The organism is Edwardsiella anguillarum ET080813 (assembly GCF_000264765.2).
Classification (GTDB): domain Bacteria; phylum Pseudomonadota; class Gammaproteobacteria; order Enterobacterales; family Enterobacteriaceae; genus Edwardsiella; species Edwardsiella anguillarum.
On sequence record NZ_CP006664.1, the window covers coordinates 2,354,142 to 2,584,827 of the forward strand.

The 230,686-nt window shown below is 61.3% G+C and carries 193 protein-coding genes, 3 tRNA genes, 1 pseudogene and 1 riboswitch (2 of these 198 only partly in view); of the genes and pseudogenes, 125 read left to right on the forward strand and 72 right to left on the reverse strand.

The features are described 5' to 3' along the window. Both thrB and thrC read left to right on the forward strand, forming a co-directional pair. On the forward strand, positions 1-116 hold the final stretch of the coding sequence (gene thrB, locus ETEE_RS10620; RefSeq protein ID WP_015460917.1) for a homoserine kinase. Its footprint begins 814 nt before the window's first position; 116 of the gene's 930 nt are visible here — the last part of the coding sequence; its start codon lies beyond the left edge, outside the window; the stop codon is at positions 114-116. Between the two features lie 3 nt (positions 117-119). Beyond that, a complete protein-coding gene (gene thrC, locus ETEE_RS10625) occupies positions 120-1,406 on the forward strand; it encodes a threonine synthase (protein WP_034163063.1) in 1,287 nt (428 codons plus the stop codon). 60 nt (positions 1,407-1,466) lie between these two features. Here thrC and yaaA read toward each other — a convergent pair whose 3' ends face one another. Together yaaA and ETEE_RS10635 are read right to left on the reverse strand one after the other, a co-directional pair. Further along, entirely contained in the window at positions 1,467-2,264 is a 798-nt protein-coding gene (gene yaaA / locus ETEE_RS10630) for a peroxide stress protein YaaA (RefSeq protein WP_034163064.1), read from the reverse strand. Between the two features lie 111 nt (positions 2,265-2,375). Continuing rightward, complete coding sequence (locus ETEE_RS10635; protein ID WP_012847440.1) at positions 2,376-3,809, reverse strand: alanine/glycine:cation symporter family protein; 1,434 nt, start codon at positions 3,807-3,809, stop codon at positions 2,376-2,378. 430 nt (positions 3,810-4,239) lie between these two features. Between ETEE_RS10635 and tal the strand changes: the two genes are divergently transcribed. From tal to ETEE_RS10660, 5 genes are all read left to right on the forward strand, one after another. Further along, positions 4,240-5,193 (forward strand): transaldolase, encoded by a 954-nt coding sequence (tal, locus tag ETEE_RS10640; protein ID WP_034163065.1) that lies wholly within the window; start codon positions 4,240-4,242, stop codon positions 5,191-5,193. Between the two features lie 134 nt (positions 5,194-5,327). After that, a complete protein-coding gene (gene gabD / locus ETEE_RS10645; protein WP_034163066.1) occupies positions 5,328-6,776 on the forward strand; it encodes an NADP-dependent succinate-semialdehyde dehydrogenase in 1,449 nt (482 codons plus the stop codon). A 170-nt stretch (positions 6,777-6,946) separates the two neighbouring features. After that, positions 6,947-7,603 carry an HAD family hydrolase gene (locus ETEE_RS10650; RefSeq protein WP_034163067.1) on the forward strand — a complete coding sequence of 219 codons (657 nt, stop codon included), beginning with the start codon at positions 6,947-6,949 and terminating at the stop codon, positions 7,601-7,603. Continuing rightward, entirely contained in the window at positions 7,600-8,187 is a 588-nt protein-coding gene (gene mog / locus ETEE_RS10655; RefSeq protein ID WP_034163068.1) for a molybdopterin adenylyltransferase, read from the forward strand. The genes ETEE_RS10650 and mog overlap by 4 nt, the downstream gene beginning before the upstream one ends. 121 nt (positions 8,188-8,308) lie before the next feature. Further along, positions 8,309-9,619, forward strand: coding sequence for an MFS transporter (locus tag ETEE_RS10660; RefSeq protein WP_034163069.1), 1,311 nt, complete (start codon positions 8,309-8,311; stop codon positions 9,617-9,619). 80 nt (positions 9,620-9,699) lie between these two features. Here the strand turns inward: ETEE_RS10660 and satP are convergent, their stop codons facing one another. Beyond that, positions 9,700-10,269 (reverse strand): acetate uptake transporter, encoded by a 570-nt coding sequence (gene satP / locus ETEE_RS10665; protein WP_034163070.1) that lies wholly within the window; start codon positions 10,267-10,269, stop codon positions 9,700-9,702. 316 nt (positions 10,270-10,585) lie between these two features. Here satP and dnaK point away from each other — a divergent pair, with 316 nt between their 5' ends. The 4 genes from dnaK (at position 10,586) to nhaR (ending at position 16,288) form a co-directional block, all read left to right on the forward strand. Beyond that, complete coding sequence (dnaK, locus tag ETEE_RS10670) at positions 10,586-12,493, forward strand: molecular chaperone DnaK (protein WP_034163072.1); 1,908 nt, start codon at positions 10,586-10,588, stop codon at positions 12,491-12,493. A 110-nt stretch (positions 12,494-12,603) separates the two neighbouring features. Continuing rightward, entirely contained in the window at positions 12,604-13,740 is a 1,137-nt protein-coding gene (gene dnaJ, locus ETEE_RS10675) for a molecular chaperone DnaJ (protein ID WP_012847448.1), read from the forward strand. A gap of 254 nt (positions 13,741-13,994) precedes the next feature. Continuing rightward, positions 13,995-15,173 carry a Na+/H+ antiporter NhaA gene (gene nhaA / locus ETEE_RS10680; RefSeq protein WP_034163073.1) on the forward strand — a complete coding sequence of 393 codons (1,179 nt, stop codon included), beginning with the start codon at positions 13,995-13,997 and terminating at the stop codon, positions 15,171-15,173. Positions 15,174-15,385: 212 nt separating this feature from the next. Continuing rightward, positions 15,386-16,288, forward strand: coding sequence for a transcriptional activator NhaR (gene nhaR, locus ETEE_RS10685; RefSeq protein WP_012847450.1), 903 nt, complete (start codon positions 15,386-15,388; stop codon positions 16,286-16,288). A 69-nt stretch (positions 16,289-16,357) separates the two neighbouring features. Here nhaR and rpsT read toward each other — a convergent pair whose 3' ends face one another. Then, the gene (gene rpsT / locus ETEE_RS10690) at positions 16,358-16,621 is read right to left on the reverse strand and encodes a 30S ribosomal protein S20 (protein ID WP_015460922.1); all 264 of its coding nucleotides are present in this window, start codon (positions 16,619-16,621) and stop codon (positions 16,358-16,360) included. Between the two features lie 412 nt (positions 16,622-17,033). Here rpsT and ribF point away from each other — a divergent pair, with 412 nt between their 5' ends. From ribF to ispH, 5 genes are read left to right on the forward strand one after another with little or no spacing between them, the layout of a single operon-like run. Then, the gene (ribF, locus tag ETEE_RS10695) at positions 17,034-17,996 is read left to right on the forward strand and encodes a bifunctional riboflavin kinase/FAD synthetase (protein ID WP_034163075.1); all 963 of its coding nucleotides are present in this window, start codon (positions 17,034-17,036) and stop codon (positions 17,994-17,996) included. A 24-nt stretch (positions 17,997-18,020) separates the two neighbouring features. Beyond that, on the forward strand, positions 18,021-20,867 hold the full coding sequence (gene ileS / locus ETEE_RS10700) for an isoleucine--tRNA ligase (protein ID WP_034163076.1): 2,847 nt from the start codon (positions 18,021-18,023) through the stop codon (positions 20,865-20,867). Then, the gene (gene lspA, locus ETEE_RS10705) at positions 20,867-21,364 is read left to right on the forward strand and encodes a signal peptidase II (protein WP_034163270.1); all 498 of its coding nucleotides are present in this window, start codon (positions 20,867-20,869) and stop codon (positions 21,362-21,364) included. The genes ileS and lspA overlap by 1 nt, the downstream gene beginning before the upstream one ends. Further along, positions 21,364-21,831 (forward strand): FKBP-type peptidyl-prolyl cis-trans isomerase, encoded by a 468-nt coding sequence (gene fkpB / locus ETEE_RS10710; RefSeq protein ID WP_034163078.1) that lies wholly within the window; start codon positions 21,364-21,366, stop codon positions 21,829-21,831. The genes lspA and fkpB overlap by 1 nt, the downstream gene beginning before the upstream one ends. Then, positions 21,812-22,765 (forward strand): 4-hydroxy-3-methylbut-2-enyl diphosphate reductase, encoded by a 954-nt coding sequence (gene ispH / locus ETEE_RS10715; RefSeq protein ID WP_034163080.1) that lies wholly within the window; start codon positions 21,812-21,814, stop codon positions 22,763-22,765. Before fkpB ends, ispH begins: the two co-directional genes overlap by 20 nt. A gap of 82 nt (positions 22,766-22,847) precedes the next feature. Here ispH and ETEE_RS10720 read toward each other — a convergent pair whose 3' ends face one another. From ETEE_RS10720 to xdhA, 4 genes are all read right to left on the reverse strand, one after another. Beyond that, positions 22,848-23,402, reverse strand: a complete 555-nt coding sequence (locus tag ETEE_RS10720) for a YbhB/YbcL family Raf kinase inhibitor-like protein (RefSeq protein ID WP_034163082.1) — start codon at positions 23,400-23,402, stop codon at positions 22,848-22,850. A 190-nt stretch (positions 23,403-23,592) separates the two neighbouring features. Next, a complete protein-coding gene (xdhC, locus tag ETEE_RS10725; RefSeq protein ID WP_034163083.1) occupies positions 23,593-24,078 on the reverse strand; it encodes a xanthine dehydrogenase iron sulfur-binding subunit XdhC in 486 nt (161 codons plus the stop codon). Then, on the reverse strand, positions 24,075-24,953 hold the full coding sequence (xdhB, locus tag ETEE_RS10730; protein WP_034163085.1) for a xanthine dehydrogenase FAD-binding subunit XdhB: 879 nt from the start codon (positions 24,951-24,953) through the stop codon (positions 24,075-24,077). Before xdhB ends, xdhC begins: the two co-directional genes overlap by 4 nt. Positions 24,954-24,959: 6 nt before the next feature. Next, positions 24,960-27,251, reverse strand: a complete 2,292-nt coding sequence (gene xdhA, locus ETEE_RS10735) for a xanthine dehydrogenase molybdenum-binding subunit XdhA (RefSeq protein ID WP_034163086.1) — start codon at positions 27,249-27,251, stop codon at positions 24,960-24,962. A 438-nt stretch (positions 27,252-27,689) separates the two neighbouring features. On the opposite strand from xdhA, the gene dapB reads away from it, so the two are divergent. The 6 genes from dapB to folA all read left to right on the forward strand — a co-directional run bounded on the left by dapB (position 27,690) and on the right by folA (position 35,446). Then, the gene (dapB, locus tag ETEE_RS10740; protein WP_034163088.1) at positions 27,690-28,508 is read left to right on the forward strand and encodes a 4-hydroxy-tetrahydrodipicolinate reductase; all 819 of its coding nucleotides are present in this window, start codon (positions 27,690-27,692) and stop codon (positions 28,506-28,508) included. A 465-nt stretch (positions 28,509-28,973) separates the two neighbouring features. After that, positions 28,974-30,131, forward strand: a complete 1,158-nt coding sequence (gene carA / locus ETEE_RS10745) for a glutamine-hydrolyzing carbamoyl-phosphate synthase small subunit (protein ID WP_034163089.1) — start codon at positions 28,974-28,976, stop codon at positions 30,129-30,131. A 19-nt stretch (positions 30,132-30,150) separates the two neighbouring features. Further along, complete coding sequence (carB, locus tag ETEE_RS10750; protein ID WP_034163090.1) at positions 30,151-33,372, forward strand: carbamoyl-phosphate synthase large subunit; 3,222 nt, start codon at positions 30,151-30,153, stop codon at positions 33,370-33,372. A 228-nt stretch (positions 33,373-33,600) separates the two neighbouring features. Then, positions 33,601-34,371, forward strand: coding sequence for a threonine/serine exporter family protein (locus ETEE_RS10755; protein WP_034163092.1), 771 nt, complete (start codon positions 33,601-33,603; stop codon positions 34,369-34,371). After that, positions 34,371-34,835, forward strand: coding sequence for a threonine/serine exporter (locus tag ETEE_RS10760; RefSeq protein WP_034163093.1), 465 nt, complete (start codon positions 34,371-34,373; stop codon positions 34,833-34,835). The genes ETEE_RS10755 and ETEE_RS10760 overlap by 1 nt, the downstream gene beginning before the upstream one ends. Before the next feature lie 128 nt (positions 34,836-34,963). Next, complete coding sequence (gene folA, locus ETEE_RS10765) at positions 34,964-35,446, forward strand: type 3 dihydrofolate reductase (RefSeq protein WP_034163094.1); 483 nt, start codon at positions 34,964-34,966, stop codon at positions 35,444-35,446. 231 nt (positions 35,447-35,677) lie between these two features. Here folA and apaH read toward each other — a convergent pair whose 3' ends face one another. The 6 genes from apaH to lptD all read right to left on the reverse strand — a co-directional run bounded on the left by apaH (position 35,678) and on the right by lptD (position 42,517). After that, complete coding sequence (apaH, locus tag ETEE_RS10770) at positions 35,678-36,517, reverse strand: bis(5'-nucleosyl)-tetraphosphatase (symmetrical) ApaH (protein WP_034163095.1); 840 nt, start codon at positions 36,515-36,517, stop codon at positions 35,678-35,680. A gap of 4 nt (positions 36,518-36,521) precedes the next feature. Continuing rightward, entirely contained in the window at positions 36,522-36,899 is a 378-nt protein-coding gene (apaG, locus tag ETEE_RS10775; protein WP_034163096.1) for a Co2+/Mg2+ efflux protein ApaG, read from the reverse strand. 24 nt (positions 36,900-36,923) lie between these two features. Further along, positions 36,924-37,739: a 16S rRNA (adenine(1518)-N(6)/adenine(1519)-N(6))-dimethyltransferase RsmA gene (rsmA, locus tag ETEE_RS10780; protein WP_015460934.1), complete on the reverse strand. Its 816-nt coding sequence runs from the start codon at positions 37,737-37,739 to the stop codon at positions 36,924-36,926. Next, positions 37,729-38,724 (reverse strand): 4-hydroxythreonine-4-phosphate dehydrogenase PdxA, encoded by a 996-nt coding sequence (gene pdxA, locus ETEE_RS10785; protein ID WP_034163097.1) that lies wholly within the window; start codon positions 38,722-38,724, stop codon positions 37,729-37,731. The genes rsmA and pdxA overlap by 11 nt, the downstream gene beginning before the upstream one ends. A gap of 4 nt (positions 38,725-38,728) precedes the next feature. Continuing rightward, a complete protein-coding gene (surA, locus tag ETEE_RS10790) occupies positions 38,729-40,033 on the reverse strand; it encodes a peptidylprolyl isomerase SurA (RefSeq protein WP_034163098.1) in 1,305 nt (434 codons plus the stop codon). Between the two features lie 120 nt (positions 40,034-40,153). After that, the gene (gene lptD, locus ETEE_RS10795; protein ID WP_370634734.1) at positions 40,154-42,517 is read right to left on the reverse strand and encodes an LPS assembly protein LptD; all 2,364 of its coding nucleotides are present in this window, start codon (positions 42,515-42,517) and stop codon (positions 40,154-40,156) included. 181 nt (positions 42,518-42,698) lie between these two features. Between lptD and djlA the strand changes: the two genes are divergently transcribed. Beyond that, positions 42,699-43,520 (forward strand): co-chaperone DjlA, encoded by an 822-nt coding sequence (gene djlA, locus ETEE_RS10800; protein WP_034163101.1) that lies wholly within the window; start codon positions 42,699-42,701, stop codon positions 43,518-43,520. Between the two features lie 76 nt (positions 43,521-43,596). Here djlA and rluA read toward each other — a convergent pair whose 3' ends face one another. The 7 genes from rluA to sgrR all read right to left on the reverse strand — a co-directional run bounded on the left by rluA (position 43,597) and on the right by sgrR (position 55,089). Beyond that, positions 43,597-44,250, reverse strand: a complete 654-nt coding sequence (gene rluA / locus ETEE_RS10805) for a bifunctional tRNA pseudouridine(32) synthase/23S rRNA pseudouridine(746) synthase RluA (protein WP_034163271.1) — start codon at positions 44,248-44,250, stop codon at positions 43,597-43,599. 53 nt (positions 44,251-44,303) lie between these two features. Then, positions 44,304-47,210, reverse strand: coding sequence for an RNA polymerase-associated protein RapA (gene rapA, locus ETEE_RS10810; RefSeq protein WP_034163102.1), 2,907 nt, complete (start codon positions 47,208-47,210; stop codon positions 44,304-44,306). A gap of 263 nt (positions 47,211-47,473) precedes the next feature. Then, positions 47,474-49,813 carry a DNA polymerase II gene (locus ETEE_RS10815; RefSeq protein WP_034163103.1) on the reverse strand — a complete coding sequence of 780 codons (2,340 nt, stop codon included), beginning with the start codon at positions 49,811-49,813 and terminating at the stop codon, positions 47,474-47,476. 126 nt (positions 49,814-49,939) lie between these two features. Continuing rightward, on the reverse strand, positions 49,940-50,653 hold the full coding sequence (thiQ, locus tag ETEE_RS10820; RefSeq protein WP_034163105.1) for a thiamine ABC transporter ATP-binding protein ThiQ: 714 nt from the start codon (positions 50,651-50,653) through the stop codon (positions 49,940-49,942). Then, on the reverse strand, positions 50,650-52,257 hold the full coding sequence (gene thiP / locus ETEE_RS10825; RefSeq protein ID WP_034163106.1) for a thiamine/thiamine pyrophosphate ABC transporter permease ThiP: 1,608 nt from the start codon (positions 52,255-52,257) through the stop codon (positions 50,650-50,652). Before thiP ends, thiQ begins: the two co-directional genes overlap by 4 nt. After that, on the reverse strand, positions 52,233-53,228 hold the full coding sequence (gene thiB / locus ETEE_RS10830; RefSeq protein ID WP_034163107.1) for a thiamine ABC transporter substrate binding subunit: 996 nt from the start codon (positions 53,226-53,228) through the stop codon (positions 52,233-52,235). Before thiB ends, thiP begins: the two co-directional genes overlap by 25 nt. 40 nt (positions 53,229-53,268) lie before the next feature. After that, a riboswitch (TPP riboswitch) is annotated at positions 53,269-53,368 on the reverse strand. A 41-nt stretch (positions 53,369-53,409) separates the two neighbouring features. Further along, a complete protein-coding gene (gene sgrR / locus ETEE_RS10835) occupies positions 53,410-55,089 on the reverse strand; it encodes an HTH-type transcriptional regulator SgrR (protein WP_034163108.1) in 1,680 nt (559 codons plus the stop codon). Between the two features lie 334 nt (positions 55,090-55,423). On the opposite strand from sgrR, the pseudogene ETEE_RS10840 reads away from it, so the two are divergent. Next, positions 55,424-56,904: pseudogene (locus tag ETEE_RS10840) on the forward strand (DASS family sodium-coupled anion symporter). 43 nt (positions 56,905-56,947) lie between these two features. On the opposite strand, the gene ETEE_RS10845 reads toward ETEE_RS10840, so the two are convergent. Further along, positions 56,948-58,777, reverse strand: coding sequence for an ABC transporter ATP-binding protein (locus tag ETEE_RS10845; RefSeq protein ID WP_034163110.1), 1,830 nt, complete (start codon positions 58,775-58,777; stop codon positions 56,948-56,950). Between the two features lie 111 nt (positions 58,778-58,888). Between ETEE_RS10845 and ETEE_RS10850 the strand changes: the two genes are divergently transcribed. The 4 genes from ETEE_RS10850 (at position 58,889) to ETEE_RS10865 (ending at position 64,859) form a co-directional block, all read left to right on the forward strand. After that, entirely contained in the window at positions 58,889-59,662 is a 774-nt protein-coding gene (locus ETEE_RS10850) for an ABC transporter ATP-binding protein (protein WP_034163111.1), read from the forward strand. Then, the gene (locus ETEE_RS10855) at positions 59,662-60,585 is read left to right on the forward strand and encodes an iron-siderophore ABC transporter substrate-binding protein (RefSeq protein WP_081926411.1); all 924 of its coding nucleotides are present in this window, start codon (positions 59,662-59,664) and stop codon (positions 60,583-60,585) included. The genes ETEE_RS10850 and ETEE_RS10855 overlap by 1 nt, the downstream gene beginning before the upstream one ends. Then, on the forward strand, positions 60,582-62,576 hold the full coding sequence (fhuB, locus tag ETEE_RS10860; RefSeq protein WP_034163113.1) for a Fe(3+)-hydroxamate ABC transporter permease FhuB: 1,995 nt from the start codon (positions 60,582-60,584) through the stop codon (positions 62,574-62,576). Before ETEE_RS10855 ends, fhuB begins: the two co-directional genes overlap by 4 nt. Before the next feature lie 111 nt (positions 62,577-62,687). After that, entirely contained in the window at positions 62,688-64,859 is a 2,172-nt protein-coding gene (locus tag ETEE_RS10865; RefSeq protein ID WP_081926412.1) for a TonB-dependent receptor, read from the forward strand. A gap of 39 nt (positions 64,860-64,898) precedes the next feature. Here ETEE_RS10865 and leuD read toward each other — a convergent pair whose 3' ends face one another. From leuD to leuA, 4 genes are read right to left on the reverse strand one after another with little or no spacing between them, the layout of a single operon-like run. Then, a complete protein-coding gene (leuD, locus tag ETEE_RS10870) occupies positions 64,899-65,501 on the reverse strand; it encodes a 3-isopropylmalate dehydratase small subunit (protein WP_034163115.1) in 603 nt (200 codons plus the stop codon). Then, complete coding sequence (leuC, locus tag ETEE_RS10875) at positions 65,494-66,909, reverse strand: 3-isopropylmalate dehydratase large subunit (protein ID WP_034163117.1); 1,416 nt, start codon at positions 66,907-66,909, stop codon at positions 65,494-65,496. The genes leuD and leuC overlap by 8 nt, the downstream gene beginning before the upstream one ends. A gap of 2 nt (positions 66,910-66,911) precedes the next feature. Further along, positions 66,912-68,003 carry a 3-isopropylmalate dehydrogenase gene (gene leuB / locus ETEE_RS10880; RefSeq protein ID WP_034163118.1) on the reverse strand — a complete coding sequence of 364 codons (1,092 nt, stop codon included), beginning with the start codon at positions 68,001-68,003 and terminating at the stop codon, positions 66,912-66,914. A 15-nt stretch (positions 68,004-68,018) separates the two neighbouring features. Further along, positions 68,019-69,599: a 2-isopropylmalate synthase gene (leuA, locus tag ETEE_RS10885; RefSeq protein WP_034163119.1), complete on the reverse strand. Its 1,581-nt coding sequence runs from the start codon at positions 69,597-69,599 to the stop codon at positions 68,019-68,021. 637 nt (positions 69,600-70,236) lie between these two features. Here leuA and leuO point away from each other — a divergent pair. From leuO to lpxC, 21 genes are all read left to right on the forward strand, one after another. Next, positions 70,237-71,196: a transcriptional regulator LeuO gene (gene leuO, locus ETEE_RS10890; protein WP_034163120.1), complete on the forward strand. Its 960-nt coding sequence runs from the start codon at positions 70,237-70,239 to the stop codon at positions 71,194-71,196. 261 nt (positions 71,197-71,457) lie between these two features. Continuing rightward, positions 71,458-73,260 carry an AMP-dependent synthetase/ligase gene (locus tag ETEE_RS10895; RefSeq protein ID WP_034163122.1) on the forward strand — a complete coding sequence of 601 codons (1,803 nt, stop codon included), beginning with the start codon at positions 71,458-71,460 and terminating at the stop codon, positions 73,258-73,260. Between the two features lie 310 nt (positions 73,261-73,570). Continuing rightward, complete coding sequence (ilvI, locus tag ETEE_RS10900) at positions 73,571-75,289, forward strand: acetolactate synthase 3 large subunit (RefSeq protein WP_034163124.1); 1,719 nt, start codon at positions 73,571-73,573, stop codon at positions 75,287-75,289. A gap of 2 nt (positions 75,290-75,291) precedes the next feature. Beyond that, positions 75,292-75,783, forward strand: a complete 492-nt coding sequence (gene ilvN / locus ETEE_RS10905) for an acetolactate synthase small subunit (RefSeq protein WP_034163125.1) — start codon at positions 75,292-75,294, stop codon at positions 75,781-75,783. Positions 75,784-75,984: 201 nt separating this feature from the next. Then, positions 75,985-76,989 carry a catabolite repressor/activator gene (gene cra / locus ETEE_RS10910; protein WP_034163126.1) on the forward strand — a complete coding sequence of 335 codons (1,005 nt, stop codon included), beginning with the start codon at positions 75,985-75,987 and terminating at the stop codon, positions 76,987-76,989. Positions 76,990-77,962: 973 nt separating this feature from the next. Continuing rightward, positions 77,963-78,421, forward strand: coding sequence for a division/cell wall cluster transcriptional repressor MraZ (mraZ, locus tag ETEE_RS10915; protein ID WP_034163128.1), 459 nt, complete (start codon positions 77,963-77,965; stop codon positions 78,419-78,421). A gap of 2 nt (positions 78,422-78,423) precedes the next feature. Continuing rightward, positions 78,424-79,365, forward strand: coding sequence for a 16S rRNA (cytosine(1402)-N(4))-methyltransferase RsmH (gene rsmH, locus ETEE_RS10920; RefSeq protein WP_034163129.1), 942 nt, complete (start codon positions 78,424-78,426; stop codon positions 79,363-79,365). Further along, positions 79,362-79,682, forward strand: coding sequence for a cell division protein FtsL (gene ftsL / locus ETEE_RS10925; RefSeq protein ID WP_034163130.1), 321 nt, complete (start codon positions 79,362-79,364; stop codon positions 79,680-79,682). Before rsmH ends, ftsL begins: the two co-directional genes overlap by 4 nt. 38 nt (positions 79,683-79,720) lie before the next feature. Further along, positions 79,721-81,484, forward strand: a complete 1,764-nt coding sequence (locus ETEE_RS10930) for a peptidoglycan glycosyltransferase FtsI (protein ID WP_034163132.1) — start codon at positions 79,721-79,723, stop codon at positions 81,482-81,484. Further along, on the forward strand, positions 81,471-82,958 hold the full coding sequence (gene murE, locus ETEE_RS10935) for a UDP-N-acetylmuramoyl-L-alanyl-D-glutamate--2,6-diaminopimelate ligase (RefSeq protein WP_034163134.1): 1,488 nt from the start codon (positions 81,471-81,473) through the stop codon (positions 82,956-82,958). The genes ETEE_RS10930 and murE overlap by 14 nt, the downstream gene beginning before the upstream one ends. Then, the gene (gene murF / locus ETEE_RS10940; RefSeq protein ID WP_034163135.1) at positions 82,955-84,331 is read left to right on the forward strand and encodes a UDP-N-acetylmuramoyl-tripeptide--D-alanyl-D-alanine ligase; all 1,377 of its coding nucleotides are present in this window, start codon (positions 82,955-82,957) and stop codon (positions 84,329-84,331) included. The genes murE and murF overlap by 4 nt, the downstream gene beginning before the upstream one ends. Continuing rightward, the gene (gene mraY, locus ETEE_RS10945; protein WP_034163136.1) at positions 84,325-85,407 is read left to right on the forward strand and encodes a phospho-N-acetylmuramoyl-pentapeptide-transferase; all 1,083 of its coding nucleotides are present in this window, start codon (positions 84,325-84,327) and stop codon (positions 85,405-85,407) included. The genes murF and mraY overlap by 7 nt, the downstream gene beginning before the upstream one ends. Before the next feature lies 1 nt (position 85,408). Beyond that, on the forward strand, positions 85,409-86,725 hold the full coding sequence (gene murD, locus ETEE_RS10950; protein WP_034163137.1) for a UDP-N-acetylmuramoyl-L-alanine--D-glutamate ligase: 1,317 nt from the start codon (positions 85,409-85,411) through the stop codon (positions 86,723-86,725). A gap of 5 nt (positions 86,726-86,730) precedes the next feature. Then, positions 86,731-87,984, forward strand: coding sequence for a cell division protein FtsW (gene ftsW / locus ETEE_RS10955; RefSeq protein WP_174434951.1), 1,254 nt, complete (start codon positions 86,731-86,733; stop codon positions 87,982-87,984). Beyond that, positions 87,981-89,060, forward strand: a complete 1,080-nt coding sequence (gene murG / locus ETEE_RS10960) for an undecaprenyldiphospho-muramoylpentapeptide beta-N-acetylglucosaminyltransferase (protein ID WP_034163138.1) — start codon at positions 87,981-87,983, stop codon at positions 89,058-89,060. The genes ftsW and murG overlap by 4 nt, the downstream gene beginning before the upstream one ends. A gap of 60 nt (positions 89,061-89,120) precedes the next feature. Continuing rightward, complete coding sequence (murC, locus tag ETEE_RS10965) at positions 89,121-90,584, forward strand: UDP-N-acetylmuramate--L-alanine ligase (protein ID WP_034163140.1); 1,464 nt, start codon at positions 89,121-89,123, stop codon at positions 90,582-90,584. Positions 90,585-90,590: 6 nt separating this feature from the next. Continuing rightward, the gene (locus tag ETEE_RS10970; RefSeq protein ID WP_034163141.1) at positions 90,591-91,511 is read left to right on the forward strand and encodes a D-alanine--D-alanine ligase; all 921 of its coding nucleotides are present in this window, start codon (positions 90,591-90,593) and stop codon (positions 91,509-91,511) included. Between the two features lies 1 nt (position 91,512). Beyond that, positions 91,513-92,376 carry a cell division protein FtsQ gene (gene ftsQ / locus ETEE_RS10975; protein ID WP_034163142.1) on the forward strand — a complete coding sequence of 288 codons (864 nt, stop codon included), beginning with the start codon at positions 91,513-91,515 and terminating at the stop codon, positions 92,374-92,376. Then, positions 92,373-93,629, forward strand: coding sequence for a cell division protein FtsA (gene ftsA / locus ETEE_RS10980; RefSeq protein WP_012847512.1), 1,257 nt, complete (start codon positions 92,373-92,375; stop codon positions 93,627-93,629). The genes ftsQ and ftsA overlap by 4 nt, the downstream gene beginning before the upstream one ends. Positions 93,630-93,698: 69 nt before the next feature. Continuing rightward, positions 93,699-94,859 (forward strand): cell division protein FtsZ, encoded by a 1,161-nt coding sequence (gene ftsZ, locus ETEE_RS10985; RefSeq protein ID WP_034163143.1) that lies wholly within the window; start codon positions 93,699-93,701, stop codon positions 94,857-94,859. A 106-nt stretch (positions 94,860-94,965) separates the two neighbouring features. After that, the gene (lpxC, locus tag ETEE_RS10990; protein ID WP_012847514.1) at positions 94,966-95,883 is read left to right on the forward strand and encodes a UDP-3-O-acyl-N-acetylglucosamine deacetylase; all 918 of its coding nucleotides are present in this window, start codon (positions 94,966-94,968) and stop codon (positions 95,881-95,883) included. Between the two features lie 9 nt (positions 95,884-95,892). Here lpxC and ETEE_RS10995 read toward each other — a convergent pair whose 3' ends face one another. Next, complete coding sequence (locus ETEE_RS10995) at positions 95,893-96,429, reverse strand: DUF721 domain-containing protein (protein ID WP_034163144.1); 537 nt, start codon at positions 96,427-96,429, stop codon at positions 95,893-95,895. Positions 96,430-96,474: 45 nt separating this feature from the next. On the opposite strand from ETEE_RS10995, the gene secM reads away from it, so the two are divergent. The 3 genes from secM to mutT all read left to right on the forward strand — a co-directional run bounded on the left by secM (position 96,475) and on the right by mutT (position 100,260). Further along, on the forward strand, positions 96,475-96,975 hold the full coding sequence (secM, locus tag ETEE_RS11000) for a secA translation cis-regulator SecM (RefSeq protein ID WP_034163146.1): 501 nt from the start codon (positions 96,475-96,477) through the stop codon (positions 96,973-96,975). Positions 96,976-97,046: 71 nt separating this feature from the next. Further along, positions 97,047-99,755, forward strand: a complete 2,709-nt coding sequence (secA, locus tag ETEE_RS11005) for a preprotein translocase subunit SecA (protein ID WP_034163147.1) — start codon at positions 97,047-97,049, stop codon at positions 99,753-99,755. A gap of 94 nt (positions 99,756-99,849) precedes the next feature. Next, positions 99,850-100,260, forward strand: coding sequence for an 8-oxo-dGTP diphosphatase MutT (mutT, locus tag ETEE_RS11010; RefSeq protein ID WP_034163148.1), 411 nt, complete (start codon positions 99,850-99,852; stop codon positions 100,258-100,260). A 58-nt stretch (positions 100,261-100,318) separates the two neighbouring features. Here the strand turns inward: mutT and yacG are convergent, their stop codons facing one another. From yacG to coaE, 3 genes are read right to left on the reverse strand one after another with little or no spacing between them, the layout of a single operon-like run. Then, positions 100,319-100,519, reverse strand: coding sequence for a DNA gyrase inhibitor YacG (yacG, locus tag ETEE_RS11015; RefSeq protein ID WP_034163149.1), 201 nt, complete (start codon positions 100,517-100,519; stop codon positions 100,319-100,321). 23 nt (positions 100,520-100,542) lie between these two features. Then, positions 100,543-101,295: a cell division protein ZapD gene (gene zapD, locus ETEE_RS11020; RefSeq protein ID WP_034163150.1), complete on the reverse strand. Its 753-nt coding sequence runs from the start codon at positions 101,293-101,295 to the stop codon at positions 100,543-100,545. Further along, the gene (coaE, locus tag ETEE_RS11025) at positions 101,292-101,918 is read right to left on the reverse strand and encodes a dephospho-CoA kinase (protein WP_034163151.1); all 627 of its coding nucleotides are present in this window, start codon (positions 101,916-101,918) and stop codon (positions 101,292-101,294) included. The genes zapD and coaE overlap by 4 nt, the downstream gene beginning before the upstream one ends. A 309-nt stretch (positions 101,919-102,227) precedes the next feature. Here coaE and ETEE_RS11030 point away from each other — a divergent pair, with 309 nt between their 5' ends. Then, positions 102,228-103,274 (forward strand): GMP reductase, encoded by a 1,047-nt coding sequence (locus ETEE_RS11030; RefSeq protein WP_034163152.1) that lies wholly within the window; start codon positions 102,228-102,230, stop codon positions 103,272-103,274. A 53-nt stretch (positions 103,275-103,327) separates the two neighbouring features. Here the strand turns inward: ETEE_RS11030 and ETEE_RS11035 are convergent, their stop codons facing one another. From ETEE_RS11035 to ppdD, 3 genes are read right to left on the reverse strand one after another with little or no spacing between them, the layout of a single operon-like run. Continuing rightward, complete coding sequence (locus ETEE_RS11035) at positions 103,328-104,470, reverse strand: type II secretion system F family protein (protein ID WP_034163153.1); 1,143 nt, start codon at positions 104,468-104,470, stop codon at positions 103,328-103,330. Positions 104,471-104,520: 50 nt separating this feature from the next. Next, positions 104,521-105,843 (reverse strand): GspE/PulE family protein, encoded by a 1,323-nt coding sequence (locus ETEE_RS11040; RefSeq protein ID WP_034163154.1) that lies wholly within the window; start codon positions 105,841-105,843, stop codon positions 104,521-104,523. Beyond that, the gene (ppdD, locus tag ETEE_RS11045) at positions 105,840-106,292 is read right to left on the reverse strand and encodes a prepilin peptidase-dependent pilin (protein ID WP_034163155.1); all 453 of its coding nucleotides are present in this window, start codon (positions 106,290-106,292) and stop codon (positions 105,840-105,842) included. Before ppdD ends, ETEE_RS11040 begins: the two co-directional genes overlap by 4 nt. Positions 106,293-106,539: 247 nt before the next feature. Here ppdD and ampD point away from each other — a divergent pair, with 247 nt between their 5' ends. Beyond that, positions 106,540-107,118 carry a 1,6-anhydro-N-acetylmuramyl-L-alanine amidase AmpD gene (gene ampD, locus ETEE_RS11050; RefSeq protein ID WP_034163157.1) on the forward strand — a complete coding sequence of 193 codons (579 nt, stop codon included), beginning with the start codon at positions 106,540-106,542 and terminating at the stop codon, positions 107,116-107,118. 17 nt (positions 107,119-107,135) lie between these two features. Beyond that, positions 107,136-107,990 (forward strand): beta-lactamase regulator AmpE, encoded by an 855-nt coding sequence (ampE, locus tag ETEE_RS11055; RefSeq protein WP_034163158.1) that lies wholly within the window; start codon positions 107,136-107,138, stop codon positions 107,988-107,990. A gap of 83 nt (positions 107,991-108,073) precedes the next feature. Here ampE and ETEE_RS11060 read toward each other — a convergent pair whose 3' ends face one another. Continuing rightward, on the reverse strand, positions 108,074-109,447 hold the full coding sequence (locus tag ETEE_RS11060) for an amino acid permease (protein ID WP_034163159.1): 1,374 nt from the start codon (positions 109,445-109,447) through the stop codon (positions 108,074-108,076). A 618-nt stretch (positions 109,448-110,065) separates the two neighbouring features. On the opposite strand from ETEE_RS11060, the gene pdhR reads away from it, so the two are divergent. The 4 genes from pdhR (at position 110,066) to lpdA (ending at position 117,199) form a co-directional block, all read left to right on the forward strand. Continuing rightward, a complete protein-coding gene (gene pdhR, locus ETEE_RS11065; protein WP_034163160.1) occupies positions 110,066-110,830 on the forward strand; it encodes a pyruvate dehydrogenase complex transcriptional repressor PdhR in 765 nt (254 codons plus the stop codon). Positions 110,831-110,979: 149 nt separating this feature from the next. After that, complete coding sequence (gene aceE, locus ETEE_RS11070; protein ID WP_034163161.1) at positions 110,980-113,643, forward strand: pyruvate dehydrogenase (acetyl-transferring), homodimeric type; 2,664 nt, start codon at positions 110,980-110,982, stop codon at positions 113,641-113,643. A gap of 13 nt (positions 113,644-113,656) precedes the next feature. Further along, positions 113,657-115,510: a pyruvate dehydrogenase complex dihydrolipoyllysine-residue acetyltransferase gene (gene aceF, locus ETEE_RS11075; RefSeq protein ID WP_034163162.1), complete on the forward strand. Its 1,854-nt coding sequence runs from the start codon at positions 113,657-113,659 to the stop codon at positions 115,508-115,510. 264 nt (positions 115,511-115,774) lie between these two features. After that, positions 115,775-117,199, forward strand: coding sequence for a dihydrolipoyl dehydrogenase (gene lpdA / locus ETEE_RS11080; RefSeq protein WP_162207672.1), 1,425 nt, complete (start codon positions 115,775-115,777; stop codon positions 117,197-117,199). A 63-nt stretch (positions 117,200-117,262) separates the two neighbouring features. Here the strand turns inward: lpdA and ETEE_RS11085 are convergent, their stop codons facing one another. Further along, a complete protein-coding gene (locus tag ETEE_RS11085) occupies positions 117,263-117,520 on the reverse strand; it encodes a hypothetical protein (protein ID WP_034163163.1) in 258 nt (85 codons plus the stop codon). A 283-nt stretch (positions 117,521-117,803) separates the two neighbouring features. Between ETEE_RS11085 and acnB the strand changes: the two genes are divergently transcribed. The 3 genes from acnB to ETEE_RS11100 all read left to right on the forward strand — a co-directional run bounded on the left by acnB (position 117,804) and on the right by ETEE_RS11100 (position 121,736). Then, positions 117,804-120,401, forward strand: coding sequence for a bifunctional aconitate hydratase 2/2-methylisocitrate dehydratase (gene acnB / locus ETEE_RS11090; RefSeq protein ID WP_034163164.1), 2,598 nt, complete (start codon positions 117,804-117,806; stop codon positions 120,399-120,401). Positions 120,402-120,550: 149 nt separating this feature from the next. Continuing rightward, positions 120,551-121,189, forward strand: a complete 639-nt coding sequence (locus ETEE_RS11095) for a tellurite resistance TerB family protein (protein ID WP_034163165.1) — start codon at positions 120,551-120,553, stop codon at positions 121,187-121,189. 184 nt (positions 121,190-121,373) lie between these two features. Continuing rightward, complete coding sequence (locus tag ETEE_RS11100; RefSeq protein ID WP_034163166.1) at positions 121,374-121,736, forward strand: YacL family protein; 363 nt, start codon at positions 121,374-121,376, stop codon at positions 121,734-121,736. On the opposite strand, the gene yddG is transcribed toward ETEE_RS11100, so the two are convergent. After that, a complete protein-coding gene (yddG, locus tag ETEE_RS11105; protein WP_034163167.1) occupies positions 121,733-122,632 on the reverse strand; it encodes an aromatic amino acid DMT transporter YddG in 900 nt (299 codons plus the stop codon). The two genes, ETEE_RS11100 and yddG, sit on opposite strands and share 4 nt — an antisense overlap. A 132-nt stretch (positions 122,633-122,764) precedes the next feature. Next, positions 122,765-123,112, reverse strand: a complete 348-nt coding sequence (locus tag ETEE_RS11110) for a YacC family pilotin-like protein (RefSeq protein ID WP_034163274.1) — start codon at positions 123,110-123,112, stop codon at positions 122,765-122,767. Between the two features lie 305 nt (positions 123,113-123,417). Here ETEE_RS11110 and hpt point away from each other — a divergent pair, with 305 nt between their 5' ends. Further along, on the forward strand, positions 123,418-123,954 hold the full coding sequence (gene hpt / locus ETEE_RS11115) for a hypoxanthine phosphoribosyltransferase (RefSeq protein ID WP_012847541.1): 537 nt from the start codon (positions 123,418-123,420) through the stop codon (positions 123,952-123,954). Positions 123,955-124,069: 115 nt separating this feature from the next. Here the strand turns inward: hpt and can are convergent, their stop codons facing one another. Further along, the gene (can, locus tag ETEE_RS11120) at positions 124,070-124,732 is read right to left on the reverse strand and encodes a carbonate dehydratase (protein ID WP_012847542.1); all 663 of its coding nucleotides are present in this window, start codon (positions 124,730-124,732) and stop codon (positions 124,070-124,072) included. Positions 124,733-124,819: 87 nt separating this feature from the next. Then, the gene (locus ETEE_RS11125) at positions 124,820-125,503 is read right to left on the reverse strand and encodes a winged helix-turn-helix domain-containing protein (RefSeq protein ID WP_034163168.1); all 684 of its coding nucleotides are present in this window, start codon (positions 125,501-125,503) and stop codon (positions 124,820-124,822) included. A gap of 208 nt (positions 125,504-125,711) precedes the next feature. On the opposite strand from ETEE_RS11125, the gene ETEE_RS11130 reads away from it, so the two are divergent. The 9 genes from ETEE_RS11130 (at position 125,712) to ETEE_RS11170 (ending at position 134,463) form a co-directional block, all read left to right on the forward strand. Beyond that, positions 125,712-126,638, forward strand: coding sequence for an ABC transporter ATP-binding protein (locus ETEE_RS11130; RefSeq protein ID WP_034163169.1), 927 nt, complete (start codon positions 125,712-125,714; stop codon positions 126,636-126,638). After that, positions 126,635-127,405, forward strand: a complete 771-nt coding sequence (locus tag ETEE_RS11135; protein WP_034163170.1) for an ABC transporter permease — start codon at positions 126,635-126,637, stop codon at positions 127,403-127,405. Before ETEE_RS11130 ends, ETEE_RS11135 begins: the two co-directional genes overlap by 4 nt. A 199-nt stretch (positions 127,406-127,604) precedes the next feature. Continuing rightward, positions 127,605-128,045 (forward strand): PTS sugar transporter subunit IIA, encoded by a 441-nt coding sequence (locus ETEE_RS11140; protein ID WP_034163171.1) that lies wholly within the window; start codon positions 127,605-127,607, stop codon positions 128,043-128,045. 406 nt (positions 128,046-128,451) lie between these two features. Beyond that, complete coding sequence (gene agaR / locus ETEE_RS11145; RefSeq protein ID WP_034163172.1) at positions 128,452-129,225, forward strand: transcriptional repressor AgaR; 774 nt, start codon at positions 128,452-128,454, stop codon at positions 129,223-129,225. A gap of 122 nt (positions 129,226-129,347) precedes the next feature. Continuing rightward, positions 129,348-130,526, forward strand: coding sequence for an SIS domain-containing protein (locus tag ETEE_RS11150; RefSeq protein WP_034163174.1), 1,179 nt, complete (start codon positions 129,348-129,350; stop codon positions 130,524-130,526). A gap of 3 nt (positions 130,527-130,529) precedes the next feature. Further along, positions 130,530-131,012 (forward strand): PTS N-acetylgalactosamine transporter subunit IIB, encoded by a 483-nt coding sequence (gene agaV / locus ETEE_RS11155; protein ID WP_034163175.1) that lies wholly within the window; start codon positions 130,530-130,532, stop codon positions 131,010-131,012. A gap of 16 nt (positions 131,013-131,028) precedes the next feature. Beyond that, on the forward strand, positions 131,029-131,817 hold the full coding sequence (agaW, locus tag ETEE_RS11160; RefSeq protein WP_034163176.1) for a PTS N-acetylgalactosamine transporter subunit IIC: 789 nt from the start codon (positions 131,029-131,031) through the stop codon (positions 131,815-131,817). After that, on the forward strand, positions 131,807-132,700 hold the full coding sequence (locus tag ETEE_RS11165) for a PTS system mannose/fructose/sorbose family transporter subunit IID (protein ID WP_034163178.1): 894 nt from the start codon (positions 131,807-131,809) through the stop codon (positions 132,698-132,700). Before agaW ends, ETEE_RS11165 begins: the two co-directional genes overlap by 11 nt. Before the next feature lie 446 nt (positions 132,701-133,146). After that, complete coding sequence (locus ETEE_RS11170; protein WP_034163179.1) at positions 133,147-134,463, forward strand: polysaccharide deacetylase family protein; 1,317 nt, start codon at positions 133,147-133,149, stop codon at positions 134,461-134,463. On the opposite strand, the gene ETEE_RS11175 is transcribed toward ETEE_RS11170, so the two are convergent. From ETEE_RS11175 to thpR, 10 genes are all read right to left on the reverse strand, one after another. Continuing rightward, positions 134,425-135,942 carry a glycosyltransferase family 39 protein gene (locus tag ETEE_RS11175; protein WP_049703663.1) on the reverse strand — a complete coding sequence of 506 codons (1,518 nt, stop codon included), beginning with the start codon at positions 135,940-135,942 and terminating at the stop codon, positions 134,425-134,427. The two genes, ETEE_RS11170 and ETEE_RS11175, sit on opposite strands and share 39 nt — an antisense overlap. Before the next feature lie 155 nt (positions 135,943-136,097). Next, positions 136,098-136,478: an aspartate 1-decarboxylase gene (gene panD, locus ETEE_RS11180; protein ID WP_034163180.1), complete on the reverse strand. Its 381-nt coding sequence runs from the start codon at positions 136,476-136,478 to the stop codon at positions 136,098-136,100. 133 nt (positions 136,479-136,611) lie between these two features. After that, positions 136,612-137,472, reverse strand: a complete 861-nt coding sequence (gene panC, locus ETEE_RS11185; protein WP_034163181.1) for a pantoate--beta-alanine ligase — start codon at positions 137,470-137,472, stop codon at positions 136,612-136,614. Between the two features lie 59 nt (positions 137,473-137,531). Further along, a complete protein-coding gene (gene panB, locus ETEE_RS11190; RefSeq protein WP_034163182.1) occupies positions 137,532-138,326 on the reverse strand; it encodes a 3-methyl-2-oxobutanoate hydroxymethyltransferase in 795 nt (264 codons plus the stop codon). Positions 138,327-138,509: 183 nt separating this feature from the next. After that, a complete protein-coding gene (gene folK, locus ETEE_RS11195; RefSeq protein WP_034163183.1) occupies positions 138,510-139,013 on the reverse strand; it encodes a 2-amino-4-hydroxy-6-hydroxymethyldihydropteridine diphosphokinase in 504 nt (167 codons plus the stop codon). After that, positions 139,010-140,413, reverse strand: coding sequence for a polynucleotide adenylyltransferase PcnB (pcnB, locus tag ETEE_RS11200; RefSeq protein WP_211369049.1), 1,404 nt, complete (start codon positions 140,411-140,413; stop codon positions 139,010-139,012). The genes folK and pcnB overlap by 4 nt, the downstream gene beginning before the upstream one ends. A gap of 118 nt (positions 140,414-140,531) precedes the next feature. Then, complete coding sequence (gene gluQRS / locus ETEE_RS11205; RefSeq protein ID WP_034163184.1) at positions 140,532-141,458, reverse strand: tRNA glutamyl-Q(34) synthetase GluQRS; 927 nt, start codon at positions 141,456-141,458, stop codon at positions 140,532-140,534. 128 nt (positions 141,459-141,586) lie between these two features. Continuing rightward, entirely contained in the window at positions 141,587-142,042 is a 456-nt protein-coding gene (gene dksA / locus ETEE_RS11210) for an RNA polymerase-binding protein DksA (protein ID WP_012847562.1), read from the reverse strand. A 195-nt stretch (positions 142,043-142,237) separates the two neighbouring features. After that, a complete protein-coding gene (sfsA, locus tag ETEE_RS11215) occupies positions 142,238-142,942 on the reverse strand; it encodes a DNA/RNA nuclease SfsA (RefSeq protein ID WP_034163185.1) in 705 nt (234 codons plus the stop codon). Between the two features lie 17 nt (positions 142,943-142,959). After that, positions 142,960-143,490 (reverse strand): RNA 2',3'-cyclic phosphodiesterase, encoded by a 531-nt coding sequence (gene thpR, locus ETEE_RS11220; RefSeq protein WP_034163186.1) that lies wholly within the window; start codon positions 143,488-143,490, stop codon positions 142,960-142,962. Positions 143,491-143,560: 70 nt separating this feature from the next. Here thpR and hrpB point away from each other — a divergent pair, with 70 nt between their 5' ends. Then, the gene (gene hrpB, locus ETEE_RS11225; RefSeq protein WP_225865135.1) at positions 143,561-146,044 is read left to right on the forward strand and encodes an ATP-dependent helicase HrpB; all 2,484 of its coding nucleotides are present in this window, start codon (positions 143,561-143,563) and stop codon (positions 146,042-146,044) included. A gap of 86 nt (positions 146,045-146,130) precedes the next feature. Further along, a complete protein-coding gene (mrcB, locus tag ETEE_RS11230; RefSeq protein ID WP_034163188.1) occupies positions 146,131-148,632 on the forward strand; it encodes a bifunctional glycosyl transferase/transpeptidase in 2,502 nt (833 codons plus the stop codon). Positions 148,633-148,699: 67 nt separating this feature from the next. Here mrcB and ETEE_RS11235 read toward each other — a convergent pair whose 3' ends face one another. The 3 genes from ETEE_RS11235 to ETEE_RS11245 form a co-directional block, all read right to left on the reverse strand. Next, the gene (locus tag ETEE_RS11235; protein ID WP_034163189.1) at positions 148,700-149,827 is read right to left on the reverse strand and encodes a porin; all 1,128 of its coding nucleotides are present in this window, start codon (positions 149,825-149,827) and stop codon (positions 148,700-148,702) included. 603 nt (positions 149,828-150,430) lie between these two features. Continuing rightward, positions 150,431-151,210 (reverse strand): DUF2076 domain-containing protein, encoded by a 780-nt coding sequence (locus ETEE_RS11240; RefSeq protein WP_034163190.1) that lies wholly within the window; start codon positions 151,208-151,210, stop codon positions 150,431-150,433. 256 nt (positions 151,211-151,466) lie between these two features. After that, a complete protein-coding gene (locus tag ETEE_RS11245; protein ID WP_034163191.1) occupies positions 151,467-152,483 on the reverse strand; it encodes an aminopeptidase in 1,017 nt (338 codons plus the stop codon). Positions 152,484-152,926: 443 nt separating this feature from the next. On the opposite strand from ETEE_RS11245, the gene ETEE_RS11250 reads away from it, so the two are divergent. The 11 genes from ETEE_RS11250 (at position 152,927) to recD (ending at position 169,087) form a co-directional block, all read left to right on the forward strand. Next, positions 152,927-153,253: a DUF3561 family protein gene (locus ETEE_RS11250; protein ID WP_034163277.1), complete on the forward strand. Its 327-nt coding sequence runs from the start codon at positions 152,927-152,929 to the stop codon at positions 153,251-153,253. A gap of 347 nt (positions 153,254-153,600) precedes the next feature. Next, positions 153,601-154,470 (forward strand): prolipoprotein diacylglyceryl transferase, encoded by an 870-nt coding sequence (lgt, locus tag ETEE_RS11255; protein WP_034163192.1) that lies wholly within the window; start codon positions 153,601-153,603, stop codon positions 154,468-154,470. Between the two features lie 28 nt (positions 154,471-154,498). Continuing rightward, on the forward strand, positions 154,499-155,293 hold the full coding sequence (gene thyA, locus ETEE_RS11260; RefSeq protein WP_034163193.1) for a thymidylate synthase: 795 nt from the start codon (positions 154,499-154,501) through the stop codon (positions 155,291-155,293). A gap of 166 nt (positions 155,294-155,459) precedes the next feature. Further along, positions 155,460-155,945, forward strand: coding sequence for a prepilin-type N-terminal cleavage/methylation domain-containing protein (locus ETEE_RS11265; RefSeq protein ID WP_034163278.1), 486 nt, complete (start codon positions 155,460-155,462; stop codon positions 155,943-155,945). Continuing rightward, the gene (locus ETEE_RS11270) at positions 155,942-156,493 is read left to right on the forward strand and encodes a peptidase (protein ID WP_034163194.1); all 552 of its coding nucleotides are present in this window, start codon (positions 155,942-155,944) and stop codon (positions 156,491-156,493) included. Before ETEE_RS11265 ends, ETEE_RS11270 begins: the two co-directional genes overlap by 4 nt. Beyond that, positions 156,490-156,933, forward strand: coding sequence for a DUF2509 family protein (locus ETEE_RS11275; protein WP_034163195.1), 444 nt, complete (start codon positions 156,490-156,492; stop codon positions 156,931-156,933). Before ETEE_RS11270 ends, ETEE_RS11275 begins: the two co-directional genes overlap by 4 nt. Then, complete coding sequence (locus tag ETEE_RS11280) at positions 156,884-157,228, forward strand: prepilin-type N-terminal cleavage/methylation domain-containing protein (RefSeq protein WP_225865136.1); 345 nt, start codon at positions 156,884-156,886, stop codon at positions 157,226-157,228. The genes ETEE_RS11275 and ETEE_RS11280 overlap by 50 nt, the downstream gene beginning before the upstream one ends. 70 nt (positions 157,229-157,298) lie before the next feature. Continuing rightward, positions 157,299-160,685, forward strand: a complete 3,387-nt coding sequence (gene recC, locus ETEE_RS11285; RefSeq protein ID WP_034163197.1) for an exodeoxyribonuclease V subunit gamma — start codon at positions 157,299-157,301, stop codon at positions 160,683-160,685. Positions 160,686-160,765: 80 nt separating this feature from the next. After that, on the forward strand, positions 160,766-163,648 hold the full coding sequence (ptrA, locus tag ETEE_RS11290) for a pitrilysin (RefSeq protein WP_034163279.1): 2,883 nt from the start codon (positions 160,766-160,768) through the stop codon (positions 163,646-163,648). Next, complete coding sequence (recB, locus tag ETEE_RS11295) at positions 163,648-167,241, forward strand: exodeoxyribonuclease V subunit beta (protein WP_081926414.1); 3,594 nt, start codon at positions 163,648-163,650, stop codon at positions 167,239-167,241. The genes ptrA and recB overlap by 1 nt, the downstream gene beginning before the upstream one ends. Beyond that, a complete protein-coding gene (gene recD, locus ETEE_RS11300) occupies positions 167,234-169,087 on the forward strand; it encodes an exodeoxyribonuclease V subunit alpha (protein ID WP_034163198.1) in 1,854 nt (617 codons plus the stop codon). The genes recB and recD overlap by 8 nt, the downstream gene beginning before the upstream one ends. Positions 169,088-169,128: 41 nt before the next feature. Here the strand turns inward: recD and argA are convergent, their stop codons facing one another. Continuing rightward, positions 169,129-170,454: an amino-acid N-acetyltransferase gene (argA, locus tag ETEE_RS11305; protein ID WP_034163199.1), complete on the reverse strand. Its 1,326-nt coding sequence runs from the start codon at positions 170,452-170,454 to the stop codon at positions 169,129-169,131. A gap of 238 nt (positions 170,455-170,692) precedes the next feature. Here argA and amiC point away from each other — a divergent pair, with 238 nt between their 5' ends. After that, a complete protein-coding gene (amiC, locus tag ETEE_RS11310; RefSeq protein WP_034163201.1) occupies positions 170,693-171,955 on the forward strand; it encodes an N-acetylmuramoyl-L-alanine amidase AmiC in 1,263 nt (420 codons plus the stop codon). Positions 171,956-172,055: 100 nt separating this feature from the next. Here the strand turns inward: amiC and ETEE_RS11315 are convergent. The 3 genes from ETEE_RS11315 to ETEE_RS11325 form a co-directional block, all read right to left on the reverse strand. Then, positions 172,056-172,132, reverse strand: a tRNA-Met gene (locus ETEE_RS11315). Between the two features lie 38 nt (positions 172,133-172,170). Then, positions 172,171-172,247, reverse strand: a tRNA-Met gene (locus ETEE_RS11320). A gap of 40 nt (positions 172,248-172,287) precedes the next feature. Then, positions 172,288-172,364, reverse strand: a tRNA-Met gene (locus tag ETEE_RS11325). Positions 172,365-172,583: 219 nt separating this feature from the next. On the opposite strand from ETEE_RS11325, the gene mltA reads away from it, so the two are divergent. Together mltA and tcdA are read left to right on the forward strand one after the other, a co-directional pair. After that, positions 172,584-173,735, forward strand: a complete 1,152-nt coding sequence (gene mltA / locus ETEE_RS11330) for a murein transglycosylase A (protein WP_034163202.1) — start codon at positions 172,584-172,586, stop codon at positions 173,733-173,735. Between the two features lie 101 nt (positions 173,736-173,836). After that, positions 173,837-174,652 (forward strand): tRNA cyclic N6-threonylcarbamoyladenosine(37) synthase TcdA, encoded by an 816-nt coding sequence (gene tcdA, locus ETEE_RS11335; RefSeq protein ID WP_034163203.1) that lies wholly within the window; start codon positions 173,837-173,839, stop codon positions 174,650-174,652. Here the strand turns inward: tcdA and csdE are convergent. Together csdE and csdA are read right to left on the reverse strand one after the other, a co-directional pair. Further along, positions 174,631-175,077, reverse strand: a complete 447-nt coding sequence (gene csdE / locus ETEE_RS11340; RefSeq protein WP_034163204.1) for a cysteine desulfurase sulfur acceptor subunit CsdE — start codon at positions 175,075-175,077, stop codon at positions 174,631-174,633. The genes tcdA and csdE overlap by 22 nt on opposite strands. Then, positions 175,074-176,282, reverse strand: coding sequence for a cysteine desulfurase CsdA (csdA, locus tag ETEE_RS11345; protein ID WP_034163281.1), 1,209 nt, complete (start codon positions 176,280-176,282; stop codon positions 175,074-175,076). The genes csdE and csdA overlap by 4 nt, the downstream gene beginning before the upstream one ends. Before the next feature lie 527 nt (positions 176,283-176,809). On the opposite strand from csdA, the gene ETEE_RS11350 reads away from it, so the two are divergent. From ETEE_RS11350 to rlmM, 3 genes are read left to right on the forward strand one after another with little or no spacing between them, the layout of a single operon-like run. Continuing rightward, entirely contained in the window at positions 176,810-177,757 is a 948-nt protein-coding gene (locus tag ETEE_RS11350) for a transcriptional regulator GcvA (RefSeq protein WP_034163205.1), read from the forward strand. 12 nt (positions 177,758-177,769) lie between these two features. Then, a complete protein-coding gene (locus tag ETEE_RS11355) occupies positions 177,770-178,165 on the forward strand; it encodes a DUF423 domain-containing protein (RefSeq protein WP_015460996.1) in 396 nt (131 codons plus the stop codon). Further along, on the forward strand, positions 178,158-179,282 hold the full coding sequence (gene rlmM, locus ETEE_RS11360) for a 23S rRNA (cytidine(2498)-2'-O)-methyltransferase RlmM (RefSeq protein WP_034163206.1): 1,125 nt from the start codon (positions 178,158-178,160) through the stop codon (positions 179,280-179,282). Before ETEE_RS11355 ends, rlmM begins: the two co-directional genes overlap by 8 nt. A gap of 25 nt (positions 179,283-179,307) precedes the next feature. Here the strand turns inward: rlmM and xni are convergent, their stop codons facing one another. The 3 genes from xni to queF all read right to left on the reverse strand — a co-directional run bounded on the left by xni (position 179,308) and on the right by queF (position 182,514). Continuing rightward, entirely contained in the window at positions 179,308-180,069 is a 762-nt protein-coding gene (xni, locus tag ETEE_RS11365; RefSeq protein WP_034163207.1) for a flap endonuclease Xni, read from the reverse strand. A gap of 52 nt (positions 180,070-180,121) precedes the next feature. Beyond that, entirely contained in the window at positions 180,122-181,486 is a 1,365-nt protein-coding gene (gene ppnN, locus ETEE_RS11370) for a nucleotide 5'-monophosphate nucleosidase PpnN (RefSeq protein ID WP_034163208.1), read from the reverse strand. A gap of 182 nt (positions 181,487-181,668) precedes the next feature. Next, entirely contained in the window at positions 181,669-182,514 is an 846-nt protein-coding gene (gene queF, locus ETEE_RS11375; RefSeq protein ID WP_034163209.1) for an NADPH-dependent 7-cyano-7-deazaguanine reductase QueF, read from the reverse strand. 197 nt (positions 182,515-182,711) lie between these two features. Between queF and syd the strand changes: the two genes are divergently transcribed. The 4 genes from syd to ETEE_RS11395 all read left to right on the forward strand — a co-directional run bounded on the left by syd (position 182,712) and on the right by ETEE_RS11395 (position 185,586). Beyond that, on the forward strand, positions 182,712-183,266 hold the full coding sequence (syd, locus tag ETEE_RS11380; protein ID WP_034163210.1) for a SecY-interacting protein: 555 nt from the start codon (positions 182,712-182,714) through the stop codon (positions 183,264-183,266). Between the two features lie 634 nt (positions 183,267-183,900). Beyond that, on the forward strand, positions 183,901-184,230 hold the full coding sequence (locus tag ETEE_RS11385) for a YqcC family protein (RefSeq protein WP_034163211.1): 330 nt from the start codon (positions 183,901-183,903) through the stop codon (positions 184,228-184,230). 90 nt (positions 184,231-184,320) lie between these two features. Beyond that, positions 184,321-185,118, forward strand: coding sequence for a tRNA pseudouridine(65) synthase TruC (gene truC, locus ETEE_RS11390; protein ID WP_034163212.1), 798 nt, complete (start codon positions 184,321-184,323; stop codon positions 185,116-185,118). 15 nt (positions 185,119-185,133) lie between these two features. Further along, complete coding sequence (locus tag ETEE_RS11395) at positions 185,134-185,586, forward strand: flavodoxin (RefSeq protein ID WP_034163213.1); 453 nt, start codon at positions 185,134-185,136, stop codon at positions 185,584-185,586. A gap of 27 nt (positions 185,587-185,613) precedes the next feature. Here the strand turns inward: ETEE_RS11395 and ETEE_RS11400 are convergent, their stop codons facing one another. The 4 genes from ETEE_RS11400 to map all read right to left on the reverse strand — a co-directional run bounded on the left by ETEE_RS11400 (position 185,614) and on the right by map (position 190,805). Further along, complete coding sequence (locus ETEE_RS11400; protein WP_012847598.1) at positions 185,614-186,000, reverse strand: DUF3461 family protein; 387 nt, start codon at positions 185,998-186,000, stop codon at positions 185,614-185,616. A gap of 355 nt (positions 186,001-186,355) precedes the next feature. After that, positions 186,356-187,180, reverse strand: a complete 825-nt coding sequence (dapD, locus tag ETEE_RS11405; RefSeq protein WP_034163214.1) for a 2,3,4,5-tetrahydropyridine-2,6-dicarboxylate N-succinyltransferase — start codon at positions 187,178-187,180, stop codon at positions 186,356-186,358. Positions 187,181-187,254: 74 nt separating this feature from the next. Beyond that, positions 187,255-189,909, reverse strand: a complete 2,655-nt coding sequence (gene glnD, locus ETEE_RS11410; RefSeq protein ID WP_034163215.1) for a bifunctional uridylyltransferase/uridylyl-removing protein GlnD — start codon at positions 189,907-189,909, stop codon at positions 187,255-187,257. Positions 189,910-189,998: 89 nt separating this feature from the next. Beyond that, on the reverse strand, positions 189,999-190,805 hold the full coding sequence (gene map, locus ETEE_RS11415; protein WP_034163216.1) for a type I methionyl aminopeptidase: 807 nt from the start codon (positions 190,803-190,805) through the stop codon (positions 189,999-190,001). Positions 190,806-191,141: 336 nt separating this feature from the next. Here map and rpsB point away from each other — a divergent pair, with 336 nt between their 5' ends. The 24 genes from rpsB (at position 191,142) to ETEE_RS11535 (ending at position 220,700) form a co-directional block, all read left to right on the forward strand. Next, complete coding sequence (gene rpsB / locus ETEE_RS11420) at positions 191,142-191,867, forward strand: 30S ribosomal protein S2 (RefSeq protein WP_034163217.1); 726 nt, start codon at positions 191,142-191,144, stop codon at positions 191,865-191,867. A 162-nt stretch (positions 191,868-192,029) separates the two neighbouring features. Beyond that, positions 192,030-192,887 carry a translation elongation factor Ts gene (tsf, locus tag ETEE_RS11425; RefSeq protein ID WP_012847607.1) on the forward strand — a complete coding sequence of 286 codons (858 nt, stop codon included), beginning with the start codon at positions 192,030-192,032 and terminating at the stop codon, positions 192,885-192,887. Positions 192,888-193,026: 139 nt separating this feature from the next. Next, positions 193,027-193,752 (forward strand): UMP kinase, encoded by a 726-nt coding sequence (gene pyrH / locus ETEE_RS11430; RefSeq protein WP_015870247.1) that lies wholly within the window; start codon positions 193,027-193,029, stop codon positions 193,750-193,752. A 130-nt stretch (positions 193,753-193,882) separates the two neighbouring features. Further along, positions 193,883-194,440 carry a ribosome recycling factor gene (gene frr / locus ETEE_RS11435; RefSeq protein WP_012847609.1) on the forward strand — a complete coding sequence of 186 codons (558 nt, stop codon included), beginning with the start codon at positions 193,883-193,885 and terminating at the stop codon, positions 194,438-194,440. A 233-nt stretch (positions 194,441-194,673) separates the two neighbouring features. Continuing rightward, a complete protein-coding gene (gene ispC / locus ETEE_RS11440; protein WP_034163218.1) occupies positions 194,674-195,873 on the forward strand; it encodes a 1-deoxy-D-xylulose-5-phosphate reductoisomerase in 1,200 nt (399 codons plus the stop codon). Positions 195,874-196,156: 283 nt separating this feature from the next. After that, on the forward strand, positions 196,157-196,918 hold the full coding sequence (gene ispU, locus ETEE_RS11445; RefSeq protein ID WP_034163219.1) for a (2E,6E)-farnesyl-diphosphate-specific ditrans,polycis-undecaprenyl-diphosphate synthase: 762 nt from the start codon (positions 196,157-196,159) through the stop codon (positions 196,916-196,918). A gap of 9 nt (positions 196,919-196,927) precedes the next feature. Beyond that, complete coding sequence (gene cdsA / locus ETEE_RS11450; protein ID WP_034163220.1) at positions 196,928-197,785, forward strand: phosphatidate cytidylyltransferase; 858 nt, start codon at positions 196,928-196,930, stop codon at positions 197,783-197,785. A gap of 18 nt (positions 197,786-197,803) precedes the next feature. After that, positions 197,804-199,159 (forward strand): sigma E protease regulator RseP, encoded by a 1,356-nt coding sequence (gene rseP / locus ETEE_RS11455; protein WP_034163221.1) that lies wholly within the window; start codon positions 197,804-197,806, stop codon positions 199,157-199,159. Between the two features lie 34 nt (positions 199,160-199,193). Further along, positions 199,194-201,581 carry an outer membrane protein assembly factor BamA gene (gene bamA / locus ETEE_RS11460; RefSeq protein WP_034163222.1) on the forward strand — a complete coding sequence of 796 codons (2,388 nt, stop codon included), beginning with the start codon at positions 199,194-199,196 and terminating at the stop codon, positions 201,579-201,581. A gap of 211 nt (positions 201,582-201,792) precedes the next feature. Beyond that, positions 201,793-202,290, forward strand: coding sequence for a molecular chaperone Skp (skp, locus tag ETEE_RS11465; protein ID WP_034163223.1), 498 nt, complete (start codon positions 201,793-201,795; stop codon positions 202,288-202,290). A 3-nt stretch (positions 202,291-202,293) separates the two neighbouring features. Further along, positions 202,294-203,316, forward strand: coding sequence for a UDP-3-O-(3-hydroxymyristoyl)glucosamine N-acyltransferase (lpxD, locus tag ETEE_RS11470; protein WP_034163224.1), 1,023 nt, complete (start codon positions 202,294-202,296; stop codon positions 203,314-203,316). A 106-nt stretch (positions 203,317-203,422) separates the two neighbouring features. After that, positions 203,423-203,878, forward strand: coding sequence for a 3-hydroxyacyl-ACP dehydratase FabZ (fabZ, locus tag ETEE_RS11475; protein ID WP_005282947.1), 456 nt, complete (start codon positions 203,423-203,425; stop codon positions 203,876-203,878). Between the two features lie 3 nt (positions 203,879-203,881). Then, complete coding sequence (gene lpxA / locus ETEE_RS11480; RefSeq protein ID WP_034163225.1) at positions 203,882-204,670, forward strand: acyl-ACP--UDP-N-acetylglucosamine O-acyltransferase; 789 nt, start codon at positions 203,882-203,884, stop codon at positions 204,668-204,670. 3 nt (positions 204,671-204,673) lie between these two features. Then, on the forward strand, positions 204,674-205,858 hold the full coding sequence (gene lpxB, locus ETEE_RS11485; protein WP_034163226.1) for a lipid-A-disaccharide synthase: 1,185 nt from the start codon (positions 204,674-204,676) through the stop codon (positions 205,856-205,858). Next, complete coding sequence (rnhB, locus tag ETEE_RS11490) at positions 205,851-206,444, forward strand: ribonuclease HII (protein WP_034163227.1); 594 nt, start codon at positions 205,851-205,853, stop codon at positions 206,442-206,444. The genes lpxB and rnhB overlap by 8 nt, the downstream gene beginning before the upstream one ends. Positions 206,445-206,500: 56 nt before the next feature. Further along, positions 206,501-209,989, forward strand: coding sequence for a DNA polymerase III subunit alpha (dnaE, locus tag ETEE_RS11495; RefSeq protein WP_034163228.1), 3,489 nt, complete (start codon positions 206,501-206,503; stop codon positions 209,987-209,989). A gap of 12 nt (positions 209,990-210,001) precedes the next feature. After that, positions 210,002-210,961, forward strand: a complete 960-nt coding sequence (gene accA, locus ETEE_RS11500) for an acetyl-CoA carboxylase carboxyl transferase subunit alpha (RefSeq protein ID WP_034163229.1) — start codon at positions 210,002-210,004, stop codon at positions 210,959-210,961. Positions 210,962-211,107: 146 nt separating this feature from the next. After that, complete coding sequence (locus tag ETEE_RS11505) at positions 211,108-211,494, forward strand: VOC family protein (RefSeq protein ID WP_095666557.1); 387 nt, start codon at positions 211,108-211,110, stop codon at positions 211,492-211,494. Between the two features lie 114 nt (positions 211,495-211,608). Then, positions 211,609-213,249 (forward strand): lysine decarboxylation/transport transcriptional activator CadC, encoded by a 1,641-nt coding sequence (gene cadC / locus ETEE_RS11510; RefSeq protein WP_034163231.1) that lies wholly within the window; start codon positions 211,609-211,611, stop codon positions 213,247-213,249. Between the two features lie 418 nt (positions 213,250-213,667). Then, a complete protein-coding gene (gene cadB, locus ETEE_RS11515) occupies positions 213,668-214,999 on the forward strand; it encodes a cadaverine/lysine antiporter (protein ID WP_034163232.1) in 1,332 nt (443 codons plus the stop codon). A 140-nt stretch (positions 215,000-215,139) separates the two neighbouring features. Next, the gene (locus tag ETEE_RS11520) at positions 215,140-217,284 is read left to right on the forward strand and encodes a lysine decarboxylase CadA (RefSeq protein ID WP_034163233.1); all 2,145 of its coding nucleotides are present in this window, start codon (positions 215,140-215,142) and stop codon (positions 217,282-217,284) included. Between the two features lie 78 nt (positions 217,285-217,362). After that, on the forward strand, positions 217,363-218,844 hold the full coding sequence (gene dtpD, locus ETEE_RS11525) for a dipeptide permease DtpD (protein ID WP_034163234.1): 1,482 nt from the start codon (positions 217,363-217,365) through the stop codon (positions 218,842-218,844). 180 nt (positions 218,845-219,024) lie between these two features. Then, entirely contained in the window at positions 219,025-220,344 is a 1,320-nt protein-coding gene (gene tilS, locus ETEE_RS11530; RefSeq protein WP_034163235.1) for a tRNA lysidine(34) synthetase TilS, read from the forward strand. A 32-nt stretch (positions 220,345-220,376) separates the two neighbouring features. Continuing rightward, complete coding sequence (locus ETEE_RS11535) at positions 220,377-220,700, forward strand: c-type cytochrome (RefSeq protein ID WP_034163236.1); 324 nt, start codon at positions 220,377-220,379, stop codon at positions 220,698-220,700. A 51-nt stretch (positions 220,701-220,751) separates the two neighbouring features. Here ETEE_RS11535 and rof read toward each other — a convergent pair whose 3' ends face one another. After that, positions 220,752-221,012: a Rho-binding antiterminator gene (gene rof, locus ETEE_RS11540; protein ID WP_034163237.1), complete on the reverse strand. Its 261-nt coding sequence runs from the start codon at positions 221,010-221,012 to the stop codon at positions 220,752-220,754. Beyond that, positions 220,999-221,199: a YaeP family protein gene (locus tag ETEE_RS11545; RefSeq protein ID WP_034163238.1), complete on the reverse strand. Its 201-nt coding sequence runs from the start codon at positions 221,197-221,199 to the stop codon at positions 220,999-221,001. The genes rof and ETEE_RS11545 overlap by 14 nt, the downstream gene beginning before the upstream one ends. A gap of 219 nt (positions 221,200-221,418) precedes the next feature. On the opposite strand from ETEE_RS11545, the gene ETEE_RS11550 reads away from it, so the two are divergent. The 3 genes from ETEE_RS11550 to nlpE all read left to right on the forward strand — a co-directional run bounded on the left by ETEE_RS11550 (position 221,419) and on the right by nlpE (position 223,159). After that, complete coding sequence (locus ETEE_RS11550; RefSeq protein WP_034163282.1) at positions 221,419-221,967, forward strand: YaeQ family protein; 549 nt, start codon at positions 221,419-221,421, stop codon at positions 221,965-221,967. A gap of 1 nt (position 221,968) precedes the next feature. Further along, positions 221,969-222,385, forward strand: a complete 417-nt coding sequence (gene arfB / locus ETEE_RS11555; protein WP_034163239.1) for an alternative ribosome rescue aminoacyl-tRNA hydrolase ArfB — start codon at positions 221,969-221,971, stop codon at positions 222,383-222,385. 96 nt (positions 222,386-222,481) lie between these two features. Further along, positions 222,482-223,159, forward strand: a complete 678-nt coding sequence (gene nlpE / locus ETEE_RS11560; protein ID WP_034163240.1) for an envelope stress response activation lipoprotein NlpE — start codon at positions 222,482-222,484, stop codon at positions 223,157-223,159. A gap of 21 nt (positions 223,160-223,180) precedes the next feature. Here the strand turns inward: nlpE and ETEE_RS11565 are convergent, their stop codons facing one another. Together ETEE_RS11565 and ETEE_RS11570 are read right to left on the reverse strand one after the other, a co-directional pair. After that, the gene (locus ETEE_RS11565) at positions 223,181-223,441 is read right to left on the reverse strand and encodes a YfhL family 4Fe-4S dicluster ferredoxin (protein ID WP_034163241.1); all 261 of its coding nucleotides are present in this window, start codon (positions 223,439-223,441) and stop codon (positions 223,181-223,183) included. Between the two features lie 124 nt (positions 223,442-223,565). Then, positions 223,566-224,417: a MurR/RpiR family transcriptional regulator gene (locus ETEE_RS11570; protein WP_034163242.1), complete on the reverse strand. Its 852-nt coding sequence runs from the start codon at positions 224,415-224,417 to the stop codon at positions 223,566-223,568. Between the two features lie 154 nt (positions 224,418-224,571). On the opposite strand from ETEE_RS11570, the gene yfhb reads away from it, so the two are divergent. Beyond that, entirely contained in the window at positions 224,572-225,219 is a 648-nt protein-coding gene (gene yfhb / locus ETEE_RS11575; protein ID WP_370634738.1) for a phosphatidylglycerophosphatase C, read from the forward strand. Between the two features lie 31 nt (positions 225,220-225,250). Here yfhb and yiaY read toward each other — a convergent pair whose 3' ends face one another. Both yiaY and pspE read right to left on the reverse strand, forming a co-directional pair. Beyond that, positions 225,251-226,402 carry an L-threonine dehydrogenase gene (yiaY, locus tag ETEE_RS11580; protein WP_034163243.1) on the reverse strand — a complete coding sequence of 384 codons (1,152 nt, stop codon included), beginning with the start codon at positions 226,400-226,402 and terminating at the stop codon, positions 225,251-225,253. 270 nt (positions 226,403-226,672) lie between these two features. Then, entirely contained in the window at positions 226,673-227,011 is a 339-nt protein-coding gene (gene pspE, locus ETEE_RS11585) for a thiosulfate sulfurtransferase PspE (protein ID WP_034163244.1), read from the reverse strand. Positions 227,012-227,207: 196 nt separating this feature from the next. On the opposite strand from pspE, the gene tadA reads away from it, so the two are divergent. After that, positions 227,208-227,720 (forward strand): tRNA adenosine(34) deaminase TadA, encoded by a 513-nt coding sequence (tadA, locus tag ETEE_RS11590; RefSeq protein ID WP_034163284.1) that lies wholly within the window; start codon positions 227,208-227,210, stop codon positions 227,718-227,720. A 16-nt stretch (positions 227,721-227,736) separates the two neighbouring features. Here tadA and mltF read toward each other — a convergent pair whose 3' ends face one another. Then, complete coding sequence (mltF, locus tag ETEE_RS11595) at positions 227,737-229,161, reverse strand: membrane-bound lytic murein transglycosylase MltF (RefSeq protein WP_034163245.1); 1,425 nt, start codon at positions 229,159-229,161, stop codon at positions 227,737-227,739. 280 nt (positions 229,162-229,441) lie between these two features. Between mltF and purL the strand changes: the two genes are divergently transcribed. Continuing rightward, positions 229,442-230,686, forward strand: the 5' portion of a protein-coding gene (gene purL / locus ETEE_RS11600; RefSeq protein WP_095666558.1) for a phosphoribosylformylglycinamidine synthase. It continues 2,646 nt past the right edge of the window; the window shows 1,245 of its 3,891 coding nt (coding positions 1-1,245); its start codon is at positions 229,442-229,444; its stop codon lies beyond the right edge, outside the window.

A 230,686-nucleotide genomic window follows, 5' to 3' on the forward strand; every position in this document is an offset into this window, starting at 1 on the left:
ATCCGGCGGCGGCGCAGGCGGTGGCGCAGTGGCTAACGCAGCACTATCTGCAGAATGAACAGGGCTTTGTTCACATTTGCCGTTTGGACACGGCGGGCGCACGACAACTGGGATAAACCATGAAACTGTATAATTTAAAAGATCACAACGAGCAGGTTAACTTTGCGCAGGCGCTGGTGCAGGGGCTGGGGCGCCAGCAGGGACTGTTCTTTCCCCATGCGCTGCCCGCCCTGGCGCGGGCGCAGATCGATACCCTGCTGGAGCAGGATTTTGTAACCCGCAGCGCGCATATTTTGGCGGCGTATCTGGGGGATGAGTTCCCCTTTGAGACGCTGCGCGATCGGGTTCAGGCCGCCTTTGACTTTCCTGCGCCGGTGGTGCCGGTCAGCGATGATATCGCGGCGCTGGAGCTGTTTCACGGGCCAACGCTGGCCTTCAAGGACTTTGGCGGGCGCTTTATGGCGCAGATGCTGCAGCAGGTCGCGGGGGAGCGGCCGGTGACCATTCTGACTGCCACCTCCGGCGATACCGGCGCCGCGGTCGCCCATGCGTTTTATGGTCTGAAAAACGTCCAGGTGGTGATCCTTTACCCGCGCGGCAAGGTCAGTCCGCTGCAGGAGAAGCTGTTCTGTACCCTGGGCGGCAATATTCGCACGCTGGCGATTGAGGGCGACTTCGATGCCTGCCAGGCGCTGGTCAAACAGGCGTTTGACGATCAGACGCTGTGCAGCGAGCTGGGGCTAAACTCGGCTAACTCTATCAATATCAGCCGGCTGCTGGCGCAGATCTGCTACTACTTTGAGGCGGTAGCCCAGCTGCCGCAGGCGGCGCGCAATCAGCTGGTGATCTCGGTGCCGAGCGGCAACTTCGGCGATCTGACCGCCGGGCTGCTGGCGCAGTCGTTGGGGCTACCGGTGAAGCGTTTTATCGCCGCGACCAATGCCAATGATACCGTGCCGCGTTTCTTATCCAGCGGTGTCTGGCAGCCCCATGAGACCGTCGCGACCCTCTCCAATGCCATGGACGTCAGCCGTCCCAACAACTGGCCGCGGGTGGAGGAGTTGTTCCGGCGTAGGGTGTGGCCGCTGGGCGCACTGGGGTACGGGGCGCTGAGCGATGCGCAGACGGCGGCGGCGATGCGTGAGCTCGCGGCGCTCGGGTATGTCAGCGAACCCCATGCCGCTATCGCCTACCGGGCGCTGCGTGACAATCTACAGCCCGGCGAGTATGGCCTGTTTCTGGGTACCGCCCATCCGGCCAAGTTCCAAGAGTCTGTCGAGGCGATCCTGCAGCGGAGCATCCCGCTACCGCAGGCGTTGGCGGCGCGGGCTGAACTGCCGCTGCTGTCACAGGCGCTGCCCGCCGATTTTTCCCGTCTGCGGGCGGCGCTGCTGGGACGCCCATGATGCTCGCTCCCCCGCCGCTGTGCGGGGGAGAAGGACGGTACGGCGTAGTAAGGCGAGGGGTCAGAGGGCGGGGGATATCGCCGAGTGGCGACGGGTAAACAGCAGCTCGCGCCCTTGGCGTCCCTGCGTTTCACCGGCAAAGGCGTAGCCCTCCAGATCGAATGCCTTGAGCTGCTCCGGATCGCGCAGGCGCGCCTGGATAATAAAGCGGCTCATCAGCCCGCGCGCCTTCTTGGCGTAGAAGCTGATGACCTTCATGCTGCCATTCTTCTCATCCATAAAGATCGGCTTAATTAGCTCGCCCTCCAGCGCCGCCGGTCTGACCGCCTTAAAGTATTCGTCTGAGGCCAGATTAACGACGACCCGATCGCCCTGCTGCTGCAGCTGCTGGTTGAGCTGCCGGGTGATGCTGTCGCCCCAGAAGGCGTACAGATCGTTGCCGTACGGGGTGTGCAGACGGGTTCCCATCTCCAAGCGGTAGGGCATCATCAGATCCAGCGGGCGCAGCACGCCGTACAGGCCTGACAGCATGCACAGGTGCCGTTGGGCAAAGTCAAAGTCCTGCTCGCTGAACGTCTCCGCCTGGAGTCCGGTATAGACGTCTCCCTTGAAGGCCAGGATCGCCTGACGGGCATTTTCCGGCGTGAAGCGGGGCTGCCACTCGGTGAAGCGGGCGGCGTTCAGTCCGGCCAGCTTGTCGCTGATTTTCATCAGCGAGCCCAGCTGCGCCGGCGTCAGCGTGCGCACCGTCTGCATCAGGGTTTCGGCCTGCGCCAGCATCTGCGGCTGGGTATAGCGCTGGGTGGCCAGCGGAGAGGTGTAATCCAACGTTTTAGCCGGAGAGATAATCGTCAGCATAGCGGCGTCCTGCAAAAGAAGATGAGTGACCTCGTCTACTGTAGCAAACTGCGCCGGCGGCGGGGAGAATTGCTGTGATAGGGGGAGGCGACGCTCCCCCTTGGCGATCACTTACTGCCGCGGTGGTTTTTCCCAGATACCGGGCTCAACCTGCTGCTGGATCTCGGGATACTTACTGAGGTCCAGCGTCGGCAGTAGTCCCAGACGGCGCTGGTGGTTATAGTCACGCGCCAGCTTGAAGGCGACGCCCGACAGCAGCAGGATGGCGATCAGGTTGGTTATCGCCATCAGGGCCATGGAGAGATCGGCCATTTTCCAGACGAGGGGTAGCTCCGCCAGCGCGCCGAACATCACCATGCCCAGCGTACACAGGCGCAGGAAAACCAGGCCGTGCGGATGGTTGTGCTCCAGAAAGATCAGATTGCTCTCCGCATAAGCATAGTTCGCGATGATCGAGGTGAAGGCGAAGAAGAAAATGGCGACGGCGATAAAGATGCCGCCCCAGTCGCCGACGGCGGAGGAGAGCGCCCGCTGGGTCAGCTCAATGCCGCTGATGGTGCCCGGCGCGGCGTCCAGGACGCCGGAGGAGAGGATGATGGCGGCGGTCGCGCTGCAGATAACCAGCGTATCCATAAAGACCCCCAGCATCTGCACGTAGCCCTGTGAGGCGGGGTGCGGCGGATACGGGGTGGCGGAGGCGGCGGCGTTGGGCGCTGATCCCATGCCGGCCTCGTTGGAGAACAGCCCGCGCTGGATCCCTTGGGTCATCGCCTGAGAGATGCCGTAGCCGATGGCGCCGGCGGCGGCCTCCTGCAGGCCAAAGGCGCTTTTAATCACCAGCAGCAGCACCTCTGGCATTCGGGCCAGATTGTGTCCCATCACCCAGAATGCCAGCAGCAGATAGGCAATCGCCATGACCGGCACCACCAGTTCGGCGGTTCGGGCAATCGAGCGCAGGCCGCCAAAGATGACGACGCCGCACATCAGCATCAGCGCGATGCCGACGTACAGCGGCGGAATATGGAAAGCAACGGCCGTCGCCTGCGCGATAGAGTTGGCCTGCACCGCGTTGAAGACCAACCCAAAGGCAACCAGCAGAAACAGGGAAAACAGGATCCCCATCCAGCGCATGCCGAGCCCCTTTTCCATATAGTAGGCCGGACCGCCGCGGAAGTTGCCCTGATCGTCACGGGTCTTGTACAGCTGTGCCAGGGTGCTCTCAATAAAGGAGGTGGCCATGCCGATCAGGGCGATGATCCACATCCAGAAGATGGCGCCCGGTCCACCGGCGGTCAGCGCGATAGCGACGCCGGTCAGGTTACCCGTGCCGACGCGTGCGGCCAGGCTGGTACACAGCGCCTGAAAGGAGGAGATACCGCCGCTGTCGGCCTTGTTGCTGTTCTTCAGAACAGAAAACATGTGGCCAAAATGGCGAAACTGAATAAAACCGGTGCGGAACGTGAAATACAGGCCAGCGCCGATCAGCAGATAGATCAGTACCGAGCCCCATAAGATGTTGTTGATAAAACTAATGAGATCCGTCAATGCGTGCTCCTCTTTTATTATGTCATCTCCCTGATGATACGGTACGCACCGCCGCCCGTTGCGCAACGCGGCGCGATACCGTGCCGATAAAGGCGGCAAGAATGTAGCATGATTTTTAATAGGTAGGGCAGAATATTCGCGTTAACGCTTGCTCTGTAGTCATTGTCACTGGGTAAACGGTTGCCCAACAATTTACGGCCAGAATGTGGAAAAACGGTGCATTTCCCTGTGCTGTTTCCTCCATTGCGCAACGCAAACAGCGTGTTATCATCGGAGCAGGCACGTCACAAGCTCATGCACAATTTGTTAGCGCTTTCGCCTTTGCGCAAGGTGATACCCCTGATAGCGGCGAGGTATTAGGCCGTAAGCGACGGGGGAGATAACAATTGGCGTATCAAGCTGGTTAATACACCAAAATGGGAACGCTAAAATGACCGATAAACTGACCTCCCTGCGTCAACTGACCACCGTTGTCGCTGATACTGGCGATATCGCCGCGATGAAGCAGTATCAGCCTCAGGATGCCACGACGAACCCCTCTCTGATCCTCAACGCCGCGCAAATTCCGGAATACCGTAAACTGATCGACGATGCCATTGCCTGGGCGCGTGCCCAGAGCGGCGATCGCGCGCAGCAGATCGTGGACGCCTCAGACAAGCTGGCGGTAAATATCGGTCTGGAGATCCTCAAGCTGATCCCGGGCCGCATCTCCACGGAGGTGGACGCCCGTCTCTCCTATGACACCGAAGCCAGCGTGGCGAAGGCGAAGCGCCTGATTAATCTGTATAACGATGCCGGCATCAGCAACGATCGTATCCTGATCAAGCTGGCCTCAACCTGGCAGGGCATCCGCGCCGCGGAGCGTCTGGAGAAAGAGGGCATCAACTGTAACCTGACCCTGCTGTTCTCCTTTGCTCAGGCCCGGGCCTGCGCCGAAGCCGGTGTGTTCCTGATTTCACCGTTTGTCGGCCGTATTCTTGACTGGCACAAGGCCAACGGTGGTAAGAGCGAGTTCGCGCCGGCGGAAGATCCGGGCGTGATTTCCGTTACCGAAATCTATAACTACTATAAGCAGCATGGCTATGAAACCGTGGTGATGGGCGCCAGCTTCCGCAACGTCGGCGAGATCCTGGAGCTAGCCGGCTGCGACCGCCTGACCATCTCCCCGTCCCTGCTTAAGGAGCTGTCTGAAAGCGCGGGTGGCGTCGAGCGTAAGCTGGCCTATCAAGGTGAGATCAAGGCTCGCCCGGCGCGGATGAGCGAGGCCGAGTTCTACTGGCAGCATAACCAGGATCCGATGGCGGTCGAGAAACTGGCGGACGGTATCCGCAAGTTCGCCGTTGACCAGGGTAAGCTGGAAAGCATGATCGGCGCGCTGCTGTAAGCGCGTTTTGTCGAATATCCCGAACACCCCGGCCGCGCGTGTGCCCGGGGTGTTCTTTTTTTATCTGCCGCGTCGCAGCGGTGGGCTCAAGGCGGATAGCGGTGCGCTGACGCCGATAAGCGAGGTGAAACATGATGCAGCTCCATGATATGGGCTTGTTTCGTCAACAGGCGCTGATTGACGGGGTGTGGTGCGATGCCGATAGCGGCGACGTCATGACGGTGATTAACCCGGCGAACGGGGATACGTTGGGCAGCGTACCGAAGATGGGGGCGGCGGAGACCCGACGGGCGATCGAGGCTGCCGCCCACGCGCTGCCGGGCTGGCGCGCCCGTACGGGGAAGGCACGGGCGCAGATCCTGCGCCGCTGGTTTGATCTGATCCTGGCGCATCAGGACGATCTGGCCCGGCTGATGACCCTGGAGCAGGGTAAGCCGCTGGCGGAGTCGCGCGGCGAGATAGCCTATGCGGCGTCGTTTATTGAGTGGTTTGCCGAAGAGGCCAAGCGGGTCTACGGCGATACCATCCCCGCTCCGCAGGGCGATAAGCGCCTGCTGGTGATCAAGCAGCCCATCGGCGTGACGGCGGCGATTACGCCGTGGAATTTTCCTGCGGCGATGATCACTCGCAAGGCCGGGCCGGCGCTGGCCGCGGGCTGTACCATGGTGCTGAAGCCCGCCAGCCAGACCCCCTACTCTGCGCTGGCGCTGGCGGAGCTAGCGCTGCGTGCCGGGGTACCGCAGGGGGTCTTTAGCGTGGTGACCGGCTCGGCCGGGGCGGTGGGCGATGAGCTGACCGCCAATCCGCAGGTGCGTAAGCTGAGCTTCACCGGATCGACGGAGATCGGGCGTCAGCTGATGGCACAGTGCGCGCACGATATCAAGAAGGTCTCTCTGGAGCTGGGCGGCAATGCGCCATTTATCGTTTTTGATGATGCCGACCTGGATCAGGCGGTGGCGGGGGCGATGGCCAGTAAGTTTCGTAATGCCGGCCAGACCTGCGTGTGCGCCAATCGCCTGTATATACAGGAGGGCATTTATGAGCGCTTTGCCGAGAAGCTGTGCCGTGCGGTACAGGCGTTGAAGATGGGCAATGGGCTGGATGACGGCGTGACCGTCGGTCCGCTGATCGACGGCCGGGCGCGGGCCAAAGTGGAGGAGCATATTGCGGATGCCGTGGCGCGCGGCGCCCGTATCGCCTGCGGCGGTCAGGCCGATGCCCGCGGTGGGAACTTCTTTTGCCCGACCGTTCTGCTGGACGTGCCCGCCGATGCGCAGGTCGCGCGCGAGGAGACGTTTGGCCCGCTGGCACCGCTGTTTCGTTTCCGTGACGAAGATGAGGTCATCGCCCGGGCCAATGCGACGGAGTTCGGCCTGGCCTCCTACTTCTATACCCGCGACGTGGGGCGGGTATTCCGCGTCGCCGAGGCGCTGGAGTATGGCATCGTCGGCATCAACAGTGGGCTTATCTCCAATGAGATGGCGCCGTTTGGCGGGGTGAAATCCTCAGGGCTGGGCCGGGAAGGCGCCAAATACGGCATTGAGGACTATCTGGAAATTAAATATTTGTGCCTCGGTCTGTAGAAGCGCGGCGCGCCGTTAATCGCGGCGCGCCAGCGTACGCTGGCAGTTTTCTGTGCCGTTTCCCCATCCCCTTCCGCTCGATAAATTTTGCCTCTTCGCGGCGATGGCGCTAACGTTTTGCCAGAGCATCCATTACGACATCGTAGATTGCCGACAGAGGAGATTGGGTCATGTGGAGAAAACATTTCGCCGCCATCTTTCTGGATATGGACGGCGCGCTGCTCGACAGCGACGGTCATGCGGAGCAGGTATGGGAGCAGTGGGCGCATCAGCGCCAGATAGACCACGCCCTGCTGCGTCCGCGCATTTATAGTCAGCGGGTACAGGAGACCCTGCGCCAGCTGGCGCCCCGCTACAGCGATGAGGTGGAGTGCCAGCGTCTGGAGCAGGCGCTGCTGGCCGCGGTGCGTCAACGGCGTAGCCGTCTGCGCCAGGACGCCACCGCGTGGCTGGCGACGCTGGGTGAAACGCCCTGGGGCGTAGTGACGCAGGCCGGGCAGCCGCGCGCCGCAGAGCAGATTGCCCACAGCGGCATGTGCCCGCCGCCGTTGGTGATCGGCGCAGAGCAGGTCAGCTGCGGTCGTCCCGATCCCGAACCGTATCTGCTGGCCGCCAGCCACTATGGCCTGGATCCCCGCGACTGCCTGGTCATCGAAAGCGACGAGGTCGGCATCCGTGCGGCTCAGGCCGCGGGAATGACAGTCATCGCCCTGAGCCACCGTCGGCCTCGTCACTCTTTACAGCGCGCGGACGTGGTGATCGGCGGCTGGCGTAGTATCATCCTGCATCCACAGCCGGAAGGCATCGTCGTTGAGGTTATTGCATGAATACACTACGCATCGGTTTAGTCTCGATCTCTGACAGGGCATCCAGCGGTGTCTATCAGGACTTGGGAATCCCGGCGCTGGAGGCCTGGCTGGCCAGCGCGTTGGCCACCCCTTATACCCTGGAGACCCGACTGATCCCGGACGAACAGCCGCTGATCGAGCAGACCCTGTGTGAGCTGGTGGATGAACGCGGCTGTCATCTGGTTCTGACTACCGGAGGTACCGGCCCGGCGCGGCGCGACGTGACGCCGGATGCCACGCTGGCGGTCGCCGATCGTGAGATGCCGGGGTTCGGTGAGCAGATGCGTCAGATCAGCCTGCGCTTTGTGCCGACGGCGATCCTGTCGCGTCAGGTGGGGGTGATCCGCAAGCAGGCGCTGATCATCAATCTGCCGGGTCAGCCGAAGTCGATCCGCGAAACGTTGGAGGGGCTGAAGGATGCCACCGGCGCGCCTGTGGTACACGGGATTTTTGCCAGCGTCCCGTACTGTATTCAGCTGCTGGAGGGACCCTATGTGGAAACCCATTCTGCGGTAATAGCAGCATTTAGGCCAAAAAGTGCCCGGCGCGAAACAATCAACTGAAGTTAGCGCCATTGCAAGATAAGATTCAGAATGACTGGTATGTCTGTGACTAACGTTATATTTCTATTTTTGCAACACAACATGAACAATCAGTGTCACAAAAATAGGGCCGTCAAGACATATGGAATTGTACAATCATCGTCGTCTGAACCATCAGGACTATAAAACGCTGGCGCTGGCCGCTTTGGGTGGGGCGCTGGAGTTTTATGACTTCATCATCTTCGTGTTTTTCGCCGCCGTGGTCGGCGCGCTGTTTTTCCCGCCGGACATGCCGGAGTGGCTGCGTCTGGTGCAAACCTTTGGCATTTTCGCCGCGGGGTATCTGGCGCGTCCGCTCGGCGGAATTATCATGGCGCACTTCGGCGATCGCATTGGCCGCAAGCGTATGTTCTCTCTCAGTATTCTATTAATGGCGCTGCCGACGCTGGCGATGGGGATGCTGCCGACCTACCAAACTATTGGTATCGCCGCGCCGCTGCTACTGCTGTTGATGCGGGTGCTGCAGGGGGCCGCGATCGGCGGTGAGGTCCCGGGCGCCTGGGTTTTTGTGGCGGAGCATGTCCCGCCGCAGCGCATCGGCTTTGCCTGCGGGGTTCTCACCTCGGGGCTGACGTCCGGTATTCTGCTGGGGTCGCTAGTGGCGACCTGGCTGAACAGCTGGCTTACGCCTCAGGAGGTGCTGGCCGGGGGCTGGCGTATCCCCTTCTTCTTGGGCGGGCTGTTTGGGCTGATGGCGATGTACCTGCGGCGTTGGCTGCATGAGACGCCGGTATTTTTGGCGATGCAGGCCCGTCGGGCGCTGGCGGCGGAGCTGCCGCTGAAGCAGGTGGTGCGCGATCACCGCCGGGCGGTGGCGGTATCGATGCTGTTGACCTGGCTGCTGTCGGCCTGCATCGTCGTGGTGATCCTGATGACGCCGAGCCTGCTGCAGACGCAGTATGGCCTGCCTGCGGCGCTGACCCTGCAGGCTAACAGCGTGGCGATTGTGACGATGACCCTGGGCTGCGTATTGGCGGGTGGGCTGGTGGATCGCGTAGGGGCGGGGCGGCTGTTTATCGGTGGCGGCCTGCTGCTGGCGCTGTGCACCTGGCAGTTCTTCAGCAGCCTGTCGCCGCAGATCGAACCGGCTCAGCTGTTCTGGCGCTATGGACTGGCCGGTTTTAGCATCGGCACCATCGGCGCGGTGCCCTTTGTGATGGTCTGTGCGTTCCCTGCTGAAGTGCGTTTCAGCGGGATCTCCTTTTCTTATAATCTGGCGTATGCGGTTTTTGGTGGCCTGACGCCGATCGCGGTGACCCTGCTGCTGACCCTGACGCCGCTGGCGGCGGGTTGGTATGTACTGCTGCTCTCGCTGCTGGGCGTGGCGCTGGGATTCTATTTTCAGCGCTCTCCGCTGCGGGCGGCGCAGGGGGAGGCGCGGCTGTCGCACTAGCCGGCGCGCGTTGCTACGCGCGGTGTAAAACAGGATACAAAAAAGGCTTCCTACAGGAAGCCTTTTGCGTGGTGGCGCGGTTAGGCGTGCTTAGCGCCGATCGGCAATACGTCGCGGCCATACTGCTCGTTAATTACCTCGGCCATCGCCAGATAGATAGCGCTGGCGCCGCAGATAATCCCTTCAATGCCGGCGATGTGCAGCACGCTGGCATTCGCCGTGATGTTGCCATAGGCCAACAGGAAGAACAGTACGGTCAGGCTGGCGAAGACAAACTGCAGGACGCGGTTGCTGCGCAGGGTGCCAAAGAACATAAATAGGGTAAAGATGCCCCACAGCGCCAGGTAGGCCCCCAGTGACAGGGCGTCGGTGGCCTCGGCCAGCCCCATCTTCGGCAGCGTCAGCAGTGCCACCAGGGTCAGCCAAAAGGCGCCGTAGGCGGTAAACGCGGTCAGCCCAAAGGTATTGCCCTTCTTATACTCCAGCAGTCCGGCCAGGATCTGGGCGATACCGCCAAAGAAGATCCCCATCGCCAGAATAACGGAAGTCAGCGGAAAGAGCCCTGCGTTGTGCAGGTTCAGCAAGACGGTAGTCATCCCAAAACCCATCAGACCCAGGGGGCCGGGATTTGCCAACTTGTTGGTGTGCATAAAGCCTCTGTAATTATAGAATGTAGAAACGGGCTTGGGCCCGTAGGTACGTGCGCCGGGCCGCCACAACGGCCGCTGTTCCCGAGCGCGCGGCATAATAAAGAGGCATCGCACAAGAAACAATCTCTGGTAATAAAAAATCCGTTTTTTTTTGCATCTTCCCCCTTGATGCCCGCGTAGGCGACCCCATCTTAGTAACATCGAAGTTGTTACCCTGTTCGGCAAATGTGGTGAGAACGGTGGTTGAAATGCGAAAACTCGCCCCCACCTAAGGTAACAACGAGCTTGAAAACCGAATTTTTAGTGGAGACGTTCGATGGGTAAAATCATTGGTATCGACCTGGGTACAACTAACTCTTGTGTAGCAGTTATGGATGGCGGCAAAGCCCGCGTGCTGGAGAATGCTGAGGGCGATCGCACCACGCCTTCCATCATCGCCTATACACAGGATGGCGAAGTTCTGGTCGGCCAGCCGGCAAAACGCCAGGCGGTCACCAACCCGCAAAACACGCTGTTTGCGATCAAACGTTTGATCGGCCGTCGTTTTGAAGATGCCGAAGCACAGCGCGATAAAGACATCATGCCCTACCAGATCGTGGCAGCCGATAACGGCGACGCCTGGGTAGAAGTGAAAGGCCAGAAGATTGCACCGCCGCAGATCTCGGCTGAAGTCCTGAAGAAAATGAAGAAAACGGCGGAAGATTTCCTGGGTGAGTCGGTGACTGAGGCGGTCATTACCGTTCCGGCTTACTTTAACGACGCGCAGCGCCAGGCGACCAAAGACGCCGGCCGTATCGCCGGTCTGGATGTGAAGCGTATCATCAACGAGCCGACTGCGGCTGCGCTGGCCTACGGCATGGACAAAGGGGTGGGTAACCGCACTATCGCGGTCTACGACCTGGGCGGTGGTACTTTCGATATCTCCATCATCGAAATCGATGATGTCGACGGCGAAAAGACCTTCGAAGTTCTGGCGACCAATGGTGATACCCATCTGGGCGGGGAAGACTTTGATAGCCGTCTGATCAACTACCTGGTTGATGAGTTTAAGAAAGAGCAGGGTATCGACCTGCGCAACGATCCGCTGGCGATGCAGCGCCTGAAAGAGGCCGCAGAAAAGGCGAAGATCGAGCTCTCTTCTGCTCAGCAGACCGACGTGAACCTGCCGTATATCACTGCAGATGCCACCGGTCCGAAGCACATGAACATCAAGGTGACCCGCGCTAAACTGGAGTCCCTGGTTGAAGATCTGGTTGCTCGCTCCATGGAGCCGCTGAAGGTGGCCCTGAAGGATGCCGGTCTGTCCGTCTCTGACATCGACGACGTGATCCTGGTGGGTGGTCAGACCCGTATGCCGATGGTGCAGAAACAGGTTGCTGATTTCTTCGGTAAAGAGCCGCGTAAAGACGTTAACCCGGATGAAGCTGTGGCCATCGGTGCAGCCGTTCAGGGTGGCGTGCTGGCGGGCGATGTGAAAGACGTACTGCTGCTGGACGTTACCCCGCTGTCTCTGGGTATCGAAACCATGGGTGGCGTCATGACGGCGTTGATCTCTAAGAATACCACCATTCCGACCAAGCACAGCCAGGTGTTCTCGACCGCAGAAGACAACCAGTCTGCCGTGACCATTCATGTCCTGCAGGGTGAGCGTAAGCGTGCGGCGGATAACAAGTCTCTGGGTCAGTTCAACCTGGATGGCATTCAGCCGGCGCCGCGCGGTATGCCGCAGATCGAAGTCACCTTCGACATCGACGCCGACGGTATTCTGCACGTCTCCGCTAAGGATAAGAACAGCGGTCGCGAGCAGAACATCACCATCAAGGCTTCTTCTGGTCTGAGCGAAGATGAGATCAAGCAGATGGTGCGTGACGCCGAGGCCAACGCCGAAGCGGATCGCAAGTTCGAAGAGCTGGTCCAGGTGCGTAACCAGGCCGATCAGCTGGTGCACGGCACCCGTAAGCTGGTGGAAGAAGCGGGCGACAAACTGCCGGCGACCGACAAGAGCGCGATCGAAGAGGCTGTGAAGGCGCTGGAAGCGGCCAGCAAGGGTGAGGATAAGGCGGATATCGAAGCCAAAATCCAGGCGCTGGTACAGTCTTCTGCCAAGCTGCAGGAGCTGGCGCAGCAGCAGGCCCAGGCCGGTGAAGCGCAGGCGGACACCAGCGCTAAGAAAGATGACGACGTGGTTGACGCCGAATTCGAAGAAGTGAAAGATAAAAAATAATCGCCCTTAAGCGGGCATGGTAACGGCGGCATAAGCCGCCGTTATTCACCGGCACGGGCGTCGAGGAAACTCAACGCCCGTGCCTCTATGTTAGGGGCAAAGCAACCGAAATGGCGAAGAAAGACTACTATGAGATTTTGGGCGTATCCCGTGAAGCGGATGAGCGCGAAATCAAAAAAGCCTATAAACGCCTGGCCATGAAGTATCACCCTGACCGTAATCAGGGCGACAAAGAGGCCGAGGACAAGTTTAAGGAAATCAAAGAAGCCTATGAAATCCTGACCGATGCGCAGAAGCGTGCGGCCTACGATCAGTACGGTCATGCGGCGTTTGAGCAGGGCGGCATGGGCGGCGGCGGCGCCGGTGGTTTCGGCGGCGGTGCGGATTTCAGTGACATCTTCGGTGACGTGTTCGGCGACATCTTCGGCGGCGGTCGTCGCCAGCGCGCGGCGCGCGGCGCGGATCTGCGTTACAACATGGATCTGACGCTGGAAGAGGCGGTACGCGGCGTCACCAAAGAGATTCGAATTCCGACTCTGGTTGAGTGCGACGTCTGCCATGGCAGCGGTGCCAAGAAGGGCAGTGAGCCGATTACCTGCCCGACCTGCCATGGCGCCGGTCAGGTGCAGATGCGGCAGGGCTTCTTCACCGTACAGCAGCCTTGTCCGCACTGCCACGGGCGCGGTACCATCATTAAGGATCCGTGCAACAAGTGTCACGGCCACGGCCGGATTGAAAAATCCAAAACCCTGTCGGTGAAAATTCCCGCCGGGGTCGATACCGGCGATCGCATTCGCCTGGCGGGCGAGGGCGAGGCCGGTGAGAACGGGGCGCCGGCCGGCGATCTGTATGTACAGGTGCAGGTGAAGGCACACCCGATCTTCGAGCGGGAAGACAATAACCTGTTCTGCGAGGTGCCGATCAACTTTGCGATGGCGGCGCTGGGTGGCGAGATTGAGGTGCCGACCCTGGATGGGCGGGTTAAGCTGAAGATCCCGGCCGAGACGCAGACCGGCAAGATGTTCCGTATGCGCGGCCGGGGCGTGAAGTCGGTGCGCGGTGGGGCGCAGGGCGACCTACTGTGCCGCGTGGTGGTCGAGACGCCGGTGAACCTGAACGACAAGCAGAAACAGCTGCTGCGTGAGCTGGAGGAGAGCTTCGGCGGCCCCGCCAGCGATAAGAACAGTCCCCGCTCCAAGCGTTTCTTCGACGGAGTGAAGAAGTTCTTTGATGATCTGACGCGCTGATACTCCGTTCGTTCTGCGTATTCAATCCAATCCCCGGGCAGCGCGCTGCGCCGGGGATTTTTTATTGCGCGCGCTGAGCTCAATTTTGTGCGCGTGCCGAGCTCAGTTCGTTAATGGTGCCTGTTTTATAAAAAATAGTTCTATTTTTCCGAATTATATACGAAAAATAAATTACTTTTTTCGAGCTATAAGAGGGAGTATGCTGATAATAAGAGTTTCCTATCTTCTTTGTTTCAGTAGCTTGGATGAGTGCAATGATAAAGAGTTTGCAGCGTTTCGTCGGCAGTGATGCCTTTGGCGGCGTGATTTTGATCATCGCCGCCGCGCTGGCCATGATCCTGGCCAATACGGACTGGACTAGCCATATCTATCAGGCCTTCCTCAACACGCCGGTTGAGGTGCGCGTAGGTAGCCTGCACATCAATAAAAATATGCTGCTGTGGGTTAACGATGCCCTGATGGCAATATTCTTCCTGATGATCGGTCTGGAAGTGAAGCGCGAGCTGGTGTGCGGTTCGCTGGCCAGCACCCGTCAGGCGGCTTTCCCGGTGATCGCCGCCCTGGGTGGGATGGTGGTGCCGGCGCTGATCTATTTGCTGTTTAACGGTCAGGATGCCGTTGCCAGCACCGGCTGGGCTATCCCGGCTGCGACCGATATTGCCTTTGCTCTGGGGGTATTGGCGCTGCTGGGGAACCGGGTGCCGCTGGCGCTGAAGGTGTTCCTGCTGGCGCTGGCCATCATCGACGACCTGGGCGCTATCATCATCATCGCGCTGTTTTACACCAGCGATCTGTCGATCCTGTCGCTGGCGGTGGCCGGGGCGGCGATCGTGGCGCTGGCGCTGTTGAATCTGTTTAACGTGCGTCGCGTCGGGCTGTATATTTTGGTCGGTGTGGTGCTGTGGACCGCGGTGCTGAAGTCCGGCGTCCATGCGACGCTGGCCGGCGTGGTGATCGGTTTCTTCGTTCCGTTGAAAGAGCAGGATGGCCAGTCACCGGCGCGTTCGCTGGAGCATGCGCTGCATCCGTGGGTGGCCTATATGATTCTGCCGCTGTTTGCCTTTGCCAACGCCGGGGTCTCTCTGGATGGCGTGACGCTGTCAGGTCTGTTCTCTCTGCTGCCGCTAGGAGTCATCGCCGGCCTGTTTATTGGCAAGCCGCTGGGGATAAGTCTGTTCTGCTGGCTGGCCGTTAAGCTGAAGTTGGCCACGCTGCCGCAGGGGACCACCTTCAAGGAGATTATTGCCATCGGCGTGCTGTGCGGCATCGGCTTTACCATGTCCATCTTCATCGCTTCGCTGGCCTTTGGCGATGCGGATCCGGCGCTGGCCGTCTTCTCGCGCCTGGGGATCCTGCTGGGCTCCTCCCTGGCGGCTATCGTGGGCTATCTGCTGCTACGGCGGGTGCTGCCGGCGCAGAAAGCGGCGGCGTAACGGCCGCGTTATCCGCTACATGTCCACCGCGGGGTCGCTTTTGCGACCCCGCTCTCGTATAGGGGGGGAGGGCGTGCCGTTACAGATCTATTGATGGCATGATATCTATCGATCTAACTGCTATCTTATTACTTAGTTAAGGCTCCCTTGCTGCCGTCGGACGGGGATTCGTCTGAGGGACTGCGGCGGCAACTCACTAGGAGTGCGCATAAGTGCGTCTGTCACATATAAATTTCAATCATCTCTATTACTTCTGGCAAGTGTGTAAAGAGGGGTCGGTGGTCGGGGCCGCTGAGGCGCTGTTTCTGACGCCGCAGACCATTACCGGGCAGATTAAGGCGCTGGAAGAGCGCTTAGGCGGCAAGCTGTTTAAGCGTCAGGGACGCGGCCTGGTGCCTTCTGAGCTGGGGCAGCTGGTGTTCCGCTATGCCGATCGCATGTTTATGCTCAGCCAAGAGATGCTGGATATTGTGAATTATCGCAAAGAGTCCAGCATGCTGTTTGACGTCGGCGTGGCCGATGCGCTCTCTAAACGGCTGGTGAGCCAGGTGCTGGAGACCGCGGTGGCCGATCATGAGCAGATCCACCTGCGCTGCTTTGAGTCGACTCACGAGCTGCTGCTGGAGCAACTGAGCCAGCACAAGCTGGATATGATCCTATCGGATTGCCCGGTGGACTCCAGTCAACAGGAGGGGCTGTTTTCCGTCAAGCTCGGCGAGTGTGGCGTCAGCTTCTTCTGCCGTCAGCCGCTGCCTGAGATGCCATTCCCGACCTGCCTGGAGCAGCGTAAGCTGTTAATTCCGGGGCGGCGCTCTATGCTGGGGCGCAAGCTGCTGAACTGGTTTAACAGCCAGGGGTTACAGGTGCAGATCCTCGGCGAGTTTGATGACGCCGCGCTGATGAAGGCATTTGGCCTGTATCACGATGCCATTTTTGTCGCGCCGTCGATTTATGCGCAGGATATGTACGCTAACGTGCAGGACAATATCCGTGAGGTGGGACGTATCGACAATGTGCAGGAAGAGTATTACGTGATCTTTGCCGAGCGGATGATTCAGCATCCGGCGGTACAGCGGGTATGCAACAAGGATTTTTCAGCGCTGTTCAGCCGCTAGGCATTCCGCCTCAGAAACAAAAAAACCGGCCGAGGCCGGTTTTTTATAAAGCTTACAACGTAAGGCAGATTACTGCATTGCGTTGATCTGAGCGGTCAGATTCGCTTTATGACGAGCAGCTTTATTCTTGTGGATCAGGCCTTTGTTTGCCTGACGGTCAACGATCGGCTGCATGTCGTTGTACGCTGCCTGAGCAGCTGCTTTGTCGCCAGTAGCGATAGCTGCGTATACTTTCTTGATGAAAGTACGCATCATGGAACGGCGGCTAGCATTGTGCTTGCGACGCTTTTCAGACTGAACGGCGCGTTTCTTAGCTGACTTGATATTAGCCAAGGTCCAACTCCCAAAATATTCTATAGAGGACAATTCAAAGGCCGAGGAATATGCCCTTTCAGCCTTCTTTTGTCAATGGATTTGTGCAAATAAGCGCCGCTTGTAGTGGCGACACCCGTGCGTTTCAATGGCGCCGAATTTTACCAGCTTTGTTGTGCGGAATACAGCGTTTCAGGTGATTTTTCCCATCATGGCTGTCGGACGACGACGGACGGGGGGCTAAATCACCGTCGCGGCCGCGCAGGTGGCGGTGATGCCGCGCCGGGCGGGAGAGAAATCCGCATTCATGTATTTAATCGTAGGCTTAACTCCGGTATGGTGAATCAATCCCGTTAAACACCCGACAATCGCCGGTTAACCTTAGTCGCTGTACAAGGTATAATCCGTCGATTTTCACTGTTTTGAGCCTGATATGGAGCTAATTCGCGGCATTCATAACCTACGCGCGCGGCATCGTGGCTGCGTGTTGACCATCGGCAACTTTGACGGCGTGCACCGGGGACATCGGGCGCTGCTGGCGCGTCTGCGTCAGGAGGGCGAGCGTCTTGGGTTGCCGGTGATGGTGATGATCTTCGAGCCCCAGCCGCTGGAGATGTTCGCGCCGCAGAATGCGCCAGCCCGCTTGACGCGCCTACGGGATAAGTGCCGCTATCTGGCCGACGCCGGGGTGGATGCCGTGCTGTGCGTGAGTTTTGACCGCCAGTTCGCCAGCCATTCGGCTCAGGACTTTGTGAAACACCTGCTGGTCGAGCGCCTCGGGGTGAAGTTTTTGATGATTGGCGATGATTTTCGCTTTGGCGCCGGGCGTGAGGGAGATTACCACCTGCTGCAGGCCGCCGGCAAAGCCTATGGGTTTACCGTCACCAACAGCCTCAGCTTCTGCGTCGGCGATCGGCGGGTTAGCAGTACCGCGGTGCGCCACGCGCTGCGCCACGATGACCTGGCGTTAGCGGAAAGCCTGCTGGGCCATCCCTATCGGATTGCCGGGCGGGTGGTTCATGGCGATGCGCTGGGGCGTACCATCGGTTTCCCCACCGCCAATCTACCGCTAAAACGGTTGGTAGCGCCGGTAAAAGGCGTTTACGCCGTTGATGTTTATGGACTGGGTCCCATGCCTTTGCCGGGCGTGGCCAACATCGGTACCCGTCCGACCGTCGCTGGCATACGCCAGCAGCTGGAGGTCCATCTGCTTGATGTGACGATGGATCTCTATGGGCGCCATATTGATGTGGTGCTCCGCGCAAAACTGCGCAATGAACAGCGTTTTGATTCGCTTGATGCACTGAAGCGGCAAATCGCCCAAGATGTGGTGGCTGCCCGCGAATTTTTTGGGCTGACAACACCGGTCCAGAGCCTGATGGCTCAATCCCAATAGCCGAAAACGGAACCGAAATCGAAGATGAGTGACTACAAGAATACCCTGAATTTGCCGGAAACAGGGTTCCCGATGCGCGGCGATCTGGCCAAGCGCGAGCCTGGCATGCTGCAACACTGGTATGAGCAGGATCTGTACGGGATTATCCGTAATGCTAAGCAAGGCAAGAAAAGCTTCATTCTGCATGATGGCCCGCCGTATGCGAACGGCAGCATCCATATCGGTCACTCAGTCAACAAAATTCTGAAAGATATTATTATCAAGTCCAAGGGGCTCTCTGGCTACGATTCGCCCTATATCCCCGGCTGGGACTGCCACGGCCTGCCGATTGAGCTGAAGGTAGAGCAACTGATCGGCAAACCGGGCGAAAAGTACAGCGCGGCTGAATTCCGTGAGCAGTGCCGCGCCTATGCCGCCGAGCAGGTCGCCGGGCAGAAAGCCGACTTTATCCGTCTTGGCGTGCTGGGCGATTGGGAACATCCCTACCTGACTATGGACTATGGTACCGAGGCCAATATCATCCGTGCGCTGGCGCGCATTGTGGATAACGGCCACCTGATGAAAGGGGCCAAGCCGGTGCACTGGTGTCCGGACTGCGGCTCTTCGCTTGCCGAAGCGGAAGTGGAGTACTACGACAAGGTCTCGCCGTCCATCGACGTTCGTTTTGCCGCCGTCGATAAAGCGAAGGTGCTGGCAAAGTTCGGCGTCAGCGAGGCGAAGGGCGATGTGAACGTGGTGATCTGGACCACCACCCCTTGGACGCTGCCGGCCAACCGTGCCGTGGCGCTGCATCCGGAGCTGGAGTACCAGCTGGTGCAGGTGGAGGGCGAATGCCTGATCCTGGCCGCCGAGCTGGTCGAGAGCGTGATGAAGCGCGCCGGCATCGACCACTGGCAGGTGCTGGGTAGCTGCAAAGGGGAAGACCTGGAGCTGTTGCGCTTCCGCCATCCTTTCATGAGCTTTGATGTGCCGATCATCATGGGCGACCACGTTACCTTGGACGCCGGCACCGGTGCAGTGCACACCGCACCGGGCCACGGCCCGGACGACTACGTCGTCGGTCAGAAATACGGCCTAGAGATCGCTAACCCGGTTGGTAGCAACGGCTGTTATCTGCCGGGCACCCATCCGGCGCTGGACGGGCTGTTTGTCTTTAAGGCCAACGACGTCGTTATCGACCTGCTCAAGGACAGCGGTGCGCTGCTGCACGTAGAGAAGCTGACCCACAGCTACCCCTGCTGCTGGCGTCATAAGAGCCCGATTATTTTCCGTGCGACGCCGCAGTGGTTTATCAGCATGGATCGCCAGGGGCTGCGCAGCCAGTCGCTGGCTGAAATCGATCGCATCGAACGGCAGGGGCTGGATGAGCAGAATCTCAGCGGCTGGATCCCGGCCTGGGGCAAGGCGCGCATCGAGTCGATGGTGGCGAACCGTCCTGACTGGTGTATCTCTCGCCAGCGTACCTGGGGCGTGCCGATGGCCATGTTGGTTCATAAAGAAACCCAAGAGCTGCATCCGCGCACCACGGAGCTGATGGAAGCGGTTGCTCAGCGTGTCGAGCAGGCGGGCATTCAGGCCTGGTGGGATCTGGACATTCGCGATCTGCTGGGCGATGAAGCCGATCAGTATGAGAAAGTGCCGGATACGCTGGACGTGTGGTTTGACTCTGGCTCAACCAGCTATTCGGTGGTGGATGCCCGTCCGGAGTTCGGCGGCCACAGCCCGGATATGTACCTGGAAGGCTCCGATCAGCATCGCGGTTGGTTTATGTCCTCGCTGATGATCGCCGTCGCCATGAAGGGTAAGGCGCCGTATCGCCAGGTGCTGACCCACGGTTTCACCGTGGATGGGCAGGGGCGTAAGATGTCCAAGTCCGTCGGTAACGTCGTCAGCCCGCAGCAGGTGATGAACAAGCTGGGCGGCGACATTCTGCGCCTGTGGGTCGCCTCGACTGACTATACCGGTGAAATGGCGGTGTCGGATGAGATCCTCAAGCGTTCCGCCGATGCCTATCGCCGCATCCGCAATACGGCCCGCTTCCTGCTGGCTAACCTGAACGGTTTCGATCCGCGTAAGGATATGGTGAAGCCGGAGGATATGGTGGTACTGGATCGCTGGGCGGTCGGCTGTGCCAAGCAGGCGCAGGATGAGATCATCGCCGCCTACGAAAACTATGATTTCCACGAAGTGGTGCAGCGCCTGATGCAGTTCTGCTCGGTCGAGATGGGCTCTTTCTATCTGGATATCATCAAGGATCGCCAGTACACCGCCAAGGCTGACTCCGTGGCTCGCCGCAGCTGTCAGACCGCGCTGTACCATATTGCAGAGGCGCTGGTGCGCTGGATGGCGCCGATCCTCTCCTTTACGGCCGATGAGATCTGGGGCTATCTGCCGGGTGAGCGCGCACAGTTCGTGTTTACCGAAGAGTGGTACCAGGGGCTGTTTGGTCTGGATACCGCGGAGCCGATGAACGACGCCTTCTGGGCTGAGCTGCTGAAGGTGCGCGGCGAGGTGAACAAGGTCATCGAGCAAGCGCGTAACGACAAGAAAGTGGGGAGCTCGCTGGAGGCCGCCATCACGCTGTATGCGGATGAGGCGCTGGCGACGCAGCTGGATAGCCTGCAGGACGAGCTGCGCTTCGTGCTGATCACCTCGGCGGCGCGCGTACAGCCGTTGGCTCAGGCCTCCGCTGATGCGGTGGCCAGCGAACTGGCCGGGCTGAAGGTGGGCTTGAGCAAGGCCGCCGGCAGCAAGTGTCCGCGCTGCTGGCATTACTCGACCGCCATCGGTCAGGATGCCGCGCATCCTCAGCTGTGCCCACGCTGTGTCACGAACGTGGCCGGTCAGGGCGAAGAGCGTAAGTTTGCATGATGCGCAGACCTATTCTTTCAACCGGACTGCGCTGGCTGTGGATCGTCGTTGCCGTACTGATTGTTGATTTGGGTAGCAAGCAGCTGATCCTCCAGCATTTTATGCTGGGGGAGACTCTGCCGCTGTTCCCGTCGCTCAATCTGCACTATGCGCGGAACTATGGCGCCGCCTTTAGCTTCCTGGCCGACAGCGGCGGCTGGCAGCGCTGGTTCTTTGCCTGCATCGCTATTGCCATTTGCGTAGCCTTGCTGGTCATGATGTACCGCAGCGCGGCCTCGCAGCGTCTGAACAACATTGCCTATGCGCTGATCATCGGTGGGGCACTGGGTAATCTGTTCGATCGTCTGTGGCATGGCTTCGTCGTCGATATGATCGACTTTTACGTCGGAAACTGGCACTTCGCCACCTTTAACCTGGCGGATACCGCTATCTGTATCGGGGCCGCACTGGTGGTGCTCGAGGGCTTTTTGCCGCAGCGGGACAAGGAGAAAAAGTAATGCCTCAGGCTCAGGCGACAAGCGCGGTACTGGTGCATTTTACGCTGACGCTGGAGGATGGCTCCCTGGCGGAGTCGTCGCGCGAGCGCGGTCAGCCGGCGTTGTTCCGGCTCGGCGACGGCAGCCTCTCCCCGGCGCTGGAGGCTCAGCTGCTGGGCTGCAGAGGCGGCGATCGACGGGCGTTCACCTTAGCGCCCGCCGATGCGTTCGGCGAGCGCAGCGATGATCTGGTGCAGTTTTTTCCTCTGGGACAGTTTCGCGACAGCGGAACGCCGCAGGCCGGCGCGGTGATCCTGTTCACCGCCGCCGACGGTGCCCAGATGCCGGGGCTGGTTCGTGAGATCGTCGGTGAGTCGGTAACGGTCGATTTTAACCACCCGTTGGCGGGGATGCCGGTGACCTTTGACCTTGAGGTGCTGGCGATCGATCCGCCGCAGGGAGATGAACATGCGCATTCTGCTGGCTAACCCGCGCGGTTTCTGTGCCGGGGTCGATAGAGCGATCAGCATCGTCGAGCGTGCATTGGCTATCTATGGCGCGCCGATCTATGTCCGTCATGAGGTAGTGCATAATCGTTTCGTGGTGAACGATCTGCGTGAGCGCGGTGCGGTGTTTATCGAGGAGATAAGCGAAGTCCCCGACGGGGCGATCCTGATTTTCTCTGCGCACGGCGTCTCCCAGGCGGTACGCGCAGAGGCGAAGGCGCGCCACCTTACCATGCTGTTCGATGCCACCTGCCCACTGGTGACCAAGGTCCATATGGAGGTGGCTCGGGCCAGTCGCCGCGGTACGGAGGCTATCCTGATCGGTCATGCCGGTCACCCGGAGGTGGAAGGCACCATGGGGCAGTACAGCAATCCTCTGGGGGGCATGTATCTGGTTGAGTCACCGCAGGATGTCTGGCAGCTGCAGGTGAAAGACGAACGTAACCTCTGCTTTATGACCCAGACGACGCTGTCGGTCGATGACACCTCTGAGGTGATAGACGCCCTGCGGGCGCGTTTCCCGGCGATCGTCGGACCGCGTAAAGACGATATCTGTTACGCGACCACCAACCGTCAGGAGGCGGTGCGTAGTCTGGCGGCGCAGGCGGACGTGGTGCTGGTGGTCGGTTCGAAAAACTCCTCCAACTCTAACCGTCTCGCGGAGCTGGCGCGTCGGGCAGGAAGGCCGGCTTACCTTATCGATAGCGCTTCGGATATCCACGATGCCTGGCTGAGCGGCGTGGGCTGCGTGGGGGTGACGGCCGGGGCATCGGCGCCGGACGTGCTGGTGCGAGAGGTCATCGACCGCCTGCAGACGCTGGGCGGTTCGGCGGCGCAGGAGATGCAGGGGCGGGAAGAGAATATTGTGTTTGAGGTGCCGCGCGAGCTGCGTATCGAGGTACAGCAGGCCGATTGAGCCGCGGGGCCAAGGGAACAACAAACGGGGTGCCGGATGGGCGCCCCGTTTTTCGTTGTGCTATGGCATCGTGCGCGGGGACTCAGCGTATGTTGGTCGGCGCCGTCAGGCGGGCTTCGCCGATTTTATGCTGCAAGATGAAGTAGCCGGCGTAGGCGGGAGAGGCGTGGGCCGGAATATCTAACTTCGCGACATTCAGCGCATATACGGTGATTTGGTAGTTATGGGGCTTGGCGCCCGGAGGAGGACAGGCGCCACCAAAGCCGCTATAGCCAAAGTCATTGCGCAGCTGAATTGCACCTTTGGGCAGATCGCGGCTCTCTTTCTCTCCGACGTTTTGCGCCAGGCTATGCACCGAGGCGGGGATGTCGATCATCACCCAGTGCCACCATCCACTGCCCGTCGGGGCATCCGGATCATACATGGTGACGGCAAAGCTCTTGGTGCCTGCTGGCACATCGCTCCAGGTCAGCGCCGGTGATTTATTCTGTCCGGTACAGCCCCAGCCATTAAAAATCTGCACGTTTTGTAGCGACTTACCATTGTCAACCGTTGGGCTGCTGAGCGTCATAGCCTGGGCGCTGAGGCTAAGTCCCCCGGCAACCAGCAGGCATGCGAGTGCTTTCTTGGTAAACATAGAGCGATCTCCTAGGGAGGTGAGTGGGAACGCAGTGAATGCGTTTGATCATAGTCCCCAGCGGAGAAATTGCCAGTTATGTTAGAATATTTTTATTATTTTCAGTGCGTTATGTAATATTGGTGCCATGGGTGTAACCCGATATTACCGCAGCAATACCGAGTTACGCCGGGGGCACGCGCTCGGCAGCCTACTGATCTTCCTCGCGCTGGCAGAGATCGACGGCGCGTACGATGGCCTGATAGCCGGTGCAACGGCACAGGTTGCCGGAGAGGCCGCGGCGGATCTCCTGGTGCGTCAGCGGGCGACTGCGCGGTTTCGCCAGCAGGGCATGGGTCGCGACCACCAGTCCCGGGGTACAGAAACCACACTGCACTGCGCCGGCGTCGACATAGGCCTGCTGGATCGGCGAAAGGCTGTCGGCTCGGCCCAGCCCATCGGCCGTGACGATCTGCTTACCGTCGGCCCACAGCGCCAGGTACAGGCAGCTGTCGGTTGCCACGCCATCGATCAATACGCTGCAGGCGCCGCACTCACCGACACTGCAGCCCTGCTTCACGCTGGTTAGCCCGTGCTCGCGCAGCATTTCCAGCAGCGACATCGCCGGCGACACGCAAAACTGATAGGTTTTCCCATTGATCTGGCAGGTGATTTCAACCCATTCTTTGACATTCATAGTATCTCTCCTCCCGCCCGCTGCACGGCCAGGGTAATGGCTCGCTGCGCCAGGGTACGGATCAGGTGTAAACGGAATTCCTTTTCGGCACGCCAGGACGAGCGCGGCGAAACGTCACCGGCGACGGCGGCGGCGACGGCGGCCAGCGTCTGGCGGCTCAGCGGCTGGCCGTCGGCGCAGGCCTCGGCCTGCGGGCAGCGGATCGGCGTCGGTGCCGCGACGCCGTAGGCCAGGCGCAGCTCGCTGAAGTGCCCAGACTCAATGCGGCACAGGGCTGCGCAGCCGATGGTGGCGATATCCATCGCGCCGCGCATGGCGTACTTGATATAGGCGCTGCCGGCGCGGCGGTGATCGTCGGGGTGAAAACGGAAGGCCAGCAGGATCTCGCCGGGGCTCAGCGCCACCTTCCCCGGCCCGGTATGAAAGCCGTCGATCGGACGGATCGTCACGCCGTCGGGCGTCAGGATCTCCAGCTGAGCCTTGAGCGCGACGCTGGGGGCGGCGGAGTCTGCGCTGGTGGCGCCGTTGCAGATGTTACCGCCGTAGGTGGCGACGTTGCGGATCTGTGGGCCGGCGATAGTGGCGGCGGCTTCGGCCAGCATCGGCAGGTGTGCCTGGATCTGCGGGTGTTCGATGATCTGGGTAAAGGTGGTGCCGGAGCCAATGCGTAGGGTGCCATCCTCTAGCGTCGTAATGCCGCACAGCTCGGGTAGCCCGTGGATATCCACGATATGGGCGTACTGCGCGTTATGGTGGTGCAGCTGGATCAGCACGTCGGTGCCGCCGGCTAACAGACGGCTGTCCGGGTGGGCCAGCATCAGTTCGCTGGCGTGGCGCGCGCTGGTGGCGCGCAGATAGCGTTTAATATCATACATGTCGCATTACTCCCTGATCAGTCCGGCCTGCACAAATTCGCGATACAGCGTTTTGGGGGTGATCGGCAGCGCATTGATCGCGACCCCCGTTGCCATGCGAATGGCGTTGCGGATCGCCGGTCCAGGCGAAATGATCGGCGGCTCCCCCAGCGCCTTGTGGCCATAGGCCGACTGCGGCTCCACCGTTTCGACGAAGGCGCACTCCAGATCCGGCAGATCGACACAGGTGGGGAATTTGTAGTCGAGCAGATTCGGGTTGCGTACCACGCCGCTCTTCTCATCGATGATCATCTCTTCGAACAGCGCCCAGCCGATCCCCATCCCCATACCGCCGTGAACCTGTCCCTCCGCCAGCTGCGGGTTGAGGATCCGCCCGGAGTCATGCAGATTCAGGATGCGGTTAATGGTGACCTGGCACAGCGCGATGTCGATGCTGAGATCGACAAAGGTGCAGCCGAAGGCCGGGGGATTGGTGGTGGTTTTATGGGAGACCTCGGCCAGGATCTGTGCGCCGATCTCCTGGTGGTAGTAGGCCTGCATGGCGACGTCGGCGACGCTCATCAGCACCTGATCCGGCTGCATCGCCATCACTACGTTACCGTCGCACAGGGTCAATCCCCACTCCGGCTGGTGACTTATCAGCGCCGCGTGCGCCAGGATTTTCTGACGCATGATCTCCGCCGAGCGGCGGATCGCCGGGGCGGCGACATAGCTTTGCCGTGAGGCAAAGGCGCCGGGATCGAAGGCGGTGATATCGGTATCCTGAGTTGAGATCACCCGGATCTGTTTAAAGGGGATCCCCAGCGTTTCCGATGCCATCTGGGCGAAGACGGTATCGGATCCCTGGCCAATTTCGGTAGCGCCAATCTGCAGGTTTACCGTCCCGTCCTGATTGAGCAGCAGACGGGCGCCGGCGATCTCCACCCCGACCGGATAGGTATTGGAACCATAGCTGAAACAGGCGACGCCGACGCCGCGCCGCACCGGCGCATCGGCCGACTGGGCCATACATTCGGCGCGGCGCCGATCCCACTCAAACAGACGGCGGCCTTTTTCCAGGCACTCTGTGAGCCCGGCGCTGTAGATGCTCTTTCCGTTAACCGGGTTGCGGTCGCCCTGACGCGCAACGTTGCGCAGACGAACCTCGAGGGGATCGAGATCGAGGCGGGCCGCGGCGTCGTCCATCAGGCACTCCAGGGCGAAGTCGACCTGTGGCGCGCCGTAGCCGCGCATCGCACCGGCGGCGGGCAGGTTGGTATATACCGTATCAGCGCAGTAGCCAAAGGCGCTGCGGGGATAGAGATAGCTGATTTTATTGGCACCGGCGGCGGCAATTGAGTGGCCGTGAGAGGCATAGGCGCCGGTATTGGACAGCACCGTCAGACGGTACCCCTCCAGCTGACCATCCCGGCGCATACCCAGCCGGGCATCGATGCTGAAGGCGTGGCGGGTGCGGGTGGCGACGAAGCACTCCTCCCGGCTCAGGCTGACCTTGACCGGTTTACCGCCGAGGCGCTGGGTTAAAAAGGCGGCCATGGGCTCTTCCAGCACATCCTGCTTATTGCCGAATCCGCCGCCGACGTAGGGCTTGATCACCCGGACGTGCGACCAGGGGAGACCGAGGGCCTGGGCGACGGTGCGCCGGACAATCTGGGGAATTTGGGTGCTGGAGACAATGACGATGTGATCGGGCTGCTCCATATAGGCATAGCAGGTCACGCCCTCCATGTGGCAGTGCTGCACCACCGGCGTCTCGTAGTGACCCTCCAGCTGCAGATCGGCGGCGGCGATGCGGGCTTCTGGCTCTCCGGCGTCGATCTCGCTGTGGCGCAGCAAATTGCCGCCGGGGTGAATGGCCGGTGCTCCGTCGGCCAGGGCCGCCTGTGGCCGGGTGATCACCGGCAACGCATCATAGCTGACCTGTACCCGCGCCGCGGCGCGCTCGGCACTGAGCAGATCGCGGGCGACGACGATGGCGACGCCGTCGCCAAAGTGGCGCACGTGGCCGGTCAGCAGATGGCGATCGGCGATATCCCGTTTGCCCGGCTCCAGCGACCAGGCGTGGCCGGCGGTAGGGAAGGGGGCTGAGGGGACATCGTGAAAGGTGAAGACGGCTTCTACGCCGGGCATGGACTCCGCTTCCCGGGTATCGATGGCGGTGACGTTACCGTGGGCGATACGGCTGCGCACGTAGCAGGCATGGAGCATGCCGGGCATCATCATATCATCGGTATAACGCGCCTGTCCGGTGACCTTGGCTTCGGCATCAACCCGCCGCAGCGGCGATCCTAAAGACATAGTATTCTCCTGTGGGGAAATAAGCCTGGGGGATAGTTCAAGGCAGCAAGATATGCGCCACACTCATTGAGCAGAGGAGATATATCCTCATAAGTGTGAGTCGGATCGAGATATCCCAAGGAAATTATGACGCTATAAGACAGGAAAAAACTGGCTGTATATCACTTTGAGAGCATGACGGGTATTTTTGATAGTTTTTCTCTCAAAGTGATAGGGGGTTCCTTGGGAAAGAACGCTGTGATAATTGCATATTCATGCAGGCTGAGGTGCGATGGCCGGCCATCGCCGATGAATTTTTGCATCATCACCGATTTTTTCTGGCTCAGGGCCGAGACAGCCGTTAACCTGAAAAGCCACCAAATAGAGGGGCCGTGCGGCACGCGGCGAGCTACGCGACGCCGACGGACAGCGAAGAGAGCATCATATGGGAGACGGAAGATGGCAGAACAGATTCGGGTAGCGATCGCCGGTGCCGGCGGTCGGATGGGGCGTCAGCTGATTGCGGCGGCCGCGGCGATACCCGGCGTGACGCTGGGGGCGGCGCTGGAGCGGGAGGGCTCCGGCCTGCTGGGGTGCGACGCCGGCGAACTGGCGGGCTGTGGTATGACCGGTGTGACGGTCGAGTCATCGCTGGAGCGGGTCGCGGGGCAGTTTGATGTTCTGATCGACTTTACCCGTCCCGAAGGAACGATGGCGCATTTGGCCTTTTGTCAGGCGCACGGTAAAGCGATGGTGATCGGGACTACCGGTTTCAGCGAGCAGGAAAAGGCGGTCATTGAGGCGGCTTCACAGCATGTCGCCATCGTGTTGGCCGCCAACTTCAGCGTGGGGGTGAACGTGATGCTGCGCCTGCTGGAAAAGGCGGCGCAGGTGATGGGGAGCTACTGCGATATTGAAATCCTTGAGGCGCATCATCGCCATAAAGTCGATGCGCCCTCGGGAACGGCGCTGGCGATGGGTGAGGCGATCGCTGGTGCGTTGGGCCGTAGCCTGGAAAGCTGTGCGGTCTATACTCGCCAGGGGCACACCGGGGAGCGGGTTCCTGGCAGCATCGGTTTCGCGACGCTGCGCGCCGGCGATATCGTGGGCGAGCATACCGCCATGTTCGCCGATGTCGGCGAGCGTCTGGAGATTACCCATAAGGCGTCTAGCCGTATGACATTTGCCAGCGGTGCCATGCGAGCGGCGCTGTGGCTCGGCGCACAGCAGCCAGGAATGTACGATATGTGTGATGTTTTGGCTCTGGATACCTTATAAAAGGCCTATTCTTCGACAGATATCATGGTTGCTATGTTGTTTAATGTGATGAAAATAATGGTTTTTTCATCACATTTTTTATTTATGGTGAAAATTTACATCTAAATTTATCAGTATGGCGATTTTTGCTATTTACCTTTTATTTCACCCCGCTGCGCCGCCCGCATCTTGATTTTTTCAGTGAAAAAACGCATTATAGCGCCGTTGCCTTTGATATCTGTGTCCGGCAACCGTTTTCTCCTTCCATAAAATTGGTGTTTTTAATCATTTGGCATTAAAAACACATTCAGATTTGTAAAAAACACAAAAAACTCTCCTTTCATCTGGACAATGGGCGGATGCGTCATTAGAATGCGCGCAATTTGTCAGAAATTCGCCGCAGTGGCAGTTTTTGCGATTGATTCACGATGCAATATCTGAATTAATATGCATATATTGTGACTGAGTATTCCTTTGGAGGGTGTTTTGATTAAGTCAGCGCTTTTAGTTCTGGAAGACGGAACCCAGTTTCACGGCAGGTCGATCGGAGCAGACGGATCGGCCGTGGGGGAAGTGGTCTTCAATACCTCGATGACCGGCTACCAAGAAATTCTCACCGACCCCTCCTATTCCCGTCAGATCGTCACGCTTACCTATCCCCATATTGGCAATGTCGGCACCAACGCCGCCGATGAAGAATCCTCCGCCGTGCATGCTCAGGGGCTGATCGTGCGCGATCTGCCGCCGATCGCCAGCAACTTCCGCAGTCAAGAGACGCTGCCGGACTATCTGCGTCGTCACCGCGTGGTCGCCATCGCCGATATTGATACCCGTAAGCTGACCCGCCTGCTGCGTGAGAAGGGGGCGATGAACGGTTGCATCATCACCGCGGAGAGCGGGAGTGAGCCGGATGCGGCGCTGGCGCTGGAGAAGGCGCGCGCGTTCCCCGGCCTGAAAGGGATGGATCTGGCCAAAGAAGTGACGACCCAGGAGCCCTATGAGTGGCGCCAGGGTAGCTGGACGCTGAAGGATGGGCTGCCGGCGCCCTGTGAGGATGCGGCGTTGCCCTACCACGTGGTGGCCTATGACTTCGGGGTGAAGCGCAATATCCTGCGGATGCTGGTGGATCGCGGTTGCCGCCTGACGGTGGTGCCGGCTCAGACGCCCGCGCAGGATGTGCTGGCGCTGAATCCGGACGGTATTTTCCTGTCCAACGGCCCCGGTGATCCGGCCCCCTGTGACTATGCCATCGAGGCTATCGCGACCTTCCTGCACGGCGAGATCCCGCTGTTTGGTATCTGCCTAGGGCACCAGCTGCTGGCGCTGGCCAGCGGCGCACAGACGGTAAAAATGAAGTTTGGCCACCACGGCGGCAACCATCCGGTGAAGGATTTGGATCATGACCGTGTGATGATCACCGCGCAAAACCACGGTTTTGCCGTTGATGAAGCGACCTTGCCGCCGACGCTGCGGGCGACCCATAAGTCGCTGTTCGACGGCTCGCTGCAGGGCATTCACCGCACCGATCGCCCGGCGTTCAGTTTCCAGGGACACCCGGAGGCCAGCCCAGGGCCGCACGATGCCGCCCCGCTGTTCGACCATTTTATGATGCTGATTGAAAACTACCGCCGTACCGCCAAGTAATCAGGGAGCCTGAACAACCATGCCAAAACGTACTGATATTAAAAGCATCCTGATCCTGGGCGCCGGGCCGATCGTCATCGGCCAGGCGTGCGAGTTTGACTACTCCGGCGCGCAGGCCTGTAAGGCGCTGCGCGAGGAGGGCTACCGCGTCATCCTGGTTAACTCCAACCCGGCCACCATCATGACCGATCCGGAGATGGCCGACGCGACCTATATTGAGCCGATTCACTGGGAAGTAGTGCGTAAGATCATCGAGAAGGAGCGTCCTGATGCGGTGCTGCCGACGATGGGCGGCCAGACGGCACTGAACTGTGCCCTGGAGCTGGAGCGCCAGGGGGTTCTGGCCGAGTTTGGCGTGACCATGATCGGCGCGACGGCCGACGCCATCGATAAGGCTGAGGATCGCCGGCGCTTCGACCAGGCGATGAAGAAGATCGGCCTGGATACCGCGCGCTCCGGCATCGCTCACAGCATGGAAGAGTCGCTGGCGGTGGCTGAGCAGGTCGGTTTCCCCTGCATTATCCGTCCATCGTTTACGATGGGGGGTACCGGCGGCGGTATCGCTTACAACCGCGAAGAGTTTGAAGAGATCTGCGCGCGCGGCCTGGATCTTTCGCCGACCAACGAGCTGCTGATCGATGAGTCGCTGATCGGCTGGAAAGAGTATGAGATGGAGGTGGTGCGCGATAAGAACGACAACTGCATTATCGTCTGCGCTATCGAAAACATTGATCCGATGGGGATCCACACCGGCGATTCGATTACCGTCGCACCGGCGCAGACCCTGACTGATAAAGAGTACCAAATCATGCGTAACGCCTCGATGGCGGTACTGCGTGAGATCGGCGTGGAGACCGGCGGCTCCAACGTGCAGTTTGCGGTTAACCCGAAAAACGGCCGCCTTATCGTCATCGAGATGAACCCGCGCGTATCGCGTTCTTCCGCGCTGGCCTCCAAGGCGACCGGCTTCCCTATAGCCAAAGTTGCGGCCAAGCTGGCGGTGGGCTACACCCTGGATGAGCTGATGAACGACATCACCGGGGGACGTACGCCGGCCTCGTTTGAGCCCTCTATCGACTACGTGGTGACCAAGATCCCGCGCTTCAACTTTGAAAAGTTTGCCGGTGCTAACGATCGCCTGACCACGCAGATGAAGTCGGTGGGTGAGGTGATGGCGATTGGCCGTACCCAGCAGGAGTCGCTGCAGAAGGCGCTGCGCGGGCTGGAGGTCGGGGCGAGTGGTTTCGATCCCAAGGTGAATTTGGACGATCCGCAGGCGCTGACTAAGATCCGACGCGAGCTGAAAGATGCCGGCGCCGAACGTATCTGGTATATCGCGGATGCCTTCCGCGCCGGCCTGTCGGTGGATGGGGTGTTTAACCTGACCAACATCGATCGCTGGTTCCTGGTACAGATCGAGGAGCTGGTGCGTCTGGAGGAGCGGGTTGCCGACGTGGGTATCAATGGCCTGACGGCCTCCTTCCTGCGTCAGCTGAAGCGTAAAGGGTTCGCCGATGCGCGTCTGGCCCGTCTGGCCGGCGTGGCGGAGAGCGAGATTCGCAAGCTGCGCCATAAGCAGGGGCTGCATCCGGTGTATAAACGCGTGGACACCTGCGCGGCCGAATTCGCGACCGACACGGCTTACCTTTACTCCACCTATGAAGAGGAGTGCGAGGCTAACCCGACGCACGATCGCCCGAAGATCATGGTGCTGGGCGGTGGCCCGAACCGCATCGGTCAGGGGATCGAGTTTGACTACTGCTGTGTGCACGCGTCGCTGGCGCTGCGTGAGGATGGCTATGAAACCATCATGGTCAACTGTAACCCGGAAACCGTCTCTACGGATTATGATACCTCTGACCGCCTCTACTTTGAGCCGGTTACGCTGGAGGATGTGCTGGAGATCGTCGCCGTCGAGCGTCCGCAGGGGGTGATCGTACAGTACGGCGGCCAGACGCCGCTGAAGCTGGCCCGGGCGCTGGAGGCCGCCGGCGTGCCGGTTATCGGCACCAGCCCGGACGCAATTGACCGCGCCGAGGATCGCGAGCGCTTCCAGCAGGCGGTGAATCGCCTGGGGCTGAAGCAGCCGGCCAACGCCACCGTCACGGCCATTGAGCAGGCGGTGGAGAAGGGGGCTCAGATAGGCTATCCGCTGGTGGTTCGCCCCTCTTATGTCCTCGGCGGTCGGGCGATGGAGATCGTCTACGATGAGAGCGATCTGCGGCGCTACTTCCAGACGGCAGTCAGCGTATCCAACGACGCGCCGGTGCTGCTAGATCACTTCCTGGACGATGCGGTCGAAGTGGACGTCGATGCCATCTGTGACGGCGAGCGCGTGCTGATCGGCGGCATTATGGAACACATTGAGCAGGCGGGGGTGCACTCCGGTGACTCCGCCTGTTCGCTGCCGGCCTACACCCTGAGTGCGGAGATCCAGGACGAACTGCGTCGCCAGGCGGAGAAGCTGGCGATGGAGCTGTGCGTGCGGGGTCTGATGAACGTGCAGTTTGCCGTCAAAGACAACCAGGTGTACCTGATTGAGGTCAACCCACGCGCCGCCCGTACCGTTCCCTTCGTCTCCAAGGCGACCGGCGTCCCCTTGGCCAAGGTGGCCGCTCGCGTGATGGTGGGGCAGACGCTGGCGCAGCAGGGCATGACGGAGGAGGTGATCCCGCCCTATTACTCCGTCAAAGAGGTGGTGTTGCCGTTTGCCAAGTTCCCCGGCGTCGACCCGATTCTGGGGCCGGAGATGCGCTCTACCGGCGAGGTGATGGGGGTGGGGCGGACCTTTGCCGAGGCCTTTGCCAAGGCGATGCTCGGCAGCCAGTCGCAGGTGAAGACCCCGGGACGCGCCCTGCTGTCGGTCCGCGAGGGCGATAAGCACCGGGTGGTGGATTTGGCGGCCAAGCTGCTCAAGCAGGGCTTTGAGCTGGATGCGACCCACGGCACCGCGGTGGTGCTGGGGGAGGCCGGTATTAACCCGCGTCTGGTCAACAAAGTGCATGAGGGGCGTCCGCACATTCAGGATCGCATCAAGAATGGCGAGTACACCTATATTGTGAACACCACCGCCGGGCGTCAGGCGATCGAGGATTCCAAGCTGATCCGGCGCAGCGCGCTGCGCTACAAGGTGCACTATGACACCACGCTGAACGGCGGCTTTGCTACGGCGATGGCGCTGAACGCGGATCCGACCGAGCAGGTGATTTCGGTACAGGAGATGCATGCCCGCCTGAAGTAACGGCGCGGCGTGGCGTAAGGCCCGGCGACGCCGGGCCTTTTTGTTGCCGGCCGGGCGGCCCGGAAACTTGCCGCCGTGGGATGAGGCGGCAGGTTACGCGACGTGCGGCGTTGTGGCACAATAAATCACCGCGGTGCGGGTGGTCTGCGCCGCGGGAGCGTTGTCAGCGGTGCTGAGCCGCTGAGCCGCTGAGCCGCTATGACGGGATCACCCTGACAGGAGTCGATTGTGGAGTCTGATCGCCAGCGGGAGATAACCCGCCTGTGTATTCACTGTGCCCTTTTCCTGCTGCAGCACGGCGCCGAGAGCATGTTGGTCGAACAGCTTTCTACCCGGCTGGGGCTAGCGCTGGGTGTAGACAGCGTAGAGAGCTCTATTTCGGCCAACGCGGTGGTATTGACCACTATTAAGGATGGCCGCTGCCTGACGTCGACGCGCAAGAATGTCGATCGCGGCATCAATATGCACGTAGTGACCGAGGTGCAGCATATTGTGATTATGGCTGAGCACCGCCTGCTGGACATGAGCGATGTGCGCCGCCGGTTGGAGCATATCCGCCCGCTGCGCTATCCGCGCGCGCTGGTGGTGCTGATGGTCGGTCTCTCCTGCGCCTGCTTCTGCAAGCTGAACGGCGGCGGCTGGGACGGTGCTCTGGTGGCCTTTTTGGCCAGCGCGGTGGCCATGTACGCCCGGCAGCTCATGACACATCGCCAGCTTAACCCGCTGATTAACTTTTGTATTACGGCCTTTATTGCCACCTCGGTCTCCGGCGCCCTGCTGCAGCTGAGTGCGTTTGCCGAGACATCGCTCATCGCCATGGCGGCCAGTATTCTGCTGTTGGTTCCGGGGTTCCCGCTGATCAATGCGGTGGCAGATATGTTTAAAGGGCATGTCAACACCGGGCTGGCCCGCTGGGCCATGGCGACGCTGCTGACCCTGGCGACCTGTCTCGGCGTGGTGATGGCGCTGTCGCTGTGGGGGCTACAGGGATGGGCATGATGACGTTACTCTTAGCATTATTACAGGATATGCTGCTGGCAGCCGTCCCCGCGTTGGGGTTTGCCATGGTGTTCAATGTGCCAAACCGGGCCTTGCGCTACTGCGCGCTGCTGGGGGCTATCGGCCACGGCTCTCGTCTGCTGCTGATAACGCTGGGGCTGAATATTGAGTGGGCGTCGTTGATGGCGGCGATCCTGATCGGCATTATCGGTATCCAGTGGTCGCGCTGGCTACTGGCGCACCCCAAGGTGTTTACCGTGGCGGCGGTGATCCCGATGTTTCCCGGCATCTACGCCTATCGGGCGATGATCGCCGTGGTCGAGATCTCCCGCAGCGGCTATTCCGAGCCGCTGTTCGCCAGCATGGTCACCAACTTTCTCAAGGCCTCTTTTATCGTGGGCGCGCTCTCCATCGGCCTGTCATTACCGGGAATATGGCTATATCGTAAGCGTCCCGGCGTCTAATTGACTATTGTTCAGCTTTACTGCGGAATTTTACGTTGCATATAGATTTACCCGTCGCAGGCTATCGACGCCTGCGCGGCCATTCCGTATAGTGTGCGCACTTTTTCTCCCAGACAGGACAGACAAGCATGATTATCAGCCTGATCGCCGCACTGAGCGCGGATCGTGTGATCGGTTTAGACAATGCGATGCCGTGGCATTTGCCGGCCGATCTTGCGTGGTTTAAGCGTAATACTCTGGCAAAACCGGTGATCATGGGGCGTAAGACCTATGAGTCCATCGGGCGTCCGCTGCCGGGGCGGCATAACATCGTGATCAGCCGCCAGGCGGGCAGCGACGATCGCGTAACCTGGGTGACGACGCCGCAGGCGGCGCTGGACGCAGCTGCGGAGGCGCAAGAGGTGATGATCATCGGCGGAGGCAGCATTTACAGCCAGTTTTTGCCGCAGGCGAGCCGGCTGTATCTGACCCATGTGGACGCTGACGTCGCAGGGGACACCTATTTTCCCGACTATGCGTCGGATGAGTGGCAGACGTGCTTCAGCGAGTTTCATGACGCCGATAGCGACAATTCACACGCCTATTGCTTTGAGATCCTGGATCGCCGTTAACCGGCGCTGCGCCCTTTCTCTGCGCGTTCTCCGCGCTTTTTATCATGTCATCATCACGTCGTTAACCCTACGCAGCCCCTCTGCGGCGTGGAGTGGGCCGAGGTGGCCGTCACGCCGGGAAAATATCGCCTGCATCGTCTCCCCAGTAAGCGCTCGCCGCTACGCCGTCGCCCGCGGCTAGCCGCGCGGGCGGCATGAGGCCGTTACGTGGCGGCGAGGAAAGGGGTCGGGCTATTCCGCTTTGGCGTGGCGTGATGCGCGGCGAGAGGGCACGCTGAAGCTGCGGCGATCCTCCCAGCGCAGGGCCGTCAGGGTGCCGCCCCAGCAGCACCCGGTATCCAGGGCATAGACCTGCGGCGGCGTACCGCGCCCTTCCAGAGAGGCCCAGTGGCCGAAGGCGATGCTGTAGCCAGCCTCGCGCACCGGGCTGTCGAGATCGAACCAGGGGCGCAGCGGCGCCGGCGCATCGTCCGGCGCATCCTTGCAGATCATGTCCAGCTCGCCGCCGGGGAAGCAGTAGCGCATCCGGGTCAGGGCATTGGTGGTAAAGCGCAGGCGCGCCAGGCCACTGAGCGACTCGCTCCAGTTATTCGGCATATCGCCGTACATGGCATTGAGAAAGAAGGGGTAGCTGTCGCTGGCCAGCATGGCTTCCACCTCGCGCGCGCAGCGCTGCGCCGTGGCCAGATCCCACTGCGGGCTGATGCCCGCGTGAGCCATCACCAGGCGCAGATCGCTATCGGCCTGCAGCACCGGCTGGCGGCGCAGCCAGTTGATTAGGCTGTCCGCATCCGGCGCCTCCAGCAGCGGCGTCAGTTTATCCTTGGGTTTATTCCGGCTGATGCCGGCATAAACGGCCAGCAGGTGTAGGTCATGGTTACCCAGCACCAGGCGTACGCTGTCGCCAAGGGATTTGACATAGCGCAGTACCGCCAGAGAGTCGGGGCCGCGGGCGACCAGATCGCCGGTCAGCCACAGCGTGTCGCGGGCGGGATCGAAGCCCGCCAGGGAAAGCAGGTCGCGCAGTTCATGGTAGCAGCCATGAACGTCGCCAATAAGCAGTGTCGACATAGAATCAGTTAATCAGGCTGGGAATGGCCAGGCGGAAGACCGGAATGGCGATACGGAAGGTGTGTCCTTGATGGTCAACCATTTCGTAGTGCCCCTCCATGGTACCGCAGGGCGTTTCGATGATGGCGCCGCTGGTGTACTGAAACTCGCCGTTGGGCAGGATCAGCGGCTGTTCGCCGATGACCCCTTCGCCCTGGACTTCAGTCTGGCGGCCGTTGCCGTTGGTTATTAGCCAGTAGCGGCGCAGGAGCTGTACGTTAAAGCGGCCCAGATTACGCAGAGTGACGGTATAGGCAAAGACGAAGCGCGCCTCTTCAGGCAGCGACTGCGATCCGGCATAGACACTCTGTACCTGAACGATGATACGGGGTGCATCGATCATAACGTAAGGCTCCTGTTTGCACGGTTACTGAGCCTGTGGGTGTTCACACAGCCAGTTGGCCAGTCTGCAGTAGTCTGCCACTGACAGCGTTTCTGCTCTGCGTGCCGGATCGATTCCCAGCGCGCTGAGCTGGTCGGCGCTGAACAGATGGCCAAGACTGTTGCGGACGGTCTTGCGCCGTTGGTTAAAGGCTTCTGTCGTGATGCGGCTCAACACGCGTACGTCGCTGACCGGGTAGGGCAGCTCACGGTGTGGGATCAGGCGAACCACGGCAGAATCCACCTTCGGTGCCGGGCGGAAAGCGCTGGGCGGCACTTCCAGAACCGGGATCACCTGACAGTAGTATTGCGCCATAACGCTCAGACGGCCATAGGTTTTGCTGTCTGGTCCGGCGACAAGGCGGTTAACAACCTCTTTCTGCAGCATAAAATGCATATCGCCGATGGCGGATGCGTAGCTGAACAGATGAAACATCAGCGGGGTGGAGATGTTATACGGCAGGTTGCCGAACACGCGCAGCGGCTGGCCCGCCTCACGCGCCATCTCGCTGAAGTCGACGGTCATAGCATCTTGCTGACGAATGGTCAGCTTACGGCTGATAAAGGGATGGGTAGACAGACGCTCGGCCAGATCCCTGTCCAGCTCGATGACGGTCATTTTGTCCATGCGGTCGGCGACCGGCTCGGTCAGCGCACCGAGGCCCGGGCCGATTTCGACCACGGCCTGGCCCGGAAGGGGGTTGATGGCGGACACGATGCTGTCGATCACGAATTGATCGGTCAGGAAGTTCTGTCCAAAGCGTTTACGGGCCAAATGCCCCTGGTGCACTCTACTGTTCATTGCTGTGGTTGGTCATCTCTATGGCAAGATTTAATGCGGTGATAAAGCTGCCGGGCTGCGCCTGACCGCTGGCGGCCAGATCCAGCGCGGTGCCGTGATCTACCGAGGTGCGGATAAACGGCAGCCCCAGCGTGATGTTGACCGCGTGGCCAAATCCCTGGTATTTGAGTACCGGCAGTCCTTGATCGTGGTACATCGCCAGCACCGCGTCGGCGTCGTCCAGGTATTTCGGCTGGAACAGCGTGTCGGCGGGCAGCGGGCCGGTGAGGTGAATACCGCTGGCGCGTAGGGCATCAAGGGTCGGGATGATAATATCCAGCTCCTCTCGCCCCATATGCCCGCCTTCACCGGCGTGTGGGTTGAGTCCGCAGACGTAGATATGCGGCTGGCGGAGGCCAAACCGGCGGCGCAGCTCGGTGTCCAGAATGGTGATGACCTCGCGCAGCGTCTGCGGCGTGATCGCTGCGGGAACCTCCCGCAGCGGTAAGTGGGTGGTCGCCAGCGCGACGCGCAGGCGCTCGCTGGCCAGCATCATTACGACGCGCGGGCAGCCACTGCGATCGGCGAAGAACTCGGTATGCCCGGTGAAGGGGACGCCGGCATCGTTAATGATCCCTTTGTGCACAGGGCCGGTCACCAGCGCGGCAAATTCGCCGCTCAGGCAGCCGTCGCAGGCGCGCGCCAGCGTGGCGACCACATAGTTGCCGTTGGCGACGCTGAGTCTACCGGGGATAACGTCGGTCTCTAGCGGGATCGGCAGCACCGTCAGGGAGGCCGCCTGCTGCGCCTGGGCCGGCAGCGCCGGATCATAGCGGCGCAGCGTTAGCGGCAGCCCCAGCGCGCGGGCGCGCGCCTCTAGCAGGCTCGGATCGGCGCATACCACCAGCTCGGCAGGCCAGGGTTGCTGCGCCAACTGGACGATCAGCTCCGGTCCTACCCCGGCCGGCTCGCCGGGGGTGATGACAATGCGACGAATCGGTGCCATGGGATTACTGGGCTCCGTTTGCGCTGTTGCCCAAGATCTTCACATAGGCCGCCGCGCGTTGCTCCTGCAGCCAGGTCTGTGCTTCTTCGGCAAATTTACGGTTAAACAGCATGCGATAGGCGCGCTCTTTCTGGGCCTCGTCGGTGCGATCGACCTGACGGGTCCCCAGCAGCTGGATCAGGTGCCAGCCAAAGTTGGAGTGCACCGGTTGGCTTATCTCACCCTTGTTCAGCTTCATCAGCGCATCGCGGAAGGCCGGATCGTACATGGACGGTACCGCCCATCCCAGATCGCCGCCTTTCTGCGCGCTGCCCGGATCCTGTGAATACTCTTTCGCCGCCTGCTCAAAGGTGATCTGGCCGGACTTGATCTGGGCGGAGAGCGCCTCTAGCTTGGCGCGTGCCTGGGCATCGCTCATGACCGGCGAGGTGCGTAGCAGAATATGGCGCGCGTGCACTTCGGTGACGGAGACGTTGGCCTGATCGCCGCGCAGGTCGTTGACCCGCAGAATATGGAAACCGACGCCGGAGCGGATAGGCCCGATGATATCCCCTTTCTTGGCGCTCTGCAGGGCTTCAGCGAACAGGGTCGGCAGCTCTTGCAGGCGCCCCCAGCCCATCTCACCGCCTTTCAGCGCCTGGGGATCGGCGGAATAGGCCGCCGCCAGCTTGGCAAAGCTGGCACCCTGGTGCAGCTGCTGGATCAGAGACTCCGCCTGCTGCTGGGCCTCGCTGACCTGCTGCTGGGTCGGATTCTCCGGCAGCGGAATCAGGATGTGGCTCAGGTTAACGGCGGTTTCACCGCTGTTCTGGCTGCCGATTTGCTTGGCCAGCGCATCCACCTCCTGCGGCAGAATGGTGACGCGGCGGCGCACCTCGTTATTACGGACTTCGCTGATCAGCATCTCTTTGCGGATTTGGGCGCGGTAGGTCTTGTAGTCGAGACCATCGGCTGCGAGGCGGCTGCGCAGCTGCTGCATGCTGATATTGTTCTGCTGGGCGATGCCGTTAATGGCGTTATCCAGTTCGCTGTCAGAGATCTCCAGCCCCATCCGCTTGGCCATCTGCAGCTGCACGTTGTCCATGATCAGCCGCTCAAGGATCTGATGGCGCAGAGTGGCATCGTCCGGCAGCTGTTGACCGGCCTGCTGGGCGTTGAGCTTTACCGACTTCATCATGCCGTCGACGTCGCTTTCCAACACGACGCCGTTGTCTACGATAGCCACGACTTTATCGACGACTTGGGGGGCCGCAAAGGCGGTATTGGCGCACAGCGCCACGCCGAGGATCAGCGTTCTCCAGTTCTTCATAACTATCCCATTGTATTAATCCGCCCACGGCGGGTTTAGGTTTTACCTGACAGCCGACAGCCTGTGGCTAACGGTATTATCTGCATTTTTGTACCGTTAGACCACGCATTGCGCCAAATGTTAGAAGGCGCGTTGATAAGGCAGAATGCCGGAGTGCAGCATCTCTGCCGTGCCCAGGCTGTAGTTCTGGTTCATCCCGCGCAGGGCAAACTTGAACGAGAACTTGTTGTCATACTTGCTGTTCTGGGTCGCGCTGTCCCAGCTGTTGATCTTGCGCTCATAGGTGACGCCCACCGACCAGCAGCAGGTATTGTACTGCAGGCCGGCGATGGCATCGGCGGACTGCTTCGCCTTGGTGTCATAGTAGTAGCCGGCGACCATCGCCCAGCGATCGGCCAACGGCAGACTGCCGATGATCCCAGCCTGGCTGATGCCCTGGTTGTAGATGGCATTGTTGGCGTAGCTTGGCAGCATGGAGGTGATGTACTCCGGGCTGGCGTAGCGATAGCTGAGCTGCAGCACGCTTTCGGCGTCCTTACGGTACTCCATCACCGCGTTGCCCAGCGCCACGCTGTTCAGGCGGGTATCATACTGCAGGCCGCCGCGCAGACCCCAGTTATCGGTCAGCTTAAGGTAGCTGTCCCCGGCCCATACCAGGCTGCCGGTGTTGTTGTGGCGATCGATATTGGTGGTCTCATCGCCGGTGCGCGACGGTGAGAAGTAGTAGATCTGTCCGATAGAGGCATTGAAGCGTTCGTTCTGCTCGTCATCGTACAGGCGGGTCGTCAGGCCGGTGGTGACCTGATTGGCCGAGGCGATGCGGTCCAGGCCGCTGTAGCTGCGGTCGCGGAACAGGCCGGTATAGTCAGTCTGCAGCAGGGTGGAGTCGTAAGAGTAAATGTCGCTCTGGTCGCGGTACGGAATATACAGATACTGGGCGCGCGGCTCCAGCGTCTGGGTATAGCCGCTCAGCAGGGTGGCGTCGCGCTCAAAGACCATCTTGCCGTCGATCTTAAACTCCGGCATCACGCGGTTGACGCTGTCCTTCAGCTGCGTCAGGTTGCCTTGGCTAGGGACATCCTGCTGATAGTGGGTCGCCATCAGCTTCGTTTCTGTATTGATACTCCCCCAGCGGTTGGACAGCGGCAGCGACAGGACCGGCTCGACGTGGTAGCGATCGGCCCCGGGCAGGTATACGTTGTCATTGGTGAACTTGACCGCCTGGCCATACAGGGTGAAGTCGAACGGCCCCAGATCGTTTTTGTAGTAGTTCAGATCCAGCTGCGGTGCGGTGCGGTAGGCGTTGACGTCCCCTGCGTTGGCGAACACCTGGAACTGGGTAGTCGAGAGCGTCGCATTCCAGTTGGTCTCGGCATAGCCCAGGGTAAATTTCTGCGTGGCGTAGCCGCTGGTGCTGGATCCGTAGGAGGAGCTCAGGTCGGTGAAGTAGTAGGGGTCGCTGACCTTAGTGTAATCGACGCCGAAGCGCCAGTGGTCGAGTACACCAGAATGACGCCAGTAGAACAGCCAGCGATCGCGGTTCTTCAGATCTTCCAGCGCCTGCCCGGTGATCCCCTGATTTTTACGATCCTGCTGGAACTGCCGGTCGTTGCCCAGCCAGTCAAACTCGACCAGACCCATGCCAAATTCGCTCAGATAGCGGAATTCGTTTTGCAGCTGCAGACCGCGTTTTTCCATGTAGTGCGGAGTAAAGGTCGCGTCGGCCTGCGGGGCGATGTTCCAGTACCAGGGCAGGGTAAACTCTATCCCATCGCCGTTGGAGTAGTTGACGTTGGGGATCAGAAAGCCGGAGCGGCGCTTGCTGCCGGTTGGAAACTGCAGATAGGGGCTGTAGAAGACCGGAACCGGCCCGATCTTAAAGCGGGCGTTCCAGATCTCGGCCACCTGCTCCTGACGATCCTGAATGATCTCGGATCCGGCGATGCTCCAGCTGTTGTCACCCGGCAGACAGGAGGTAAAGGTCCCGTTATCCAGGATGGTGTAGCGGTTAGCGTCGCGGGTCTTCATCAGATCGGCATCGCCGCGCCCCTGGCGACCGACAAACTGATAGTCGCCGCGCCAGACGTTGGTATCTTTATTATTCAGGTTGGACCAGGCGCTGGGGCCCTGCAGCCGGATCTGACTGTCCGCGTAGTGTACATTGCCGATCGCGGTCACGGTGCGCAGCGGATCGGGCTGTCCCTGGATCGCTTTCTGATCCAGCTGAACCTTGTCGGCGGTCAGGGTGCTATTGCCCTGCTGAATATCGACGTTGCCGTGGAACAGGGCGTTGTTCGGGTAGTTGGCTTCGCTCTTATCGGCGGTGATGTGTACCGGAAGGCTATTGATATCGCCGGAAACCAACGGTTTGTCATACACGGGAACGCCGATCAGGCACTGTTCGGCGAGGGAGGCCAGCGCATGCTGACTGTAAAGCGCTGACCAGACGAGGGTGGCTATCAGCGTGGGTATACTTTTTTTCATACGCGGTGTCAGGGATTCCGTCATCAGAGGCGTCTTGCCGCAATCGGTCAGAGACTATCTTACCCGTCAGCGTGGCGCTAGTGTTAAATTGTGGCTCAGCGTCGCTGCCATTAGGTGTCAGAATAAATGACAGGTATGATAAAGCAAATTATGTCCCACGACATGATGAATTGAGGACGATATGCGCTATTGGGGTAAATTAGTAGGGGTGCTGCTGGGCCTGATGGCCGGGATCGGTTTCTGGGGCGTTGTGCTGGGCTTTTTGATTGGCCATATGTTTGATAAGTCGCGCGCGATTAAGCGTCAGGGCTATTTTGCCAATCAGCAGCAGCGCCAGGGGCTGTTTTTCCGCACCACCTTTCAGGTCATGGGGCATCTGACAAAGTCGAAGGGGCGGGTGACGGAGGCCGATATTCAGGTTGCCTCCATGTTTATGGATCGCCTGAACCTGCACGGCGATGCCAGGCTGATGGCGCAGCAGGCCTTTCGCGAGGGCAAGGAGTCCGGCTACCCGCTGCGGGAGCGCCTGCGCGAACTGCGTAGCGTCTGCTTTGGTCGTATCGATCTGATCCGTATCTTTTTGGAGATCCAGCTGCAGGCGGCGTTCGCCGATGGACAGCTGCACCCGAATGAGCGGGCGGTGCTGTATGTGATCGCCGAAGAGCTGGGTTTTTCACGTGCGCAGTTCGATCAGTTTCTGGGCATGATGGAGGGCGGGCGCCAGTTTGGCGGCGGCTACCATCAGGCGGGAGGACAGCAGGGGGGATTCTATACGCCGCCCCAGGGGCCGACGCTGGAGGATGCCTGTAAGGTGCTGGGGGTTGCGCCGAGCGCCGATGCGACCACGATCAAGCGTGCGTATCGTAAGCTGATGAGCGAGCATCACCCCGATAAGCTGGTGGCTAAAGGGTTGCCGCCGGAGATGATGGAGCTGGCCAAGCAGAAGGCGCAGGAGATCCAGGCCGCGTACGATCTGATTAAGAAAGAGAAGGGATTCAAGTAGCGCAGAGGACGTCGCGTTTGCTGTCGGCTCACGATGATACGGCCCGCGAAAGCGGGCCGTATTTTTCTGGGTGCGGCTAAAAGTCCGCCTCGCAGCGGAAGTGCATCGGGGTGGCGAAGGCCGGATGCACGATGCGTAGCTCCTGGGCGTGCAGCAGCAGACGGGAGGCTAACGCCAGCGCCTGTGGCGGCGCATAGAAGCCGTCGCCGAGGATCGGATGGCCGAGGGCCAGCAGATGGACGCGCAGCTGATGCGAGCGGCCGGTGATCGGCGTGAGCAGAACCCGGGCGGTGCCGTCGGCGTCGCGCGCCAGCACCTGATACTCCGTTTGCGCCGGTTTGCCCTGTTCGAAGCAGACCTTCTGCTTGGGGCGGTTGGGCCAGTCGCAGATCAGCGGCAGGTCGATCACCCCCTGCTCCTGCGACGGGTGTCCCCAGACCCGGGCGACGTAGTTCTTTTTCGGCTCACGTTCGCGAAACTGGCGCTTCAGCTCCCGCTCGGCGTCCTTGGTCAGCGCGACCACCAGTACTCCGCTGGTGGCCATATCCAGACGGTGTACCGATTCGGCGCCGGGAAACTGCGCCTGAATTCGGGTCAGGATGCTGTCCTGGTGCTCAGGCAAACGGCCCGGGACCGACAACAGCCCGCTGGGCTTATTAACCACCATGATGTGTGCGTCCTGGTACAGCACGTGCAGCCAGGGCTCGCGTGGCGGATCATAGTGCTCCAGCGCCGGGGTAGCGCTGGGCGGCAGCGCGCCGCCCACGGGAGTGCGCCGTCCCATTACTGGTGTGACACCACGATGAGACGTAGGGCATCCAGACGCCAGCCGGCCTGGTCCAGCGTTTCCAAGACCTTCCGACGGGTGAACTCCAGGGTTTCCAGCTCATCGTCACGGATATTGGGGTTCACCGCCTTGAGCGACTCCAGGCGCGCCAGCTCAGCGCTCAGCGCCTCATCGGCCTCACGCTTGGCGGCGTCGATCAGCGCCTGTGCCTGGTCTGCTATCCGCGCTTCACCAGACTGCAGCATGGCGTGCACATCGGGCTGTACCGCATTGACCAGCTTGCTGGCGGTATGGCGATTGACGGCATTCAGCTGGCGGTTGAAGCTTTCGAACTCCACCTGGGCCGCCAGATTGTTCCCCTTGGCGTCCAGCAGCATACGCACCGGCGTCGGCGGCAGGAAACGGGTCAGCTGTAGCTGCTTCGGTGCCTGGGCCTCGACCACGTACACCGCCTCCAGCAGCAGCGTACCGACCGGCAGCGCCTTGTTCTTCAGCAGAGACACCGCGCTGGAGCCGGTATCGCCGGAGAGGATCAGATCCAGGCCGTTGCGCATCAGCGGGTGCTCCCAGCTGATGAACTGGGCATCTTCGCGCGACAGCGCCTGTTCGCGATCGAAGGTGACGGTGCAGCCATCCTGCGGCAGGCCCGGGAAGTCAGGCACCAGCATGTGATCCGACGGGGTCAGCACGATCAGGCTGTCGCTGCGATCCTCCTGATTTATGCCGACGATATCGAACAGGTTCAGCGCAAAGTTGACCAGATTGACGTCGTTATCCTGCGCAGCGATGCTCTCGGCCAGCGCCAGAGCCGCCTCGCCGCCATTGGAGTGCATCTCCAGCAGACGATCGCGCCCCTTCTCCAGCTGGCTTTTCAGCGTATCGTGATCGGTGCGGCAGGTTTTGATGAAGTCGTCAAAGCCATCCAGCTGGGTCGGTTTGGCCAGGAACTCCAGCAGGGTGTCATAGTAGCGGTCGTAAATGGTCCGGCCGGTGGGGCAGGTGTGCTCAAAGGCGTCCAGTCCCTGATGATACCAGCGGATCAGCACGGATTGCGCGGTGCCCTCGAGGCAGGGAACGTAGATCTGAATGTCGCGCGCCTGACCAATACGGTCCAGACGGCCGATGCGCTGCTCCAGCAGATCCGGGTTAAACGGCAGATCGAACATCACCAGGCGGTTGGCAAACTGGAAGTTACGGCCTTCGGAGCCGATCTCCGAGCACAGCAGCACCTGAGCGCCCTCCTCCTGCGAGGCAAAGTAGGCCGCGGCGCGGTCGCGCTCAATCAGCGACATCCCCTCATGGAAGACGGCGGCGCGGATCCCCTCACGCTCGCGCAGCAGCTGCTCCAGATGGATAGCGGTGGCCGCCTGGGCGCAGATGACCAGCACCTTCTCATCACGCTGGGTCAGCAGGAAGTCGAGTAGCCACTCGGCGCGCGGGTCAAAGTTCCACCAGGTGGCGTTTTCCCCTTCGAACTCCTGGTAGATCCGCTCCGGATAGAGCATATCGTTGGCCTGCGCCTCGACGCTCTTCTTGCTGCCCATGATGCCGGAGACTTTAATGGCCGTCTGGTACTGCGCCGGCAGCGGCAGGGTGATCTGGTGCAGGGTACGCTGCGGGAAGCCTTTAACCCCCTGACGGGTATTGCGGAACAGAACGCGGCTGGTGCCGTGGCGATCCATCAGCATGCGTACCAGCTCGGCGCGGGCCTGCTGGCTGTCCTCACCGTCGGCGTTGGCCGCCTTCAGCAGCGGCTCGATATCTTGTTCGGCGACCATCTCGCTGAGCATGTTGAGCTCATCCTGCTGCAGATGACCGTCGTTCAGCAGCAGGGTCACGGCGTCCGCCACCGGACGGTAGCGCTGCTGCTCGGCGACGAACTGTGCGTAGTCGTGAAAACGGTTGGGATCCAGCAGGCGCAGGCGGGCAAAGTGGCTCTCCTGACCCAGCTGTTCGGGGGTCGCGGTCAGCAGCAGCACCCCGGGGATCTGTTCGGCCAACTGCTCGATGACCTGGTATTCGCGGCTGGGCGCCTGTTCGCTCCAGGCTAGATGGTGAGCCTCATCGACCACCAGCAGATCCCAGCTGGCGTCGGCCAGCTGCTCCAGACGCTGCCTGCTGCGGCGGACGAAGTCGAGAGAGCAGATAACCAGCTGTTCGGTTTCAAACGGGTTGCTGCTGTCCTGGGCGGCCTCCGCATAGCGCTCATCGTCGAACAGTGCCACGCGCAGGTTAAAGCGACGCAGCATTTCGACCAGCCACTGGTGCTGCAGGGTTTCTGGTACCACGATCAGTACGCGTTCGGCGCGGCCGGAGAGCAGCTGCTGATGAATGATCATGCCGGCTTCGATGGTCTTGCCTAGGCCGACCTCATCCGCCAGCAGAACGCGCGGAGCGTGGCGCTGGCCGACGTCGCGGGCGATATGCAGCTGGTGTGGGATCAGGCTGGCGCGCATGCCGCGCAGGCCGCTGCAGGGCAGGCGAAACTGCTCACTCTGGTATTTACGCGCGCGATAGCGCAGGGCGAAGCGATCCATGCGATCGATCTGGCCGGCAAACAGGCGATCCTGCGGTTTACTGAAGGTCAGGCGGCTGTCGAGCAGCACCTCGCGCACCGCCACCGGGTTTTCGCCGCTGTCGCTGCGGCTGCCGATATAGGTCAGCAGCCCCTCATGCTCCTGTACCTCTTCAACGCACAGCTGCCACCCTTCGTGGGTGGTGATGGTGTCTCCCGGGTTAAACATCACGCGGGTGATGGGGGAGTCATTGCGGGCATACAGACGGTTTTCGCCGGTCGCGGGGAACAGCAGCGTCACCATGCGCGCATCCAGCGCCACCACGGTACCCAATCCAAGTTCGCTTTCCGTATCGCTGATCCAGCGTTGACCTAAGGTAAAAGGCATAGATTATCGACTCAACTCTTTGTTCTTGTTTACATAGTGATCTGGAGGCTATCTCAATAGGCGGTGTTGTCGCCCTGGCCGATTGGGATAGGTTCCATGACGACCGCCGCGCAGCGGACGCCTGCATAATTTGGGCATAAATCAACCGCATCACGGCCTGTCGGCAGTGAAGTCGGCGTTGTATGGGGGAAAGGGCGATATGGTAATGGATGGCGATGCATTCGTCACCCCCTGAGTGGGAAGATTCTTATATTCCCTCGGCGTTAAAACAGCCCCAACTGACCGGTTAGCAGGGTCTCAAAGTCATCGCCGAGGAAGGGCAGAATGGCGTCGGCGACCGGCTGCAGCTGGCGTTCCAGATAGTGCTGATAGTCCGCCGGCGCATCGACACACTCCAGCGGCTGTGGGCCGCTGCGGGTGATGATGTAGCTTATCCAGCCGCCGTTTTGATATTGCAGCGGGCGTCCAAGGCGGTGATTGTAGTCGTCGGCCAGACGCGCGGCGCGGACGTGCGGCGGGACGTTGCGCTGATACTCGGCCAGCGGGCGCCGTAGGCGCTTGCGGTAGATCAGCTGGTCGTCAAACGCCCCCGCCAGCAGGCCGTCTGCGTAGCGGCGAATCACATCGCGGTAGCTCTGGCCGAGAAACACCCGGCGATAGAGCTCCTGTTGAAACCGCTGCGCCAGCGGCGTCCAGTCGCTGCGCACCGTCTCCAGCCCTTTAAACACCAGCCGATCGCCGCATAGCCCGGCATAGCGCTTTTTGCTGCCGAGATCGGCGCCGCGCAGGGTGGGCATCAGAAAGCGGCGATAGTGGCACTCATACTCCAGCTCCAGCGCGCTCTCGAGCCCGTATTGTCGTGACAGGTGCTCGCGCCACCAGGCGTTGACCCGCTCGGCCAGCGCCTGGCCAATGGCTGCGGCCTGGGCCTCATCGTGCGGCTTACCCAGCCAGACAAAGGTGGAGTCCGTATCGCCGTAGATCACCGTGTAGCCCTGCGCCTCGATCAGGCTGCGCGTCTGGCGCATGATCTCGTGGCCACGCAGGGTAATGGAGGAGGCCAGGCGGGGATCGAAGAAGCGACAGGCGCTGGTGCCCAGCACGCCGTAGAAGGCGTTCATCAGGATCTTCAGGGCCTGCACCAGCGGCGCATTGTCCAGGCGTTTGGCCGCTTCGCGTCCCTGCCACAGCTGGCGCACAATCTCCGGCAGGGCGTGGCGGGTGCGCGAGAAGCGGGCACCGAGAAAGCCGGGCACGCTGTGTGTGTCATCAGGCTGCTCTCCGCCGCTGGCCAGTCCGACGGGGTCGATCAGAAAGGAGCGGATAATCGCCGGATACAGGCTCTTGTAGTCCAGCACCAAAACGGAATCATACAGCCCCGGGCGCGAGGCCATAACAAAGCCGCCGGGGCTGGCCTGCGGCGCCACCTCGCCCAGGGAGGGGGCGACATACCCCAGCCGATGCATGCGCGGCAGATACAGGTGGCAGAATGCGGCCACGGAGCCGCCGCTGCGATCGGGGGCCAGCCCGGTCACGCTGGCCCGCTCCAGCAGAAACGGCATCAGGGCGGTGTGCGCAAAGATGCGCGTCACCAGTTCGCAGTCCCTGAGGTTATAGTGCGCCAGCGCCGGTTTATCCTCACGGAAGCGCCGCGCGATCTCCGCCATTCGCCGGTAGGGGTCGTCCAGCGCCTTGCCTTCGCCCAGCAGGGTCTGCGCCACGCTGTCCAGGCTGTAGGAGGGAAAGTGCCAGAAGGCGCTTTTCAGCGCCTCGATGCCATCGATGATCAGCCTGCCGGGGGCGCTGGCAAAAAAGTGGCCGGCGCGAAAGCCGTGCTCTCGCCACTCCAGCGGCGTCGCCGCGCGTCCCAGCAGCAGGGGAACGCCTTCGCGCTCGGCGTGGCGCTGCAGGATCCGCAGATCGAACTGTACCAGGTTCCAGCCGATGATGGCATCGGGATCGTGGCGCGCCATCCAGCGGTTGAGGGCGTCGAGCAGCGCGGCGCGGCTGGCGACGTACTCCAGCGTGAAGTCCAGCGCCTGCGCGTCGCCGTTGGCGGGACCCAGCATATAGACGATGCGTTGATCGCCGCCGTGCAGGCCGATCGAGTAGAGCTCTCCCTGGGGGCTGGTTTCAATATCCAGCGACACCGTACGCAGCGTCGGGCGGTAGTGAGGATGGGGTTTAATCCGGGTCTCTGCGCCCCCTGCGTCGCCGCAGAACCACAGCGGCGCATTGATAAAGCGCTCCATCAGGTAGCGATCCGCGGGCCGGATATCGGCCTCCAGCAGCGGGATCCCCTGTTCCCCGAGGCGCCTTTCGATCTGCTGAAGCCGGCGGTAGCTGTGGCAGTACAGCGCCAGTACCGGCCGGTGATGGAAATCGCGCAGCGCTACCGGCCGTAGCTCGACGTCGGGAAAACCGCGCAGGAGGCGCTGCGCGGCATCACGCTGCGCGGCGTCCATAAAGGCCACCGCTGGCTCCGGCGGCAGGGTAATGCAGCAGGGGCCGCGCTCCGTGGCCAGCCATAGCGTAACGCAGACGCCCTGCGGCGTATCGCGCCAGTGACGGGTAAGGATAAAACCAGCTTGGGGCGTATTCACTCGGCGGGCTCCCGGAGTAAAGGGCTGGCGGTGGTCAGGCCGCGATTCGAGCGGCGTTCCGCTATGCGCCGCACACCGTCGGGCTATTGTGCAGGGGATGGCGTTCGCTGTCCAACGCCGGACGGCCTATTCGGCCTCTCCCGGCGCCTCTCGCCCCAGCAGGCGCGCCGCGGCGACCGACCCCGCCAGCAGGGCGACGGTCGGGCCATCGTATGCGACATGACCATCGTCAATCACCAGGGTTCGCGGCGCGATGCGCGCCGCATCGTCCAGGTTGTGCGACACCATCAGCAGGGTCAGCAGCCGCTGGCGGCAGATATCATCCAGCAGCGTGAGCATTTCGGCCCGCAGGGCGGGATCCAGGGCAGAGAAGGGCTCATCCAGCAGCAAAATCGGCTGGCGGCGCAGCAGGCAGCGCGCCAGCGCGGCCCGCTGACGCTGGCCGCCGGAGAGCTGGCTGGGGAGCCGCGGCAGGTAGTCGCGAATACCGACCAGTTCGGCGATATCCGTGAGCCGACGGCGCTGGTCATCATCAAGCCGCAGCCCGGGATCCAGCCCCAGCCCCAGATTCTGAGCGATGGTCAGGTGGGCGAACAGATTGTGCTCCTGGAATAGCATGGATACCGGGCGCTGAGACGGGGGGGCGCGGCGACAATCGATGCCGTTGAGGTACAGATCGCCGCTGCTCGGCGCCAGAAATCCAGCGATGAGGCTCAATAGGGTGCTTTTCCCTGCGCCGCTCGGCCCCAGGATGGCGATGCGCTCGCCGGCGGCGACGTGCAGGCTGAAGCTCAGGGTCTGTTGCTGATAGCGGTAGTTCAGATTATCCAGGCGGATCATGGCGATTTTCTCCCGGCGGGCAGGCGCTCCAGCAGGCTGAAGAGGGTCAGACAAAACAGCAGTAGCAGCAGGGCGGTGACTGCGCCGTCGGCGCTGCGGTAGGCGCCGAGCTGTTGATACAGGTAAAAGGGCAGGGTGCGGAACTGCTCGCTGCCAAACAGGGCGACGACGCCAAAATCGCCCAGCGAGAGGACGCAGGCAAAGGCCAGCGCCTGCGCCAGCGGGCGGCGCAGCGCGCGCAGCTCAATCCAACGCAGGCGATTGAGGCCGCCGATGCGCAGCGACAGGCACAGCGGGTCATAGCGTTCGGCCAGATCGCGCATGGGATATTCGAGCACCTTCATCGCGTAGGGGATCGCCATCAGCGCGTTGGTCACCATCACTAACAGCCCTGGCGATGTGGGCAGGCCGATCGTGGCGTTGAGCAGCAGGAAAAAACCGGTCGCCAGCACGATGCCCGGCATGGCCAGGATCAGCATGCCGCACAGCTCCATTCCCTGCGCCCGCCAGCGCTGGCCGCGCAGGTTCAGCTCGCGGCTGCTCCACAGCAGCATCATGGTCAGCGAGACCGCCAGCGCGCCGGCGCCCAGCGCGATGTACAGCGAGGTTCCCAGCGCCTGCCACAGGGCCGGCTGTCGCAGGACGCTGCCGAGCGCCTGGTTTAGCCCATCGACGATCACCGCCAGCAGCGGCGGCAGCAGCAGCAGCAGGGCGAGGCCTATCGTCAGCGTATCGCTGAGTTTCAGCCTCAGCGAGTCGCGTGTGTCGCGCCACCGCATACGCCGGGTGTGCCCGACTGGCAGAATGCCGGAAAGCCGTTGGCTGAGCAGCACCAACCCCAGGCAGCATCCCAGCTGTAGCAGGGCCAGCTGAGCGGCGCGCGCGGGGTCATAGTCGTAGCTGAGCGCCTGATAGATGGCCAGTTCGATGGTGGTGGCCTGAGGACCGCCGCCCAGCGAGAGCACCGTGGCAAAGCTGGAAAAGCACAGCATGAAGATCAGCGCCCCGGCGGGCGGCAGCTGGCGGCGCAGGTAAGGCCACTCGATGAAGCGCAGGATCTGGCGGGGCGACATGCCCAGCTGGGCGGCGAGCTGGCGCTGTTCAACCGGGATGGACTCCAGCGCCTGCAGCAGCAGGCGGGTGGCCAGCGGCAGGTTGAAGAACACGTGGGCCAGCAGGATCCCCTGCAGTCCGTAGGGGCTGAAGCGATAGTCAATGCCCAGCGTCTGGCACAGTAGCGCCAGCCATCCCTGACGGCCATACACGCTCAGCAGCCCGAAGACGGCCACCAGCACCGGCAGCACCAGGGTCATGGCGCACAGGCGCAGCAGCAGCGCCCGCCCGGGAAAGCGGCGGCGGAACAGCGCCTGGGCCAGCGCGATGGCCGGCAGCAGCGACAGCAGCGTCGAGAGCAGCGCCTGCCAGAAGCTGAAGCGAACCACATGCCACAGATAGCTATCCCGCCACAGCGCCGCGGGCGCGGCGGCGGGGGCGCTATACCACAGTGCGCCGAACGCCAGCAGGGCGATCCCCAGCAGCAGCGCGGCGGCTAGCGCGCCCGGCCAGAGCCAGCGGGGGATCAGCGGCTCAGGGCGCTTTGCCATGCGCGGATCCATTCAGCCCGATGCTGTGCGACGTCGTCGGCGGTAAAGCTGAGTGTCTTCTGCGGCGTGGGCAGGGCGGCGAAGGCCGGCGGCAGCGGCACCGCCGTCGCCGGATACATCCAGTTGCCGGTCGGGATGGCATTCTGGAACGGCGAGGTGGTAATGAACTGCATAAACTGGTGCGCCAACGCCGGCTGCGGGCTGTGCTTCAGTACGCCGGCGACCTCGACCTGCAGGTAGTGGCCTTCGTCAAACATCGCCGCAGCATAGCGATCGCTGTGCTCTTCGATCTGGTGGTAGGCCGGCGAGGTGGTATAGCTCAGCACCATATCCGCCTCTCCCTTCAGGAATAGGCCGTAGGCCTCGCTCCACCCTTTGGTGACGGTGACGGTTTTTTGCGCCAGCTTCTGCCAGGCGGCCGGCGCCTGATCGCCATACACCTTCTGCATCCATAGCAGTAGGCCCAATCCCGGGGTGCTGGTACGAGGATCCTGATAGATAACGCGCCACTTCTCTGGCCCTTCGACCAGCTGTTTCAGGCTGGTAGGCGGATTTTTAACCCGCTGGCGGTCATAGACAAAGGCGAAATAGCCGTAGTCGTAGGGGACGAAGGTGGTATCGTGCCAGCCACCCGGCACCGTCAGTGCTCGGGTATCGGCCTGGCTGGGGCTGAATAGCCCGCTTTGCCGGGCGGCGGTCAGCAGGTTGTTATCCAGCCCCAGCACGACGTCGGCCGGGCTGTTTTTCCCCTCCATCCGCAGGCGATTAAGGATGGCGACGCCGTCCTCCAGCGGGATCAGCTTGAGCTCACAGTGGCAGGATTGTTCGAAGGCCTGCTTGATCTTGGGCCCGGGCCCCCAGTCGGCGGCGAAAGAGTCATAGGTGTAGACGGTCAGGACAGGTTTGCCGGCCGCCTGCGCCAGCAGCGAGACCGTCAGTAGGGCCAGAATGGAAAACAGTTTTTTTAACACTTTGCACTCCCTTGGTGGCGGTGGCAAAGGTCTTTGAGCAGCAACGGGCTCTCTCAAATCCCTCCGCCGGCATTAACCGGATCAGGTTCGACGGGTATGCTCTCAGCCCGGCGATCCGCCGGGCACCCCGTTGAGACGGCGCTTATTGTAAAGAGCGCGTGCGTGATTAGAAAGACGTTTGTTAACGGGAGACGGCCGGAGGATGCTCCGGCGGGGCAAACCAGGCCGACTTGAAGTCAAACCAGCCCAGCGTATTCATCCGCACCCCACGCATGCTGTGCTGGCCGTGCAGCTTGAGCCAGTGGTGAAACAGTGGATGCAGCTGATGCCGCTGCACTAGCTGCTGACTCCACTCCGCCACCGGCAGACGCTGTTCACGCCAGCGGTGGGCCTCGCTGGCCAGATCCAGCCCGGAGCAATGGCTCAGCAGCGGAAGTTCGTACAGCATGGCAAAAATGGAGAACTCCAGCGGCAGATAAAAGTTGGCGCTGCCCAGCCACAGATCGCTCTCGGCGGCGCCCTCGTGCCAGCGGGGATAGTCGATCTCCTGCATTTCCAGCGTGACGCCGTGTGCCGCCAGCAGCGGCTGCAGCGCCTGATAGAGGGCGTGGAACTCCGAATGCTCGCTGTAGAAGGTGATACGCAACTGAGTCAGCTGCGGGGGCTTGGGGCGATTGCTGAGCATCTTGTTGTGGTGCCAGCGCGGCAGCAGGCCGTAGGCGGGAGACCAGTAACGCTGGTGCAGGTGGCTGGCGTTGTTCAATAGGGCGATGGGGTTGATCGTCTGACACAGCCAGGCGCGCACCGCCGGATCGCGCATCTGTGCGCTGCGCTGGTCGAACAGCATAAAATAGCAGCCCTCCTCCAGGCGACTCTCCAGCTCGTCGCCGCCGCTGCCGTCGGCCTGCAGCTGCACGCCGGCGTGAACCAGCGCCTCGGAGATTTCCGGCAGCACCCAGATATTGACCTCATCGATCAGCGCCCGGTAGCCAAAGTAGCCGTCAAAGGCGCGGATCTTCAGCTGGCTTTCCGTGTTGCGTACCACCTGATAGGGGCCGGTACCGACGGGGAGGCGGGCAAAATCGCGCATCTCCTGCCACTCCTGCGGCAGGATCATGGCCGGGACGCTGCCGAGCAGCCAGGGAAGCCAGGCATCCTCCGCCCGCAGATGGATATCGATGACGTGTGGGGTGGGGGAGGCGACCTGCGCGATATGGCGGAACAGCGGCAGCGTGCACAGGCGCTCCAGCGAGGCGATCACGTCGGCCATCGTCAGCTCGCGCCCGTGGTGAAAGTGGATCGCCGGGCGTAGATAGAAGCGCCAGTGCAGCGGGGTCAGCGGCTGCCAGTGGTGGGCCAGATCCGATTCGAGTTCCCCGTTTTCCTCATTTATGCGGGTGAGGCCGCTGAAAATCTGGCGGGCCAGATGGGTCTCCGAGCGGCGTAGCGGCGAGGCGGGCTGTAGCCCGAGCAGTGGGCGGTAATAGAGGATTCGCAGGATATGGCGTCCCTGGCGGAAGCTGCGCCCTAGCTGCGCCAGCAGCATCTGGCGCGCGCTGTCGCGATCGCCGACCAGCTGCACCAGCTGCTCAAAGTGATCCTGCTCCATCAGCTCTTCGGCGCGCAGCTGCTGCACCTCAAGGGCGCTGCAGAGAAAGGCGAGGCGTGAACGTTTTCCGCGTCCGCTGACGGCCTGCCAGCTCAGCCAGCCTTGCTGCTGCATGGCGTTGAGCAGGGTACGAACGTGGCGACGTGAGCAGTTTAGCGCCGCGGCCAACTCGGCCAGCGTGGTATCACAGCCGTTGCCCTGACAGTGCTGCCACAGGCGAATAAACTGATGCTGCAGGCGCGGGGTGGCCATAAATGGGGATCTCTTGTCTGAAAGGCATCTATTTTTCTTTCCCTATATTACGCAGATACTGTCGGCAGATGAAAGAGGGTATCTCTCCGACATCGAAGAGTGTTTCTGAGTAAAGGTGCTTTTCACCGGCCAGCGATCGTCGATCGCTGGCTTTTTTCTGTTTTCCGTCGGTTGCGGCGGGAAAACAGGGTACTCTGTGGCGGCGTTGATGTGATAGAGCCAGCGCGGTGCTTCGGCTACGGCGTCGGCGTTCGCACAGCGCGCGCGACCTGCGCCGGGCCGACGCGGCGTGGGCGGATTCCCACAGAGTAAGATAATAAAAGGATGGCACCCTATGGATAAACTGACGCCGTTAAAGCCTCTGCCCGCCCTGATTGCGCTGGCGATGACCCTGACCCTTTGGTTTATTATCCCGGCGCCGGCCGGCGTGAGCGCCAATGCCTGGCAGCTGCTGGCGCTGTTCGTGGGCACCATTGCCGCCATTATCGGCAAGGCGCTGCCTATCGGCGCGGTTTCGGTGGTGGCGATTGCGCTGGTGGCCCTGACCGGGGTGACCGCGCCCGGAAAACCGGCGGCGGCGTTGAACGACGCCCTGAGCGGCTTTTCCAACGCCCTGATCTGGCTGATCGGCATTTCAATCATGGTCTCGCAAAGCCTGAATAAAACCGGGCTGGGGGAGCGGATCGGCTACTGGTTTATCGCGCTGTGCGGCAAACGCACGCTGGGTATCGCCTATGGTCTGGCGTTGGCGGAGACCTCGCTGGCGCCGGTAACGCCGAGTAATACCGCCCGCGGCGGCGGGATCATTCATCCGATCATGCGCTCGATCGCCGATAGCTTTGGCTCGTATCCGCAGCCGGGATCGACGGAGAAAATCGGCCGCTATCTGTCGCTGGTCAACTACAACATCAACCCGATCACCTCGGCGATGTTTATCACGGCAACGGCACCCAACCCATTGATTGTCAACATTATCGCTAAAGGAACCGGCCATGAGTTTGAGCTGACCTGGGGCGCCTGGGCGCCTGGGCGCTGGCGGCGCTGTTGCCGGCGCTACTCTCGCTGCTGCTGATGCCGCTGGTGGTCTACTGGCTTTATCCGCCGCAGATCCGCCATACCCCAGATGCCCCGCGCTTTGCCCGCGAACGCCTGCGGGCGCTGGGGCCGATTTCTCTGGCCGAGAAGATCACGCTGGCGGTATTCCTGCTATTGCTCGTGCTGTGGGCGGATATTCCGGCCTGGCTGCTGGGCGATGGCTGGTCGGTCAATGCCACCACGGCGGCCTTTGTCGGCCTGGCCATCCTGCTGTGCAGCGGGGTGCTTAGCTGGGATGATCTGCTGAAGTGCAAAGGGGCGTGGGATACGGTGATGTGGTTCGCCGCGCTGGTGATGATGGCGACCTTCCTCGGCAAACTGGGGCTGATAGCCTGGCTTTCCCAGAGCGTCAGCGCGCTGATCGATGGCATGGGGATGCACTGGGTCGGCGGTATGCTGCTGCTGACGCTGGTGTATGTCTATGCGCACTACTTCTTTGCCAGCACCACGGCGCACATCACCGCCATGTTCGCCGCCTTCTTTGCCGCCGGTCTGGCGCTGGGCGTTCCGCCGGCGCTGTTTGCGCTGGTGCTGGCCTTCTCCTCCTCGCTGATGATGTCGCTGACCCACTACGGCACCGGCACCGCGCCGATTATCTTTGGCTCCGGCTATGTCACGCTCGGGGAGTGGTGGAAGACCGGGTTTATTCTCAGCGCCGTGAACCTGACGCTGTGGCTCAGCGTCGGCAGCCTGTGGTGGCACTGGCTGGGCTATTGGTGACGCGCCGCCCTTCGCAGGTCTGCGGCGGGCGGCTTTGCCCTAATTAGTCGCTGCCGATAAAGCCGCCGGTCTGATGAGCCCACAGCTGGGCATAGATGCCGTTTTGCCGCAGTAGTTCCCGGTGGCTGCCCTGGGCGACTATCCGCCCGTGGTCCATGACGATAAGGCGATCCATGGCGGCGATGGTCGAGAGGCGGTGCGCGATGGCGATAACCGTTTTCCCGGCCATCATCTGCGCTAGGTTGTCCTGAATGGCGGCCTCGGCCTCGGAGTCGAGCGCGGAGGTCGCCTCGTCCATGATGAGAATGGGCGCATCCTTGAGCAAGACCCGGGCGATGGCGATACGCTGGCGCTGTCCACCGGACAGCTTGACTCCGCGCTCGCCGACCTGGGAGTCATAACCGCGCTGGCCCGTATCGTCAGCCAGTTGGCAAATAAAGTCATGCGCCTCCGCCCGCCGGCAGGCCGCGATCATCTCCGCCTCGCTGGCCTGCGGATTGCCATACAGCAGGTTTTCGCGGATTGAGCGGTGCAGCAGGGCGGTATCCTGGGTGATCATGCCTATCTGTCGGCGCAAAGAGGTCTGCGTAACCTCTGCGATGTTCTGGGCATCAAGGGTAATGCTGCCCGACTGCAGGTCATAAAACCGCAGCAGCAGATGCATCAAACTGGACTTTCCGGCCCCGGAGCGGCCGACAAGGGCGACCTTTTCACCGGGGCGGATGTGCAGATCCAGCCTATCGAACAGCGTCCGTCCGCCGGGGTAGCCAAAGCCGACGGCGTTAAAACGAATCTCGCCGTGCGTCAGGCGCAGCGGTACAACCCCCGGTTTATCGGCGACGTCGATGTCGTTGGCGACGGTATGGATGCTGTCGATGACCTGCCCGATGCTTTCAAACAGCGCGCGTACCTCCCACATAATCCACTTGGACATGCCCTGTAGACGCAGGACAAGACTGATGCCGACGGCGATGACGCCGACGCTGACCGCCTGCTGCTGCCACAGGGCGATAGAGAGCGCCGCCAGGGAGAACAGCAGCAGATAGTTGATGACATCCACGCTGAACAGCAGCCCGGTCAGGGTACGCATCTGACGGTATACCGTGGCCAGATAGCGCTGCATGGCGTGTCGGGCATAGTCGCTTTCGCGCTGGTCATGGGAAAACAGTTTGACGGTGGTGATGTGGGTATAGGTGTCCACGATGGTGCCGCTCATCATGGACTGCGCGTTGGCCTGCTCGCTGGCGATACGCCGCAGGCGCGGCAGGAGACGGATCTGAATCAGGGTATAGGCCGCCAGCCACAGCAGCAGGGGGAGCAGCAGCAGCGCATCGACGCTGGCGATCATGACCAGCACCGAGAGCAGATAGACCAGAATATAGATCAACAGATCGACCATTCTCATGACCACTTCGCGCACCGATTGGGCACTTTGCATCACCTTTGCCGCCACCCGCCCGGCGAAATCACGCTGAAAAAACGCGATGCTCTGGCCGAGGAGATAGCGGTGTACCTGCCAACGGATGGCCATGGGGTAGTTCCCCAGAATACTTTGGTGCAGCAGGTTCGAGTGCAGCCAGGCCAGTAAGGGCATGACCGCCAGCACCAGAATCGCCATGACTATCAGGCTGGGGCGTTGATCGGCCCAGAAGGTGGCGCGCTCGGCGCGGCTCAGCAGATCGACCAGCTCGCCCAGGTAGCGTAACAGCGTGACTTCGCAGACGGCGACGGCGGCGCTGAGCAGCGCCATGGCGCAGAGCGGACGTTCAAAGCCGCGGGTGTAGTGGCGACAGAAGCCGAACAGCGTCGCCGGCGGTTTTTGGGGATCCTGTGACGGGAACGGCTCCGTCAGTCGTTCGAACCACTGAAACATGGATAAACCCTGGATGGCACGCAGAGTTGCCAAGTGGAAAAGGTGAATATAGAATGCAAATGATAATAAAAATGGTTATCAATTGGTATCAATTCATCACAAGGGAACGCCATGTTTTCGCTAACCAACTTGGAGGTTGTGCGCGGGGGACGCGAAGTCCTGGCTATCGAACAGTTGACGATCCCAACGGATCGTTTGACGGTGATTCTGGGACATAACGGGTCCGGTAAATCGACGCTGGTCAGCCTGCTGGCCGGTCAGCTGCACCCCGACGGCGGCCAGATCGCTCTGGATGGGCAGGTGTTGTCATCCCTCTCCGCCGGCGCACTGGCGCGGCGGGTGGCCTTTTTACCGCAGAAGCTGCCCGCCAGCGCCGGGTTGACCGTGAGGGAGCTGGTGCGCCTGGGGCGCTTCCCCTGGCGTGGCATGCTGGGACGCTGGCGCCGTGAAGATCGACAGCTCATCGACGCGGCGATGGCTGAGACCGGGGTGACCCCCTTTGCCGAAACGCTGGTGGATACGCTGTCCGGCGGGGAGCGCCAGCGGGCGTGGGTCGCCATGCTGCTGGCACAGGCCTCGCCGCTGCTGATCCTCGATGAGCCGACCTCGGCGCTGGATATCCAGCATCAGTACCAACTCATGGCGCTGCTATCGGCGCTGCCGCGCGGCGTCTTGGTCATTCTGCACGACCTGAATCTGGCGCTGCGCTATGCCGATCACGTGATTGCCCTGAAGCAGGGGCGCGTGGCCTTCGCTGGCCCGGCGGCGGCGTTGGCCGACGAGCGGCGCCTGTCCGAGCTGTACCAAACCCCGATCCGCCTGACGGATCACCCGCATCCTGCCCCCGGGGCGCCGCCTCATAAAGTTGCTATCGTATGTGCTTGATGTTTAATTTTATTTTTAGATTTTTTGCGCCGTTGGCGCTGCTACTCTCCCTGTTTTCACCCAGCGCGCAGGCGCTGACGGTCAGCGACAGCCGCGGTACTCATCAGCTACCGGCCGTGCCGACGCGAGCCGTGGTGCTGGACTGGGATCTGCTGGAGCAGACCATCGAGCTGGGGGTGACGCCGCTGGCCGCCACCGATCTGGACAGCTACCGCGAATGGGTGGCACAGCCGCCGATACCGGCGCAGACGCAGAGCGTCGGCAGCCGAGAAGAGCCGAATCTGGAGCGCATCGCGGCGCTGAAACCCGATGTGATCCTCGCCAGCGAAATGCAGCAGGCGCTGCTGCCGCGCCTGATGCAGATTGCGCCGGTGCTGTATTACACCAATTTTTCCGCCGCGGACGATCACGCCGCGGTGGCGATAGCGCAGTTCCGCCAGCTGGCGCAGGCGTTTGGTCGTGAGGCGATCGCGGAGCAGAAGCTGGCCGCGATGCAGGCCCGCTTTCAGCATTTATCACGGGCGCTGCGCGCGGCGTTTCAGGGCCAGCTCCCCGCCGTCACGGTGATGCGCTTTGCCAGCACGACCTCAACCTACCTGTATACCACTAACTCGATGCCGGTCTATGTCCTGCGCCAGCTGGGGATCTCGCCTGCGCTGGCGCCGCCGCCGGCGCGCTGGGGGATTGTCCGGCAGCCGATCGCTGGGCTACAGCGGGTCGGCCAAGGCTACGTGCTCTACTTTTTGCCTTTTCATGACGCCGCGCGCCTGGATGCGACGCAGCTATGGCAGGCGATGCCGTTTGTCCGCGGGCAGCGGGTGAGCGCCGTCCGTCCGGTCTGGAGCTATGGCGGCGCGATGTCGTTACAGTATGCCGCAGAGGCGATGGCGGAAAGCCTGATGGCGCTGGCGGCGCAGAAATGAGCGGCGCAGTAAGGCTGGCGGCGCCGCTGCTGCTGTTGACGCTGGCCGTGGCATCGCTGCAGTGGGCGCAGCCGCTGACGCTGCTGCAGCAATGGCAGCTCCTGCTGGCCCCGCAGCAGGCGCAGAGTCTCGATGACATTCTGTGGTTGTACTCGCAGCTACCGCGTCTGGCGATCACGCTGTTGGTGGGGGCAACGCTGGGCCTGGCCGGCAGCGTGATGCAGCAGCTGACCCAGAATGCGCTGATGTCGCCGCTGACGATGGGCACCTCGTCGGGGGCATGGCTGGCATTGGTGCTGCTGGCGGCATTCTGGCCTGGGCAGCAGGCGCAGTGGGGTGCCCTTGCCGCGATGGGGGGCGCTTTGCTGGCCTTTGCCCTGATCGTGCTGATCGCCGGGCTGGACAACATGACCGGCCTGCCGATGGTCATCGCCGGCATGGTGATTAACATTCTGCTCGGTGCGCTGGCATCGGGGGTGCTGCTGCTACAGCACCCCTATGCGCAGAACATCTTCCTGTGGGGCAGCGGCGACTTGGCGCAAAGCGACTGGGGGTGGGTGCGCTGGCTGTTACCCCGCCTGACGCCGGCCCTGCTGCTGCTGCTGTTCGCCCCGCGGGTGCTACAGCTGCTGCGCCTGGGGCACCAGGGGGCGCAGGCGCGCGGCGCGGCGGTGGTTCCGCTCTTTTTTGCGCTGATGCTGCTGACCATCTGGCTGGTCTCTGCGGCGGTGACGGCCGTCGGGCTGATCGGTTTTATCGGCCTGCTGACGCCCAACATCGTGCGGGCGCTGGGGGTGCGGACGCCGCGGGGCGAGCTGTATGCCAGCCTGCTGGGCGGAGCGCTGCTGTTACTGCTGACCGATGCGCTGGCGCAGGGGGGGGCGCTGTGGCTGGGGCAGCTCTTGCCGACCGGCGTGGTGGCCGCCGCTATCGGCGCACCGGCGCTGATCCTGTTCAGCCGGCGTCGCCTGAGCGCGCCGGATGGCCTGGGGGCGCCCCTGATATCGGCCCGCGGACGGGTTTCGGCGTGGGTTGGCGCGGCGTTGACGACGCTTGCTGCGTTGGCGTTGCTCGGCTACCTGACCTACCAGCCGGAGGCGGCGGGCTGGCCCTTTGCCTGGCCACAGGCGTATCAGTGGGCGCTGCGCTGGCCGCGGGCGCTGGTGGCGTTGAGCTGCGGCGGGGCGTTGGCGCTGGCCGGCGTGCTGTTACAGCGTCTGATGTATAACCCGTTGGCCAGCCCCGATCTGCTGGGCGTCTCCTCCGGTGCCACGCTGACGCTGGTCTTGGCGATGCTGTGGTGTGGCCAGACGCTAACGGCCTTACAGCAGTGGGGCGTCGGCCTGGCGGGCAGCCTGGCGGTACTGGCGGCACTGATGGCGCTGGGGCGTCGCCAGCGTTACGCCCCGGCCAGCGTGATCCTGACCGGTATCGCGCTGACGGCGCTGTTGCAGGCGCTGGTGCAGTTTTTCCTGGCGCAGGGAGGCCAGGACAGCTACCGCATTTTGCAGTGGCTGGCGGGCTCCACCTATCGGGTGACGGCCGTGCAGGCGCTGCTGCTCTCTACGCTGACGGCGCTGCTGCTGCTGTTGGCGCTGTTTGTCGCGCGCGCCCTGACGCTGCTCTCCATCGGCCGCGCCTTTTCCCAGGCCCGCGGGTTGAACGGCGCGAGGGCCACGGCGCTGCTGTTGGCGCTGGTGGCGCTGCTGTGCGCCATTGCGACGGCGGCGATGGGCCCGGTGGCCTTTGTCGGCCTGATGGCGCCGCACCTGGCGCAGATGCTGGGCGCGCGGACGGCCAGGGCGCAGATGGGGCTGGCCGCGTTGCTGGGGGCTGCGACGCTGCTGTGGGCAGACTGGCTGGGGCAGGCCTTACTGTACCCCCGTGCGATGGCGGCCGGGACGCTGGTCGCCATCGTCGGGGCCACCTATTTCCTGCTGCTGCTGATCGCTGGGCGCCTGACGCGCCGCCGTCTTCAGCGCGTCACGTAGCGGTACGATCCGCGGCGCTGACCCACGCAGCGAGTACGGCGTTTTGGGTTGTTTTTACGTAATGATTATAAAAATCATTTTTATTTTTGTTTTATTTATATAAGGGAAATTATGTCATCACTGCGTTTATCCCGCATGGGCATGGGCATGGGGCTGTTGGGCGCAATCTCGCTAGGCTGCACGTCTGCTGCGATGGCGGAGGAGAGCGCTCGCCCGACGGATGAGATCACGGTTAGCGGCTCGCAGGTTGCGCTGGGCGACAGCTATGAGGGCGGGCAGGTCGCGCGTACTGGGCGACTGGGTATGCTGGGTAACAGCGATTTTATGGATGCTCCCTTTACCCTGACCAGCTACACCTCGGCGTTGATTGAGCAGCAGCAGGCAGTCAGCGTGGCCGATGTGTTGCAAAACGATCCCACCGTGCGGGTGGCCAAGGGATTCGGCAACTTCCAAGAGCTGTATATGATCCGCGGTTTCCCGGTGTACTCCGATGATATGACCCTGAACGGGGTCTACGGGATTTTACCGCGTCAGTTTGTCGCCGCCGAAATGCTGGAGCGGGTTGAAGTGCTGCGCGGTGCCAATACCTTCCTGAACGGCGCAGCGCCCGGCGGCAGCGCCGTGGGGGGGATGGTGAACCTGGTGCCGAAGCGGGCGGGATCTATGCCGCTGACGCGGGTCACCGGCGGTGTGCAGGGGGATGGCCAGGGCTACGCGGCGTTGGATGTGGCCCGGCGCTTCGGTGACGATGAGGCCAACGGCATTCGGGTTAATCTGGTCGGACGGGACGGTAAGCGCGCGGTCGCCCGAGAGAAACAGCGCCTCGGCGCGATCTCCATCGGCTTCGATCATCGCCGTGACCGGCTGCAGCTATCGGCGGACATCGGCTATCAGGATCACCATATCGATGCGCCGCGCCCCAGCGTCACGCCGGGGGGGCCCACGCTGCCTGCGGCGCCGTCGGCCAGTAAAAACTATGCCCAGGACTGGACCTATACCGATGAGAAGCAGCTGTTTGGCGTCGTGCGCGGTGAGTATTTACTGAACGACAGCACCCGTGTCTGGCTGGGGGCGGGGGCGCGGCAGGGTAAAGAGCATAACCTGTTGGCTAACCCCACGGCCGATGGCGATGGGGTGCTCTCGGCTTTCCTGTTCGAAAACGTCAGGCGGGATAACGTGTTGTCTGCCGATGCCGGCGTGCGTCACGATCTGACCACCGGCGGCGTCAACCATACGCTGGTGCTCTCCGCGGCGGCGTATCAGCTGCGCTCCAAGAATGGCTGGGCCATGTCGTCCACGTTCAGCGGCTTTGGGACGCTGAATGACATGGCGTCGGTGGCCCGCCCGGAAGCTAGCTTCTTCGGCGGGTCGCTCAGCGATGCGCGGGAGACGGAGCGTAACAGCAGCCACAGCGTGGCGCTGGCCGATACCCTGGGCATACTGGAGGATAAGATCAAGCTGACGCTCGGCGGCCGCTGGCAGCGCCTGGAAACCCGTTCTTATGACTATGATAGCGGCGCCCTCAGCGGTCGCTATGGGAAAAACGCCCTGACGCCTTTCGTCGGTGCGCTGTACCAGCCTTCGCTGGAGGTGGCGCTGTTCGCCAACTACGCCGAGGCGCTGCTGCCCAGCGGGGTGGCGCCGGCAACCAGCAATGGCGTCACGGTAAGCAACGCCGGCCAGGTCTTTGCCCCGTTCCGCGCCCAGCAGATCGAGGCGGGGGCCAAGTATGACAATGGCATGTTTGGGGCGTCGGTCAGCCTGTTCCAGATTACTCGTCCGGAGTTTCGCCTGGACGATACCACCTATACCGATAATGGCGAGCAGCGTAACCGCGGGATTGAGCTGACGCTGTTTGGTAAACCCCATGATCGCGTCACGATGCTGGGGGGCGTAACGCTGCTGGATGCCCGGCAGCAAAAGAGCTCGCTCGGCGGTCAGGACGGGAAGCGAGCGATAGGCGTACCGGCGGTTCAGGCAAATCTGAACCTGGGCTGGGAGACGCCGTTTATCGACGGGCTGGCGCTGGAGGGGCGCGCGGTCTATACCGCCTCACAGTATGCTGATGCCGCCAATACCCTGTCTATTCCGGCGTGGGTACGCGTCGATTTGGGGGCGCGCTATGCGCTGAAGCTCGACGGTCATGACGTGACGCTGCGCGCGCGGGTCGAGAACCTGAGCGATAAGCGCTACTGGTCGTCCGTCGGCGGTTATCCGGGCAGTAACTATCTGGTGCAGGGCAACCCGCGCACCTTTATCGTCTCTGCCAGCTACGACTTCTAACCCAACGGCGGCCGGGTGATGCCCGTGCCGCCGCGGTCGTTAACGCAGAAACGCGGGTCGACGCGCTTCGTAGTCGTCGATCGCCGACGCATGCCGTAGCGTCAGGCCAATGCCGTCCAGGCCGTGGATGAGACAGTGGCGGCGGAACGGGTCCAGCGTAAAGGTATAGCGCGTGTCGCCCGCCTGCAGCGTCTGCTGCTCTACGTCCACGCTAAATGCGATGCCGGGCGATGCGCTGACCAGGGTAAACAGCGCCGCTATCTGTGCCTCGTCGAGGATAATGGGCAGCAGCTGGCTGTTAAACGCATTGCCGTAAAATATATCGGCAAAGCTGGGGGCGATAACCACACGGAAGCCGTAGTCGGTCAGCGCCCAGGGCGCGTGCTCACGCGATGAACCACAGCCAAAGTTTTCCCGCGCCAGCAGAATACTGCCCTGTTGGAACGGGGGTTGATTCAGGACGAACGCCGGGTTGGGCCGCTCCCCTGCCTCGTCCAGAAAGCGCCAGTCGTGAAACAGGTGGCGGCCAAATCCGCTGCGGGTCACCTTCTGCAGAAACTGCTTGGGAATAATGGCATCGGTATCCACGTTGGCGGCGTCCAGCGGGACGACGATACCGGTATGGCGGGTGAACTCAGTCATGGGCAGGCTCCTGAAACTGACGAATATCGGCAAAGTGGCCGCAGACGGCGGCGGCGGCGGCCATGGCCGGGCTGACCAGATGAGTACGCCCGCCGCGCCCCTGGCGTCCTTCAAAATTGCGGTTGCTGGTTGAGGCGCAGCGTTCACCGCTGCCCAGGCGGTCATTATTCATCGCTAGGCACATGGAGCAGCCCGGCAGGCGCCATTCAAAGCCGGCCTCGGTAAAGATTTTATCCAGCCCTTCGGCCTCGGCCTGCGCCTTGACGGGCCCTGAGCCGGGAACCACCATGGCCTGCACGCCCGGCGCGACCCGGCGCCCGCGGGCGACGGCGGCGGCGGCCCGCAGATCCTCAATGCGGGAGTTGGTACAGGAACCGATGAAGACCCGATCGATGGCGACGTCGCTCATGCGCGTCCCCGGCTGCAGATCCATATAGGCCAGCGCTTTGTGGGCCGAGGCGCGGGCGATGGGGTCGGACAGCGACGCCGGCGAGGGAATGGGCGTATCGATGGCGATAACCTGGCCGGGGTTAGTCCCCCAGGTGACCTGAGGGGCAATGTCATCGGCCTGCAGGGTCACGGTGCGATCGTAGCGCGCATCCGCATCAGAGCGCAGAGTGCGCCAATGGTCGACGGCCTGCTGCCACTGTGCGCCCTGTGGGGCAAACGGCCTCCCCTGAAGATAGGCGAATGTCGTCTCGTCCGGCGCGATCAGGCCGGCCTTGGCACCCAGCTCGATAGCCATGTTGCACAGCGTCATGCGCCCTTCCATGGACAGCGCCTCCACCGCCGGGCCGCAAAACTCCACCACATATCCGGTGCCGCCGGCGTGGCCGAGGTGCCCGATGACCGCCAGCACGATGTCCTTGGCGCTGATCCCCTCGGCGCATCTCCCCTGGATGACGACCTGCATCGTACGGGCGCGGTCCTGCTTCAGCGTTTGGGTCGCCAGCACATGTTCTACCTCTGAGGTGCCGATACCGAAGGCCAGAGCGCCGAAGGCGCCGTGGGTGGCGGTATGGGAGTCGCCGCAGACGATGGTGCTCCCCGGCAGGGTCATGCCTTGCTCCGGGCCGATAACGTGGACGATCCCTTGGTGAGGGTGGTGCAGATCGTACAGCTGGACGCCGAACTCACGGCAGTTAGCCATCAGGGTTTCCATCTGAACCCGGGCCATCTCGCCGCAGGCGCGGATGTCGCGGCTCTGGGTGGAGACATTGTGATCCATGGTGGCAAAGGTATGCTCCGGCCGACGTACCCGGCGCCCCTGGGCGCGCAGCCCGTCGAAGGCCTGCGGTGAGGTGACCTCATGCACCAGGTGACGATCGATATACAGCAGCGGGGTCTCGCCGGGCATCTGATGGACGATATGGGCGTCATACAGCTTTTGATACAGTGTTTTGCCCATGCTTAGGCCTCCTGTGTAATCAGTCGGGCGATGGCGTCACCCATTTCGTCGGTGGAGACCGCCGGCGTGCCGGCGGCCAGATCCGCGGTCTTAATGCCTTGGGTCAGCGCCTGGTTGACGGCGCGCTCAATCGCCGCTGCGGCGGTCTCGGCGGATAGGCTGTGGCGCAGCAGCAGCGCCAGCGACAGGATCTGGGCTATCGGGTTGGCCAGATTCTGACCGGCGATGTCCGGCGCCGAGCCGCCTGCCGGCTCATACAGACCGAATCCCTGCTCATTCAGGCTGGCGGAGGGCAGCATCCCCATGGAGCCGGTCAGCATGGCGCACTCGTCGGAGAGAATATCGCCGAAGAGGTTGCTGCACAGCAGCACGTCAAACTGGGCGGGGTCTTTGATCAGCTGCATGGTGGCGTTGTCGATATACATATGGTTCAACGCCACCTGGGGATAGTCCTGCGCTATCTCGCTGACCACTTCGCGCCACAGCAGTGAGCTTTGCAATACGTTGGCCTTGTCGATGGAGGTCACCTGCGCGCGGCGGGAGGCTGCGGCCTCAAAGGCCAGGCGAGCAATGCGTTCGATCTCAAAGCGGTAGTAGACTTCAGTGTCGAAGGCGCGCTGATGCATGCCATGTCCCTCACGCCCCTTGGGCTGGCCGAAGTAGATGCCGCCGGTCAGTTCGCGGACGCACAGAATGTCGAAGCCACGGGTGGCGATATCGGCGCGCAGCGGGCACAGGGACTCCAGCCCCGGGTAGAGGCGCGCCGGCCGCAGGTTGCTGAACAGCTTAAAATGTTTGCGCAGCGGTAGCAGGGCACCCCGCTCCGGTTGGTCAGCCGGCGGCAGATGCTCCCAGCGCGGCCCGCCGACGGAGCCGAACAGGATCGCGTCGGCCTGCTCGCAGCCGCGCAGGGTCGCCTGCGGCAGCGGGGTGCCGTGGCGATCGATGGCGATGCCACCGATATCGTATTCGCTGGTGGTGATACGCAGCCCAAAGCGGCTGCGCACGGCGTCCATGACCTTATTGGCCTGCGCCATGATTTCCGGGCCGATGCCGTCGCCGGGCAGTACGGCAATGTGATGGGGGTGGCTCATAGTAACAGGGCTTCCTTAATGGGTAGATGACGTTGAGATTGACGGGGCGGGCGAGTGCAGCCGCTGGCGCTCCTGCTCGACCTGACGGGCGCGCCAGATATGGTTCAGCACATGGATCAGTGCCTGAGCAGAGGATTCGACGATATCGGTCGTCAGTCCGACGCCGTGAAAACGCCGTCCCTGGTGTTCGGCGACGATGTCCACCTGACCCAGGGCATCGCGCCCCTGGCCTTTGGCCGACAGCTGATACTTCACGATATCGACCGAGATGCCGGTGATGCGACTGATGGCCTGATAGACCGCGTCGACCGGTCCGTTGCCGGTCGCGGCTTCGGCGCGGGTTTCAGCCCCGCAGATCAGCCGCACGGAGGCGGTGGCCATGACGCTACTGCCGGACTGCACGCTGAAGTACTCCAGGCGGAAATGGTCCGCCTCTTCCTGCTGGCGATCGATAAAGGCCAGCGCCTCCAGGTCGTAGTCAAACACCTGACCTTTTTTATCGGCCAGGCGTAAAAAGGCCTGGTACAGACGCTCCAGATCAAAGTCGTTGCCTTCGCAGTAGCCCATCTCCTCCATGCGGTGTTTAACCGCGGCGCGCCCGGAGCGGGAGGTCAGGTTCAGCTGTGTCTGCGGCAGACCGATGGACTCCGGCGTCATGATTTCGTAGTTTTCGCGGTTTTTCAGCACCCCGTCCTGGTGAATCCCCGAGGAGTGGGCAAAGGCATTGGCGCCGACCACCGCCTTATTGGCCGGTATCGGCATATTGCACAGCTGGCTTACCAACTGGCTGGTGCGGTAGATCTCCTGATGGCGTATGCCGGTGTGTACCCGCAGCAGATCCTGGCGGGTACGGATCGCCATGATCACCTCCTCCAGCGCACAGTTACCGGCGCGTTCGCCGATGCCGTTCAGGGTTCCTTCCACCTGGCGGGCGCCGGCCTGGATGGCACTGATCGAGTTGGCGCAGGCCATGCCCAGGTCATCGTGGCAGTGTACGGAGATAATGGCCTTGTCGATATTGGGTACCCGTTCAAACAGGGTATGGATAATGCCGCCGAACTGATAAGGGGTGGTATAGCCCACCGTATCCGGAATGTTGACGGTTCTGGCGCCGGCGTCGATGGCGGCTTCGACGATGCGGCACAGATTATCGATGGGGGTACGCCCGGCGTCTTCACAGGAGAACTCAACGTCGTCGGTATAGCGACGGGCGCGCAGAATCGCGTGTCGGGCCATCGCGATGGCATCATCGAACGAGCGGCGCAGCTTGGACTCCAGATGCAGCGTGGAGGTAGCCAGAAAGGTGTGAATGCGGAAGGCGTCGGCCGCGCGCAGCGCCTCGGCCGCGGCATCGATATCGGCATCGACACAGCGGGCCAGCGCACACACCCGGCTCTGCTTCACCCGTTGCGCAATGGCGCGTACCGAGGCGAAGTCGCCGGGGGAGGAGATGGGGAATCCTACCTCCATCACATCGACGCCCATGCGCTCCAGCGCCAGGGCGATCTGCAGTTTTTCCTTCACGCTCAGGCTGGCCTGCAGGGCCTGCTCCCCGTCGCGCAGCGTCGTATCGAAAATAATTACCTGTTGGTTCATCGTTCCGTTCCTCGGCGTCGTTCCCTGTGTGATGCGCTGCGCGGTATTTTGCTAAAAAAAAACCCGCGCTATTGCGCGGGCTTGTGGAGTCTGTGGGTGAATTCTAGCGGTAACCTCCACCCATACGCCATCCGCGCAGTGCCTCTGCGAGAATAATAAGTAGTAGGTTCTGGCGTATGAACATCATGGGCGTATCCGTCATATAATCACCGTTGGTTATAAAGTGATACTGGATAGTTTTTAGCTTGTCAACAGGCAATGACGCGAGACGCAGTAATACTCGGCAGTACACATTGGTATTATGTATTAAATAAATTATCAAAATTAGGATTATCTATTGTCTTATGCGGATAAATACTCATGAATGGGTATATGCTGATGGGGATTTTTAAAAATAATGAAAGCATACCATCTTATTGTCATTAATTATTTATTTTAACTTCTTTGAAAATTAAGCACAGCTACATTATTAATCTGTAAAATATTTTTATTATGAGGCATTATGGCTATTTCTTTTATGTTACAACTTTATATTTATAAATTCATATAATGAAGTTTTGCTTTTGATAATTTCAAAGAATGTATTTACCGGCTGTCAACGCTGACAGGATTAGGCTAAACACGCAGGGAGGTTATAATGACAGAGCGGCATGAACATCCGATGATACCGGCGGAGTCCCACAGCAGCGCGGAAAATAGCCTGCGCAACGTCGATCTGAACCTGCTGACGGTCTTTGATGCCGTCATGCAGGTGCAGAGTATTACCCGCGCGGCGCGTTCGCTGAATATGACGCAGCCGGCGGTGAGCAATGCGGTGGCACGTTTAAAGCTGATGTTTAACGATGAGCTGTTTATGCGCTATGGGCGCGGCATCCGCCCGACCAATCGCGCCTATCAGCTGTTCGGCCCAGTACGCCAGGCACTGCAGATTGTGCGCAATGAGTTGCCCGGTGCCCGCTTTAAACCGGAAAGCAGCGAGCGCGTGTTTAATATTTCGATTACCAGTCCGCTGGATATATTGCTGACGGCGAAGCTGCTGCAGCGGATAAAAGCGTATGCACAGCATGTTCAGGTGAGCTTCGATTCGTTGATCAATGAACAGATAACGCGGAAATTACGCTATCAGGAGAGCGATTTTCTCATCGACTATCAAGATCTCAGCGGCGATGAGTTTTGTTGCGAAGCACTGTTTGACGATGAGTTTGTCCTGGCGGTCGCCGGACAGCATCCGCGTATCGGCGAGACGTGTTCCCTGCGCGGACTATTGCTGGAGTCCCATGCGGTGGTCAGTATTAATCAGTTTTCCAGCGTCAGTCGCTTTTTTTATTCCCATTCGGATCTGATCCGCCAAATAGCCTATCAGGGAACGGACTTAAGCAGCGTATTAAGTATGGTGTCGAAAACCGATATGGTCGCCATCGCGCCGCGCTGGATGGTGGAGCAATATGCCGACTACCTGCAGCTGCGGGCCGTGACGCTGCTGGATCTGGAGAGTCAGCGTACCTGCTTTTTCAACTGGCACCGGGCCTCTGAACGCGATAGCGCCCACGTATGGCTGCATCAGCTGCTGAGCGAGTTTGCCCAGCAGGGGCGTTAAGGCGAGACGGCAGCTATCGCTGCCGTTTTCTTATTATGCAGTGGATTCTGTCGCCCGTAAGAGCTCCTGCTCATCGGGTTGACAAACGTGAATATCGCGAAAATCCACGGTAGCGCACACTTTTACCCTCGATAACGGTTGATTCATGCACAGGAAACGGTAGACTGCGCGCGAAAATCAGTGCACAGCTGTACGCTGAAAATGAGTGTGCGGGTGGGCAAATGTCGCGGCAGATACCGCGTTCTTGCGATGAATGGACGAATGATCAAAGCGTTAGATAATTACCATCTGGTAGCTCGTATTCAGGGACAGATTGCCAACTCACCCAACCGCGTGGCGCTGCGCGACTGGTCGCCGGCGGCGGAGGTCGCTTACCGCTGGCGCGAGGTCGGGGAGCAGGTCTCCCGGCTGGCCTGTGCGCTGCTGGCGCTGGGCGTAGAGGTACAGGAGCGGGTGGCCATCTTTGCCCATAATTCGGTGGCCTGGTCGCTGGCCGATCTGGCGATCCTGCATCTGCGGGCGGTCACGGTGCCGGTCTATGCGACCAATACGGCGGCGCAGGCGGCCTATATCCTCAATGATGCCAGCGTTCGCATCCTGTTTGTCGACGGTCAGGCCCAGTATGACGCCGCGTTGGCTCTGCGCGATAGCTGTCCGCAGCTGACCCGTATCATCGCGCTGTCGGATGGCATCGATCTGCGCGGCTGTGCGATCGCCTGCCATCTTCACGGGATCGCACCCGTCGGCGATGACGCCAGCCTCGCACGGTTGGCGCAGCGTATCGACGAGGCCTCGCTCGACGATCTGTTTACGCTCATCTACACCTCCGGCACTACCGGTGAGCCGAAAGGGGTGATGCTGGATTACCGGAGTCTGGCCGCTCAGCTGTATCTGCATGATGTCCGTCTGAACGTCAGCGAGCAGGATGTCTCTCTGTGTTTCCTGCCGCTCTCCCATGTCTTTGAGCGCGCCTGGAGCTTTTATGTGATGCACAGCGGTGCGCAAAACGTCTATCTGCACGATACCAACCTGGTGCGGGAGGCGATGTCGGCGGTACGCCCGACCATGATGTGTGCGGTTCCTCGTTTTTATGAAAAGATTTTCAGCGCGGTGCAGGCCAAGGTCGCCCAGGCGCCGTGGCTGCGGCGCCAGCTGTTTCGCTGGGCAGTGTGGTGTGGCGAGCAGCGCTTTTTAAGCGAACGCGCGGCGCGTCCCCAGGGGCATCTGATGACGGCGATGCACCGTTTGGCCGATCGGCTGGTGCTGGCGAAGCTGCGTGCGATTTTAGGCGGGCGGGTACGCTTTTTACCGGCGGCCGGTGCCAAGCTGGATGACAATGTGATCCTGTTTTTCCAGGCGCTGGGGTTGAACATCAAGTATGGCTATGGCATGACGGAGACCTGCGCGACGGTCTCCTGCTGGGAAGAGCAGGACTTCCGCTTTGGGTCTATTGGCCGTCCGCTGCCCGGGATCGAGGTGCGCATCGGTGAAGATAATGAGATCCAGGTGCGCGGGCCTATCGTGATGCGCGGCTATTTCAATAAGCCGCAGGAGACGGCGCAGACCTTTACCGCCGACGGATGGCTGAAGACCGGTGACGCCGGCGCGCTGGATGCACAGGGACACCTGTTCATTACCGAGCGGTTGAAGGATCTGATGAAGACTTCCAACGGCAAGTACATTGCCCCCCAAATGGTGGAGGGGACGCTGGCGCGCGATCGCTTTATTGAACAGGTAGCTGTGATTGCCGATGCGCGCAAGTTTGTTTCTGCGCTGATCGTTCCCTGCTTCGACTCGCTGGAAGAGTATGCGCGCTCTATCAACCTCAAGTATCACGATCGCCTGGAGCTGCTGCGCCATAGTCATATCGTTGAGCTGTTTGAGCAGCGTTTGATGGAGATGCAGAAGGAGCTGGCCAAGTTTGAGCAGGTCAAGCGCTTTACCCTGCTGCCGCAGGCGTTCTCTATGGAGCTGGGCGAGCTGACACCGACGCTGAAGCTGCGCCGTAAGATTATCCTGAGCCGCTATCACCAGGAGATCGAGTCCATGTATCTGGATCGCTAGGGTCGACGCCGACGCGGTACACGGCTTTTCCGTGCGCCGCGGATCCCGCGGGCGTAGCGCTCATGATTAACCTCTGAATTTTTCCCGCTTCCAATCATAAGCTGGCGATACTTAGGCCAGCTTTCAGTTTTTTATCCGTCGGATATTGCCCGCCGCAGTTTTCTCTCCACCGCAGCGCAGTTCTCTCCCCGCCGACGGTTTGCTCCATAGGAAAAGTGACGTTAATGTAACCAGACGGCGAGGCGATGTCCTGCCGTCCCGCGCGGCCCTGGTGCCGCCTTGGTTGAGCCACGTAGGGGAGGCAAAGGCAATGGAGATGTTATCAGGCGCCGAGATGGTGGTGCGATCGCTGATCGATCAGGGCGTCAAACACCTTTTTGGCTATCCGGGCGGTACCGTGCTGGATATTTATGACGCCCTGCATACGGTCGGGGGGATTGAGCATATTCTGGTTCGGCATGAGCAGGGGGCGGTGCATATGGCTGACGGCTATGCGCGGGCCACCGGGCAGGTGGGCGTCGTTCTGGTGACCTCCGGCCCGGGGGCGACCAACGCCATTACCGGTATCGCAACGGCCTATATGGACTCCGTCCCGCTGGTGGTGCTGTCGGGTCAGGTTCCCACCTCGCTGATTGGCAATGATGCCTTTCAGGAGTGCGACATGGTGGGGATCTCCCGTCCAGTGGTAAAGCACAGCTTCCTGGTAAAGCAGAGCGAAGAGATCCCCGCGGTACTGAAGAAGGCATTTTATCTGGCCAGCAGCGGGCGTCCCGGCCCCGTGGTGGTCGACTTGCCCAAGGATATCCTTAACCCCGCGCAGAAATACCCCTATGCCTACCCGCAGCAGGTGAGCATGCGCTCTTATAACCCGACCTGTCAGGGGCACCGGGGGCAGATCAAACGTGGCCTGCAGGTGCTGCTGGCCGCCCGGCGTCCGGTGATCTATGCCGGGGGCGGGGTGATCGGCGCCGGCTGCCACGAGGCGCTGCGCGCGCTGGCGCAGCAGCTCAATCTGCCGGTGACCACCTCGCTGATGGGGCTGGGTGCCTTTCCTGCGTCGCATCCGCAGAGCCTGGGGATGCTGGGGATGCACGGTACCTACGAAGCCAATATGGCGATGCACCATGCCGATGTCATTTTTGCCGTCGGCGTCCGCTTTGACGATCGTACTACCAACAATCTGGCCAAGTACTGCCCCGATGCGACGGTGGTGCATATCGATATCGATCCCAGCTCGATCTCCAAGACCGTTACGGCGGATGTTCCCATCGTCGGCGACGCCGGCAACGTCCTGGGGGCGCTGCTCACCCTGCTGGCGCAGGGCGACTGTCGGCAGGATTTCGATAGCCTGCGCGACTGGTGGCAGCGTATTGAAGTCTGGCGCGATCGCCAGTGCCTGCGCTACGTCAGCGATGGTCAGCGGATCAAGCCACAGCAGGTGATCGAAACCCTGCACCGTCTCACGGCGGGCGAGGCCTATGTGGCCTCCGACGTCGGTCAGCATCAGATGTTCGCCGCGCTCTATTACGGCTTCGACCGGCCGCGCCGCTGGATCAACTCCGGCGGGCTCGGCACCATGGGCTTCGGCCTGCCCGCGGCGCTCGGCGTGCGTCTGGCGCTGCCGCAGGCCACGGTGCTGTGCATCACCGGTGACGGTAGCATTCAGATGAATATTCAAGAGCTGTCGACGGCGCTGCAGTACGATCTGCCCATCGTGGTGGTCAATCTGAACAACCGTTTTTTGGGCATGGTGAAGCAGTGGCAGGATATCATCTACGCCGGGCGTCACTCTCAGTCCTATATGCAGTCCCTACCGGATTTTGTGCGGCTGGCCGAGGCGTACGGCCACGTCGGTATCGCCATTCGCAGCGTCGATGAGCTGGAGACAAAGCTGCGCGAGGCGCTGAGTATCCGTGACCGGCTGGTGTTTGTCGACGTGACGGTAGATGAGACGGAGCACGTGTACCCGATGCAGATCCGCGGCGGGGCAATGGATGAAATGTGGCTGAGTAAAACCCAGAGGAGCTGATCATGCGGCGGATTTTATCGGTGTTACTGGAAAATGAATCCGGCGCGCTGTCGCGGGTCGTCGGGCTGTTTTCCCAGCGTGGTTACAATATTGAGAGTTTGACGGTGGCGCCGACGGAGGACGCCACGCTATCGCGGATGACCATCCAGACCAAGGGCGATGCCAAGGTACTGGAGCAGATAGAGAAACAGCTGCACAAGCTGGTGGATGTCCTGCGCGTCAGCGAGCTGGTGCCCGGGGCGCACGTGGAGCGCGAGATCATGCTGGTCAAGCTGCGCGCCAGCGGCTACGGGCGGGAGGAGGTCAAGCGCAGCACCGACATTTTCCGTGGGCAGATCGTCGATGTGACGGCGTCGCTGTATACGGTGCAGCTGGCCGGTGCCAGCGATAAGCTGGATGCCTTTTTGGCGGCGGTTCGCGAAGTGGCTGAAATTGTTGAAGTCGTGCGTTCGGGGGTGGTTGGCGTGGCCCGTGGCGATAAAATAATGCGCTGACAGACGTTGAGTGTACGCGGTGTGACCGCGCTGGGGCCCGGCTATGTGTCGGGCCTCTTATTTTTCCGTTTTTGCTGACGCCTTTCAGCTAAATCGGTTGCTCCCTCGCCGTTTATGCGCTTAGATCGCACAATACAGCCTGGACAGCCAGGTCGACGCATTGGCTGTCACCGTAAGGCGATTGCCTGTAAGGGGGATAATGTGAAACTGGATGAAATCGCGCGTCTTGCAGGTGTCTCGCGAACGACCGCCAGCTATGTGATCAACGGGAAAGCCAAGCAGTACCGCGTCAGCGACAAGACGGTCGAGAAGGTGATGGCCGTCGTGCGCGAGCATAACTACCATCCTAATGCGGTGGCCGCCGGGCTGCGCGCGGGGCGAACCCGCTCCATCGGTCTGGTGATCCCAGATCTGGAGAATACCAGCTATACCCGCATCGCTAACTACCTGGAGCGCCAGGCACGCCAGCGCGGCTATCAGCTGCTGATCGCCTGTTCTGAGGATCAGCCGGACAACGAGATGCGCTGTATCGAGCATCTGCTGCAGCGTCAGGTCGATGCGATTATCGTGTCGACGGCGCTGCCGCCGGAGCACCCTTTTTACCAGCGCTGGGCCAACGATCCTCTGCCGATTATCGCGCTGGATCGCGCCCTCGATCCGGAGCACTTTATCAGCGTGGTCGGCGCCGATATGGACGATGCCGAGATGCTGGCCGCCGAACTGCGGCGTTTTCCGGCCCAGTCAGTTCTGTATCTGGGGGCGCTGCCGGAGCTCTCCGTCAGCTTCCTGCGCGAGCAGGGGTTCCGCAAGGCGTGGCAGGGTGACGAGCGCCCGGTGAACTATCTGTATACCAACAGCTATGAGCGAGAGGCGGCGGCGGCGGCGTTTAGCCAGTGGCTGCAGTATCATGAGATGCCGCAGGCGCTGTTTACCACCTCGTTCCCCCTACTGCAGGGGGTGCTGGATGTCACGCTGAAAAAGCATGGCCATCTGCCGAGCGATCTGGCCATTGCGACCTTTGGCGATAACGAGCTGCTGGATTTCTTGGACTGTCCGGTATTGTCCGTCGGCCAGCGGCATCGCGATATTGCCGAACGGGTACTGGAGCTGGTATTGGCCAGCCTGGACGAGCCGAGAAAGCCGAAGCCGGGGTTAAGCCGGATGCGGCGAATTTTGCTGCAGCGCGGGCGCCTAAACCGGCAGTAAACAAGATAAAAAAACCGGGGAGACCCGGTTTTTTAGCTTTAGATACGTCGACTTGCCTGTCTCGCTGTAAATGGCCTGGTTCTGTTTTAACTCCAGGGTGGTAGTGATAATCACTGTAATGCTGTTATTTTCTGAATTTTATTGCTGTATTTTTCGTTTTTTGTGGATTGTATAACTTGGTGCTTGATATTTTACAGCGTTGAGTTTTGCGGCAACTTAACTCGATTTGCCCTGTATCTGCGCCTCTTAGCGCTAAGCTCCGCCGAGCTGATAAAGAGGATTATCTTATTTTTCAGGATATTTCAGGAATAGTCTTAAAAAATAGCGCTATCGCTCAAAAGTAGAGCTAATGCGTTTTTTAGGTAAATTACTGCTTTTAGTAAAACGGTGTAAGCAAGGTGAGGAATGTTGCGTGACTGGGGGCGGTATCACGGCGTTACGTTATTAATCAACGAAGAAAAAGAGGACTGAAAAATTCAGTAAAATATTTGACGACGAAAGAGATTATTATTGCTTAGAAAGTAAGATAAAATGTGTTCAAATAATATCTTCGATCTATGATTAAAACTTAATTCATTGAAATTTATTGATATTTTTAATTATCTTTCGCAGGGTTTTTAGTCAGATTGTTCTGCTGTTATAGCCGTTTACAGATGATTTATTTGTGTGCACATTGGTTAAAATGAGAGCTGTATTGCAAAAAATGAGCAAAGTTTAACGTTTGGTTATGTAGGGGGTTTTTCTGTTATTTGGTATGGCGGATTTAAATTTCCTCTAATTTATCATGGTGTTAATTTCCATTTTTGGCGATCGGAATTTTCTTGCCTATTTTGTTAAAACCCCACGTTGATAAAAATATTGCCAAACCGCGCCCGCTCTGGCTTGACAAGGTTTTCCTCCCCTCCGTAAACTTCTTAGCGTGGGAATTTGTGGGATAAAGTGGTGATATGGGGCATCAGGGAGTCACTCCGGCATGTTTCGAGGCGCAACAACCATCAATCTCGACAGTAAGGGACGTCTGGCGGTACCTACCCGCTACCGGGACTTATTGATTGAGGAAGCGCAAGGTCACATGGTATGCACCATCGATCTCCATCACCCCTGTCTGCTGCTTTATCCTCTGTCACAGTGGGAAGTGATCGAACAGAAATTATCCCGTCTGTCGAGTATGAATCCTGCCGAGCGCCGGGTGCAGCGTCTGCTGCTGGGTCACGCCAGCGAATGTCAGATGGACGGCGCCGGACGCCTGCTGATTGCCGCGACGCTGCGGCAGCATGCGGGGCTCCACAAACAAGTGATGCTGGTGGGCCAGTTCAATAAGTTTGAGCTGTGGGATGAAGAGACCTGGTATCAACAGGTCAGGGAAGATATTGAGGCTGAACAGTCCGCAACGGAGATCCTCTCCGAGCGTTTACAGGATTTGTCGTTATAGTCATGTCGGAAAATTTTCAACACAAGACCGTGTTGCTTGATGAGGCGGTAGCAGGCCTTAATCTGCGCAGTGACGGTATTTACATTGATGGCACCTTTGGTCGCGGTGGTCATTCCCGTCTCATTCTCTCCCAGCTGGGGGCGGAGGGACGCCTTATTGCCATCGATCGCGATCCGCAGGCCATCGCCGCCGCCGCGCAGATTGATGATCCGCGTTTCTCCATCGTCCATGGCCCGTTTTCGGCGCTGGCAGACTATGTGCAGGAAATGGGGCTGAGCGGCAGGATTGACGGCATACTGCTCGATCTGGGGGTTTCTTCGCCCCAGCTCGACGATCCCGAGCGTGGATTCTCCTTTATGCGCGACGGGCCGCTGGATATGCGTATGGACCCATCGCGCGGTCTCTCTGCCGCACAGTGGCTGATGCAGGCGGAGGAAGATGATATCGCCTGGGTGCTGAAGACCTTCGGTGAGGAGCGCTTCGCCAAGCGTATCGCCCGCGCCATCGTGGAACGAAACCGCACGGAGCCGCTGACCCGTACCCGTGAGCTGGCGGCGCTGATCAGCGAGGCCAGCCCGTTTAAAGAAAAACATAAGCATCCGGCAACGCGCAGCTTTCAGGCCATTCGCATTTACATCAACAGCGAGCTGGATGAGATTGAGCGGGCGCTGGAGGGGGCGCTAGTTGCGCTGGCGCCCCAGGGACGCCTGTCGGTGATCAGCTTCCATTCGCTGGAGGATCGTCTGGTTAAACGCTTTATTCGCCAGCACAGCCGTGGCCCGCAGGTCCCCAAAGGGTTGCCGCTGACGGAGGCGCAGCTGCAGGCGCAGGGCGGTCCGCAGCTGAAGGCGCTGGGGAAACGGATGCCGGGTGAGCGCGAGGTGGCCGATAACCCACGGGCGCGCAGCTCGGTGCTGCGGGTGGCGGAAAGGATCGCGAGATGATTGGCAATGAGCGCCATTCGCTGATTTCCATCATCGGTGGCGATCTGCTGCGCCACGGTAAATTACCGGTGCTGCTGTTTATCGCCGTGCTGGTCTCCGCGCTGTCGGTGGTGACGACGACCCATAAAACGCGCCTGCTGACCGCAGAGCGCGAACAGCTGGTTCTGGAGCGGGATGCGCTGGATATCGAGTGGCGCAACCTGATTCTGGAGGAGAATGCGCTGGGCGATCACAGCCGCGTTGAGCGCATCGCGACGGAAAAGCTACAGATGCAGCACGTGGATCCCTCTCAGGAAAATATTGTGGTCCAACAGTAAGATAACTGATCGATGACGAGCAGGTAATCAAGGAATCAATGAAAGCAGTGCGATCGGGGAAGATACGGCGTCAAGAAGAACAGGCCAGCTTTGTCAGCTGGCGTTTTGCGTTGCTGTGCGGCTGTATCCTATTGGCGCTGCTTGGGCTGCTGGCGCGCGCCGCCTACCTGCAGGTGATCAGTCCTGAACACCTGGTGCGAGAGGGGGATGCCCGCTCCCTGCGTACGCAGTCGATCCCGACAGCGCGCGGCATGATCAAGGATCGCGCCGGACGTCCGCTGGCGGTCAGCGTGCCGGTGAATGCCATCTGGGCCGACCCGAAAGAGGTGAACGAGCACGGAGGCATCACGTTGGATACGCGCTGGCAGGCGCTGGCCGATGCGCTGGAAACGCCGCTGGATAAAATGGCCGCGCGGATTAACGCCAACCCGCGCGGGCGCTTTGTCTATCTGGCCCGCCAGGTGAATCCGGCGATGGGCGAGTATATTCACAAGCTTCGTCTGCCGGGTATCTACCTAAAGCAGGAGTCGCGGCGCTACTACCCGGCGGGGCAAGTGACCGCTCACATCATCGGCGTGACCAATATCGACGGCCAGGGGATTGAGGGGGTTGAAAAGAGCTTCGATCGCTGGCTGACCGGGCAACCCGGTGAGCGTACCGTGCGCAAGGATCGCTTTGGCCGGGTCATCGAGGATATCTCCTCGGTCGATAGCCTGGCGGCCCATAACCTGTCGCTGAGCATCGATGAGCGCCTGCAGGCGTTGGTATATCGTGAGCTCACCAATGCGGTGGCGTTCAACAAGGCCGAATCGGGCACCGCGGTGTTAGTGGATGTTAACACCGGTGAGGTGCTGGCGATGGCCAATAGCCCCTCCTATAACCCGAACAACCTTACCGACACGCCTCAGGAGGCGATGCGCAACCGCGCTATCACCGATATCTTTGAGCCGGGATCGACCGTGAAGCCCATGGTGGTGATGACCGCCCTGCAGCGCGGCATCGTCAGGGAGAACAGCGTGCTGAATACGCTGCCTTACTATGTCAACGGGCATGAGATTAAGGACGTGGCGCGCTATGCCGAGCTGTCCATTACCGGTATTTTACAGAAGTCGAGTAACGTCGGTGTTTCCAAGCTGGCGTTAGCGATGCCGTCCTCGGCGCTGGTGGATACTTACTCCGGCTTCGGGTTCGGAAAACCGACCAATTTGGGGCTGGTCGGGGAAAGCAGTGGCATATACCCAAAAAAACAACGGTGGTCCGACATTGAGAGGGCCACCTTCTCTTTCGGATATGGGCTAATGGTAACGCCGTTACAGTTAGCGCGTGTCTATGCAACCATCGGCAGCATGGGGATTTATCGCCCCCTGTCGATTACCAAGGTGGATCCGCCGGTGCCCGGCGAGCGGGTATTCCCCGTCGCGCTGGTGCGTAGCGTGGTGCACATGATGGAAAGCGTGGCGCTGCCCGGAGGCGGCGGTGTCAAAGCGGCAGTAAAAGGTTACCGGGTCGCCGTTAAGACCGGTACGGCCAAGAAAGTTGGGCCCGACGGGCGCTATGTGAATAAATACATCGCCTACACGGCCGGTATTGCACCGGCCAGCAATCCCCGATTTGCCCTGGTTGTGGTGATTAACGATCCACAGGCGGGGAAATATTACGGTGGTGCGGTATCTGCACCGGTCTTTGGCGCCATCATGGGCGGCGTACTGCGCACCATGAACGTTGAGCCGGATGCGTTGCCCACGGGTGATAAGAGCGAATTGGTGAACAATAAAAAAGAGGGTTCAGGTGGCAGATCGTAATTTGCGCGCGCTTTTGGCTCCTTGGGTTGCACAGGCCCCGGAGCGCGCTTTGCGGGACATGACATTGGACAGCCGCGTAGCGGCTGCAGGCGATCTGTTCGTGGCCGTCGTCGGCCACGCGGCGGACGGCCGCCGTTTTATTCCGCAGGCCATTGCGCAGGGCGTCGCCGCCGTTATCGCTGAGGCCGAGGGCGAGGCCGAGGACGGCAGCGTACGCGAGCTGCACGGCGTGCCGGTAGTGTATCTCAGCCATCTCAACGAGCGTCTTTCCGCGCTGGCGGGGCGTTTCTACGGTCAGCCGGGCGCCGATCTGCGCCTGGTGGGCGTGACCGGAACTAACGGTAAGACGACAACCACCCAGCTGCTGGCGCAGTGGGCGCAGCTGCTGGGCGACACCGGCGCCGTGATGGGCACCGTCGGCAACGGCCTGCTAGGGCATGTCTATCCCAGCGAAAACACCACCGGCTCGGCCGTCGACGTGCAGCACATGCTGCGTACGCTGGCCGATGACGGCGCAACGCTGGTGGCGATGGAGGTCTCCTCGCACGGTCTGGTGCAAAACCGGGTGCTGGCGCTGCCGTTTGCCGCGTCGGCCTTTACCAACCTGAGCCGCGATCACCTGGATTATCACGGTGATATGGAACACTACGCACAGGCGAAATGGCGCCTGTTTTCGACCCATCACAGCGGTGAGAAGATCGTCAACGCGGACGATGAAACGGGGCGACGCTGGCTGGATAAGCTACCGGATGCGGTGGCGGTGACCGTCACCGGCGCCTTGCCCGAAGGCTGGGCGGGACGCTGGCTGGTCGCGCGTTCGGTGGTGTATCACGACGGCGGCGCGACGATCGCTTTCGACTCCAGCTGGGGAGAGGGCTCGCTGAACAGCCGCCTGATGGGCGAGTTTAACGTTAGTAACCTGCTGGTGGCGCTGGCGACGCTGCTGGCGCTCGGCTATCCGTTGGCGGCGCTGTGCGCCGCGTCTGGCCAGCTGCAGCCGGTCTGTGGGCGAATGGAGGTCTTCCAGGCGCCCGGTAAGCCTACGGTGGTCGTTGACTATGCCCATACGCCGGATGCGCTGGAAAAAGCGCTGCTGGCCGCGCGCCTGCACTGTCAGGGAGAGCTGTGGTGCCTGTTCGGCTGCGGCGGGGATCGCGATACGGGCAAACGTCCGCTGATGGGGGCGATAGCCGAACAGTATGCCGATCGGGTGGTCGTGACCGATGATAACCCGCGCAGTGAAGAGCCGCGGGCGATCATTAACGACATTCTCAGCGGTATGCTGGATCCGGGACTGGCGATGGCCATCCCCGGGCGTGCCGAGGCGGTGACCGCGGCCGTGATGCAGGCGGCGCCGCAGGATGTGATCCTGGTAGCCGGCAAGGGACATGAGGATTATCAGCTGGTCGGCAACCGCCGTCTGGACTATTCCGATCGGGTGACGGTAGCCCGTCTGCTGGGGGTGGTAGCATGATCGCCACGACGCTGCAGACCCTCGCCGACGCCATCGGCGCGACGCTTATCGGTGCGGATGGCCCCGTGGCGGCGGTGACGACCGATACCCGTAAGCTAACGCCGGGGTGCCTGTTTATCGCGCTGCAGGGCGATCACTTCGACGGGCATGACTTTGCAGCCCGGGCGCTGGAGAGCGGTGCCGGCGCGCTGCTGGTTAGCCGCCGTCTGGCGCTGGATGTGCCGCAGCTGTTGGTGGCAGATACCCGTTTGGCGCTGGGGCAGCTGGGCGCCTGGGTGCGCCGTCAGGTTCCGGCTCGGGTGGTGGCGCTGACCGGATCGTCGGGCAAAACCTCGGTAAAAGAGATGAGTGCGGCGATCCTCGGCCTGTGCGGCAACGTGCTATACACCGCCGGTAACTTGAATAACGACATCGGCGTGCCGCTGACTCTGCTGCGCCTTGAGCCGCAGCATGACTTTGCGGTGATCGAGCTGGGCGCCAATCACGTCGGCGAGATCGCCTATAGCGTGGCGCTGACGCGTCCGCACAGCGCGCTGGTCAATAATCTGGCGGCGGCGCATCTCGAAGGGTTTGGCTCACTGTCCGGGGTCGCCCGGGCCAAAGGCGAGATTTTTGCCGGTCTGCCGCCACAGGGAACGGCGATCGTGAACGCCGACAGCAACGATTGGGAAAACTGGCAACATGCGCTGACAGAGCAGCGCGTGTGGCGTTTTTCCCCGCAGGCGGGCGCGGGGGTAGACTTCTACGCCAGCGCCGAGCGCAGCGATGCGGCGGGAACCCACTTTACCCTGCATACCCCCGTGGGACAGTGTGATGTGCTGCTGCCGCTGCCCGGTCGGCATAACATCGCCAATGCGCTGGCGGCCGCGGCGCTGACCCTGTCGGTGGGGGCCTCGCTGGCGCAGGTACAGCAAGGCCTGGCCGGGCTGCAGGCCGTGCCGGGACGGCTGTTTCCCATCCGTCTGGGCGAACAGCAGCTGCTGCTGGATGACAGCTACAATGCCAACGTCGGCTCAATGAGCGCCGCCGCGGAGGTGCTGGGCACGATGCCCGGCTACCGGGTGATGGTGGTCGGGGACATGGCCGAGCTGGGCGCGGAGGCCGAGGCGTGCCATCGCCGCGTCGGCCAGGCGGCCTGCGCGGCGGGGATCGATAAGGTGCTGAGCGTCGGCGGACTGAGCCGACTGATCGGCGAGGCCAGTGGTTGTGGCGAACATTTCATGGATAAAGGAGCGCTGATTGAGCGCCTGAAACACCTGTTATGCGAACATGCGGCGATCACCATTCTAGTAAAAGGCTCACGTAGTGCCGCAATGGAGCAGGTAGTACGAGGCGTATCTGTGCAGGAAATGCAGGAGAATCAATCATGTTAGTCTGGCTGGCCGAACATTTGGTCAAATACTTTTCTGGCTTTAACGTCTTCTCCTATCTGACGTTTCGCGCCATCGTCAGCTTGCTGACCGCCCTGTTTATCTCCCTGTGGATGGGGCCACACCTGATCGCCTGGCTGCAGAGGCTGCAGATTGGCCAGGTGGTGCGTAATGATGGGCCGGAGTCGCACTTTAGCAAGCGCGGCACGCCGACCATGGGCGGCCTGATGATCCTGACCTCGATTACCATTTCGGTTCTGATGTGGGCCTATCCCTCTAACCCCTATGTTTGGTGCGTGCTGTTTGTGCTGCTGGGCTACGGCGTCGTGGGCTTCGTCGATGACTACCGTAAGGTGGTACGCAAGAACACCGATGGGCTGATCGCCCGCTGGAAATATTTCTGGCAGTCCGTGATCGCGCTGGTGGTGGCATTCACCATGTACAGTATCGGTAAGGATACGCCGGCTACCCAACTGGTGGTTCCGTTCTTTAAAGACATCATGCCGCAGCTGGGGCTGCTGTACATCCTGCTGAGCTATTTCGTGATCGTTGGCACCAGCAACGCCGTCAACCTGACGGACGGCTTGGATGGCTTGGCGATTATGCCCACGGTGTTTGTGGCCGCGGGCATGGGCCTGGTGGCCTGGGCGACCGGCAACGTCAACTTCGCCGCCTACCTGCATATTCCCTACATTCGTCACGCCGGCGAATTGGTGATCGTCTGTACTGCGATCGTCGGCGCCGGGTTGGGATTTCTGTGGTTTAACACCTATCCGGCGCAGGTCTTTATGGGCGACGTCGGCTCCCTGGCGCTGGGCGGCGCACTGGGCACCATTGCCGTGCTGCTGCGCCAGGAGTTCCTGTTGGTGATCATGGGCGGTGTTTTCGTGATGGAGACCCTGTCGGTGATCCTGCAGGTGGGCAGCTTTAAGCTGCGCGGCCAGCGCATTTTCCGCATGGCGCCCATCCATCACCACTATGAGCTGAAGGGCTGGCCGGAGCCGCGAGTGATCGTGCGCTTCTGGATCATTTCGTTGATGCTGGTGCTTATTGGACTGGCAACCTTGAAGGTACGTTAATATGGCTGACTATCAGGGGAAGAGGGTCGTTATCATCGGGCTGGGGCTGACGGGCCTCTCCTGCGTCGATTTCTTTATGGATCGCGGCGTGGTACCGCGGGTGGTTGACACCCGCGCAACGCCGCCGGGGCTGGATAAGCTGCCGGCGAGCGTCGAGCGTCATCTGGGCAGCATTGAGCCGTCATGGCTGATGGACGCCGATCTGATCGTCGCCAGCCCGGGGATCCCCCTCTCGTCGCCGGCGCTGGATCGGGCGGCGCAGGCGGGCGTGGAGATCGTCGGCGATATCGAGCTGTTTTGCCGCGAGGCGCAGGCGCCGATCGTGGCGATCACCGGCTCTAACGGTAAAAGCACCGTGACGACGCTGGTCGGCGAGATGGCCCGTGCCGCAGGCTGGCAGGTCGGGGTCGGCGGTAATATCGGGGTGCCCGCCCTGACGCTGCTGAAGCATGAGTACCGCCTGTATGTCCTGGAGCTCTCCAGCTTTCAGTTGGAGACCACCTCCAGCCTGAGGGCGGCGGCGGCGACCATCCTGAACGTCAGCGAAGATCACATGAACCGCTACCCGCTGGGGCTGCAGCAGTATCGGGCGGCCAAGCTGCGCATCTATGAAAACGCCCGGGCCTGCGTGGTCAACGCGGACGATGCGCTGACCATGCCGATCCACGGCGCCGATACGCGCTGCGTCAGCTTTGGCGTCGACGTGGGCGACTACCATCTCAACCGCCAGCAGGGCGAGATCTGGCTGCGCGTTCGCGGTGAAAAGATTTTGAATACCAAGGAGATGCAGCTCACCGGCATCCATAATTACACCAATGCCCTGGCGGCGCTGGCGCTGGCGGACGCCGTTGGCCTGCCGCGCGCCTCCAGCCTGCGGGCGCTGACGACGTTCCGTGGCCTGGCGCACCGTTTCCAGCTGGTGCTGGAGCACAGCGGCGTACGCTGGATTAACGATTCGAAGGCGACCAACGTGGGTAGCACCGAGGCGGCGCTGAAGGGGCTTCATCTGGACGGCACGCTGCACCTGCTGCTGGGCGGTGACGGCAAGGGGGCGGACTTTACGCCGCTGCTGCCGTATCTGCAGGGCGATCGTATCCGCCTGTATTGCTTCGGCCGCGACGCCGGGCCGCTGATGCTGCTGCGACCGGAGGTTTCCCGACGCTTTGATATCATGGAGCAGGCGATACGCGCGCTGGCGCCGCTGACGCGTGGGGGGGATATGGTGCTGCTTTCACCGGCCTGCGCTAGCCTGGATCAGTTTAAAAACTTCGAACAGCGCGGCGATGAGTTTGCCCGCCTGGCACGGGAGTTCGGCTGATGCGTTTGCGTCTCGCGCTGCCTCGCCCCCGCCTGCCGCATCTGCGTCTGCCGCGTTTTTCCCTGCCGCTGATGGGTGGGATGCTGCGCCTGCGCGACTGGGTGATGGGCGCTGGCGAAGCCGACAGTGCCGGGGTGGTGCTGTATGACCGGACGCTGCTGTGGCTGACCTTTGGGCTCGCGGCGATGGGCTTTATCATGGTGACGTCGGCGTCGATGCCAATCGGACAGCGCCTGGCGGACGATCCGTTTCTGTTTGCCAAGCGCGACGCGCTTTACCTGACGTTGGCCTTCGGCCTCGCTATGGTGACCCTGCGCATTCCGATGGAGTTTTGGCAGCGCTGGAGCAATGCGATGCTGCTGCTGTCGGTGGCGATGCTGCTGGTGGTGCTGGTGGTCGGCAGCTCGGTTAACGGCGCCTCGCGCTGGATCGCGCTGGGACCGCTGCGTATTCAGCCGGCGGAGTTCTCTAAGCTGTCGCTGTTTTGCTATCTCGCCAGCTATCTGGTGCGCAAGGTCGATGAGGTGCGCAATAACTTCTGGGGCTTCTGTAAGCCGATGGGGGTGATGGTGGTGCTGGCGGTGCTGCTGCTGGCGCAGCCGGACCTGGGAACCGTGGTGGTGCTGTTTGTGACGACGCTGGGGCTGCTGTTCCTGGCGGGGGCCAAGCTGTGGCAGTTCCTGGCGATCATCGGCTCGGGGATCTTCGCGGTGATCCTGCTGATTATCGCCGAGCCCTACCGTATGCGACGCGTAACGTCGTTCTGGAATCCGTGGGCCGATCCGTTCGGCAGCGGCTACCAGCTGACCCAGTCGCTGATGGCTTTTGGCCGCGGCGAGTTTTGGGGGCAGGGGCTGGGAAACTCGGTTCAGAAGCTGGAGTATTTGCCGGAGGCGCACACTGACTTTATTTTCTCCATCCTCGGCGAGGAGCTGGGCTATTTCGGTGTGGTTCTTACGCTGTTAATGGTATTCTTCGTCGCTTTTCGTGCGATGTCCATCGGACGGCGCGCACTGGAGGCCGATCAGCGTTTTTCCGGCTTTCTGGCCTGCGCCATCGGCGTCTGGTTCAGCTTTCAGGCGTTGGTTAACGTCGGCGCGGCGGCCGGCATGCTGCCGACCAAAGGGCTGACGCTGCCGCTGATAAGCTACGGCGGCTCCAGCCTGATTATTATGTCTACGGCGCTGGTATTTTTGCTGCGCATTGATTATGAAACCCGCCAGGCGAATGCCCAGGCGGTGGTTAAGGGGTCACGATGAGCGGCGCGGCGAATCATCAAGGAAACAAACGGTTGATGGTCATGGCCGGCGGTACCGGAGGACACGTGTTCCCGGGGCTGGCGGTGGCGCACTATCTGCAGGCGCAGGGATGGCAGATCCGCTGGTTGGGTACCGCGGATCGCATGGAGGCGCAGCTGGTTCCACAGCACGGCATCGAGATCGATTTTATTCAGATTTCGGGCCTGCGCGGCAAAGGGATCAAGGCGCTGCTCGGCGCACCGTTCCGCATTGTGCGTGCGGTGCTGCAGGCGCGGCGAATTATCAAGGCGTACCGTCCCGATGCGGTGCTGGGGATGGGGGGCTATGTCTCCGGCCCGGGCGGTCTGGCCGCCTGGCTGTGCGGCGTTCCGGTGGTGCTGCACGAGCAGAACGGGATCGCCGGGTTGACCAACCGCTGGCTGTCCAAGATAGCTAAACGGGTACTGCAGGCGTTTCCCGGTGCCTTTCCCCATGCGCCGGTGGTGGGAAATCCGGTGCGTGAGGATGTGCTGGCGCTGCCGGCGCCGGCGCAGCGGATGGCCGGACGCACCGGCCCCGTTCGGGTGCTGGTGGTCGGCGGCAGCCAGGGCGCCCGGATCCTGAACCAGACGCTACCCGCGGTGGCGGCGCGTCTCGGGGAGCGGGTGACCCTGTGGCATCAGACCGGGAAAGGGGCCCAGCTGTCGGTCGAGGCGGAGTATCAGCGCCTGGGGCTGCAGGAGCATCGGGTAACCGAGTTTATTGACGATATGGCGGCGGCCTATGCCTGGGCCGACGTCGTCGTATGCCGATCCGGCGCATTGACGGTCAGCGAGATCGCCGCTGCCGGTTTACCGGCGCTGTTTGTGCCCTTTATGCACAAGGATCGTCAGCAGTACTGGAATGCGGCGGCGCTGGCACGTACCGGTGCCGCCAGAATTATTGAACAGCCCGATTTTAGCGTCGATGCGGTGGTGGAGACGCTGGCGGGCTGGGATCGCCCTACGCTGTTACTGATGGCGGAAAAGGCCCGGGCGGCGGCGATCACCGATGCAACCCAGCGGGTCGCCGAGGCGATCTGCGACGTGGCGCGTTAATATCAACCCGGGTGGGGAGACCGACTCGGACAGTGAAAATGGATTAAAGTGAACAAGACAGTGAATACTCAACAGCTCGCTAAACTGCGTACCATGGTGCCGGAGATGCGCCGTGTCCGGCACATTCACTTTGTCGGCATCGGCGGCGCTGGCATGGGCGGTATTGCAGAGGTGCTGGCCAACGAGGGTTATCAGATCAGCGGCTCCGATCTGGCGCCCAACGCGGTGACCCAGCAACTGAGCGAGCTGGGCGCGCAGATCTATTTTAACCATCGCCCGGAAAACGTACGCGATGCCAGCGTTGTGGTCGTATCGACCGCGATCGCCGCCGATAACCCGGAGATTATCGCCGCCCGCGAGGCGCGTATTCCGGTGATCCGCCGCGCGGAGATGCTGGCGGAGCTGATGCGTTTCCGCCACGGTATCGCCATTGCCGGAACCCATGGCAAGACCACCACCACGGCGATGGTCTCCAGTATTTATGCCGAGGCCGGGCTGGACCCGACCTTTGTTAACGGCGGTCTGGTGAAAGCGGCCGGCACACACGCCCGCTTGGGTTCCAGTCGCTATCTGATCGCCGAGGCCGATGAGAGCGATGCCTCGTTTTTGCATCTGCAGCCGATGGTGGCGATCGTCACCAATATCGAAGCCGATCATATGGATACCTATCACGGCGATTTCGAAAACCTGAAGCAGACCTTTATCAACTTTCTGCACAACCTGCCGTTTTATGGCCGGGCGGTGCTGTGCATCGACGATCCGGTGATCCGCGAGCTGCTGCCGCGCGTCGGGCGCCAGGTGACCACCTATGGCTTTAGCCAGGATGCCGATGTCCGCATTGAGGAGTACCGCCAGTGCGGCGCCCAGGGAACCTTCTTCCTGTGTCGTCAGGATCGTCCACGCCTGGCGGTGACCCTAAATGCACCAGGTCGCCACAATGCTCTGAATGCGGCCGCCGCTGCGGCGGTAGCCAGCGAAGAGGGGATCGACGATGAGGCTATCCTGCGCGCGCTGAGCGGGTTTCAGGGCACCGGGCGTCGCTTTGACTTCCTGGGGGAGTTTAGCCTGCAGCACGTCAACAATAAGCCGGGCAAGGTGATGCTGGTGGATGACTATGGACATCATCCGACGGAGGTAGATGCCACCATTAAGGCCGCCCGTGCCGGTTGGCCGGATCGCCGCCTGGTGATGGTTTTCCAGCCGCACCGCTTTACCCGTACCCGCGATCTGTATGATGACTTTGCCAACGTATTGTCACAGGTAGATGTCCTGCTGATGCTGGATGTGTATCCTGCCGGCGAGCATCCGATCCCCGGCGCGGATAGCCGCTCGCTGTGTCGCACCATTCGCGGGCGCGGCAAGCTGGACCCGGTGCTGGTGTCGGAGCCGGCGACGTTGGCGCAGACGCTGGCGCAGTTCCTGCAAGAGGGTGACCTGATTCTGACCCAGGGCGCCGGTAATATTGGCCGGGTGGCGCGGGTGCTGGCGGAGTGCCGCCTGCAGCCGTCCGCGGTAACGGAGTAAACGACGATGGCAGAAAAAGTAGCGGTATTGCTGGGCGGCACCTCTGCCGAGCGCGACGTCTCCCTGCTGTCGGGGCAGGCGGTGCTGAAAGGTCTGAAAGAGGCCGGTATCGATGCTTATCCGGTTGATACAATGCAGTTTCCTGCAACACAATTACGGGAAGCCGGCTTTGAGCGGGTATTTATCGCCCTGCACGGCCGCGGCGGTGAAGATGGCACCCTGCAAGGGGTGCTGGAGTTTCTGCAGCTGCCCTATACCGGCAGCGGTGTGATGGCATCGGCGCTGACCATGGATAAGCTGCGCTCCAAGCAGGTGTGGCAGGCCGCCGGGCTGCCGGTGGCACCCTACGTTGCCATCAGTCGCGAGCAGTTTGACGAGGGGCTGACCATGGATACGCTGCGCGAGATTAACGATCTCGGCCTGCCGCTGATTGTGAAGCCCAGCCGCGAGGGATCCAGCGTCGGTATGAGCAAGGTCAGCGAGCCGTGCGAGTTCGATCCGGCGCTGGTCGAGGCGCTGCGCCATGATGACGAGATCCTGATCGAAAAATGGCTCGCCGGTCCAGAATACACCGTGGCCTTTATCGGCGATGAAATTTTACCGTCGATCCGTATCCAGGCTGCCGGCGCGTTCTATGATTATGAGGCCAAGTACTTATCGGATAAGACCGAGTACTTTTGTCCCAGCGGATTGAGCGATGAGCAGGAGCAGGCGCTGGCGGCGCTGGTACGCCGCGCCTATAAGGCGCTGGGATGCAGCGGCTGGGGACGGGTGGATGTGATGCAGGATGCCTGCGGGGAGTTTTGCCTGCTGGAGGTTAACACGGCGCCGGGCATGACCAGCCACAGCCTGGTTCCGATGGCCGCCCGTCAGGCTGGGATGAGTTTTTCGCAGCTGGTGGTGCGGATTTTGGAGTTAGCGGATTGATATGTCTCAGGCAGCCCTGAACTCGCGGGAACCGAGCGGTTCACCCCGTAGCCGCATCCGTCTGCGGCGCAGCAACGGGATGCGTCTGGCAGGGATGTTGTTTCTGCTGTTGGTGCTGGCCGGTATCGGCTGGGGTGGCTGGATGGTCGTCAACTGGATGAAGGACGCCAGCCGGATGCCGATGTCCAAGCTGGTTGTGACCGGGGAACGCCACTTTACGCGCAACGACGATATTCGCCAGGCGATCCTGGCGCTGGGTCCGCCGGGGACGTTTATGACTCAGAATGTGGATGTGATCCAGCAGCAGATAGAGCGTTTGCCGTGGATTAAGCAGGCCAGCGTGCGCAAGCAGTGGCCGAATGAGCTGAAGATCCACGTAGTGGAGTATGTCCCGGTGGCGCGCTGGAACGATTTGCGTTTGGTGGACAGCGACGGCAAATCGTTCAGCGTTCCGGCCGACAGAACCGGCAAACAGCCATTGCCGCTGCTGTACGGGCCGGAGGGCAGTGAAATGGATGTTCTGGAAGGTTATCGCGCGATGAGCAAGACGCTGGCGAAGGATAACTTTACGCTGAAGATGGTCTCAATGAGTGCCCGTCACTCATGGCAGCTGGGGCTGGATAACGATATCCGTCTGGAGCTGGGGCGCGAAGATGTCGCCGGGCGGCTGGCCCGCTTTGACGAACTCTATCCTGCGCTGCAGCAGCAGGCCCAGGCCACGCATCAGCGTGTCAGTTATGTGGATCTGCGTTATGACAGTGGCGCTGCGGTAGGCTGGGCGCCGGCGTACATCGATACGCCGCCGGCCGGCGCGAATCAGCAACAGAATCAGCAACAGAATCAGGCACAGGCTAAACAACAATGATCAAGTCGACGGACAGAAAACTGGTAGTTGGGCTGGAGATCGGTACGGCAAAAGTCGCTGCGCTGGTAGGGGAGGTTCTGCCCGATGGCATGGTCAATATTATCGGCGTGGGCAGCTGCCCGTCGCGCGGCATGGACAAGGGTGGCGTTAACGATTTGGAGTCGGTGGTGAAATGCGTGCAGCGGGCCATCGATCAGGCGGAGCTGATGGCGGACTGTCAGATATCGTCCGTGTATCTGGCGCTGTCCGGCAAGCATATCAGCTGCCAGAACGAGATCGGGATGGTGCCGATCTCGGAGGAAGAAGTGACCCAGGAAGACGTGGAAAATGTGGTGCATACCGCAAAATCAGTGCGCGTTCGCGATGAGCACCGGGTTTTACATGTGATTCCTCAAGAATATGCCATTGATTATCAGGAAGGGATTAAAAACCCGGTGGGACTGTCCGGCGTGCGGATGCAGGCCAAGGTTCACCTGATCACCTGCCATAATGATATGGCGAAGAATATTGTGAAGGCGGTGGAGCGCTGTGGTCTGAAGGTGGATCAGCTGATTTTTGCCGGTCTGGCCTCCAGCTATGCGGTGCTGACGGAAGATGAACGTGAGCTGGGCGTTTGCGTGGTGGATATCGGCGGCGGCACCATGGACATGGCGGTCTATACCGGCGGTGCGCTGCGCCATACCAAAGTTATCCCCTACGCGGGTAACGTGGTGACCAGTGATATCGCCTACGCCTTCGGCACGCCGCCGACGGATGCCGAAGCGATTAAAGTGCGCTACGGATGCGCGCTGGGCTCGCTGGTCAGCAAAGATGAAAGCGTCGAGGTTCCAAGCGTGGGGGGACGCCCGCCGCGCAGCTTGCAGCGTCAAACGCTGGCTGAGGTGATCGAGCCACGCTATGCCGAGCTGCTGAACCTGGTCAACGATGAGCTGCTGCAGCTGCAGGAGCAGCTGCGTCAGCAGGGAGTGAAGCACCATCTGGCGGCAGGCATTGTTCTGACCGGCGGTGCGGCGCAGATCGAGGGGCTTGCCGCCTGCGCCCAGCGTGTGTTCCATACCCAGGTACGCATCGGGCAGCCGCTGAACATCACTGGTCTGACGGATTATGCTCAGGCGCCGTACTATTCCACGGCGGTTGGGCTGTTGCATTACGGCAAAGAGTCACACCTGAGCGGTGAGGCCGAAGTCGAAAAACGTGCCTCAGTTGGCAATTGGTTTAAGAAAATCAATGGCTGGCTGAGAAAAGAGTTTTAATGTTTGAAAAAAGGGATCATTCTACGCGTTAATGATTCCGTAGCGACAGGCACAAGACGGAGAGAAACTATGTTTGAACCAATGGAATTAACCAATGACGCGGTGATTAAGGTCATCGGCGTCGGCGGCGGCGGCGGCAACGCCGTTGAGCACATGGTGCGTGAACGCATTGAAGGCGTTGAGTTTTTTGCGGTGAATACCGACGCACAGGCCCTGCGTAAGACGGCCGTTGGCCAGACCATCCAGATCGGCAGCGGCATTACTAAAGGGCTGGGCGCTGGCGCCAATCCGGAGGTCGGACGCAACGCGGCGGAAGAAGATCGTGAAGCGCTGCGCTCTGCGCTGGATGGGGCCGATATGGTCTTCATCGCAGCCGGCATGGGCGGCGGCACCGGCACCGGCGCTGCGCCGGTCGTGGCGGAAGTGGCAAAAGAGCTGGGCATCCTGACCGTTGCCGTGGTCACCAAGCCGTTTAACTTTGAAGGTAAGCGTCGTATGGCGTTTGCCGAGCAGGGTATCGCCGAGCTGTCCAAGCACGTCGATTCGCTGATCACCATCCCCAACGATAAGCTGCTTAAGGTGCTGGGACGCGGCATCTCCCTGCTGGATGCCTTCGGCGCGGCCAACGACGTGCTGAAGGGGGCGGTACAGGGTATTGCCGAACTGATCACCCGTCCGGGCCTGATGAACGTCGACTTTGCCGACGTACGTACCGTGATGTCTGAAATGGGCTACGCCATGATGGGTTCCGGTATGGCCAGCGGGGAAGACCGTGCGGAAGAGGCGGCAGAGATGGCGATCTCTTCTCCGCTGCTGGAGGACATTGATCTGTCCGGTGCCCGCGGCGTACTGGTTAACATCACCGCGGGCTTTGACCTGCGCCTAGACGAGTTTGAGACCGTCGGTAACACTATTCGCGCCTTCGCCTCTGACAACGCGACGGTGGTTATCGGTACCTCTCTCGACCCGGATATGAACGATGAGCTGCGCGTAACCGTCGTGGCCACTGGTATTGGCATGGACAAGCGTCCGGAGATCACCCTGGTGTCCAATAAGCAGGGGCAGCAGCCGGTGATCGACCAGCGCTACCAGCAGCACGGCCTGTCGCCGCTGCCGCAGGAGAGCAAGCCGGCCGCGGCCAAAGTGGTTAACGATCAGAGCGTGCCGAGCGGGAAAGAGTCTGACGACTACCTGGATATTCCGGCTTTCCTGCGTAAGCAGGCCGACTGAGTATTGGGGATCTCCGCTCTTTGTGCTAAACTGTCTTGCCGCCTTTAATGTATAGTAATTATCATTTAGAGGTGGTTAGGACGGATAAACACTGCGAGATAACACGATGATCAAACAACGGACCATAAAACGTATCGTTCAGGCGACGGGTGTCGGGCTGCATACCGGCAAGAAAGTCACGCTGACCATGCGCCCGGCTGCGGCAAACACCGGGATCATCTATCGTCGCACTGACTTGAATCCTCCGGTCGATTTCCCGGCTGATGCCAAATCGGTGCGTGACACCATGCTCTGTACGTGCCTGGTTAATGAGCATGATGTGCGTATTTCTACCGTAGAGCACCTGAACGCCGCTCTGGCGGGGTTAGGGATCGATAACCTGGTTATCGAGGTCGACGCGGCTGAAATTCCGATCATGGACGGCAGCGCCGCGCCGTTTGTCTTCCTGCTGCTGGATGCCGGAATCGACGAACTGAACTGCGCCAAGAAATTCCTGCGCCTCAAAGAGGCCGTGCGGGTCGAGGACGGTGACAAGTGGGCCGAGCTGGCGCCGTATAACGGCTTTAGCCTGGACTTCACCATCGACTTCAACCACCCGGCCATCGACGCGAGTACGCAGCGCTATAGCCTGGACTTCTCTGCCGATGCGTTTGTGCGTCAGATTAGCCGTGCGCGTACCTTTGGCTTCATGCGCGACATTGAGTATCTGCAGTCCCGTGGCCTGTGCCTGGGCGGCAGCTTTGACTGCGCCATTGTCGTGGATGACTACCGCGTGCTGAACGAAGACGGCCTGCGCTTTGAGGATGAGTTTGTGCGCCACAAGATGCTGGATGCTATCGGTGACCTGTTCATGTGCGGGCACAATATCATCGGCGCCTTTACTGCGTTCAAGTCCGGCCATGCGTTGAACAACCGTCTGCTGCAGACCGTGTTGGCGAAGCAGGAAGCGTGGGAGCTGGTGACCTTTGAAGACGGTGAGGAGATGCCGCTGGCGTTCCGCGCACCGTCAACCGTTCTGGCCTAACCAACGGGCTCAGGAGCGGCGCTTCTTATCACGACTGGCTGTGTCGGTACTCTCTCCGGCCAGCGCAGCCAGTCGCTCTAGTTTTTTACGCAATCCCTCCGGGCTTTGACCGGCTAGCCAGCGCAGCTGCTGTGCGCTTTCTACGCTCAGCGTGCGCATTACCGCCTCCTCCTGCGCACTCTTCTGCCTTTCCTGTGCGAACGACTGCGCATTTTTCCCACTCTGACACATCAGGGCGGGATTAATCCTGATGTCGATCGACGACAATGATGGTAAAATCTCTCCCCTGAGTGCGGAAAGTAGACTGCTCTGCTCATAGCGCAGGCGCATCAGCCAACTGGCGTTGGCGACTTCCAGCACCAGAATGCCCTGACGAAAGTTGGCGACGCGGCAAAACGGTTTCAGCGGCGCCGGCAGCAGGGCTTGTACTGCCCGATCGAGTCGGAGTAATGCCACTGCGCGTTGCTGAACGTTTTTGAGGATGCCGTCAACGGCGGCGTTGTCATCCAGCAGGGTATCCAGGGATTGTGGGCGACTATCACGCATAAATACGGCTCCGCGGCTATTAGGGCTATTGATTCGGTACGGCATGTGATTGGTATTCTAAAGCGTTGGCGACAGTTTGGCAGACGTTATTTTTGGCCGCATCTCCTGTGGGGGATGGTGGCGGCGACGCTTGGCGTTCCGTCGCTGGCCAACGCTGAGCAGCCGCGCCCCTCTGCGCAAACCATTACCCTGCAGCGGCTGATCGCCGCGCATCACAGCCATGTCTCCCTGCAGCTGCTGTCCGGTAAGCGCCGGGGACAGGGGGTTGATTACTGGCATCAGTACGCGCTGCGTATCGCCATCCGTCAGCTGAGCAGTCGCCTGACGCCGCCGCACGCTCAAAACTGTCTATCTGCAGAGCAGCAGCGCCAGCACCTGGTGCTGCTCAGCTCGCTCAGTTCACTACTGACCCGTCAGCCTACGCTTTATGCTACGCCGCTGCACCCGTGGCCGTCGCGCTACGCGCCGTCGTCCCATGGGCACCTCCCGGCGCTGTGGCTGGCCCGGGTTCAGGGGATCCGCGCCGGTCCCGCTATCGCCGCCTGAGTTTACCGTTTCCCTTTTTGTCCGCGTTTTGACCCGGGTGGTTTGGGCCACCCATGAGAGATTGTATAACTATGTTAATTAAATTATTGACCAAGGTTTTTGGCAGCCGTAACGATCGTACCCTGCGCCGCATGCGTAAAGTGGTTGAGCAGGTTAACCACATGGAACCGGCGATGGAGCAGCTCAGCGATGAGCAGCTGAAGGCGAAGACCGTCGAGTTCCGTGAGCGTCTGGCGCAGGGCGCCGCGTTGGACAGCCTGCTGCCGGAGGCGTTTGCCACCGTCCGTGAGGCCAGCAAGCGCGTGTTTGGTATGCGTCACTTCGACGTGCAGCTGCTGGGCGGTATGGTACTGAACGAGCGCTGCATCGCAGAGATGCGCACCGGTGAAGGTAAAACCCTGACGGCGACCCTGCCGGCCTACCTGAATGCCCTGACCGGTAAAGGGGTACACGTGGTGACCGTCAACGACTATCTGGCCCAGCGTGACGCCGAAAACAACCGCCCGCTGTTTGAGTTCCTCGGCCTGAGCGTCGGCATCAACCTGCCGGGCATGGCGGCGCCGGCCAAGCGCGCCGCCTATGCGGCCGACATCACTTACGGTACCAACAACGAATACGGTTTTGACTACCTGCGCGACAATATGGCGTTCAGCCCGGAAGAGCGCGTTCAGCGCAAGCTGCACTATGCGCTGGTGGATGAGGTGGACTCCATCCTGATCGATGAAGCGCGCACGCCGCTGATCATCTCCGGTCCGGCAGAAGACAGCTCCGAGCTGTACATCAAGGTCGACAAGCTGATCCCGCACCTGAAGCGTCAGGAGAAAGAGGATTCCGATACGTTCCAGGGCGATGGACACTACTCCGTCGATGAAAAGACCCGTCAGGTTAACCTGACGGAGCGCGGTCTGGTGCTGATTGAAGAGCTGCTGGCCGGCGCCGGGATTATGGATGAGGGCGAATCGCTGTACTCCCCTGCCAATATCATGCTGATGCACCACGTGACTGCGGCGCTGCGCGCCCACGCGCTGTTTACCCGCGATGTGGACTACATCGTGAAAGAAGGTGAGGTCATCATCGTCGATGAGCACACCGGTCGTACCATGCAGGGGCGCCGCTGGTCAGACGGTCTGCATCAGGCGGTGGAGGCCAAGGAAGGGGTTCAGATCCAGAACGAAAACCAGACGCTGGCCTCCATTACCTTCCAGAACTACTTCCGTCTGTATGAGAAGCTGGCCGGGATGACCGGTACCGCCGATACCGAAGCCTTCGAATTCAGCTCTATCTATAAGCTGGATACCATTGTGGTGCCGACCAACCGCCCGATGATCCGTAAGGATTTGCCGGATCTGGTGTACATGACCGAGCAGGACAAGATCGCGGCGATCATCGAGGATATCCGCGAGCGTACGGCCAAAGGGCAGCCGGTGCTGGTGGGTACGGTCTCCATCGAAAAATCTGAAATGGTCTCTCATGAGCTGACGAAGGCCGGCATTGCCCACAGCGTGCTGAATGCCAAGTTCCATGCCAAAGAGGCCGATATCGTTGCTCAGGCCGGTCAGCCGGGCGCGGTCACCATCGCCACCAACATGGCCGGCCGCGGTACCGATATCATGCTTGGCGGCAGCTGGCAGGCAGAGATCGCGCTGTTGGAGTCGCCGACCGAAGCGCAGATCGAGGCGATTAAGGCGGCGTGGCAAACGCGTCACGACGCGGTGTTGACCGCCGGCGGTCTGCACATTATCGGCACCGAACGCCATGAGTCGCGCCGTATCGATAACCAGCTGCGCGGCCGCTCCGGTCGTCAGGGGGATGCGGGCTCCTCCCGTTTCTATCTGTCGCTGGAAGACTCCTTGATGCGTATCTTCGCCTCTGATCGCGTGGCCAACATGATGCGCAAGCTGGGGATGAAGCCGGGCGAGGCCATTGAGCACCCGTGGGTGACCAAGGCGATCGCCAACGCGCAACGTAAGGTGGAAAGCCGGAACTTCGATATTCGTAAGCAGCTGCTTGAGTACGACGATGTGGCCAGCGATCAGCGCCGCGCCATCTATACTCAGCGTAACGAGCTGCTGGACGGCGGTGATGTGGTCGATACCATCAACAGCATCCGTGAGGATGTCTTTAAGGTGGTAATCGACAGCTATATCCCGCCGCAGTCTCTGGAGGAGATGTGGGATGTCGCCGGGCTGGAAGAGCGTCTGCGCAATGACTTCGATCTGGAGCTGCCGATTACGGCGTGGTTGGATAAAGAGCCGGAGCTGCATGAGGAGACGCTGCGCGAGCGTATTCTGACGATGGCGGTGGAGCGCTACCAGAGCAAGGAAGAGGTGGTTGGCAGCGAAATGATGCGCAGCTTTGAAAAGGGCATCATGCTGCAGACCCTGGACTCCCTGTGGAAAGAGCATCTGGCGGCGATGGACTACCTGCGTCAGGGGATTCACCTGCGTGGCTATGCGCAGAAAGATCCCAAGCAGGAGTACAAGCGCGAATCCTTTGCCATGTTTGCGGCGATGTTGGAGTCCCTTAAGTATGAGGTGATCAGCGTGCTGAGCAAGGTGCAGGTGCGGATGCCGGAAGAGGTCGAGGCGCTGGAGCGCCAGCGCCGCGAGGACGCCGAGCGTCTGGCCCGTCAGCAGCAGCTGAGCCATCTGGACGATCAGAGCGCGGCGGCGCAGGAGATGGCGTCTCAGACCGGCGATCGCAAGATCGGGCGCAACGATCCCTGCCCGTGCGGCTCCGGCAAGAAGTATAAGCAGTGCCATGGACGCCTCAATGCCTGATCGTTTGGGCATTAGGTGATCACCGACAGGGAAGCGCAGTGCGCCTCCCTGTTTTTTTATCTTACGGGTACTCCGTGCTCAAGGAGAGGTAGAGATGACCCAGTCGCTACCGACGCTGCAGATTGCCGTCGGAATTATTCGCAACGCACGGCAGGAGATCTTTATTGCCCGGCGCCAGTCCGGCAGCCATCTGGCCGGTCTGTGGGAGTTTCCCGGCGGTAAAATCGAGCCGGGAGAGCACGCCCGGCAGGCGCTGACGCGTGAGCTACAAGAGGAGGTGGGGATCTCGGTAGCGCCGGCGTCAGCGCAGCTGCTGCGGCGTATCGAGCATACCTTCAGCGATCGGCGGGTGGTGCTGCACTTCTTTTTGGTCGGCGCCTGGCAGGGGGAGCCCTGTGGCCGGGAGGGGCAAGAGACCCGCTGGGTCGCGGCGGCCTCGCTGTGTGCCGCCGATTTTCCTGCGCCAAACCGGGCGATAATCGAAGCGCTGCGCGCCCAGGGATAGCGCACAAAAAAAGGCGCCTATCGGGCGCCTCAATTGCGGTGAGCGAGGGGACGAAGCCTCAGCGGTCGTCTCCCTCACTCCACTCTTCGCTGTCGGAGTGGGTCGCGTCGCTGGCGATCCGCTTCTCTTCGTTGGCCCATTCGCCCAGATCGATAAGCTGGCAGCGTTTGCTGCAGAACGGGCGGTAAGGACTCTGCTCTCCCCAGATAACCGCGCTGCCGCAGGTCGGGCAGGCGACGGTGATGATCTCGTTTTCCATTGCTAACTCCCTAAGGCCGCCGCTCAGCAGCAGGCCAGATTGAACGACAGGCGATCCGGCACCACGCCATGCTCGCTGTCCAGCGGCAGAAAGCGAATGGCAAAGCGGCTCTTATGGCCGGAAACCTGCGGATAAATTTGCAGATCCAGCGCCAGCTGAATACGCAGCATGTCGGCGCCGTCGGCATTATCTTGGTAGAAGCCGTGTAGGCTGGTCATCGGCTTAAAGGCGGCGGCCTTGCGCAGCAGATCCAGCACCAGCGTCAGGCTGTCCGTCAGCGGTGCCAAGGAGGCTATCCAGGCGTCGATCTGACGATCGCGCGCGGCCTGATCCAGGCTCAGCCACAGGTAGAGCGTCGGCAGATCAAAGCTGCAGCAGCCACCGGGGATCCCTAGCCGCTGGCGGACCAAGGCGACCAGGCGATCTTCGCGCAGCGTCTGGCCGATACGGGGCGCTGCCATCAGGACGGCGGCCTGTTGCTTTAGACGCTGGCTCAACGCATGGATCATCTCCTGATCGACGCCCGGTGCGTTGAGCCACTGCATCAGCTTGCGCTGCTGGCGCTCCAGCTCTTTGAGCAGATCGGTTCGCACCTCGCCGCGCTCCAGCACATCAAGCAGGTCGGACAGGGTACGAAAGAAGGTGAGGGCACCGCTGGTATCGCGCTGCGGTCGATGCTGCAGCAACTGCTGCAGCAGAAATTCCAGGCGCAGCCAGGTACGCATTTTTTCATTGAGCGGGTATTCAAACAGTATGGTCGGAGCGGCGTCACTCATGCTTGTGATCCTGTCGAGGCGGCGGCCGCCTGCGCGAGCGCCAGATAGAGGCGATGCAGGGCGGCGACCTGTGGGGCCAGCGCATCGGCGGACCCGCTGTTATCAATAATATCATCGGCGTAGGCTAGGCGCTGCTCCCGGGTGGTCTGGGCGGCGAGGATACGCTGCGCCTGTTCATGGCTGAGACCATCGCGCGCCTGGGTACGCGCCAGCTGCTGTTCGACGGGCAAATCGACGACCGCGATACGATCCGCCTGCGCCGTGAGGTGATTCTCGATCAGCAACGGCACCACCCATAGGGCGTAGGGGGCCGCTACCTGCGCCAGCTGACGCTGGGTCTCCGCCTGGATCAGCGGGTGCAGCAGGGCGTTAAGCCAGGCTTTTTCCTGCGGCTGGGCAAAAACGATATGACGTAGGGCGGTGCGATCCAGGCTGCCGTCCGCCCGTAAAACCCGCGCGCCGAAGTGGGCCGCAATCTGCACCAGGGCCGGCTGTCCCCACTCGACCATCTGACGGGCGATGACGTCGGCATCGACCAGCGGCACGCCGAGGCGGGCAAAGGTCTCAGCCACGGTGGATTTACCGCTGCCGATACCGCCGGTGAGAGCAACTGTGTATGCCATGAGGAGATCCTGCGAGACTGTGCGCGGGCGTGAGCTGCGCGGAAAAATCGGCGAACCTGCGGATCATAATGGACCTGACGGTAAGTGCAAGTCACGCGTGCGGCAGAAGACGATACCGAGAGGATGCTGAGGCCGATTATCGTGGGTAAATTCAGAACAGTGTACCTGAAATTTTGTTGAAAAAGCAGACTTGTCGCCGCGTTATTCCTGCGTATGATAACGTCACTGGAACTGGCGTCATACAGCAGCCAATCGTTTGTATGATCACATTTTCTCTAATATTGTCGCCATTAACCAGGAAAGTATCTCATGCGCATTGAAGAAGATCTGAAGCTGGGTTTTAAGGATGTCCTGATCCGCCCGAAGCGTTCTACGCTGAAAAGCCGCTCTGATGTTGAGCTCGCCCGCGAGTATCGCTTTAAGCACAGCGGCTGGCAGTGGTCAGGTGTTCCGCTGATCGCGGCCAACATGGATACCGTCGGCACATTTAGCATGGCGCGGGTGCTGGCCGGTTTTGATGTGCTGACCGCCGTGCACAAGCACTACAGCGTGGAGCAGTGGCAGAGCTTTGTCTCCAGCGTCGGTGAAGAGACGCTGCGCCATGTGATGGTCTCGACTGGGACCTCCGAGGCGGACTTTATCAAGCTGCGTCAGATCCTCGCGCTCTCCCCGTCCCTGAAGTTCATCTGTATCGATGTCGCCAACGGTTATTCCGAACACTTCGTTGACTTTCTGCGCAGGGCGCGCGACGCCTGCCCGGACAAAGTGATCTGCGCCGGTAACGTGGTCACCGGTGAGATGGTGGAGGAACTGATCCTCTCCGGGGCCGATATTGTCAAGGTGGGCATCGGCCCCGGCTCCGTGTGCACCACCCGGGTCAAGACCGGCGTCGGCTACCCGCAGCTCTCCGCCGTCATTGAGTGCGCTGATGCCGCGCACGGGCTGGGCGGGCAGATCGTGTCTGATGGCGGCTGTACCGTGCCGGGCGACGTGGCCAAAGCGTTTGGCGGCGGCGCTGACTTCGTGATGCTGGGCGGCATGCTGGCGGCCCATGAGGAGTGCGAAGGACGCATTGTCGAAGAGCAGGGGCGCAAGATGATGCTGTTCTACGGTATGAGCTCGGCCTCGGCGATGAACCGCCACGTCGGCGGCGTCGCAGACTATCGCGCGGCGGAGGGGAAGACCGTTAGCCTGCCGCTGCGCGGTCCGGTGGAAAATACCGTGCGTGATATTCTGGGCGGCCTGCGCTCTGCCTGCACCTATGTCGGGGCGTCGCGTCTCAAAGAGCTGACCAAGCGTACGACATTTATCCGGGTGGCCGAGCAGGAGAACCGTGTCTTTGGCCGGGCCGATTGAGCGCCTGCGCCGCGAGCTCTGCCCTGTATCAATAACGCCGGCGATCGCCGGCGTTATTGCATTACATTGCCCAGATGCAGAATCGGCAGGTACATGGCCAGCACCAGTAGGGCTATCAGGGCCGCGCTTATCATGAGCATGGCCGGCTCCGCCAGTGAGGCCAGCGTCTCACCGCGCCGCTGTGCGCTGTGGCGATAGAACTCCCCCAGATGGCGACTGACAGCGGCGAGGCGCCCCGCGGCCTCACCCTGGCGGATCAGCTGTCGGCACTGGGGCGGAAAAAGACGCGGATCGCGCAGGGCCGCTGAGAGCAACTCTCCCTGACGCAGGCGTAGCACGCCGGTATGCAGGGCGCGGCGATAGGCTGCCAGCGGTAGAGAGCGGCGGCAGCAGTTTAGCGCCGCCGGCAGCGTGATCCCGGCCTGTAGCATCAGTGCCAGCATCTGAAACAGCTGCGCGAGGGTGACATCGCGCAGCAGAATGCCATAGCCCGGAAGGCGCAGGGCGAGGTGCTGCAGCGCGCCCCGCATCCGTGGGCCGCGGCGGCGCAGCGCGACCAGCGCGAGTCCGGCCAGCGGGATACCCGCGGCCATCCAGTGCCACCCCCGACGCAGGGCATCGGCCAGCGTCAGGAGTTGCTGGGTCAGCCAGGGCAGCGGCGCATCGAGCGATGCGTACAGCTGGGCAAACTGCGGCAGCAGGGTTAGCAGCATGCCCAGTGCGATCAGCAGCGCGACCGACAGCAGGAACAGCGGGTAGCGTAGCGCACGCAGCAGGCGTTGGCGCAGCGCGTGCGCCTGCTGCTGCTGGTGGGCCAGCTGGCGGCAGACGTCGGCCAGCGCACCACTTTGCTCCGCCGCCGCCAGAGTTCGACCGTACAGCGCGGGAAAAATGGCGGGCTGCCCGCGCAGCGCCTGGGAGAGTGTCAGCCCATCGGCAACCTCGCGGCTCAGCTGATGGATCAGCGCCCGCCACTCGGCGTGAGGGTGCCCGTTAGCCATCAAATCCAGCGCCGGGAGCAGCGGTACCCCGGCCTCCAGCAGATCGGCCAACTGGGTAATAAAGTCACTGCAGGCGCCGCCATGCCAGCGATAGCGCAGCGGGCGACGGGCGGTGACGATGGCGAGGGGCAGGACGCCGTGCGCCGCAAGGTCGCGGCGCAGATGGCGGCGGCTGAGGCTGAGCCGCGTTTCCATCCATCCCCTGCCATCCCGATCGAGGAGCCGACAGTGATACAGCCGGGGCTTCACGCCTGCGGTCCCAGCACCCGTAGAACCTCCCCCCAGGAGGTCTTGCCCTGTTCGGCCAGGCGGTGGGCCGTCGTGTGCAGCGGGATCATCCCCTGCGCTTCGGCCAGCTGCTGCAGCCGGGCGCTGTCAGCGCCGCTGCGCATGGCCTGGCGTAGGGTGGGCGTCGGCGTCAGCAGTTCAAACAGGGCGCGCCGGCCGCGGTAGCCGCCGCTGCAGTGGGCGCACTCGCCCGGCAGCCAGCTGGGACGAGTGGCGCCAGGCTCCCGCTGGCGGCAGTGGCGGCACAGGCGACGTACCAGACGCTGGGCGATGACCAACAGCAGGCTGTCGGCCAGCAGATAGGGCGCGATACCCAGCTGTAGCAGGCGGGTCAGGCTCTGGGTGGCGCTATTGGTATGTAAGGTCGAGAGCACCAGATGTCCGGTCTGGGCGGCGTTAACGGCGATATGCGCGGTGGTTTCATCGCGGATTTCCCCGATCATGATGACGTCGGGATCTTGGCGCAGCAGGGCGCGTAGTACGGTGGCGAACTGCAGCCCGGCGCGTGGGGCTATCGCGGTCTGATTGATGTTGTCCAGCGGTGTTTCAATGGGATCTTCAACGCTGCAAATATTGAGCGTCTGCGCGTTCAGCCGGCGTAGTCCGGCGTAGAGGGTCGCGGTTTTTCCGCTGCCGGTCGGTCCGGTCACCAAGATCAGGCCCTGGGGCTGCGCTAATGCCTGAGCCAGCGTCTGACGCTGTGTGGGGCTCAGCCCTAGCCGGGCTAGGCTACGGGGCGTTTCCCGGGTGCTGACCTGGCGCAGCACCGCTTTTTCACCGTGCAGCGTCGGGAGCGTAGAGAGGCGAAAGCTGGGCGTTTGCTCACCCAGGGGGATACGCAGTTGGCCGTCCTGAGGCAGGCGTCGCTCGGCGATATCCAGACCGGCCAATACCTTCAGGCGAGTCACTAAGCGGGTGAATTGCAGCGTGGGGTAGTCCGTCAGCGGGTGTAGTACCCCGTCGATGCGCAGCCGTACGTGTCCCCGGGTCTCCTGCGGCTCCAGATGGATGTCGGAGGCGCGTCGCCGCAGCGCATGGAGCAGCAGCTGCTCCAGCTGTGGGGCGGTTTGGCTATCCTCCGTGGCGGGATACAGCGTCTCTTCCTCCTCTGACTGCCGGCGGCTCAGGGGGCGCCACTGGGCATCCAGTCCGGTAGCAAAGCGGATGGCTTCCAGCAGCGCGGCGGGCGCCTCGTTCAGCCCGCCGACGATAATGCTGTGCCGATCCTGATGCAGCAGACGGCAGCGATAGCGGCGGCAGAGTCGCTGGAGATCGCTCATGGTCTCTCTCCGCCGTCGGTTTCTCGCAGGACGCTGCGACAGGCCTCCAGCAGCGCGGCGTTATTATCTTCGCTCTGGCAGCGCTGTTGCCAACGCAGAGTGCCCGCGCTGCGATCTAGCATTGGCGTTAGCGTCACCCGCAGACCGGCCAGCGTCTGCTGGCCGCTCAGCGAGATAATGCCCGCATCGACGCTCAGTGTGCTGACATAGGCCGACGGCGGAAACGCCGCCAACCCCAGCTGCGCTTCGCTGCAGGCGGCAAGGCTGCCCTGCTCCAGTGCACACAGTTCGACCTCGGTGCGATAGGGGGTGACCGCCTGCAGAACATCCGTCATGGCCGCTTTTTGCAGGTAGCGTTGATAGGCCGGTACGGCTATGGCGCCGAGAATGGCGATGATAGCGATTACGATCATGAGCTCCAGCAGGGTGAAGCCGTGCTGTGATGACATAGATACCTCCACGGGTTGCGTTTGGAGAGTGTGCCCGAGCGGGCCGCTGCCGACGAGCCGCGCTGACGCAGGCTGCGCGCCGCGCCGTGGCTTAGCTGTATCGGTTGCGCCTGTGTCCATCGTCGGTGCGGCGTGTGCTATAGAATGGGGCGGCGTTTTTCAGTGGCTTCTCGCGGGGAGGAGGCGGCGCGAGCGGCGAATCATGCTACCCTGTAGGCAGTTTGAATCGCGGGAGGTCGCGTTAGTGATGCAATTAGAGCAGGGGTGGCTGACGGGCGCGCGGCGCGTGCCGTCGCCACATTGTGATGCGCGTCCGCAGGGGGAGCGTCCCTCCCTGCTGGTGATCCACAATATCAGTCTGCCTCCGGGAAAGTTCGGTGGCCCCTATATCGACCACTTGTTCAGCGGTACGCTGGCGTGTGACGGCGATCCTTTTTTTGTCGGTTTGCAGGGGCTGCGGGTCTCTGCGCACTGCTTGATCCGGCGTGATGGGGAGATTGTCCAGTATGTGCCCTTTGAACGCCGGGCGTGGCATGCCGGCGTATCACGCTATCAAGGGCGCGAGCGCTGTAATGATTTTTCTGTGGGCATTGAGCTGGAGGGGACGGATACGCAGGTGTATACCCCGCAGCAGTATCGGGCGCTGGTGCGGATCAGCGCGCTGTTGATGCGTCACTATCCGATGTCACCGGCGCGGGTGACCGGCCATAGCGATATCGCCCCCGGGCGTAAAACTGATCCCGGCCCGGCGTTTCGCTGGGATGAGTACCACCGTTTACTGCGGGCGGCGTTGGCCGGATCCGCAGCTACACCCGATCGTCACTGAAGAGAGAGCTACCGGAGATGACGTTATTCTCGCTACTGCTGGTTTTGGGCTGGGAGCGGCTGTTTAAGCTGGGGGATCGCTGGCAGCTGGATCGCTGTCTTGTCCCGCCGTTTGCCCGCATAAAGCGGGTATCGCTGGCTAAAACGCTGCTGCTGCTATTGCTGTGGATGCTACTGATCGGCGCGCTACTCCAGGGGATTAAGGGGCTGTTTTTCGGCCTGCCGACGCTGCTGATGTGGGTTTTCATCGGGCTGCTGTGCTTTGGCGCGGGGGCGATTCGCCGCGACTATCGCGCCTATATGAAAGCGGCGCGGCGGGGAGAGCAGGATGCGATGACGCAGATGACGGCGGAGCTGGCGCTGATCCCGGGGCTGTCGGCCGATACGCGTCCGGAGGTCCGCCTGCGTGAGCTGCAGAGCGTGCTGGTGTGGATCAACTATCGCTTCTATCTGGCGCCCCTGTTCTATTTTGTGATAGCCGGGCCTTACGGCCCGGTGGCGCTCGGCGGCTATGCGCTGCTGCGGGCCTATCAGACCTGGCTGACCCGCCAGGCCGACCCGCTGATGCGCGCGCAGGCCGGGATCGATCGTCTGCTGCACTGGGTCGACTGGATCCCGGTGCGGCTGGCTGGGATTGCCTACGCCCTGCTGGGGCACGGTGAGCGTGCGCTGCCGGCCTGGCTGGCATCGCTGGGCGATCTGCGGAGCGGCCAGTACCAGGTGCTGACGGGGCTGGCGCAGCTTTCGCTGGCACGCGATCCGCACCTGGATGGGGTAAAGACGCCGCTGGCGGCGGTGACGCTGGCGCGGCGCATTACGCTGGTGTTGATCGTGGCGGTGGCGCTACTGACCATTTATGGTGCGCTGCTCTAGCGGGATAAGCGACCGCGTGCGATAGGCGAAAAAAAACCGGCGCGAGAGATAGCGCCGGTTTTTTTATTTGGCAGCGCCGCGCGCTAGTCGGGGAGGCGTGCGCTGTGTTGCCGCGAACGCTGTTTGATGGCATAGCCGACGGCCAGTACGACCAGCCATAGCGGGATTAACAGTACCGAAATCTGGATCCCCGGGGTAAGGAACATAATGACCAGGATGGCGGCCATAAACAGCAGACACAGATAGTTGCCCGCCGGGTACCAGAAGGCGCGGAAACGGGGAACCACGCCTTCGCGGTTTTTCTGCGCCCGAAAACGCAGATGCGCGACGCTGATCATCGCCCAGTTTATCACCAGCGCGGAGACGACCAGCGCCATTAACAGCTCGAAGGCTTTGCCCGGCATCAGGTAGTTAATCAGTACGCACAGCAGGGTGGCCGCCGCTGAGAGGCCGATCGCCACTACCGGGACACCGCGCCCGTCCACCTTGAGCAGTGCCCGCGGGCCATTCCCCTGCTGGGCCAGGCCGAACAGCATACGGCTGTTGCAGTAGACGCAGCTGTTGTAGACCGACAGCGCCGCGGTCAGCACCACGATATTGAGGACGGTGGCGACCAGGTTACTGTCCAGCGCGTGGAAGATCATGACGAACGGGCTGCCGCCCTCGACCACCTTACCCCACGGGTAGAGGGAGAGCAGGATCGCCAGAGAGCCGATGTAGAAAATCAGAATGCGGTAAATGACCTGATTGGTCGCCTTGGGGATGCTGCGCTGCGGATCGTCGGCCTCCGCAGCGGTGATCCCGACCAGCTCCAGACCGCCGAAAGAGAACATGATCACCGCCATAGCCATGACCAGCCCCATGACGCCATTGGGGAAGAATCCGCCCTGATCCCACAGGTTACTCACGGCGGCCTCGGGGCCGCCGTGCCCGCTGAACAGCAGCCAGCCGCCAAAGAGGATCATCCCGATGATGGCGACCACCTTAATAATGGCGAACCAGAACTCCAGCTCGCCGTAGATTTTGACGTTGGCCAGATTGATGGCGTTGATCAGCAGGAAGAAGACTGCGGCGGAGACCCAGGTCGGGATGTCCGGAAACCAGTACTGTACATAGATGCCCACGGCCGTCAGCTCGGCCATAGCGACCAGCACATACAGCACCCAGTAGTTCCAGCCGGAGGCAAAACCGGCAAAGTCCCCCCAGTATTTGTAGGCAAAGTGACTGAATGAACCGGCCACCGGCTCCTCGACCACCATTTCACCCAGCTGGCGCATGATCAGAAAGGCGATAAATCCGCCGATGGCGTAGCCCAGCAGCACCGATGGCCCGGCCATTTTAATGGTTTGTGCGATCCCTAGAAACAGCCCTGTGCCGATGGCGCCGCCTAGGGCGATCAGCTGTATATGGCGATTCTTCAGGCCACGGTGTAGCTGCTCGCCGTGTTGCTCACTCATATCTCTTACCCTCATCCGGCTCTGTTCAGGGATACTGCCAGCGCCATTCTGTCATTATAACAATACAAAAAACGTAATTTTATTTTTACATTGAGAACATATTAAAATCTGTTCTGAATCTACCAACGAACTGAGAATAATGGTAAGCGAAAAAAAATGCATCCGATTTCTTGTGCCGCTGTGGCTGGAATGGGGGGAAGGCGCGTTGGGCCTATGCCGCAGACCGTCTGTGCATGGGGGCGGAGACGCTCTGCGGCCGTATCGCAGCGATGGACGATAGGTGCGTTGCCCGTTCTGTTTTTCTATTCATTTATTTTGTATATAAATGCTTGTAGTGACTGGTTTTCACGCTTCAGCTCGCGTGACTCGCCGTTTATAAAACGTTAACTTCGAACGCGAAAAGGTAAAAAGTAATACCCTTACTTGGTTATCACGCTGGTGTTTTATTGATTATTGATTGTTAACAAACGCGACATTTCATGATTTACATCAATAGTTGTATGGACAAGTGGTGAAGATTTTGTTACTTTGAGGTCATGTTTTTGAAATTGGTAATACCAATTTACTTTGCGGTTCTCCGATGAGAACGTCACCTACGCTCAGAGAAGACATTGCCACATGGCCTACAGCAAAATCCGCCAGCCCAAGCTATCCGATGTGATCGAACAGCAATTGGAGTATCTGATCCTGGAAGGAACGCTGCGTCCCGGGGAAAAGCTGCCGCCGGAGCGCGAACTGGCGAAGCAGTTCGATGTATCCCGCCCCTCTCTGCGCGAGGCCATTCAGCGCCTAGAAGCCAAAGGTCTGCTGCTGCGCCGTCAGGGTGGTGGCACCTTCGTACAGGCCAATCTCTGGCAAAGCTTCAGCGACCCGCTGGCAGAGCTGCTCGCGGCCCACCCGGAATCCCAATACGATCTGTTGGAGACCCGCCATGCCCTGGAGGGGATCGCGGCCTATTATGCCGCGCTGCGCGGCACCGACGAGGACTTTGTTCGCCTGCATGAGTGCCATCTGGCGATTGAAAACGCCCAGGCCGCGGGGGATCTGGACGGCGAGGCCGATGCGGTGATGCAGTATCAGGTGGCGGTGACCGAAGCCGCTCATAACGCGGTGCTGCTTCACCTGCTGCGCTGCATGGCGCCGATGCTGGAAAAGAACGTAAAACAGAATTTCGAGCTGCTCTATGCGCGTCGCGAAATGCTGGCGCTGGTCAGCGATCACCGGGCCAGTATCTTTGCGGCCATTATCGCCCGGGAGCCAGAGCGTGCACGTGAGGCATCACACCGTCATCTGGCCTTTATTGAAGATATTTTGCTGGAGATGAGTCGCGAGCACAGCCGCCGTGAGCGCTCGCTGCGGCTGCTCCAGCAGCGTAAGGATTGAAAATTGGTTCGTGCGTAGTCCTTCGGGGCACGCGCGCCGATGTTAACACTAGGCAACTCACCGATTGGGCCTGTCTTCGTGCGTTTTGGCAGCAGAGCGCAGGAAGACAGGCTCCAGACAACCCATTTAGACAGATAAGGAATACCACCATGTCAGATCGTTTACTCAATGACGTGGATCCGATCGAAACCCGCGATTGGCTGCAGGCGATAGAATCGGTCATCCGTGAAGAAGGCGTAGAGCGCGCGCAGTATCTGATCGATCAGGTACTGAATTCCGCCCGTCAGGGCGGCGTTAATCTGCCTTCCGCTGCGCTGGCCCACAATTACGTGAACACCATAGCTCCGGAAGATGAGCCGGCCTATCCGGGGAATCTGGAGCTGGAGCGTCGTATCCGTATCGCCATGCGCTGGAATGCGGTGATGATCGTCCTGCATGCGTCGAAGAAAGATCTGGAGCTGGGCGGTCACATGGCCTCCTATCAGTCTTCCGCTACGGTTTACGAAGTGTGCTTTAACCATTTCTTCCGCGCCCGCAACCAGAAGGACGGCGGCGATCTGGTCTACTTCCAGGGTCATATCTCTCCGGGGATCTATGCGCGCGCCTTCCTGGAAGGACGCCTGACCGAGGAGCAACTGAATAACTTCCGTCAGGAGGTTCACGGCACGGGGCTCTCTTCTTACCCGCATCCGAAGCTGATGCCGGAGTTCTGGCAGTTCCCGACCGTCTCCATGGGCCTGGGGCCGCTGGGCGCGATTTATCAGGCTAAGTTCCTGAAGTACCTGAACCACCGCGGTCTGAAAGACACCACGGCGCAGCGCGTGTACGCCTTCCTCGGCGACGGTGAGATGGATGAGCCGGAATCCAAGGGCGCCATCACCATTGCCACCCGCGATAAGCTGGACAACCTGTGCTTCGTCATTAACTGCAACCTACAGCGCCTGGATGGCCCGGTGACGGGGAACGGCAAGATTATCAACGAACTGGAAGGCATCTTCGCCGGTGCGGGCTGGAACGTGATCAAGGTGATTTGGGGCTCCCGCTGGGATGCGTTGCTGCGTAAAGATACCAGCGGCAAGCTGATCCAGTTGATGAATGAGACCCTGGACGGTGACTACCAGACCTTCAAGTCAAAGAATGGTGCCTATGTGCGTGAACACTTCTTTGGCCGCTATCCGGAAACCGCGGAGCTGGTCAAGGACATGTCTGACGATGAGATCTGGGCGCTGAACCGCGGCGGCCACGATCCGAAGAAGGTCTACGCCGCCTTTAAGAAAGCCGAAGAGACCAAGGGCCAGCCGACGGTGATCCTGGTGCATACCATCAAGGGCTATGGCATGGGTGACACCGCCGAAGGCAAGAACATCGCCCACCAGGTTAAGAAGATGAACATGGATGGCGTGCGTCACTTCCGCGATCGCTTCAGCGTACCGGTGGCCGATGCCGATCTGGAGAAGCTGCCGTACGTCACCTTTGACGCCGCCTCCGAAGAGGCGCGCTATCTGCACGAGCGCCGCGCCGCGCTGCAGGGCTATGTTCCGACCCGTAGCCCGACCTTCAGCGAGCGCCTGGATCTGCCGGCGCTGGAGGACTTCTCCGCCCTGCTGGAAGAGCAGAACAAAGAGATTTCGACCACCATCGCCTTCGTGCGTGCGCTGAACGTGATGCTGAAGAACAAGTCCATCAAGGATCGCCTGGTACCGATCATCGCCGACGAAGCGCGCACCTTCGGTATGGAAGGGCTGTTCCGTCAGATTGGGATCTATAGCCCGAACGGCCAGCGCTATACCCCGCAGGACCGCGAGCAGGTGGCCTACTACAAAGAGGACGAGAAAGGACAGATTCTGCAGGAGGGGATCAACGAGCTGGGCGCCGGGGCATCCTGGCTGGCGGCAGCCACCTCTTACAGCACCAACGATCTGCCGATGATCCCGTTCTACATCTACTACTCCATGTTCGGCTTCCAGCGCATCGGCGACCTGTGCTGGGCGGCGGGCGACCAGCAGGCGCGCGGTTTCCTGATCGGCGGCACCTCCGGGCGTACCACCCTGAACGGGGAAGGTCTGCAGCACGAAGATGGCCACAGCCATATTCAGTCTCTGACGATCCCGAACTGCATCTCCTACGATCCGGCCTATGCCTACGAGGTGGCCGTGATCATGCACGACGGTCTGGAGCGCATGTACGGTGAGAAGCAGGAGAACGTGTACTACTACATCACCACGCTGAACGAAAACTACCACATGCCGGCGATGCCGCAGGGCGCTGAAGAGGGTATCCGCCGCGGGATCTACAAGCTGGATACGCAGTCTGGCGACAAGGGCAAGGTTCAGTTGCTGGGCTCCGGCTCTATGCTGCGCCACGTCCGCGAGGCCGCGCGTATCCTGTCTGAAGAGTATGGCGTTGGCAGCGATGTGTACAGTGTGACCTCCTTCACCGAGCTGGCGCGCGATGGCCAGGACTGCGAGCGTTGGAACATGCTGCATCCGCTGGAGACCCCGCGTGTACCGTACATCGCTCAGGTGATGAGCGATGCGCCGGCCGTGGCGTCTACCGACTATATGAAGCTGTTTGCCGAGCAGGTACGCACCTATGTTCCGGCCAGCGATTACCGCGTGCTGGGCACCGATGGCTTCGGCCGTTCCGACAGCCGTGAAAACCTGCGTCACCACTTTGAGGTCGATGCCTCCTACGTGGTCGTGGCGGCACTGGGTGAATTGGCAAAACGCGGGGAGATCGCCGCTTCCGTGGTGGCGGACGCCATCGGCAAGTTCAATATCGATCCGGAAAAAGTAAACCCGCGTCTGGCATAAGAGGTACGGAATAATGGCAATTGCAATCAATGTACCGGACATCGGTGCGGATGAAGTAGAAGTCACTGAAATTCTGGTGAAAGTTGGTGACCGGGTCGATGCGGAGCAGTCGTTGATCACCGTTGAGGGCGACAAGGCTTCAATGGAGGTTCCCTCGCCGCAGGCCGGCGTGATCAGTGCCATCAAGGTTGCGGTGGGCGATAAGGTCACAACCGGCTCTCTGATCATGGAGTTTGAGGCGGCAGATGCCGCCCAACCGGCGGCCCAGGCACAGCCGGCAGCGGCTCCGGCTGCCGCCGCGCAGGTGCGTGACGTTCAGGTACCGGATATCGGCGGCGATGAAGTGGAAGTCACCGAGATCCTGGTGAAGGTCGGCGACAGCGTCAGCGCGGAGCAGTCGCTGATCACCGTCGAAGGCGATAAGGCCTCGATGGAGGTGCCGGCACCGTTCGCCGGGGTGGTTCAATCCATCACGGTTGCCACCGGTGACAAGGTGAAGACCGGCTCGCCGATCATGACCTTCAGCATCGCGGGTGCGGCCTCTCCTGCCGCGGCAGCGCCGGCCGTCGCGCCCGCCGTACCGGTGGCCCAGGCCGCCGCCAGCCAGCCGATCAGCGTGCCGGATATCGGCGGCGATGAAGTTGAGGTCACCGAAATTCTGGTTAAGGTCGGCGACAGCGTCAGCGCAGAGCAGTCGCTGATCACCGTCGAAGGCGATAAGGCCTCGATGGAGGTGCCGGCGCCGTTCGCCGGGGTGGTCAGCACCATTACGGTCAGCGTGGGCGATAAGGTGAAAACCGGCTCGCCGATCATGACCTTCAGCGTGGCGGGCAGCGCGCCTGCGCCGTCGGCATCTCTCCCCGCGGCCGCGGCGCCGGTAAGTGCGCCGGTAGCCACCGCGCCTGCGGCGGTACAGGCGCAGAGTGAGTTCACCGAAAACGCCGCCTATGTGCATGCGACGCCGGTGATCCGCCGTCTGGCGCGCGAGTTTGGCGTTAACCTGGCCAAGGTAAAAGGCAGTGGACGTAAAGGCCGCATCTTGCGTGAAGACGTGCAGGCCTATGTCAAGGAGCTGATTAAGCGCGCTGAAACCGCGCCGGCGGCGGCAACCGGGGGCTCTCTGCCGGGTCTGCTACCGTGGCCGAAGGTGGACTTCAGCAAGTTCGGCGAGGTGGAAGAGGTTGAGCTGGGGCGTATCCAGAAGATCTCCGGCGCCAACCTGCACCGCAACTGGGTGATGATCCCGCATGTCACCCAGTTTGACGAGACCGATATTACCGAGGTGGAAGCGTTCCGCAAACAGCAGAACGTGGAGTCCGAGAAGCGCAAGCTGGGGGTTAAAATTACCCCGCTGGTGTTTATCATCAAGGCGGTGGCCAAGGCGCTGGAGGCGATGCCGCGCTTTAACAGCTCCCTGTCTGAGGATGCCCAGCGTCTGACGCTGAAGAAGTACATCAACATTGGCGTCGCGGTCGATACGCCGAACGGTCTGGTGGTTCCGGTGCTGCGCGACGTCAATAAGAAGGGAATCATCGAGCTGTCGCGCGATCTGGCGGAGATCTCAGCCAAGGCGCGCGCCGGTAAGCTGACCGCCGCGGACATGCAGGGCGGCTGCTTTACCATCTCCAGCCTGGGCGGTATCGGCGGCACGGCGTTTACGCCGATCGTCAACGCACCGGAGGTGGCGATCCTGGGGGTATCCAAGTCGTCGATGAAGCCGGTATGGAATGGGAAAGAGTTTGCGCCGCGCCTGATGCTGCCGCTGGCGCTCTCCTATGACCATCGGGTGATCGACGGTGCCGACGGTGCCCGCTTTATCAGCTTCATCAACAGCGTGATGTCTGACATCCGCCGCCTGGTGATGTAAGCCGAGGGCCGGCGCATGCGCCGGCCTTTTTCTTAATTCGCGGTATGGCAGGCGCTGGCTCGCGTCAGCCATGCCGTCAGAGGCAGACGTCGACGGATCATCCCTTTACAGAATTATTAACATTTCTGTAAACTGTGGGACGCGACGGGTGTCCCGGCGGAGGCCGCAGCGCCGCGGTAATGTCAGCCCGTGGGGCGGCGGACGGTCGGTCTGGGTGCCATCGCGGTGCATCCACGCCGCCGGAAAAACAATAAAGAGGTCATGATGAGTACTGAAATCAAAACTCAGGTCGTGGTACTTGGGGCGGGCCCGGCAGGGTATTCTGCGGCGTTCCGCTGCGCGGATTTGGGGCTGGAGACCGTTATTGTCGAGCGTTACTCCACCCTGGGCGGGGTGTGCCTGAACGTCGGCTGTATCCCCTCCAAGGCCCTGCTGCACGTGGCTAAAGTGATTGAAGAGGCCAAGGCGCTGGCGGAGCACGGTATCGTGTTCGGTGAGCCGAAGACCGACATTGACAAGATCCGCACCTGGAAAGAGAAGGTGATCGGCCAGCTGACCGGCGGCCTGGCCGGTATGGCCAAAGGCCGTAAGGTGCGGGTGGTCAACGGGCTGGGTAAGTTTACCTCGGCCAATACCCTGACGGTTGACGGGGAGGCGGGGCAGACGGTGATCCATTTTGATAATGCGATCATCGCCGCCGGCTCCCGTCCCATCCAGCTGCCGTTTATCCCCCATGACGATCCGCGCGTATGGGATTCAACCGACGCGCTGGCCCTGAACAGTGTACCGCAGCGCCTGCTGGTGATGGGCGGCGGGATTATCGGCCTGGAGATGGGGACGGTATATCATGCGCTAGGATCCGAGATCGACGTGGTTGAAATGTTCGATCAGGTGATCCCGGCTGCCGATAAGGACGTGGTGAAAGTCTTTACCAAGCGTATCGGCAAACGCTTTAACCTGATGCTGGAGACCAAGGTCACCGCCGTGGAGGCCCGTGAAGACGGGATCTATGTTTCCATGGAAGGCAAGAAGGCCCCGGCAGAGGCGCAGCGCTATGATGCCGTGCTGGTGGCCATCGGTCGCGTGCCGAACGGTAAGCTGATCGACGCCGGGCTGGCCGGGGTTGAGGTGGATGAGCGCGGTTTTATTCACGTGGATAAGCAGCTGCGTACCAATGTGCCGCACATCTTCGCCATCGGCGATATCGTCGGCCAGCCGATGCTGGCGCACAAAGGGGTTCACGAGGGACACGTTGCCGCAGAGGTGATCGCCGGAATGAAGCACTACTTCGATCCGAAGGTGATCCCCTCTATCGCCTATACCGAGCCGGAGGTTGCATGGGTTGGTCTGACGGAAAAAGAGGCGCGCGAGAAAGGCATCAGCTACGAAACCGCCACCTTCCCTTGGGCGGCCTCGGGGCGCGCCATCGCTTCTGACTGTGCCGACGGTATGACCAAGCTTATCTTCGATAAAGAGTCCCACCGCATCATCGGCGGGGCGATTGTCGGCACCAACGGCGGCGAACTGCTCGGTGAGATCGGCCTGGCCATCGAGATGGGCTGCGACGCGGAAGACATCGCCCTGACGATTCATGCCCACCCGACCCTGCATGAGTCCGTCGGCCTGGCGGCTGAGGTTTATGAAGGCAGCATCACCGATTTGCCGAATGCGAAGGCGAAGAAGAAATAATCGCGTGAGATAACGCAAAAACGGCTCCCATCGGGAGCCGTTTTTTTTTGCCCGTCACTGCCGTCAGTCATAGCGAAAGCCGATAAAAAAGGCCAGGGCCGGTATGCAGATCCCCAGTCCCAGTGAGCAGAGAAAGTAGTTCATTCCCCACAGAAAGCCATCGTGATCCAGCATTTCCTGCCCGCTCAGGCCGCTGTCCAGCGCCAGCGCGTTTTCGCTGTGGCTGACCTCGATAAGGTAAAACAGCGCGCCGACGGCCAGTAGTAGGGAGAGGATTTGCAGCAGGGTCAGGCAACGCGAGTGCGTGGTCGTCAATGACATCGTCGCCTCCCAGGCCGCTGAAAGCGTGGCATGATACAGAAAAATCGCCGGGGGTAAACGTAAAACAGGTCAGATCTGTGCGTTAATCGTACGTTTTGCCTGGTCAAAAATGGTTTTATGCGGTTATGTTACTTTTTTGTAAACCATTTAACACGGTGGCTGAATGCTGATATGCTGAAAAGGCTATCCGGGTATCCGACAGGCGGTCAGGCGATGGGTTAGGGCACGGCACGCTACCGGCATCCCGGTATCTACAATGACAATGAGAGCGAGGAGTCGAGTCGTGCTAAAAGAATACCGTGAGCACGTCGCCGAGCGGGCGGCCCTGGGTGTGGTTCCTAAGCCGCTGGATGCGGCACAGATGGCAGCGCTGGTTGAGCTGCTGAAGTCACCGCCGGCGGGCGAAGAGGCCCTGCTGCTGGATCTCTTGACCAACCGGGTGCCGCCGGGCGTCGATGAGGCTGCCTATGTGAAGGCGGCCTTTCTGGCCGCGCTGGTGAAGGGCGAGGCCCACTCGCCGTTGGTCAGCGCCGCCAAGGCGCTGGAGCTGCTGGGAACCATGCAGGGTGGTTATAACATTCATCCGCTGATTGAGGCGCTGGATAACGCGGCGCTGGCGCCGATCGCCGTCGGCGCGCTGTCCCACACGCTGCTGGTTTTCGACAGCTTCCACGACGTAGAGCAGCGCGCGCGCGCCGGGAACCCGTTTGCCCGCCAGGTGCTGCAGTCCTGGGCCGATGCCGAATGGTTCCTGTCCCGTCCGGCGCTGGCGGATAAGCTGACGGTGACCGTCTTCAAGGTCAGCGGTGAAACCAATACCGACGACTTGTCTCCGGCGCAGGATGCCTGGTCCCGCCCCGATATTCCGCTGCACGCGCAGGCGCTGCTGAAGAACCCGCGCGATGGCATCACCCCGGATCAGCCCGGCGCCGTGGGGCCGATCCGTCAGCTGCAGGCGCTGGCCGGGCAGGGGTACCCGTTGGCCTACGTCGGCGACGTGGTGGGCACGGGATCCTCGCGTAAATCGGCGACCAACTCGGTGCTGTGGCTGATGGGGGAGGACATTCCCTTCGTGCCCAATAAACGGGCCGGTGGCGTCGTGCTGGGCGGTAAAATCGCGCCGATCTTCTTTAACACCATGGAGGATGCCGGCGCGCTGCCGATCGAGGTGGACGTCAGCCAGCTGCAGACCGGTGAAGCCATTGATATCTACCCCTATCAGGGGGAGATCCGCCGTCATGCCGACGGCTCCCTGCTGGCGACCTTTGTCCTGAAGACCGAGGTGCTGCTAGATGAAGTGCGCGCCGGCGGACGTATTCCGCTGATCATCGGCCGGGCGCTGACGGCGCGTGCGCGCGAGGCACTGGATCTTCCGCCCAGCGATGTCTTTCGCCAGCCCAAAGCGGTCAGCGACAGCGGCAGGGGGTATACCCTGGCGCAGAAAATGGTGGGGCGCGCCTGCGGCGTGGCCGGCGTACGTCCCGGTCAGTACTGCGAACCGCGGATGGCCTCCGTCGGCTCACAGGATACCACCGGCCCGATGACGCGCGATGAGCTGAAGGATCTGGCCTGCCTGGGCTTCTCCGCCGATCTGGTGATGCAGTCCTTCTGCCACACCGCCGCCTATCCCAAGCCCATCGATGTGCAGACGCACCATACGCTGCCTGACTTTATCATGAACCGGGGCGGGGTGGCGCTGCGCCCGGGCGATGGCATCATCCACTCCTGGTTGAACCGGATGCTGCTGCCGGATACTGTGGGCACCGGCGGCGACTCCCATACTCGCTTCCCTATCGGGATTTCGTTCCCGGCGGGGTCCGGCCTGGTGGCGTTCGCCGCCGCGACCGGGGTGATGCCGCTAGATATGCCGGAGTCGGTTCTGGTGCGCTTTAAAGGGCAGATGCAGCCGGGGATCACCCTGCGCGATTTGGTCCATGCCATCCCCTACCACGCGATTCAGCAGGGGCTGCTGACCGTCGAGAAACAGGGGAAGAAGAACATCTTCTCCGGACGGATCCTGGAGATCGAAGGGCTGCCGCAGCTGAAGGTCGAGCAGGCCTTTGAGCTGGCCGATGCTTCGGCGGAGCGTTCGGCGGCCGGCTGCACCATTAAGCTGGATCGTGAGCCGATCGTGGAGTATCTGCAGTCCAATATCGTGCTGCTGCGCTGGATGATCGCCGAGGGCTACGGCGATCGTCGCACCCTGGAGCGGCGCATCCGCGCCATGGAGAAATGGCTGGCCGATCCGCAGCTGCTGAAGGCGGACGCTGACGCCGAATATGCCGCGGTGATCGAGATCGATCTCGACGCGATTAAAGAGCCTATTCTGTGCGCCCCCAACGATCCGGACGATGCCCGCCTGCTGTCACAGGTGGCCGGGGCGAAGATCGATGAGGTCTTTATTGGCTCCTGCATGACCAATATTGGCCACTTCCGCGCCGCCGGTAAGCTGCTTGACAGCCATCAGGGGCAGCTGCCGACGCGACTGTGGGTGGCGCCGCCGACCCGAATGGACGCCGCGCAGCTGACGGAGGAAGGGTACTACAGCGTGTTCGGCAAGAGCGGCGCGCGGGTAGAGATCCCCGGCTGCTCTCTGTGCATGGGCAACCAGGCACGGGTGGCCGACGGGGCGACGGTGGTATCGACGTCGACGCGTAACTTCCCGAACCGCCTCGGCACCGGTGCCAACGTCTATCTGGCATCGGCCGAGCTGGCGGCGGTGGCGGCCCTGCTGGGTCAGCTGCCGGACGTCGCGCAGTATCAGCAGTTTATGGCGCAGGTGGGGGCGTCGGCGGCAGACACCTACCGCTATCTCAACTTTAATCGCCTGACGCAGTATACCGAGAAGGCCGGGCAGGTGATCTTCCAGACCGCGGTATAAGCGCGTCCTCAGGGCGATTGCGGGGGAGTCCGTCTGTGCGGGCTCCCCCCTTTTTATTACCGGTGTTACATAGCATTGCATGGCGTCGACATAACTTGACGTTTAACCTCGTAACCTAACGTTATTGGGCCGATGCGGGGAGAGTGGAGATGAAAAAAGGCTGGATGGATCAACTACAGTCGCTGCTGGGCGACGCTAAGCGCGGCGGCGGCGAAGGGCTGGGTAAACTGCTGGCGCCGGCGGCGCTCGGTGGCCTGGCCGGCGTGCTGCTGGGGAATAAATCCGCGCGTAAGCAGGCGGGAAAGCTGGGTAAGAATGCCCTGCTGCTCGGCGGCGGCGCTGCGATCGGTGCCCTGCTGTGGAACAAATACCGCGAGCGGGTGAGAGAGACGCACCGCGATGAGCCACAGTACGGTCAGCAGAGCGCACCGCCCGATGCGCGCGCGCGGCGTCTGGTGCAGGCGCTGGTGTTTGCCGCGAAAAGCGATGGCCACATCGATGCTCGGGAGCAGCAGGCCATCGACGATGCTATGACGCGGCTGGCGCTGGGCGATGAGGCGCGCGTTTGGGTGCGCCAGGCGCTGGAGCGTCCCCTCGATCCACACCTGCTGTCTCGCGAGGTACAGGACGAAGAGGAGGCGCTGGAGATTTATACTGTGAGCTGTACGGTCATCGACATCGACCATTTTATGGAGCGTAGCTATCTGGATGCGTTGGCGCAGGCGTTGGGCATTCCATCGGACGTAGCGCAGGGGCTGGAGCGTGATATTGGCGCCGGGAGTGCATAGCCGGCGGGATGCCCGCCCCTATTGACCCCCTGGGGCTTTTTTGCTGAAATCGCTCGCCACACAGCGCGGAGACCCAGTCTCCGCGTTATTTTTTGCAGATTGCGAGCCGGATTTCAGGCCGCATCACGGCGCTGGGTTACACTGAAAAAGAGTCCCCAGATGGGGCTGAGAGGGAGGGCTGGCTGTGGATTATGAATTTCGCCATGATATTGGAGGCCAGGTGATCGCGCTGTTTTCGATGGGGCATGAGGCCGTCGGGCACTGGCTTAATGAAGAGGTCAAGGGAGATTTGGCGCTGCTGTCGCGCATCGAGCAGGAGGCCGCGGCGCTGAAGGGTAGCGAACGGCAGTGGCAGTTGGAGGGGCATGAGTACACCCTGTGGCTGGACAGCGAAGAGGTGATGGTGCGCGCGAACCAGCTGGCGCTGGAGGGCGATGCGCTGGATGACGGTATGCGCTATTACGATGAAGAGAGCCTCTCGCTGTGCGGGCTGGAGGATTTTCTACAGGTGCTGGCGCGCTACCGCAGCTTTATTCAGCAGCGCTAACCGTGGCGGGCCGTCGCGTCCGTCCGGCGGCTGGCGCTCCAGCACAGCAGTGAGCCCACCACCACCAGCAGCACGCCGGACCACAGGCTGGCCGGCGTCGACGCCGCCAGCCATAGCGCGGCAATGGCAATGGACAGCAGCGGCGTAAAGTAGGAGAGGGCGGCGACCAGGGTGGCGTTGCCCTTTTTCATGGCCTGATCCCAGCACAGATAGGCGATGGCGGTGCTGCCGCTCATCAGCAGTAGCTCGCCCAGCGCCGCGCGGGTGATGCGCAGCGGAGGCTGCGGCGTCAGCAGCCATAGTAGCCACAGACACAGGGCCGTCATCAAGAGAAACAGCGGCAGGGCACCGCGGCTGGGCTGATAGTAGCGCAGTAGGTTGGAGTAGATGGCCCAGGCAAAGGCGGCGCCGCAGGCCAGGGCGTAGGCCAGCGGATTGCCGCTCAGATTGCGGTACAGGGCGGCGGGATCGACGCCGGCGTCACCGCCGACGACCCAGACGACGCCGCTGAAGGCCAGCAGCGCGCCGGGCCAGAGCCACCAGCGTACGCGCAGCCCCAGCAGCGGGACGGCGAACAGCAACGTCAGGCTAGGCCACAGGTAGTTGATCAGCCCCAGCTCCAGCGTCTGGGCCCGGTTATCCGCCAGACCGATGGCCAGGGCGAAGGCCACCATATAGAACACGAACAGGGCACCGCAGCCGAACAGGTATCCCGCTCGCTGACCGCGTACGGCAGGTTTTCCCGCCGCGCACCATACCAGCAGGCCGCTCAAAGAGTAGATAGCGGCGCCCGCGGCGGTAGGGCCGAGGGTCTCGGCCAGGCTACGCGTCAGGGCTACGCTCATGCTCCACAGCAGAATGGCGCACACGCCCAGTAATGTCGCTCGGTGTTTCATGGCCATCCTCCCTGTTATGCCCAGGCGCTGACTGTAGCATGTTTATGTTATAGGGCGCAGGAGGCGGGAAGGTGAAATGATTTCACATAGGCAGGCGCTGAACGCGGCGGCGTATCGCGCGCCGGTGAGAGATCAGTTAGCGTAGGCCAGCAGTCCCAGCGAGTCGCGGGCCAGGTATTTGCACTTGGTTTCCACCGGCATGGCGATGCGGCTTAAATCGTGGTAGCTCTCTTCACCCAGCTTTTTCATCTTCTTGGTGTTGTAATTGCTCATATCCCAGCCGTTGCGGCTGGCAAAGAAGACAATCGCCCGCTTAATCTGATTGTTGGGGAGGTCGTGGTAGCCACAGTCATTTTTCAAATAGACGAAAATGGCGGTTAAATCAGCCAGATCTTCCGCCTGCATCTCATCCAGCGCTCGACTGGAGGTCGTGATACTGAGTAAGCCCAACAATAGCACTAGCAGAGAGGATTTTTTCATACCGGAAAACACGATTTGTTATTGTGCTATGACGGTATCATATTTCATCGGTATGACTACAGTCTGATATTCACTTTTAATATGTAATTGAGGCGGATTTTATGCCGCTCGGCGCGCGGGCATGTCGGGGGGCTTTTCGTACCTTAGGGCAGCAGACCCGTTTAAGTCGCCACCTCGGCCTGCTATACTCTGCGCCCTTAACAAACCGCGCTGTTTTGTGCCGAGGAGTGGAGCCATCCGCCGGGCGCAGGACAGATTGATTTTGCCGTCCGCCCACGCGACGGCACGCACGCAGGGTAAAAGCGATGAAACATACCGTAGAAGTCATGATCTCTGAACAGGAGATCAAGGCACGCGTAGCTGAACTGGGACGCCAGATCTCCGATCATTACCGTAACAGTGGCAAAGAGCTGGTGCTGGTGGGGCTGCTGCGCGGCTCCTTCATCTTTATGGCCGATTTGTGCCGCCAGATCAGCGTACCGCATGAAGTCGACTTTCTGACGGCCTCCAGCTATGGCAACGCCATGAACAGCTCCCGTGATGTCAAGATCCTCAAGGATCTGGATGAGGACATCCGCGATAAGGATGTCCTCATCGTTGAAGATATCATCGACTCCGGCAATACCCTGAGCAAGGTGCGCGAGCTGTTTAGCCTGCGTGGCCCGAACTCGCTGGCCATCTGCACGCTGCTGGACAAACCGAGCCGTCGCGAGGTCGCAGTTCCGGTGGAGTATATCGGTTTCTCGATCCCCGACGAGTTCGTGGTGGGCTTTGGCATCGACTACGCTCAGCGCTATCGCTATCTGCCCTATATCGGCAAAGTTACCATGCTGGAAGAGTAATTCCGCGTAGCGGTGAAAAAGGCGACCTGGGGTCGCCTTTTTACTGCACGTACGGTCATCTGTACGGAAAATTAATACGTTGAACGGAAAGCGTTTTTTTATTAACCCGCGCGGATTAACCTTCCTGGTTCTGCTGCTGTAGCAGCTTGGCCATGGCGTTGCGGTAGCGCACTTCCAGACTCTCACGGCTGATGGTGGTAATGTCCAGATCGTGCAAACGACCGTCCTGCAGACCGTAGACCCAGCCATGGATCATCACCTTCTGCCCGCGTTTCCACGCCGATTGCAGAATGGTGGAGTGTCCCAAATTGTAGACCTGCTCAATCACGTTCAGCTCGCACAGCGTATCCATGCGCTTTTCCGGCGGCAGCTCACCCAGCAGGGTGCTGTGCTTGTACCAGATATCGCGGATATGCAGCAGCCAGTTGTCGATGAGCCCCAGCTCCGGATTGGTGACGGCGGCTTCGACACCGCCGCAGCCCAGGTGACCGCAGATGATGATGTGCTCAACCTGCAGCACGTCGACCGCATACTGCACCACGGAGAGGCAGTTCAGGTCGGTATGAATAACCAGATTGGCGACGTTGCGGTGTACAAAGAGTTCCCCCGGCTGTAGACCGGTCAGCTGCTCCGCCGGCACCCGGCTGTCCGAACAGCCAATCCACAGAAAGCGCGGACGCTGGGATTCTGCCAGCTTGGCGAAGAAGGTCGGATTATCCTCCTTTACCTGCTGTGACCATGCCTGGTTGTTGGCGATCAGTTTCTCGATTTCTTTCATGAAGGTTAATCAGCTGTAACGGGAAAGAGGCCTAATATAGGCCAATCCACGGGCTTTGGAAATCGGAACAGTGGGCCGCGCGGGCGTTTACTCGATGCTGAATCCGACGCCGTGGTGCGCGTTGAGCGGGATATCATGGGGCGTGATCCGCTGCAGTTTGGCCCGTAGCGTCTTGATATGGCGCTCGACGCTGCGCTCGCCGCCCTTCTCATTCAGCGGGCGCAGCAGATCGTTCAACTGGCTGCGGGAAAACACCTTTCCCCGTCCCTGCAGCAGCGTTTTCAGCAACAGGTATTCGCAGTGGTTCAGCTGTAGGGCATGGCCAAAATAGTGGGCACAGTCGCGGCTATCGTTAAGGGTAAAGTTGCCATAGCACTCCAGGCGGGTCGCCTTGGTGCCCATCTTTTCCGGATGCGGTAGCAGCGTACGCATACGCACGCAGATTTCACGGGCGGAAAAGGGGGGAATAATGACGGCGCTGTGCGGCAGCGCGGCAGCGCTGGCCTGCGCGGCTTCCCCGGGGGCGCCGGCCAGAAAGAGCAGCGGTAGCGCGGGGTGGCGCTCCTGCAGGTGGCGACCCAGCGCCAGACCACTGCCGTCGGGCAGCGTCAGCTGAATGATAGCCAAATGCGGGGATTGCTGTTTAAGGGCGTCAAGGGCGGGCTGGATATGGTTAAACCAGCATACATTAAACCCTTCCGTTTCCAGCGTATAGATCAGCGGGTCAGCGGCGGTGGCCCGATCTTCGATAAGCCAAATTAACGGTGGCACAGGATGTCTTCCACGACAGGATGAATCGTTGCATCATAGCAAAGTCGACCCGCCGCTGGCAGCTGGTGATTTCAGACAACACGCCATATAACATATAATCATGCAGAAAGAACCCGTGGGGGGAGCCGTTTTGCCGCGCCCTGGGGGTTTCTGCGTGCACCGCGCGGTGTCCAAGGCAAAACGCTTGATGTAAGGTTAACCCATCGCCATGACGAATGCTCTTGAGCTATCTCAGCTTACCAAAACTTATGCCGGCGGCGTTCAGGCGCTGCGTGGCATCGATTTAACCGTAGAGGCCGGCGATTTTTATGCGCTGCTGGGGCCAAACGGGGCAGGAAAATCCACTACTATTGGCATTATTAGTTCGCTGGTGAATAAGAGCGGCGGGCAGGTGAGCGTATTTGGCTATGATATTGACCGCGATCTGGTCAATGCCAAACGCCAGCTGGGGCTGGTGCCGCAGGAGTTTAACTTTAATCCGTTTGAGACCGTATTACAGATCGTGGTGAATCAGGCCGGTTACTACGGCGTGACGCGCCGCGAGGCGATGCAGCGCGCCGAGCGCTACCTGAGCCAGCTGGATCTGTGGCAAAAGCGCAATGAGCGCGCCCGGATGCTGTCGGGGGGGATGAAGCGTCGCCTGATGATCGCCCGCGCTCTGATGCATCAGCCAAAGCTGTTGATCCTGGATGAGCCGACGGCCGGGGTCGACATTGAACTGCGCCGGGCGATGTGGGGCTTTCTGAAAGAGCTGAACGCTCAGGGAACCACGATTATTTTGACCACCCACTATCTGGAAGAGGCGGAGATGCTGTGCCGTAATATCGGTATCATTCAGCACGGCCAGCTGATAGAGAATACCTCGATGAAGGCGCTGCTGGCGCAGCTTAAGTCGGAGACCTTCATCCTCGACCTGGCGGCGAAAAGTCCGCTTCCCCATCTGGAGGGATACCAGCACCGACTGTGCGATACCACGACGCTGGAGGTGGAGGTGCTGCGCGAGCAGGGACTCAACGGAGTATTCAGCCAGCTGAGCGCCCAGGGGGTCCAGGTACTTAGCATGCGCAATAAGGCCAATCGGCTGGAGGAGCTGTTTGTGTCGTTGCTCAACGGTGAACAGGAGAAGCAGTCATGAGGCGTTTGTACTGGGTGGCGCTGTGCAGCATCTGGAGCAAGGAGGTTCACCGTTTCGGCCGCATCTGGGTACAGACGCTGGTGCCGCCGGTGATCACCATGACGCTGTATTTTATTATTTTCGGAAACCTAATCGGTGCGCGCATCGGTGAGATGCACGGATTCAGCTACATGCAGTTCATCGTGCCCGGGCTTATCATGATGTCGGTGATCACCAACGCCTATGCCAACGTGGCCGCATCGTTCTTCAGCGCCAAGTTTCAGCGCAGCATTGAGGAGCTGCTGGTGGCGCCGGTGCCGACTCATGTGATCATCGCCGGTTACGTGGGCGGTGGCGTGGCGCGCGGGGTCTGCGTCGGCTTTCTGGTTACCCTGGTCTCGCTGTTCTTCGTGCCGCTGGTGGTAAACAGCTGGCTGGCGGTGGTGATGACCCTGCTGTGTACGGCGGTGCTGTTCTCCCTTGGCGGGCTGATCAATGCGGTGTATGCGCGCACCTTCGACGATATCAGCCTGGTGCCGACCTTCGTGCTGACGCCGCTGACCTATCTCGGCGGGGTCTTTTACGCCCTGAGCCTGCTGCCGCCGTTCTGGCAGACGGTCTCCAAGCTCAACCCCATCGTGTATATGATCAGCGGGTTCCGCTATGGCTTCCTGGGGATTCACGATGTGCCGCTGGCGCAGACGTTTGCCGTTCTGTTGGGATTCATTGGTGTACTCTATCTTATGGCCTGGTACCTGATTGAGCGGGGGCGCGGCCTGCGCAGCTGATCGCGCGGTATCATACGGCACCTACCGTATATCCTGGGGACGGTGCCGTAAAATTCATCATTTCTGTCTGACCTCACACTCCTGAATCGCCGTTATCACCGATTGCTGCCTGCGCTGCCGTTTCCTGTTACACCATCATCATCAAGGGTGCTTACGTCTGACCGGTGCGCCGGCGGGCGGTGACGAGAGGATAGACTGCATGCTGGGTATCGTATTCGCCGGACACAGCGGTTTTAGCAGCGGAATGCTGAAGGCCTTAACCCATCTGCAGGGTGCCCGGCCGCCCCAGTGTGTGGGCGTGGAGTACAGCGACGGCGTGAGCGCCAACATGCTTAGCCGTATGATGTGCGATGCGCTGCATCAGGTGGACAGCGGCGATGGCGTGGTGATCGTGACGGATATTCTCGGCGCGCCGCCGTTTCGCGCCGCCGCGCTGATGTGCCATAAACATCCGCACTGTGAGGTGGTGGTCGGGGTGAGCCTATCGGCGCTCGCGGCGCTGTGGCCCCAGCGTACGCAGAGCGACGCCGCCGGGTTTCGCGAAGCTCTCCTAGCGCAGACCCAGCGCCACGCCACCAGCCTGTGGCATGAGCAGCGCCGTCAGGCCGCGCTGTTTACGCCCCCGTCCTCCGGTGCGTAGGCGCCGCGCGGCGGCGCGTTCGGCCGTCGACAATCTCTGCGCCATTGCGCAGAGATTGTCTTTGCTTGCGTTGTGATAGACAACTTGCGCTAATATATAAAAATGTGAAGTTGATCGGTCAAACAACACAACTTTCATTCCCGCATTTCTCTCCGCTTTCCTTTCGGTTTCTGCGCAATCGTCCGCTTAACAACGGCGTCATGCGGGATAACGCTCCGGGCGACGCTGCGGCGGCGCCGTGGGCCAAGTCTTTCGGTTGGCAATTAATCGAAAGAATTTCTGTCACTATCTGCTGGAAAAACAAGGTGTAACTGCGATCACACCTGATCGGTGATTCCTTTGCTGTAATTCGATGGTCGCGGTACGAGACGGGTTATCTCCGACCTTGGCCGCGCGAGGAGGCAGAATGGGCATCGATACCGTAAGGCGCCGTGAGCAGATCATCGATAGGCTATGCCTGGAGGGCAGTGTACGGGTGGAGCAGCTACGTCACCACTTTGGCGTCTCCAGCGTGACTATCCGTAACGATCTGCGCTACCTGGAGCAAAGGGGATGTGCGCTGCGCTCTTACGGCGGCGCCATGCTGAACCAGCAGTTTGTCTTCGATCGGCCGCTGCAGGACAAAGGGCGCCTGAACCGCGACGTAAAGTCGCGTATCGCCGCACGGGCGGCGGCGCTGGTGCAGGACGGCGATACGCTGATCCTCGACTCCGGCTCCACCACGGCCCAAATCGCCCCCTTTCTTAAGGCACACCGCCATCTGGTGGTGGTGACCAACGCCTTGAATATCGCCTGTGAGTTGACGGGGTATGAGCAGATCGACGTGCTGGTTTTGGGCGGCAGCGTACGTCCAAACTCCTACTCCCTGTATGGGGCGGCCGCCGAGCAGCAGCTGCGCCAGTACCATTTCGATCGGCTGTTTCTGGGGGTCGACGGCTTTGATCTTAGCTGCGGTATCACCACGCCCCATGCGGGGGAGGCGCAGCTTAATCGGGTCATGTGCGACGTGGCCAGCGAGATCATCGCCGTCGTGGATGCCAGTAAGTTTGGCCGGAAAAGCTTTTGCACCATCCGCGGCGCCGCACAGATCCACCGAGTGATCACCGACAGTCGGATCCCGGAGGGGTATCACCGCGCGCTGTGCGATTTAGGGGTGGATGTGATCATCGCCGACGGGTGACGGCGCACGCCCTATCTTCTCTGTTTTCGCTATGCAGCGTAGCCGGATGCCGGCTGTGCCGGGGCGGCTTTACCCTGGCGAAGCCCACCGCTACGCCCTGACTCAATCTGAGGAGTAAACGCATGAGTGATGAGGTACTCGGCTATTCCCCCGCGTGGCTGCAGGCGCGCGGCGCCTGGCATACGGCCCGTGAAATCGCACAGCAGCCGGCGCTGTGGCAGGCATTACACCGCGAGCTGAGCGAGGCGCAGTCGCGTTGGCGTCCCTTCCTTCAGGCCGTGCTGGCGCAGCCTGCGCTGCAGATTGTGCTGTGCGGAGCCGGATCCTCCGCCTTTGTCGGGCGAGCGTTGGCCCCCTGGCTGCGAGAGCAGTGCGGCCGTGATGTGGTGGCCTACGCCACGACCGACATTGTGCCATCGCCGCGGCAGTATCTGGATCCCAGGCGTCCCACGCTGCTGGTCTCCTTTGGTCGCTCCGGCAATAGCCCGGAGAGCGCTGCGACGCTGGCGCTGGCCGATCGTTTACTGCCGCGCTGCCATCATCTGCTGCTGACCTGTAATCCGGATGGCGCCCTGGCGCGCTATGCCGAAGGGCGCGCTAACGCATGCTCGCTGATCATGCCGCCGGGATCCTGCGATCGGAGCTTTGCGATGACCTCCAGCTTCAGCTGCATGATGCTGGCCGGCGCGCTGTTGCTCGGTCCGCTCACGCTGGCCCAAAGCGCGGCGCCGCTGCAGCGGACGGCGGCGCTGTGTCAACGCGCGCTGCCGCGATGGCTGCCGACGATCAAGACGTTGGCCAACGGTGGTTTTCAGCGGCTGGTGGTGCTGGGTAGCCGCAGCTTTAGCGGCGTGGCGGAGGAGGCGGCGCTGAAGATGCTGGAGCTGACGGCCGGACGCATCGCGACCCGCCATGACTCCACCATGGGGCTGCGTCACGGGCCCAAGTTTATGGTCGGGTCCCAGACGCTGGTGGTCGCGATGCTGAGCGCCGAGCCCTACTGCCGCCGCTATGACCAGGATCTGCTCAAGGAGCTGCAGCGTGACGCGCTGGCCCTGCGCTGCGTTGCGCTGAGCGGCGATGGCACGGGCGCGCTGGCGCTGGCGTGCGATCTGGACGATCTGTGGCTGATGTTTCCGTTCCTGCTTTACCTGCAGACGCTGGCGCTAGAGACCGCTCTGGCGCTGGGGATCACGCCGGATAACCCCTGCCCGAGCGGAGAGGTTAATCGGGTGGTGCAGGGCGTCGTCATTTATGAGTATCCCGTAGCGCATTCAACCATAGCCACGATGGAGGTGTGATATATGTCAAACCCGAACATCCTGATGACCCGTATCGATAACCGGCTGGTGCATGGACAGGTCGGGGTGACCTGGACCAATACGCTGGGCGCCAATCTGGTGCTGGTCGCCAACGACGCCGCCGCCGCCGACCCCGTCCAACAGAACCTGATGGATATGGTGGTGGCAGAGGGCGTGCAGACCCGCTATTTCACCCTGCAAAAAACCATTGAGGTGATCCACCGGGCCGCGGATCGCCAGAAGATCTTCATCGTCTGCAAAACGCCGCAGGATGTGCTGACGCTGGTGCGCGGCGGGGTGCCCATTCACTTCGTCAACGTCGGCAATATGCACTTTGCGCAGGGAAAGCGCCAGATCCACAAGACGGTGTCGGTGGACGGCGAGGATATCGCGGCGTTCCACGCGCTGGCGCAGCTTGGCATTCCCTGCGAGATCCGCCGGGTGCCGGATGAGGCGGGGGAGTCGATTCACCCGCTGTTGGACTGAACGCAGGAGGTAAACCATGTTAACCGATGCATTGTTGATAGGGCTGTTGGCCGGTATCGCCGGTATCGACCTGTTCGACGGACTGACCCACCTGCACCGTCCGGTGGTGATCGGGCCGCTGGTCGGGCTGATTCTGGGCGATATACAGACCGGCCTGCTGGTCGGCGGGACGCTGGAGCTGGTGTGGATGGGAATGGTGCCTCTGGCCGGCGCTCAGCCCCCCAACGTGGTGATCGGCGGCGTCATTGGCACCGCGTTCGCCATTTTGACCCACGCCGATCCCAAGGTCGCCATCGGGGTCGCGGTACCCTTCTCCATCGCGGTGCAGGGCGGCATTACCCTGCTGTTTACCGCCTATTCGCCGATGATGCACCGCTGCGATGAGATGGTGAAGCGGCTGAACTGGCGTGGGGTGGAGTGGGTGAACTACGCCGGGCTGCTGATTCTATTCTGCTTCTACTTTATCGTCGCCTTTTTGCCAGTCTATTTCGGGGCCGATGCGGCCAGCGCCATGGTGGAGAAGGCCCCGACCTGGCTGCTGGAGGGGCTGGCCGTTGCGGGGGGAATGATGCCGGCCATCGGCTTCTCTCTGCTGATGAAGACTATGATGAAGAAGACCTATGTGGCCTACTTTATTCTGGGCTTTATCTCCGTGACATTCCTGAATATGCCGATTATCGCGGTGGCGCTGGGCGCGCTGGCTATTGCGCTGATCGATTTCTTTAACCGTACTCGTAATGAAGCCGCGCCGGCACAGCGTCCTGCCGCGCGCCAGAACCAGGAGATGGAAGAAGATGGCATTTAACGATAGCGATGACGCGCTGGTAGCTAAGGCAGAAAAGCGGATGACGCAGGCGCTGGCTACCAGCCAGGTCGAGAGCGACGAGTATGTGGATCAAACGCCGGGGCAGGCGCTGAGCCGCCGCGATATCAACATTATGGCGCTGCGCTCCCTGCTGCTTCAGGCTTCCTTTAACTATGAGCGTATGCAGGCGGGCGGCTGGCTGTATACCCTGATCCCCAGCCTGCGCAAGATCCATCGCAATCCGCAGGATCTTGCCAACTCAATGAAAATGCACATGGAGTTTATCAATGTGCACCCCTTTGACGTCACCTTTCTGTCTGGGCTGGTGCTGGCGATGGAGCGCGGCAAAGAGCGCGTCTCGACCATCCGCGCGGTGAAGGTGGCGCTGATGGGCCCCCTGGGCGGCATCGGCGACGCGCTGTTCTGGTTGACGCTGCTGCCTATCTGCGCCGGCATCGGCGCCTCGCTGGCGCTGGAGGGGAGTCTGTTCGGGCCGCTGGTGTTCCTGCTGCTGTTCAACTCGGTGCACTTTGCCCTGCGCTTTGGGCTGGCGCACTATGGCTACAGCGCGGGAACCAGCGCGCTGGCACTATTGAAAACCCATACCAAAAATATCTCTCACGCCGCCTCGATCGTGGGCATGACGGTGATAGGCGCGCTGGTGGCCTCTTATGTTCACCTCTCGACGCCGCTGGTGATGTACGCCGGCAAGGCGACGGTGGCGCTGCAGAAGGATGTGTTGGACAAGCTGATGCCCAACCTGCTGCCCCTGTGCTTCACCCTGCTGGTGTACTGGCTGATGAAGCGCGGCTATTCACCGATCAAGCTGATCGGTGTGACGGTGGCCGTGGGTATCGTGGGCAAGCTGATCGGCTTTCTGTAAGGGGGCATCATGCCGGGGCGCGACCGTGGCGGTTTCGCCAGCGGCCTGCAACAGGGCGTTGAGCGGGGAACGGCGTCCCGCGCAGCATCAGGCGGCCGACGCCCCGATGGCGTGAGTATGGTCGGGCTGCCGCAGCCGCAGCGCGGCGGCTCTGGTCGAAGATCATGTGCGGCCGGCGACAGAGAGGATGCCGGCGCGCGGGGGACTTGGCGCCGCGGCGTTATTTTGCCGCAACCCCAGACGCTAGCGATCCGCCTCAATAGATGCGCGTGGGAAACAGGCCGTACGCGCGCGAGGCCGATGAGATCCGCCGCTGCGCCAGCGCAGAGGGAGCGGTAGCAGCATATTGATTTGAAAAGGCGTTGTCGTTTTGGTCGCCTGTCGCCGCGCGTGCTATGCTGAAGATATTACCCACCGGGCAACGGATGCCCCGCGCTGATTCTTTCATGTATAGGCACTTATTATTGGCGGGCCTGCTGCTGCTGGCCACGCTCTCTGTAGCCCGGGGCCAGCCCGCGGCGGGCGCTGACACGGCGCGCTATATGGTGACGCTGCGCGACAGTGAGATTTACTCTCCGGTTGGCGATCGCATCATTCCCGTGGGGCGCCTGAAGCGGGGGCTGCTGCTCAATGTACAGCCCGCTGACAACGGCTATTTCATCTTTCGCTTTGGCAACGCCAGCGGATTTATTGCCAGCGATAGTCTGGCGGCGTCGACGCCGCCGCTGCCGGCGGCCCGCGACGTCGCCCTGCTGCATAAAAAGAGCCCGGACTATTTGCTGACCCTGCACCCGGTCATGGTCTATGACCGCCCGGAGAGAACGGCGGCGCCGGTCGCGAGTCTGACGGGAAATCTACGCTATCCTATCTTGGCCAGAGAGACGGACGCGGCGGGCTGGCGCTGGCTGGTGATCAACCTGGGCGGACGGCTGGCCTATGTACGCGCCGATCGGGTTGAGCTGGACAACGGCATTCCGATCCTCACCTATCACCACATATTGAAAAACGAGGAGAACCACCGCTTTCGCCACACCTCGACCACCACCTCGGTCCAGGCGTTTGATGCGCAGATGGCCTATCTGCGCCAGGCGGGCTATCTGACCATTTCGCTGTACCAGCTGGAGGGGTATCTGCGCGGCAATGAAAATCTGCCGGCGCGCGCGGTGGCGCTGACCTTCGACGACGGGCTCAAGTCGGTCTACCGCTATGCCTATCCGATCCTGAAGAAAAACGGCCAGCGGGCGACCGCATTTATTATTTCGTCGCGGATTAAGCGCCACCCGCAGCCCTGGAATCCCAACGGCCTGCAGTTTATGAGTCTGGCGGAGCTGCACACGATTCAGTCGGTATTCGATGTTCAGTCCCATACCCATTTTCTGCACCGTCTCTCCGCGGATAAACGGCCGATCCTGTTTCGCCGTAGTCAGCATAATATCCTGTTTGATTTTGAGCGCTCGCGCCGGGCGCTGACGCAGTTTACTCCGCGGGTGCTGTATCTTTCCTACCCCTTTGGCGGCTTTAACCGCCAGGCGATTGAGGCCGCGCACCGGGCCGGTTACCACATGGCGGTGACCACGGTACGCGGCAAGGTGCGGCGCGGCGATAATCCCTACACCCTGAAGCGGCTGTATGTCCTGCGCACTGACTCGGTGCAGACCATGGCGCGCCTGATCGCCAATCAGCCACAGGATGTGCCGCCGGTCGATACGCCGGTGCCGATTCGCCTACCGCCGCTCATGCAGGCGCTGATCCCGCTGGATTGAGTCCGCGGCATCGGGGCCGATGATGGCCAGACACACGGGGAGCGCCGCCGCGCCGGGCTGGGCAATAAACGCTGTCTGGTGATAGATCTGTGGCTGCAGCGTCGGCCAGTATTGCCATACGGATGTAAAGGCCTCCCGGGTACAGCTCATGCCGATCTCGCCGACGAGCAGTACGCCGCTGCGCTGGATTTCCGCCAGGGTCAGCCCCGGGGTATAGACGTTGGGCGGCCGAGGCGTATCCACGACCCAAGGCTGAATCGTCCGGGGGCGATCGGCGCCGTAGAGGATCAGCCACTGATGCAGATAGCCGCCGCCCACCAGGCGCAGCGGTGCTGCGCTGTGCTGGTGCCAGAATTGCTGGGCCTGTGCGCTGAACGTCTTGACGCCGCCCCACTGCGCTCGGCAGTCCCGCAGGTTGAGGTGATAGACCAGGAGATATCCCAGGAGAACCAGCGGCGCCAGCGCCAGTAAACCGCGAGTGAGACGGCGCAGGGACGGCGCCGGCAGATCGTGGATGGTCGCGCAGAGCAGGGGGAGTGCCGGGACCACAAAAGGCTGGAGCCACTCGATGACCGGCTCGCCGCGATACAGGCTGAGCCACAGGTAGATCAGCGCCAGTGGGAGTAGAAATAGCAGGAGCAGGCTTCGGAGGGGGCCCGACGGGGGCCAGCGCAATCGTCCGCCGCACAGGTATACCAGAAGGGCAAGCAGTAGACAGGGGTAAAATACGGACAGCAGCGCGACGGTGGCGCGCAGGTTCAGCTCTGGCCGTATCTGCCTGCACACCCAGTATAACGCGGAATATTCATGGGCGATCAGCCACAAGACGTTGGGAATAATCAGCAGCAGATAGAGCGCAATGGCCAGCCAGAAATAGGGCTGACGGTAGAGCCGTCGGCGATCGGCGCAGAGCAGGGTTAGCCAGAACAGTGCGCCCAGCGGTGCCAGCGTAGAGTATTTCGCCATCGTGGCCAAACCGGCAACCAGGGCAAAGAGCGGCCACACCCAGCGGGGCGGGTCGCTATCAAGCGCCCGGGCAAGGATGAAAAATAGCCACGGCCACAGGGCGACCAAGAGATAGTTATCGTTATAGGGCAGGATGTCGACGTTAATGATGCCGGAGAGATTGAGCGCCATCAGGGCCAGCCAGGCCAGATCTTCCCGCCCGCTGAGGCGGCGTGCCAGCATCCACACGCCCAGCATGCCGGAGGCGACAGCGGCAAAGTGGATGGCGTACCAGTAGCCGTCCGGCGCTAGCGTGGAGAAATAGATCAGTGGCTTCATCATCATCCCGACGAGCCACGGGTTTTTCGGCGATCCCCACTCGCCGCTTTGTGCCCAATTTACCGCTTCGACGGCATCATAGGGGAGCGCGGGACTCAGCCATAGAGCGACGGGGGTCCAGAGCGCGACATAGAGGAATAGCCACAGGATCAGCCACGGTGGAGGGGCGGCGCGTGGCCAGCGGGGTGTTGTCATGACTGGCGCCCCCTGAATATCCGATGTTGCTATTCGCGGCGCCGTAGGGCCGCGGGACGGTGCGCTTGCTGGGAAGCGGCCCGTTAATTATGGGCGAGAGTGGTGGGAAAAGCGAAAAACGAACCGCTGCGGACGCGCGCCGCAGCGGAGCGAGATCAGGCGACCTGTACCGGAACGGATTTGGCCAGACGCTTCATGTGGTTGGCGCCTTCGAAGTAGGCCACCTTGGGGTGGTGCGTGCGGGCCTGCTCATCGGGCATCTGAACATAGCTGCAGATGATCAGCGTGTCGCCGACGCAGGCGCAGCGGGCGGCGGCGCCGTTGACTGAGATAATTTTAGAGCCGGGCTCGGCGGCGATGGCGTAGGTGGAGAAGCGCTGGCCGTTGTCGACGTTATAAATATCGATAGCCTCATATTGCAGGATACCGGCCGCGTCCAGGAAATCCTGATCGATTGCGCAGGAGCCTTCGTAATTCAGGTCGGACTGGGTGACTTTCACGCGGTGCAGCTTACCCTGCAGCATTGTACGTACCATAGTGTAATACCTGTAATCATCGTAATGGAGCCGATGTACGGCCCGGTAAAATAGTATGACGTCAACCACCATGTGACTGCGGAGGTTGACGTCATGGTTGCGCATTTCGCCGCCGCTGTCTAGCCGCCAGGCGCTAGGCGTCGGCGTTAAAGGCAATGCGCACGTTGTCGATGAGTCGGGCCTGTCCAAGCCAGGCCGCCATCAGCACGATCGCCGTACGGGTATCGACGTTGACGTCGCCCAGCGTGTCGGCGTCGCGGATAAACAGCTCATCGGGGCGGAAGCCGGCCTGGCGCAGACGACCGGCGGTCTGCTCCAGCAGGGCCTCCAGATCGCGCTCGCCGTTCTCCAACTGACTGGCCAGCTGCATCATGATGTTGTACAGACGGGGCGCCAGGCGGCGCTCATCGCTATCGAGATAGCCATTGCGCGAGCTGAGCGCCAGCCCATCCTCGCCGCGGACGATGGGGACGCCGACGATCTCAATGCCATAGCCCATGTCCGCGACCAGCTTGCGGATCAGTTGCAGCTGTTGATAATCCTTTTCACCAAAGCAGGCCAGATCCGGCTGCACCAGATTAAACAGCTTGCTGACGATGGTGGCGACGCCACGGAAGTGACCCGGACGGCTGGCCCCCTCAAGAATGGTCGAGAGCGCGGGAACGTCGACGTAGGTCTGCTGCGATACGCCCTGGGGATAGATCTCCTCGGCGGCCGGGGCAAAGACCAGATCGACCCCGTGACGGTTCAGCTTTTCGCAGTCCTCCTGTAGGGTGCGCGGGTAGCGCGCCAGATCGTCCGGGCGATCGAACTGCATCGGGTTGACGAACACCGATACGATCACCACGTCGGCCCGGGCGCGGGCCTCGTTGACCAGGGTCATATGCCCCTCATGCAGGTTGCCCATGGTCGGAACCAGCGCAATACGTTTCCCTTCCTGGCGCCAGCGGCGTACTTCGCGGCGCAGCAGAGGGACAGTCTCAATAATCAGCACAGCTCGTTCTCCAACAGAAAAGTCGGGCGGCCCGCCTGGGCCGCCGTCCAGAATTCGGATCAGTTAAAGGTATGCTCGTCGGCGGGGAACAGCCCCTGCTCGACGTCACTGATATAGCGGCGCACCGCCGCGCGGATATCGCCTTCGACCGCGAGGAAATTTTTTACAAAGCTCGGCATGCGCCCGCAGCTGATCCCCAGCGCATCGTGCATGACCAGGATCTGGCCGTCGGTATCTCTGCCGGCGCCGATGCCGATCACCGGAATACGCAGCGCCTCTGTGATCTTCTTGGCAACCAGGGCTGGCACACACTCCAGCACCAGCATCTGGGCACCGGCGCCCTCTAGCGCCAGCGCGTCGGAGAGCAGCTGATCCGCTGCATCCTGATCGCGCCCCTGCACCCGGTAGCCGCCGAGGATATTGACGGACTGCGGCATTAGCCCCAGATGTCCGCACACCGGCACCGCGCGCTCTGTCAGCATACGCACGCTGTCGCACAGCCAGGCGCCGCCCTCCATCTTGACCAGATTCGCCCCGGCGCGCATCAGCTCGGCGGCATGGCGACAGGCCAGCTCCGGTGTGGCATAGGACATAAACGGCATATCGGCCATCAGCAGACACGCCGGCGCGCCGGCGCGCACCGCGCGGGTATGGTAGGCGATATCCGCTACGGTTACCGGTAGCGTGGTCTCGTGGCCCTGCAGGGTCATCCCCAGCGAGTCTCCGACCAGCATAACGTCGATCCCCTGCTCGGCAAACAGCCGGGCGAAGCTGGCATCATATGCGGTGATCGTGGCGAACTTGTGCTTCTCCTGCTTACGTTTACGCAGGTGTGATAGCGTGGTTGGCGTCATCACTGTCTCCGATTGTCGACCGGCCGCGGGCCGGACTGGTAAGGTTGGGCGGTGCACTGCGGGCACCACTGTGGCGTATTCTACTGCAAGAAAATCGTTTGCGGTGGAGGAAGATCAAGCAAATGCGTTGCGTGCAGCGCGCGCTGCGGCGAGAAAGGCGGCCCGCGGCGCGGGCCGTCTGGATCAGGCTGGCGGGTCCTGCGCGGGCAGGGCGATCAGGGTGTCCGCATCGTGCAGGCGGGCGATGACATCGCGTAGCGCCTCACCGTCGGGAAAGCGCAGATCGGGGGCGATCTCCGCCAGCGGCACCAGCATAAAGCTGCGGTTTTTCATGTCGTAGTGGGGCACCGTCAGGCGCGGGCTATGGATAACCTGCTCACCAAACAGCATGATATCCACATCCAGCGTACGCGGCCCCCAGCGCTCGGCCTTGCGCTCCCGCCCCTGCAGACGCTCAATGCGCTGCGTGCAGTCCAGCAGGGCCTCAGGCGATAGCGCTGTCTCCAGCGCGACGGCGGCGTTGACGTAGTCAGGCTGATCCTGTGGCCCGAGGGGGCGGGTGCGGTACAGGGAGGATGCGGCCAGCAGACGGCACTGCGGCAGCGCCGCCAGCGCATGAATGGCCTGCCGCACCTGACGGTGCGGTTCGGCTAAGTTGCTGCCCAGCGCGAGGTAGACCGGAGTCATGCACCGCTGCCTTCGCGGCGCGGCGTTCTGCGGCGCGGTCTGCGACGGCGGCGGGCGGCGTTACCGTCGCCATCGTCGTCCAGGGTGTTGACCATAGCCTTTTGCTGGGAGACGCTGGCGGTCTGGAAGGAGCCCCACCAGTCCGCCAGACGCTGCAGCTCGGCGCTGTGTTCGGCCTCGGCGCGCAGCGCCAGCAGATCGTAAGCGGCGCGGAACTTAGGCTGCTCCAGCAGTTTGTGGGCGCGCTTACCCTGGCGGCGCGACAGGCGCAGCTGCAGCGTCCAGATATCGCGGATCAGGGCGGTGATGCGCTTGGGAATCGCCAGAGAGCGGCACTGCTCATCCAGGATATCGTTCATCGCCAGGGCGAACGCATCGTGATAGGTCAGCCCCCCCTCTTGGGTAAGCTTTTGCGCCAGCTCGATCAGCGGATACCACAGCATAGCGGCAAACAGAAACGCTGGGTTGACCCGCATATCGTTCTGAATTCGGTGATCGGTGTTCTTCAGCACCTGCGCCAGAATCTTCTCCATCGGGCTATCGCCGTTGGGGGTAAAGTGGCGGCAGATCACCGGGAACAGCGGTTGGAACAGATGGTATTCGCGCAGCTTCTGATAGGTTTCATAGCCATAGCCCGCCTGCAGCAGCTTCAGCGCCTCTTCAAACAGGCGTGCGGCGGGGATATCGCGCAGCAGCGATGCCAGATGGGCGATGGGCGCCGCCGTCTCCGGGCTGATGGACATCTGCAGCTTGGCGGCGAAACGCACCGCCCGCAGCATGCGCACCGGATCCTCCCGGTAGCGAGTCTCGGGATCGCCGATCAGGCGAATTTGCCCGGCGCGCAGATCGTTCAGGCCGCCGGTATAGTCACGGACGCTGAAGTCGGCCACGCTGTAATAGAGGCTGTTAATGGTAAAGTCACGCCGCTGGGCGTCTTCTTCAATATTGCCGTAGACGTTGTCGCGCAGCAGCATGCCATTTTTGCCCTGCTGGGCAATATTCTTGCCTTCATCGGCATGCTCGTGGTGGCCGCGGAAGGTCGCAACCTCAATGATCTCCGGTCCGAACATGACGTGCGCCAGACGAAAACGGCGCCCGACCAGGCGGCAGTTGCGGAACAGCTTACGCACCTGCTCCGGCGTGGCGTTGGTGGTCACGTCGAAATCTTTCGGGCGTTTGCCCAGCAGCAGATCGCGGACGCCGCCGCCGACCAGATAGGCTTCATAGCCTGATTTATTCAGACGGTACAGAACCTTCAGCGCATTTTCGCTGATTTGCTGGCGCGAGATTGTATGCTGATCACGCGGGACTACGCTCAGATGGGCGGACTCCTGCTCCGGTACGCTGTCCGTCTCGCGATTTAGCACTCTACGGCAAAAGTTGGCGACTCGGGTAAAAATGGTACACCTCGATAGTGTCTGGTAAATAGCTCCGTCATCGCTCAGGCGATCGCGCCAACGTGGGCGCGCTGAGGCCGATGGGGCATGGTGTGCAGAAAAATAAGCGGCTAATCATAGCTCACGCAGGGGAATTTGAGAATGGTGCAGACGGAATCGTTGTCGGCTGAGTGACCTGAAGCGGCACTTTTTCCAGTCGCCAGTGGGCTACCGCCTGGGTTAACAGCGCCTCCGTGCTCAGATCGCGCAGCGCCGCGTCGGGCGTCTGCCCCAGAAACGTCAGCGCCTGTAGCAGCAGCGGGCGCGGATCGCCGAGCGGTATCGGCTGGGCATGATTCTGCTTGGAGAGCTTGTTGCCGTCGTCGTTGAGCGCCAGCGGCAGGTGTAGATAGGCCGGCGCCTGCCACCCCAGCTGGCGATACAGCGCTATCTGACGCACCGTCGGCGCGATCAGATCGGCGCCGCGGACGATTTCATTGACCCCCTGGAAGTGATCGTCCGCCACCACCGCCAGATTATAGGCAAACAGGCCATCTCTACGGTGGATGATAAAATCCTCGCGCGCCAGCGCCGCATCGGCGTCGAGCCAGCCGTGCAGGCGATCGTGAAAGCCGTATACCGGTTGGATCTGGCGCAGGCGCAGCGCCGCACCGGACGCCCCTTGCCCCAGATCGCGGCAGTGCCCGTCATACAATCCTCCTAGCGCGTGAATGCGTTGGCGGGTACAGGTGCAGTAGTAGGCCAGCCCCTGGCGGTGCAGCTGATCCAGGATGGCGCGATAGGCCTCATGGCGCTGCGACTGGTATAGCACCGGGCCATCCCAGCGTAGGCCATAGTGATCCAGGGCGCGCAGGATACGGTCGGCGGCGCCGGGGACTTCGCGCGGCGGATCGATATCTTCAATCCGGACCAGCCAGCGGCCGCCGCAGGCGCGCGCGCGCAGATAGCTGCCGAGGGCGGCAATCAGGGAACCAAAGTGCAGATCGCCGGAGGGGGAGGGCGCAAAGCGGCCGACGTACTCCGGGGGAGTGGGCAGGGAATATGACATGATTAACAGCGACGTTTACGCCGGAAACGCTCCGGATCGTGGGTGCGCACGCCGCCCGCCGGTGTCCGCTGGCCGGCAGCGTACCAAGGAAACGGGGCCCGGAGATGCGGGCCCCCCCCGTTAGGGCTTTAGCCTGCCATCTGCTTTTCGCGGATTTCGGCCAGGGTCTTACAATCGATGCACAGATCGGCGGTCGGGCGGGCTTCCAGACGGCGGATACCGATCTCAACGCCGCAGGATTCGCAGAAACCGAAGTCATCATCTTCGATTTTCTGCAGCGTTTTCTCGATTTTTTTGATCAGCTTGCGCTCGCGATCGCGGTTACGCAGCTCCAGGCTGAACTCTTCTTCCTGGGTCGCGCGGTCGGCGGGATCCGGGAAGTTGGCAGCCTCTTCCTGCATATGGGATACGGTACGATCCACTTCATCCCTGAGCTGGTTACGCCATGCCTCAAGAATTCGCTTAAAGTGCGCCAGCTGGGCGTCGTTCATGTACTCCTCGCCCGGCTTTTCTTGATATGGCTCCACCCCAGCAATGGCGAGAATGCTCAAGGACGACGGTTTACGGTTTTGCCCTTCTTGCATGCTGCTTCTCCTAATAACACGCATTAGCGATCCCCAAATGGGGGAAAAAATCAGGCCGCTATAAATAACAGATGCGGTAGAGGTTGGCAATTATTCCTGTCTACGGCTTGACAAGGGTGTGAAGGGCGGCGTATTTAGCCGTGTTTCATCCTTTCCCACCGCATATTGCCGACGATTTACCGCCGCGCGGCGCGCCTAAACCGTCACCGGCAGCGGCTGCGTGAGCCGGATGCCGGCGGGGCCTACCTGCGCGCCGTAGCAGAGAATCTCCACCCCGAGATCGCTCGCCTGGGCCAATAGTTGCGCATAGCGGGGATCGATGTGGCGGGCCGCCCGCACATGCGTAATCCCGCTGTGCAGCACGGCGAAAAACAGCACCGCCCGCACACCGCTTTGCACCTGATGCTGCAGCTCGCGCAGATGCTTTTGCCCCCGCTCGGTGACCGCATCGGGGAAGTATCCGCACGCCGCCTGCAGCAGCGTGACTGACTTCACCTCAATATAGCAGTCGGGGCGATCTTCTGCCTGTAATAACAAGTCGATGCGGCTATTTTCTGCCCCATAGCGCACTTCGCTGCGTATTTTAGTGTAACCGGATACTTCGCCGATCCGCTGCTGTGCAATCGCCTCATGCACCAGCGCGTTGGCGCGCAGGGTATTGACGCAGATCCAGTCTCCGGCCTGGGTATGGGTGAGCTCCCAGCTTGACGGATATTTGCGCTTAGGGTTGTCCGAGGTGGAGTACCACACCGTATCGCCCGGCGTGGCGCAGCCGGTCATCGCGCCGGTATTGGCGCAGTGCAGGGTGATGATCTGGCCGTCGGGACGGCGTACGTCGGCCAGAAAACGTTTATAGCGCTTGATCAGGATGGCGCTCTGTAGGGGAGGGGTGAACTGCATGGTGGGGCTCCTGTGGGTTAGTCATCGCGCCGCAGGGGCCAGCTGGCCAGCGGTTGATAGCGGGTGCGTCCCTGAGCCTGCTGCGAGCTGAACAGGGAAAAATGGGTGACGTCGAACGTCCAACGAAAGGTCGCCGCGGGGATCGCGATCGCCTGATAGGCGTGGCGCAGCAGCGTAACATGGGGATGAAAGGGGTGCGGGCTCTGGTAGCAGCCGCTGCGCGCCGCCTGTGAGCGGAGCAGATCTGCCAGCTGGATCAGCCCGCGCGGCGCCCGTCGCATACCCAGCCAGACCACGCCGGGGCGTGGCCACTGGCCGGCGTCATCTAGCGTCAGGCTAAAGGGCGCCTGATGGATACGCCCGGCTAGCGTCTGCAGACGCTGCTGCTGTGCGCTGCCGACGTCGCCAAGAAAAGCCAGCGTCAGATGCAGGTTGGTGGCGGCGATCGGTCGTCCCGCCTGGGAAGAGAAGTGCTCGGCTCGCCACTGGATCAGCGTTTGCTGCAGCGGCGGCGGTAGCGGAATGGCAAAAAAAAGGCGTTGCTGCATGGTGGTTTCCCGTTAAGCGCATCGCCCGATGCTACAATGCGCGGCAGAAATTGTTAATACGCTGGGGCGAATGGCATCGGCGCCGTTTACCCCGTCGCGAAAGAGAGTGGAGTCTACAGTGTCCTTATTACCCGTTGCCGCGGTGCTGCCCGATCTGCTTGCCGCCCTGCAGTCTGCCTCCCGGGTGCTGCTTAACGCCCCGACTGGGGCGGGAAAATCCACCTGGCTGCCGCTGCAGCTGCTGCAGTCTCCCTGCCTGAATGGGCGTATCGTGATGCTGGAGCCGCGGCGTTTGGCTGCGCGGACGGTGGCCAACCGGCTGGCGCAGCAGTTGGGCGAGCCGCTGGGCGAGACGGTTGGCTACCGGATGCGCGGAGAGCATCGGGTCGGTAAAAATACCCGTCTGGAGGTCGTGACGGAGGGGGTTTTGACCCGCATGCTGCAGCGCGATCCGATGCTGGAAGGGGTGGCGCTGGTGATCCTCGATGAGTTTCATGAGCGTAGCCTGCAGGCGGATCTGGCGCTGGCGCTGCTTTTGGATGTACAGGCCGGGCTGCGCGACGATCTGCGGCTGCTGATTATGTCGGCGACCCTCGACGATGCCCGCCTGGGGACGCTGTTGCCGGATGCGCCGACCATCGTCTCTGCGGGGCGCAGCTATCCGGTGGCGCGTCACTATCATCCCGTTTCCCCCCATGAACGCATTGAGCAGGCGGCGGCCGCCGCGGTGCTGAGCCTGATGAACCGGGAGAGCGGCTCGCTGCTGCTGTTTTTACCCGGGGTGGGCGAGATCCGCCGCTGCGCGGCGCTGCTGGAGGAGTGCGTCGCCGAGGATACCGACATCTGTCCCTTATACGGGGCGCTGTCGCTGGCCGAGCAGCAGCAGGCCATCGCGCCTGCGCCGGCGGGGCGGCGCAAAGTGGTGCTGGCGACCAATATTGCGGAAACCAGCCTCACTATCGATGGCATTCGTCTGGTGGTCGACAGCGCGCTGGAGCGCGTCAGCCAGTTTGACGTGCGCAGCGGGTTGACGCGGCTGGTGACCCAGCGGGCGAGCCAGGCGTCGATGACCCAGCGCGCCGGGCGCGCCGGGCGTCTGAGCGAGGGGATTTGCTGGCATCTGGTATCGGCTGAGCAGGCCGAGCGGGCCAGCGACTATGCCCAGGCCGAAATCCTGCGCAGCGATCTGAGCGCGCTGTGGCTGGATTTGCTCAGTTGGGGCTGTCGGGATGCGCAGCAGCTGACGTGGCTTGACGCGCCGCCGGCCGCGGCGCTGGGCGCGGCACAGCGCCTGTTGCAGCAGCTGGATGCGCTGGATCCGCAGGGGGGACTGAGTGCGCTGGGGCGGGAGATGGCCCGCACGGGCAGCGATCCGCGCCTGGCGGCGATGCTGTGCGCCGCCCGCGACGCCGGCGATGCCGCGTTGGCCTGTGCCGCCCTGCTGGCGGCGATTGTCGAGGAGCCGCCGCGTCAGGGGAGCGCCGATATGCGCCAGGCGCTCTACCATCCTCAGTCACACTGGCGTCAGCGGGCGGCGCAGCTGGTTAAGCGTGTGGGAGGGCGGCGGGCGGAGGCCGATCTGGCGCAGGCGCCGCTGTGGCTGGCGCATGCCTATCCCGACCGGATCGCCGCCGCGCGCGGGCAGGATGGGCGCTATCTTCTGGCCAACGGACTGGGTGCGGCGCTGGAGGCGGACGATGCGTTGGGGCGGATGGCGGGGCTGATCGCCGCCTCGCTGCTGCAGGGGGCCTCCGGCGGCGAGCCGCGGATTCTGCTGGCGCTGCCCTGCGATCTGGCATCGCTGGCGGCCCAGCTGCCGCACCTGGTCAGCGAAGGCACCGGCGTTGAGTGGGATGAGGCCAAAGGAACCCTGCGCGCCTGGCGCCGCGTCCAGTTGGGGCGCCTGGTGCTGCGTGCGCAGCCGCTGGCCCGTCCCGATGAGGCGACGCTGGCGCAGGCGCTGTTGGAATGGGTGCGTACGCAGGGAGTGGCCGCGCTGGGGTGGGACGAGGCGGCGACGCAGCTGCGCCTGCGTTTGATCTGTGCCCAGCGCTGGCTGCCCGAGCATGCCTGGCCGGCGGTGGATGATGAGAGCTTGCTGGCATCGCTGGAGCAGTGGCTGCTGCCCGCGCTGTACGGCGTCCGCGATCTGCGGGGGCTGCGTCAGATCGATCTGGCCGGGGCGCTGCTGCGACTGCTCGACTGGAACACGCGTCAGCGGCTGGATAGTGAGCTGCCGACTCATTACACTGTGCCGACCGGATCGCGTCTAGCGATTCGCTATTTTAGCGATAAGCCGCCGACGCTGGCGGTGCGTCTGCAGGAGATGTTCGGTGAGCGGGAGAGTCCGCGTATCGCGCAGGGGCGCGTCGCGCTGGTGCTGGAGCTGTTGTCTCCGGCGCAGCGGCCGCTGCAGATCACCCGCGATCTGGCGGGATTCTGGCAGGGCGCCTATCGTGAAGTACAGAAAGAGATGAAGGGGCGCTATCCCAAGCACGTCTGGCCGGACGATCCGGCCAACGCGCAGCCGACCCGGCGCACCAAGCGACATTAATTTTCAGAGCGTTCCCCCTGTTATTTGCGGGGGACACAGGCGCATATTAGGCGGCTTAGGCCGTATTACAGCCGGAGAAACAGGATATGTCTGGGGACGATCGCCAGCCAATCGGGCGTAAAGGTAAAAAACGGGCGGCGCAGCCGCCACGCGGAGAGCCTGCGCGCCGTCGCCGTCGTTACGACGAGGATGACTACGACGAGGATGACTACGACGAGGATGACCAGGCGCGTGGGGAGAGTGATGATGGTGGATATGATGATGACGATGATGAGGGTGATGTGGCGCGCAAACAGGTAAAACGTTCCCGTCGGCGCCGCGTGCTGTGGCTGCTGTTTCGTCTGGCGCTGGTCGCGCTGGTCGTCATTGGCGCCTATGGGGTCTATCTCGATCAGCAGATCCGCAGTCGTATCGACGGTAAGGTCTGGCAGCTGCCGGCCGCCGTGTATGGTCGGATGGTCAGCCTTGAGCCGGGGATGAACTACAGCAAGAAAGAGATGGTCAATCTGCTGGAGGGCATGCAGTACCGCGAGGTGAGTCGTATCACCCGTCCCGGCGAGTTTACCGTCTCGGGCAGCAGTATCGATATGCTGCGCCGCCCCTTTGATTTTCCTGATGGAAAAGAGGGGCAGATCCACGCTCGCCTGGTGTTTGATGCGGATGGCCTGAACGAGATTGTCAATCTGGAGAATAAGCGCCAGTTTGGCTTTTTCCGTCTCGATCCCCGGCTGATCACGATGCTGCAGTCGCCCAACGGCGAGCAGCGTCTGTTTGTGCCGCGCAGCGGCTTCCCGACGCTGCTGGTGGATACCCTGATGGCGACGGAGGATCGCCACTTCTATCAGCACGACGGCATCAGCTTCTACTCCATTGGCCGTGCGCTGCTGGCCAACCTGACGGCCGGGCGTACGGTGCAGGGGGGAAGCACCCTGACTCAGCAGCTGGTGAAAAACCTGTTCCTGAGCAACGAGCGCTCCCTATGGCGCAAGCTTAACGAAGCCTATATGGCGCTGATCCTTGACTACCGCTACAGCAAGGATCGCATTCTGGAGCTGTACCTCAACGAGGTGTACCTGGGACAGAGCGGCAACGATCAGATCCGCGGTTTCCCGCTGGCCAGCCTGTATTACTTTGGCCGTCCGGTAGAAGAGCTGAGCCTGGATCAGCAGGCGCTGCTGGTGGGCATGGTCAAGGGAGCATCGCTGTATAACCCGTGGCGTAATCCCAAGCTGGCGCTGGAGCGGCGCAATGTGGTGCTGCATCTGTTGCTGGAGCAGAAGATCATCGATCAGGATCTGTACAACATGCTCAGCGCCCGCCCGCTCGGGGTACAGCCCAAGGGGGGCGTCATCTCGCCGCAGCCTGCGTTTATGCAGCTGGTGCGCCAGGAGCTGCAGGCTAAGCTGGGCGATAAGGTACAGGACCTCTCTGGGGTGAAAATCTTTACCACCCTCGATCCTGTCTCGCAGGACGCGGCGGAGAAAGCCGTCGAGGCCGGTATTCCGGCGCTGCGCGCGGCGCGCCACTTAGACGATCTGGAGGCGGCCATGGTGGTGGTCGATCGCTTCAGCGGCGAAGTGCGTGCGATGGTGGGCGGTGCGCAGACCCAGTTTGCCGGCTTTAACCGCGCGATGGACGCCCGTCGTCTGATCGGCTCGCTGGCCAAGCCGCCGACCTATCTGACGGCGCTGAGCGAGCCGGCTAGCTATCGCCTAAATACCCCGCTGACGGATCAGCCGGTGTCGATCAAGCTCTCCAACGGCACCTACTGGGAGCCGAAAAACTACGATCGTCAGTACCGTGGACAGGTGATGCTGATGACCGCGCTGGCGCAGTCGCTCAACGTACCGACGGTGAATTTGGGCATGGCGCTGGGGCTGGACAGGATCAGTGCGACCTGGCAACAGCTGGGCGTCCCGAAGAGCGTCATTGATCCAGTTCCTGCCATGCTGCTGGGCGCGATCAACCTGACACCGATGGAGGTGGCCCAGGCCTATCAGACCATCGCCGCCGGTGGTAATCGGGCGACCCTGTCGGCGCTGCGTTCGGTGATCGCCGAGGACGGCACTGTCCTGTATCAGAGCCTGCCCCAGGCGCAGAGCGTGGTGGCCCCGCAGGCGGCCTACCTGACGCTGTATGCCATGCAGCAGGGGGTGGTGAGCGGAACCTCGCGGTCGCTGTCGGGTAAATTTGGCCGCTACCATCTGGCGGCTAAGACCGGTACCACGAACGATCTGCGCGACAGCTGGTTTGCCGGTATCGACGGGAAGGAGGTCGCGATCACCTGGGTTGGGCGCGATAATAACGGCCCCTCCAAGTTGACCGGGGCCAGCGGTGCCCTGACCCTGTACCGCCGTTATCTGGAGAATCAGACGCCGCTGGCGCTGGATCTGGTGCCGCCGCAGGGGATCAGCATGGTAGGGGTCGATGACGCCGGTAATTTCCAGTGCGGCAGCGGGCGTACCCTGCCGGTCTGGACCGACGATCCGCAGTCGCTGTGCAGTGCGCCGCCGCCGGCTGCCGCTGGCCAGGGGCAGAGCAGCGACGGTGTTGCCAGTTGGATCAAGGATATGTTCGGCCGCAACTGAGCCGGATAGCACAAGCGCATAAGAGCACAAGGCCTCCCTCGGGAGGCCTTGTTTATAATGGGCGAGATTAGAAATTATATTGAATGCCGACGCCCAGCTGGTTATCGGTATCAATGTTGTTATAGCTGCTGAACTCGTTATCTTTCAGCAGATTCATCTTATATTCAATGTAGGTCACCATGTTTTTGTTCAGCGCAAACTCGGTGCCGACGCTGATGTAGTTGACCAGGCTGCCAGACGCGTTTTTCTGCGCCGCGTTGTCGCTATTAAGGTTGAGGCCGCGCGACAGCACATAGCCCAGAGAGGGACGCAGGCCGAAGTCGAACTGGTATTGGGCCACCGCCTCGAAGTTCTGGGTCTTCTTCGCGATCAGGTTATTTTTGTTGAAGGGGGTCATATTGCGGGTTTCCGCGTACATGGCTGCCAGGTAGATATTATTGGCATCGTATTTGGCGGCGAAGGTCCAGGCCTCGGCGTGCTCGCCCCTTGCGCTGCCCTGCGTTCCCGATGACTGGGCGGTGGTGCGATCGGAGCTGCTATAGGCCGCTGCTAGAGCGATGCCGAAAGGCAGCTCATAGGTGGCGGCGATCCCGGCGCCGTCGCCGTTGTCACGCCGCGCAGAGGCGTCGCCGCGGTTGCCGGTGCCGCTCTGAATATCGCTATCTTTAATCGTCCCCTCGTTCTTGCCCTGGTACTGCAGGGTGATATTCAGCCCCTCGATCTGGCCGAAGAAGTCGCGGTTGCGGTAGGTGAGCAGGTTATTGGCGCGACCGGTCATGTAGTTATCGGTCTTGGTATAGGAGTCGCCGCCGTAGACCGGGAATACGTTGGTAAAGTCTTCCACACCTTTAAGCACGCCGTTATTACGGCCATAGTCCAGCGAGCCGAACTGGGCGATATTCAGTCCCACGAAGCCCAGACGGGTATAGCTTTCTGGCGCACTTTCGTTGCGGCTGGCTTTCGCCTGGAACTCCCAGCGGGCATAGCCTGTCAGCATCGAGTTAACCTGGGTTTCCCCCTTAAAGCCGATACGCGCATAGCTGTCATCTCCAGCGCCGTCACCGGAGTAGAACTCTCCGGCGAGACGGCCATAGATATCGACCTTATTGCCATTTTTATTATAAACCTCAGCCCCATGCGCTACGCCCGCCGCCACTAATGCCGGAATAACCACTGCAAGGTATTTATATTTCATATCTTATCCTTGATGAGTAATAATTATTTTAAATGGATGGCTAATAATGGTGTTATAACCAAGGGCAGGATAATCGCTTGACACCAAAAATGGCACGATGACTCATTTTAATCTTATTGCATAATGTAATTCATATGTATGTAGCTCATGGGTAATCTATTTATTTTGTTAATTTATATGCAAATGGATTTATTTTATTGATTGTTTTGTGGTGGTGCTGGTGAGAGCGTACATCCCCGGCGGCGGGGATGCCTCTTGGATGATGGGGCTAAAGTGGGGGAGTGATTATTTTTGGGCGAATCTGATTTCAGAGAGGATTGATACTGCGAATGTTTAAATATAAAAATAAACTTTGAATAATTGGATATATATTATTGTGCTTATTGCTTCACTAAAAATCGTGGATATCTTGCTGGTGTTATATTTTATTTTGCTGGGTTATTTCGCAATAAATATTGAATAGTATTTAAATGTAGGGTTTATATTTTATCCGTGTCGATGAATAAAAATCTGGTGAATATACTTAGAGTTACATTTTGTTACATTTGGCGTGCAGGCGCACACCGGGAAGCGGGGAGGGATCTTCCCGGCGTGAGCGATGCGTTAGAAAAAGGAGGAGTCGTCGTCGTCGCCGCCAAAGAAGCCGTCGTCCTGAGGATCGGAAAAGCCGCTATCCTGGCCAAAACCGCCGCTATTATCCTGACGCCAGTCGGCATCGTTCTGGCCGCTGTCCTGAGCATCGGTGTTCTGAGCGTCATTGCCCAGGGTCTCATTGCCCCGATCGACGTCGCTGTTGGTGGCCTCCGGCGCGGGGGTGTCCTCAATGATATTGACGATCTCTTCTGGACGGCTCTGGTGGAACAGTCCGGTCAGCATATTGGCCATCACCATCCCCCCGGCGACGCCGGCCGCGGTCTGCAGCGCACCGCCCAGGAAGCTGCCTGCACGGGAGGGGGCTGCCGTCGGCTGCTGGCCATAGCTGGGCGCCGGCTGACCATAGCCCGGTTGAGCATAGTTGGCAGCGCCAGGGATCGGTTGGCTACCCAGCGGCGTACGGGCAGCTGTCGGCGCAGCGGATGCCGGGGCATCGCCGCTCTGGCTGCCGCCGCCGAACAGGCCGGCGAGGAAGCCACCGCTGCTACGCGGCTGGCTCTGGAGCTGACTGATCTGCTGCTGCAGCTGTTCAACCTGCTGATTGAGTCGCTTGAGCGCGGCCTCCTGGATCAGCATGGCCTGCGCCATGTAATACGGGGCGGCCGGCTGTTTGGTCAGACAGGCCTGGATCAGCCGCTGTGCGTCGGCGTCGCGGGGACCGCTGCCGGCCTCAGCCTGCTGCAGACGGGAAAAAAGACCTTCAATGATACGTTGTTCTTCAGTTTGCATAATCTGCCTCAACACAGCGCCCGCCGCAGCGGGGTCGATAACGTTGGTGACCGGTAAAATGGAAATGGCCCGTACAATCCCGTCCCGTCGGATCCGGGACGGGATTGCAGCGCACCGTGCTCAGGGGCGAACGGCCGCCGGCTCTCTGAGTAATGTAATGCCCAGATACAGCAACGCAATCCCCCTTTACCTAAAGCCACATTGCCTGATATTTCTCTACATTAGGAAGCCCGCAGCGTATACAGCGGCGGTGGGATCAGCGGGTCAGCTGCTCCAGCAGCGGCAGCAGGATCCTGACCCCCTCGCGGGTGCGGGCTCGGATCCGTCCCGGCAGGTGCCGATCCAAATATTTCATATTGTCGTACTGGGGCTGATGCCAGCTGGTGCCCTGTGCAAACAGGTTGCCGCCGTGGCGCGTCTGGCGCGTCGGATCTTGGCTATCCGCGGCAGAGAGCAGCAGCAGTGGAAGCCCGGCCTGAGAAAACAGCGCCATCCCCTCGTTCTGGGGCGTGGACTGACCCAGCGCCGCGCTGTCGCCGCGTGCGATGCGGATACCGTCGCGTTTGGCTAGCTGTAGCAGGCGATCGCGGCTGCGCTCGGCCAGCGCCTGAGCGTTGCTGGTGGCGAGCAGCCTGTCGCCGCTGATCAGGGAGTCTATGCCGATCACCAGCAGGGTATTTTTCTTCTCCTCCTGTGTCATACGGCTAAGGTAGTTTTCGATCCCCTTGCCGCCGAGCTCCTGCGCACTCAGCGCCAGAAAGCGAATGCCGACCTGGGTTTTTATCGGCCGCAGGCGCTCGGCCAGCTCCAGCATGACGCCGACGCCGGAGGCGTTATCATCGACCCCCTGGAGCGTCAGCCCGCCCAAGTTATGGTTAACGTCGTCATCGCTCTGCGGAGTAAAGGTATCCAGATGGGCGACGATCAGGATCTGCTGAGCGCCGTGGCCCGCTTTTGCGGCGATCACCGAGGTGGCTGTAACGTTGTGCCAGCTGTTTTTACCGTTGCTGTCGCGGTACAGATAGCGGGTCTTAAAGTCGCGCAGGTTGCTGTCATAACCCATCTGACGGAAGCGCTGGTTGACATAGTCGGCCATCATCAGCTCGGCGGGGCTGCCCGCCATGCGGCCGGGGAAATAGGTGGCGATATGGCGCACTTCCTGATCGGCGATTTTTCCAATGGGCTGGTGGGTCTGGGCGCTGACCGGCGCGACGAGCGCGCAGCCCAGGCAGAGCGCGGCCAGGGAGAGAGAGTATCTGCAGCGGGAAAGCATGAGTCGGGCGTCCTTTGTATCGGTCTGTCGATGGCGCGTCACACGTCGGCAGGGGCATTCATCTGCCAAATATTATCGCCTGTGGCAGGGGATTAAACAATTTCTTGCGCGGACAAAGGGGGAAAAATAGCGGGAGTAAGGCCGATGAGAAGGGGATATAACGTCTCCCCTAGGCGTCATGCCTCCGTATGGTGCAATTTAGGCGGCGGAGAGCGCCGCCGGACGCCTCGAGAGGGAGAACAATTGGTAACAAATTTGGCCGTGCAAATGTTAGACGTTTTGGCCCTCGGCGGTATTATCAGCGCATATGCCAGCGTGAGTCTGAGGCCGTACGGCTCTGGCATTCGGTGTTGCGCCTGTCGGCCCTGTTTTGCCCGGCGCGCAGCGGTGAGGCCGATCGCCTTTCCGCGTATGTGAACGCTTTGCTGCCGCAGGATTCGGGTATGCTGATTAATGCCGCCAACAGGCCGGCCGATGAACTGACCACCGGCGAACGCGAAGATCCCTCTTACGCCTTCAGCGGCGGTGTGTTGGGATTTGTTTTCTATTGGCTGGCGTTCGCGCTGCCCTTTGTCGTTTATGGCACCAATACGCTGCTGTTTATGCTGTATACCTGGCCCTTCTTCCTGGCGCTGCTGCCGGTATCGGTGCTGGTGGGGATTCTGATCCACCGTTTGCTCTCCGGCCGTCTGCTGTTCAGCGTGCCGCTGTGCGCCCTGCTGGTGGTCACCCTGTTCTGGCAAACCTTTTCTCTGCTGAGCGGCTGGTAAGCAGGGGGGCGTTGTCCGGCGTTCGCGCCCTCGTCGGCTATCACACGCGCTCGCCGTTTTCTGAAAATACGTTGGGATGGATATATTCCGTGACGATCAGGAAACGATTAAGGCAGAGTGTATGACGGCCATTACCCGGGGGCCCCCCTCGCCGGCGGTGGACACGCAGGGCGCCGGCGCCTGATGCTGCGAGATAAGCCTATCTTTTCGGCTGCGATCCGCCGTGGGGCGATACGCTTTTTTACATAACTTTATCGTTACGCATACCCCGGTTCCTCCACTTTCCTATGTTATGATGCGCCACTTGAGCATTTTATACGGTTTCTCAGACAGTATTGTGGTGACGGATGACGAACTATCTGCATTTTCCCAGTTTTGACCCGGTGATTTTCTCCATCGGTCCGGTAGCGCTGCACTGGTATGGCTTGATGTATCTGGTGGGCTTTGTCTTTGCCATGTGGCTGGCGGTGCGCCGGGCCAACCGGCCGGGCAGCGGCTGGACCAAAGACGAAGTCGAAAACCTGCTGTACGCCTGCTTCCTCGGGGTATTCCTCGGCGGGCGCATCGGCTATGTCCTGTTCTATAACCTGCCGTTGTTTATCGATAACCCCCTATATCTGTTTAAGGTCTGGGATGGCGGCATGTCTTTCCACGGCGGTCTGATCGGGGTGATCCTGGCGATGCTGTGGTTTGCCCGTCGCACCAAGCGCACCTTCTTCCAGGTGTCTGACTTTATTGCGCCGCTGGTGCCGTTTGGTCTGGGCGCCGGGCGTCTGGGCAACTTTATTAACGGCGAGCTGTGGGGCCGCGTGACGCTGGATACGCCCTGGGCGATGCTGTTCCCAGGCTCCAGCAGTGAGGATATGCAGCTGGCAGCGACCCACCCGCAGTGGCAGGCGGTGTATAACCACTTTGGCCTGCTGCCGCGTCACCCGTCTCAGCTGTATGAACTGTTGCTGGAGGGGGTCGTGCTGTTTATTATCCTGAACCTATTTATTCGCAGGCCGCGTCCGATGGGCAGCGTCTCCGGACTGTTCCTGGTGGGCTACGGCGCCTTCCGTATTATCTGTGAGTTTTTCCGTCAGCCCGATGCGCAGCTTGGCCTGTTTGACGGGGTGATCAGCATGGGGCAGATCCTCTCCATACCGATGATCGTGGTCGGCGTTATCATGATGGTGTGGGCCTATCGTCATTCGCCGCGCGCGCAGGCGTCCTGATTTTTTTACGTAGAGAGTTTGAGGTGACATGAAACAGTATCTGGATTTGATGAGAAAAGTGCTGGCAGAGGGGACACCCAAGGCCGATCGTACCGGCACCGGCACCCTGTCGATTTTTGGCCATCAGATGCGTTTCAATCTGCAGCAGGGTTTTCCCTTGGTGACCACCAAGAAGTGCCACCTGCGCTCGATCATTCATGAGCTGCTGTGGTTCCTTAACGGGGAGACCAACGTCAAGTACCTGCATGAGAATAACGTCACTATTTGGGATGAGTGGGCTGATGACAACGGCGATCTCGGCCCGGTATACGGTAAGCAGTGGCGCGCCTGGGGCTGCACCGACGGCCGCCAGGTGGATCAGATCAGTCAGGTGATGGAGCAGCTGCGCCAGGATCCCGACTCGCGCAGGATCATCGTGTCGGCCTGGAACGTGGGCGAGCTGGATCAGATGGCGCTGGCGCCTTGCCACGCCTTTTTCCAGTTTTATGTCGCCGACGGCCGCCTCTCGTGCCAGCTGTATCAGCGCTCCTGCGACGTCTTCCTGGGGCTGCCGTTCAATATCGCCAGCTATGCGCTGCTGGTTCATATGATGGCGCAGCAGCTGGATCTGCAGGTCGGCGATTTTGTCTGGACCGGCGGGGATACCCATCTGTACAGTAACCATATGGAGCAGACGGCGCTGCAGCTGACCCGTGAGCCGCGTGCACTGCCGCGTTTGGCGCTGGCGCGCCGTCCCGCGTCGATCTTCGACTACCGCTTCGAGGACTTCATCATCGAAGGTTATGATCCGCACCCGGCGATTAAAGCCCCCGTCGCCGTGTAATGCGCAGCGACGCATACTCCTCTGTAAACGCCGGCCCTGTGCCGGCGTTTTTTATTGGCGTCAGCCGTATCCCGCCGCGATAGCGCTTGGCCTGCCGTCGTCGCCAGCTTAGGCTGGATGCCGCCACGGCGAGGGCCGCCGTGCCATCGTGCGAATGGGGGCGGTCATGCGGGAGGCGCCGCGGGGATACACCCTGCTGGAAGTGATGCTGGTCTGTGGCGTGCTGGCGATGCTGGCCGCCGCGGCGCTACCGCTCTGGCTGCCGCGCCGCGATCAGCAGCGGATGCTGGCAGAGGGGCTACGCCTGCAGACGTATCTGCTGACGCTGCGCGAGCAGGCCTTTCGCAGCAACGGGGGGCGTCCTATCCTGTTTCGCCGCGGCCGCGGGGGAGTGGCCTGCCTGGTGGCGCAGCCGCAGGACGACTGTCGCGCCGCCGCGGCCTTTATACCGATAGCGCCGCTGCGCCTGGAGGCGCAGATGTCTGCCGACGCCGGGTTTTACGGCGTCCGCAATACGGCGCGTCCAGGGCATCTCCGCCTGAGCGATGAGCGGCGTGCCGTCCGGGTGATCTGGTCGGCGCAGGGGAGGGTGAGGCTGTGCGCAGAGTATGGAGTGTCGGCGCTGACGGCGTGCGATGTCAGCGGGGAATGAGCTTGCTGTCGATCATGGTGGGACTGTTTCTCGGCGCGCTGGTGATGTCGGCCACCCTGCGCCTGGTCAGTGAACTGCGGCGTCAGGGGCTGGCCGCTCAGCGTCAGCTGCAGCGCATGGAGGAAGCGGCGGGGCTGCTGGATCGGCTGGAGAAGGATCTGCGCCGCAGCGGATTTTGCGCGGCGCCCTGTCGCCGTCCGGCGCCGCCGGTGCAGATAGCCGCCGTGCGCGGGGAGCCAGGCGGCTCTTGCGTGCTGCTGGCCTACGATCTGGACGGCGATGGCGCCGTCGAGGAGGCTGAGCGCTTTGGCTGGCGTCTGCGCCAGGGGGCGCTGGAGGTGCGGCGCGGTGCCACGCTCTGTGACGGCGGCGGCTGGGAGCGGGTGAGCGATGAGCGGCGCTGGCGGATCGATGCGCTGCGTATTGTCCGTCGCGCGGCGACCTTTCAGCTGACCCTGAGCCTGGCGGAGCGGCGATACCCCGATGCGCCGCTGGTGCTGCGGCAGTGGCTGGCCGCACCGAATCTAGCGCGGCCAGCCGCCCCGTGAGGCGTCAGCGCGGCGCGGCGCTGTTGGGCACGCTGCTGGCCGCGCTGGCGCTGGCATTGGGCTGGGTGCTGGCGCAACAGGCGCAAACCACGGCGCTGCTGCAGCGTAGCGCGGCGCAGCAGCGATACTGGTACGCCGAGGTGCAGGCCGATCTCTGGCTGACGCGGGCGCAGCGCCTGCGCTGGCAGGCCAGGCCGTACTGGCAATGCCGGGCGCTGGCGCCGTCGTGGTACGCCTGCATTCGCGCACTGGATGCGCAGCGGGCGCTGCTGTGTGTGTCTGGCCAGCCGTCTCCGCTGACCTATCCACTGGTTCGGGTACGCTATCTAGAGGGAGAGGCGCATGAGCGGGATCAACGATATCGGGCGCTGCCCGGCGGCTGGAGCGACTTTGTGCCCGCGGGGATCGTCTGCCCTGCAGCAGGGGAGCACGCTGGTTGAGGTGATGCTGGCGCTGCTGCTGACCAGCGTCGGACTGATGGGGCTGGTGCAGACTCAGCGCACGCTGCTGCATGCGCAGCGGGCGCAGGAGCAGCGTCAGGAGGCTTGGCGCTATGCACGCGGCGCGCTGGCGCAGGCGACGCTGCCGCTGCAGGCGCCGTCGGAGGAGGGGGTGCCGCCGGGGTGGAGCCGGACGCTGGGGCTGCGCGCCGCGGGATCCTGTCGTCTGCTGGTGTGCGAGCTCACCCCGCCGCGGGGGCGGCCTGTCAGCCTGGCAAAGTTGATTTGCCCTTAGCGGGCGATCGCGGTAGCTTTGGCGCACACCCAACAGGCCGCGCAGCAGGGCGGGCCCCACCGGAGAGGCTATGTTTACCGTTTATCACTCCAATCAACTGGATGTTCTGACGCAGCTGATGGCGGCGCTGATGCAGGGGCAGCCGCTGGAGACGCCCTTTGCGCGCGAGGTGATCCTGGTGCAAAGCCCGGGGATGTCCCAGTGGCTGCAGATGGAGCTGGCGCGCAGCTTCGGCATCGCCGCCAATATCGACTTTCCGCTGCCGGCCACCTTTATCTGGGAGCTGTTTACCCAGGTGCTGCCGGATATCCCGCAGCGCAGCGCCTTTAGCAAAGATGCCATGACCTGGAAGCTGATGTGGCTGTTACCGCAGTTCCTCGATCGCCCGGCGTTTGCCCCGCTGGCGCACTATCTGAGCGACGATACGGATCGGCGCAAGCATTTTCAGCTGGCGGCGCGGATTGCCGACCTGTATGACCAGTATCTGGTCTACCGCCCCGAGTGGCTGCAGCGCTGGGAGCAGGGTGGACTGATCGAGGGGCTGGACAGCGCGCAGCAGTGGCAGGCGCCGCTGTGGGTGGCGCTGCGTGACTATACCGAGCAGCTAGGCCAGCCCCAGTGGCACCGCGCCAACCTATATCAACGCTTCATTCAGGCGCTGAAGGCGAGCGACGGCGCCCCGCCGGGGCTGCCGCGCCGGGTCTTTATCTGCGGGATCTCGGCGCTGCCGCCGGTCTACCTTGAGGCGCTACGCGCGCTGGGTGAGCACATTGATGTGCATTTGATGTTCACCAATCCCTGTCGTTACTACTGGGGCGACATTCAGGATTACGCGTTTCTGGCGCGGCTGCAAAGCCGACGCCGCCGCGACTACCTGCTGGCGCAGTGCAGTCTGGGCGATAGCCAGAGTGCGCTGTTTCGTGTGCCGGAGCAGGCCGCTGCGCTGTTTAGCGAGGAGGGCGAGCAGGCGTTGAGCAATCCGCTGCTGGCCTCCTGGGGCAAGCTGGGACGCGATCATATGTATCTGCTGGCCCAGCACGGCCCACAGGAGGTCAGCGCCTTTGTTGACCTGGCGCAGGATACCCTGCTGCAGCGCATCCAGCGGGATATGCTGGAGCTGGAGGATCACGCCTGTATCGCTGCCGCTGCGCCGGCGCTGCAGGATAGTCGGCAGAAGCGGCGGCTGGCGTCGGACGATCGCAGCATCAGCGTACACGTCTGCCACAGCCCGCAGCGCGAGGTTGAGGTGCTGCACGACAGCCTGCTGGATATGTTCGCCGCCGATGCAACGCTGAGCGCCCGCGACGTGATCGTGATGGTGGCCGATATCGACAGCTATGCGCCTTTTATTCAGGCCGTCTTCGGCAATGCGCCGGCTGCCCGCTATCTGCCCTTCGCAATCTCGGACCGCAGCGCCCGCCAGCTGCATCCGGTGGTGCAGGCGCTGCTGGCGCTGCTCGATCTTCCCCATAGCCGCTTTAACGCCGAGCAGGTGCTGGCGCTGCTGGAGGTGCCGGCGCTGGCGGCGCGCTTTGATATCGACGATGACGGTATCCGGCTGTTGCGCCACTGGGTGGAGGAGTCCGGGATCCGCTGGGGGCTGGACGATGACGCGGTGCGTGACTTGGCGCTGCCGGCGACCGGTCAGCATACCTGGCAGTTTGGCCTGACGCGCATGCTGCTGGGCTATGCCATGGACAGCCGCAGTGGAGAGTGGCAGGGGGTGCTGCCCTACGATGAGTCCAGCGGGACGATCGCCGAGCTGGCTGGGCAGCTGGCGCAGTTTCTGGCGGCGCTGCGCGATTGGCGTCAGCGCCTGGGGCAGATGCAGACGCTGGCGCAGTGGCAGCCGCTGTGCCGGGCGCTGCTGGATGACTTTTTTGTCACCGACGCCGATAGCGAAGCGGTGTGTGCGCTGATCGAACAGCAGTGGCTTAAGCTGATTGAAGAGGGACTGGCGTCGGCCTATCCCGAGACGCTGCCGATCACGGTGCTGCGCGACGAGTTGACCGCCCGTCTGGATAATCAGCGCATCAGCCAGCGCTTCCTCGCCGGGCCGATCAACTTCTGCACCTTGATGCCGATGCGCTCAATCCCGTTTAAGGTGGTGTGTCTGCTGGGAATGAACGACGGCGTTTATCCGCGTACCCTGGCGCCGCTGGGGTTTGATCTGATGGCGGGGAAAGCGCAGCGCGGCGATCGCAGCCGGCGTGACGATGACCGCTACCTGTTTCTGGAGGCGCTGCTGTCGGCGCAGCAGCGGCTGTACATCAGCTACATTGGCCGTTCGGTCCAGGATAACAGCGCACGCTATCCCAGCGTGCTGGTCAGTGAGCTGCTGGAGTATATCGCCCAGAGCCATTGTCTGGCTCAGGATGTGGCGCTGGACGTGGACAGCAGCGCCGAACGGGTGATGGCGCATCTGTGCCATACGCACCCGCGGGTGCCGTTTGATGCCGAGAACTTCGATCCGCAGGGCGAGTTCCAGAGCTACGCCAGTGAATGGCTGCCGGCCGCCTGCGGGCAGGGGATCGAGCATCCGCCGTTTGCCGCCCGGCTGGCGCCGCTGCCGTTGGAACACCTGACGCTGGATATGCTGATCCGCTTTTACCGTCATCCGGTCCGGGCCTTTTTTCAGCAGCGTCTGGGGGTCAGCTTTATCCGTGAGGAGAGTGAGCTGCCGCAGGAGGAGCCCTTCACGCTGGATGCGCTCAGCCGCTATCAGATCAACCAGCTGCTGCTTAACCGCCTGATCGGTGGCGATGAGATCGAGACACTGTATCGCCAGATCCGCGCTGCCGGAGCCCTGCCCTTTGGCGCTTTCGGTGCGCTGTGGTGGCAGGCGCAGTGCGACGAGATGACGCAGCTGGCGCAGCGGGTCGGCGATCTGTTCCTGCCGGGGGAGAGCCTGGAGATCGACCGTACGCTGGACGGATGCCGCCTGACCGGCTGGCTGCCGCAGGCGCAGGCGTCAGGGCTGGTGCGCTGGCGCCCCGCAGAGCTGGGGGCGACGGACGGGATCGTGCTGTGGATAGAGCACTTGCTGTTCTGCCTGGCTCAGGGGGGCGGCGATAGCTGGATGTTTGGGCGCAAGAATACGACGTGGCACTTTGCCGGACTCGATGCGGCGCAGGCCGAGCGTGAGCTGGTGCGCCTGATCGAGGGCTATCGCGAGGGGATGCAGGCGCCGCTGCTGCTGACGCGCAGCGGATGGCAATGGCTGAAGTGCTGTTATGATAAGGAAACGGGACAGCTACAGACGACGGACGATGCTCGGCTCGCCAAGGCGCACGGCAGTCTGCTGCAGGCGTGGAACGGGGATGCCTTCAGTCCGGGAGAGGGGCAGGATGCCTATCTGCAGCGGGTGGTGCGCACGTTGGATAACGCGGCGCAGCGAGAGCTCGAAGCACAGGCGCAGCGCTTTTATTTACCGCTGCTGCATCATAATTTGGCGTGATCCTCCGCGACGGCGGGGAGCGGGCAGGCGGGTGCGTTTTCGGGGGCACCCAGGACAGGGGCAAGAGGGGATAGGACGTGATACGTAGACAAAGTGCGACCATCGTACTGTGGATATTACTGCTGTTTTGGGCGCCGCTCGGCGCTGCCGCGCAGGGCTGGCAGCCGCTGGCGCAGAGCATCAACAAGAGCGCCGGCGATCCGCGCGCCTATCAAGCCATCCGCCTGGATAATGGCATGAAGGTAGTGCTGGTCTCCGATCCACAGGCGCCGAATGCGCTGGCGGCGCTGGCGCTGCCGGTGGGATCGCTGGACGATCCGGACAGTCAACTGGGGCTGGCCCACTATCTGGAGCATATGGTGCTGATGGGGTCAAAACGGTTCCCGCAGCCGGACAATCTGTCGGAATTCCTGAAAAAGCACGGCGGCAGCTATAACGCCAGCACCGCTTCATACCGCACCGCCTACTATCTGCAGGTGGAAAACGATGCCCTGGCCCCGGCGCTGGACCGCTTGGCGGACGCCATTGCCGAGCCGCTGCTGGACAAAGGGAACGCCGATCGCGAGCGCCACGCGGTGAATGCCGAGCTGACGCTTGCGCGCTCGCGCGACGGTTTGCGCATGGAGCAGGTCTCTGCCGAGACCCTGAACCCGGCCCACCCCAGCGCCCGCTTCTCCGGGGGGAATCTGGAGACCCTGCGCGATAAGCCGGGTAGCAGTCTGCATCAGCAGCTGGTGGCGTTTTATCAGCGCTACTACTCCGCCAATCTGATGGTGGGGGTGGTTTACGGTAACCAGCCGCTTCCCGCGCTGGCGTCGCTGGCGGCGTCGAGCTTTGGCCGCATTCCCAATCGACATGCGACGGTCGCGCCGATCGATGTGCCGGTAGTGACACCGGCGCAGCAGGGGATCATCATTCACTATGTCCCGGCTCAGCCGCGGCGGATGCTGCGCATTGAGTACCGCATTCCCAACGATAGCGCGGCGTTCCGCAGTAAAACGGATACCTATATCAGCTATCTGATTGGCAACCGCAGCAAGAATACGCTGTCCGACTGGCTGCAGCACCAGGGGCTGGCGGAGTCCGTTAGCGCCGGCGCCGATCCGATGGCAGATCGCAACGGCGGGGTGTTCAATATCAACGTTGCCTTGACTGAGAAAGGGGTGGCCGAACGGGGCCGGGTGATCGCGGCCGTCTACGACTATCTGCGCCTGCTGCGCACCCAGGGCATCAAGCAGAGCTACTTCGACGAGATAGCGCATGTGCTGGCGCTCGATTTCCGCTACCCGTCGGTGACGCGCAATATGGGATACGTCGAGTGGATGGCTGATATGATGCTGCGGGTGCCGGTCGAACACGTCCTGGATGCGCCCTATCTGGCCGATCGTTTCGATCCCAAGGCGATCGCCGCTCGCTTGGACAGCATGACCCCGCAGCGTGCGCGCATCTGGTTTATCGGTTCCGATGAGCCGCACAATAAGATGGCCTACTTTGTCGATGCCCCCTATCAGGTTGAACGCATCACGCCGACCCTGCTGGCGCGCTGGCAGCGCGACGGGCGCGATATCTCCCTGTCGCTGCCGGCCCTGAATCCCTATATTCCGGATAACTTTACCCTGATTAAGCCGGTATCTCCGACGCCAGCGTATCCGCAGCCGATCGTCTCCCGTCCGGGGCTGCGCGCGCTGTATATGCCGAGCCGCTATTTTGCCGATGAGCCCAAGGCCGATATCACCCTGGCGCTGCGTAACCCGCTCGACAGCGACGATCCGCGCGGCCAGGTGCTGTTTGCCTTGACGGACTATCTGGCCGGACTGGCGCTGGATCAACTCTCTTATCAGGCGTCGGTGGGCGGCATCGGTTTCTCTACCGGCTATAGCGATGGCCTGCTGATCAGCGCCAGCGGTTTTACCCAGCGTTTGCCGCAGCTGCTTAGCGCGCTGCTGGAGGGCTATGCCGGATTTACCCCGACGGCGGATCAGCTGGCGCAGGCTAAATCCTGGTACAGCCAGCAGTTGGACGCCGCCGACAAGGCCAAGGCCTTTGAGATGGCGATGCAGCCGGTACGCGCGCTTTCCAGCGTGCCCTATGCCGAGCGCGCCGCGCGCCGCGCCATGCTGCCGTCGATAACGTTGGACGATATCCTAGTCTACCGTCAGCGGCTGATCCGTGCGGCGACCCCGGATCTGATGGTGGTCGGTAACCTCTCTGCTGAACAAGTACGCCTGCTGGCGGATCGCATCAGCGCCCAGCTGCACTGCAGCGGCACCCATTGGTGGTATGGCCGCGACGTGGTGGTCGGCGGAACATCGCTGGCGACGCTGGATAGGCCGGGCAGCAGCAGCGACTCTGCGCTGGCGGCCGTCTACGTGCCCACCGGCTATGATGAGATTCAGGGCATGGCGCGCAGCCAGCTGCTGAGCCAGATCCTGCAGCCATGGTTTTACGATCGGCTGCGCACCCAGGAGCAGCTGGCCTATGCGCTGTTTGTCTTCCCGACGTCGGTTGGCCGCCAGTGGGGGCTGGCCTTCCTGCTGCAGAGCAGCAGCCGGGCGCCCGACTATCTCTATGGCCGCTATCAGGCCTTTTATGCCCAGGCGGAGCAGCGGCTGGCCGCGCTAAGCGAGGCGGACTTCAGCCAATATCGCGGGGCGCTGGTGACCCAGCTGCGTCAGCGGCCGCAAACCTTATCCGAGGAGGCCGACCGTTTCCAGGGGGACTTTGCCCGCGGCAATCTGAGTTTTGATACCCGTGACAGGCTGATCGCCGCGCTGGAGGGGCTGACGCGGGCCGATCTGCAGCGCTTCTTCCGCCAGGCGGTGCTGGCGCCGCAGGGGCTGGCGCTGCTGTCGCAGGTTATGGGACAGAGCACCCAGGGACAGTATGCCCAGCCGGCCGGCTGGGCGCGCTACCCGGACGCCAGCGCGCTGCAAAAGACGCTGAAGATAGAGGTGACCCGCTGATGACGCCGTCGACTCCGCCGGCGCCGCGCGCGCCGATGCCGACGCAGACTCTGGATCCGCTGACCCTGCCGCTGCGCGGCGCCCGTCTGATCGAGGCCTCCGCCGGCACCGGGAAGACGTTTACCCTGGCCGCGCTCTACTTGCGTCTGCTGCTGGGCCTGGGCGAGGAAAACGCCTATCCGCGCCCGCTGGCGGTAGAGGAGATCCTGGTGGTGACCTTTACCGAGGCTGCCACCGAGGAGCTGCGCGGCCGCATCCGCAGCAATATTCACGCGCTGCGGCTGGCCTGCCTGCGCGGCGAGAGCGGCCATCCGCTGTTTGCCAGCTTGCTGGCGCAGATAGCCGATCGAGCGCTGGCGGCCTCTCTGCTGCTGGCGGCGGAGCGGCAGATGGATGAGGCCGCCATCTACACCATTCATGGCTTCTGTCAGCGCATGCTCAGCCACAACGCCTTCGAGTCCGGGGTGCTGTTTCAGCAGACCCTGCTGCAGGACGAGCTGCCGCTGCGCCGTCAGGCCTGCGCTGACTTCTGGCGTCGCCACTGCTATCCCCTTTCCGCCGATCTGGCGGCGGCGGTCAGCCAGCTATGGAGCGGTCCAGAGGCGCTGTTGGCCGAGCTGCAGCCCTATCTGTCCGGCGAGATGCCGCTGCTGCGTCCGGCGCCCGACGCGCAGGAGACGCTGGCGCAGCGTCATCAGACCCTGCTGGCCCGCATTGAGCGGGTCAAGGACGCGTGGCGGGAGCATGCGCACCAGGTGGCCGGCCTGATCGCCGCCTCGGGCGTCGACAAGCGCAGCTACAGCAGCCGCTATCTGCCCAAGTGGATGGATGAGGTGTCGGCCTGGGCGCAGGCAGAGACCCGTGACTATCAGCTGCCGTCGTCGATCGCGCGCTTTGCACAGGCGACGCTGCTGGAGAAAACCAGCAAGGGGGCGCCGCCGTGCCATAGCGTATTCTCGGAGATTGAGTCGCTGCTGGCCGAGCCGCTGTCGCTGCGCGATCTCATGCTGGCGCGTGCGCTCGGTGAAATCCGTGACGGCGTACAGCTGGAGAAGCGGCGCCGGGCTGAGCTGGGCTTTGACGACCTGCTAACCCGGTTGGATCAGGCGCTGGGCGGTGCGGGCGGCGCGGCGCTGGCCGCGGCGATTCGCCAGCGTTATCCGGTGGCGATGATCGATGAGTTCCAGGATACCGACCCCCTGCAGTACCGTATCTTCCAGCGGATTTATACCGCAGACGACGCCAGGTCGACCGAGATAGCGCTGCTGCTGATCGGCGATCCCAAACAGGCGATTTACGCCTTTCGCGGCGCGGATATCTTCACCTATCTGCGCGCGCGCGCGGCGGTGGACGCCTGCTATACCCTGGAGACCAACTGGCGCTCGGCGCCTGGCGTAGTACAGGCCGTCAACGCGCTGTTCTTACGCCTGGAGGCGCCGTTTTTGTTCGCAGAGATCCCCTTTGTACCGGTGGACTCCGCCGCGGCCAACGCGGGACGCCGGCTGACGATCGACGGTGAGCCCCAGTCGGCGATGGCGCTGTGGCTGTATGATGTTCCCGGCTGCACAGCGCAGGAGTATCTGCAGACGATGGCGCGCCGCTGCGCGGCGCAGATCCGTGACTGGCTCAGCGCCGGTCAGCGGGGCAGCGCGCGACTGACCGGCGGTGATGACGGCGAGGCGGGACGCGCGCTGTGCGCCGCCGATATGACCATCCTGGTACGCAGCCGCCACGAGGCGACGGTGATGCGCGATGCGCTGAGCGCGCTCAATATCCCCTCGGTCTATCTTTCCAACCGCGACAGCGTCTTCTCGACACCGGAGGCGCGCGACCTGCTGTGGCTACTGCAGGCGATCCTGACGCCGGCCCAGAGCCGAACCCTGCGCAGCGCGCTGGCCGTAGGCTTGCTGGGGCTGGATGCGGCGGCGCTGGACGCGCTGAGTCAGGATGAGCGGCGCTGGGATGCGGTGGTGGATGAGTTTGACGGCTATCGCCGTCAGTGGCAGCGCCGCGGGGTGCTGCCGATGCTGCGAGAGCTGATAGGGCGCCGCCGCCTGGCGGAGAACCTGCTGGCGACCGCGGGGGGCGAGCGCCGCCTGACCGACGTTCTGCACCTGGGCGAGCTGCTGCAGGAGGCCGCGGCGCAGCTGGACAGCGAGCCGGCGCTGGTGCGCTGGCTGGCCCAGCAGATCGACAGCCCGCAGCCGCAGGCGGAAAGCCAGCAAATGCGTCTGGAGAGCGATCGCCATCTGGTGCAGGTGATCACCATTCACAAATCCAAAGGGCTGGAGTTTCCGCTGGTTTTCCTGCCCTTTGTGGCGACGTTCCGCCGTCAGCGGCAGGGGCTGTACCATGACAGGGCCACCCACCAGGCGGTGTTGGATCTGTGTGCGGACGATGATGCGCTGGCGCTGGCGGATCAGGAGCGACTGGCGGAGGATCTGCGCCTGCTGTACGTCGCCGTGACGCGTGCCGTGTATCACTGTGCGCTGGGTATCGCCCCGCTGGTGTCTGGAAATCGCCGTAAACAGGATGAGAGCGATCTGCATCACGGCGCTATCGGTTATCTGCTGCAGCGCGCCGAGCCCTGCGATGCCGAAGGGCTGAAGCAGGCGTTGCAAACGCTGTCGAATGACCAGATTCGCCTGGAGATCCTCTCTCCCGGCGAGGGAACTCCGTGGCAGGCTGAGCCGATACCGCCGCGCGCGCTCTGCGCCCGCCGCTTTACCCGTCGTCTGCAGGATGATTGGCGGGTGACCAGCTACTCCGCGCTGCAGCAGCACGGCGCTAGCACCTATCTGGAGCTGTTGCCGCGCCTGGATATCGATGCCGCCGGCGAGAATCGCACGGCGGCGGCGACGATCTTCAGCGCCCACACCTTTCCGCGCGGCGCGGCGCCGGGAACCTTTTTACACGGCCTGCTGGAGAAGTTGGACTTCGCCGCGGCGCCGGATCCGGCGTGGCTGGCCGAGCAGTGCCTGGCGCAGGGGATCGATTTGGCGTGGGTGCCAACGCTGGCGCAGTGGCTGACGCAGATCCTGCAGACGCCGCTGGATGAGAGCGGGCTGACCCTGAGCGATCTGGCCCCGTCGCAGCGCCAGCCCGAGCTGCAGTTTTATCTGCCGATTGCCCGCCCGCTGCGGGCGGAGGCGCTGGATGCGCTGATCCGCCGCCACGATGCGCTGTCGGCGCAGTGTGAGGCGCTGGCGTTCAGCCAGGTCGAGGGCATGCTGAAGGGCTTTATCGACCTGGTTTTCTGCCACCGGGGGCGCTATTACCTGCTGGACTATAAGTCCAACTGGCTGGGTGAGGATCGAGCAGCCTATACTCCCCCGGCAATGGCGGCGGCGATGATCGCGCACCGCTATGATCTGCAGTATCAGCTGTATACCTTGGCGCTGCACCGCTATCTGCGTCATCGGCTGGTGGATTATGACTATCAGCGCCACTTCGGCGGCGTCTTTTACTGTTTCCTACGCGGCATGGCGGGCGCTGAGCCGGGGCAGGGGGTCTTTGCCTGCCGCCCCGAGGAGGCGCTGGTCACGGCGCTGGATGCGTTGTTTGCCGGGGAACAGGAGGATAGCGATGCGTGAGTCCCTACTCTCCCAGATGGCGCAGCAGCGTACGCTGCGCCCGCTGGATCTGCAGTTTGCCACGCTGTTGGCCGGGCCGCAGCAGCTGCACCTGGCGCTGGCCGCGGCGCTGGTTAGCCAAGAGCTGGCCGCCGGGCATGTCTGCCTGCCGCTGGCGGCGCTGGATACGGCGACGCTGAGCCAGCGCTTTCCGCAGCAGGCCGATGCCTGGCCTGCACTGCTCGCGGGATGGGACGTCGCCCGCTGGCGGGACTACCTGCTGGCGCAGCCCTGTGTCAGCGGCGGCGAGAGGGCGACGCCGCTGGTGGTGAGCCACGATTGCCTGTATCTACAGCGGCTATGGCGTGATGAGGGTACGGTGGCGGCCTTTTTCGCCGACGCCTGTGCGCAGCCGCGGCGGGTCGATGAGGCGCTGGCGTTGGTGCTGCATCGCCTGTTCCCGACTACGGCCCAGCGCCCGGACTGGCAGCAGGTGGCCGCGGCCGTGGCGGTGACGCGCCGGGCGTCGGTGATCTCCGGCGGCCCCGGCACCGGTAAGACCACAACCGTTGCGCGCCTGTTGGCGGCGTTAGTCGCGCTGGCGCCAGGGCGGATGCCGCGCATTCAGCTGGCGGCGCCGACGGGTAAGGCGGCGGCGCGTCTGGGCGAGTCGCTGGGGCAGGCCTTGGCGGCATTGGCGCTGGCACCGGATCAGCTACAGGCGATGCCGCGCGAAGCGCTGACGCTGCATCGCCTGCTGGGTGCCCGCGCAGACAGCGCCCGCTTGCGCTATCACCGGGATAATCCGCTGCATCTGGATGTGCTGGTGGTGGATGAGGCTTCGATGGTGGATCTGCCGATGATGGCGCGGCTGATCGAGGCGCTGCCGCCGCAGGCGCAGCTGATCCTGCTGGGAGATCGCGATCAGCTGGCTTCGGTCGAGGCCGGCGCGGTGCTGGGGGAGCTGTGCCGCTTTGCCGAATATGGCTTCAGCGCCGCGCGCGCGGCCGAGCTGAGCCGGCTGTGCGATGCGCCGATCCCCGCCGGAGAGACGCAGCCTGCGGTCGCCCTGCGTGACGCCATCAGCCTGCTGCGTCACAGCTACCGCTTCGACGCCCGTTCAGGGATCGGGCAGCTGGCGCTGGCCGTCAATCGGGGCGATCGCCGGATGGCTATGGCGTGCCTGGCGGATCGCTTTGCCGATCTGCATTGGCATGAAATCGCTCAGGATGAAGACTACCAGACGCTCTTAACGTGCTGTCTGGCGGGGTATCGCCCGATGCTGGAGGGGATCCTGCGCGGAGAGGCGCCGGCGCAGATCCTGGCCGAGTTTGCCCGCTTCCGTCCGCTGTGCGCCCTGCGTGAGGGCCCCTTTGGCCTGCATGGCCTTAACGACCGTATCGCCCTGACGCTGCAGCGGGCGGGGCTGATCCGGCGCACGCATGAGGGGCAAAAGCACTGGTATGCTGGGCGTCCGGTGATGATCACCCGCAACGACGCCAGTCAGGCGCTGTTTAACGGCGATATCGGTATTACGCTGGGCGATGAGCAGAGCGGCTGGCAGGTGTGGTTTATGGGCAGCGACGGCGCGCCGCGCGCGGTACAGCCCAACCGGCTACCGCCCCATGAGACGGCCTGGGCGATGACGGTGCACAAGTCGCAGGGATCGGAGTTCGACCATACGCTGCTGGCGCTGCCGACCCAGCCGTCGCCGGTGGTGACGCGTGAGCTGGTGTATACCGCCATCACGCGGGCGCGGCAGCAGCTGACGCTCTTTGCGACCCGGCCGGTGCTGGAGCGGGCCATTCGCACGCCGACCGAACGGCGCAGCGGGCTGATGGCCCGTCTGCTGGCCGCCGCCGATTAAGCGGCATGTGGCGAGGCACCCGCGCAGATCGCCCGGCGGGGCTACAGCTCGGTCAGCAGGATTTTGGAGCGGCGCTGGTAGTTGTACAGCGCCTGCTTCTGCTGCGGCAGCATATCGACCTCGACCGGCTGGAAGCCACGTTCTTGAAACCAGTGCAGGCTGCGGGTGGTCAGGACAAATAGCTTCTCCAGCCCCATCTGACGCGCCTGGGCGGTAATTCGCTGTAGCAGCTGCTCTCCGCGCGCTGAGCTGCGGTAGTCCGGATGCACCGCCACGCAGGCCATTTCGCCCATACGCTCCTGGGGGAAAGGGTAGAGCGCGGCGCAGGCGATAGTCAGGCTATCGCGCTCGATCAGGGTAAAACGCTCGATCTCCCGCTCCAGCTGTTCGCGCGAGCGACGCACCAGGATCCCCTGCTGCTCCAGCGGGCGGATCAGGGCCAGAATACCGCCGATATCATTGATGTTGGCGCGACGGATCTGCTCTGCGCTCTCCATCACGATCTGGGTGCCGATGCCGTCGCGCGAGAACAGCTCCTGCAGCAGGGCGCCGTCTTCCAGATAGCTAATCAGGTGGCTGCGGCCTACGCCGCTGCGGCAGGCGGCGATCGCGCCGCGCAGAAAGCGCGTGCTGCTCAGGGCCCCCTCACCGGTCTCCTCCAGCGCCGCGACGCGCCGTTCGGCCTCGTTGGGCAGCAGCTCGGCGGCGATGCTACCGTCGTCGTTGCTGACCCCCTGCGCGGCGCAGAAACCGATCAGCTTCTCCGCCTGCAGCTTAATGGCCAGGTGGGTGGCGATCTCTTCGGTGGTCAGGTTAAAGCTCTCTCCGGTGACCGACACCGCCACCGGACCGAGCAGGACGATGGCACCGGCGTCCAGCTGGCAGCGCAGGGCGGCCTCATCAATGCGGCGAATGCGCCCGCTGTGACAATAGTCCACGCCGTCATCGACCCCCAGCGGCTGGGCGATGACAAAGTTACCGCTGACCACGTTGATATGCGCGCCGGCCAGCGGCGTATTGCTCAGGCTCATCGACAGGCGCGCGGTGATATCCAGCTGAACCTGGCCTGCGGCCTGCTTGACCAGCGCCAGCGTACGGGCATCCGTGACCCGGGTTTGCTTGTGGTAGCGAGGATCGCAGCGCTGCTCTCGGAGCAGCGTATCGATCTGCGGGCGGGCGCCGTAGACCACGACCAGACGAATGCCCAGGCTATGCAGCAGCGCGATATCGTTGATGATGCCGACGAAGTTCGCCTCGGCGATGGCCTCGCCGCTCAGCATAATGACAAAGGTCTTGCCGCGGTGAGCATTGATGTACGGCACCGAGTGGCGAAACCCCTGAACCAGTTCTGTGCTGCGCTCCTTCATAATCGTACCTTTGTGAATATCTATTCGCTCATTCTGTATTTTTATTCTGCAATTGAGCAAAAGGCAAGCGCCAAATTGTCCGCGCGGGTTCGCCGCCGCGCGGGTAAGGACATAGATTGTTAAATCTCTATTCAGATTTTCTAATGACATCCCCAGACGGTTTCGCTAAAGTTTTGCCCGTCTTTTCCCGGCGCCGGGGCGCCGGAGCGGGTATTTCAGCGTTGTTCCCTGGGGTTACATGACAGATTCCAACCATAGCCTAACGCGCCGCCGCCTCTTGCAGGCTGCCGCGGCCACTTGGTTCCTTAGCGTCAGCCGCGTCGGCTTCGCGGCGTCCGCACAGGTGATCGCCGTGCGTGTATGGCCGTCGTCGACCTATACTCGGGTCACGCTGGAGTCGAGCCAGCCGCTCAAATACAAGCAGTTTGCGCTCAGCAACCCCGATCGTATCGTGGTGGATATTCAGGGGGTGCATCTCAACAGCGTCCTGAAAGGGATCGGTCATCAGGTGCAGGGGGGCGATCCCTACCTGAAGCATGCCCGGGTCGGCCAGTTTGATCAGGATACGGTGCGTCTGGTGCTGGAGCTGAAGCAGAACGTCAGCCCGAAGGTGTTTACCCTGTCGCCGGTCGCCGAATTTAAGAACCGCCTGGTGGTGGATCTCTACCCGGTCGCCGGCTCTCCCGCCGCGCGGGCGGACGATGAGGATGACCCGCTGCTGGCGCTGCTGGAAGATTATAACAAGGGGGATCTGGAGCGCTCTCTACCCAAGGCCGGGCCGCAGAAGGGCAAGGCCGGGCGCGACAGACCCATCGTCATTATGCTCGATCCCGGCCACGGCGGCGAAGATCCCGGCGCCATCGGTAAAAACCGCACCCGGGAGAAAGACATCGTGCTGAAGATAGCCCATCGCCTCAGCGCGCTGATTAAGCGTCAGCCGAATATGCGGGTGTATATGACCCGCTATGAGGATGTGTTTATCCCGCTCAAGGTGCGGGTGGCCAAGGCGCGCCGTCAGCGCGCCGATCTGTTTATCTCCATTCACGCCGATGCGTTCACCAGCCGGACGGTGCGCGGTTCGTCGGTCTTTGCGCTGTCGACCAAGGGGGCGACCAGCACCGCCGCGCGCTATCTGGCACAGACGCAGAACGAGTCGGATGAGATTGGCGGGGTGAGCCGCAGCGGCGATCAGTATCTGGACCACACCATATTCGATCTAATGCAGACGGCGACCATCAACGACAGCCTGAAGTTTGGCCGCGAGGTGCTCGATCGCCTGGGGCGGGTCAACAAGCTGCATAAGAATCGCGTCGATCAGGCCGGCTTTGCGGTGCTGAAGGCGCCGGATATTCCGTCAATTCTGGTGGAGACGGCGTTTATCAGCAACGTAGAAGAGGAGCGGCGTCTGCGCACCAGCGCATTTCAGCAGCAGGTGGCCGAGTCGATTCTGGCGGGGATTAAGGCCTATTTTGCCAGCGGAGCGCAGCTGGCGAAGCGTTGACGGTGAAGCGGTAGGCAAGGACGGGCGCCCCGCCGACTGTGGGCCGGGCGATAAAAACAAAAAAGACACCGGTTAAGGTGTTTATTGTCGATGACGAAATTGGTTGCGGGGGCCGGATTTGAACCGACGACCTTCGGGTTATGAGCCCGACGAGCTACCAGGCTGCTCCACCCCGCGTCCGTCATACTGCTATCACATTGTCTGCTGCACACAATTGGTTGCGGGGGCCGGATTTGAACCGACGACCTTCGGGTTATGAGCCCGACGAGCTACCAGGCTGCTCCACCCCGCGTCCGTCATACTGCTATCATATTGTGTACTGCGCATCGGATTGGTTGCGGGGGCCGGATTTGAACCGACGACCTTCGGGTTATGAGCCCGACGAGCTACCAGGCTGCTCCACCCCGCGTCCGATGAGGGCGAATAATACACGCCATCTGGCGGGATGCAAGATTTTTTTGACAAACATCACCGATCCGCGATGTGTTCGCGGGAATATTCATCATCTTGTTTTAATTTTAATCATGATATGGATGTGGGTGATTTTTTTATTCGCTCTAATTCCTTTCACGATAGGGGTTTGTTATGGTTCGCCGGTGGTAACCGATTGCAAAAAAGAAGGCGAGAGATGAAAGGGCGTTGGGGAAAATACGCGGTATGTGGGTTATTGGTGGCGCTGATGGCCGGGTGCTCCTCCCGGCCGACGGATCGCGGTCAGCAGTATAAAGATGGCACCCTGAACCAGCCGCTGGCGCTGGTTAACCATCCGAATGCCAAGGGTAAGCCGGTTAACGGCAAAGACTTTGTGGAACAGGTGGACGCCATCCGTCAGGCCTCGCCGTCGCTGTATGGCCGCCACGTCGGTAATTTTGAGGCGGTGACCGAATGGCTGATGGCTGGGGCCGATACCCGTAAACTCGCGCAGTTTGGCCTGAACGCCTACCAGATGGAGGGCGTAGATAACTTTGGCAACGTGCAGTTTACCGGGTATTACACGCCGGTGGTGGAGGCGCGCCCCCATCCCCAGGGGGCGTTTCAGTATCCGCTGTACCGCATGCCGCATAAGCGTGGTCGCCTGCCGGCGCGCTCGGCCATCTACGATGGCGCCCTGGATAACCGCGGGCTGGAGATCGCCTACAGCAACTCGCTGATGGATAACTTTATGATGGAGGTGCAGGGCAGCGGCTACGTTGACTTTGGCGACGGCCAGCCCCTGACCTTTTTTGGCTACGCCGGCAAGAATGGCCATGCTTATCACAGCATCGGCAAGGTGCTGATCGATCGCGGCGAGGTGGCCAGGGCGGATATGTCGATGCAGGCGATCCGCCAGTGGGCCGATGATCACAGCCGCACCGAGGTGCGCGAGCTGCTGGAGCAGAATCCCTCGTTTGTCTTCTTTAAGCCGGAGCAGTTTGCACCGGTAAAAGGCGCCAGCGGCGTGCCGCTGATCGCCAAGGCCTCCGTGGCGTCGGACCGTTCGCTGATCCCGGCGGGATCGGTGCTGCTGGCCGAAGTACCGCAGCTCAACGCGCAGGGAAAATTCACCGGGCGCTACCAGATGCGCCTGATGGTGGCGTTGGACGTGGGCGGCGCTATCAAGGGACAGCATTTTGACATTTATCAGGGGATCGGTCCGGAGGCCGGACACTGGGCTGGCTACTACAATCACTATGGCCGGGTCTGGCTGCTGAAAACGCCGCAGAGCGGCGCGCCGCTGTTTAACGCCTACCACCCGCAGCGCGCTAGCCACGACGGCGGGCAGATGCTGGTACGTAACTGAGGCGCGCGGGATAGGGAACGTAGGGGCATGCGTGCCCCTTTTGTTTTTCTCGCTATCCCCTATACTGCCCGGCAGTTTTCACGCTTGATAGGGGACCTCCCATGACTGCACCATTTTCTGACGCCTATTGGCAACGCTTTAGCGGGATTGCGCGTCTGTATGGCCGCCCGGCGCTAGAGGCGTTTGCCGGTGCCCACTTCTGTGTCATTGGCCTGGGCGGCGTTGGCTCCTGGGCCGTAGAGGCGCTGGCGCGTAGCGGGATCGGCGCCCTTACGCTGATCGATATGGATGATGTCTGCGTGACCAATATCAACCGGCAGATTCAGGCCCTGCGCAGCACCGTCGGACAGCCTAAGGGCGAGGCACTGGCCGCGCGGATCCGGGAGATTAACCCCGAGTGCCGGGTGACCTGCGTGGATGACTTTATTACTCCGGATAACGTGGCCGCGCTGATCGATGGCCGCTTCGACTATGTGATCGATGCCATCGACAGCGTACGACCCAAGGCGGCGCTGCTGGCGCACTGTCGGCGCAACAAGATCCCACTGGTGACCACCGGCGGCGCCGGCGGCCAGATCGATCCGACGCGCATTGAGGTGGCTGATCTGGCCAAGACCATTCAGGATCCGTTGGCGGCCAAGCTGCGCGAACGCCTGAAGGCGGATCACCGCATCGTGAAGAACAGCCGGGGAAAGCTGGGCATCGACTGTGTCTTCTCCAGCGAGGCGCTGGTCTATCCGCAGCCGGATGGCAGCGTCTGCGCGCAGCGCAGCACCGCCGAGGGGCCGAAGCGCATGGACTGCAGCGCCGGGTTTGGCTCGGTGACGATGGTGACCGCCAGCTTTGGCTTTGTGGCGGTCTCCCATGCCCTGAAAAAACTGCTGGCTCGCCGCGCTCAGCGCGCCGCGTCGGCATAGCGGCGGGCAATCGCTGCAACGCCCTGCGCCAGGGCCTGTAGCCCGCTGCTGCGCGAGGCGCTCAGCTGCGCCATGACGTTGAGTTCGCCAAACAGCGCCAGCGGATCGCTCTCCAGCGCCTGAGCGGGCGTTTTCCCTTCGACGGTGGTCAACAGGATCGCCAGCAGCCCCTTGACGATGCGCCCTTCGCTGTCGCCGTACAGATGCAGGGTGCCGTCTTCCAGCCGCTCTCCGTCCAGCCAGACCCGGTTTTCACAGCCTGCGAGCTCCGCCTGCGGGCAGCGCAGTGTCTCATCCAGCGGCGGCAGCTCGCGCGCCAGCATGATAATCTGGCGGTAGCGATCTTCCCACTGCGTCAGTCCGGCAAAGCGCTGACGCAGGGTCTGTGCGGTGATCTGACGGCCAAAGGGGTGCGGTGCCTTCATAGCGGATCCTCGTTAAGCAGTGAAACGGCGCGGCCGACGGCCTGCACCAGCGCCTGGACATCGGCAGGGGTATTGTAGGGGGCGAAGGCGGCGCGCAGCGTGCCGCTGACGCCAAGGGCCTGCATCAGCGGCGCCGCGCAGTGTACGCCGCTGCGTAGCGCGACGCCCTGCTCGGCGATCAGGGTATTGAGATCGCTGTGGTGGATCCCGGCAACGTTAAACGCCAACAGCGCGCTGTTGGGCGCCCGGTAGCTGATAAAGCCGGGCAGCAGACTCAGCGCCGCCTCCGCCTGCTGCGCCAGCGCGACGCAGTGGCGCTCGGCGGCGGGGCGATCGATCTCTGCCAGCCAGTCGAGGGCGGCGGCAAAGCCGAGCACTCCGGCAATGTTGGGGGTGCCCGCCTCGAAGCGGTGCGGTACGGCCTGCTCCGTAAAGCCGTTAAAGTCGGCGTGGGTCAGCATCTTTCCGCCGCCCTGCCAGGCGTGCATCTCCTCCAGCAGCGCGCGTTTGCCGTACAGTACGCCCAGCCCGCAGGGGCCATACAGCTTATGGGCTGAGAAGGCGTAGAAATCGGCGTCGGCGGCGTGCACATTAAGGGGATGGTGTACCACCCCCTGCGCACCGTCGACCATGACGGCGCAGCCGCAGGCATGCGCCTGGTCGATCGCCTGCGCCAGATCCGGGCAGCCGCCGGTGACGTTGGACATTTGCCCCAGGGCCAGCAGGCGCGGGCGCGATTCGAGCAGGGCCGGAAGCCGGCTGAGGTCCGGCAGGCCGCGCGCATCGACCGGTAGGCGGACGACCTGAGCCTGGCACTGCTCGGCGACCATCAGCCATGGGATCAGATTTGCGTGGTGCTCGGCCTCGCTGACCAGGATCCGATCGCCGGGTCGCAGGCGCGGCCGCAGGTAGCTCTGGGCGACCAGGTTGATCGATTCGGTCGCGCCTTTGCTCCAGATAATTTCATGTTCATCGGCCCCGATCAGCGCCGCCGTCTGACGCCGGGCGTTCTCAAAGCGTTCGGTAAGGCGTCGGGCCGCCGCGTGCTGGCTGCGGTGCACCGTGGCGCCGTGGCCGGTGTAATAGGCCTGGATGGCCTCCAGCACCGCCCGCGGTTTCAGTGCGGTGGCGGCGCTATCCAGGTAAACGCTGTCCGCTTCCAGCGCGGGGAAGTCGCGGCGCAGCGCCATAAAGTCAAATGTCATAGGCGGGATCTCTGTAATACGGCGCGGAAACGGGACGTGAAGCGGCTTCAGGATTAACAGGATTAATCCGAGAGCGGGCTCACAATTTACCGCGGCCCGCGTTGAGCGGACCGGCGCGCGGGCCTTAATGGCGGGCATTTTAAACTGGTAAAGGGCGATGATGAAGCGATTGTATGCGCTTTTCCGCGCCGCGGCGCCGAAAAAAAAGCACCGCAACGGGCGGTGCTACTAAATCACTATGGACAGACAGGGTAAATGTACAGGAAGTGAAAAACGGCAGGGGCTTACGCCGCTACCACGTCTGAAAGGTGTCAGACAACTTGCAAACACAACATCACAACCACAAAGCCAAAAGCATTCCTGAAAAGAGTCATTCCTGCTTTTTCGTTCCGGCCTGGGAAGTGTCGCCACTATAGGTATTTGCTGGCCTATCCTCAACGGACAAATTATAATGGCTCGGATAAAAAAAACTAATGTGTAAACATCAGGTTAACAGTTGGTAACCATTTGATAACAAGTGACCCGATATGTCGAAACGATTACCGCCTCTGAATGCGCTGCGCGTCTTTGATGCTGCCGCCAGACATCTGAGTTTTACCAAGGCCGCCGAGGAGCTGTTCGTGACACAGGCGGCGGTCAGCCATCAGATCAAATCGCTGGAGGATTTTCTGGGGCTGAAGCTGTTCCGCCGCCGCAACCGCTCGTTGCTGCTGACGGAAGAGGGGCAGAGCTATTATCTTGATATCAAAGAGATCTTTTCTGCGCTGAACGAGGCTACGCGCAAGCTGCAGGCGCGGAGCGCCAAGGGGGCGCTGACCGTAAGCCTGCCGCCGAGCTTCGCCATTCAATGGCTGGTGCCGCGCCTCTCCGGCTTCAACAGCGCCTATCCTGGCATCGATGTGCGTATTCAGGCGGTGGATCGGGAGGAGGGCAAACTGGCGGACGACGTCGACGTCGCCATTTTCTATGGCCGCGGTCACTGGCCGGGGCTGCGGGTCGAGCGGCTGTATGCCGAATATCTGATGCCGGTCTGTTCGCCCCAGCTGCTGCTGGGGGAACATCCGCTAAAAGATCCGGCCGATCTGGCTTATCATACGCTGCTGCACGACACATCGCGCCGCGATTGGCTGGCCTATACTCGGCAGCTCGGCCTGCAGCACATCAACGTGCAGCAGGGGCCAATCTTCAGCCACAGCGCGATGGTGGTGCAGGCCGCCGTACACGGCCAGGGGATTGCGCTGGTCAATAATGTGATGGCGCAGACGGAGATCGAGGCCGGGCGCCTGGTCTGCCCGTTTAACGATGTCCTGATCAGTAAAAACGCCTTTTATCTGGTTTGCCAAGACGCGCAGGCAGATTTGGGTAAAATAGCCGCTTTTCGCCAGTGGATACTGGCCAGGGCCGCCGGTGAGCAGGAGAAATTCCGCTTCCGCTATGAATCGGATGGCGCCGGCGTGCGCCAGGAAAAAGGGTGAAAAGGTCGCGTAATGAGTAGCCGTTCCATGATTTTATTCGCCGCTATTAGCGGTTTTATCTTTGTGGCGCTGGGCGCATTTGGCGCCCACGTACTGAGTAATACGCTGGGGGCCAAAGAGATGGCCTGGCTGCATACCGGACTGCAGTACCAGGCGGTGCATACGCTGGCGATCCTGGGTCTGGCGGCGCTGATGCTGCGCCGCAGCAATCTGTGGTTTTACTGGAGCAGTGCCCTGCTGGCGCTGGGAACCGTGCTGTTCAGCGGCAGTCTTTACTGTCTGGCGCTATCGCAGCTTAAAATTTGGGTGTATATCACACCGATCGGCGGCACCTGCTTCCTGATTGGCTGGGTATTGATGTTGATTGGCGCGATGCGCATGGGAAAGAGGGCGGAACGCCATGAATAGACTTGCTTTGTATTGCCGTCCTGGCTTTGAGAAAGAGTGTGCGGCGGAGATCACCGATAAGGCGGCGGCCCTCGAGGTATACGGTTTTGCCCGGGTGAAAGAGAACAGCGGCTACGTGCTGTTTGAGTGCTATCAGCCAGACGATGCGGATAAACTGGCGCGCAAGCTGCCGTTCCGGGAGTTGATCTTTGCCCGTCAGATGCTGGTGGTCGGCGAGCTGCTGAAGGATTTGCCGCCGGAGGATCGCATCGCGCCGATCTGCGGCATGCTGCTGGGGGTTATCGATGGCGGCGGTGAGCTGCGCGTCGAGGTGCCGGATACCAACGAAAGCAAAGAGCTACTGAAGTTCTGCCGTAAGTTCACCGTGCCGCTGCGCGCGGCGCTGCGTGAGCAGCGTACCCTGCTGCGCCAGGAGAATCCCTATCGTCCGGTGGTGCACGTGTTGTTTATTGCGCCGGGCTGCTGCTACGTCGGTTACTCGTATAGCGATAATAACTCGCCGTTTTATATGGGGATCCCTCGCCTGAAGTTTCCCGCCGACGCCCCCAGCCGCTCTACCCTCAAGCTGGAGGAGGCATTCCACGTCTTTATCCCTGCGGATGAGTGGGATGAGCGTCTGGGCAGCGGCATGCGCGCCGTCGATCTGGGGGCCTGCCCCGGCGGCTGGACCTATCAGCTGGTGCAGCGCAGCATGATGGTGCAGGCCATCGACAATGGCCCGATGGCGCCGAGCCTGATGGATACCGGGCAGGTGACCCATCACCGCGCCGATGGTTTCCGCTTTACGCCGGAGGGGGATAACGACTGGCTGGTGTGCGATATGGTTGAGAAGCCGGCCAAAGTCTCGGCGCTGATGGCGCGCTGGCTGGTCAACGGCTGGTGTCGGGAGGCGATCTTCAACCTGAAGTTACCGATGAAGAAGCGCTATGAAGAGGTGAGCCAGAATTTGGCCACGCTGGCGCAGGTGCTGAAAGAGAACGGCATCAACGCGCAGATTGCGGCCAAGCAGCTGTATCACGATCGTGAAGAGGTGACGGTGCACGTTCGGCGCATCTGGGGCGCCATCCCCGGCCGTCGCGACGAGCGTGAGTTCCGCCGCCGCGAACAGCGCGATTAATCCCCGCGCCGCCGCTCGGCGGCGGCTACGCTCGGCCGTTCAGACGCAGCTGCTGCAGATTGCCGTGCAGCGCCAGGTCGGTCTGCAGCGTTGCGACGCGGCGGCAGATCTCCGCCGTCTCCCGCTGCTCGCTTAGGCGCTGACGCCAGCGTTCGGGCGCCTGTGCCAGGCGCTGATAGAGTGTCTCCAGCGATCCAAACTCCTGCAGTAGCGCAGCGGCGGTCTTGGCGCCGATGCCGCTGACGCCGGGGATCTTACTGCTGCCGATCCCCGCCAGCCCCCAGAAGTCCGTCAGCTGCTGCGGCGCTACCCCAAACTCGCGCTGTACAAACGGCAGATCCAGCCAGCGCTTTTGAAAATAGTCGCGGATTTGGATCTGCGGCGAGAGCAGCTGGCAGTAGCCTTTGTCGGTCGAGACGATCGTCACCCGATGTCCGCCCTGCGCCACTTTGTGCGCCAGCGTGGCGGCTAGATCGTCCGCCTCGTTGCCGGGGCTGTGCCAGCAGGCGACGCCCAGGGCGGTAAACGCGGCACGCAGGCTCTCCATCTCCTGCGCCAGGTCGTCCGGCATCGCCTGACGGCCGGCCTTATAGCCGGGGAGCAGTTGATGACGCCAGCTTTCTGCGCGATCGTCTTGGTCAAAAACGGCGACGGCGTGGCTGGGGGTGGTATGTCCCAACAGCTGACGCAGCGCCGCGCTGCAGGCGTCGCCGCAGGGAGAACCCTGCACGGCGTGAATGCGGCGGATCAGATTGAGGGCATCGACGATTAACAGATGGATGGACATAGCGATTTAACCGGATTAGCGGGGCGGCGGCGGCGCGCCCCGGGGTAAAAACTCAGCGGACGATCTGGTAGCAGGGCACATAGGCCGAGCCGGGCAGCTTCATGCGCTGCTGGGCGACAAAGCCCTGCAGCAGACGGTCCATGTGCTGCATCATCTGCGGATCGCCGTGCAGCTTGAACGGCCCGTGCTCGGCGATGGCGCGGATCCCCGCCTCTTTCACGTTGCCGGCCACGATGCCGGAGAAGGCGCGGCGCAGGGCGGCGGCAAGCTGCTCCGGCGACTGATTGGGATGCAGGTTAAGGTTGGCCATATTGTCGTGGGTCGGCGCAAACGGCATCTGCAGATCGGCGCTGATCTTCAGCGACCAGTTAAAGCTGTAGAAGTCGCCGCTCTGGCGCCGGTTCTCTTTCACCCGCGGCATGGCGAGCTTCATGCGCCGCGCCACTTCGGCCGGATCGTCAATGATGATCTGGTAGTGGCGGCGCGCCTGCTCGCCCAGCGTATTGACGATGAAGTCATCCAGCACGCGGAAATAGTCGGCGCTCTCCTGCGGCCCGGTCAGGATCAGCGGCAGTACCTGGCTACGGTTTTCCGGATCCATCAGGATCCCTAGCAGGTACAGCAGCTCCTCCGCCGTGCCTACGCCGCCGGGGAAGATGATGATGCCGTGACCGAAGCGGACAAAGGCCTCCAGCCGCTTTTCGATATCCGGCATGATGATGAGCTCATTGACCAGCGGATTGGGCGGCTCGGCGGCGATGATCGAGGGTTCGGTCATGCCGATGAAGCGTCCCTCATGGTAGCGTTGTTGGGCGTGGCCGACGGCGGCCCCCTTCATCGGCGCCTCCATGGCGCCGGGCCCGCAGCCGGTGCAGACGTTCAGCTCGCGCAGCCCCAGCTGATTGCCGACCTGGCGCCCATACTGATACTCGATTTCACTGATGGAGTGGCCACCCCAGCAGACGATCATGTTAGGTTCATCGCCAACGTGCAGTGAGCGGGCGTTGCGCAGTATCGAAAACACCAGGTTGGTGATGATGGTCGGGTTTTCCAGATCCAGCGCCTGGGCGCGCTGGGCGCTCATCAGCTGGCCGTTAACAAACAGAATATCGCGCAGGACCGCAAACAGGTTAGCCTGCAGGGCCCGGATGATCCGCCCGTCGACGAAGGCTTCCTCCGGCGGGTTGACCAGCTCCAGCTTGACGCCGCGTTCACGGCGTAACACGTTGATATCAAAGGTTTCAAAGCGAGACAGCAGCTCGGTGCTGTTGTCCGTTTTCGCACCGGAGTTGAGCACGGCAAGGGAGCAGTTACGGAACAGGCGGTACAGGTCGCTGCTGGCGGTGCGCTTCAGCATGTCCACTTCCATCTGTGACAACAGATCCATCGATCCCAGCGGGCTGATGTGTGTAATCAAAATCTCTCCTAGGCATCCAAACGATGCGGTTACCGCGTCGCCGTGGGGCGTTGCTGCGGCCGGCGTCTTACTCTGGGCGGCGTGCATGGGCGCCGCGCCGTACCGTTTTCACCTTACCGTGCGCGCTGGCGTCTTGCCAAGACTATCGGGGAAAAATGCCAAAAATCAACGCCTCTCCGCAACTATTGGCGCGCCAGGCGCCCGCAGGGCGGCTGAAACGGGACGTTGCTGCGCCAGGGGTTGATATCCAGCCCGCCGCGCCGGGTGTAGCGGGCGTACACGCTGAGCGCCTCTGGCTGGCAGAAACGCTGAATATCGTTGAAAATCCGCTCCACGCACTGTTCGTGGAACTCATTGTGGTGACGGAACGAGACCAGGTAGCGCAGCAGCGCCTCGCGGCTGATGGCCGCGCCGCGGTAGCGGATCATCACGGAGCCCCAGTCGGGCTGATGGGTTATCAGGCAGTTGGACTTCAGCAGGTGGCTGACCAGCGTCTCGTCGACCTGGCGCGTCGGATCGGCGGCGTTTTCCAGCAGGGTGGCGTCGAAGCTGTAGCTGTCGATGCTGATGGGTTGGTCATCGATGCACTCGCCGGGGAGCGCGGCGATGGGCTGGCCTTCAACCTGCGACAGGCGCAGCAGGGTGACGCTGACACCGCCCTGGGCACAGTGGGCCAGATCGTGCTGTAGCGTGCGCTGCACCGTGTCCCAGTCGGCGAAACGGGTTTGATTAAAGCTGTTGAGATAGAGCTTAAAGCTCTTTGATTCGATCAGATTGGCGCCGTAGGCATCCAGCGCGACCTCGGCCAGGGCGACCTGCGGCAGGCCGTTGGCGTTGAGCCAGGAGAGCTCATACAGGGTCCAGATATCGGCGCCGTGGAACGGCAGCGCGTCGGGGTAGAGCCCCAGCGGTTCGCGGTTCATGCTGCGCGGTACGGCCTGCAGCAGAGAGGCATCATACTGGTCGCGGTATTCGGTGGCCTTGCCCAGGGTCAGGGAGGTGAGCGCCGGGTTCTCTTGGTATGACATACGGTTAACCTGTGGTGAAAGCGGCTGTGCGCGGTGCGACAGCAGGGTACAATGGGAAACCGGCGCAGAGGCCGGTCATCGCTTGCCGCAGTTTACCACCGCTAGGCGGTATCCCGTAACTGTGGGCGCGCGTCTCTGCGCTGCGCCGATGCGATGGCGCGTGATGGGATACCGCCTCAAGAGACAGAGAGAAGATTATGGAGCATCAGGTTTCCGCCGCCCTGCGCGAATTTACTCAGCGCTATGTGGCGCAGTGGCAGCAGCAGCACGGTGACTGGCCGTCCAGCCATGCGCTGTACGGTATTCCGTCCCCCTGCGTGGTCTACAGTCGCGACGACTGCGTATTCTGGCGTCCCGAGCCGGGGCGCGGGGAGGATCTGGAGGGGATTGGCCGGGCGCTGGATATCCGGCTGCATCCGGCGCTGGCGCCGTTTTTTACCACCCAGTACGCCGGCGATATGCGCGCGCGCTGGAATGAGATCGAGATGGATCTGGTGCAGGTCTGGAGCGAGGAGGACCTGCAGCGCCTGCAGGAGAACCAGATAGGCCATTTGGTCACCCAGCGTCGTCTGAAGCTGTCGCCGACCCTGTTTCTGGCCAGCACGGCGGATGAGCTGAGCATGGTGACGCTGTGTAACCTGAGCGGCAGCGTATTGCTTGAGCAGTTTGGTAGCCCGCAGCGGCGTGTGCTGACGCCGACGCTGGCCGAGTTCCTCGCGGCATTGCAGCCGCTGGCGCAGGAAGTAGGGTAACGGCGGGTCGGCGTGTGAGAGATCTCTTACACGCACTGTAAGAGATCTCGTTTTATTATCTGATTATTTTGCGAAGCGCCGTCGTAAATTCGATAGTTATCATGATATTAAAATTCAAAGATTACGTAAGTATCACATATGTAAGACAATATCCCCATTGCTAAACCTACGAAAATCGGCGAAAGTAATTACATCGAAAGGGACGTCGCCGGAGTAAGGACACATCAGGATGATGTTGTCTCAGGATGAGGCGAGGACCCGCCCAGGACGGGCGAAAGGATGTACCGCAGGACGTCGGTCAGGATATTTCAGGATGAAATAAGGGACACCTCCAGGAAGGAGACTGAGAGCCGGTTTGGATGGCCGGTGTGTCAGGATGACTGAGGGATATCGCCCGGATGGCGAACAGGACGCAGGCAATGGAGTGTCCGGAAAAGGAAATCCGCAGGGAAAAGTTTTCACGGATGAGCAGGGAGCACGTTGTGTAGCGGGACTGCTATAAAACGAATCAGGGGGTGCTGCATGGCAGCACCCCCTCTTTTTTGCGTCCGCTTTTCCCCCCACCCGGTTTGGGCGCGGCGCCGTCGGTGGTATGCTGGCGCGATTTTCCCACCAGACCGCAAGAGAGTCCGTCATGAGTGATTACGCCATCGTACACGGCCATTTACAGCAGATCGAAGCCCAGATGCGCGCGCTGTCCCTGTGGCAGGCGCAGGCGCCCGCCGCCGATGCCCTGGCCAGCCAGGAGCCGTTCTGCGTCGATACCCTGGAGGCGGCCGAATGGCTGCAGTGGGTCTTTTTACCGCGCATGCACGCCCTGCTGCTCTGCAGAGCGCCCCTGCCGCAGCGGATGGCGATCGCCCCCTATATTGAGATGGCCTACCCGCAGGAGCTGGCGCGAGTGGCTCCGCTGCTGGCGGCGCTGCAGCGCCTGGATCGGCATCTCGGCGGCGATCCGCGTTAGTCGGGGGATCCGCCGCGCAGCGCGCCAGATTGCGCCACCGGCAGGTTATGCTGTAAGGTGCCGCGTTTTTTCTTTTTGTCGGGTATCGGGATGGAAATTATTTATCAGGATGATCATCTGGTGGCAATCAACAAGCCTGCCGGGTGGTTGGTTCACCGTAGCTGGCTGGATCGCAAAGAGAAGGTGGTGGTGATGCAGACGGTGCGCGATATGCTCGGGCGCCATGTCTATACCGTTCATCGCCTGGATCGGCCGACCTCCGGGGTGCTGCTGTTGGGGTTGTCGAGCGAGGTGGCGCGTGCGCTGGCCCAGCAGTTCGAACAGCATCAGATCCATAAAGTCTATCATGCGGTGGTTCGCGGCTATCTGCAAGGGGAGGCGCTGCTCGACTACCCGCTGACGCCGGAGCTGGATAAAATCGCCGATCGTTTCCGTTCCCCCGATCGCGCTCCGCAGCCGGCGCAGACCCACTACCGGGGGCTGGCGACGGCGGAGGTGCCGCTGGCCATTGGCCGTTATCCGACGTCACGCTTTAGCCTGGTCGAACTGATGCCGCAGACCGGCCGCAAGCATCAGCTGCGCCGCCACATGGCGCACCTGCGCCATCCGATCATCGGCGATACCGCGCACGGCGATCTGCGTCAGAATCGCGGCGTCGCCGCCCACTTTGGCACGCCCGGTTTAATGCTGCACGCCAGCGAACTGCGCCTGACGCATCCGGTGACCGGAGAGGCGCTGTGCCTGCGGGCCGGCCTGGATCTACGCTGGCAGGCGCTGATGGACGGACTGGGCTGGCAAGCCTATCTCCCTGAACTTGATCGGGTTGAGTTTACGCCCGATTGCCCTCAGGATAGAGCAGATGAGACAGAGACGGGCCAAGAGGCCTGACAGAAGGAGTGGGCAATGGCGCAAGTGGGCATTTTTGTGGGAACCGTATACGGTAACGCGCTGATGGTGGCGGAAGAGGCGCAGGCCATTCTGCAGCAGCAGGGACACCAGGTGATGCTGTTTGAGGAGGGGACGCTGGCCGACTGGCAGCGCTATGCCCAGCAGCATGTACTGGTGGTGACCTCGACCACCGGGCAAGGCGACCTGCCGGACACGCTGGCGCCGCTGTTTGCGGCGCTGCGCGATGGGGTGGGGCAGCAGGCGGCGCTGCGCTATGGGCTGATCGCGCTGGGCGACAGCGGCTTTGCCCACTTCTGCGGCGCCGGACATCAGTTTGATGCGCTGCTGCAGGCGCAGGGGGCGACCCGCCTGGGTGAGCTGCTCGAGGTAGATGCCCAGCAGGCGCCGGAGCCGGAAACGGTCACCTCACCGTGGGTCAGCGCCTGGGCGCTGCGCTTGGGCGAGTAGGCGCGGTATGGCGTCGCCGTCGCGGCGCTATTTGCCGGTGAGCTTCTCCAGGTCGGCCTCGATCTCGGCGATCTTATTGGCGACCACGCTCTCCAGATGGCGCAGATCGTCCAGGATTTTGCGCTTCAGATCCTCCTCTTGACGATCGCGCAGGCACAGGCGATCCAGCTCCTCGATGACATAGCGCAGGTTGGGGCTGATCTCGCTGATCTCCCGCACCCCCTGGCTGTCGTTGTCGCTCAGAATGGTTTTACGCTGGCGTGGGTATTTGAACTTCACGCTCTTGGCAAAGAATTCGCCCTTATCCTTACGAAAGTAAATCTTCAGAATGTCGTTGTTGGCCTCCTGACGCAGGCTATAGCGATCGATCTCTTCCGGTTGGGTGATCCCCAGGCTTTTCAGGTTGTCATACATAGCGGCACCTTTCATGCGTTAACGCGTCGGCTCCGTCAGAGCGTGCTTCTGGCGGAATGAATACAGCCGTGGTTTTTATGGGTCATTTTTTGACAAATGACAAAGAGCGTAAGGGCGGTGAAAGTATACATGCGGTGAGCCATTTTGCCTGTGATACCTGAGGAATTATTGCACTCTTTGTCGGCGCTGGGGCGAGCGGTGGCTTGGTGTCCAGGCACAGGCTCCAGCGCAGTTAGCTGCGGGGGCTGTGAGCACTGGCTCTGTGGCGAGATTGAGCACCGCCCCTGCGGTAATGGGGCTGGAGCGGAGGTTCGCGGCCGCCCGGCGTCAGGCCGAGCGGCTGGGCGAGAGGGGATCAGTCGATGGTGCGCAGCAGCTCGTTGATGCCGACCTTACCGAGCGTCTTGGCATCTACCTTCTTGACGATAACCGCACAGTACAGGCTGTAGTCGCCGCGTTTGGAGGGCAGGTTGCCGGAGACGACCACGGAGCCGGCCGGTACGCGACCGTAGTGAACCTCGCCGGTTTCACGGTCATAGATCTTGGTGCTCTGTCCGATGAAGACCCCCATCGAGATAACCGAGCCCTCTTCCACGATGACCCCTTCGACCACTTCAGAGCGGGCGCCGATGAAGCAGTTATCTTCGATGATGGTCGGGTTGGCCTGCAGCGGCTCCAGTACGCCGCCGATGCCGACGCCGCCGGAGAGGTGAACGTTTTTACCGATCTGGGCGCAGGAGCCGACGGTGGCCCAGGTATCGACCATGGTGCCTTCGTCAACGTAGGCGCCAATGTTGACGTAGGAGGGCATCAGTACGGTATTGCGGGCGATGAAGGCCCCCTGGCGAACGGAGGCCGGCGGTACGACGCGGAACCCCTCGCGCTGGAAGCGGGCTTCATCATAGTCGGCGAACTTCATTGGCACTTTGTCGTAAAAACGGGTTTCCGCGCCTTCCATCAGGCGGTTGTCGTTGATGCGGAAAGAGAGCAGCACCGCCTTCTTCAGCCACTGGTGGGTAACCCATTCGCCGTTTATTTTTTCCGCAACGCGCAGGGCGCCGCTGTCGAGCAGGGCGATGACCTGGCTGACCGCCTCACGGGTGATGCCGTCGGCGTTGGTCGGCGTGATCTCGGCGCGGCGCTCAAAGGCGTTTTCGATAACTGTCTGTAACTGCTGCATCCTGTCTATATTCCCCTCGTAATATCAACCGTTCCGCCGGGCGCCGGATCGGCGCGGCGGGTGCGTAAAAAAATCTACCCTTTATCGGCGCTAAGCAGGGTTTCTGTCAACCGTTGCGCCAGCTCCCGCTGCATTTCAGGCGTTAATGCGCGCCGTTCGCCGTCGGCCAGAATAAACAGATCTTCGACCCGCTCGCCAATGGTGGTAATGCGGGCGCCGTGCAGCGAGAGCCCCATTTCGGCAAAGATCTCGCCGATGTGTGCCAGCAGTCCCGGACGATCGAGCGCGACGAGCTCCATGTAGCTACGCCGGGCGTTATGGGCCGGCAGAAAGCTGACCTCCGTCGGAACGCTGAAGTGGCGTAGACGCGCCGGCGCGCGGCGCGCGCGCGGAGGGTGATAGTGCGGCTGCGTCAGCGCGTGCTCCAGCGCCAGGCGGATGGCGTCGTGGCGATCGGGCGCCAGCGGGCTGCCGTCGGGCTCCAGCACCACGAAGGTGTCCATGGCATAGTTATCGCGATTGGTGAAGATCTGTGCGTCGTGTACGCTGAGATTGCGTCGATCCAACTCACCGGCGACGGCGGCAAACAGGTAAGGCCGATCGGGGCTGTAGATGAAAATTTCGGTACCGCCGCGCGTGGCATGCTGACTGACCAGCACCAGGGGGCCGTCGCCGCGGTGGCACAGCAGGTGGCGGGCGTGCCACGCCAGCTGGCTGGGCGTATGGCGCAGGAAGTAGTCTGCGCGGCAGCGGCCCCACAGCTGCATCAGTTCCGGTTCGTCGATGTTGTCCATCCGCAGCAGCGCCAGCGCCTGCAGCCGGTGATGGCGTACCCGTTCGCGCATGTCCGGGCTGCTGTGCATACCGCGGCGCAGCTGTTTTTCGCTGGCGAAGAACAGCTCGCGCAGCAGGCTCTGCTTCCAGCTGTTCCACAGGTTTTCGTTGGTCGCGCAGATGTCGGCGACCGTCAGGCAGATCAGATAGCGCAGCCGGGTTTCGCTGTGCACCTCCGCACAGAAGTGGCGAATGACCTCGGGATCCTGAATATCGCGGCGCTGAGCGGTGACCGACATCAGCAGATGGCAGCGCACCAGCCAGGCCACCAGCTGGGTTTCGCGCGTGTTAAGGCCGTGCAAACGGGCAAACTCCAGCACGTCGTCGGCGCCGAGCAGGGAGTGGTCGCCGCCGCGTCCTTTGGCGATATCGTGGAACAGGGCGGCGAGCAGCAGCAGCTCCGGCTGCGGCAGGCGCGGGTAGAGCTCGACGCACAGCGGGTGGCGCCCATGGTTATCCCGATCGGCAAAGCTCTCCAGCTTGAGCAGCACCCGCATGGTGTGCTCGTCCACGGTGTAGGCGTGGAACAGGTCAAACTGCATCTGGCCGACGATCTTTCCCCACTGCGGCATATAGGCCCACAGGACGCTGTGATGGTGCATGGGCAGCAGCGCGCGTCGCACCGCGCCGGGGTGGCGCAGGATCGCCATGAACAGGCTGCGCGCCTCGGGTAGGGCGCACAGGGGCTGTTTCAGATGGCGGCGCGCGTAGCGCAGCTGACGCAGCGTGGTGGAGTAGATGCCCTCGATCTCCGGATTGCGCGCCATGGCGTAGAACAGGCGCAGAATAATCACCGGATCGTGGCTGAAGGTGTCCGGATCGCGCAGATCGATCAGGGGGCCGCGCAGCTGGAAGTAGTCATCGAGAATGCGCGGTTTTTCCCGGGTGTCCAGTGCGAGGATCGCCTCATCGAACAGCTGTAACAGCATCTGGTTCAGCTCACGCACCCGCCGGGTCATGCGGTAAAACTCTTTCATCATCTTTTCGATGGGCGCGTTGCCTTCGCCCTGATAGCCCAGCAGGCGGGCGACGCTGAGCTGACGATCGAACAGCAGGCGGTTGTCGTAGCGGTTGACCACCAGATGCAGGGCGAAGCGGATGCGCCACAGGAAGCTGCGGCATTCGTTCAGCTCGTCGGCCTCGGCCTCTGTCAGGTAGCCGAAGCCGACCATCTCATCGAGGGAGGTGGCGCCAAAGTGACGATGGGCGACCCACAGCAGGGTGTGAATATCGCGCAGGCCGCCGGGGCTGGCCTTGATATCCGGCTCCAGATTATAGCTGGTGCCGTGATAGCGCCGGTGGCGCTCGCGCTGTTCGTTCACCTTGGCGTGGTAAAAGCGCGGCGAGGGCCAGAAGTCATCGCTGAATAGCTGTTTTTGTAACTGGAGAAACAGCGCGACGTCGCCGCTCAGCAGACGGGATTCGATCAGGTTGGTGGCGACGGTCAGATCGGCCAGCCCCTCGCTCAGGCACTGCGCCAGGGTACGAACGCTGTGGCCAACCTCCAGGCGCAGGTCCCACAGCAGGGTTATCAGCGCGCCAATCTGCGCCTCCTGCGCCTGCGCCAGCGGCTCGGCGCTGAGCAGCAGCAGGTCGATGTCCGATAGCGGGTGCAGCTCAGCGCGGCCATAGCCGCCGACGGCGATCAGCGCCAGGCCGGGCTGGCTGTCGAAGCCGTAGCTGCGCCACAGGCGCACCAGCAGACGGTCGAGATAGTGGGTTCGGGCGGCAACCAGCGACTCGGCGCTCTCGCCGCGGCGAAAGGCGCCGTCCAGCCAGCGGCGCAGCTGCTCCATGTGGGGCTTCAGCCCGGCGCAGGTCAGCGCGTCGGCGGGGAGGGTGTCCGGCGATACGGGCGGCAGGGCGTCTGATTCGCCGTGCGATAACTCGGCCATAGGCAGTCCATTGATAAAAAAGCCGGCATAAGCCGGCCTAGGTTATCTGCGTGCTGCAGTGAGACGCCCCCGCAGGGGCGGGCGCGCACTCACTGGGCGCTCATGTCGTGGGCGATCACCCGCGGTAAATCGTGCTCTTCCTCGCGCAGCGTCAGGATCTCGCAGCCGCTGTCTGTGACAACGATAGTATGCTCGTACTGCGCGGACAAGCTGCGATCCTTGGTTTTTACCGTCCAGCCGTCCTTCATCAGGCGGATGCGGTAGTCACCGGCGTTGACCATCGGTTCAATGGTGAACGTCATGCCCGCCTGCAGCACCACGCCGCCGTCGTCGGCATCGTAGTGCAGCACCTGCGGCTCTTCGTGGAACACTTCGCCAATGCCATGGCCGCAGTACTCTCGCACCACGGAGAAGCCGTTTTCCTCAACGAATTTCTGAATGGCCTTGCCGAGGCTGCGCAGACGGATGCCCGGTTTGACCATCTTCAGCGCCAGATACAGACTCTCCTGGGTGATGCGGCACAGGCGCTCGCCGAGGATGGTCGGCTTGCCAACGATAAACATCTTGGAGGTATCGCCGTGCCAGCCGTCTTTGATCACGGTGACGTCGATATTGACGATATCGCCGTCCTTAAGCGCCTTATCGTCGCTTGGGATACCGTGGCAGACCACCTCATTGACCGAAATGCAGACGGATTTCGGGTAGCCGTGATAGCCCAGGCAGGCGGAGATGGCGTGCTGTTGCTGTGTGATGTACGCATCGCACAGGCGATCCAGCTCGCCGGTGGTGACGCCGGGCACCACGTGCGGGGCGATCATTTCCAGCACCTCGGCGGCCAGGCGGCCAGCGATGCGCATTTTTTCGATGTCTTGTGGTGTTTTCAGTGCAATAGCCATAGGTATTCTGTCCACGGACGTCGCCGCAGCGACAATGAGAAGCAATGTCTTCTATGGTAACAGTCCCGCTACGCCCTGCCAAATGGCAGCAGGGTGGCTGGCTCAAAATGCAACAAAAGGTGGAGTCTATCGCGTGTTTATGGTATAAAGCGCGCCGCAGTTCCCGTATGTCCGCAAGGCGTACGCGGAAGCTGTAAATCTCACTTTGTGTTATTTGCATAAACAACACACACGTATCGGCACATGTGCCGGGGTGCCGTCGGACGCGAATGCGTGCGGTGGTCGGCGTCATGGGATACGTGGAGGCATAACCCCAATTTTTATAGAGGTCTAATCATGGCAACTGTTTCCATGCGCGATATGCTCAAGGCTGGTGTTCACTTCGGTCACCAGACCCGTTACTGGAACCCGAAAATGAAGCCGTTCATCTTCGGTGCTCGTAACAAAGTTCACATCATCAACCTTGAAAAAACCGTACCGATGTTCAACGACGCTCTGGCTGAGCTGAGCAAGATCGCCTCCCGTAAGGGCAAGATCCTGTTCGTTGGTACCAAGCGCGCAGCAAGCGAAGCGGTAAAAGACGCTGCCCTGAACTGCGATCAGTTCTATGTGAACCATCGCTGGCTGGGCGGTATGCTGACCAACTGGAAAACCGTTCGTCAGTCCATCAAGCGTCTGAAAGATCTGGAAACTCAGTCTCAGGATGGCACCTTCGACAAACTGACCAAAAAAGAAGCTCTGATGCGTACCCGCGAGCTGGACAAGCTGGAAAACAGCCTGGGCGGTATCAAAGATATGGGCGGTCTGCCGGACGCGCTGTTCGTTATCGATGCCGATCACGAACACATCGCCATCAAAGAAGCCAACAACCTGGGTATCCCGGTATTCTCTATCGTTGATACCAACTCCGATCCGGACGGCGTTGACTTCGTTATCCCGGGTAACGATGACGCTATCCGCGCTGTGACCCTGTACCTGAGCGCCGTGGCTGAAGCCGTGCGTGAAGGCCGTTCTCAGGATCTGGTTGCCCAGGCTGAAGAAACCATGGCTGAAGCCGAGTAATAAGGACAGCTCGCAGGAGCCCTTATTAACCGGTATTCATATGTTGGTTAGGGGGCCTATCATGGCCCCCTTTCTTTGTGGTCTATTCCGCAAAGATGTCATCTCTAGAACAATCGTCTGGCGCAGAGGCTCCCTCTGGGCGAGATAACCGAGGAAAATACAATGGCTGAAATTACCGCTTCCCTGGTAAAAGAACTGCGTGAGCGTACCGGCGCAGGCATGATGGAATGTAAAAAGGCACTGGTTGAAGCTAACGGCGACATCGAGCTGGCCATCGACAACATGCGTAAATCCGGCCAGGCCAAAGCGGCCAAGAAAGCCGGCCGTGTTGCCGCTGAAGGCGTGATCCTGACCAAGGTTGCCGCTGACGGTAAATATGGCGTCATCGTTGAGATGAACTGCGAAACCGACTTCGTTGCCAAAGACGCTGGCTTCAAAGCGTTTGCCGATGAAGTTGCCGCCGCTGCCCTGGCTGACAAAATCATCGATATCGATACCCTGAAAGCGAAGTTCGAAGAACAGCGTACTCAGCTGGTTGCCAAAATCGGTGAAAACATCAACATCCGTCGCGTGTCTGAACTGACCGGTGACCTGCTGGGCACCTACAGCCACGGCGCGCGCATCGGCGTTATGGTTGCCGCTACCGGCGCTGACGAAGAGCTGATCAAGCACATCGCCATGCACATCGCCGCGAGCAAGCCGGAATACGTTAAGCCGGAAGACGTACCGGCAGACGTGGTTGCGCACGAGCACCAGATCCAGCTGGACATCGCCATGCAGTCTGGCAAGCCGCGCGAAATCGCTGAGAAGATGGTCGAAGGCCGTATGCGTAAGTTCACCGGTGAAGTCTCTCTGACCGGTCAGAGCTTCGTTATGGATCCGAGCAAGACCGTTGGCCAGCTGCTGAAAGAGCACAACGCTAACGTGACCGGCTTTATCCGCTTCGAAGTAGGCGAAGGCATCGAGAAAGTCGAAACCGACTTCGCTGCAGAAGTTGCCGCGATGTCTAAAGGGGCCTAATCCCCTTTGACGACAGAGCCGCCGTGAGGCGGTTCTGTTTTATCCGGCCAGACTTACTTCAATGAGCGGTCAGGGGCGCAGACCGTACATTGAAATACCTCCGACTAATTAATTGACTGTTTCTTAGGACTCAAACACCATGGCTACCAATTCCAAACCCGTTTACCAGCGTATTCTGCTTAAGCTGAGCGGCGAAGCTCTGCAAGGCTCAGAAGGTTTTGGCATCGATGCGAGCGTGCTGGACCGCATGGCGCAGGAGGTCAAAGAGCTGGTTGAATTAGGCGTGCAGGTGGGCGTGGTGATTGGCGGTGGCAACCTGTTCCGCGGCGCCGGTCTGGCGCAGGCGGGGATGAACCGAGTGGTCGGCGACCACATGGGGATGCTGGCGACGGTGATGAACGGCCTGGCGATGCGCGATGCGCTGCACCGTGCCTATGTCAACGCCCGTCTGATGTCGGCCATTCCGCTGAACGGCGTATGTGACAACTACAGCTGGGCGGAGGCGATCAGCCTGCTGCGCAACAACCGCGTCGTGATTTTCTCCGCCGGCACCGGTAATCCGTTCTTTACCACCGACTCCGCCGCCTGTCTGCGCGGGATCGAAATCGAAGCCGACGTCGTGCTGAAGGCGACCAAGGTGGACGGCGTCTATTCGGCCGATCCGATGAAAAATCCGGACGCCACGCTGTATGAACAGCTGAGCTATCAGGATGTGTTGGAGAAAGAGCTGAAGGTGATGGATCTGGCCGCCTTCACTCTGGCGCGCGATCATAATCTCCCGATCCGCGTGTTTAACATGAATAAGCCGGGTGCGCTGCGTCGCGTCGTGATGGGCGAACAAGAAGGTACGCTGATCACCAAATAATGCGCTGCGTGCATGCGGAACAGCCGGCACGTCCGGCTGCCGTATTGCGCCGGTCGCATTGAAAAACGCTTGGCCTTTGGTGCACAATTCACTCTACTAACCACAACCACCGTTTTCAAGGGTTCGCAACGTGATCAACGAAATCAGAAAAGATGCCGAAACGCGCATGGACAAATGCGTCGAGTCATTCAAGGGCAATATCAGCAAAATCCGCACCGGCCGTGCACATCCCAACCTGCTCGATGGCATTCAGGTTGAGTACTACGGCACCGCGACGCCGTTGCGTCAGCTGGCCAACATCGTTGCGGAAGACTCCCGTACGCTGGCCCTGACCGTATTCGATCGCAGCATGTCCGGGGCTATCGAAAAAGCCATCCTGACCTCCGATCTGGGCCTGAATCCCGCCTCTGCCGGCACCGTGATCCGCGTTCCGCTGCCGCCGCTGACGGAAGAACGCCGTAAGGATCTGATCAAGCTGGTACGCTCTGAGGCCGAATCTGGCCGCGTTTCCGTGCGTAACGTACGCCGCGACGCCAATGATAAGGTGAAGGCGCTGCTGAAAGACAAAGAGATCAGCGAAGACGAAGATCGCAAGTCTCAGGACGAGATCCAGAAGATCACCGACCTGATGATCAAAAAGATCGATGCGGCGCTGGCTGACAAAGAAAAAGAGCTGATGGATTTCTAATCCCGCCGCGGCAGCGGCATCCCCCTGGGGCGGCGCCATGCGCGCCGGCCGCTGCGCAGCACCTCTGCGGTGGGCGCTCTCCTCGCCTGCCGTTTCGGGAATAAGCGTCGCTTCGGCGGCGCTTTTGTTTGTGCGCCGCCAGTGCGCCTTGGCGACGGCGCAAAATTCGCTGGGGAGGTGCGCTGGCTTAGCGTATCCTGTAGCGATTTGACCCAGTAATTCAGAGTATCCTCATGAAGACGCTGACCATTTTAGGTTCAACCGGCTCCATCGGCACCAGTACGCTGGCGGTGGTGCGGGCCAATCCCGGCGCGTTCCGCGTGGTGGCACTGGTGGCAGGCAAGAACGTTGATGTCATGCTGCAGCAGTGCCGTGAATTCTCCCCCCGCTATGTCTGCATGGCCAATGAAGGCGCCGCCGCCACGCTGCGCCAGCGCCTGTTCGAGTGCGGCCTTGGCGCGATTGCCGTGATGAGCGGGGAGCACGCCGCCTGTGAGCTCGCTGCCCTGGATGAGGTCGATCAGGTGATGGCGGCGATCGTCGGCGCCGCGGGCCTGCTGCCGACGCTGGCGGCGATCCGGGCCAACAAACGGGTGCTGCTGGCCAACAAAGAGGCCCTGGTGACCTGCGGGCGTCTGTTTATGGAGGCGCTGTCCCACAGCCAGGCGCAGCTGCTGCCTATCGACAGTGAACACAACGCCATTTTTCAGAGCCTGCCGACGGCGGTACAGCAGCAGCTGGGCTTTGCCAGCCTGCGTGAGCACGGGGTGACCCGTATCGTGCTGACCGGCTCCGGCGGTCCGCTGCGTCAGCTGCCGCTGGCGGATTTTGATGCCGTCACGCCGGCGCAGGCCTGCGCGCATCCCAACTGGTCTATGGGGCGCAAGATCTCCGTCGACTCCGCCACCATGATGAATAAAGGGCTGGAGTATATTGAGGCGCGCTGGCTGTTCAACGCCTCGGCGGAGGAGATGGAGGTGATCGTTCACCCGCAGTCGGTGATCCACTCCATGGTGCGCTATCGGGACGGCAGCGTGATTGCCCAGCTGGGGAATCCGGACATGTGTACGCCGATCGCCCATGCTATGGCCTATCCCGACCGCGCGCCGAGCGGCGTTGAGCCGCTGGATTTCTGCCGCCTGGGCTCGCTGAGCTTTGAGGCGCCGGATATGGCGCGTTACCCCTGTCTGCAGCTGGCTATCGAGGCGTTTGCCGAGGGGCAGGCGGCGACGACGGCGCTGAATGCGGCGAATGAAATTGCGGTTGCCGCCTTTCTGGATGGGCGTCTACGCTTTACTGACATCGCCCGGCTGAACCGCGGCGTGGTGGAGCAGCTGCGCTGCGCTGAGCCGGACTGCGTTGAGGCGGTGCTGGCGATTGATAGCGCTGCCCGCCAGGCAGCCCAGACGCTGAGCGCGCGTTTTTCCCGCTAAATTTGCCCGGCCGGGTGCGCTGATTTGTGGCGCTAACGGCATGATGATATAGTCTGCGCCAGTTTTTTGCGCGTGCGCCGCAAAAAGAACGGCGTGAGGGCGGGGAATGATCCCCCCGCTCGCCGGCGTCGGGTGTGCGCGGCAGTCTGAGTTGAGATGATTGGGGGGCCGTGCTGATTCACGGCCTTATTTACGCAGGAGTGACCGTCGCCGCAGGACTGCGCGCGGCGGGATGGACACGTTGAGGCCGCCCTGCTGGCTTGTTGAGGAAAAATTTACACGTATGTCATCCACACAACCAACTGTGATGAGCGACGCTGCCTCTGTTCCCCGGCATGTTGCGATTATCATGGACGGCAACGGCCGCTGGGCCAAACGTCAGGGTAAAATGCGTGTATTCGGACATAAGGCCGGCGTTAAGTCGGTGCGCTGTGCGGTGCGTTTCGCTGTCACCCGGGGAATTCGGGCGCTGACGCTGTATGCCTTTAGCAGCGAAAACTGGAATCGGCCGCAGCAGGAAGTGTCGGCGCTGATGGAGTTATTTGTCCGTGCACTGGATAGTGAAGTCAAACGACTGCATAAGCATCAGGTGCGGCTGAAGGTGATCGGTGATATCAGCCGCTTTAGCCCGCGCTTACAGGAGCGTATTCGTCGCTCAGAGCAGATGACCGCCGAGAATACCGGCCTGACACTGAACATCGCCGCCAACTACGGTGGGCGCTGGGATATCGTTCAGGGGGTGAAAACGCTGGCAGAGCAGGTGCGTCAGGGGACGCTGCTGCCGGAGGCGATCACGGAGTCAATGCTGGGTGAGCAGATCTGCCTGCATGAACAGGATGCCGTGGATTTAGTTATCCGTACCGGAGGCGAGCATCGGGTCAGTAACTTTCTGCTGTGGCAAATTGCCTATTCAGAATTTTATTTTACTGACGTGCTGTGGCCTGATTTTGATGAAACAACCTTTGAAGGTGCACTGAATGCATTTGCACAACGCGAGCGTCGCTTCGGGGGAACGACACCTATCAACGCAACCGATGCGTCATAGGGGGAACTTTTGCTGAAGTCGCGCATTATTACTGCATTAATTTTGGTCCCGGTGGTGATTGCCGCCCTGTTCTTGCTGCCGCCGCTGGGATTCTCGCTGGTGACGCTCGCCGTCTGTATGCTGGCCGCCTGGGAGTGGGGACAGCTGGCCGGTTTCGCCAGCCGCAATCAGCGTATCTGGGGCGCCGTGATCTGTGGGCTGGTGCTGGCCGCCATGCTGCTGGGGATGCCCGAGTTCACCCGCAGCGTGCATCTGCCGCTGATCGCCGGCTCGCTGTGGACTGCCGCCGTCTGGTGGATTGTGGCGCTGGCGCTGGTGTTTTTTTACCCTCGCTCGGCCGGCTGGTGGCGTCACTCGCGTGCGCTGAAGGTACTGTTTGGCATCGTCACCATTCTGCCCTTCTTCTGGGGGATGGTGGCGCTGCGTCAGTATGGCTATGAGGCTAACCATTATCGCGGCGCCTGGTGGCTGCTGTATGTCATGTTCCTGGTATGGGGAGCCGACTCCGGCGCCTATATCTTTGGCAAGCTGTTCGGCAAGAACAAGCTGGCGCCGAAGGTGTCGCCGGGGAAAACTTGGGAAGGATTGATCGGCGGGCTGATGACCTCTGCGCTGATCTCGTGGCTGTTTGGGCGCTATGCGCCGCTGGATGTCGATGTCCGCGTGCTGTTGGTCTGCTCAGTCATCGCCGCGCTGGCCTCTGTGCTGGGCGATCTGACGGAGAGCATGTTCAAGCGCGAGGCGGGTATTAAGGACAGTAGCCACCTGATCCCCGGCCACGGCGGCGTACTGGATCGCATCGATAGTCTGACGGCGGCGGTGCCGGTATTTGCCTGCCTGATGCTGTTGGTTTTTGGCCAGGCCTAAACGGGTAAGGGAGGAGCGATGGGTGGCATCCTATGGAGTGTACTGGCGTTCTTGGTGGCGCTGGGCGTACTGATCACGGTACATGAGTTTGGCCACTTCTGGGTCGCGCGCCGCTGCGGCGTGCGGGTCGAGCGTTTCTCCATCGGCTTTGGCAAGGCGCTGTGGCGGCGGGTCGATCGTCAGGGGACCGAATACGTGGTCGCGGCGATCCCGCTGGGTGGCTATGTCAAAATGCTGGATGAGCGGGTCGAGAGCGTGGCGCCGGAGTGGCGCCACCAGGCGTTCAATAACAAGAGCGTGCTGCAGCGCGCCGCGATCGTCAGCGCCGGTCCCATCGCCAACTTCGTGTTTGCCATCATCGCCTACTGGCTGGTCTTCGTCATCGGGGTGCCCAGCGTGCGTCCGGTGATCGCCGATGTGACCCCGGATTCTATCGCCGCCGCCGCCCATATTACGCCGGGAATGGAACTGAAGTCCGTTGACGGTGTCGATACTCCGGACTGGGAGTCCGTTCGACTGGCGCTGGTGGGGCAGATCGGCGACGGCAGCACCACGCTCGGCGTGGGGCCGTTTGGCAGCCACCTGGTGAGTGAAAAGACCCTGGACCTGCGCCGCTGGCAGTTTGATCCCGAGCGTCAGGACCCGGTCGTCTCGCTGGGGATTATCCCGCGTGGCCCGACCATTGAGCCGGTGCTGGCGGAGATACAAAAGGGGTCGGCGGCGCAGAAAGCAGGTTTACAAGTAGGGGACAGGATAGTTAAAGTCAATGGCGTCCCAATACGCGGCTGGCGTGATTTTGCGTTGCAGATCCGCGATAATCCCGACCGCGCGCTGGCACTGGATGTCGAGCGGGCGGGGCAGCCGGCGTCACTGACGCTGACGCCGGAGAGCCGGCGCGTGTCGCGCGGGCTGACCGAAGGCTTTGCTGGCGTGGTTCCGCAGGTAATCCCGCTGCCGGAGGAGTATCAAACCATTCGCCAGTATGGGCCGTTCGTGGCACTGTATCAGGCGACGGACAAGACCTGGCAGCTGATGAAGCTGACGGTCTCCATGCTGGGTAAACTGATTACCGGTGATGTAAAGTTGAACAATCTGGGCGGCCCTATCTCCATAGCACAGGGAGCGGGGGCGTCAGCTGAGTATGGCTTGGTGTATTACCTGATGTTTTTGGCGCTGATCAGCGTCAATCTGGGGATCATCAACCTGTTTCCTTTACCGGTTCTTGATGGGGGACATCTGCTGTTTCTTGCGCTGGAAAAGCTCAAGGGCGGTCCGGTGTCCGAACGGGTTCAGGCTTTCGGCTATCGCATTGGCGTGATTTTGCTGATGCTGTTTATGGGGCTTGCACTTTTCAATGATTTCTCGCGGCTGTAATGGGCGGGATTGTTAGGAAGAACGCATAACAACGATGGCGATGAAAAAGTTGCTCTTAGCGTCGCTGCTGTTTGGCAGCGCAACCGTATACGGTGCAGATGGTTTCGTAGTGAAAAATATTCATTTCGAAGGACTGCAGCGGGTCGCCGTCGGTGCGGCGTTACTTAACATGCCGGTACGCGTAGGCGATACCGTCTCTGATGAGGATCTGAGTAATACCATCCGCGCGCTGTACGCCACCGGTAACTTTGAGGATGTGCGGGTACTGCGTGATGGTAACAACCTGATTGTGCAGGTTAAGGAACGTCCGACCATCGCCAGCATTACCTTCTCTGGCAACAAGTCAGTGAAGGATGAGATGCTGAAGCAGAACCTGGAGGCCTCCGGGGTTCGCGTCGGCGAGGCGCTCGATCGCACCACGCTTTCCAGCATTGAAAAAGGGTTGGAAGATTTCTACTACAGCGTCGGTAAATACAACGCCACCGTGAAGGCGGTGGTGACGCCGCTACCGCGCAATCGCGTCGATCTGAAGCTGGTGTTTACCGAGGGTAAATCGGCACAGATCCAGCAGATTAACATCGTTGGCAACCATGCGTTCAGCAGCGCCGAGCTGCTGGGGCACTTCCAGCTGCGCGACGATGTGCCGTGGTGGAACCTGATGGCCGATCGCAAATACCAGAAGCAGAAGCTGGCCGGCGACCTTGAGGCCCTGCGCAGCTACTATCTGGATCGCGGCTATGCGCGTTTCGCCATTAATTCGACCCAGGTGAGCCTGACGCCGGATAAGAAAGGGATCTACATCACCATCAACATCACCGAAGGCGATCAGTATAAGCTGGAGGGGGTGGACGTCACCGGCAATATGGCCGGCTACAGCGCCGAGATCACCCGCCTGACCAAGGTGGAGCCGGGCGAGCTGTATAACGGTGCCAAGGTCACCAAGATGGAGGATGAGATCAAGCAGCTGCTGGGGCGCTATGGCTATGCCTATCCGCGCGTGCAGACGCAGCCGGAGATCAATGACAAGGACAAGACCGTTGTCCTGCATATGAACGTCGATGCCGGTAACCGCTACTATGTGCGTCAGATTCGCTTTGTCGGCAACGACACCAGCAAAGACGCGGTACTGCGCCGTGAGATGCGCCAGATGGAAGGCTCTTGGCTGGGCAGCGATCAGGTCGAGCAGGGTAAAGAGCGTCTGAACCGTACCGGTTACTTTGAAAACGTCGACGTGGAGACCCAGCGCGTACCCGGCACGCCGGATCAGGTCGATGTTGTCTACAAGGTGAAAGAGCGTAATACCGGCAGCTTTAACTTCGGTATCGGCTACGGTACCGAGAGCGGCGTCAGCTTCCAGGTCGGAGTACAGCAGGATAACTGGCTGGGCACCGGCAACGTGGTGGCGATCAACGGTACCAAGAACGATTACCAGACCTATGCCGAGCTGTCGCTGACCGATCCGTACTTTACGGTGAACGGCGTCAGCCTGGGCGGCCGCCTGTTCTATAACGATTTTAAGGCCAACGACGCCGATCTGTCTGACTATACCAACAGCAGCTATGGCTTTGACGGCACCCTGGGCTTCCCGATCAACGAGAACAACTCGCTGCGCACCGGCCTGGGCTATGTACACAACGACCTGTCCGACATGCAGCCGCAGGTGGCGATGTGGCGCTATCTGCGCTCCGTTGGTCAAAATCCGAGCGACAGCCAGCGCGCCAGCTACAAGGCCGATGACTATACCTGGACCGCCGGCTGGGCCTACAATAACCTGGATCGCGGCTTCTTCCCGACGGCCGGTAGCAAGGCCTCGCTGAACGGTAAGATCACGCTGCCGGGCTCCGACAACGAATACTACAAGCTGACCTTTGACAGCCAGAGCTATTTCCCGATCAACCAGGATCGTACCTGGGTGGTGCTGGGACGTACCCGCCTGGGCTACGGTAACGGCTTCGGCGGCAAAGAGATGCCGTTCTATGAGAACTTCTACGCCGGCGGCTCTGGCACCGTACGCGGCTTCCAGTCCAATAACATCGGTCCGAAGGCGGTGTACCTGAACAGCGATGGCAGCGTGGATCAGAACAAGACCGGCGACAACGACGCGGTGGGCGGTAACGCCATGGCGGTCGCCAGCCTGGAGCTGATCACCCCGACGCCGTTCGTCAGCGAGCAGTATGCCAACTCTCTGCGCACCTCCGTATTTATGGATGCCGGTACCGTCTGGGATACCAACTGGGATCAGGCCGCCTACCCGACGCTGCCGGACTACAGCAAGGCGACCAACGTGCGTCTGTCGGCCGGTATCGCGCTGCAGTGGATGTCGCCGCTGGGGCCGCTGGTGTTCTCCTATGCCCAGCCGGTCAAGAAGTATGAGGGCGATAAGGCGGAGCAGTTCCAGTTTAATATCGGTAAAACCTGGTAACCGGAAACGCGATTATCCGCAGGAGGCACTGTGGCGCGGCGACGCCGCCGGCGCAGGCCTCCGGATATAAAGGCGCGGGGATGTCCCCGCACCCTTTTTGCATATGCTCCGCTCAGCGCGTTCTTTTCTCTGGACGTGGTGAGACACGATGGGTCGGCGCCTGTGCAGTGACGTGTCATTGACACAACTAGGTGATGGTAAGGAGTTCAAAGTGAAAAAGTGGTTATATGCGGCGGGTCTGGGCGTAGCGATGGCTGTTTCCGCCAATGTGCAGGCTGCTGAAAAAATTGCCGTAGTGAACGTTGCCGGCGTTTTCCAACAGCTTCCGCAGCGTGATGCGGTGGCGAAGCAGCTGGAGAGCGAGTTCAAAGGCCGTGCCACCGAGCTTCAGGGCATGGAGCGCGATCTGCAGAGTAAAATGCAGCGTCTGCAGCGCGATGCTTCCACCATGAAGGCCAGTGAGCGCACCAAGATGGAAAAAGAGATCGCCGCACAGCGTGAAACTTTTGCCCGTAAGGCGCAGGCTTTTGAACAGGACAACCGTCGTCGCCAGATGGAAGAGCGCAATAAGCTGCTGAGTCGTATCCAGGATGCCGTACGCAGCGTAGCGAAAGACAAGGGCTACGATATGGTTATCGATGCCAACGCGGTGGCCTATTCTCAGTCTTCTGACGACATCACTGCTCAAGTATTGAAACAGGTTAAATAAGGCATGGCTTCAATTCGACTGGCTGACCTTGCTCAGCAGTTGAATGCCGAGCTGCACGGTGATGGCGATCTCGCCATCACCGGCGTGGCATCGATGCATTCAGCACAAGCGAACCAGATTACGTTTCTGTCCAACAGCCGCTACCGTGAGCAATTGGCTGCCTGCCAGGCCGGCGCCGTGGTGTTGACGCAAGCGGATCTGGAATTCTGTCCGCAGGCGGCGCTGGTAGTGAAGAACCCCTACCTGACCTACGCCATGATGGCGCAGATCATGGACACGACGCCGGCGCCGGCGAGCGGCATCGTGCCGAGCGCGTCAATCGATCCGACGGCGACGCTGGGCAACAATGTCTCCATCGGCGCCAATGCGGTGATTGAGGCGGGCGTAGCGCTGGGCGACGACGTGATAATTGGCGCGGGCTGTTTCATCGGTAAGTTTACCCGGATCGGCGCCGGGAGCCGCCTGTGGGCCAACGTCAGCGTTTACCACCAGGTCGAGATCGGTGCGCAGTGTCTGGTGCAGTCCGGCACGGTGATCGGCAGCGATGGCTTTGGCTATGCCAACGATCGCGGCAACTGGGTGAAAATTCCGCAGCTGGGCAGCGTGCGCATCGGCGATCGCGTCGAGATCGGCGCCTGTACCACGATCGACCGCGGCGCCCTGGATGACACCGTTATCGGCAACGGCGTGATTATCGATAACCAATGTCAGATTGCGCACAACGTCATGATTGGTGACAATACAGCGGTTGCCGGCGGTGTTATCATGGCCGGCAGCCTCAAGATTGGACGCTATTGTCAGATCGGCGGCGCCAGCGTGATTAATGGTCACATGGAGATTTGCGATCAGGCAGTGGTGACGGGGATGGGCATGGTGATGCGACCTATCACCGAACCCGGTATCTACTCTTCTGGCATTCCGCTTCAGCCAAACAAAACGTGGCGTAAGACGGCTGCGCTGGTGATGAATATTGACGAGATCAATAAGCGTTTGAAGGCCGTAGAAAAGAAAGTCCACAGCGATTAATGCCCGCCGGGCCCGTGGCCCAATTCGATTTGCGGCCTGCATCATGTCCCCTGAAGGAGTGAGGCAGGCCGTGTTGTTTGACATCCGTTTTTACAGGAAGAGTATTTTGACTACTGACACTCATACTCTCAATATTTCAGAGATTTTAGAGCTTCTGCCGCACCGTTTTCCGTTCCTGCTGGTGGATCGTGTGCTGGATTATCAAGAGGGCAAATTCCTGCGTGCAGTGAAGAATGTCTCCTTCAACGAGCCATTTTTCCAGGGACACTTCCCGGGCAAGCCGATTTTCCCCGGGGTGCTGATCCTCGAAGCCATGGCGCAGGCCACCGGTATTCTGGCATTCAAGAGCGTGGGCAAACTGGAGCCGGGCGAACTGTACTACTTCGCCGGTATCGATGACGCCCGCTTTAAGCGTCCGGTTCATCCGGGTGACCAGATGATCCTGGAAGTGGAGTTTCTGAAAGAGCGCCGCGGCGTGGCTCGCTTTAACGGTGTTGCCAAGGTTGACGGCAAGATCGTGTGCGAGGCGTCCATGATGTGCGCCCGTAACCGTGAGGCCTGATACGTGATTGATCAAACCGCCTTTATCCATCCCAGCGCTATTGTCGAAGACGGTGCGGTGATTGGCGCCGGTGTTCACATTGGCCCGTTCTGCTACATCGGTTCGCAGGTTGAAATCGGCGCGGGCAGCGTGCTGAAGTCCCATGTGGTGGTCAACGGGATCACCAAGATTGGCTGTGATAACCAGATCTATCAGTTCGTCTCCATCGGCGAAGTGAATCAGGATCTGAAGTATGCCGGCGAGCCGACCCGGGTTGAGATCGGCGATCGCAACCGCATTCGCGAGAGCGTCACCGTTCATCGCGGTACGGCGCAGGGCGGCGGTCTGACCCGTATCGGCAGCGATAACCTGCTGATGGTCAATACCCATGTTGCCCATGACTGCGTCATCGGCAACCGCTGTATTCTGGCCAACAACGCCACGCTGGGCGGCCACGTCAGCGTGGACGACTTCGCCATCATCGGCGGGATGACGGCCGTACACCAGTTTTGTGTGATCGGTGCGCACGTGATGGTGGGCGGCTGCTCCGGCGTCGCGCAGGACGTGCCGCCGTACGTGATTGCCCAGGGTAACCACGCCACGCCGTACGGCCTGAACCTGGAGGGGCTGAAGCGCCGTGGCTTTGAGAAGGATGCCCTGCAGGCGATTCGTAACGCCTACAAGATCCTCTACCGCAGCGGTAAAACCCTGGAAGAGGCAAAGCCGGAGATCGAAGCCCTGGCTCAGCGCCAGCCGGCGGTGCAGCTGTTCGTCGATTTCTTTGCCCGCTCCACCCGCGGCATCATCCGTTAGTCCATGGTGGCGTCAGCGCGGGGCCCACGCCCGCTTACCATTGGTCTGGTCGCCGGGGAGACCTCCGGCGATATTCTCGGTGCCGGCCTGATCCGCGCACTGAAGGTGCGTCACCCCGACGCCCGCTTCGTCGGCGTGGCGGGGCCGCTGATGCAGGCCGAGGGCTGTGAGGCCTGGTTCGAGATGGAAGAGTTGGCGGTGATGGGCATCGTCGAGGTGCTGGAGCGTCTGCCGCGCCTGCTGCGCATTCGCCGCGAGCTGACCCGGCGCTTTACGGCGCTGCGGCCGGACGTGTTTGTCGGTATCGATGCGCCGGACTTCAACCTGACCCTGGAAGGCCGCCTGCACCAGCGCGGCATTCGCACCATCCACTATGTCAGCCCCTCCGTCTGGGCCTGGCGTCAGAAGCGGGTGTTTAAGATTGGCCGCGCCACCGATTTGGTGCTGGCCTTCCTGCCGTTTGAGAAAGCCTTCTACGACCGTTTCAATGTTCCCTGTCGCTTCATCGGCCATACCATGGCCGATGCGATGCCGCTGGCGCCGGATCGCGCCGCGGCACGTCAGGCGTTGGGGATCGCCGCCGATGCGCGCTGTCTGGCGCTGCTGCCCGGCAGCCGCAGCGCCGAAGTCGAAATGCTGAGCGCCGATTTTCTGCGTACCGCGCTGTTGCTGCGGCAGAGCTATCCCGATCTACAGATCGTGGTGCCGCTGGTCAACGCCCGGCGTCGCGCGCAGTTTGAACGGATCAAGGCGGAGGTGGCGCCGGATCTGCCGGCGCATCTGCTGGACGGTCAGGCGCGCAACGCCATGTACGCCAGCGACGCGGCGCTGCTGGCGTCGGGAACGGCGGCGCTGGAGTGCATGCTGGCCAAGTGCCCGATGGTGGTGGCCTACCGCATGAAGCCCTTCACGTTTTGGCTGGCGCAGCGCCTGGTAAAAACCGAGTTTGTCTCTCTGCCCAACCTGCTGGCCGGCCGTCGGCTGGTCGAGGAGCTGCTGCAGCACGAGTGTCAGCCGCCGCGTCTGGCGCAGGCGCTGGCGCCGCTGCTGGCCGACGGCGCACAGACTCAGGCGCTGAAGCAGACCTTTTTACAGCTGCACCGCCAGATCCGCTGCGGCGCCGATACGCAAGCCGCCGAGGCGGTGCTGGCGTTAGCCGCTGACCCCCGGGAGTCCTCCAATGAGTGATATTTTTGTCTACCCCTGCGCCGACCGCATCGCCGGCGTCGATGAGGTCGGCCGCGGGCCGTTGGTGGGCGCGGTGGTGACGGCGGCGGTGATCCTGGATCCCGCGCGTCCGATTGCCGGGCTGGCCGACTCCAAAAAGCTGAGCGAAAAGCGGCGCTGCGCGCTGTATGACGAGATCGTCGAGAAAGCGCTGTGCTGGAGCCTGGGCCGGGCAGAGGCGGAAGAGATCGATCGCCTCAATATTCTGCAGGCCACGATGGTGGCGATGCAGCGCGCGGTGGCCGGGCTGGCGCTGCAGCCGGACTTTGTCCTGATCGACGGCAACCGCTGTCCGGCGCTGCCGATGGCGGCGCAGGCGGTGGTCAAAGGCGATAGCCGGGTGGCGGAGATCAGCGCAGCGTCGATCCTGGCCAAGGTGACGCGCGATCGCGAAATGGCCGAGCTGGATTGCTGCTATCCCGAATATGGCTTTGCCCAGCACAAGGGCTATCCTACCGCACTGCACCTGGAGCGCCTGGCTGCGCTGGGGGCCACCGAGCATCACCGCCGCAGCTTTGGGCCGGTGAAGCGGGTGCTGGGCCTGTAGTCTGTCACCTCTCTCTGGGATGACATCGTTTTCTGGTATTAAAAGGTAATCGTTCGATGGCGGAACCACGTTTTATACATCTGCATGTGCACAGTGACTACTCGATGATCGACGGGCTGGCGAAGACCAGTCCCCTGGTCAAGAAGGTCGCCGCGCTGGGGATGCCCGCCTTCGCGATCACCGACCATACCAACCTGTGCGGGCTGGTCAAGTTTTATGGCAGCGCGCACGGCGCCGGGATCAAGCCGCTGGTCGGGGCCGATGTCCTGGTCCGCAGCGAGACGATGGGCGATGAGCTGTCGGCGCTGACTCTTCTGGCCTGTGATAACGAGGGCTACCAGAATCTGACCCAGCTTATCTCACACGCCTACCAGCGCGGCTATGGCGCAGAGGGGCCGACGATCGATCGCGATTGGCTGATCGCGTACCGCGCCGGGCTGATTTTGCTCTCCGGCGCCCGCCACGGCGACGTGGGTAAGCTGCTGCTGCGCGGTAATCAGACGCTGGTCGGTGAGTGCGTTGACTTCTACCAACGGCACTTTCCTGATAGCTACTTTTTAGAGTTGGTGCGCACCGGACGCCCCGATGAGGAGAGCTATCTGCACCTGGCGGTGGAGCTGGCGCAGCAGCGTGATTTGCCGCTGGTGGCGACCAACGACGTCCGCTTCTTGGAGGCCTCGGACTTTGACGCCCATGAGATCCGCGTCGCGATCCACGACGGCTATACCTTAGACGATCCCAAGCGCCCACGTAACTATAGCGCTCAGCAATACATGCGCAGCGAAGAGGAGATGTGCGAGCTGTTCGCCGATCTGCCCGAGGCGCTGCAGAACAGCGTAGAGATTGCTAAGCGTTGTAATGTGACCATCCGACTCGGCCAGTACTTTCTGCCGCAGTTCCCCACCGGGGAGATGTCGACGGAGGATTTCCTGGTGAAGATGGCGCACGAGGGGCTGGAGGAGCGTCTCACGTTCCTGTTCCCCGATGAGGCGGACCGTGCCCGACTGCGCCCGCCTTACGATGAGCGTCTGGAGATCGAGCTGAAGGTGATCAACCAGATGGGCTTCCCCGGTTACTTCCTGATCGTGATGGAGTTTATCCAGTGGTCTAAGGATAACGGGGTTCCGGTGGGGCCGGGGCGCGGCTCCGGCGCCGGCTCGCTGGTGGCCTATTCGCTGAAGATTACCGACCTCGATCCGCTGGCCTTCGATCTGCTGTTCGAACGTTTTCTTAACCCGGAACGCGTATCCATGCCCGACTTTGACGTCGACTTCTGCATGGAGAAGCGCGATCGGGTGATCGATCACGTCGCCGATATGTATGGCCGTGAAGCGGTATCGCAGATCATCACCTTCGGTACCATGGCGGCCAAGGCGGTGATCCGCGACGTGGGACGTGTGCTGGGTCATCCCTACGGCTTCGTCGATCGCATCTCCAAGCTGGTGCCACCGGATCCTGGCATGACCCTGGCCAAGGCCTTCGAGGCGGAGCCGCAGCTGCCGGAGATCTACGAGGCGGATGAAGAGGTGCGGGCGCTGATCGACATGGCGCGCAAGCTGGAGGGGGTCACCCGCAACGCCGGTAAGCACGCCGGTGGGGTGGTGATCTCGCCGACCAAGATCACCGACTTCGCGCCGCTGTACTGCGATGCCGAGGGGAATCACCCGGTCACCCAGTTCGACAAGAGCGACGTGGAGTACGCCGGGCTGGTGAAGTTTGACTTCCTGGGCCTGCGTACCCTGACCATCATCAACTGGGCGCTGGAGATGATCAACGCCCGCCGTGCGCGCCAGGGGCTGGAGCCGGTGGATATCGCCGCCATTCCGCTCGACGATCAGAAGAGCTTCGATATCCTGCAGCGCGCGGAGACCACGGCGGTATTCCAGCTGGAATCGCGCGGGATGAAGGATCTGATCAAGCGTCTAAAGCCGGACTGCTTCGAAGATATGATCGCGCTGGTGGCGCTGTTCCGCCCCGGCCCGCTGCAGTCGGGGATGGTCGATAACTTTATCGACCGTAAGCACGGGCGCGAAGAGCTCTCCTACCCGGACCGTGAGTGGCAGCATGAGAGTTTGAAGCCGGTGCTGGAGCCGACCTACGGCGTGATCCTGTATCAGGAACAGGTGATGCAGATAGCCCAGGTGCTGGCCGGCTACTCGCTGGGCGGCGCCGACCTGCTGCGCCGTGCGATGGGTAAGAAAAAGCCCGAGGAGATGGCCAAGCAGCGCTCGGTGTTTGAAGAGGGCGCCAGGAACAACGGCGTCAACGGCGAACTGGCGATGCACATCTTCGACCTGGTGGAGAAGTTCGCCGGCTATGGCTTTAACAAGTCGCACTCCGCCGCCTATGCGCTGGTCTCTTACCAGACGCTGTGGCTGAAAACCCACTATCCGGCCGAGTTTATGGCGGCGGTGATGACCGCCGATATGGATAACACCGAGAAGGTGGTCGGGCTGGTGGATGAGTGCTGGCGGATGGGGCTGAAGATCCTGCCGCCGGACATCAACAGCGGGCAGTATCACTTCCACGTCAACGATGAGGGCGAGATCGTCTACGGTATCGGCGCCATCAAAGGGGTCGGGGAAGGGCCAATCGAGGCGATCATCGAGGCGCGCAACAGCGGCGAACAGGGCTATTTTAAGGATCTGTTTGATCTGTGCGCCCGCACCGATACCAAGAAGCTGAACCGTCGGATGATGGAGAAGCTGATCATGTCCGGCGCCTTCGATCGCCTGGGGCCGCACCGCGCGGCGCTGATGAGCTCGCTGAGCGATGCGCTGAAGGCCGCCGAGCAGCACGCCCGCGCCGAGGCCATCGGACAGGCGGACATGTTTGGTGTGCTGGCGGAAGAGCCGGAGCAGGTAGAGCAATCCTATGGCAGCGTGCCGCCCTGGCCAGCCCAGATGGTGCTGGACGGCGAGCGCGAGACCCTGGGGCTGTACCTGACCGGCCATCCGATCACCCAGTATCTGAAAGAGATCGAACGCTATGCCGGCGGTGGCCGTCTGAAGGATATGCATCCGACGGATCGTGGTAAGATGACCACCGCCGTGGGGCTGGTGCTGGGGGCCCGGGTGATGACGACCAAGCGCGGTAACCGCATCGGAATGTGTACCCTCGACGATCGATCCGGCCGTCTGGAGGTGATGCTGTTCACCGATGCGCTGGAAAAATACCAGCATTTGCTGGAGAAAGACCGTATCCTGATCGCCAGCGGACAGGTCAGCTTTGATGACTTCAGCGGCGGCCTTAAAATGATCGCCCGCGAGTTAATGGATATCAGCGAAGCCCGTGAAAAATATGCACGTGGACTTGCCATCTCGCTGACTGACAGGCAAATTGATGATCAGCTTTTAAACCGTCTCCGTGAAGCGCTGGAACCACATCGTTCGGGGACGATCCCAGTACACCTGTATTATCAGCGTGCGGATGCGCGGGCCCGGGTTCGTTTCGGTGCAGCCTGGCGCGTGACGCCGACGGATCGCCTGCTGCTCGATCTGCGCACGCTGGTGGGATGTGAACAGGTGGAACTGGAATTTGACTAATATAGGAATACTATGAGTCTGAATTTTCTGGATTTTGAACAGCCGATTGCCGAACTTGAAGCGAAGATCGATTCGCTGAACGCTCTCAGCCGTCAAGACGAAAAATTGGATATTAATATCGACGAGGAGGTTCAGCGCCTGCGTGAGAAGAGCGTTGAGCTGACCCGTAAGATTTTTGCCGATCTGGGAGCCTGGCAGATTGCCCAGCTGGCGCGTCATCCGCGCCGCCCCTATACCCTGGATTATCTTCAGCATATCTTCACCGACTTCGATGAGCTGGCCGGCGATCGCGCCTACGCCGACGACAAGGCGATTGTCGGTGGCACGGCACGTCTGGACGGCCGTCCGGTGATGGTGATTGGCCATCAGAAAGGGCGCGAGACCAAAGAGAAGATCCGCCGTAACTTCGGCATGCCGGCGCCGGAGGGCTACCGTAAGGCCTTGCGCCTGATGGAGATGGCCGAGCGCTTTAACCTGCCGATCATCACCTTTATCGATACCCCGGGCGCCTATCCGGGGGTGGGGGCAGAAGAGCGCGGTCAGTCTGAGGCTATCGCACGTAACCTGCGCGAGATGTCTGGGCTGAAGGTGCCGGTCATCTGCACGGTGATCGGCGAAGGCGGTTCCGGCGGCGCGCTGGCTATCGGGGTTGGCGATAAGGTCAACATGCTGCAGTACAGCACCTACTCGGTGATCTCACCGGAAGGATGCGCATCTATCCTGTGGAAGAGCGCCGACAAGGCGCCGCTGGCCGCGGAAGCGATGGGCATCACCGCGCCGCGCTTACAGGAGCTGAAGCTGATCGATTCGGTGATCTCGGAGCCGCTGGGCGGCGCCCACCGCGATCCGCAGGCGATGGCGGCGAGCCTGAAGGCCCAGCTGCTGTCCGATCTGGGGGAGCTGGATACCCTAGAAAAAGAAGAGCTGCTCGACCGTCGCTATCAGCGTCTGATGAACTACGGTTACTGCTGATCCCCCTACCGTGGTATCCCTTTACATCAAGCCCGGAAACGGGCTTGATGCCTTTATTTTCTGTATGTTTTCCCTCGTCAGGCGCTAACGCTTTTATCGCGCCCACGGCATAATCCGCAACACTTTATGGGACCTCGGGAGATATAGTGCAGCTCAATCGTCTTCATCATGTCGCCTTGATTGCGTCAGACTATGCACGCAGCAAGGCGTTTTATTGTGATATCCTCGGTTTTTCCTTGGTGCGTGAGCATTACCGCACTGAGCGTGACTCATGGAAGGGTGATCTGGCGCTGAATGGCGTTTATACACTGGAGCTGTTTTCTTTTCCTGCGCCGCCGCCGCGGGTATCCGCGCCGGAGGCCTGCGGTTTGCGTCACCTGGCCTTCAGCGTTGCGAACCTGGGGGAGGCCGTTGCGCATCTCGCCAGTCACGGCGTGACGTGCGAGACGATACGCCGTGACGAATATACCGGACGCTGCTTTACTTTTTTTCGCGATCCGGATGGATTACCGCTGGAGTTGTATCAGGAATAGTTGGCGAAGAAAACAGTTTCGGTGGTAAATTAATAGATGGCGTGTAGGTGTTACTTTAAGCACTATGTTAGTATGGCACGCTTCAGACTTTTCTCTCCGGGCAATTAGTACACTATGCAAGAGCAAACTTTCCGCGTAGGCGAGTGGTTAGTACTGGCAGCAGACAATAAAATCACCCGCGAAGGACGCGTGTTGGTACTTGAGCCCAGACTCATCGACATGTTGAGCTATTTTGCTCATCATCCTGATACGGTGTTGAGCAGAGATGAGCTGATTGATAATGTATGGAAACGAAATATCGTTACCAATCATGTTGTTACTCAGTGTATCTCCGAGTTGCGCAAGTACCTGAAGGATGGGCGTCCCGAAGCACCAGAGTATATCGTGACCGTGCCGAAGCGTGGCTATAAGCTGGTTGAGTCGGTTATCTGGTGTGGGGAGGAGAGTCTCGAGCTGCCGGCGGCGGCGGCTCTACCGGTAGAGACGCCGACTAACCCTGCGGTGACCGACGTGAGTGCGCCGCTGGGGAGTGTTGGCCCCGCATCTGCCGCGGAGCCTGGCGCCGTCGCGCCGCCCTCGGCGTCTGCTGTAGCTTCTGTTGCGCAACCAGCGCCGCCGCGTGATGCGCCGGTGCTGCCCGTTGCGCCCGCCGCGCAGAAGACGCCGCGGCGCGCCAAGCGCTCCTCATTCTGGGTCTGGGTGGCCTTTTTGGTGGCGCTGGCGCTGTGCGTGACCTTTGTTGGACTGGCGGTGTTCAGCAACCGGGTGCCGGTAGCGCCTCAGCCGATGCTGCTTAATCCCCGCGATATTGATATCCGTATCCAGGGCGGTAACAGCTGCAGTAACTGGACCAATCAGCTCTCCTATGTGATTGGGCTGAGTGAGGAGCTCACTCAGGGACTGAATACCTACTCCACCTTCCTGGTTCACGATCAGACCAACTATAACTATGGCGGCCAAAGCAGCTCAGGTAAGTCGCTGTACATCGAGTTTGTCAATCAGCGCCACTATCGGGCGCAGCAGTGTTTCCTCTCGGTTCGCCTGATCGACAACGCGGATAACTCGGTGATGCTGGAAAAGCGCTACTTTATCACGCCGGATAACCTGCTCAGCGTTCAGAAGGACTTTATCAATAGTATCTTTACCGTGCTCAAGGTCAGCATGCCCCCTTCGCTGGAGAAGCGTTATGAGGCGCTGATGCCTACGCACAGTCAGATGCTGCAGCAGTATTACCAGGCCCATCAGCTGCTGCTGCAGGGCGACAGCGAATCACTCAATCAGGCCAACCGCCTGTTGACGCAAATTATTAAACAGGATCCCGACTTTGTGTATGCCAAGGCGGAAAAGGCGCTGGTCGATATTCTACTTAACTCCTATCAGCCCCTCAGCGCGCCGCAGCTGGCGGCGCTACGCCAGGAGATTAATGACGTAGAGCACAACCCGCTGCTGCAGGGGACTCCGATCATTCAGCAGATTTATACCGTCGACTATCTGGGGCAGGGGAAGGTGGATCAGGCTTTCTCCGCGATCAATAAGGGTATTGAGCTGGAGATGTCCTGGATCAACTATGTGTTGCTGGGCAAGGTCTATGAATTGAAGGGGCAAAATAACCAGGCGGCGGATGCCTATATCACCGCTTTTAATCTACGCCCGGGTCACAACACGCTGGACTGGATTAAAAATGGTGTATTCCAAACTAATATTGAGCGCGTTGCACCTTACCTGCTCAATTATGATGCAGAGAAGTCTGAATAGATTTGTATAATGATTAACCACACCCGCCTTCAGCGATGAAGACGGGTTTTTTTTTACCCCATGATCTCCCGGATAAAACCTCAACATCACCCGGCGATTTGCTTTTTTGACTCCATTTGTGTGATGAAAGCTCTGAGCATTTTGTTGGTATTTTAGCGTGTTTTTTGCGCTGTTTCTTCATGTCAACATTGTGTCAACGTATTGTATTGTAAGGTTTTATATGAATTCCCTTGATGTTTTTTTACCTTCACCTAAAAAACATCAAGATGTCATTTATTGCGACACGCTGAGAATTTAACTTTACCTTTAGGACTTTGCTTTCCGGGGTCATTACTATGCCTGCCATCAAGTCGGGTACTCGCCAGACATCAGTGAGTAAATTCGACTTATCTGAAAATTAATCAGGAGCAACTTGACCATGTCATCGAGCAAAAAAATCGGGCTTATCGCCTGTACCGGTGTAGTCGCCGGTAATATGATGGGGAGCGGCATTGCACTTCTGCCTGCAAACCTGGCGAGTTTAGGTTCCATCGCCATTTTCGGCTGGATCATTTCTCTGGTTGGTGCCATGTCTCTGGCTTATGTCTATGCCCGATTGGCTACCAAGAACCCGCAGCAGGGTGGCCCTATCGCCTATGCCGGTGAGGTTGGTCCTGCTTTTGGTTTCCAGACCGGTGTTCTTTATTACCACGCTAACTGGATCGGTAACCTGGCTATCGGCATCACCGCCGTCTCTTACCTGTCCACCTTCTTCCCGCTGCTGAACAGCCCGGTACCGGCGGGTATCGCCTGTATCGCCATCGTCTGGATCTTCACCTTCGTTAACATGCTGGGTGGTACCTGGGTGAGCCGTCTGACCACCATCGGTCTGGTTCTGGTACTGATCCCGGTTGTGGGCACCGCCATCGCCGGCTGGGCCTGGTTCGATCCGGCTGTTTATCACGCTAACTGGAACACCTCTGGTGGCACCGATACTCACGCCGTTGTTAAAAGTATCCTGCTGTGCCTGTGGGCGTTCGTTGGGGTTGAATCTGCCGCGGTCAGTACCGGCATGGTTAAAAACCCGCAGCGCACCGTTCCGCTGGCAACCATGATGGGTACCTGCCTGGCCGGTATCGTCTACATCGCCGCAACTCAGGTTATCGCCGGTATGTTCCCGGCCAGTGAAATGGCTGCCTCCGGTGCGCCGTTCGCCGTCTCCGCTTCTGCGATGGTCGGTCACTGGGCTGGTCCGGTTGTTTCCGCCTTCACCGCCTTCGCCTGCCTGACCTCTCTGGGCTCCTGGATGATGCTGGTTGGCCAGGCCGGTGTCCGCGCCGCCAACGACGGTAACTTCCCGAAAGTTTACGGTGAGATGGATAAGAACGGCATTCCGAAGAAAGGCCTGCTGCTGGCTTCCGTGAAAATGACCGTACTGATGGTGCTGATCACCATCCTGAACGCCAGCGGCGGTAAAGCCTCTGACCTGTTCGGTATGCTGACCGGTATCGCCGTACTGCTGACCATGCTGCCGTACTTCTACTCTTGCGTTGACCTGATTCGCTTCGAAGGCGCCAACGTTAAGAACATCATGAGTCTGGTCGCCGCCGTACTGGGTTGCTGCTTCTGCTTCATCGCCCTGATGGGCGCAGGCAACATGGAGCTGTCCGGTACCTTCATCGTCAGCCTGATCATCCTGATGTTCTACGCACGTAAGATGAATACCCGCAAGGCACAGAATACTGAGAACAACAGTAACGCCGCGGCATAAGTAAATAAGTAAGACTATTTAGTAATCATAACGATTACACACAGCAAGTAATTTAACGACTTTATCCAGCCTCTCTCTACTGCGACACAGTCCTGCCGAACGGCAGAGAGAGGCCCGCATTTTGCCTGGAGAATTAAAGTATGAATATTATTGCCATCCTGAATCACATGGGTGTTTACTTCAAAGAAGAACCCATCCGTGAACTGCATAAGGCACTGGAAGCACAGAATTTCCAGATCGTGTATCCGAACGATCGTGAAGACCTGCTGAAGCTGATCGACAACAACGCACGTCTGTGCGGCGTCATCTTCGACTGGGATACCTATAACCTGGATCTGTGCCGCGACATCAGCGAGATGAACGAGCACCTGCCGGTTTACGCTTTTGCCAACACCCACTCTACCCTGGATGTCAGCCTGAGCGATCTGCGCCTGAACGTTGAGTTCTTCGAATATGCACTGGGTGCTGCCGAAGACATCGCCCTGAAAATCCGCCAGAGCACCGATGCCTACGTAGACGAAATCCTGCCGCCGCTGACCAAGGCGCTGTTCAACTACGTTAAAGAAGGCAAGTACACCTTCTGTACGCCGGGCCACATGGGCGGCACCGCGTTCCAGAAGAGCCCGGTAGGTAGCCTGTTCTATGATTTCTACGGCGCCAATGCCATGAAATCTGACATCTCCATCTCTGTCTCTGAGCTGGGCTCTCTGCTGGACCACTCCGGCCCGCACAAAGAAGCGGAAGAGTACATCGCACGTACCTTCAACGCTGAACGCAGCTACATGGTGACCAACGGCACCTCTACCGCCAACAAGATTGTCGGCATGTACTCTGCGCCGGCCGGCAGCACCATCATGATCGACCGTAACTGCCATAAATCGCTGACTCACCTGATGATGATGAGCGACGTTACGCCGATCTACTTCCGTCCGACCCGTAACGCCTACGGCATCCTGGGTGGTATTCCGAAGAGCGAATTTGCTCGTGAAACCATCGAAGAGCGCGTGAAGAACACCCCGAACGCGACCTGGCCGGTACACGCCGTAGTGACTAACTCCACCTACGACGGTCTGTTCTACAACGCTGAGTACATCAAGAAGACCCTGGATGTTAAATCCATCCACTTCGACTCAGCCTGGGTGCCTTACACCAACTTCAGCCCGATCTACAAAGGTCTGTGCGGCATGAGCGGTGGTCGTGTGGAAGGCAAGGTTATCTATGAAACCCAGTCTACTCACAAACTGCTGGCGGCCTTCTCCCAGGCATCCATGATCCACGTTAAAGGTGACATCAACGAAGAAACCTTCAACGAAGCGTTCATGATGCACACCTCTACCTCTCCGCACTACGGTATCGTAGCTTCCATCGAAACCGCCGCGGCGATGATGAAGGGTAACGCTGGTAAGCGTCTGATCAACGGTTCTATCGAACGTGCCGTTCGCTTCCGTAAAGAGATCAAACGCCTGCGTAGCGAGTCTGATGGCTGGTTCTTCGACGTATGGCAGCCGGAGCACATCGACGAAGCGAAATGCTGGAACCTGGATCCGAAAGAATCCTGGCACGGCTTCAAAGACATCGATGAAGACCACATGTTCCTGGACCCGATCAAGGTGACTCTGCTGACCCCGGGGATGAAGGAAGATGGCACCATGGCGGATACCGGTATCCCGGCCTCCATCGTTGCCAAATACCTGGACGAGCACGGCATCATCGTTGAGAAGACTGGCCCGTACAACCTGCTGTTCCTGTTCAGCATCGGCATCGACAAGACCAAGGCGATGAGCCTGCTGCGCGGTCTGACCGACTTCAAACGTGCCTATGACCTGAACCTGCGCGTTAAGAACATGCTGCCTTCACTGTACCGTGAAGATCCGGAGTTCTATGAAAACATGCGTATCCAGGAACTGGCCCAGGGCATCCACGCGCTGATCCAGCATCACAACCTGCCGGATCTGATGTACCGTGCCTTCGAAGTGCTGCCGACCATGGTGATGAACCCGCACAACGCATTCCAGATGGAACTGCGCGGTCAGACCGAAGAAGTTTACCTCGAAGACATGATCGGCAAAGTTAACGCCAACATGATCCTGCCGTACCCGCCGGGAGTTCCGCTGGTAATGCCGGGTGAAATGCTGACCGAAGAAAGCCGTCCGGTTCTGGAGTTCCTGCAGATGCTGTGCGAAATCGGTGCTCACTACCCGGGCTTCGAAACCGACATCCACGGCGCCTATCGCCAGGCTGACGGTCGTTACACTGTGAACGTTATCAAAACTGAACAGAAGTAATTGATGACCGAGGGCGCCCCGTCAGGGGGCGCCCTTTATTTTTACCCTCCGTTCTATCCCCCGCGTCAGGGAGAATCTATGAAAACACCCTCACAACCGCGCGCAATCTACTATGTCGTAGCGCTACAAATCTGGGAATATTTCAGCTTTTACGGCATGCGTGCGTTACTGATCCTCTATCTCACCCACCAGCTCGGGTATAACGATACCCATGCATTCAGCCTGTATAGCGCCTATGCATCGCTGGTTTATGTCACGCCTATTCTGGGCGGTATCCTGGCCGACAAGCTGCTGGGCAACCGTGTGGCCGTGGTCACCGGCGCCGCGCTGATGACGCTGGGACACGTCGTTCTGGGACTCAGCGCCGTCTCTCCGTTCTCTCTCTATCTCGCCCTGGCCATCATTGTGTGCGGCTATGGCCTGTTCAAATCGAATATCAGCTGCCTGCTCGGCGAACTCTACTCTGCAGAGGATCCGCGCCGTGACGGGGGCTTCTCCTTACTGTATGCGGCGGGAAATATTGGCTCGATCATAGCGCCGATTGCCTGTGGTCTGGCCGCCGAACAGTACGGTTGGCACGTCGGCTTTGCGCTGGCGGGGATCGGCATGTTTGCCGGTCTGGTGATTTTTATGTGTGGACATCGCCACTTCCGCCATACGAGCGGCGTGAACAGTCAGGCGTTGCAGGCGCGCAGGGCCGTGTTGCCCAACTGGAGCTGGCTGCTGCTGGGGCTGCTGCTCTCCCCGCTGCTGGTCGCCGTCCTGTTTTGGCGCGACTGGTCCAGCTATGCGCTGGCGCTGGTCTGCGCGGCGGCGATGATTATCCTGGGCAAAATTTTTCGCCGGGCCACGCCCGAACAGCGTCGTGGGCTAATCCAGATAGTGATCCTGATGGCGCTGGGTACGCTGTTCTGGGCCTTTGCCCAGCAGGGCGGCAGCTCTATCAGCCTGTTTATCGACCGCTTTGTGAATCGTCATCTGCTCTCCTTCACCGTGCCGACGGCGCTGTTCCAGTCCGTGAACGGCTTTGCCGTGATGGCCTGTGGGGTGGTTTTGGCCTGGCTGGTCAGCGAGCGTAGCGGCGGTAACCGTATTTTGCGCATCTGGGGTAAGTTCGCCCTGGGGCTGGCGTTGATCAGCATCGGCTTCGGTATTTTGACCTTCAACGCCCGCTGGGCGGCGCAGCATGGACAGGCATCCATGGGGCTGACGGTGCTGGGGCTGGCGGTGATGGGCTGCGCAGAACTGTTTATCGATCCGGTCGCCATGGCGCAGATCACGCGCCTGACGATCCCTGGAGTGACGGGCGTCCTCACCGGGATCTATATGCTGGCGACCGGATCGGTAGCCAACTATCTGGCCGGGATCATCGCCAATCAGACCGCTGAATCCAGCTTTGCCCACGGCGGAGAGGCGCTCACCCACTCGGTGATGGCCTATGCCAAGGTGTTTAGCGATATCGCCTGGGGGGCGCTGGGATGCGTCGCGCTGGTGGCCGTGATTTGGCTGGTCAACTTGCTGCTGGTACGGCGCGCTGCGCCGCAGGCGGTGTCAGAGTAAAATCGGATATCGGGGATGCCGCCCGCGCGGCGGCATCAAACGGCGCGGAGACCGACGGCGTTTGCGCCGGGGAACGCTTCCCGGCGCGGCGTGGAGAGCAAGGGGCTTGCTTCTCGCGGAATTGCTGGTTAACGTGCTGATACTTATCGATGCAGGGCGGTGAAAGCCGCAAATACTTCCATGAATACCCTAGATATCCAGAGGCACATTGCCGACAGGCTGGCCGGGCGCCGGCATCTGTTGGTTGCCTTTAGCGGCGGCCTGGACTCCACGGTGCTGCTGCATGCGCTGGTACAGCTGCGCGCCAGCCGTCTTCCCCATTTACGCCTGCGGGTGGTGCATGTGCACCATGGACTGAGCCATTTCGCCGATCAGTGGGTCGACCACTGTGAGTCGGTGTGCTATCTGTGGCAGGTGCCGCTGCATATACTGCGCGTTCAGGTCGATACTCAGCGCAACAGCGTGGAGGCCGCGGCGCGTGATGCCCGCTACCGGGGGATTGCCGAGCTGATCGACAGTCATGAAACCCTGCTGACCGCACAGCATCTGGACGATCAGTGCGAAACCTTCCTGCTGGCGCTCAAACGCGGCAGCGGCCCGACCGGCCTGTCGGCGATGGCGCAAAGCATGCCGTTTTTCGCCTGCGAACAGCTGCGTCCGCTGCTGGATATTTCCCGTGAACAGCTCATGGCCTATGCGCAGGCGCACGATCTCTCCTGGGTCGAGGATGACAGCAATACCGATGCCCGCTTCGATCGCAACTTCCTGCGTATGCGCATTGTGCCGCTGCTGCGTGAGCGTTGGCCCCATTTTTCAGAGGCCGTGGCGCGCAGCGCCAGCCTGTGCGCCGAACAGGAGCAGCTGCTGGACGAACTGCTGATGGAGTCGCTGCAGGCGCTGATGAGCGAAGATGATGCCCTGAGCATCGACGGCCTGCTGCCGCTCTCCGAGGCCAAACGCTATGCGCTGCTGCGGCGCTGGATCGCCTGCTTTGGGGTGATGATGCCGACGCGCGAGCAGCTGCAGCGCCTCTGGCACGAGGTCGCGCTGGCCCGTGAGGACGCCGAGCCGCAGCTGCACCTGGCCAAATGCCAGGTGCGTCGCTTCCGGCGTCGGCTCTACCTGCTGCCGCCGCTGCGCTCGCTGCGCGACGAGGTGCTACGCTGGGATCTGCGTAAGCCGCTGACGCTGCCCGATGGGCTGGGGGAGCTGCAGATTGGCAGCCGGGGCGTCTGCGTGCGGGCTCCGGCGCCCGACGAAGCCGTCACCATCCGTTTTTGTGCGCAGGGAGTGCTGCGCATCGTGGGACGCCGCCACTCCCGGGCGATAAAAAAAATCTGGCAGGAGATGCATATTCCGCCCTGGGAGCGTGAGCGCACCCCGATGCTGTATTATGGTGAGCGTCTGATCGCCGCGCTGGGCGTATTTGTTACCCAAGAGGGGGTGGCGCCGGCCGGGGAAACGGCGTGGAATATTCACTGGTCTAAGGACTGGATGTAGGGTACGACAACGGATTTCTCAGGAGGATAGCGATGAAACGGGGTGTGATGGGGATACTGGCGCTGGCGTTGCCCCTGGCGGCGCAGGCGGGCGGCGATGCCGCCGCTGGACGGCAGAAGTCTGCATCCTGCGCCTCCTGCCACGGGGTTCAGGGGCAGGGGCTGACGCCGATCTATCCGCCGCTGGCCGGGCTGAGTGCGCAGCGCCTGGTGGAGGCGATGCAGGAATATAAGGCCGGGACGCGCCACGGTGGGCAGGCGGGGATCATGTCGGCCTATGTGGCGCGCCTCAGCGGGCAAGATATGGCGGATCTGGCGGCGTACTATGCTAGCCTGACGCCGCCGGCGGCGCCGTAATGGCGAGTCGGGGCCCCGTGGGGCCCCGACTGAATGGGAGAGTGCACGTCGCTACGACATGCTGATGGTGACGGTGCCCAGCGTCGGGTGGCTAAAGCGGGCAATGTGATCCAGACGGAGCTCGCGCGGCTGGCCTTGGCTGGTGACCAGCAGATACTCCACGTGCTTGCGGGAAATCAGATCGCTGGCCTGTCCTTCGAGCGCTTCACCGTCGCGCAGAACGATCTGCAGAACCAAATGGTGCTGGCAGGCGAGCTCCAGGCTGTCGTAATCATCGCAGTTGATGGGTTGATACTCTTCAGTCGTCGACATAATCACTCACCAATAAGTTCGCGGCGGCATAGGCCGCCTGTTCCCTAACGGCCGGTGGCAGCTGTTCATCGGCCGCAACCGCATCCAGTGCCTTTAAGGCACACCCTACTGCATCGGGGATATAGCCGAGGTCGCCGCTGGCGATCTCGGCATATCTACGCCGAACCAACGCAGAGTATTGTTGCAACGTCTTCTCCTATAGAGCGTAACCCGGTGGCGTTATCCTGCGGGTGAGCTGGGCTTACCTGCGGATAAATCTCCATTTTGACTATATCACAGGGTTGCTCCGGCGGCAGCGGGGCGCAACGGCGCCCGACGATAAAAAGTGTGCTTTTCCCCCGGCATGGATTCGTGCCGGGCGGTAAAAACGGGTAAAATGGCGTAAAGATTCGAAATGGGGAAACGCATGGCACTGAAGGCAACCATTTATAAGGCCAACGTCAATATTGCCGACATGGATCGGCACCACTATCAGGATGCCGCGCTGACGCTGGCGCAGCACCCCTCCGAGACGGAGCAGCGCATGATGCTGCGCCTGCTGGCCTGGTGCTGTCATGCGGATGAGCGGCTGACGTTTACCAAGGGACTTTGCGCAGACGACGAACCAGAGCTGTGGCTGCGTAACGACTACAACGGCGTGGATCTGTGGATTGAGCTGGGCCTGCCGGATGAGAAACGTCTTAAAAAAGCCTGCTCGTTATCGCGCCAGGTGGTGCTGTATGCCTATAGTGAGCGGGCCGCACGGGTCTGGTGGCAGCAGAATCAGGCGCGGCTGGCGACGCTGCGCTCGCTGAGCATCTATTTTATCGATGATGAGGCCCTGAGCCGGCTGGCGGCGCTGGCGACCAGAACCATGGATTTGCAGGTGACGCGCCAGGAGGGGCAGCTGTGGGTTTCCGATACCGCGCACAGCATCGAGATCGCGCTGGATGTCTGGCAGCAGGGTAGCGTCTGAGATGCTGTATATCAACGCCCGCCTGGCGATCCCCGAACGGGAGATCTCGCTGAGCGCCATTCGCGCGCAGGGAAACGGTGGGCAGAACGTCAATAAAGTGTCCAGCGCCATTCACCTGCGCTTCGATATTCGCGCCTCCAGCCTGCCGCCGGTTTACCAGCAGCGGCTGTTGGCCATGCAGCACCATTTGATTACGGATGACGGCGTGGTGGTGATCAAGTCCCAGTCATTCCGTACCCAGGCACAGAACCGCGACGATGCGCTGGCCCGCCTGGCGGCGCTGATCCGTCAGGCCTCAGAGGTGGCTAAGCCGCGCCGGGCCACGGCGCCCAGCCGCGGCGCGCGTCGTCGGCGTACCGACGATAAAACACGGCGCGGATCGCTGAAGTCGCTGCGCGGCAAGGTCATTCCGGGTTAGAGCGCTTTTTTCGCGCTGCCGCAGGGTCGGCGGCGCCGGGGGACATGCAGGTCGCCCGCTTGATATTGCATTCGTTTGCACAGTAGGAGAGAAACTGTGAAAAAACTGGCTATTTCGCTGTTGTTGGCGGCGGGGGTGATCACCCTGTTTGGGTGTCATGCGCGTACGCAGTACGCTGAACAGCCTCTGGTGCCGATGGCGCAGAGTTTTCAAGGTACGCTGCCGTGCGCCGACTGCGGCGGCATGGAGATGTCGCTGTTCTTGGACAAGGACGGCAGCTTTGTCCTGAAATCGATCTACCGCGCTAGTCGCGACGGCGATCAGAGCTTCGCCGAATACGGGCGCTGGCAGCGCACCGCCGATCGCCTGGTGCTGATCGGCAGCGACGGCGAGAAGCGTTACTTCCGTCCGGTCGGGAATGACATGCGCCTGCTGGACACCAGCGGCAATGAGATCGACTCGCCGTTCAATTACACGCTGAAGGCGGCCACCTCGCCGCTGCCGGTGACGGCGATGAGCGTGAAAGGGATGTACCGCTATATGGCGGATGCCGCCACGTTTCACGACTGCGCGACGGACAACGTGTATCCGGTGAGCAGCACCGTCGAGCTCGAGCAGGCCTATATTAACGCCCGTCCGGCGCCGGGACAGGCGGTTTACGTGGAGATGAAGGGGCACTTTGCGGTGCTGCCCTCCATGGAGGAGGGGCAGGTGGCGAAAACGCTGGTGCCAGACGGCGAGGCCCGTTTCGACGCCCGCGGCCACTGCCGCTGAGCGACGCGGGCGGCGGCCCGCTTACAGGACGTCGCTGTGGTACAGTCGCACAAACTTGTCCCACAGCTGCTCTTCGCTTTCGGCGTGCGCCGGATCGCGGATGATGGTGTTATCGATCGGGCAGACCTTGATACAGGTCGGCTCGTCGTAGTGACCGACGCATTCGGTGCAGCGCGCCGGATCGATCTGGTAAATCTGCTCCCCCATCGAGATCGCCTGATTGGGGCACTCCGGTTCGCACATGTCGCAGTTGATGCACTTCTTGGTAATCAGTAACGCCATTCTAGTCACTTAAGAAATATAATTTAAATATCATGCAGATAGCGTGATTAACTTCCTCTGCGCGATCGCGTATGCGCGTATTTTTGCACACTCCCCCGCACATTGAAAAACCTTTCTGCGCCGGTTACTCCAGCGTCTTGACTAGCGCGCAGCTGTTGCGAATATGCAGGCAGGCGTGCTCCGCGTTCTGCTGGACGATCCCCATATACAGCAGATCCGTCAGGGTGCTTTGCGCAATACGTGAGGAGATGGCGGTGGTCTGATCGGCGTGGGCATCGATGACGGTATACAGCGTCAGCGACGCCAGATCCTGTAGGGGATTGGGGGAGAAGCCGGTCAGGGCCAGCACCTGGGCGCCGCGGCGGCGGGCCGTTGCGGCGGCCATATTGACCTCTTTGCGTTCGCCGCTGTAAGAGATGGCCATCAGGAGATCCTGCGGCTGCATGGCCTGGGCACAGACTATCTGCACATGGGCATCCGATTCGGCGTAGGCCGCCAGGCCAATCTGCATCAGCTTATTGGCGAAGTCCTTGGCCACTAGGCCGGAGGCGCCGAGGCCGGTAATAACAATGCGCCGGGCGCTGAGCAGCATGCGCAGCGCCTGCTGCAGCTGCTCCTCATGGTTGATGGTCAGGGTGGACTGCAGCGCCGCGATCTTTTCCGCCATCAGCTTTTCGCCGACCACCTTGAGCGGATCGTGGCGTAGAATACCGTGATGGAGCGCGGCCTCGTTAGCCGGCGCCTGATGGCGCAGCAGATGGGCCGAGATATCCTGCTTTAGCGCGGGAAAGCCGCGGAAACCCAGCTTTTGGGCGAACTTAACCACGCTGGACTGGCTGATACCGAGCGTATTGGCCAGCTCCTGAGAGCTTAGCTTGCCCAGCTGCTCCGGCGAGGAGAGGATAAAATCGGCCAGCTTACGCTCGTTTTGTGCCAGCGAATGATAAAGCTGTTTTATTCTCACCAAGCTGCTCATAAATGTCCCCTTTGCATGCGAGGGGATAGTTTGCCATAGTGTCAGCCCCATGAGGCGAAACCTCGCTTGCTGCATAAACTCCATATCATGACGTCATCGTCATAATTTGTCAGCGCGAGCGACATAGACCCGACGCGGGTAACGGGAGGCGGTCGTGATACATCAGCGGGAACATTCTGTACGCAGGCAGGTCTTTTTTGACCTGGACGGTACGCTGCACCGCCAGGATCTGTTTGGCTGCTTTCTGCGTTTCATGCTGTGGCGTCTGCCGCTGAACTGGCCGCTGGTGCTGCTGTGCCTGCCGCCGGTGGGGCTGGGGCTGCTATTCGCCGGGCGGGCGGCGCGGCGTCCGGTCAGTCTGCTGCTGTGGAGTATGACCGCTGGTCGCTCGGAAGGGCGCCTGCGGGGGCTGGAGACGCGGTTCGTGGCGCAGTTTCGCCGCCGGGTTCAGCCCTTTCCCCTGGTGCGGGCGCGTCTGGATGACTATCTGGCGTGCCCGATGACGCAGGTCTGGCTGCTGACCGGTTCGCCCGAGCAGCTGGTGGAGCAGGTGTATCGCGACAGCGGCATTCTGCTGCGCGTGAGGCTGATAGGCACCCGGATGCGCCGTCGCTTCGGCGGCTGGACGCTGACGCGCCGCTGTTTGGGGCGGGAAAAGGTGCGCCAGCTAGAGCGCTGTCTCGGGCGTCCGCTGCAGCTGTACAGCGGCTACAGCGATAGTCGCCAGGATGATGTAGTGCTGAGTTACTGTCGCTTTCGCTATCGGGTCGATAAGGAGGGCGCGCTGCGGCGCCTGCCTTAATCGGATGCCCCGCCGTCGGCGGGGCCGGGGATCACAGCGCGGCGCGGAAGATCGCCACGATCTCCGCATGACTGGCCTGGATCGGGTTGGTTAGACCGCAGGCGTCCTTCAGGGCGTTGTTGGCCAGGGTGTCCAGATCCTCTTCACGCACCTTCAGCTCGCGCAGACCCGCCGGGATCGCCACGTCGTGGGCCAGGCCGCGGATGGCGGCGATGCAGGCTTCGGCGCCCTGTGCGTCGTCCATATCCTGAACCGCGACGCCCATCGCCGCCGCGATATCCTTCAGACGCCCCGCGCAGGCGCGGGCGTTGAAGCTCTGTACGTGGGGCAGCAGTATCGCATTGCAGACGCCGTGCGGCAGATCGTAGAAGCCGCCCAGCTGGTGTGCCATCGCATGGACATACCCCAGAGAGGCATTGTTAAAGGCCATCCCCGCCAGAAACTGGGCATAGGCCATGGCTTCGCGCGCCGCCATATCGTCGCCGTCGCGGACGGCGTCGCGCAGATGGGCGCTGATCATCGTGATGGCCTTCAGCGCGCAGGCGTCGGTGATCGGGGTCGCGGCGGTAGAGACATAGGCCTCTACGGCGTGGGTCAGGGCATCCATTCCGGTGGCGGCGGTCAGCCCCTTCGGCATACCGCGCATGAGCTGCGGATCGTTGACGGAAAGGATCGGGGTGACATGCTTGTCGACGATGGCCATCTTAATGTGACGCTGTACATCGGTGATGATACAAAAGCGCGTCATTTCAGAGGCAGTACCGGCGGTGGTGTTGATGGCGATCAGCGGCAGCTGCGGGTGCTGTGAGCGATCGACCCCTTCATAGTCACGGATATCCCCGCCGTTGGTCGCCACCAGTGCGATGCCTTTGGCGCAGTCGTGGGGCGAGCCGCCGCCCAGCGAAATCACGCAGTCGCAGCCGTGCTCGCGCAGCAGCGTCAGCCCTGCGGCGACGTTATCGGTGGTCGGGTTGGGATGCGTGCCGTCATACACCGCGCTCTGAATGCCTACCTTGGCCAGCAGCGCCTGTACGTCGCCGACGACGCCCAGACGACTGAGCACGCTGTCGGTGACGATCAGCGCCTGGTGGTAGCCGTACTCTTTCATCGTCGCCGCCGCCTCGTTCAGGCAACCGCGACCGATCATATTTACACTGGGAATGAAAAACGTTGAGGTCGTCATCGACAACTCCTTTTATGTTAGTAAATTAACAACCAAGATAGCCTGCCAATGAATTATTACAGCGATCCCGCGCACGAAATGATGAAAATTAAATGTTTAGAAAGCTAACAGTTAAGGTTTTTTTGTATTAAATTGCCATAATTAGCCGATATCGTTGCTATTTTATACTCGTTTAAAGCGGTTTTTTACTGAGTGGATAATAAGTCGGCATTCACCGATGCGGCAGCGCGGCGGCGGCGTGACAGCGGACCGCCCCCGCGCAGGGTGTTATTATTTTACCATTTGCTGGTGCTTGGCGACCTGTTCCAGCCCGCCCGCATTGACGGCGTGGCGGTAGCCCATCTGCTGCAGCAGCGCTTCCGCCTGGCCTGACTGGCGCCCGCTGTTGCAATACAGATGCAGGGTATCATTCTTGTCCTGGGTCAGCGCGCCGATGCGCTGCGCCAGGTTTTTGAGCGGAATATTGTGGGCGCCCTTGACGTGCTCCTGCTGGTATTGCTCCGGTACACGGACGTCGATCCAGTACTCTGCCGCCCACAGCGGGGCGGATGTCGCCAGCAGGCCGGCCATCAGCAGGCCCTGTTTCATGCGCCGAATTTGTGCAAACATCCAGATATCTCCTGAGAATGATTAGGCTATGCCCTTTTGCCCCATCGATACGGCGGGCAGGTGCCGGCGTATCATACGCCTGCGCCGCAGCGGCTGTCCGCTTCCGCGCGGAGAAATTGGGCGATAGCGCTAATTAGGCGCGGCGGGCGCGCAGGGGCTGTGTATAATGCGCGCCGGAAACAGAGAGGGGAAACGTGTGACGCAACGCGATGACAGTTACTGGATGCGCCATGCCCTGCAGCTGGCGGAAAAGGCCCGGGCACAGGGCGAGGTGCCGGTCGGCGCGGTTCTGGTCTTGAACGATCGGGTGATTGGCGAGGGGTGGAACCGGCCTATTACCCGCCACGATCCGACCGCGCACGCCGAGATCATGGCGCTGCAGCAGGGGGGGGCCGTCATGCAGAATTATCGTCTGCTGGAGGCGACACTGTACGTGACCCTGGAGCCCTGCGTGATGTGTGCCGGGGCGATGGTGCACAGCCGCATCCGGCGGCTGGTGTACGGCGCGCAGGATCTCAAGACCGGCGCGGCGGGATCGCTGCTGGATGTGCTGGGGCACCCGGGGATGAATCACCGGATCGCGGTGTGCGGCGGCGTGTTGGCCGACGCGTGCGCGGCGCAGCTGAGCGATTTCTTCCGCCAGCGGCGGGCGCAGAAAAGGGCCGAGCGCGACGCCCGGCGCGGCGCCCACGGCGCCGGCGCGGAGTAAGGGTGGCCGGCTCAGCTCAGCGCGGCCCGAGCAGCGCTAGCTGGGTCGCCTCTGCCGCCTCTCGCTTCTCCTTCTCCTGCAGGTAGCCGCGCAGGCTGACGGTATAGCGGCGAATGTTTTCGACGTACTGATAGGCCTCGTGCCCACGCGCGTAGCCATAGGTCAGCCGCTGGTAGTATTTCTTTTGGCTCAGCAGCGGAAGACGCTGTTTGACATCGGCCCAGCTGTCGGGATTGGCCCCCTGTTTTTGGGTCAGCTGGCGGACGTCCAGCATGTGTCCGTAGCCCATATTATAGGCGGCCAGAGCGAACCAAATCCGCTCATCCTGCGGAATGCTCTCCGGCAGCCTCTCCATCAGCCGCTCCAGGTACAGCGAACCGCCGGCGATGCTCTCCTCCGGATCGAGGCGATCTTTCACCCCCAGCCCCTCGGCGGTGGCGCGGGTCAGCATCATCAGCCCGCGTACGCCGGTCGGCGACGTGGCCTGGGGATTCCAGTGTGACTCCTGATACGAGATCGCGGCCAGCAGCCGCCAGTCCATTTTGCGCGCATGCTGGGTAAAAAAGTCCTGCAGTGACGGCAGCACGCTATCGATAGCGGAGAGGAACGTACGTGTATCGACGTAGTCGAAGCTGCCGACGTGGCCGATATATTTCTCCTCTAGGCGCGCCAGGGTGCCGTCTTCAGCGCTCTGGCTGAAGAAGTCCAGCATCGCCGCGTACAGGCTGTCATCCTCGCTGCGGTTGAGATACCACATGACCGGCTCTTCATCGCTGATATCGAAGGCGACCGCCACCTGCGGGTGGATCCGCTGAAACAGGGAGATCGCCATCGAATCCGCCACCGTATAGTCCAGCTTGCCCTCGGCGACCTGCTTAAGCAGCTCGGTTGCCGACAGGCTGTCGCTGCTCTGCCACTGCAGGTCAGGGTACTTTTGCTGGCGGTAGTGCTCCAGGGTGGTGATATGGGCCGACCCGGACTGTACCATCAGGGGACCGCTGAGATCGCCCAGGTTACGCGGGCGCACCTTGCCCTGGCGGTAGACCAGCTGCTGGGAGACGGAGTAATAGGTCGGCCCGGTGCGATAGCGATGCAGCCGCGCGCTGCTGTACAGCAGTCCGGCGGCGACCATATCGGCATCCTGTCCATCCAGATCGTCAAACAGACCCGGCAGCGTGGGGCGCACGGTGACGCGCAGCTTCACGCCCAGATAGTCGGCGAAGCGTTTGGCCAGTTCATAGTCCAGGCCGGAGATCGCATTGCCCTCACGCTGATAGGTGAGCGGCGAAACGATGGTGCTTACGCGCAGCTCTCCCCGGTCGAGGATCTGCTGTAGCTGGTTTTCATTACCGCTGCGCCACGGAATATTGGGCCACAGCGCCAGCGCCAAAAGCGCGGAGACAATACCGATAAGGTAATAATTATATTTTATACGTTTCAAATAGTTATCCCATGACGGTCTAGCGGGATGCGGTTGCTGGTGTTAAAAGTGGAATAAAGGTAAAGCCAATCAGGCAGGCGCATTTTGCTTAACAAAACGCCAGTGTGCAACTTTAACCGCATTATTGGGCAATAAATGAGCCGATCGCGCTCTTTACAAGAAAGGCTACGCAAACGGTTTCGTCGGCGCGGGAGATTCACTATAATGGCGCCCGGTTTCCCCCTGTTTCGCCCATTGAGGCGGCTGTAAACAGCTTCCTCGCAGACGAGAGAATCAAATCATCATGGAAATTCTGCGCGGCACCCCCGCTTTATCGGCCTTTCGTGTTAACCAGCTGCTGTCTGCCTGCCGCGACGCGTCCCTGCCCGTCGACGCGATTTACGCCGAGTACATTCACTTTGCCGACGTCAGCGCGCCGCTGGATCCGGCGGCGCACGATACGCTGCGCCAGCTGCTGACCTACGGACCGTCGCAGGCTGCCCGCCCGCAGTCAGGACGGCTGCTGCTGGTCACGCCGCGCCCGGGCACGATCTCTCCCTGGTCATCTAAGGCGACGGATATCGCTCGCCACTGCGGGCTGGCGCAGATCCGCCGGCTGGAGCGCGGTCTGGCCTACTACATTGAGGCTGGGGCGCTGGATCAGGCGCAGTGGCAGACGCTGTGCGATCTGCTGCACGATCGCATGATGGAGCAGGTCTTCACTGAGCTGGCGCAGGCCGAGCAGCTGTTTATGCAGCATACGCCGCAGCCGGTGCAGTCTGTGGATATCCTTGGCGGGGGGCGGACTGCGTTGGAGGAGGCCAACCAGCGCCTGGGGCTGGCGCTGGCGCAGGATGAGATGGACTACCTGCTCAACGCCTTTACCCGTCTGGCGCGTAACCCGAGCGACGTCGAGCTGTATATGTTCGCCCAGGCCAACTCGGAGCACTGCCGCCACAAGATCTTCAACGCCGACTGGGTTATCGACGGGCAGCCGCAGGAGAAATCGCTGTTCCAGATGATTAAAAACACCTACCGGCAGACGCCGGAGCATGTCCTGTCCGCCTATAAGGACAACGCGGCGGTCATGGAAGGCTCCGCGGTGGGCCGCTTCTTTGCCGACGCCGACAGCGGCTGCTATGACTTCCATCAGGAGCCGGCGCACATCCTGATGAAGGTGGAGACCCACAACCACCCGACGGCGATCTCGCCCTGGCCGGGGGCCGCGACCGGCTCCGGCGGGGAGATCCGCGACGAAGGGGCGACGGGGCGCGGCGCCAAGCCGAAGGCGGCGCTGGTCGGCTTCTCCGTCTCCAACCTGCGCATCCCGGGGTTCGAACAGCCCTGGGAGCAGGACTTCGGCCGTCCGGCGCGCATCGTCAGCGCGCTGAATATTATGACCGACGGACCGCTGGGCGGCGCGGCGTTTAACAACGAGTTTGGGCGCCCGGCGCTGCTGGGCTATTTCCGCACCTATGAGGAGCGGGTCGACAGCCATAACGGCACGGAGCTGCGCGGCTACCACAAACCGATCATGCTGGCGGGC

Excerpts from the sequence above, each read along its gene's own strand:
- dapD (WP_034163214.1), bottom strand. The coding sequence starts at position 187,180 with ATGCAGCAGTTACAGACAGTTATCGAAAACGCCTTTGAGCGCCGCGCC.
- ftsL (WP_034163130.1), top strand. The coding sequence starts at position 79,362 with ATGATTGGCAATGAGCGCCATTCGCTGATTTCCATCATCGGTGGCGAT.
- rapA (WP_034163102.1), bottom strand. The coding sequence starts at position 47,210 with ATGCCTTTTACCTTAGGTCAACGCTGGATCAGCGATACGGAAAGCGAA.
- syd (WP_034163210.1), top strand. The coding sequence starts at position 182,712 with ATGGAGCATCAGGTTTCCGCCGCCCTGCGCGAATTTACTCAGCGCTAT.
- leuC (WP_034163117.1), bottom strand. The coding sequence starts at position 66,909 with ATGGGCAAAACACTGTATCAAAAGCTGTATGACGCCCATATCGTCCAT.
- ETEE_RS10865 (WP_081926412.1), top strand. The coding sequence starts at position 62,688 with ATGTCATCACTGCGTTTATCCCGCATGGGCATGGGCATGGGGCTGTTG.
- ETEE_RS11040 (WP_034163154.1), bottom strand. The coding sequence starts at position 105,843 with ATGAGCGATCTCCAGCGACTCTGCCGCCGCTATCGCTGCCGTCTGCTG.
- ETEE_RS11035 (WP_034163153.1), bottom strand. The coding sequence starts at position 104,470 with ATGGAAACGCGGCTCAGCCTCAGCCGCCGCCATCTGCGCCGCGACCTT.
- tsf (WP_012847607.1), top strand. The coding sequence starts at position 192,030 with ATGGCTGAAATTACCGCTTCCCTGGTAAAAGAACTGCGTGAGCGTACC.
- thiQ (WP_034163105.1), bottom strand. The coding sequence starts at position 50,653 with ATGATCCGCCTGGATAATCTGAACTACCGCTATCAGCAACAGACCCTG.
- ftsZ (WP_034163143.1), top strand. The coding sequence starts at position 93,699 with ATGTTTGAACCAATGGAATTAACCAATGACGCGGTGATTAAGGTCATC.
- yddG (WP_034163167.1), bottom strand. The coding sequence starts at position 122,632 with ATGAAACACCGAGCGACATTACTGGGCGTGTGCGCCATTCTGCTGTGG.
- recD (WP_034163198.1), top strand. The coding sequence starts at position 167,234 with ATGCGTGAGTCCCTACTCTCCCAGATGGCGCAGCAGCGTACGCTGCGC.
- ppdD (WP_034163155.1), bottom strand. The coding sequence starts at position 106,292 with ATGTCATCACAGCACGGCTTCACCCTGCTGGAGCTCATGATCGTAATC.
- lpdA (WP_162207672.1), top strand. The coding sequence starts at position 115,775 with ATGAGTACTGAAATCAAAACTCAGGTCGTGGTACTTGGGGCGGGCCCG.
- ETEE_RS11165 (WP_034163178.1), top strand. The coding sequence starts at position 131,807 with ATGGCATTTAACGATAGCGATGACGCGCTGGTAGCTAAGGCAGAAAAG.
- ETEE_RS10845 (WP_034163110.1), bottom strand. The coding sequence starts at position 58,777 with ATGTTTCAGTGGTTCGAACGACTGACGGAGCCGTTCCCGTCACAGGAT.
- tal (WP_034163065.1), top strand. The coding sequence starts at position 4,240 with ATGACCGATAAACTGACCTCCCTGCGTCAACTGACCACCGTTGTCGCT.
- fhuB (WP_034163113.1), top strand. The coding sequence starts at position 60,582 with ATGAGCGGCGCAGTAAGGCTGGCGGCGCCGCTGCTGCTGTTGACGCTG.
- cadB (WP_034163232.1), top strand. The coding sequence starts at position 213,668 with ATGTCATCGAGCAAAAAAATCGGGCTTATCGCCTGTACCGGTGTAGTC.
- mraZ (WP_034163128.1), top strand. The coding sequence starts at position 77,963 with ATGTTTCGAGGCGCAACAACCATCAATCTCGACAGTAAGGGACGTCTG.
- satP (WP_034163070.1), bottom strand. The coding sequence starts at position 10,269 with ATGCACACCAACAAGTTGGCAAATCCCGGCCCCCTGGGTCTGATGGGT.
- ETEE_RS11400 (WP_012847598.1), bottom strand. The coding sequence starts at position 186,000 with ATGTATGACAACCTGAAAAGCCTGGGGATCACCCAACCGGAAGAGATC.
- ETEE_RS11265 (WP_034163278.1), top strand. The coding sequence starts at position 155,460 with ATGCGGGAGGCGCCGCGGGGATACACCCTGCTGGAAGTGATGCTGGTC.
- recB (WP_081926414.1), top strand. The coding sequence starts at position 163,648 with ATGACGCCGTCGACTCCGCCGGCGCCGCGCGCGCCGATGCCGACGCAG.
- ilvI (WP_034163124.1), top strand. The coding sequence starts at position 73,571 with ATGGAGATGTTATCAGGCGCCGAGATGGTGGTGCGATCGCTGATCGAT.
- map (WP_034163216.1), bottom strand. The coding sequence starts at position 190,805 with ATGGCTATTGCACTGAAAACACCACAAGACATCGAAAAAATGCGCATC.
- ETEE_RS10650 (WP_034163067.1), top strand. The coding sequence starts at position 6,947 with ATGTGGAGAAAACATTTCGCCGCCATCTTTCTGGATATGGACGGCGCG.
- leuO (WP_034163120.1), top strand. The coding sequence starts at position 70,237 with ATGACAGAGCGGCATGAACATCCGATGATACCGGCGGAGTCCCACAGC.
- lpxD (WP_034163224.1), top strand. The coding sequence starts at position 202,294 with ATGGCTTCAATTCGACTGGCTGACCTTGCTCAGCAGTTGAATGCCGAG.
- tcdA (WP_034163203.1), top strand. The coding sequence starts at position 173,837 with ATGACTGCACCATTTTCTGACGCCTATTGGCAACGCTTTAGCGGGATT.
- rof (WP_034163237.1), bottom strand. The coding sequence starts at position 221,012 with ATGTCGACGACTGAAGAGTATCAACCCATCAACTGCGATGATTACGAC.
- yiaY (WP_034163243.1), bottom strand. The coding sequence starts at position 226,402 with ATGACGACCTCAACGTTTTTCATTCCCAGTGTAAATATGATCGGTCGC.
- ETEE_RS10930 (WP_034163132.1), top strand. The coding sequence starts at position 79,721 with ATGAAAGCAGTGCGATCGGGGAAGATACGGCGTCAAGAAGAACAGGCC.
- csdA (WP_034163281.1), bottom strand. The coding sequence starts at position 176,282 with ATGACATTTGACTTTATGGCGCTGCGCCGCGACTTCCCCGCGCTGGAA.
- ETEE_RS10850 (WP_034163111.1), top strand. The coding sequence starts at position 58,889 with ATGTTTTCGCTAACCAACTTGGAGGTTGTGCGCGGGGGACGCGAAGTC.
- mrcB (WP_034163188.1), top strand. The coding sequence starts at position 146,131 with ATGTCTGGGGACGATCGCCAGCCAATCGGGCGTAAAGGTAAAAAACGG.
- ilvN (WP_034163125.1), top strand. The coding sequence starts at position 75,292 with ATGCGGCGGATTTTATCGGTGTTACTGGAAAATGAATCCGGCGCGCTG.
- pdxA (WP_034163097.1), bottom strand. The coding sequence starts at position 38,724 with ATGGCACCGATTCGTCGCATTGTCATCACCCCCGGCGAGCCGGCCGGG.
- ETEE_RS11175 (WP_049703663.1), bottom strand. The coding sequence starts at position 135,942 with ATGACAACACCCCGCTGGCCACGCGCCGCCCCTCCACCGTGGCTGATC.
- glnD (WP_034163215.1), bottom strand. The coding sequence starts at position 189,909 with ATGGCCGAGTTATCGCACGGCGAATCAGACGCCCTGCCGCCCGTATCG.
- ETEE_RS11095 (WP_034163165.1), top strand. The coding sequence starts at position 120,551 with ATGAAAAAAGGCTGGATGGATCAACTACAGTCGCTGCTGGGCGACGCT.
- apaH (WP_034163095.1), bottom strand. The coding sequence starts at position 36,517 with ATGTCGACACTGCTTATTGGCGACGTTCATGGCTGCTACCATGAACTG.
- ileS (WP_034163076.1), top strand. The coding sequence starts at position 18,021 with ATGAGTGACTACAAGAATACCCTGAATTTGCCGGAAACAGGGTTCCCG.
- gluQRS (WP_034163184.1), bottom strand. The coding sequence starts at position 141,458 with ATGTCATATTCCCTGCCCACTCCCCCGGAGTACGTCGGCCGCTTTGCG.
- xni (WP_034163207.1), bottom strand. The coding sequence starts at position 180,069 with ATGTCCATCCATCTGTTAATCGTCGATGCCCTCAATCTGATCCGCCGC.
- secA (WP_034163147.1), top strand. The coding sequence starts at position 97,047 with ATGTTAATTAAATTATTGACCAAGGTTTTTGGCAGCCGTAACGATCGT.
- thiP (WP_034163106.1), bottom strand. The coding sequence starts at position 52,257 with ATGGCAAAGCGCCCTGAGCCGCTGATCCCCCGCTGGCTCTGGCCGGGC.
- lpxB (WP_034163226.1), top strand. The coding sequence starts at position 204,674 with ATGGTGGCGTCAGCGCGGGGCCCACGCCCGCTTACCATTGGTCTGGTC.
- leuB (WP_034163118.1), bottom strand. The coding sequence starts at position 68,003 with ATGAGCCACCCCCATCACATTGCCGTACTGCCCGGCGACGGCATCGGC.
- aceE (WP_034163161.1), top strand. The coding sequence starts at position 110,980 with ATGTCAGATCGTTTACTCAATGACGTGGATCCGATCGAAACCCGCGAT.
- pdhR (WP_034163160.1), top strand. The coding sequence starts at position 110,066 with ATGGCCTACAGCAAAATCCGCCAGCCCAAGCTATCCGATGTGATCGAA.
- ETEE_RS10855 (WP_081926411.1), top strand. The coding sequence starts at position 59,662 with ATGTTTAATTTTATTTTTAGATTTTTTGCGCCGTTGGCGCTGCTACTC.
- agaV (WP_034163175.1), top strand. The coding sequence starts at position 130,530 with ATGTCAAACCCGAACATCCTGATGACCCGTATCGATAACCGGCTGGTG.
- ETEE_RS11140 (WP_034163171.1), top strand. The coding sequence starts at position 127,605 with ATGCTGGGTATCGTATTCGCCGGACACAGCGGTTTTAGCAGCGGAATG.
- lpxC (WP_012847514.1), top strand. The coding sequence starts at position 94,966 with ATGATCAAACAACGGACCATAAAACGTATCGTTCAGGCGACGGGTGTC.
- ftsQ (WP_034163142.1), top strand. The coding sequence starts at position 91,513 with ATGTCTCAGGCAGCCCTGAACTCGCGGGAACCGAGCGGTTCACCCCGT.
- mog (WP_034163068.1), top strand. The coding sequence starts at position 7,600 with ATGAATACACTACGCATCGGTTTAGTCTCGATCTCTGACAGGGCATCC.
- mraY (WP_034163136.1), top strand. The coding sequence starts at position 84,325 with ATGTTAGTCTGGCTGGCCGAACATTTGGTCAAATACTTTTCTGGCTTT.
- ETEE_RS10720 (WP_034163082.1), bottom strand. The coding sequence starts at position 23,402 with ATGTTTACCAAGAAAGCACTCGCATGCCTGCTGGTTGCCGGGGGACTT.
- truC (WP_034163212.1), top strand. The coding sequence starts at position 184,321 with ATGGAAATTATTTATCAGGATGATCATCTGGTGGCAATCAACAAGCCT.
- dnaE (WP_034163228.1), top strand. The coding sequence starts at position 206,501 with ATGGCGGAACCACGTTTTATACATCTGCATGTGCACAGTGACTACTCG.
- can (WP_012847542.1), bottom strand. The coding sequence starts at position 124,732 with ATGAAAGAAATCGAGAAACTGATCGCCAACAACCAGGCATGGTCACAG.
- ETEE_RS11130 (WP_034163169.1), top strand. The coding sequence starts at position 125,712 with ATGACGAATGCTCTTGAGCTATCTCAGCTTACCAAAACTTATGCCGGC.
- coaE (WP_034163151.1), bottom strand. The coding sequence starts at position 101,918 with ATGGCATACACAGTTGCTCTCACCGGCGGTATCGGCAGCGGTAAATCC.
- ETEE_RS11135 (WP_034163170.1), top strand. The coding sequence starts at position 126,635 with ATGAGGCGTTTGTACTGGGTGGCGCTGTGCAGCATCTGGAGCAAGGAG.
- folK (WP_034163183.1), bottom strand. The coding sequence starts at position 139,013 with ATGACTCCGGTCTACCTCGCGCTGGGCAGCAACTTAGCCGAACCGCAC.
- xdhB (WP_034163085.1), bottom strand. The coding sequence starts at position 24,953 with ATGTATGATATTAAACGCTATCTGCGCGCCACCAGCGCGCGCCACGCC.
- ETEE_RS11350 (WP_034163205.1), top strand. The coding sequence starts at position 176,810 with ATGTCGAAACGATTACCGCCTCTGAATGCGCTGCGCGTCTTTGATGCT.
- ETEE_RS10995 (WP_034163144.1), bottom strand. The coding sequence starts at position 96,429 with ATGCGTGATAGTCGCCCACAATCCCTGGATACCCTGCTGGATGACAAC.
- argA (WP_034163199.1), bottom strand. The coding sequence starts at position 170,454 with ATGAAGGAGCGCAGCACAGAACTGGTTCAGGGGTTTCGCCACTCGGTG.
- dnaJ (WP_012847448.1), top strand. The coding sequence starts at position 12,604 with ATGGCGAAGAAAGACTACTATGAGATTTTGGGCGTATCCCGTGAAGCG.
- ETEE_RS11150 (WP_034163174.1), top strand. The coding sequence starts at position 129,348 with ATGAGTGATGAGGTACTCGGCTATTCCCCCGCGTGGCTGCAGGCGCGC.
- rsmH (WP_034163129.1), top strand. The coding sequence starts at position 78,424 with ATGTCGGAAAATTTTCAACACAAGACCGTGTTGCTTGATGAGGCGGTA.
- lspA (WP_034163270.1), top strand. The coding sequence starts at position 20,867 with ATGCGCAGACCTATTCTTTCAACCGGACTGCGCTGGCTGTGGATCGTC.
- murF (WP_034163135.1), top strand. The coding sequence starts at position 82,955 with ATGATCGCCACGACGCTGCAGACCCTCGCCGACGCCATCGGCGCGACG.
- carB (WP_034163090.1), top strand. The coding sequence starts at position 30,151 with ATGCCAAAACGTACTGATATTAAAAGCATCCTGATCCTGGGCGCCGGG.
- ETEE_RS11565 (WP_034163241.1), bottom strand. The coding sequence starts at position 223,441 with ATGGCGTTACTGATTACCAAGAAGTGCATCAACTGCGACATGTGCGAA.
- murG (WP_034163138.1), top strand. The coding sequence starts at position 87,981 with ATGAGCGGCGCGGCGAATCATCAAGGAAACAAACGGTTGATGGTCATG.
- ETEE_RS11355 (WP_015460996.1), top strand. The coding sequence starts at position 177,770 with ATGAGTAGCCGTTCCATGATTTTATTCGCCGCTATTAGCGGTTTTATC.
- hrpB (WP_225865135.1), top strand. The coding sequence starts at position 143,561 with ATGGCATCGGCGCCGTTTACCCCGTCGCGAAAGAGAGTGGAGTCTACA.
- panD (WP_034163180.1), bottom strand. The coding sequence starts at position 136,478 with ATGGTACGTACAATGCTGCAGGGTAAGCTGCACCGCGTGAAAGTCACC.
- lgt (WP_034163192.1), top strand. The coding sequence starts at position 153,601 with ATGACGAACTATCTGCATTTTCCCAGTTTTGACCCGGTGATTTTCTCC.
- ETEE_RS11385 (WP_034163211.1), top strand. The coding sequence starts at position 183,901 with ATGAGTGATTACGCCATCGTACACGGCCATTTACAGCAGATCGAAGCC.
- ETEE_RS11110 (WP_034163274.1), bottom strand. The coding sequence starts at position 123,112 with ATGAAAAAATCCTCTCTGCTAGTGCTATTGTTGGGCTTACTCAGTATC.
- rnhB (WP_034163227.1), top strand. The coding sequence starts at position 205,851 with ATGAGTGATATTTTTGTCTACCCCTGCGCCGACCGCATCGCCGGCGTC.
- queF (WP_034163209.1), bottom strand. The coding sequence starts at position 182,514 with ATGTCATACCAAGAGAACCCGGCGCTCACCTCCCTGACCCTGGGCAAG.
- bamA (WP_034163222.1), top strand. The coding sequence starts at position 199,194 with ATGGCGATGAAAAAGTTGCTCTTAGCGTCGCTGCTGTTTGGCAGCGCA.
- ETEE_RS11535 (WP_034163236.1), top strand. The coding sequence starts at position 220,377 with ATGAAACGGGGTGTGATGGGGATACTGGCGCTGGCGTTGCCCCTGGCG.
- mutT (WP_034163148.1), top strand. The coding sequence starts at position 99,850 with ATGACCCAGTCGCTACCGACGCTGCAGATTGCCGTCGGAATTATTCGC.
- agaW (WP_034163176.1), top strand. The coding sequence starts at position 131,029 with ATGTTAACCGATGCATTGTTGATAGGGCTGTTGGCCGGTATCGCCGGT.
- apaG (WP_034163096.1), bottom strand. The coding sequence starts at position 36,899 with ATGATCGATGCACCCCGTATCATCGTTCAGGTACAGAGTGTCTATGCC.
- djlA (WP_034163101.1), top strand. The coding sequence starts at position 42,699 with ATGCGCTATTGGGGTAAATTAGTAGGGGTGCTGCTGGGCCTGATGGCC.
- xdhA (WP_034163086.1), bottom strand. The coding sequence starts at position 27,251 with ATGTCTTTAGGATCGCCGCTGCGGCGGGTTGATGCCGAAGCCAAGGTC.
- pspE (WP_034163244.1), bottom strand. The coding sequence starts at position 227,011 with ATGTTTGCACAAATTCGGCGCATGAAACAGGGCCTGCTGATGGCCGGC.
- hpt (WP_012847541.1), top strand. The coding sequence starts at position 123,418 with ATGAAACATACCGTAGAAGTCATGATCTCTGAACAGGAGATCAAGGCA.
- thrC (WP_034163063.1), top strand. The coding sequence starts at position 120 with ATGAAACTGTATAATTTAAAAGATCACAACGAGCAGGTTAACTTTGCG.
- panB (WP_034163182.1), bottom strand. The coding sequence starts at position 138,326 with ATGACGCCAACCACGCTATCACACCTGCGTAAACGTAAGCAGGAGAAG.
- ETEE_RS11235 (WP_034163189.1), bottom strand. The coding sequence starts at position 149,827 with ATGAAATATAAATACCTTGCAGTGGTTATTCCGGCATTAGTGGCGGCG.
- xdhC (WP_034163083.1), bottom strand. The coding sequence starts at position 24,078 with ATGAATGTCAAAGAATGGGTTGAAATCACCTGCCAGATCAATGGGAAA.
- surA (WP_034163098.1), bottom strand. The coding sequence starts at position 40,033 with ATGAAGAACTGGAGAACGCTGATCCTCGGCGTGGCGCTGTGCGCCAAT.
- rseP (WP_034163221.1), top strand. The coding sequence starts at position 197,804 with ATGGGTGGCATCCTATGGAGTGTACTGGCGTTCTTGGTGGCGCTGGGC.
- folA (WP_034163094.1), top strand. The coding sequence starts at position 34,964 with ATGATTATCAGCCTGATCGCCGCACTGAGCGCGGATCGTGTGATCGGT.
- ETEE_RS11395 (WP_034163213.1), top strand. The coding sequence starts at position 185,134 with ATGGCGCAAGTGGGCATTTTTGTGGGAACCGTATACGGTAACGCGCTG.
- ETEE_RS11170 (WP_034163179.1), top strand. The coding sequence starts at position 133,147 with ATGTATAGGCACTTATTATTGGCGGGCCTGCTGCTGCTGGCCACGCTC.
- ETEE_RS11550 (WP_034163282.1), top strand. The coding sequence starts at position 221,419 with ATGGCACTGAAGGCAACCATTTATAAGGCCAACGTCAATATTGCCGAC.
- ETEE_RS11240 (WP_034163190.1), bottom strand. The coding sequence starts at position 151,210 with ATGCAAACTGAAGAACAACGTATCATTGAAGGTCTTTTTTCCCGTCTG.
- ampD (WP_034163157.1), top strand. The coding sequence starts at position 106,540 with ATGCAATTAGAGCAGGGGTGGCTGACGGGCGCGCGGCGCGTGCCGTCG.
- ETEE_RS11030 (WP_034163152.1), top strand. The coding sequence starts at position 102,228 with ATGCGCATTGAAGAAGATCTGAAGCTGGGTTTTAAGGATGTCCTGATC.
- ispU (WP_034163219.1), top strand. The coding sequence starts at position 196,157 with ATGTCATCCACACAACCAACTGTGATGAGCGACGCTGCCTCTGTTCCC.
- recC (WP_034163197.1), top strand. The coding sequence starts at position 157,299 with ATGTTTACCGTTTATCACTCCAATCAACTGGATGTTCTGACGCAGCTG.
- ETEE_RS11245 (WP_034163191.1), bottom strand. The coding sequence starts at position 152,483 with ATGCTTTCCCGCTGCAGATACTCTCTCTCCCTGGCCGCGCTCTGCCTG.
- thyA (WP_034163193.1), top strand. The coding sequence starts at position 154,499 with ATGAAACAGTATCTGGATTTGATGAGAAAAGTGCTGGCAGAGGGGACA.
- arfB (WP_034163239.1), top strand. The coding sequence starts at position 221,969 with ATGCTGTATATCAACGCCCGCCTGGCGATCCCCGAACGGGAGATCTCG.
- mltA (WP_034163202.1), top strand. The coding sequence starts at position 172,584 with ATGAAAGGGCGTTGGGGAAAATACGCGGTATGTGGGTTATTGGTGGCG.
- dksA (WP_012847562.1), bottom strand. The coding sequence starts at position 142,042 with ATGCAAGAAGGGCAAAACCGTAAACCGTCGTCCTTGAGCATTCTCGCC.
- ETEE_RS11060 (WP_034163159.1), bottom strand. The coding sequence starts at position 109,447 with ATGAGTGAGCAACACGGCGAGCAGCTACACCGTGGCCTGAAGAATCGC.
- murD (WP_034163137.1), top strand. The coding sequence starts at position 85,409 with ATGGCTGACTATCAGGGGAAGAGGGTCGTTATCATCGGGCTGGGGCTG.
- dtpD (WP_034163234.1), top strand. The coding sequence starts at position 217,363 with ATGAAAACACCCTCACAACCGCGCGCAATCTACTATGTCGTAGCGCTA.
- agaR (WP_034163172.1), top strand. The coding sequence starts at position 128,452 with ATGGGCATCGATACCGTAAGGCGCCGTGAGCAGATCATCGATAGGCTA.
- dapB (WP_034163088.1), top strand. The coding sequence starts at position 27,690 with ATGGCAGAACAGATTCGGGTAGCGATCGCCGGTGCCGGCGGTCGGATG.
- lptD (WP_370634734.1), bottom strand. The coding sequence starts at position 42,517 with ATGAAAAAAAGTATACCCACGCTGATAGCCACCCTCGTCTGGTCAGCG.
- rpsB (WP_034163217.1), top strand. The coding sequence starts at position 191,142 with ATGGCAACTGTTTCCATGCGCGATATGCTCAAGGCTGGTGTTCACTTC.
- ETEE_RS10970 (WP_034163141.1), top strand. The coding sequence starts at position 90,591 with ATGGCAGAAAAAGTAGCGGTATTGCTGGGCGGCACCTCTGCCGAGCGC.
- gabD (WP_034163066.1), top strand. The coding sequence starts at position 5,328 with ATGCAGCTCCATGATATGGGCTTGTTTCGTCAACAGGCGCTGATTGAC.
- rsmA (WP_015460934.1), bottom strand. The coding sequence starts at position 37,739 with ATGAACAGTAGAGTGCACCAGGGGCATTTGGCCCGTAAACGCTTTGGA.
- sgrR (WP_034163108.1), bottom strand. The coding sequence starts at position 55,089 with ATGGCCACCCCGCGCCTGCAGCATCAGTTTATTCGCCTGTGGCAGCAC.
- rlmM (WP_034163206.1), top strand. The coding sequence starts at position 178,158 with ATGAATAGACTTGCTTTGTATTGCCGTCCTGGCTTTGAGAAAGAGTGT.
- ETEE_RS10895 (WP_034163122.1), top strand. The coding sequence starts at position 71,458 with ATGATCAAAGCGTTAGATAATTACCATCTGGTAGCTCGTATTCAGGGA.
- ETEE_RS10660 (WP_034163069.1), top strand. The coding sequence starts at position 8,309 with ATGGAATTGTACAATCATCGTCGTCTGAACCATCAGGACTATAAAACG.
- accA (WP_034163229.1), top strand. The coding sequence starts at position 210,002 with ATGAGTCTGAATTTTCTGGATTTTGAACAGCCGATTGCCGAACTTGAA.
- nhaA (WP_034163073.1), top strand. The coding sequence starts at position 13,995 with ATGATAAAGAGTTTGCAGCGTTTCGTCGGCAGTGATGCCTTTGGCGGC.
- ETEE_RS11085 (WP_034163163.1), bottom strand. The coding sequence starts at position 117,520 with ATGTCATTGACGACCACGCACTCGCGTTGCCTGACCCTGCTGCAAATC.
- yaaA (WP_034163064.1), bottom strand. The coding sequence starts at position 2,264 with ATGCTGACGATTATCTCTCCGGCTAAAACGTTGGATTACACCTCTCCG.
- leuD (WP_034163115.1), bottom strand. The coding sequence starts at position 65,501 with ATGACTGAGTTCACCCGCCATACCGGTATCGTCGTCCCGCTGGACGCC.
- tilS (WP_034163235.1), top strand. The coding sequence starts at position 219,025 with ATGAATACCCTAGATATCCAGAGGCACATTGCCGACAGGCTGGCCGGG.
- ispH (WP_034163080.1), top strand. The coding sequence starts at position 21,812 with ATGCGCATTCTGCTGGCTAACCCGCGCGGTTTCTGTGCCGGGGTCGAT.
- cadC (WP_034163231.1), top strand. The coding sequence starts at position 211,609 with ATGCAAGAGCAAACTTTCCGCGTAGGCGAGTGGTTAGTACTGGCAGCA.
- aceF (WP_034163162.1), top strand. The coding sequence starts at position 113,657 with ATGGCAATTGCAATCAATGTACCGGACATCGGTGCGGATGAAGTAGAA.
- ampE (WP_034163158.1), top strand. The coding sequence starts at position 107,136 with ATGACGTTATTCTCGCTACTGCTGGTTTTGGGCTGGGAGCGGCTGTTT.
- ETEE_RS11520 (WP_034163233.1), top strand. The coding sequence starts at position 215,140 with ATGAATATTATTGCCATCCTGAATCACATGGGTGTTTACTTCAAAGAA.
- ribF (WP_034163075.1), top strand. The coding sequence starts at position 17,034 with ATGGAGCTAATTCGCGGCATTCATAACCTACGCGCGCGGCATCGTGGC.
- zapD (WP_034163150.1), bottom strand. The coding sequence starts at position 101,295 with ATGAGTGACGCCGCTCCGACCATACTGTTTGAATACCCGCTCAATGAA.
- yacG (WP_034163149.1), bottom strand. The coding sequence starts at position 100,519 with ATGGAAAACGAGATCATCACCGTCGCCTGCCCGACCTGCGGCAGCGCG.
- csdE (WP_034163204.1), bottom strand. The coding sequence starts at position 175,077 with ATGAAGGCACCGCACCCCTTTGGCCGTCAGATCACCGCACAGACCCTG.
- ispC (WP_034163218.1), top strand. The coding sequence starts at position 194,674 with ATGAAGACGCTGACCATTTTAGGTTCAACCGGCTCCATCGGCACCAGT.
- pyrH (WP_015870247.1), top strand. The coding sequence starts at position 193,027 with ATGGCTACCAATTCCAAACCCGTTTACCAGCGTATTCTGCTTAAGCTG.
- leuA (WP_034163119.1), bottom strand. The coding sequence starts at position 69,599 with ATGAACCAACAGGTAATTATTTTCGATACGACGCTGCGCGACGGGGAG.
- amiC (WP_034163201.1), top strand. The coding sequence starts at position 170,693 with ATGACAGATTCCAACCATAGCCTAACGCGCCGCCGCCTCTTGCAGGCT.
- sfsA (WP_034163185.1), bottom strand. The coding sequence starts at position 142,942 with ATGCAGTTCACCCCTCCCCTACAGAGCGCCATCCTGATCAAGCGCTAT.
- ETEE_RS10760 (WP_034163093.1), top strand. The coding sequence starts at position 34,371 with ATGACGTTACTCTTAGCATTATTACAGGATATGCTGCTGGCAGCCGTC.
- thpR (WP_034163186.1), bottom strand. The coding sequence starts at position 143,490 with ATGCAGCAACGCCTTTTTTTTGCCATTCCGCTACCGCCGCCGCTGCAG.
- dnaK (WP_034163072.1), top strand. The coding sequence starts at position 10,586 with ATGGGTAAAATCATTGGTATCGACCTGGGTACAACTAACTCTTGTGTA.
- ETEE_RS11270 (WP_034163194.1), top strand. The coding sequence starts at position 155,942 with ATGAGCTTGCTGTCGATCATGGTGGGACTGTTTCTCGGCGCGCTGGTG.
- fkpB (WP_034163078.1), top strand. The coding sequence starts at position 21,364 with ATGCCTCAGGCTCAGGCGACAAGCGCGGTACTGGTGCATTTTACGCTG.
- ETEE_RS11250 (WP_034163277.1), top strand. The coding sequence starts at position 152,927 with ATGCTGATTAATGCCGCCAACAGGCCGGCCGATGAACTGACCACCGGC.
- ETEE_RS11570 (WP_034163242.1), bottom strand. The coding sequence starts at position 224,417 with ATGAGCAGCTTGGTGAGAATAAAACAGCTTTATCATTCGCTGGCACAA.
- ftsA (WP_012847512.1), top strand. The coding sequence starts at position 92,373 with ATGATCAAGTCGACGGACAGAAAACTGGTAGTTGGGCTGGAGATCGGT.